This window comes from Streptomyces endophytica, from assembly GCF_026153355.1.
GTDB classification, from domain to species: Bacteria; Actinomycetota; Actinomycetes; order Streptomycetales; family Streptomycetaceae; genus Streptomyces; species Streptomyces endophytica.
Genome location: NZ_CP110636.1, coordinates 4,424,422 through 4,650,845, shown reverse-complemented (window position 1 = coordinate 4,650,845; position 226,424 = coordinate 4,424,422). Strand labels below are relative to the sequence as shown.

Genomic DNA, 226,424 nt, shown 5'->3' with positions numbered 1-226,424 from the left:
CGGTGCGCTGGCGCTGCGGGAGGCCGCCGCGGACGCCCGGATCGATCTGCTGGAGCCGTTCTGCGAGGTCAGTGTGATGGTTCCGGACGAGTACGTGGGGCCGGTGATGAGCGATCTGTCGGGGCGGCGCGGCCGGGTGGTGGGCACCGAGCAGTCCGGGGCCGGCCGCACCGTCGTCCGTGCCGAGGTGCCCGAGATCGAGATCGGCCGGTACGCCGTCGACCTGCGGTCGCTCTCGCACGGCACCGGCCGGTTCTCCCGGGTCCACCTCCGGCACGAACCGATGCCGCCGCAGATCGCCGCGAAGCTGCGGGAAACGGCCGAGGACGGCGGGTAGTTGACGCGGGATCAGCCCAAGACCGCGTTGAATGCGCCCTGAATCCGTCCTGAAGCGGTCCTGAATCAGCCGTCGTCCGGCTCAACTCCCTTGGGGTGGACGGCGGCTGTACGCTGAGGTCCTGCCGTTGACCAGGGTGTCACGGACACCTGTTCGGCGGTGGCGACGCGGGGTCACAGGTGTGCCGTCGGCGGAAGTCGGGAAGAGCCGCATCATCGGATGCGAGCGGTGTGGGGGGCGGTAGTGGCAGACGGCTTTGACTTCAGTCCTGGGGCGCAGGTGCCGCTCTCAGGGAGCGCCGGTCAGACGGCGGCGACCCAGGCCCTGGCCTCGGCCGCCTACCGTGATGATCCGCTGGTCGCCATCGCAAAGGCCGACTCCGACACCGCCAAGTCCGAGATCAAGAAGCCGAAGCTGTCCCTGTTCGAGCCGAATCTGGGCGAGGCGTTCGCGCGTGCCGTGCAGGTGCGGATGCTCGGCGGCGGCCGCAAGCCGCTGATCCAGTCGTTCGGCATCGAGCCGCAGACCGTCGTCGAGCACTGCCTGTCGGCGACCCGCATCCGCAAGCAGCGGGACAGCAAGCTGACGCTGCTGATGGTGCTGTTCGGCGTGCTGTTCCTGCCCGGTGTGCTGCTGTGGCTGGGCGTCTTCCAGCTGCGCAAGATGCTCTCCAAGGACGGCGAGGGCAACGGCGTCTCGCTGCTCGGCGCGACGCTGCTGACCGTGCTGGCCGGTCTCGGGCTGTTCTTCATGATCAAGCTGCCGCTGAGCGGCTTCTGGCCGATGTACGCGCGGGCCATGGTGGTCGTGCCGATGGTCGGCTGGTGGTGGGCCAAGCAGATCTGCGAGAAGACCGCGGTGGCCATGCGGGAGTCCTGGAAGGGGCTGCTGGAGGGCGGCGGGGTGGCCGCGAAGATCCCCGAGGCGGTGCCGCAGGACCCGAACCAGACCGCCGCCGAGACCCTCCGCCAGAACCTGGCGATGGTCACCGCCGAGCAGAACAGCAACGTGGTCTTCTACGCCGGCCCCAAGGGCATACTCGGCATGGGCACCCGCTGGGGCAGCTGGCAGCTCGCCGAGGAGCTCAAGCCGGTCCAGGAGGGCGCGGACATCCACCCGTTCCGCAGCTGGGACGTGATCCGGGCGATCCACGACAAGCTGCGGCTGCTGGAGCGCAGCCCGCTGCACACCGGCGGTTTCCCCACCCCGTCCGTACGCCACTGGATCGTCTCCCCGGTCGGGGAGAAGGCCGCCGCCGTCGCCCGGCCCGAGGGCACGCACGTGGAGGCGTACCAGATCCGCGGGCACGAGATAGAGCGGATCTGCAACGAGCAGCAGTTCGGCAGCGGCAACCGCCACTACCTCGGGGTGCAGTTCGTGCTGTGGGACGGCCAGCTGGTGATCACGCTGATGATCACCGTCACGGTGCTGCACGAGACGCTGCGCATCGAGGTGACCGGCCACGCCCTCGGGCCGGTGAACGGCCTGTTCACGACGAAGCCGGAGCCGAAGACCAAGGACGTCGCCAAGGTCGTCAAGTTCTGGGAGACCAAGACCCAGCACCTCCCGCTCATCGAGCCCAAGGAGGTGGTCCGGCTGGCCGCCCGGGCGCCGCTGACGTGGTTCCCGCCGGTGCTGGACTTCCTCGGCGGGAAGCTGACCCTGCCCGAGCCGTTCGGCCTGCGGCACGTCTGGGCGGACAAGCCCTGGCGGCACCGCTTCATGGCCGATGACGCGCTGCGCGCCGCGACCCCGGTCCTGCGCACGGTCCACGCCGCCGCCATGGGCGTCCTCAAGGAGCACGGCGTGGACACCGAGCGCTTCACCAACCGTGCGCTGGTGCTCAGCGGCATGATCCAGGGCGTGGACCCGCAGAAGGCCGACGAGTACAACGCCTAGCCGCGTGCCCGGCCGTGGGCCGGGCGGCCCCCGGGGTCACCGGAAGATGCCGGTGTGCCCCAGGGAGTACCGCCCGGGCTGCGGGTAGACGGCCAGGCCGTGCGGGCCCTGGCCGACCGGGATCTTGGCGAGGGTCTTGCCGGTCTTCGTGTCCAGTGCGTAGACCTCGGAGTTGTAGCGGCCGGACAGCCACAGCACCTTGCCGTCGGTGGACAGTCCGCCCATGTCGGGGCTGCCGCCGCCGCGGATGTGCCACTTGTCGACGAGTTCCCCGGTCTTGAAGTCGAGCAGGGAGATCGAGCCCTCGCCGCGGTTGGAGATGTACATGTACCGGGAGTCGCGGCTGACGTAGAGGCCGTGGGCGCCCTTGCCGGTCGGCATGAGCCTGGGCCGGTCGAAGGTGTCGCCGTTCATGACCCAGATGCCGTCGGCCATCATGTCGGCGATGTACCAGGTCCTGCCGTCCGGGGAGATCTTCACGTCCTGCGGCATCGCCCCGTCGAACGGCAGCTTCTCCTGGCCGATGACTTTCATCTTCTCGGTGTCGACCTTGAGCAGTTCGCCGGAGAACTCGCAGGAGACGATGAAGTACCGGCCGTCCGGCGAGAAGTCGGCGTGGTTGACGCCGGCGCAGCTGACCGGGAGGGTCTTTCGGATCTCCATGGTGTGCGGGTCGCGGAAGACCAGCTGCCGGTCCATCGAGGCCATCACGACGGCGTACTTGCCGTTGGGCGTGAAGTAGAGGTTGTACGGGTCGTGCACCTTGACCGGTTCGCCGGCCTTGCCGGTGGCCGGGTCGATCGGGGTCAGGTCGTGCCCGCGGTTGTTGTTGACCCAGAGCGTCTTCAGGTCCCAGGACGGCACGACGTGCTGCGGCTGGACGCCCACCGGGATGGTCTCGATGACCTTGTACGTCTTGGGGTCGATGACGCTGACCGTGTCGGAGCCGGTGTTGGGCACGTAGATCCGCGAGGGGAAGTCCTTGACCTGCGGCACCAGTTTGCCCGGCCGGTCGGCCGCGTACAGGTCGTGCTCGTCGATCAGCGGCGGCATGCCCGGCAGCCCCGGCTTGGCGGCCTTGACCGGTGCGCGTTCGACCGGCCGGTGAATCTGCCCGGCCGGCTTGCCCTCCCCGCTGCAGGCCGCCGCCACCAGCGCGCAGGCCACGGCGAGCAGCGCGGACGCCCGGCGGCGGACGCGGGGCTCTTACGGTCGTGGGTACGGTTCCGGTCAGCCATCAGGTCACTAGCTCCGTTGTCGTCACCGCGCGCAGTCCGCGCCGGCGGAGGCCGTCGAGGATCGGGGGCAGCGCGGCCACCGTGCCGGCGTGCCCGAGGTGGAGGCTCACGACCGAGCCCGGCCGGACCGCTTCCAGGACCGTGCGCCGGACGGCCGGGGCACCGGGGTCGTTCGCGTCGAGGGAGTCCACGTCGTAGGAGAGGACGTGCGGATAGCCGGCCTTGCGGGCCAGTTGTGTCACCAGGTCGGTGGCCCGCCGGGTCTGCGAGGGGCGGAACCAGCTGCCGATGGTCCCGGTGAGCCGGCGCAGCCGGTCGGCGCAGCCGGTGATCTCGGCGTAGGCGTCGGCGGCCGGCAGGGCGCAGATGTCGCGGTGGTGCAGGGTGTGGTTGCCCAGTTCGTGGCCGCCGTCGAGGATGCGGCGGGCCATCTGCGGCTGGGCGTCGAGCCAGTCGCCGACGACGAGCACGGTGACCCGGGCGCCGGCCCGCTCGGCCTCACCCAGCAGGGCGGTCGCGAGCTTCGGGTCGCCCCGGCCGTGGAAGGTCAGCGCGACCGCGTGGGCCTCGCGCGGGCCGTTCTCGATCTGTACGGGCAGGCCGGGCACCCGGGTGGGCGGGCGGGCGGCGTGGGCCGGCCGGTGCGGTTCCCGGCCCACCGGGGACGGGCTCGGGCCGGTGGCCCGTGCGGGGCCGCGGTCCTCGTCCCGGTGGGGGTCGCAGCCCGACAGCAGCGCGCCCGCGGCCGCGGCCGAGGCGGCCGCGCGCAGCACCGAGCGGCGGTCTGGGGAAGTCACCACCCCATTAGAGAGGCAACTAATCCGAATTAGGGCGATCTATCCGATTCGCCCTCGTACGTGTCGCCTCCGGACCGGCCCCGGAGGGCCTCCCGGACGGCGGGCGAGCACCCTACGCGGGCCAGGCGTCGGCCAGCATCGCCCGGGTGTCGGCGAGGAGTTGCGGCAGCACCTTGGTGTGCCCGATCACCGGCATGAAGTTCGTGTCGCCGCCCCAGCGCGGGACGACGTGCTGGTGCAGATGGGCCGCGATCCCCGCACCGGCCACCGTGCCCTGGTTCATCCCGATGTTGAACCCGTGCGCCCCCGACGCGGTCCGCAGCGCGGTCATCGCCCGCTTGGTGAACTCCGCCAGCTCCGCGGTCTCCGCCTCGTCCAGCTCGGTGTAGTCGGCCACGTGCCGGAACGGGACGACCATGAGGTGACCGCCGTTGTACGGATACAGGTTCAGCACCGCGTAGACGCGCTCACCGCGGGCGATCACCAGTCCGTCCTCGTCGGACTTCTCCGGGATCGTGCAGAACGGGCAGCCGTCGTCGGCCCCGGGGCCGCTCGGCTTGTTCTCGCCCTGGATGTAGGCCATCCGGTGGGGCGTCCACAGGCGCTGGAAGGCGTCCTGGGTCCCGACTCCGATCTGCTGCTCCGGCTCGCTTGTCATACGGGCCAGCATATGGCGTCGCCCATTGGCAGCGTGTCGTTGGGGCGCATCGCAGCGGCCGCTGGACGATGCTGGGCCGGTGGACAGGGAACAGCGGCGACGGGACTGGGAGCGCGCCTCCGAGCCGTACCTGCTCGCCGCCTCACTGCTCTTCCTGGCCTCCTACGCGGTCCAGGTGCTGGTCCCCGGCCTCTCCCCCGGCTGGCACGCCTTCTGGTCCCTGGTCAGCTTCGTCACCTGGGGCCTCTTCGTCGCCGAGTACCTGGCCCGGCTGGTGTTCAGCGACGACCGGAAGCGGTTCGTCCGCACCCGCTGGCTGGACCTCCTCGTGATCGTACTGCCGCTGCTCCGGCCGTTGCGGCTGATCGAGACGCACGACCGGATGCAGCGCCGCCGGGCCCACCCCCGGCTCGCCCTGGAAGCCCGCGTGATGGCCTACACCGGCCTGGCCGCCCTGCTGCTCGGCTTCGCCGCCAGCCTCGCCGTCTACCACGACGAGCGGTACGCGCCGGGCAGCACCGTCCGCACCTTCGGCGACGCGGTGTGGTGGGCGTGCTCGACCCTGACCACGACCGGTTACGGCGACGTCACCCCGATCACCCCCCGCGGCCGGGTCACCGGCGCCGTCCTGATGGTGCTCGGCGTCGCCCTGGTCGGCGCGGTCGTCGGCTCCTTCTCCTCCTGGCTGCTGCGCCGCTTCCGCCAGGAGGGCGAGACGTGAGAGGGCCCCGGGGAGCGGCTGCTCTTCCGGGGCCCTTCGGTCACGCAACGGGCGTCACACCTGGACGCGGCGCTCCACCACGTCCAGCAGCTTGGCGATCGCCTGGTCGCGCGGAATGCCGTTCTCCTGCGACCCGTCGCGGTAGCGGAACGAGACCGCACCGTGCTCCATGTCCTCGTCGCCCGCGAGGATCATGAACGGCACCTTGGCCTTCTGCGCGTTCCTGATCTTCTTCTGCATCCGGTCCGAGGACGAGTCCACCTCGACCCGCAGCCCCTTGGCCTTCGCCTGCGCGGCGAACTCCTCCAGATACGGCACGTGCGCGTCACCGATCGGGATGCAGGTCGCCTGCACCGGGGCCAGCCACGCCGGGAAGGCACCCGCGTAGTGCTCCAGCAGGACCGCGAAGAAACGCTCGATCGAGCCGAAGAGGGCACGGTGGATCATGACGGGCTGCTGCTTCGAGCCGTCCGCCGCGGTGTACTCCAGGCCGAAGCGGGCGGGCTGCTGGAAGTCGACCTGGATGGTCGACATCTGCCAGGACCTGCCGATGGCGTCCTTCGCCTGCACCGAGATCTTCGGGCCGTAGAAGGCGGCGCCGCCCGGGTCCGGCACCAGCGGGAGACCCTGCTTCTCGGCCGCCTCGCGCAGCGCCTCGGTGGCCTCCTCCCACTCCGCGTCCTCGCCGATGAACTTGTCGGACTCCGGGTCGCGGGTGGAGAGCTCCAGCTCGAAGTCGGTCAGGCCGTAGTCACGCAGCAGGTCGAGGACGAAGGTGAGCAGGCTGTCCAGCTCGTCCGCCATCTGCTCCTTGGTGCAGTAGATGTGCGAGTCGTCCTGGGTGAAGCCGCGCGCCCGGGTCAGGCCGTGCACGACGCCGGACTTCTCGTAGCGGTAGACCGTGCCGAACTCGAAGAGCCGCAGCGGCAGTTCGCGGTACGACCGGCCGCGGGCCTTGAAGATCAGGTTGTGCATGGGGCAGTTCATCGCCTTGAGGCGGTAGTTCTGCCCGTCGAACTCCAGGGGCGGGAACATCGCCTCGCCGTAGTTCGGCAGGTGCCCCGAGGTCTCGAAGAGGGCTTCCTTGGTGATGTGCGGGGTGTTCACGAACTCGTAGTCCGACAGCTCGTGCCGCTTGCGGGAGTAGTCCTCCATCACCCGGCGCACCACGCCGCCCTTGGGGTGGAAGACGGCGAGGCCGGAGCCCAGCTCCTCCGGGATGGAGAACAGGTCCAGCTCGGCGCCGAGCTTGCGGTGGTCGCGCTTCTCGGCCTCGGCGAGGAACTCCAGGTACGCCTTGAGCTCGTCCTTGGTCGGCCAGGCGGTGCCGTAGATCCGCTGGAGCTGCGGGTTCTTCTCGCTGCCGCGCCAGTACGCGGCGGCCGAGCGCATCAGCTTGAACGCCGGGATGGCGCGGGTGCTGGGCAGGTGCGGACCGCGGCAGAGGTCCTTCCAGCACAGCTCGCCGGTCTTCCCGTCGAGGTTGTCGTAGATGGTCAGCTGGCCGGCGCCGACCTCGGCGGAGGCACCCTCGGCGGCGTCCGCGGCGGAGCCCTTCAGGCCGATCAGTTCGAGCTTGTACGGCTCGTCGGCCAGCTCCTCGCGGGCGGCCTCGTCGCTGACCGCGCGGCGCGCGAACTTCTGCCCGCGCTTCTGGATCTCCTGCATCTTCTTCTCGATGCGCTTGAGATCGTCCGGGTGGAACGGGGTCTCGACGTCGAAGTCGTAGTAGAAGCCGTCCTTGATCGGCGGGCCGATGCCGAGCTTCGCCTCCGGGAACAGCTCCTGCACGGCCTGCGCCATCACGTGCGCGGTGGAGTGCCGCAGGATGTTCAGACCGTCCTCGGAGGTGATCTCGACCGGCTCGACCTCGTCGCCGTCGGCGACCTCGTACGCCAGGTCCTTCAGCTCCCCGGCGACCCGTGCGGCGACGACGCTGCGCTCACCCTGGAAGAGGTCGGCGGCCGTAGTGCCCGTGGTCACCACGCGTTCTTCCCGCTCGGAATCGCGTTGGACGGTCACACGGACGTCTGACACCGGTCTCTCCTGACTCATGTCTCTTTCGCGTCAGCGATTGCTGCGCAGCCGAATCGTACCGAGCCGCCCCACCCGACCGCGAAACGGATTCCGGTGGCCGGGCCCCGGGCGGTCAGTCGTCGGCGCCGCACGCCTCCTCGAAGAAGTCGAGATTCTCCTGGAGCGACTTCAGCAGCCGGTCCCGCTCCGCCTCGTCGACCTGGACCGGCGTGACGTCCCGGCCCCCGGTGATCCGGCGGAAGCCGCCCCGGCTCTCCAGTCTGCCGCTGACCCGGATCGGCAGCCCCACGAGGTGGGCGTGGCCCGCGATCCGGTAGTCCTCCTCCCCCAGCGCGACCCGTACCTGGACGACGTCGGCCCCGGTCAGCACCCGCAGCCGGACCGTGCCGGGGCCGCCGGGCCGCTCCCGGCGCAGCCGTACGACCGCGCCGGTCACCCGTACCGGCAGGGAGGGCTCGTCGCGGACGTAGCGCCGGGCGGCCTGTTCCAGCGCCGGGAGATCGCCGGGCGAGAACTCGACCGGTTCGGGGCGGGCCGGGCAGCCGGCCGGCGGACCGGCCGCCGGTGACCACTCGACCGCGATCCGCACCCCCTCCGCGTCCCGGACGAGGGCGATCAGCGCCTGGACCAGCTCATGGCAGACGCCCAGCTCGACGGCCGCGTCGTAGGCCTCCATGCCGCCGGTGGCGCGCTGGTAGTCGGTGGCGTCCCGGGCGGCGTGCAGGGACCGCTGCAGCCCGGCGACCGCCGCGCGCCCGCCGCCGGCCGGGACGAAGGCGGTCAGGTGCCGGCCGGCGGTCGCGGGCCCGACCAGGACCTCGCCCAGGAACCCCTCGGCCTGCCGCTTGTGCCGGGCGCCGTAGTAGCCGGCCCGGCCGTACGTCCCCAGCGCCCCGGCGACCAGCATCGCGCGGGCCGCGCCGCGCAGCTGCTCCTGGGCGACCCAGCGCGCGGCGCCCGAGCCGCCGTCGGGGATCTCGCGCTGCCAGCTGACCTCGTCGCTGGGCACCGCCAGTCCGGTCAGCACCTCGCGGGCGGAGGGCGCGGCGGACCGCGAGAGCGCCGCCAGGGCCTCGGCGAGCAGCTCCGCGCTGTCGGGGAAGCGGCGGTCGTGCGGGACCAGCAGGCTGGTGCCGCCGAGGCCGCCGGGCGGGGTCCAGCGGGCGTAGTGGCCGGCGGCCCCGCCCCGGCGGCGCCAGCCGTGCCGGGCCAGCAGCGCGCTGAGGACGGCGGGGTCGAGCCGCGCGGGATCCAGCGGCCGCGCATCGGGTTCGTCGATCGGCCGGTACATCAGGGTCTCCCTCCCGCCCCGACCCGGGTCATGATTTCGCAGAGCGCGCGGTCGTCGAAGATCCGCGTGGTCGGGATCCGCACAGTGGTCCTGCGCCGGCCGGTCACCGGATGACCGGCCAGGTTGATCCAGTAGCAGCAGTGGCGCAGTTCGAGCCGGTCGTGGGAGGCCCGCAGCCACTCCTCCTGGGTCCGCGGGACGAGCATCACGACGAGGATCTTGTGCACCGACACGGGCGTGCGGGCCAGCTTCACCAGGTGGTCGTTGTCGAGGGTGAAGGCGAAGGTCGGGCCGGGCGGGCGCGGGGCGGTCTGGTAGGTGCATTTGAGCTGCACCTTGATGGTGACCTCGTCGTCGACGGTGTGGCCGGGGGCGCCGTGGCTGACGTGCCAGTCGATGCCGTTGTCCGGGAAGGGCTGGGCCAGCGAGCAGCCGGCGGCGGCCGCGACCGCGTGCAGATAGCCCACCTGGAGCGTCTCCATGCAGGCGGTCGTCGCGAGTCCGCCGCGCTGCGGTGTCGTGGCGGGCGGGGGGTACCTCCCGCTTGCGGGGGACAGCCCGCCCGGTTCGGGCTGCGCGATGGTCATCGCGGCGTGCCTTCCGGGCTCGGTGGGTGCGCGGAGATGAATGCGTCGGAATGACGGGGAACCGGCGGATCGCGCGGCCCGTCCCTGTGGTTGTCTCCGCGTCAAGTGGTCCGCAAACAAGGACGGTTCGACCACCCGTGCGCTCGGGTATCACCTGCTCGGGTGGCATTGCGCCACCATCCCCTCTACGAGCGCGAGGAGTTGGGATGATGCCGTGCTGGTATGACGGCCCGCTTGCCGCCTTCGACACCGAGACGACGGGGATCGACGTGGAGCGGGACCGCATCGTCTCCGCCGCGCTGGTGGTCCAGGAGACCCCGCGTTCGGCACCCCGTATCACCCGCTGGCTGGTCAACCCCGGCGTCGAGATACCGGAAGCCGCCATCGCGGTGCACGGTCTCACCGCCGACCACCTCGCCCTGCACGGTCGCTGGCCGGCCCCGGTGGTGGAGGAGGTGGCGCGGGCCCTGGCCGCCCAGTCGGTGGCCGGCCGCCCGCTGGTGGTGATGAACGCCCCGTTCGATCTCACCCTGCTGGACCGCGAGTTGAAGCGGCACCGCGCCAGCTCGCTGGACGCGTATCTGGGCGGCCATCCGCTGCGCGTGCTGGATCCGCGGGTGCTGGACAAGCACCTTGACCGCTATCGCAAGGGCCGCCGCACACTCACCGACCTGTGCGCGCAGTACGAGGTCGAGCTGACCGAGGCACACGACGCGGCCGCGGACGCCCTGGCCGCGCTGCGCGTGGTCCGCGCACTGGGGCACCGGTTCACGGACCGCCTGGGGACCCTGCACCCGGCGGAACTGCACACCCGGCAGGCGATCTGGTACGCGGCCCAGGCCCGTGGACTGCAGGCGTGGTTCGCACGCAGCGGCAGTACGGAATCGGTGGATCCGCACTGGCCGCTGCGTCCGGAACTCCCCGCCGCGGCCTGATTCGGCATCAGGAATTCCGCACGCCGCCCGGCCGGCAACCCGCCGGCCGCCGGAGAAAGAAACAGGCGGAATTCCGTTTCCGGTTCGCTTCTCGCGACGTCGGAACACCCCGGCAACGGAACTCCGCCCGCACGGAACTCCCCACTACCGAACTCCGCCTCCGCACCACTCAACAAAAAGAACCGGACCACCTTTTGGTGGCCCGGTTCTTGATCCGGGTGGGCGATACTGGGTTCGAACCAGTGACCTCTTCGGTGTGAACGAAGCGCTCTCCCACTGAGCTAATCGCCCGGGTGTCCGGCGCGGTTTCCCTCGCGAACGACCTGAACAATACAGGCCGCGCGGGCGTTCCATCAAATTTCCTCAGGCCCGGGCCAGCCAGCGGGCCAGCCCGCGCCGCCCGGCCCGCATCATCAGGGCGTGATTGGCGCGGAACAGCGGCCGCGCCAGCAGCCCGGCCCGCCGCATCAGCGGTTTGCAGACCTCGACGTCCTGCTCGAAGACGACGCGGGTGCCCCCGGCGCCGGGCACCACGGTCCAGCGCGCCCAGCCGGCCAGATCGCCGCGCATCGAGATCTCCAGGACCCCGGAGCCCGGGTCCCGCACCCGCTCGGCGGCCACCACCCTGAGGTCGTACGGGAGCAGGGAGCGGAAGCGGGCGGTCCCGCTCCGGTCGTCGATCCGGGTCACCTCGCGCACCTGCGGCCACCACTGCGGGTAGCTCTCGGCGCGCTCCAGGACGGCGTAGACGACGGTCGGCGGAGCCTCGAGCTGCCAGACGCTGCGGAAGCGGTAGCGGTGCAGCCGGCGGTACCAGTCGGGCATGATCCCAGTGTGCGCCCCATGGGACGGCGGGCGCCCAACAACGGCGACGGCCCGGGGACTTGGGGCTCCGCCGGGCCGCCCCGCACCCGGCAAACGCAAAAGGGGCGGCGCGACCCGCACTTTCTGCGAGTCCCGCCGCCCCCTGTGACGTGGGCGATACTGGGTTCGAACCAGTGACCTCTTCGGTGTGAACGAAGCGCTCTCCCACTGAGCTAATCGCCCGGGCGCAGGCCCAACATTACCCCACGTCGGCGGGCACTTGTGACCACGTTCCGGTCACTCGGCGACGTTCCAGGGCAGCACGAGGCCGACCTTCCACGCGTAGACCGCGACACCGGCCGCGATGATCGTCACGCCGACGGCGGTCAGGATGATGTTGCGGCGCCGCACCTTGGGATCGAGCGCCTTCTGGGCCGCTTCGGTGACCTTGCGCTTGGTCCAGCGCAGGACGAGCTGGGCCCAGACGAATTCGGTCGCCCAGATCGCCATGCCGGCGAAGATCACCAGCCAGCCGGGGCCCGGCAGCGGGAGCATGATCACTCCGCCGGCGACCACCGCGAGGCCGACCGCGAAGACGCCGACCTGCCAGCTCAGGTGCAGCGGCCGGGAGCGCTTGATGAAATGCGGCGCTCGCGAGCCGAGCGGCTGCTCGGGCGACACGGTCTCCTCCTCGACTACCCCCGACCCCCCGTTACTCAGCGTATTCATACCGTCAAACTTACCGGACGGGAGGGGTCCGCGGAATTACCGACGGGGACGATCTCGCAATCCGCCGTAAGAGGTACCTGAAGCCACCCAAAACCGTCAGAGGGGTTTACAACGGCACCGTAGGTGGCATGTCGATTTCGCCGACGTGCGAATCCCCGAGCGCACACTGAGCGAAAGGCCCTGGCGCTTATGAACACCACGGTCAGCTGCGAGCTGCACCTGCGCCTCGTTGTGTCGAGCGAGTCCTCACTGCCTGTACCCGCGGGCCTGCGGTATGACACGGCCGATCCCTACGCCGTACATGCCACCTTCCACACCGGAGCCGAGGAGACCGTCGAGTGGGTGTTCGCCCGCGACCTCCTCGCCGAGGGCCTGCACCGGCCCACAGGCACCGGAGACGTCCGCGTATGGCCGTCCCGGAGCCACGGGCAGGGCGTGGTCTGCATCGCCCTGAGCTCCCCGGAAGGCGAGGCCCTGCTCGAAGCCCCCGCGCGGGCTCTCGAGTCGTTCCTCAAAAGGACGGATGCCGCCGTGCCGCCCGGTACGGAGCACCGGCATTTCGATCTCGACACGGAGTTGTCCCACATCCTCGCGGAGAGCTGAGACGCAGCACAGTTACCGAAAGCACCCATCCGCTCACGCTTGCGCCCGTCCGACTCGGGGAGACGGCGCAGGACCGACAAGTTCATACGGCAGAGTTCGGCGTCGTCGCCGCGGAGCCACCGCGGGAGACGGCGCCGCAGCTTGTCCCAGGCGCTAGAGTCGGCGACCATTCGGCCACGACACCCGGGGGCGGTACCCGTCCGGCCCCACCCTGCCAGGGAGCGGAACCGTGATGATCACCCATGACACCCGGTGCGCGCTGGACGCGGTCGTCGATCTGCTCAACACCGCGCCGGAGGGCGAGGCGCCCGGCGCGCCGGACACCCTGACCGCCGTGACGGCCGTCGAGGACTTCGCCCGCCGCAACAACTTCAGCGACGTGAGCCCGCTCGGGCCCGACGATCTGGCGGCGGTACGCAGGGTGCGCGGGCGGTTCGCCGAGGTCTTCGCCGCCGAGGACGACCGCACCGCGGCCGCGCGGCTCAACGCGCTGGTCGCCTCGGCGGGCACCACCCCGCAGCTGACCGACCACGACGGCTACGACTGGCACGTGCACTACTTCGCGCCGGGCGCCTCCGTGGCCGACCGGATGGCCGCGGACGGCGGAATGGCGCTCGCCTTCCTCGTGGTGGCCGGTGAGCGCGAGCGGCTGCGGCGCTGCGAGGCACCGGACTGCCGGCACGCCTTCGTCGACCTCTCCCGCAACCGTTCGCGGCGCTACTGCGACAGCCGCACCTGCGGCAACCGGCTGCACGTCGCCGCCTACCGCGCGCGGCGCCGGGAGGCCGCGGGCTGACGGCCGGCGCGGACCGGCCGACGGCACCTGCGGCCGGCGCGGGCGGGCCGTACGCCGGCCTCACAGGATGAAGAGGTCGTGTACGGCGCCGAGGAGGAGCAGGCAGCCGATGACGGCGAGGAAGAGCATCAGCGGCGGCTGGGACAGCGCGAACAGGCAGCCGCGGGGTTCGGGGGACGGGGCGTCGTCTTGGGCGAGGGCGCACTCATCGTTCATCTCGCGCGCATCATGGCGCACATGATCTTCCGAGTGCGCCCAAATGGCGCCTCAGCAGCGGGAGTTCATCAGATCCCGTGCTTTTTCAGGATCGCTTCGATGTCCGAGAAGTCATCCTTGGGAGCGCTGGTGGCCTGCGGGGCCTTCCCCTTGCCGGCCGGCCGGTCCGCCGTACGCCCCGCGCCGAGGGACGGTATGGACGCGCTCGGAGCCACCGCGTCGGGCGTGGCACCCCCGGCCGCCTTGCGGTCCTTGCGGGCGCCGATCCCGCCCCGGCGGCGCTCCACGGTCCGGCTGATCATGAAGAGCAGGAACGAGAGCGCGAGCAGGCCGAAGCCCGCCCAGACCGTGGGCTTGAAGACGATGTTGGTGACCCAGTCGATGACGCCGGTCATCACCAGGCCGATCGGGATCAGGGAAAAGGCGGCGATGCGGGTCGCGGCGAGGAATCGCTTGCGGTACGCCGTCAGCGCGGCGATGCCCAGGCCCGCTGCCGACACCGCGGCACAGACGGTCGAGGTGAGCATCCGGTCCTCCTGCCGGTGAAAGGGCGAGCAGTGCCTCTGCTCCCCTCCATCCTGCCCTGTCCGGGCCTGCCCGGGCCATGTTCCGGCACCGGCTTCAGGGTCTTCTCCGGGTCACCCTCATCCCCAGGTCCGGGTTCGGCCACCAGGGGGCGGGCTGGGAGACTGGACCCATGAACGACGCCACCACCCCCGCTCCTGCCCTCCCCCAAGCTCTCGGCTTCGCTCAAGCAGGGGGTACCCCATCGTCCTCGACGTGTGGTGTGAGCTGCAGTGCCCGGACTGCCACGCCGCGCTGGCGGACCTGCGGGCGCTGCGCGAGCGCTACGGCGACCGGCTGGACATCCGGCTGCGCCACTTCCCGCTGGCGAAGCACAAGCACGCCTACGCCGCGGCCCAGGCCGCCGAGGAGGCGCTGGCGCAGGGGCAGGGCTGGCCGTACGTCGAGGCGGTGCTGGCGCGCACCGAGGAGCTCGCGGCGCGCGGCGAGAAGCTGCTGCTGGAGGTCGCCGGTGAGCTGGGGCTGGACACCGAGGAGCTGGACACCGCGCTGATCGACGGGCGGCACCTGCTGATCGTCGACGCCGACGAGGCCGAGGGGAAGGCGATCGGCGTGACCGGCACCCCGACGTATGTGATCGCCGGGGAGCGGCTGGACGGCGGCAAGAGCCAGGAGGGGCTGCGCGCCCGGATCGAGGAGATCGCCGACCGGCTGCTGGCCGACCAGGGTTGAGCCGGCCAGGATTGAGCCGGCCGGGGCCGCGCCGCCCCGGGGTGCCGTGGGGCGGTCGGCCGCCCTACAGGATGGGCTTCCACAGCAGGTACCCGGTGGGCCGGTATCCCAGCGACTCGTAGAGCCCGAGGGCCGGCGCGTTGCCCGCGTAGACGTTGAGGCCGAGGGTGGTGCGGCCGGCCGCGAGGCTCTCGCGCTCGGCGATCAGCATCAGCGTGCGGCCGTGGCCCCGCCCGCGGTGGGCGGGGTCCACCTGCACGTCGACGACGTAGCCGCCCGGCTGCTCCGGCATCCGCAGGGCGAGCCAGAGGTGCCCGACGTCGGCGCCGTCGTGGGACAGGACCCGCAGGACCTGGTCGGGGGTCTGCGCCCCGTCCGGCAGCAGGGCGCGGTGGCCCTTGACCGCGAGGTCCTCGGCGCGGGCCCGGGACATCCCCTGGCCGGTCTGGGTACGGATGTGCTCGGTGAGCGCGGCGTCCCGCCAGGCCGGGTACTCCGCCTCGCCCAGCGGCCGGTCGGTGACGTCCGCGGGCAGCCGCGGCGGCGCGTCGAGGGGTTTGCCCAGGGTGCGGCTGCGCTCGGTGTAGCCCAGGGCCGCCGCGAGCCGCAGCGCGGCCTCCGCCTCGGCCGGGACGGTCACCTCGATCTGGCGGCAGCCCCAGCCGCGCAGCACCTCCTCGGCGGCGAGCGCGGCGACCGTGGCCCGGCCGCGGTGCCGGTCCGGCGGGTCGATGGCCAGGTAGGTGATCCGGCCGGCGGTCGGCCCGAAACGGGCGTCGGTCGACAGCCGGACCGTACCGACCCGCCGGCTGTTGACGCAGACGTCGTACGGGCGGGCCCGGGTGCCGTCGTCGTGGTGTTCCTCGGGTCCCGCGGGGCGCAGCGTAGTGGTCACGGGGACTTTCTACTCGCCCCTGAGCGGGCCCGTCATCACCCCGTACGGGGTCCGGTCCTCACCGCGGGTCGATGTCGGCGGCGGACTGCTCGTCGAAGATCCGCATGGCCGCGGCGGTCACCGGGCCCGGCCCGTCGGACAGTTGGCGGCCGTCGATCCGGGTCACGGCCTGCACGTCGCGGAGGGTGGACGTCAGGAAGATCTCCTCGGCCCGCTCCAGGACGTCCAGCGGCAGATCGGTCTCCTTGGCGCCGGCCCAGGAGACGGTCAGGGCGCGGGTGATGCCCGCCAGGCAGCCGGAGGCGAGCGGCGGGGTGTGGAGTTCGCCGTCCAGGACCACGAAGACGTTGGAGCCGGTGCCTTCGCAGAGCGCGCCGACGGTGTTGGCGAACAGCGCCTCGGTGGCGTCCTGTTCGCGGGCCCGGGCCAGGGCGACGACGTTCTCGCCGTACGAGGTGGTCTTCAGGCCGGCCAGCGCACCGCGTTCGTTACGGGTCCAGGGGACGGTGACGGCGGCGGTGGTGTCGGGGCGGCGGGTGGTCGCGGAGAGCGCGACGACCAGCGTGGGGCCGGCGTCGCCACGGTCCGAGCCGAGCGGGGACTCGCCGCCGGTGTAGGTGATCCGCAGCCGGCCCAGCGGCATCGGGTTGGCGTCGAGCACCGCCTCGCAGCCGCGCCGCACCTCGTCGAGGTCGGGGGCGGGCAGGCCGAGTCCGCGGGCGGAGGTGGCGAGGCGCTCCAGATGGCGGGTGAGGGCGAAGGCGCGTCCGTGGTCCGCCTTGACGGTCTCGAAGACGCCGTCGCCGACCGTCAGCCCGTGGTCGAAGACCGAGACGCGGGCGTCCTCGGCGTTCCGCAGTGACCCGTCCAGCCAGATCCTCATCGCTCTCCTCCGCTCGGCTCGTTGCGTCCCGACGCTACCGCGAGCAGTCGGCTCGCCTTCAGTTCGGTCTCCGCCCATTCCCGCTCGGGGTCGGAGTCCCAGATGATCCCGGCCCCGGCGCCGAAACGGAGGACCGGTCCGTCGGCGGGGGTGCGGTCGATCCAGAAGGTCCGGATGCCGACCGCGAGCTCGCCGGTGCGGCGGTCGGCGTCGACCCAGCCGATGCCGCCGCAGTACGGGCCGCGGGGAGCGGTCTCCAGTTCGTCGATGATCCGCAGGGCGCTGGACTTGGGGGCGCCGGTGACCGAGCCGGGCGGGAAGGTGGCGTCCAGCAGGTCGGCCCAGGCGCTCTTCTCGTTGGCGACGTCCAGTTCACCGCGCACCGTGGAGACGAGGTGCACCAGGCCGGGGTGCTCCTCGACCGCGCAGAGTGCCGGGACGGTGACGGTTCCGGTGGCGCAGACCCGGCCGAGGTCGTTGCGGACCAGGTCCACGATCATCACGTTCTCCGCCCGGTCCTTGTCCGAGAGGTCCGCGGCGGTCCGGCCGGTGCCCTTGATCGGACCGGACCACACGGCGCGGTCGTCCCGCCGCAGATAGAGCTCCGGGGAGGCGCTGGCGATCTCCACGCCGTGGCCAGGCAGCCGGATCGTGCCGGCGTACGGGGCGGGGTTGCCGCGGGCCAGCACCGCGGACAGCGCGTCGACGTCGGCCCGGTCCGGGTCGGGCAGCGGCGCGCTCAGCACGCGGCAGAGGTTGACCTGGTAGACGTCGCCGGCCGCGATGTGTTCCCGGACCCGCCGTACGCCGCGGACGTAGGCGTCGCGGTCCAGGGAGCTGACCCAGGCGTCGCGCGCGGGGCCGTGCCAGGTGCCGGGGGCGGGGGTGTCGGCCGGGTTTGCGGGGCGTACGTCGGCGAAGCGGGCGCAGACCACCTGGCCCTCGAAGTCGGCGGCCACCGCCCACCAGCCCGTCGAGTCGAGGGCCGCGGGATCGCTGGTCACGTCCCGTAGATCGGTGGCTATCAGGCCGCCGAAGCGGGCCATCGGAGCGAAGTCGTGCACGTCAGCGAGTCTATGGCGGGGGCCCGGGCGCGCCTGTGCCGGGCGAGCAGCGCAGCACGCTGCACAAACGCGTTTTTGTACTGGCCCCGGAATCCGCTAGAGTTCAACACGTCGCCGGGACGCGGAAGCGCCCCGGAGGCCCGGTAGCTTCCCGGACGTAGTCTGGGAGAGACACCTGCGGACGTAGCTCAGTTGGTAGAGCACCACCTTGCCAAGGTGGATGTCGCGAGTTCGAGTCTCGTCGTCCGCTCGATGTGGGGGATCTTCCCGAACCCCCTCACTCCTGGTGGAGTGGCCGAGAGGCGAGGCAACGGCCTGCAAAGCCGTCTACACGGGTTCAAATCCCGTCTCCACCTCCAAGGACGATTAGCTCAGCGGGAGAGCGCTTCCCTGACACGGAAGAGGTCACTGGTTCAATCCCAGTATCGTCCACTGGTCCGGCTCCGGCCGGACCCCCGCGCGATTAGCTCAGCGGGAGAGCGCTTCCCTGACACGGAAGAGGTCACTGGTTCAATCCCAGTATCGCGCACGCAATCATGGGTCTACGTGATCCATGGTCCCGAGGACGATTAGCTCAGCGGGAGAGCGCTTCCCTGACACGGAAGAGGTCACTGGTTCAATCCCAGTATCGTCCACACCCAGCCCGAGGGCCGGAGCGATTCGCTCCGGCCCTCGGCTTTTGTGCTGTGCCATGCCGGTCACGGGCTCCGGCCCGGCCGGCCGGCTGTGGCCGTGCCGGCCGGGCCGGGTGCGACGGTTCAGGACGAGAACAGCATGTGGCCGAGGCCCGGTGATGACCGTGGTGCCCATGGTGACCGTGGTGGCCGTGATGCGGGGCGCCCCAGGCGGGAGCCGCGGGGTACGCCTGCGGGGCGGGCGGCGGCGGGGCCTGCTGGACCCACTGCGACTCCAGGCGGGTCAGCGCCTCCAGCTCCCCGAAGTCGAGGAAGATCCCCCGGCAGCCGGCGCACTGCTCGATCTGGACACCGTTGCGGTTGTACGTATGCATCGGTGCATGGCACTTGGGGCACTGCATCGTCGGCTCAACTCCTGTCGTTCGCTGCCGCTCAGCGCGGCGCCACCGGAACGGCCTTCCGGTGGCGTGGGGTTCAGCGTACGACGGGCCCGTCGGGTGCCAACTGCTGCGGCAGGGACGCCATCCGGGCGCAGGCGTCGATGACCGCGGTCGCAGCCTCGTCCAGCGCCCGCTCCCCGGTGACGGCCTTGGCGACGGCGAGCGCGGCGGTCTGCACGGTCAGGGCGCGGGCGGGGACCTCCAGCTCGGGCCAGGGGTCGCCGTCGGGGCGCAGCGCCGGCCCGCCGGCCGCGCGGTAGGCGGTCAGGAAGCGCGTCCAGACGTCGGGAGCGAGCAGACCGGTGGCGAACCAGGCGGCGGGACGGGCCAGGTCCCAGGTTCCGTCGCCGAGGCCGAGGTCGTCGACGTCGATCAGGAGCCAGCGGCCGTCGGTCGCCGGGTGGCGGACCAGCTGGCCGAGGTGGAGGTCGCCGTGGCAGAGGGACGCCGCACGCGGGGGCGGGGCCTCGCCCGGGCCCAGGGCGGCAGCCCGCACCAGGCCCGTTCGACGGCCGCGGCGGCCGCGCGCAGGGATCCGGGGACGGCATCCTTCGGCCCGTCGGCCACTGCCGCGCGCAGCCGGGTCAGGGCACGGGCGGCCTTCGCGGGGCCGCGCATCGGCGGGACCGGGCCGGGGAGTTGGCGCGGATCGACGGAGTGCAGGCGGGCCAGCAGGCGGGCGGCGTCCTCCCAGGGCACCGCGGCGGGGTCGTCGGGCGCGACCGGGGTGCCGTACGGCCAGCGGGTGAGCGCCCGGCCCTCGTCGGTGAGGACGAGGAAGCCGCCGGGGCGGTGAGCGGGAGCGGGGGCAGCAGGATCCCGTGCAGGAGGGGGTGCGCGGCGATCCGGAGGCGGGCGGCGAGGTCGTGCGGGTCGGCGTCGGGGGCGTGCGCCTTGGCGACCGTACGACCGCTGCGGACGACCGTGCCGTCGGGGCGGTCGGCGAGGACCTGGGGGTGGTCGGCGGGTGGGTGGGGGTGACCTGGGGACGCGGACGCGTGGGGGTGATCGGCAGGCGGCTCGGGGTGGGTGGTGAGCGGCTCGGGGGCCGGCGGGGCGGGTGGGGGGCCGTCGGGGCCGGGGGATGCGGCGAAGGCGGCCAGGCGGACGGCCAGCGGCGTGGGCATGGCTCTCCTCCCCTCCCCCTGGCCTGCGTCGGTGTGGGGCCTTGCCTGGGCGGGCCCGAAGGGGATCGTACGCGGCGGGGGCGGGCGGGGAGTCGGGCCGGCGGGCGTCTGCGGGAAGGGGCGCGGGCGGGGGCATCAGGCGGGTATGCGCGGGGGCATCAGGCGGTCATGCGTACGCGGCGAGGGGGCGAGGCGGCGGGGGCGCGCGTACGCGGTGGGGCGCTCGGGGGAGCCGCGGTTCGGTGGGTGGGCGTGGAAGCTCGACGGCCGGGCATCTCCCCAGATGCCCGGCCGCTCGTGCCGTCCGCCGCACCCCCGTCCCCACGGGGTATTTCAGCCGGAGGTCCCCGTCCCGGGCCGCTCTCCCGGGCCTGGGGTGCCGCTCAGCGCCCCAGCATTCCGGCCACGGACGACGCCTGTGTCATGACGGCTTCCCAGCCGCCGAAGACCACGGCGAGCAGGATCGCCAACGGCAGCACCATGGCCACCGCGACGAGGGGATGGCGGGTGCCCGAGGACTGGTGGCCGCCGAGCGCCGCGGCGGCCTTGCGCCCCTGCGCCCGAAGGGCCGTCCGTCCTGAGGTCCGATCCATCGTCCGCTCCCGTCGTCTCTGGAGCGGCGGGCGTCTGACCTCGGGGGACGAGTGCTGCGCCCGCCGCTTGATGACAACACTAGGCACGCGACGCAGGCCAGGCGTCATGCCGTCGTACCTATTGGGCGGCCTCCAGGAGGATGACGGGGCCGGGCGTCACGTACTCCCCTGGGTGGAGAAGACCCCTGAGGGCCCCGGGACATCCCCCAGGGGTGGCCACCGCGCCGCAGGTCGGAGCGGCCCGCAGGCGTGACCTCGGTCACGTCGGCGGCTCTCCCGCGCCCCGCCGTCCGGCAGCCGCCGGCCGCCGCGTACGCCGGCGCCGTCCGCCGCCGGGAGCAACATCCGGCATCCCCGGCATTCTCCCTCGATCACCTTTCATCGCGTCAATCCCCTTATGTGACGCATCATTGAGTACGCGGGCGGAAAACCCCGGCCGCCGCACGCCCCCTTGCCCCTTCCGCACTCCGAGGATCGCACCCGCCACCGACAATCCGGTTGCCGACGCATGCGCGGCCTCTCAGCACAGCGAGCCGTCAATCCGTAAGCTGTGCCACGTCAGACGGTTGGCAGCGGAGGGGCCTCCCACCGCAGGTAGGGGACGGACATGGCGATGATGCGGCTCCGACGCGAGGACCCGCGTGTCGTCGGGACGTTCCGGTTGCACCGCCGGCTCGGCGCGGGCGGGATGGGCGTGGTCTACCTCGGCTCGGACAAGCGCGGTCAGCGGGTGGCGCTGAAGGTGATCCGGCCGGACCTGGCGGAGGATCAGGAGTTCCGCTCGCGGTTCGCCCGCGAGGTCTCCGCCGCCCGCCGGATCCGCGGCGGCTGTACGGCGCGGCTGGTCGCGGCCGATCTGGACGCGGACCGCCCGTGGTTCGCCACCCAGTACGTCCCCGGCCCGTCGCTGCACGACAAGGTCAACGAGGAGGGGCCGCTCTCCCCCGCGCAGGTCGCGTCCGTCGGTGCGGCGCTGTCCGAGGGGCTGCTGGCCGTCCACGACGCGGGTGTCGTGCACCGCGACCTGAAGCCGTCCAACATCCTGCTGTCGCCCAAGGGCCCGCGCATCATCGACTTCGGCATCGCCTGGGCGACCGGCGCCAGCACGCTCACCCATGTCGGTACGGCCGTCGGGTCGCCGGGCTTCCTGGCGCCGGAACAGGTCCGCGGGGCCGCGGTGACCCCGGCCACCGACATCTTCGCGCTGGGCGCCACGCTGGCGTACGCCTGCACCGCGGACTCCCCGTTCGGGCAAGGCAGTTCGGAGGTCATGCTCTACCGGGTGGTACACGAGGAGGCGCAGCTCGCCGGGGTGCCGGACGCGCTGGCGCCGCTGCTCGCGTCGTGCCTGGCCAAGGATCCGGCGGACCGGCCCAGCACGTTGTCGCTGTCGTTGCGGCTCAAGGAGATCGCGGCCCGTGAGGCGCACGGTCTGTCGGGCGGGTTGTCCGGGGGGCCGTCGGGAGGGCTTCTGCACAACGGGTCCGGCAGCGGGGCCGGATGGGGCCGGGCGGAGCGCCGTCCGTCGGACCGGCCGACCGGGCAGCGGGCCGAGGAGTACGCGCGCCAGCGCACCGAGCGGCGGACGGCGGGCGGCTCCGCGCCGCGCCCGCACACGTCGCGTCCGCCGGCACCGCGGGACGGGGCCGGTGGACGGCCGGGCGGGCCGGCTTCCGGTGCGGGCACGGGTGCAGGTACCGGTGCGGGCACCGGCGCGAGGAAGAATCCGCGTACTGCGGGGCGGAATGCCCGACGTGGTCCGGCGGCGCGGCCGACGGGGCGAAACGGTTCGCGCACCCCGGTCCGTACGAACTCGGGCGGACGCCGGCCCGGACCGGACCGCCGGCTGCTGCGCCAGCGGGTCATCGTGTTCGTCGTGGTGACGCTGCTGGTCGCGCTGGGGATCGCGGCGGCGCAGGGCTGCCAGGGGCCGACCCGGGGGATGGGAGCCGACGCCATGGAACGACTGGCTCCGCTTGCTCCGGCCGGCAGTCCGGCCGCTACGCGTGAAGGTCCGGCGGACCGGGGCGGGGACACGTACGCGCGGTAGGCGGGCGCGTGGGAGGGGGCGGGCCTTAGGGGGTAGGGGAACGGATCCCCTAAGGGGCGCGAGCGCCCCTCGGGGCCGACAACGTGGCGGGGCTGGGCGGTATTCCGGGGAGGGGAAGCGAGTAGTTGCGGGGAGGGGAACGACGTGATTCCCGGGAGGGGAACCGAGTAGTTGCGGGGATGGGAACCACGTGACCACGTACCCCGGTGAGGGCGACCGACTGGCCCCAGCCCACGGCGGCCCCTCGCGCCGGACGCCCCCTAAGCCTCCGTACCCCTAAGCCTGACGCCCCGACGTCACCGCGTAGAACGCCACCGCCGCGGCTGCGCCGACGTTGAGGGAGTCGACGCCGTGGGCCATCGGGATGCGGACCCATTCGTCGGCGGCGCGCAGGGCGCCGGTGGTGAGGCCGCCGCCCTCCGCGCCCAGCATCAGGGCGACGCGGTCCAGCGTGTGCGGGGCCGCCTCGTCGATGGTGGTGGCCTTCTCGGCAGGGGTGAGGGCGAGCAGTTTGAAGCCCGCCTCCCGTACGACGGACAGGTCCCGGGGCCAGCTCTCCAGGCGGGCGTACGGGACGGAGAAGACCGCGCCCATGGAGACCTTCACCGAGCGGCGGTAGAGGGGGTCGGCGCAGTCCGGCGAGAGCAGCACCGCGTCCATGCCGAGGGCCGCCGCACTGCGGAAGATCGCGCCGATGTTGGTGTGGTCGTTGACGGCCTCCATGACCACGATGCGGCGCGCGCCGACGAGGAGTTCGGCGGCCGTGGGCAGCGGGGTGCGCTGCATGGAGGCGAGCGCGCCGCGGTGGACGTGATAGCCCGTCACCTGTTCGGCGAGGGCCGGGCTGACGGCGTAGACCGGGGCCGGGACCTCGTCGATCACGTCGCGCATGACGTCGACCCACTTCGAGGAGAGCAGCATCGAGCGCATCTCGTAGCCGGCGTGCCGGGCGCGCCGGATGACCTTCTCGCCCTCGGCGATGAAGAGTCCCTCCGCGGGCTCGCGCCGACGCCGCAGTTCGACGTCGGTCAGGCCGGTGTAGTCGGCCAGCCGCGGGTCGTCCGGGTCGTCGACGGTGATGATTTCTGCCACGGGGAGATAGTGCCTTGTCGGTGTCGGGGTTCCAATGCCGGGGCAGCCGATCGGCCGGCCGGCAGTAGTGGTCGCGGCTAGCCGGCCGGGGTCGTCGCGCCGACGGTGACGACGTCGCCGATGACGATGACCGCCGGCGGCCGGACGCCCTCGGAGCGGACCGTCTCGCCGAGGGTGGCGAGGGTGGCGTCGACCCGGCGCTGGGTAGCGGTGGTGCCCTCCTGGATGACCGCGGCCGGGGTGTCGGCGGGGCGGCCGTGTTCGACGAGCTTGGCGGCGATGGCGCCGCTGTTCTCCACTCCCATGAGGACGACCAGGGTGCCGCGCAGCTTGGCGAGGGCGGCCCAGTCGACCAGGGAGCGCTCGTCGTCGGGGGCGACGTGGCCGCTGACCACGGTGAATTCGTGGGCGACGCCGCGGTGGGTGACGGGGATGCCGGCGGCTCCGGGGACGGAGATGGTGCTGGAGATGCCGGGGACGACGGTGCAGGGGATGCCGGCCTCGGCGAGTGCCTGGGCCTCCTCCATGCCGCGGCCGAAGACGAACGGGTCGCCGCCCTTGAGGCGGACCACGGCCTTGCCGGCCTTGGCGTGCTCGATCAGCGCGTTGTTGATCGCTTCCTGGGCCATGAAACGGCCGTAGGGGATCTTCGCGGCATCGATGACCTCGACGTGCGGGGGCAGCTCGGCCAGCAGGTCGCGGGGGCCGAGGCGGTCGGCGATCACCACGTCGGCCTCGGCGAGGAGGCGGCGGCCGCGGACCGTGATCAGGTCGGGGTCGCCGGGACCGCCGCCGACCAGCGCCACGCCGGGGGTGTGCGGGCGGCGGTGGTGCGGGGCGGCGATGCTGCCGTCGCGCAGGCCCTCGACGATGGCGTCGCGCACGGCGGCGGAGCGGCGCGGGTCGCGGCCGGTGAGGACCGCGACGGTGACGCCCTCGCTGCGCCCGGTGGCCGGGGTCCAGGCGGTGGCCGCCTCGGCGTCGTCGGCGCGTACGCACCACACCCGCCGTTCCTCGGCCTCCTGGGAGGCGGCGGCGTTGGCCTCGGGGTCGTCGGTGGAGATCAGCGCGTACCAGGCCTCGGCGAGGTCACCGGCGCGGTAGCGGCGGCGCTCCCAGCGGATCTCGCCGGCGTCGGCCATCGCCTCGACGGACGGGGTGGCGGACGGGGAGACGAGCACGACGTCCGCGCCCGCGGCGACGAGTGAGGGCAGGCGGCGCTGGGCGACCTGTCCGGCTCCCAGGACGACCACCCGGCGGCCGGACAGCCGCAGTCCGACGGGGTAGGCAGCGTGTTCGGCGACGTGCTCGGCCATGGCGGGGCGGCTCCTTGTACGGATGGTGCGGGTTCGAGACCGGCTCAGTCGCTGCGGCTCTGGAGCGGCTGATCAGGGATGATACGACCCTCGGGGGCGTACGGCCCCGGCCCACAGCCTAGGGGGCTGCGGGCCGGGGGTCATGCGGTGCGGCCGGGTTCCGGCCGCACCGCATCAGCTCTTCTCCGTCACTCCGGCGGAGTCGAAGGTGGCGACCTCGTGCATGGCGCGGGCCGCGCTCTGCACGACGGGGAGGGCCAGCAGGGCGCCGGTGCCCTCGCCGAGGCGCAGGTCGAGGTCGACGAGCGGGCGCAGGCCGAGCTTGTTGAGGGCCGCGACGTGGCCGGGCTCGGCGCTGCGGTGGCCGGCGATGCAGGCGGCCAGCGCCTCGGGGGCGATGGCGCGGGCCACCAGGGCGGCGGCGCCGGCGCTGACGCCGTCGAGGATCACCGGTGTGCGCAGCGAGGCGCCGCCGAGGATCAGGCCGACCAGGGCCGCGTGCTCCAGGCCGCCGACCGCGGCGAGCACACCGACCGGATCGGCCGGATCGGGCTGGTGGAGTTCCAGGGCACGGCGGACCACGTCGACCTTGCGGGCGTGCGTCTCGTCGTTGATGCCGGTGCCGCGGCCGGTGACCTCGGCGGGGTCGACGCCGGTGTAGACGGCGATCAGCGCGGCGGAGGTGGTGGTGTTGGCGATGCCCATCTCGCCCGTGAGCAGCGCCTTGTTGCCGGCCGCAACGAGGTCGCGGGCGGTCTCGATGCCCACCTCGATGGCCTTGAGGACCTCGTCCTGGGTGAGCGCGGGGCCCTGGGTGAAGTCGGCGGTGCCGGCCCGGACCTTGCGGGGCAGCAGGCCGGGGGTGGCGGGCAGTTCGACGGCCACGCCGACGTCCACGACGCACACCTCGGCGCCGACCTGGTTGGCGAAGGCGTTGCAGACCGCGCCGCCGCCCAGGAAGTTGGCGACCATCTGGCCGGTGACCTCCTGGGGCCAGGGGGTGACGCCCTGGGCGTGCACGCCGTGGTCGCCGGCGAAGATCGCCACGGCGGCCGGCTCCGGGATCGGCGGCGGGCACTTGCGGGACAGGCCGCACAGCTGCGCGGAGATGATCTCCAGCATGCCGAGCGCGCCGGCGGGCTTGGTCATCCGCTTCTGGCGCTCCCATGCCTCGCCGAGCGCCTTGGCGTCCAGCGGGCGGATGCCCTGGAGGGTCTCCTGGAGGAGGTCGTGCGGGTTCTCGCCGGGCAGCGCGCGGCGGCCGTAGGTCTCCTCGTGGACGACCCAGGACAGCGGGCGGCGCTTGGACCAGCCGGCCTGCAGCAGCTCGGGCTCCTCGGGGAACTCGTCGACGTAGCCGACGCACAGGTAGGCGACGACTTCGAGGTGGTCGGGCAGGCCGAGTTCGCGGACCATCTCGCGCTCGTCGAAGAAGCTGACCCAGCCGACGCCGAGGCCCTCGGCGCGGGCGGCGAGCCAGAGGTTCTCCACGGCGAGCGCGGAGGAGTACGGGGCCATCTGCGGCTGGGTGTGCCGGCCGAGGGTGTGCCGGCCGCCGCGGGTGGGGTCCGCGGTGACGACGATGTTGACCGGCGTTTCGAGGATGGCCTCGATCTTCAGCTCGCGGAACTGCTTGGCGCGCGCCTTCGGCAGCGACTTCGCGTACGCGTCGCGCTGCTGCATGGCGAGCTGGTGCATCTTCTCGCGGGTCTCGGCGGACCGGATGACGACGAAGTCCCAGGGCTGGGAGTGGCCGACGCTGGGGGCGGTGTGGGCCGCCTCCAGGACGCGCAGCAGGACCTCGTTGGGGATCGGGTCGCTGCGGAAGCCGTTGCGGATGTCGCGGCGCTCGCGCATCACGCGGTGGACGGCGGCGCGCTCGGAGTCGTCGTAGCCGGCGGCCGGGGGCCCGGCCGGGAGCTCTTCCGCTTCGGGGGCGCCGTCGGCGGGGGCGGTCTCCGCGGCGGCGGGCTGTTCCTCGGCGGACTGCTCGTCGGCGGCCTGCGGCTGGTCGGCCGCCGGGGCCGGGTCGGGCTCCTGCGGCTGGTCCTCGTCGGCGCCCTCACCGCGCTGGAGGAGCGCCTCGGCGTCCTGCTGGTGGGGGGCCTCGGCCGCGGGGGCCTCGGCGGGCTCCGCTGCGGCGGCCGGGGTGCCGGCGGGGTCCTGGTCCTGCGGAACGGTGTCGTCCGCGGCGGCCTGCGGCTGCTGCTCGGCGGCCTGCGGCTGTGCGCCGGCCGGCTGCTCGGCGACCTGCTGGGCCGGGATGTGGACAGTGCCGGGCTGAGCCGCGGGGGTGGCTTCAGCGGCGGGGGCCTCGGCCGGGGTGGCGGGCTGCTCGTCGGCGGTCTGCGGCTGCTCGGGGGCCGGGGCCGGGTCGGCCGCCGGGGCGGCGTCCGCGACCGGTGTCGGCTCCGCTGCCTCCTCCGTCGCTGCGGGCGCTGCTTCGGTCGCGGCCGGTTCCGCGGCCTCTGCCGTGGCTGCCTGCTCTTCCGCGGCGGGGGTTGGCGTGTCGACCGGGGTTGCCGCGTCGACCGGGGCGGCCTCGGGAGTCGCTGCGGACTCAGGGGTCGCTGCGGCCTCGGGGGTCACGGCGGCCTCGGGGGTCACGGCGGCCTCGGGGGACGCGTCGGCGGGAGTGTCCGGTGTGGTGTCCGCGGCGGGTGCCCCGGGTTCGTCGGCCGGGTCGCCTCGCCCTCGGGGGCGTCCGTGGCGGCAGGGGCGGCCGAGGTGTCGGGGGTGACCGCCTCGGGCCGCTCTATGACGGCCTGCTCCTGCTCGACGGGGGTGACCGCCTGCTCGGCGGGGGCGCCGTCCTCGGCACCGGGCAGGGCGACGGGGCCCTGCGGCGCCGCGACGGCCTCGGGGGCGACGGCCTCCGGTGCCACGGCCTCCGGTGCCACGGCCTCGGGCTGCGGCTGGGCGGCGGCGTCGGCCGCGTCGTGTCCCTCCGCGGCCTCGGGCGCGCCCTGTTCAGGAACGTCCGCTGCGGGCACTTCCCGGGCGGGCGCGTCCTGGGCCGGAGCCTCCTGGACCGGGGCGTCCGGGGTCTGGGCATCCGGAGTCTGGGCATCCGGGGTCTGGGCGTCCGGTGCCGGGGCGGCGGGCTGCTCCGCGGCCGGGGCTTCGACGGGCTCGCCCGGTACGGTCCCGTCCGCGGCGCCCTCCGCGGGCTGCGCCACCGGCTGGGGCTGTGCCTGCGGCTGCGCCACGGGCTGCTGTTCGGCGGGCTGCTGCTGTTCGGCGGGCTGCTCGGGGGCCTGGGCGACGGGCTGCGCGACCGGCGGCGCGGTCTCGGCCGCCGGTGCGGCGGGGGCCTCCACGGGCGCGGCCGCTTCCGCCGTCGGTGCCGCGTCGGCAACCGGGGCCGCTTCCACGGCCGTTGCGGTCTGCTCGACCGGCGGCATCTGATCGGCCACCGGCACCTCGTCGGCCACCGGTGCGGGCGCGGCCAGCACGGCCGGTTCGGGAGCCGGTACCGGCTCGGGGGCGGCCGTGGCGTCGTTCCAGGCCGGCATCTGGGCCGGGATCTCGCCGAGCTGCGGGCCCGGCAACGGGCCCTGGCCGGCGGCCCCGTAGGTCTGCTCGGGCGACAACTGCCCACCGTAGGCCTGGCCGCCGTAGGACTGCTCGGCGTACGGCACCGCCTCGGCCGGCGGCTGCGGGGCGGCGTACGCCTGGGGTGCGCCGGGGACCTGCTGGGCGGCCGCGGCGGCCTCCGGGGCCACGGGGGCCGGGGCGGCGGCGTCGAAGTATTCGGGGGCGCCGGCGGGCGGGGCGGCGTGCCGGGCGGGGGCGTCCGCGGGACCGCGGTCGGCGAGCGAACGGACCACACCGCCGGTCGCGTCGGGTACCGGCGGGCCCATGTGCAGCGGGCGGCGGCTGGGCGCGGCCGCGCGGGCCCGGTCCGGCTGCTGGGGCGCCGCGGGCTGCGGGATGCGGACCGCGCTCAGGTCGACGGAACCGGAGTCCCGGCCGCCGGTCTCGTGGTCGCCGGCCTGGGCGGGCATCTGCTCGTAACCGGTGGCTGCCTGGGCGGCGTCGAACGGCACGCCGTGCTGCGGCTGCTGGGCCGGTCCCTGGTGGGTCTCGTGCGGGAGCGGCTGGGCGGCGGGCTGCTCGCTCCAGGCGCCCTGGGCGCCCGGCATGAGCAGCAGGTCGTCGTCCTCGACGCCGGGATCGGCCTGGTCGAGGTAGGGGTAGTCGCCCTGAGGGGTCACCATGCCCGGCAGCTCCGTGGATCCGGCGTCGGCAGGGGAGGGAGCGGCCGCCGGCTGCGGCTGCCCGGGATGTCCGCCTGCGTTCTCCGGCTGTCCCTCGCCCGGGACCTGGCCGGTGTCGGTCATGCGTACCCCTCGCCCATTGGTAGTGCTCCTTCCAACCGCTCGTGCGACACGCTCGACCGGGGCGCCCCGACGCCCCGATAGCTAGAACGAGCGAGCACGCCTCGCGGCACGACCACGCTCACAGCTTCATATTCGTCCAAAACCGCGGCATTTTCCGGATATTTGACGTACGAAGCCGAACGTGGAACGGCGGCGCAACGATCCGCCAGCCTACCTCGCGCGGGTTGCCTTCCTGGTCACGGGTGAGGAACGCGATACCCGCTGAGCAAAAACACCACGGACCGCTCGCGTTCGACCCAGACGGAGGTGTCCAGGTCCACGGACTGCAGCAGGGCGCACTCGACGTCGTACCCGCCGTCCGCCAGCGCCCGGCCGAGCAGCTCGGCCTCGTCGCGGGTGGCGGCGTGGGTGACGATCCGTTCGGGACGGCGGGCCGCGCAGGCGGTGACGACCTCCACTCCCCCGCCGCCGATCCGTACGACGTCGGGCTCGGGCAGGTCCTCCAGGATCTGCGGCGCCCGCCCGTGCACGACCTGGAGTTGGACGCCGTGCCGGCGGGCGACGGCGGCGGCGCGGCCGCAGGCGTCCGGGTCGGCGTCGACCGCGATGACCGCGGCGCCGAACCGCGCGGCCTCCACGGCGGCGGCTCCGCTGCCGGTGCCGATGTCCCAGACCAGGTCGCCCACCCGGGGCCCGAGGCGGGCGAGTTGGGCGGTGCGCAGCTGGACGGTCTCACCCTCGGCGAGGGCGCCGCCGTAGGCGCGGTTGGGCAGTCCCCAGCCGCGCGGTCCGGTCGGGTGGCCGACCTCGTGGCCGGCGATCCAGCCGGTGCCCTGGGCCGCGGCGCCGCCGGGTGAACCGCCGACGACGATGACGACGTTGGGGTCGCGCCAGACGTGGTCGGCGGCCTTGTCGGATGTGAGGACCGTCACCTGCTCGCGTTCGGTGCCCAGTTCCTCGCAGATGACGAAGGTGCGGTGGACACCGCCGAGCAGCAGGGCGAGTTCGGCGGGGCCGGCGCCGGGCGAGGTGAGCACCGCGACCTTGGTGTGGGCGCGGCAGACGTTGACCGCGCGGCGCAGGTCGCGGCTGTGGGCCACCACGATCTGGGCGTCGTCCCAGGGCATGCCGGCGCGGGCGAAGGCGGCCGCGACGGAGGAGACGGCCGGGACGACCTCGACCTCCAGGCCGTGCTCGGGGGCCCGCAGGGTGCGGACGACGCCGAAGAAGCCCGGGTCGCCGTCGGCGAGGACGACGGCGGTGCCGCGGTGCTGGGCGATCCGGCGGGCGGCCAGGGTGACGCTGCCGAGCCGGATCCGCTCGGCGTGCGGCGGGACTTCGGGCAGTGCGAGGTGGTGGGCGGCGCCGGCCACGAGTGTGGCGGCGCCCAGGGCGGAGCGGGCGGCGGCGGTCAGCGGAGAGCCGTCCCATCCGATCACCGTGACCCGGTCGGCCATGCTCGTCAGTCTCCTGGGGCTGCTGTGGGTACGCGGGCGGGGGCGGCCGCGGGGTGGCCGCGGGCCGGTGGCGCGCCGCTGTGGTGCGCCGGACGCAGGTCCGCGCTGGTCGCGCGGGTGCGCGGCAGGCCGAGGGTACCCCGAGAGGTACGGACCTGGGCGCGGGCGTGGGTCAGTTCCACTCGGGGTAGGTGAATCCGTTCGCGTCGGCCATCCGGCCGGGGACCCCGTCGAGGTCCTCGGGCAGCAGGCTCCAGACGATCTGATCCGTGCGGATGTCGGCCCAGCCGCCGTCCTCCGTACGGCTGCGGGCTATGCAGGCGTTGCGCAGCACGCCCTCGCTGATGCAGCCGATCTTCTGGGCGACCTGCTGGGAGGCGGTGTTGCCGGCGGCGGTGCGGAGTTCCAGGCGTTCGAACTTCTGGTCGTGGAAGACCCACTGGGCGGTGGCGAGCGCCGCCTCGGAGGCGTAGCCCTCACCGCGGGCCCAGGAGGCGGTGATGTACGAGATCTCGGTGGCCCGCAGCCGCCAGTTGGTGTTGCCCAGCTGTACGACGCCGACCAGCCGCTGGGTGAGGAATTCGGTGACGGCGAAGTCGATGCCGCGGCCGGCGGTGCGTTCGGCGGGCGCGTACTCGCTGACCCAGGTACGGGCGGCGGCCTCGGTGTAGGGCTGCGGCACGGCGGTCCAGGCGGCGACCAGTTCGTCGTTCATCATCGCGGCGAGGGCGGGGACGTCGGCCTCCTCGAAGGGGCGCAGCACCAGCCGGTCCGTGCTGAGGGAGATGTCCGGAAAGGTGGATGTCATGCCGCTGCTCCAACGCCGTTGACCGTGGGTGCTCCGGGACGTCGCGGGATGGTTCACCGCGAGGTCACGGGCCGTCTGACCGTCTTGAATGCACCAGCATGCAGCATGGGCCGGTGGGTGTGCCACGCGCCCGGGCCCCGGCCGCGCGGGTGCGCGGCCGGGGCCCGGTGGTGGCTGGTGGCATCAGGCCTTGGCGGGACCGAAGGCGGGGATGACCGAGCCGTCCTTGTACTTGTCCTCGATGAACTTCTTGACCTCGGGGGAGTTCAGGAGCTTGGCCAGCTTCTTGATCCGCGGGTCGTTCTCGTTGCCCTTCTTGACGGCGAGGAAGTTGGCGTAGGGGTTGTCCTTGGCCTTCTCCAGCGCGAGGGCGTCCTTGGAGGGCTTGAGGTGGGCGCCGATGGCGAAGTTGCCGTTGATGACGGCGGCGTCGACGTCGTCGATGCGCGGCGCGGTCTGCGCGGCCTCCAGCTCGGTGATCTTGATGCCCTTGTCGTCCTTGACGTCGGTGAGCTTGGCGTCGGCGCCGACCCCGGGCTTGAGGGTGATCACGCCGTTGTCGGCGAGCAGCTTGAGCGCGCGGCCCTCGTTGGACGGGTCGTTGGGGACCGAGACGGTCGAGCCGGACTTGAGGTCGGAGAGCTTGTGGATCTTCTTGGAGTACAGGCCGAGGGGCTCGATGAGCACGTTCTGGACCGGCACGATGTGGGTGCCGTTCTCCTTGTTGAAGGTGTCCAGGAAGGGCTTGTGCTGGAAGAAGTTGGCGTCGACCTGGCCGTCGTCGGTGACCTTGTTGGGGATCTTGTAGTCGTTGAACGGCTTGACGACGAGCTTGAGGCCCTCCTTGGCCGCCAGCTTGTCCTTGACGAAGTCGAGGATGGTGGCGTGCGGGGTGGGGCTCGCGGCGACGACGAGGGGGGCGTTCTTGTCGCTCTTGTCGGTGCTGGCGGTGGCGTCGGAGGGCGCGGAGCAGGCGCTCGCGCCCAGGGCGACGGCGGAGGCGGCGGCGACGGCCACGGTGATCTTGACGGTGTTGCGCACGAAGAGTGCCTCTTTCTTGTTCCCACACGGGGGGTCCGTGTGTTGTCCGCCCGGCAAAGGGTCCGGGCTCTCGGGTGGTGCGGGTGACGCGGGTGGCGGAAGGGGGTCAGGCGGCCTCGGTGACGACCGCCGGCTCCTCGGTGCGGGCGCGGCGCAGGCCGACGCGTACGGGCGAGGAGGGACGGGTGCCGCGGCCGGCGAGCCGGCGGACGACCAGGTCACCGAGCAGCTGGACGCCGGTGACGATGACGATCAGCTCGACGACGGTGATGACCATCAGCTTGGTCTCGTACTGCTGGTAGCCGTAGTTGTAGGCGAGGGAGCCCAGGCCGCCGCCGCCGACCGCACCGGCGATCGCGGAGTAGCCGATCAGCGTGATGACGGTGGTGGTGACGGCCGCGACCAGCGCGGGCAGGGCCTGCGGCAGCAGCACCTTGAAGATGATGGTCCAGGTGCCGCCGCCCATGGCCTGGGCGGCCTCCACCAGGCCGTGGTCGACCTCGCGCAGCGCGGCCTCGACCAGGCGGGCGAAGAACGGGATGGCGGCGATGGCGAGCGGGACCACCGCGCCGGTGGGGCCGATGGAGGTGCCGACGACGAGCCGGGTGAAGGGCAGCAGCACGACGATGAGGATCAGGAACGGGAAGGACCGTCCGATGTTCGCGATCGCGCCGAGGACCTTGTTCACCACGGCGTTCTGCAGCAGGGCGCCGCGGTCGGTCAGGTGCAGCAGGATGCCGACGGGGATGCCGAAGAGGACCGCGTAGAACGTCGACCACCACACCATGAAGAGGGTGTCGAGGGTGGCGTCGTAGAGCAGCGGCTGCATCTCGGTCCAGCTCACTTGGCACCTTCCTTCTGGAGCGGGGCGGCGGCGGGCGCCGGGACGGCCGCGGCGGTGTCGGGGGCGAGGTCGGCCACGTCGGCCACGTCGACCTGGAGGCCCTGCTCGCGCAGGAAGCCGATGGGGACGACGTTCTCCTCGAAGCGGCCGGGCAGCTCGATCCGCATCCGGCCGATCTGCTTGCCGCCGACGGTGTCCATGGCGGCGCCGAGGATCGAGATGTCGACGTTGTAGGTGCGCGCCAGCTCGGAGATCACCGGGCGGGTGGCGGCCGAGCCGTGGAAGGTGATGTCGACGACGGTGCGGTCGTCGGCGGAGGGCTCGCCGCCGACCGGGAAGAGCTCGCGGGCGAGTTCGGAGCCGGGGGTGGCGAGCAGTTCGGCGACGGTGCCCTGCTCGACGACGCGGCCGTTCTTCATCAGCGCGGCCGAGTCGCAGATGGTCTTGACGACGTCCATCTCGTGCGTGATGAGGACGATGGTCAGGCCGAGCTGGCGGTTGAGGTCGCGCAGCAGGGTGAGGATGGAGCGGGTGGTCTCCGGGTCGAGGGCGCTGGTGGCCTCGTCGGAGAGCAGCACCTTGGGGTCGCCGGCCAGGGCGCGGGCGATGCCGACGCGCTGCTTCTGGCCGCCGGAGAGCTGGGCGGGGTACGCCGTGGCCTTGTCGGCGAGGCCGACCAGGTCCAGCAGTTCCAGGGCCTTGCGGGAGCGTTCGCGGCGGTCGACCTTGAGGATCTCCAGCGGCAGTTCGACGTTGTCCTGGACGGTGCGCGAGGACAGCAGGTTGAAGTGCTGGAAGACCATGCCGATGTGGCTGCGGGCGGCGCGGAGCTGGGCGCCGGCGCGCTTGCCGCGCCCGGCGATGGAGGTCAGCTCCTGGCCGGCGACGGTGACCGTGCCGGAGGTGGGGCGCTCCAGGAGGTTGAGGCAGCGGATGAGGGTGGACTTGCCGGCGCCGCTCTGGCCGATGACGCCGTACACCTCGCCCTCGCGGACGTGCAGGTCGACGCCGTCCAGGGCGGTGACGTCGCGGTCTCCTGAACGGTAGACCTTGGTCAGGCCCGTTGTGGTGATCACAGGGAATTCCGTCACTGTCGAGTGCTCGGCGGCTCGCCGCCGGGCGCGGGGCATTCTTGCGAGTGCGGCAGGGGGAACGGGAGCGGTGGCGGGCGCGGGGCCCGGCTCCTGGTTCCGGTGACGCGGGGCGGCCGTCGCGGTCGGGGACCGGTGCACGGCATGGGGTCTCGCTTCGGGGCGCGAGGCTCAGGCGGGGGCCCTCAGCGGTCACACATTCGACACATGCAACGAGCACCGGGCGTCAGGTTCGCCTCGGTCGCAGGGGTGCGGTTGCTCGTCGTGGTCATGGCGGCAAGTAAACCAGACGGCTGTGCGGGCCGATCAACCGTGTCCGCATAGCGGACTTCGCTGACCGACCCGTGGACAGCGCCTCATCCGGCCAGGGTGATCTCCACCGTCCCGCCCGTGGCCTGCGCGGATACCGCCGACAGGTCGGGGACGACGACGTCGGCGAAGAGCTCGGCGGCCGGGTGGGTTGTGGTCAACGCCACGGTCGTCATGCCGGCCGCGCGGCCCGCCGCCAGCCCGGCCGGGGCGTCCTCGAAGACCACACAGCGGGCCGGGTCCACCCCGAGCCGGCGGGCGGCCAGCAGGAACGGCTCCGGGTCGGGCTTGCCGCGGGTGATGTCGTCGGCGGCTATCAGCTTCTTCGGCCGGATGCCGGCCTCGCCGAGGCGGGCCTCGGCCAGCCGCCGGGTGGCGGAGGTGACCACCGCCCACCGCTCGGGCGGCAGGCTCTCCAGGAGGGCGCGGGTGCCGGGCAGCAGCGTCACTCCCCCGGCGACGTCCTCGACCTCCAGCTGCTCGATCCGCGCCAGCGCGCCGGGCACCTCCCCGGCCGGGAGCAGATCGGCGGCGATCTCGGCGGCCGGACGGCCGTGCAGCTCGACCCGGGCGAAGTCCTCGGGGGCGATGCCGTACTCCCGCGCCCACCGGGTCCAGCAGCGGTGGACGGAGTCGAGGGAGGAGATCAGGGTGCCGTCGTTGTCGAAGAGGAGTGCGTCCGCGTGGATCTTCATGGGGACCGAGCGTATGTGCGGGCCGGGGGCGGGCGCATCGGGTCTTTTGGCCCGTAATAGGGTCTCGGCATGCTTGATGCCCTGACGATCGCGATCGGTGCGGCCGCGCTCGCGCTCGCCGCCTGGTGCGGTTTCGCCGCCTACCGGGACCAGCGGACCATGGACTGGCACTTCATCGGCATGGCCGTGGTGACGCTGCTCGTTGTGGTGCAGCTGGTCGTCGGCATCGTCCAGCTGGCGCGCGGCGAGAAGCCCGCACAGGGCACGACGATCTTCGTGGCGTATCTGCTCGGCGCGTTCGCCTGTGTGCCCGCCGCGGGCTTCATGTCCCTTACGGAGCGCACCCGTTGGGGCTCGCTGACGGTCTCCGCCGGCGGCGTGGTGCTGGCCGTGCTCGAAGTGCGGCTGTTCGACATCTGGGGAGGCTGACGTGACCGCGACCGACCACACCGCCGAGGAGGGCGCGCCGCGCACCCGGCAGAAGCTGATCAGCGGCCCCGGGATCCTGCTGGTCTGGCTGTACGGCGTGATGGTCGTCGGCGCGCTGTCGCGCTCGGCCTTCCAGATCGCCACGGACTTCGACCGGGCCCCGCTGGCGTACACGCTCTCCGCGCTCGCCGGCCTGGTCTACGGCTTCATCACCTATTCGCTGGTCCGCGGCGGCGACCGGGCCCGCCGGGCGGCGCTGGTGTGCTGTGCGGCGGAGCTGGTGGGCGTGCTGACCGTGGGCACCTGGACGCTGGTGGAGCCGTCGGCGTTCCCCGACGCCACGGTCTGGTCCGACTACGGCATGGGCTACCTCTTCATCCCGGTCCTGCTGCCGGTCACCGGGATGCTGTGGCTGCGCCGGGCGCGCACCGCCTGACGGCCGGTCCTCCGGCGCGTACGGGACGACGGCCGCTGTGCGGTGGACGGGCCCGCCGCCACGCGGGCCCGTTCCCCTTCCGCGACGTGTGACGCGACGCGCGAGCCGCTACGCCTGGGCCACGAACTCCTCGGCCGCGGCCTCCTTCTCCAGCGTGACCAGGCTCAGCCGCCGGCTGCGCTCCTCGGTGCCCACGGGCGCGTAGCCGTGGCTGCGGTACAGCCGCAGATTGCCCTCGCTGCGGTGCCCGGTGAAGAGGCGGAACCGGGTGGCCGAGCGCTCCTCGGCCAGCCGCTGCTCGACCGCGGCCAGCAACCGGCCGCCGAGGCCGTGGCGCTGCAGCCGGGGGTGCACGATGAGCTTGGCTATCGCCGCGGTGCCCGACGCGTCGACGGTGCCGCGCACGGATCCGACCACCTCGTCGCCGAGCCGGGCCACCAGTACGCAGCCCCCGCTCAGTTCGGCGCGCAGCGCGGCCAGCGTCTGGGTGAGCGGCTCGATGCCGTAGTCGTCGTACAGCGCGGCCTCCGACTGGTAACAGAGGTACTGCAGTTTGAGGATCTGCTCGGCGTCCTCGTCGGTCGCCGCAGAGATGGTCACGCTGGTGCCCATGCGCGTATGCCTCCCCTTATTCGGTTGGCCCGGGCGCGCGAGGGTGAGAGGGGTGTGCGCCCGGACGTGGTGCCCTGACTTCCGGACTCCCCGGAATGTGGCGGCGGCAATCGCCGCCGGGAGCATTCTGCGCAGGCAATTGGGGCAAGCGGAACGGACCGGCACCGAGCTCCTCTGTGACATTCCCAACTCAGATGAGAGCGCGGGGAGGTCGGGGCCCGGTGCCGGTCGGTGGCCGGGTGGCCGGTCAGCGCGAGCGGAACTCCGCGGCGGCCAGCAGCGCGGTGTCCGGGTTGTCGGAGAACAGCCCGTCGATGCCGGTGCCGAGGTACGCCTTGAAGACGCCGAGGGAGTCGCCGTAGGCGTTGGGGTCGGTGCCGCGGCGGTGGTCGGTCGGCAGGAACGTGTTCTCGTTACGGACCGTGTACGGGTGCAGGACCAGCCCGGCGGCGTGCGCGTCCTCGACGACGGAGGTGGGCGTGCCGAGCTTGCCGTCCGTGTCCCGCGGGATGATCACGGTCAGGTCCGGGCCGATGCCCTCGGCGAACCCGGCGATCCACTTCAGGCCCTCGGGCGTGACCAGGTCGGCGACGGTGCGCGGGTCGCCCGCCTCGGTGAAGTCCCAGGGGCGGTCCTTGAGCGTGCCCAGCAGGACGACCTTGGGGCAGTCGACGAGCTCGCCGAGGCGGCGGATGCTGCTGGGCTCGAAGGACTGCAGGAAGTTCGGGGAGTTGTGGCGGTGCCGGCCGTGTGCGCGCAGCGCCTTGGCCACCCGTTCCTCCAGGCCGAGGCCGAGCTTGCGGAAGTAGGTGGGGTGCTTGGTCTCGATGTGCAGCCAGACCCGGCGGCCCCGCTTGCGGCCCTCCCGCTCGGCCCAGTCGAGGACCTCCTCGAAGGTGGGCACCTGCCACTGGCCGTCGTAGAGGGTGTTGTGCTGCCGGGTGCCCGGTATGCGCTCCTTGGCGCGCAGGGTCTTGAGTTCGGCGAGCGTGAAGTCCTCGGTGAACCAGCCGGTCAGCTGCTGTCCGTCGACGGTCTTGGTGGTCTTGCGGCCGGCGAACTCCGGGTGTGCGGAGACGTCGGTGGTGGCGGTGATGTCGTTCTCGTGCCGGCAGACCAGATGGCCGTCCTTGGTGGGGACGAGGTCCTGCTCGATGACGTCCGCGCCCATGTCGAGGGCGAGTTGGTAGGAGCCGAAGGTGTGCTCGGGGCGGTAGCCGCTGGCGCCGCGGTGGCCGACGATCAGCGGGACGGGCAGTTCCCGGCCCGCCGTGCCGCGCCCGGCGGCGCTCGCCTGCCCGGCTCCGCCGAACACCGCCGCTCCCGCGCCGAGGGCCGCCGCCCCCAGCACCGTCCGCCGTCCCGGCTGCTGCCGCTTCTGCATGCCCACGCTCCTTGTTGTGCGTCGTTCGGTGCGTTCCGGGTGCGCCCGGGCGCTTCCGAGTGCTTCGAGTGCTTCGAGTGCTTCGAGTGCTTCCGGGTGTTTTCCGGCCCGCGTCGAGGCGTGTTGCCCGGGCGCCCGGGGAACCCGGCTGATCGTAGGCACGGACGGGTCATGCCGGGAGACGCACGACGACTCCGGAGGGAACATGGTGGTAACACACGTCAACCGTGAGTCAACTGTGCGTATCGACCTCATGAACCCGATGTGCGCGCGGGAGTAACCCGCGAGTATGGTCCTGGGCTGCAGAGTTCTGCGCCCGCTTGACGCTCACCAGCCAGCCACGACCCGGAGGGCCCGTTGTCCCGCATTGTGCTCAAGGCGATTCTCGGATTCGTCATGCGTGTCCTTTACCGCCCGAAGGTCGAGGGTATGGAGCGCATTCCGGCGACCGGACCGGTGATCCTGGCCGGCAACCACGTCACCTTCATCGACTCGCTCTTCCTCAGCCTGGTGGTCAAGCGCCCGGTGTACTTCATCGGCAAGGACGAGTACGTCACCGGCACCGGCATCAAGGGCCGGCTGATGGCCTGGTTCTTCACCAGCGCCGGCATGATCCCGGTGGACCGGGACGGCGGCCACGGCGGGGTGGCGGCCCTGATGACCGGCCGCCGGGTCCTGGAGCAGGGCAAGGCGTTCGGCATCTACCCCGAGGGCACCCGCTCCCCCGACGGCCGCCTCTACCGCGGCCGTACCGGCATCGCCCGGCTCGCCCTGATGACCGGTGCGCCCGTCGTCCCGTTCGCGATGATCGGCACGGACAAGGTGCAGCCCGGCGGCAAGGGCCTGCCGCGGATCGCCCCGGTCACGATCCGCTTCGGTGAGGCGCTGGACTTCTCCCGGTACGACGGGATGGACCGCGACCGCTATGTGCTGCGGGCGGTGACCGACGAGGTGATGAGCGAGGTCATGGAGCTGTCCGGCCAGGAGTACGTCGACATCTACGCCACCAAGGCCAGGGCCGCCGCCTGATCCGGCGGTCCGACCGGCGTCACGAGGGGCCCCGTCCGCAGCCGCGGACGGGGCCCCTCGTGTGTCAGCAGGGCACCCGGAAGCCGCCGGGGGCGCGCTGGCCCTCGGCGCCGCCGGTCCGCGCGGTGCGCAGCGCCGCCTCGGGACGCGGCACCACGCTGCCGTCCTGGAGCAGTTGCTGGCGCGGGGTGACGATGCCGGTGCGGGCGCCGCGCACGGCGGCGTTCTTGACCGCGACGCGGTTGAGCGGGGCGGGCACCAGCCGCTTCCGGGTCCGTACGAAGGCGATGAAGCTCTCGAAGTCGCGGGTGTGCCGGACGGGGGCGGTGAAGCCGGTGAAGGCGCTGAAGCCGTCCTGGTTGATCAGGGTGTAGGAGGGCGCGGCGAGGCGGTAGCTGCGCCTGAGGTCGAGGGCGGTGCCGTCGATGAGGACCTCGGCGGGGTCCACCCGGCGGCCGACCCTGCCGGCGGCGTCGAAGGTGTAGCGGACGTTGGCGGAGACGGCGAGGGGGGAGAAGCCGAGGCCGCCGCCGGCGAGCGGCGCCCACTGTTCCTCCAGGGCGTCGTGGATCTGCCGGCCGGTGACGGTGACGGTGACGATCGGGTCCCCGAAGCCGACCGCGTTCCAGGCCTGGGCGAAGGTGACGGTGCCCTCCGACTCCTCGTCGCGGATCAGGTCCCCGGCGATGACCGCCTGGCCGACGCGCGGCGCGACCGCGATGACGGCGAGGTCGGCGGGGGTGTCGGGGTGCTCGGCGGGGTCGGCCGTCGGGCCCGGCGGCTGCCGGCCCGCCCACAGGGCCCAGTCGGCGACGAGGTTGCCCATGGTGGACTCTCCCCAGCGCGTTGCGGCGCCGGGTGAAGGAGGCGGTCTGGGTGCCGATCTTGGTGCGGGCCCGCCGGCTGCCGTAGCCGGCCCAGTAGGAGGCGATCGACCGCAGCTCCGGATCGGGGGCCACATCGCGGGTGTTGGGGTGGTTGACGGAGGTGGTCAGCTCCCGGACGACCGCCCCGGTGTCCGGGTCGAGGCGCAGATTGATCTCGTTGATGAGCTGGCCGTAGCAGCCGGCCTCGACGAAGGGGCGGGGCGCGCCGTCGGGGTCGGGCAGCATCATGGTGAAGGCGCAGTGCCAGTGGCCGGTGACGATGGCGTCGATGTCCGGCGAGGCCCGCAGCGCCAGTTCGTAGGCGGGTCCGGAGGGGTTCTTGCCGCTGGAGAAGTCGCTGCCGGCCACCGCGCCGTCGTGCATGCTCAGCACGATCGCGTTGACGCCGCGTTTCTTCAGCTCGGCGGCGCAGCGGTTGGCGGTCTCCAGCTCGTCCAGGGTGCGCAGGCCGGGCTGGTAGGAGCCGGGGAAGGACTCGGTGCCGATGGCGGTGAGGTGGATGAAGCCGACCGGCAGCCGGCGGCCGCCGCCGGCGTCCACGTGCACGATGTTGTACGGCGGCAGGACGCGTTTGCCGGTGGCGTTCCACACCATGTTGGCGCTGTAGTACGGGAAGTCCGCACCGCGGAAGCGGCGTCCGGTGGAGTCCTTGAAGTCGTTATCGCGGCCGACGACCGGGTAGGCGTCGCCGTCCTCCATGTGCGAGGTCAGGAAGCGCGCGGACTTGTCGAACTCGTGGTTCCCGGCGGAGGCGAAGTCCAGGTCCATGGCGTTGAGCGCCTCGATGGTGGGCTCGTCGGCGAAGGCGGCCGCGTCGAACTCCCAGCCGGAGAAGAGGTCGCCGGGGGCGAAGAAGAGGGAGTTGGCACGGCCGTCGCGGAGCCGCTCCAGGTGGGCGGCCATGTAGGCGACGCCGCCCACGGTGTAGGTCTTCCCGCCGGCGCCGGTGATGACGGAGTGGGCGCCCGGGGCGCCCTGGAGATAGCCGTGCAGGTCGGTGATGTTGAGGAGCTGGACGTCGACGTATTCGTCGGCGGTGGCCGCGTCGCGGGCGTGGCCGGTGGCGTAGGCATTGCTTCCGATGGCGCTCGCGGTGGCCAGGGCCCCCGCGGCGGTGAAGAAGGACCGTCGTCCGATGTCGCGCACTGCGTCACTCTCCTGAGCGGGCCGTCCGTAGGGGGACGACCGGAGAGTCAAACGAGCCGCACCTGACGGCCGGTCACCTGCGCGCGTACCGGGCGTGAACGGGCGGGGGACAGTCGCCCCCAGGGCGTGTCCCGTGGATCATCGCGGGTGCGGGGCGGAGTGATCCACAGGACACGCCCTGGGGCGGGGGTGCGACCGCCGTCCGGCGGAGTGGCGGGCCGGGTGGCGGGGTTACCGGCTGTCGGCGAGTTCCTGGCCGCGGAGCAGGAACCAGGCGGCGACCGCGGCGGCGAGCAGCACGCCGGAGCCGACCGCGGCCGCCGTGTCCACGCCGTCCACGAAGGAGTGCTGAGCCGCCCTCATCAGGACCGCGCCCTGGTGGGAGGGGAGCTGGACGGCGGTCTCGACGGCGCCGCCGAGGGATTCGCGGGCCGCGCCGACGGCGTGCTCGGGGATGCCCGCCGGGGCGGGGAAGCCGCGGTAGATGCTGGTGACGATGGAGCCGAGCAGGGCGATGCCGAGTGCGGCGCCCAGTTCGTAGGCGGTCTCGGAGACCGCGGAGGCGGCGCCGGCCTCCTCCTTGGGCACGCTGGAGAGGATCACGTCGGCGGTGACGGTGAAGGAGAAGCCGGCGCCGACGCCGACGACGAAGAGGATGACGCACATCGCGGCGGTGCCGGTGTCGCCGTGCAGGGTGGTGCAGCCGGCCAGCGCGATCCCGACCATGGCCAGGCCGCCGGCCACCACGATGCGTACGGACAGCTTGCGGGCGACCCAGCCGGCGGCGAGGCCGGCACCCACCGCGCCGACCGCGGCCGGAAGTTCGACCAGTCCAGCGTTGAGCGGCGAGCGCTGCTGCACCATCTGGAGGAACTGGGAGAGGAAGAAGACCAGTCCGGACAGGCCGAGGATGGTCAGCAGGTCGGCGAGGACGGCCCCGGAGAAGCCCCGGTGGTGGAAGAGCTTCATGTTGAGCAGCGGGGATTCCAGGGTGAGCTGCCGGCGGACGAACACGACCAGGGCGAGGACGCCGACGACGGCGGTCACCGCGACGTCCCAGCGGTAGCCGTCCACCGCGGCTTCCTTGACGGCGTAGACCACGCCGACGATGCCCACGAGGGTCAGCAGCACGCTGGGGATGTCCCAGGGGCCGGGGTCGGGGTTGCGGGACTCGGGGATCACCTTGGCGCCGACCACGACCAGCAGCAGCATCACCGGCAGGTTGATGAGGAAGACCGAGCCCCACCAGAAGTGGCCCAGCAGGAAGCCGCCGAGGACCGGGCCGACGGCCATGCCGGCCGAGGCCATCGCGCCCCAGATACCGATGGCCAGGCTGCGTTCCCTGGGGTCGTGGAAGAGGTTGCGGATCAGGGCGAGGGTGGCCGGCATCAGCGTGGCGCCGGCGACGCCCTGCAGCGCCCGGGCGGCGATCATCATCTCCGGGCTGGTGGCGTAGGCGGCGAGCACCGACATCGCGCCGAACGCGACCGAGCCCATGAGCAGCAGCTTCTTGCGGCCGATGCGGTCGCCGAGGCTGCCCATGGAGACCAGCAGTCCGGCGATGACGAAGGAGTAGATGTCACCGATCCACAGCAGTTGGGTGCCGGACGGTCGGAGGTCCTCGCTGAGGAAGGGGGTGGCGAGGCCGAGGACCGTGGCGTCGACGCCGACCAGCAGGACGGCCAGCACCAGGACGGCCAGCGCGAGCCAGCGTCCCGGGCGGGGCTGGTCGTCCACATGGGCCGAACCGGCCCGGCCTGACGCTATGGTCTCGGTCATTTCTCCATGCTCCGTCGGATGCCACCGAGCAGCAGCTCGGCGATCGAGTGGGTGAGGTCGTTGCGGGCGACCCGTCCTTCGTGGACGGCCCAGGCGCCGGCGCCGATCAGGCCGTAGAACGCCTCGGTGAACCAGGCGGCGCTCAGGTCGAGGCGGAAGTCGCCGTCCTCCTGGCCGCGGCGGAAGAGGGCGGTGATGCGGGCGTCGAGTTCCGCCCAGCCGGCGTTGATCTCGCCGTCCTCGAAGAGCTGGTTCTCGGTGAAGAGGAAGGCGAGGACGGCGGCGACCGGTTCGGCCTCCCGGATCAGCCGGCGCAGCGCGGCGGGGGCGTCGCCCTCGTCGAGCCGGGCGGTGTCCATCGCCTGCGTGAACCGGGCGATCCCGTGTTCTTCGAGGGCCCTGATCAGGGCGTCCCGTCCGGCGAAGTGCCGGTGCAGGGTGGCGCGGCTGATGCCGGCGGCCCGGGCGATCTCGTCCATCGACGTCGACGCCCGGCGCGTCAGCAGCGCGGCGGCTTCCTTGAGCACCCGTTCACGATCCACGGCCATGAGACACAGGATAGCCGAATGAGACATTGATGTCTCACACGAGACACTTGCCGCGTACGCCGACGGCCCGCACCCGGGGTCTTCTCCGGGTACGGGCCGTCAGTACGGGCCGCCACTACAGGTCCGCCGGCGCCTACCGCGGCTGCTTGGCCGCCGCCCACTCCTGCTGCCGCACCAGGTCGGCGCGCAGCTCGGCGAGCTGGACCGCCACCGCCGAGGGCGCGGTGCCGCCGCGGCCGCTGCGCGCGGCGAGCGCGCCGGGGACGTTGAGCACCTCGCGGACCTCGGGGGTCAGGTGCGGCGAGATCTTGGCGAACTGCTCGTCGCTGAGCTGGTCCAGCTCGATGCCGTGCGCCTCGCACTCCTTGACGCATTCGCCGGCGACCTCGTGCGCCACCCGGAACGGCACGCCCTGCTTGACCAGCCACTCGGCGATGTCGGTGGCCAGCGAGAAGCCGGCCGGGGCCAGCTCTTCCATCCGCTCGCGGTGGACGGTCAGGGTGGCCATCATGCCGGTGAACGCCGGGAGCAGCACCTCCAGTTGGTCGCAGGAGTCGAAGACCGGCTCCTTGTCCTCCTGGAGGTCGCGGTTGTACGCGAGCGGCAGCGCCTTGAGCGTCGCCATCAGGCCGGTCAGGTTGCCGATGAGGCGGCCCGACTTGCCGCGCGCCAGCTCCGCGATGTCCGGGTTCTTCTTCTGCGGCATGATCGACGAGCCGGTGGAGAAGGCGTCGTGGAGGGTGACGAAGGAGAACTCCTTCGTGTTCCAGATGATGATCTCCTCCGCGATCCGCGAGAGGTTCACCCCGATCATCGCGGTGATGAAGGCGAATTCGGCGACGAAGTCGCGGGCGGCGGTGCCGTCGATGGAGTTGCCGGCGCTGCCGTGCTCGAAGCCGAGGTCCTGGGCCACCGCCTCCGGGTCGAGCCCGAGGGACGAACCGGCCAGCGCGCCCGAGCCGTACGGCGAGACGGCGGTCCGCTCGTCCCACTGCCGCAGCCGCTCGGCGTCCCGGGACAGCGGCTGCACATGCGCCAGCACGTGGTGCGCGAACAGCACCGGCTGGGCGTGCTGCAGATGCGTACGGCCCGGCATCGCCACGTCCGGGTGGGCCTCGGCCAGGCCGATCAGCGCCTCCTGGAGGTCGGCGATCAGCCCGCCGATGATCCGGGCGTGGTCGCGCAGGTACATCCGGAAGAGGGTGGCGACCTGGTCGTTGCGGGACCGGCCGGCCCGCAGCTTGCCGCCGAGGTCCGGGCCGAGCCGCTCCAGCAGCCCGCGCTCCAGGGCGGTGTGCACGTCCTCGTCGGCGATGGTGCCGGTGAACGAGCCGTCGGCGACGTCCGCCTCCAGCCGGTCGAGCCCGTCGATCATCCGGGCCAGCTCGTCCTCGGTGAGCAGCCCGGCCTTGTGCAGGACCCGGGCGTGCGCACGGGACCCGGCGATGTCGTAGGGCGCGAGGCGCCAGTCGAAGTGGACGGACGCCGACAGCTGGGCCAGGGCCTCGGCGGGACCGTCGGCGAACCGGCCGCCCCAGAGCCGGACGTCACCGCTGTTGCTGCTCACTGCTGCTCCTCGCAAGGGATGGGATGGTGCGGCCGCCTTCCACCGCTGGGCGGGGAGGCGGCCGTCGTACGAAGCGTCGTCAGGCCAACGAGCCGGGCTCGGGCCGGGTCGCGCCGGGCTACGCCCGCAGTTGACGCCGTGCCGCGAGCTTGCTCGACATGCCGAAGATCTCGATGAAGCCCTTCGAGAGCGACTGGTCGAAGGTGTCGCCGGTGTCGTACGTCGCCAGGTTGAAGTCGTACAGCGACTGGCCGGACTTCCGGCCGGTGACCACGGCGCGGCCGCCGTGCAGCGTCATCCGGATCTCACCGGACACGAACTGGTTGGCCTCGTCGATGAAGCCGTCCAGCGCCCGCTTCAGCGGCGAGAACCACAGGCCGTCGTAGACCAGCTCGCCCCAGCGCTGCTCGACCTGCCGCTTGTAGCGGGCGAGTTCGCGCTCGACGGTGACGTTCTCCAGCTCCTGGTGGGCGGTGATCAGCGCGATCGCGCCGGGCGCCTCGTACACCTCGCGGGACTTGATGCCGACGAGGCGGTCCTCGACCATGTCGATCCGGCCGATGCCCTGGGCGCCGGCCCGCAGGTTGAGCTCCTGGATGGCCTGCAGGACGGTGACCGGCCTGCCGTCGAGGGCGACCGGCACGCCCTCGTGGAAGGTGATGACGACCTCGTCTGCCTCGCGCGGGGTGGCCGGGTTCTGGGTGTACTCGTAGACGTCCTCGATGGGCGCGTTCCAGATGTCCTCCAGGAAGCCGGTCTCCACGGCCCGCCCGAAGACGTTCTGGTCGATGGAGTACGGCGACTTCTTGGTGGTGGCGATCGGGAGGTCCTTCTCCTCGCAGAAGGCGATCGCCTTGTCCCGGGTCATGGCGTAGTCCCGGACCGGGGCGATGCACTTCAGGTCGGGGGCGAGGGAGGATATGCCGGTCTCGAAGCGGACCTGGTCGTTGCCCTTGCCGGTGCAGCCGTGGGCGACGGTGGTGGCGCCGTGCTTCTTGGCGGCGGCCACCAGGTGGCGGACGATCGCCGGCCGGGAGAGCGCCGAGACCAGCGGGTACCGGTCCATGTACAGCGCGTTGGCCTTGATCGCCGGGAGGCAGTACTCGTCGGCGAACTCCTCCCTGGCGTCCGCGATCTCGGCCTCGACCGCGCCGCAGGAGAGCGCCCGCTTGCGGATGACGTCCAGGTCCTCGCCGCCCTGACCGACGTCCACGGCGACGGCGATGACCTCGGCGCCCGTCTCCTCGGCGATCCAGCCGATGCAGACGGAGGTGTCCAGGCCGCCCGAGTAGGCGAGTACGACGCGCTCGGTCACGGGTCTCTCCTTACGTGCATTCCTCGATAGGCATAAGTATGCACTCCACCGTATGTTTCGTCAATGAACTGGGAAATGCCCAGGTCAGCGACGTCGGATCAGCGACGGGCCGAATGGATCGACACACCTCGCACCCCTCAGAGCCCCTTCTCCAGCACCTCGGCCAGCACGGCGACATGGCTGAGCGGCACCTCTTTCGTCGCCGTCAGCAGCGTCAGCGGGCCCTGGCCGGCGAGCTCCCGCAGCCGCTCCAACGCCTCCCCGGCCGCCTCCTCCTGCGCCAGCTCCGCGCGGTACCGCTCGGCGAACCGCTCGAACCGCCCCTCCTCGTGTCCGTACCAGCGCCGCAGCTCCGAGGAGGGCGCCACCTGCTTGCACCACTCCGTCAGCCGCGCGTCCTCCTTGGACAGCCCGCGCGGCCACAGCCGGTCCACCAGCACCCGCGCCCCGTCCGCCTTCTCGACCGGCTCGTACACCCGCCGCATCCGGATCCCCGCACCGTCGGACATTTCACCCATAACCCCATCGAAGCACGGAAGCCACCGCCCCGCCGTGAGACCGGGAAGCACCCCTTGGGGACCCCGCTTTGGATTCACGGCGCGGGACAGGGTATTTTTCTTCTGCACGCCCCGGCCGGGACTCCACGGTCGGCAGCAGCACCGGGACGTGGCGCAGCTTGGTAGCGCACTTGACTGGGGGTCAAGGGGTCGCAGGTTCAAATCCTGTCGTCCCGACGGTGCACAGGGCCCGAAGGCCCGGATGAAGGACCTGCCGCACTCCGGTGCGGCAGGTCCTTCTGCGTTCCCGCGGGCCGGGCCCGGCACCCTCCGGTGGCGTAGCGCGGCGCGCCGGAGCGGTGGGGGCGGGACGAGCACGGCGTCATGGCGTTCGGAAACAGCCCGGGACCGGCTCGTTCTCGTACAGCCCGGCGCCCCACGGCCTCACCTGCCGGAGGGTGGCGGACCCCGCGCCGCTGCTGGTCGTACGCGTTCCACGGCTTCCGCGACGGCGTGCCGGGGACCGCCACGCTGTCGGGCGGGCGGGCCAGGGGCTGCTAGGTGCTCTCGCCGGTGTGAGGCCGGCGGATCAGCCGGCCTTCTGGGCCAGGCGGAGCAGGTGGTCGGCGAGGGCCTGGCCGCCGAGGGGGTCGCGGCTGATGAGCATCAGGGTGTCGTCGCCGGCGATGGTGCCGAGGATGTCGTGCAGCTCGGCCTGGTCGATGGCGGAGGCCAGGAACTGGGCGGCGCCGGGCGGGGTGCGCAGGACAACGAGGTTGGCGGACGCCTCGGCGGAGATGAGGAGTTCGCCGGAGAGGCGGCGCATCCGCTCCTCCTTGGCGGACTCGCCCAGCGGGGCGCGCGGCTTGCGGTCGCCGCCCTCGCTGGGCACCGCGTAGATCAGCTCACCACCCGTGTTGCGGATCTTCACCGCGCCCAGTTCGTCCAGGTCGCGGGAGAGCGTCGCCTGGGTGACGGACAGGCCGTCGTCGGCGAGCAGCTTCGCGAGCTGGCTCTGGGAGCGGACCGGCAGCCGGTTGAGGATGTCCACGATCCGGCGGTGGCGGGCGGTGCGGGTCTGCGGCACGGCCTGGCCGCCGTTGTACACCTCGTTGTCCTGCGGCTCGCTCATCGGTCTCGTCAGTCTCCGGATCGTTGTTCCCCGTCGGCCCCTTGGCGGACCGTGTTGAGGACGGCGGGGAGCCTCCGCAGGAACGTGTCCGCCTCGTCGTCGGAGACGATCAGCGGCGGGGCGAGCCGGATGACGTCCGGCGCGACCGCGTTCACCAGGAGACCCGCGTCCTGAGCCGCCTGCTGCACGCGCGGTGCGAGCGGCTCCGCCAAGACGATACCGAGGAGCAGGCCCGCGCCGCGGACCTGGATGACCATTGGGTCGCCCAGCGCCTCGATCCCGTCCCGCAGCCGCTCGCCGACGCGCTTGACGTTCGCGAGCACGCCGTCCGCCTCGATGGTGTCGAGGACGGCGAGGGCGCCGGCGCAGACGACCGGGTTGCCGCTGAACGTCGAGCCGTGCGAACCGGGGGTGAGCAGGGCGGCGGCGGGGCCGAAGGCAAGGGTGGCACCGATCGGCAGGCCGCCGCCGAGGCCCTTGGCGAGGGTGATGACGTCCGCCTCGACGCCCTGCGCCTGGGACTCCAGCCAGTGGCCGGTCCGGCCGATGCCGGTCTGGATCTCGTCCAGGACGAGCAGGGTGCCGGTGGCGGCGGTGATCTCGCGGGCGGCGCGGAGGTAGCCGGGCGGCGGCACGACCACGCCGTTCTCCCCCTGGATCGGCTCCAGGACGACCAGGGCGGTGTCGGTGGTGACGGCGGCCCGGAGCGCCTCCACGTCCCCGTACGGGACGTAGCTGACGTCGCCGGGGAGCGGGGCGAACGGGGCCTGCTTGGCGGGCTGGCCGGTGAGCGCGAGGGCGCCCATGGTGCGGCCGTGGAAGCCGCCTTCGGTGGCGACCATGTGGGTGCGCCCGGTCAGCCGGCCGATCTTGAAGGCGGCTTCGTTGGCCTCGGCGCCGGAGTTGGAGAAGTAGACCCGGCCGGGGCGCCCTCCGGCCAGCGCGAGCAGCCGCTCGGCGAGCGCCACGGTGGGCTCGGCGACGAAGAAGTTCGAGACGTGGCCGAGGGTGGCGACCTGGTCGGAGACCGCGCGGACCACGGCGGGGTGGGCGTGCCCGAGGGCGTTGACCGCGATGCCGCCGAGGAAGTCGAGGTACTCCTTGCCGTCGGCGTCCCACACCTTGGCGCCCTCACCGCGGACGAGGGGGACGCGCGGGGTGCCGAAGTTGTCCATCATGGCGCCCTGCCAGCGCCGGGTGAGGCCCTCGTTGGTCACCGGCCCCTGATCGTGTGCCTCCTGGCTCATGACTCCCCCTCGGTTTCCGCGTCCGGCACGACCATCGTGCCGATTCCTTCGTCGGTGAAGATCTCCAGCAGGATGGAGTGCTGGACCCGCCCGTCGATGACCCGGGCGGTGTGCACGCCGTTGCGCACGGCGTACAGGCAGCCCTGCATCTTGGGGACCATGCCGCTGGCCAGGTCGGGCAGCAGCTTCTCCAGCTGGGTGGCGGTCAGCCGCGAGATCACCTCGTCGCTGTGCGGCCAGTCCTCGTACAGGCCCTCGACGTCGGTGAGGACCATCAGCGTCTCGGCGCCGAGGGCGGCGGCCAGGGCGGCCGCTGCGGTGTCGGCGTTGACGTTGAAGATGCCGGATGCGTCGCCGTCATCGCTGCTGCGGGCGATGGAGGAGATGACCGGGATCCGGCCGTCGTCCAGCAGCGCCTGCACCGCGCCGGGGTCGATGTCGGTGATCTCGCCGACCCGGCCGATGTCCACCCGCTCGCCCTCGATGTCGGCGTAGTGCTTGGTGGCGGTCATCAGATGGGCGTCCTCGCCGGTCATGCCGACGGCGAGCGGGCCGTGCTCGTTGAGCAGTCCGACCAGCTCGCGCTGGACCTGGCCGGCCAGCACCATCCGGACCACGTTCATGGCCTCGGGCGTGGTGACCCGCAGGCCGCCCTTGAACTCCGACGGCAGGCCCAGCAGGTCCAGATGGGCGCTGATCTGCGGGCCGCCGCCGTGTACGACGACCGGGCGCAGGCCGGCGTGCCGGAGGAAGACCACGTCCTGTGCGAAGGCGCGCTTGAGCTCCTCGTCGACCATGGCGTTGCCGCCGAACTTGATGACGACGGTCTTGCCGTGGTGGCGGGTCAGCCAGGGCAGCGCCTCGATGAGCGTGCGGGCCTTGGGCAGCGCGGTGTGCTTGCGGGTGGTGGTCATGACGAGTACGCGCTGTTCTCGTGGACGTAGTCGGCGGTGAGGTCGTTGGTCCAGATGACCGCGGACTCGGTGCCGGCGGCGAGGTCGGCGGTGATCCGCACCTCCCGGTAGCGCATGTCGACCTGGTCGCGGTCCTCCCCCACCGAACCGTTCTTGCAGACCCAGACGCCGTTGATGGCGACGTTCAGCTGGTCCGGCTCGAAGGCCGCGGAGGTGGTGCCGATGGCGGAAAGCACCCGGCCCCAGTTCGGGTCCTCGCCGTGGATGGCGCACTTGAGGAGGTTGTTGCGGGCGATGGAGCGGCCGACCTCGACGGCGTCCGCCTCGCTCGCCGCGTTGACCACCTCGACCTTGATGTCCTTGCTGGCGCCCTCGGCGTCCCGGATGAGCTGCTGGCCCAGGTCGTCGCAGACGGTCCGTACGGCCTGCGCGAACTCCGGGTATTCCGGCGCGACCCGGGAGGCGCCGGAGGCGAGCAGCAGCACGGTGTCGTTGGTGGACATGCAGCCGTCGGAGTCGACCCGGTCGAAGGTGACCTCGGTGGCGTTCCGCAGGGCCCGGTCCAGGACGTCGGCGTCGAGGTCGGCGTCCGTGGTGAGCACGACGAGCATGGTGGCGAGGCCGGGCGCGAGCATGCCGGCGCCCTTGGCCATGCCGCCGACGGTCCAGCCGTCGCCCTCGTACACGGCGGTCTTGTGCACGGTGTCGGTGGTCTTGATGGCGATGGCGGCCTTCTCGCCGCCGTGCTCGGAGAGCTGCGCGGCGGCGGTCCCGATGCCCGGGAGCAGCTTGTCCATGGGGAGCAGGACGCCGATCAGCCCGGTGGACGCGACGGCCACCTCGCCCGCGTTCAGGCCGAGGACCTCGGCGACCTGCTCGGCGGTGGCGTGGGTGTCCTGGAAGCCCTTCGGGCCGGTACAGGCGTTGGCCCCGCCGGAGTTGAGGACGACGGCGGAGACCGTACCGCCCTTGAGGACCTGCTCGGACCAGAGGACGGGGGCGGCCTTGACGCGGTTGGAGGTGAAGACGCCCGCGGCGGCCTGGCGGGGCCCGTTGTTGACCACGAGGGCCAGGTCCGGGTTCCCGCTGTCCTTGATCCCGGCGGCGATACCCGCCGCCTGGAATCCCTTGGCTGCCGTCACACTCACGGCGCGACTCCGATCGTCGAAAGCCCCGTGATCTCGTCGAGACCGAGGGCGATGTTCATGGACTGGACGGCACCGCCGGCGGTGCCCTTGGTGAGGTTGTCGAGGGCGCTGATCACGATGATGCGGCCGGCGGCCTCGTCGTGCGCGACCTGGATCTGCACGGCGTTGGAACCGTGGACGGCGCCGGTCGACGGCCACTGGCCCTCGGGCAGCAGGTGGACGAACGGCTCGTCGGCGAGCGCCTTCTCGTACGCGGCCCGTACGGTCTCGGCGGTGACCCCGTCACGGGCCTTCGCGCTGCACGTGGCGAGGATGCCGCGCGGCATGGGCGCGAGGGTGGGCGTGAAGGAGACCGAGACCCGCTCCCCGGCGACCGCGCTGAGGTTCTGGATCATCTCGGGGGTGTGCCGGTGGCCGCCGCCGACGCCGTACGGGGACATGGAGCCCATGACCTCCGAGCCGAGCAGGTGCGGCTTGGGGGCCTTGCCGGCGCCGGAGGTGCCGGAGGCGGCGACGATCACGGCCTCGTTCTCGGCGAGCCCCGCGGCGTATGCCGGGAAGAGGGCCAGCGAGACGGCCGTCGGGTAGCAACCGGGCACCGCGATGCGCTTGGACCCCGTGAGCGCGGCGCGGGCACCCGGCAGCTCGGGGAGGCCGTAGGGCCAGGTCCCGGCGTGCTCGCTGCCGTAGAACTTCTGCCAGTCGCCGGCGTCCGCGAGCCGGAAGTCGGCGCCCATGTCGACGACGAGGACGTCCGGGCCGAGCTGCTCGGCGACGGCCGCGGACTGGCCGTGCGGCAGCGCCAGGAAGACGACGTCGTGGCCGGCGAGGACCTCAGGGGTGGTCGTGGCGAGGACGCGGTCGGCCAGCGGGAACAGGTGGGGCTGGAGAGCGCCCAGGCGCTGCCCGGCGTTCGAGTTGGCCGTCAGCGCGCCGATCTCCACCTCGGGGTGGGCGAGCAGCAGACGCAGGACTTCACCGCCCGCGTATCCGCTCGCACCGGCCACTGCCGCTCGTACCGTCATGGACCCTCCTCGTCGATGGCATGACTATACGGACTGCAACAGTTTTATGCAATGCCGTTCCGCGTCCGCGCTGGTGCCGGGCCCCTTCGCCCCGCCGCACGTGCGGCCGCCGCCCCGTCCTGCGGGGCGGCGGCAGGTCTCGGCTTTCCCCGGCGGCCGGGTGGTGCCGCGGCTCAGGCGGGCTGCGGCATCTCGTTCTTCAGGGAGGCCCGGATCTGCTCCCGCAGCTCGGGGCTGTCGGTGTGGCCGTGGACGGACATCGCGTGCTCGGTGGCCGCGCGCACCACTTCCTCCTCCTCGCCGGAGATCACGAGGGAGCAGTTCATCTCGCTCGGGTAGTCGCGGCAGTCGATCTTCTTGCGCATGGCGCACCTCCTCCCCTCCAGTGTCGGCGGGCGCCCGGGGCCCGCCGTATACGGCGAATCCCGTATGGCGCGCGCGGGGGCGGGGCTGGTGGAGTGGAAGACGACCTGGTGGCCGCATGGAGGCGACGGGAGGTGCGGGACGTGGCGACTTCGACCTCCGCCGGCGCCCCCTCCGGCGCCGTGGACCAGGAACGGGTGCAGCGGTTCCTGGAGAAGGTGATCGCCGACGGCGGGGCCGCGATGGCCGGGCTGTGCACCTCGCTCGGCGACCGGCTGGGCCTCTACGCGGCCATGGCCGGCGCCGGTCCGCTCACCTCCGCCCGGCTCGCCGCGCGCACCGGCCTGGTCGAGCGCTACGTCCGCGAGTGGCTCGACGCCCAGGTGGCCGGCGAGTACGTCACCTACACCCCGGAGACCGACACCTACCAGCTGCCCGACGAGCACGCCGCCGTCCTGGCGGACCCGGACCGGAGCACGTACGCCGCCGGGTTCTTCACCGTGCTGCAGGCCGTGTACGCCACCGAGGACAGCCTGCGGGAGGCCTTCCGCACCGGCGAGGGCGTCGGCTGGGAGGAGCACAGCCCGGCGCTGTTCGCCGGCACCGCGAAGTTCTTCCGCCCCGGTTACACGGCCGCGCTGGTGCCGGAGTGGCTGACCGCGCTGGACGGCGTGGTGGAGAAGCTGGAGCGCGGTGCGCGGGTCGCCGACGTCGGATGCGGCTACGGCTATTCCACGACGCTGATGGCCCGGGCCTTCCCGCGGTCGTACTTCCGGGGCTTCGACTTCCACCGGCCCTCCGTCGAGGCCGCCCGCGGTATCGCGGCCGAGCGGGGACTGGCCGACCGGGTCAGCTTCGACGTCGCCACCGCACAGGACTTCCCGGGCGAGGGCTTCGACCTGATCACGTTCTTCGACTGCCTGCACGACATCGGCGACCCGGGCGGCGCGCTGCTGCACGCCGAGCACGCGCTGGCCGACGGCGGCACCTGCATGATCGTCGAACCGAACGCCTCGGCCAACGCCCAGGAGAACACCAACCCCGTCGGCCGGGCGCTGACCGCCGCCTCGGTCGCCGTCTGCCTGCCGTCCGCACTGGCCCAGCACGGACCGCAGGCACTGGGGAACCACGCGGGTGAGGAGGCGATACGGCAGATCGCCGACGACGCCGGGCTCCACCACTGGCGGCTCGCCGCCGAGAGCCCGGTCAACCGCGTCTATGCCGTCGGGCGTTAACCGCGCCTGACGCGCCCGGCCGGTCTTCCCCCGGCCGGCCGGGTGGCACCCCGGGGGCCGGGCGGACCTGCCTTGACGGGCCCCGGCCCCCTCGGCACGCTGGAAACATGACCCCGGCCGCGGAGGTCGGCCTGCGACGGATCCTCGCCGTCGTGGACCTCCTGATGGATGCCGTCATCGATGCCGTCGACGAGGAAACCCTCGTTCCGGTGCTGCTGCCGCTGCTGCTCGGGGCGGTCCCCGGCGACAGCATCGTCTGGTCGCCGCACGCCGGGAGCGCGGAGCGTCCGCTCACCGTCCCCGCCGGGCTGCTGAGCCAGGACATCCGCGACGCCTTCGACCGCGTGGCGGCCACCGACTCCCTGGTGCTGCACACCACCGTCGGCCCCGGCACGCCGATGCGCCGCTCGACCCTGCAGACCCCCCGCGACTTCCACGCGCTGGCCGCCTATCCGGACGTGTACCGGCCGCTCGGCGCCGAACAGCAGCTCGCGATGTCGTTCCCGGCCGGCCGCGCCGACGAGCCGCCGCGCAAGGTGTGCGTGGTGATCAGCCGGGACGGCAGCGACTTCTCCGACGACGACGTGGCCACCGCCGCGCTGCTGCGCAGCCGGCTCACCCGGGTCCTCACCCGGCTCGCCCCGGCGGTGCCCGCCCCGCCGCCGGTCACCCGCCGGGAGTCCGCCGTACTCACCCTGCTGGCCCGCGGCCTGACGAACCAGCAGATCGCGAACCGGCTGGCGATCAGTCCGCGCACGGTCGACAAGCACCTGGAGCACGTCTACGCGAAGCTGCGGGTCGGCAGTCGCGTCGAGGCGGCGAACGCCTGGCTGACCCGGGACGCGGCGGCGGTACGGCCGGTCCGGTAGCCACCCCGTCCGCCCCCGTCGTCGTCAGTCGTCCAGCCGGTCCGGGTCGGCGGCCACCGACTCCCAGAACTCCGCGTGGGCCCGCTCGTGCAGCACCCCGAGGCGCAGCAGCCGGGCCCGGGAGCGCTGCCGGGAGTCCTCGGCCGGATCGAGGGCCGCGCGCAGCGAGGCGTAGTGGGCGAGCCAGCCGCGGTGCCGTTCGGCCTGCCGGGTGGCCAGCGCGACGATGTCCGCGGCGGCCCCGAGATCGGCGAAGAACAGCTTCAGCTGGGCCGGGTCGCGGGTCTCCGCCTCGGGGGTGTCGGGGTCGGCCAGCCAGTGTTCCAGGGCGGCGCGGCCCTCCGGCGTGAGATGGAAGATCCGCCGGCGGCGGCCCGCCGTCTCGGTCTCCTCGCGCAGCAGACCGGCCCCCGCCAGCTCCGCCGGGATGCGGTACAGCTGCGCATGCAGGATCGGCCAGAAGGGCTGGATGTCGTCCTCGACGCGGGACTTGAGCTCGTACGGCGTCATCGCGCCGTGCCGGGCGATCAGACCGAGCACGACGTACCTCGCCGGGCTGTACTCCGCCATCCTCCGCCGCCTCCCACTCACCTTGACACCATCTCATTGAGACCATACCTTCCTTCTCATCGAGACCATCTCAATGAGATGGTTGGACCTCACGCGTCCACGCCAAGTCGCACAGGAACGGGGAACCCATGCCCAGCCGCAGCACCACGACCGCCGTCCGTCCGCATCCCGAACTGGCCGCAACCCTCGACCGGTTGGCGCCACGACCCGCCGACCCGTACGCCGACATCGAGGCGACCCGCAGCGGCTTCCGGCAGCTCATGGCACCGCTGATGCCGGCCCACGACCCACGGGTGACCGTGCGGGAGCTGACCATCCCGGGGCCGGACGGCAACTCCCTCGACGTACAGGTGCTGCGCCCCGCCGGGGCCGAGGGGATACTGCCCGGCGTCCTCTACCTGCATGGCGGCGGCTTCGCGTACGGGGAGCTGGACGGACCCAGCCCGATGGCGCGCAACGCCTGTGTCGCGGCGGGGGCGGTGGTGGTCAACGTCCACTACCGGCTGGCCCCCGAGCACCGCTACCCGGCCGGGGTCGAGGACTGCTACGCCACGCTGGAGTGGATGGCCGCGGCCGCCGGCGAACTCGGCATCGACCGCGAGCGGATCGCCGTCACCGGCGCCTCCGCGGGCGGCAATCTGAGTGCCGCCGTCTGCCTGATGGCCCGCGACCGGCAGGGGCCGCGGATCGCCTTCCAGTGCCTGCTGACCCCCTGCCTGGACGACCGCGACCGGACCGCCTCCCGGCGGCGGATCGGCGACCCGCGCATCATCAACGGCGTGGGCATCGCCCGCACCTGGGACACCTACCTCGGCCCCGGCCGCGGCCCCGACACCCCCGCCTACGCCGCCCCCGCCCGGGCCGCCGACCTCGCCGGACTGCCGCCCGCGTACGTCCTGACCTGCGGCCTCGACCCGCTCCGCGACGAGGGCCTGGAGTACGCCCGGCGCCTGATGGAGGCGGACGTACCGGTCGAGGTCAAGGACGTCCCCGGCGCCTGGCACTTCTTCGAGGCGTACGCCCCGGAATCCGACCTGGCCCGCCGCACCACGGACCACTGGCTGACCGCGCTGCGCGCCGCCCTCACCTGACGGGTCGGGCGAGCCGACGCGCGCGCCGGGCCGGTCGCCGCCGGTCCGTCGGGGCTCAGTGCGGAACGGGGCGCCGGCGGTAGGTCACCTTGTTGTCCTGGACCCGGGTGACCTCGACGGTCAGCTGGCGGTCCCGGCCGATCGGGAAGTGCGCCGTACAGCGCACCGCGGCGGACCGCACCGGCCGCAGGTCGCCCGAGCAGCGCACTGCGTCCGGGCCGCTGCGGAACGGCAGGGTGAGCTGCCCGCTGAGGGTGCGGGCGATCTCGGAGCGCGGGACGGTGTGGGTGCCGTCGTCGACCTCGCTGGTCGCGTCCCGGCCGTACAGCTGCGGCACGACGAGCACGAGGAGGGCGGCGCCGGCCGCGAGGAGGGCGGTGAGCAGGCCGAGGAGCAGCCCGCGGCGGGGCGGCGGTGGACCGGTCACCGCCGTCAGCCCCGGGCCCGGTGGGCGCGCCGGCGGTGGGCGCCGGCTCCCCAGCCGGCCGCGCCGAGCAGCACCAGGCCGCCGAGCACCGCCGCCGTCCGGTCGCCGTCGCGGCCGGCCGCGCCGCCGAGACCGGTGTGCGAACCGCCCTGCGGGAGGTATTGGCCGGAGTCGTCGGAGAGCCCTGAGTCGTCGGGCCCGGATTGCTCGGAGAGCGCGTCGTCCGCCTGGGCGCCGTCCTCGGGGGCCGCGCCGCCGGAGAAGGTGCCGTCGGAGACCGGGGTGGCCAGGAGCGCGCCGTCCGTGACGGTCAGGGTGCCGGTGGCGGTCCTCGCCGCCTTCCGCCCGCCGCCGTCCTCCTCCCGGACGCCGGCCGCCCCGTACACCGCGGGTGCTGCCGGGTGCCCGTTCCCCCGCCGCAGACGACGGTGACCCGGTACGTGCCCGGGGCGACGCCCCGCGGCAGGACCGTGGTAGCGCCCGCCTGACCCGCCATGGCGGACAGCCGCAGGACCGGGATGTGGGGGTTGTCGAAGCGGGCCTCGGCGGACCCGTCCGCGCAGATGCCGCCGTCGTACACCGAGAAGGCCCCGCCGGGCGCCACCCGCCCGGGCTGGACGGTCACCGCACCGGAGGCGTCCGGCGCGGGCCCGGAGGCCGCCTTGGACGCGGCGCCGCTCACCGCCTCGCCCACCGCGTCGGTGGCGGCGTCCGCACCGTCCCCGTCACCGAAGAGCAGGACGGACACCGCCAGACCACCGGCCGCCAGCGCATAGAGAGGAATGTGGCTTATGTGCATAACCCACAGAGAAGCGCCCCGCCCGGCGGCCCGCACCTCGATGAACACCGCGGCCGCCGCCCAGGACCGGGGCCGACGCCGCAACTGTCACCGTTCGCGCAGGTCACACCGGGTGCGCGTGCCCCGGACAGCGGAACCCGCGGGCTGGGCTTTCCGGGTGGTGACGGTCCGTGACGGGGAGTGAGGGTGGAGTCGGGTGCCGCCGCCTCTCATGCCTCCAGCCGGAGGTCCCATTTGCCGGAGCGGCCGGCGAGGGTGACCACCGAGAGCGGCTGGACGTCGATCCGCCAGTACGCGTGCGGCGGCGCCTGGAGGGCGTAGACCAGGGCGGCCCGGACCACGCCGGGTTCGGCGACCGCGAGCAGCCCGGCGGCGTCCTCGACCGGGCGGGTGTCCAGCCAGCCTCCGACCCGGGTGATGAAGGCCAGCAGCGACTCCCCGCCGTGCGGGGCCGAGCGGGGTCGGCCAGCCAGGTCTCGACCGCGGCGGGCTCGGCGGCCGCGACCTCCCCCAGCGTGCGGCCGCGCCAGCGCCCCATGTCGCAGTCGCGCAGCGCCGGTTGGGGCAGCGGGCGCAGGCCCAGCCCCTCACCGGTCTCCCGGCAGCGCGCGGACGGCGAGCAGTAGCGCAGCTCGGCGGCGGCGAGCCGGCACAGCACGGGCGCGGCCCGCTCGACCTCCTGCCAGCCCACCGCGTCGAGCGGGCGGTCGTCGTCGAACTGCGTCGCGAGCAGCGCGGAGCTGCGGGCCGCGGCCAGCAGCGAGAGTCGAACGCTCATTCGCCGATGGTAAGAGGAGGACCGGCCGGCGGGACCTCGCTTGCGCAGATCCCGAGCGGCCGGCCTCAGATTCCGAGCGGTCCCGGGTCGATCAGCCCGAGGGTCATCCACTGCTCGGGCGCCACCAGCGGCCGGAAGCCGACCTTCTGGTAGACGCCGTGGGCGTCCTTGGTGGCGAGCGTGAGCCGGTTCAGCCCGCTGGGCGCCAGGTGGTCGGCGACGGCCTCGACCAGGGCCGTGCCCAGCCCCTTGCCGCGGTCGTCCCGGCAGACGTAGACGTCGCAGAGCCAGGCGAAGGTGGCGTGATCGGTCACGACCCGGGCGTACGCCACCTGGCGGCCGGAACCGGACGCGTACAGCCCGAAGTTGAGCGAGCCCGCGACGGCGCGGTCGTGCAGGGCCCGCGGCCGGTCCAGCGCCCAGTAGGCATCGGTGGCGAGCCAGGTGTGGACCAGGTCGGCGTCCAGGCGGGCCGGGTCGGTGGAGATCTCGTAGCCGTCGAGGGCGTGCGCGTTCATGCCGGGAGATTCCCAGAAGGGCGGCGGCGGCGTCGAACCGGTGTGCCCCCGGACGCCGTCACCCGACGGTCACCCCCAGTTCGTCACAGGCCGTGCGCAGCCGGCGGACGCCCTCGGTGATCTCGGCCGGGCCGGCCGCGGCCGCGAAGCTCAGCCGGAGGTGCCCGGCCGGCGGCTCGGCGGCGAAGTACGGGCGGCCGCCCGCGACCGCCACCCCGGCGCGCAGCGCCGCGTCCGTCAGCGCGGCCTCGTCGGCGCCGTCCGGCAGCCGCAACCACAGCTGGTAGCCGCCGCACGGCACGTACGGGCCGCCGTCCCGGCCGGGGATGCCGCCGTACGTGGCACCGGGCCCGGCGAGGGCCGGCAGCCGGTCCCGCAGCGCCGCGGTCAGCGCGTTCCGGCGGGCGGTCAACTCCCCCGCGATGAAGCGGAGATGGCGGCCCCAGGCGGGCGATCCGACCAGTTCCAGAGCTGTCTCCTGGAGCGGCTGGGGTACGAAGAAGTTGTCGACGACCTGGATGGCGCGCAGCCGGTCGCGGACCGGGCCGCGGGCGGCCAGCGCGGCCACCCGCAGGTTGGGCGAGGTGGCCTTGGTCAGGGAGCGGATGTGCACGACGGTGCCGTCCCGGTCGTCCGCCATCAGGGTCGGCGGCAGCCCGGCCGCGTCGTCGTGGACCAGCAGCCGGGCGAAGTCGTCCTCGATCACGAAGGCGCCGGCCGCCCGGGCCACCCGGAGCACCTCGCGCCGCCGCTCGGCGGAGAGCACCGCCCCGGTCGGGTTCTGGAACAGCGGCTGGCAGACGAAGAGCCGGGCGCCGCTGGCCCGGAAGGCGTCGGCCAGCAGGTCCGTCCGTACGCCGTCCGCGTCCACCGGGACCGGCACCGGGCGCAGCCCGGAGGCGCGGGCGACGGCGAGCATGCCGGGTAGGTGGGCGATTCGACGAGTACGGGTGCGCCGGGTGCGGCGAGCGCGCGCAGTGCGGCGGTCAGCGCGTTCTGGCCGCCCGCGGTGATCTGCACATCGCTCGGGGCGAGCGCGCCGCCGGGGCCGCCGATCTCCCGGGCGAACCAGGCGCGCAGCTCCGGTACGCCGTCGACCGGGGCCGTGTCCAGGCGCCCGGCCGGCGGCCGGCCCGGGCCAGGGCGGCGGCGAGGGCGCGTTCGGGCTGCAGATCGGGGTGCAGGTAGCCGCCGTTGAGCTCGATGACACCGGGGGCCGGGCGGGCGAGGGTGGCCACCACGCCCGACGCGTCGACGCTGCGCGGCACCTGGTCGCCGCCCGGTTCGGCGCTGAGCGCGATCTCCTGCCAGGAGGTGTCGACCGGCCGGGGGGCCGCCACGGCGGGCTCGGCCCGGAAGGCGCCGGCGCCGGGGCGGGTGGTGACGAGTCCCTCGGCGACGAGTTCGGCGAGGGCGCGGGAGACGGTCACGGGGCTCACCCGATGCCGCTCCACGAGGGCCCGGCTCGACGGCAGCTTCTCTCCTGGAGAGTAGCGCTTCAGTTCGTTCCTCAGGCTCGCGGCCAGCTCAGCCACACTGCTACGCTCTTGCATGAGAAGCAACGATAGCGCTACTACCGCCACAGCGATAGCGGTGAACGCCCCCGCCCCGTCCTCCGCAACCGCCGTCACCGGCCTCGCCACCGCCGCTTCGGAGACCACCGCGCCGGCCGGTCGCACCCCGGCCGGCCGCGGGGTGCTGCTCGCCGGCCTGGGCGTAGCGTCCTTCTCCCTCACCTTCCCCGGGACCGCCTGGGCGCTGGAGGGCATGGGGCCCTGGACCGTGGTGATGCTGCGCAGCGTGCTGGCCGCCGTCCTCGCCGGCAGCGCGCTGGCCGTCCTCCGGGTGCGCCTGCCGGAGCGCCGCCACTGGGCCGGGATCGCGGTCGTGGCCGGCGGCGTGGTGCTCGGCTTCCCGCTGCTGACGACCCTGGCGCTGCAGACCTCCACCACCTCCCACGCGGCCGTCGTGGTCGGCCTGCTGCCGCTGACCACCGCCGCCTGCTCGGCCCTGCGCACCGGTGCCCGCCCGTCCCGCACCTTCTGGGTGGCGTCCCTGGTCGGCGCCGCCGTCGTCCTCGGCTTCGCGGTGCAGCAGAGCGGCGGGGCCCCGAGCCGGAGTGATCTGCTGCTGTTCGCGGCGCTGCTGGTGTGCGCGGCGGGCTACACCGAGGGCGGCCGGCTGGCCCGCCACATGCCGGGCTGGCAGGTGATCGGCTGGGCGCTGGTGCTGTGCCTGCCGGTGACGGTGGCGGGTGCGGCGGTCGCGCTGTCCACCGAGCCGCTGCGGCTGACCGCGCACGCGGTCACCGGGCTGCTGTGGCTGGCGGCCGGTTCGCAGTTCCTGGGGCTGGTGGTCTGGTACCGCGGAATGGCCGTGATCGGCGTCTCCAAGGCGAGCCAGCTCCAGCTCGCCCAGCCGCTGCTGACCCTGGTGTGGTCGGTGCTGCTGCTCGGCGAACGGCTGCCGCCGGCCGCGCCCCTGACGGCACTGGCGGTGCTGGCCTGCATCGTGGTGACCCAGCGGGCCCGCGGGTGACCGGCCCCGGCGCGGCACCCCCGGCCCGGCCGCCGGTTCCGTGGGAACCGGCGGCCCGCTCCCCGGGTGCGCCGCGCCCCCGCGGACGTAAACTTGCCGCGATGGCAGATAGCGCGCCGTCCGGGCCTCGCCAGGCCCGCAACCCCTGAAACCGTTGGCCGTTCAACCGCTCGGCCGTCCCTCGTCGGCCGTTCGGGTCGCATGGCCGCCCGAAGCGGGGAGGACCCTGATGCACGCGACCAAGGGCGACCGGCTGGTGGTGCACGGCAGGACCGTCGGGCACCACGACCGGGTCGTGGAAATCGTCGAGGTACTGGGCACGAACGGCGATCCGCCCTACCGCGTCCGCGCGGAGGACGGACACGAGGCGATCGTGTCGCCCGGGCCCGACTCGGTCGTCCGGCACGCCAAGACCTCCGACGTCGAAACCGGCCGCTGACACCCCCTCGACCGACCGGCCGAGGACCCACCGGGGCCCCACGGCCCCGCCCCCGACCCGCGCCGCACGGACCGGCCCGGGGCACCGCCCCTAGGACCGTGCCGCGCTGCCGTAGTGGTCACGCACGACCCGGGCCAGTGCGCCCACCCGGTCCTTGGCCACCTCCTTCGCCGAGAAGTAGACGTGCCCGCCGACCTGGGGGTAGCGGCGGGCGAAGGTGAGGTGACGGGACAGCTCGGCCGGGTTCTTCCAGCCCGCCGGCTGGCTGTCGCCCGCCTTGTAGAGCGCCTCGCCGATGTAGAGGTCGATGCCGGTGCCGTCGACGGTCCGCGACCACCACGGCACCAGTTCGGCGTAGTCGGCGGCCTTGTTGCCGATCGGCCAGTAGACCTGCGGCACGATGTAGTCGAGCCAGCCCTCGCGCACCCACCGGCGGGTGTCGGCGTAGAGGTCGTCGTAGGTCTCGATCCCGGCCTGGGTCCGGGAGCCGTTCTTGTCCGTGGCCTGGTTGCGCCAGACCGCGAACGGGCTGACGCCGAACCGCACCTTGCGGCCCTCCTGTTGGCCGCCCTCGCCGAGCCGCTGCGCCATCTCGTACACCAGCCGGTCGATGTTGTCCCGCCGCCAGTCGGCCCGGTTGTCGAAGTCCTCGCCGTAGGTGTCGTAGGCCTCGTCGTCGTCGAAGCTCTTGCCGGCGACCGGATACGGATAGAAGTAGTCGTCGAAGTGCACCCCGTCGACGGAGTAGTGCTCCACCGCGTCGAGCATCGCGTCCTGGACGAACGAGCGGACCTCGGGCAGACCGGGGTTGTAGTACAGCTTGCCGCCGTAGGGCACGATCCACTCGGGGTGCCGGCGGGCCGGGTGGTCGGCGGTCAGCCGGCCCGGGTCGGCGTGGTTGGCGACCCGGTACGGGTTGCACCAGGCGTGCAGTTCCAGGCCGCGCCGGTGCGCCTCGCGGACCGCGAAGTCCAGCGGGTCCCAGCCCGGATCGCCGCCCTGCCGCCCGGTCAGCGACTCGGCCCAGGGCTCGTAGGGGGACGGCCAGAGCGCGTCCGCGGCGGCCCGCACCTGGAAGAACACCGTGTTGAGCTTGTGCGCGACCGCCGCGTCGAAGTGGGCGCGCAGTTCGCGCTGCTGCGCGGCGGCGGACAGCTTCGTGCGCGAGGGCCAGTCGAGGTTGCCGACGGTGGCCAGCCACACCCCGCGCATCTCGCGCCGTGCCGCTCCCCCCGCCGGTCCGGCCGCCGCCGCCCCGAGCAGTGAGCCCGCCATGCCGATCGCCGCCCTGCCGAACACCCTGCGTGTGATCCGTCTCATCAAAAGTCCCCAGCTTGTCCGGTTCGTCCCGTCCTGCGGGCTCAGAATGCCCGCCCCGGAAGCCATGACCCAGCACCGCGCGGAGTAACGTCGGGGCCGAGGCGGCCGCCGGACCCTTACGGCGTACCGCCGCTCCCGAAGATCAGCGAAAGGCACGAGGTGACGGACATCGAACGCGTCGGAGTGGTCGGTTGCGGCCAGATGGGCGCAGGCATCGCCGAGGTGTGCGCCCGCGCCGGGCTGGACGTCATGGTCGCCGAGACCACCGGCGAGGCCCTGGAGCTGGGGCGTACCCGCCTGACCAACTCCCTCGGCAAGGCCGCCGAACGCGGCAAGATGACCACCGAGGAACGCGACGCGACGCTCGACCGGCTCAGCTTCACCACCGACCTCGGGGAGTTCGCCGACCGCGACCTCGTCATCGAGGCCGTGGTGGAGAACGAGCAGGTCAAGACCGAGATCTTCCAGGTTCTCGACCAGGTCGTCAGCCGCCCGGACGCGATCCTGGCGTCCAACACCTCCTCGATCCCGCTGGTGAAGCTGGCGGTGGCCACCTCCCGCCCGGACCAGGTCATCGGCATCCACTTCTTCAACCCGGCGCCGGTACAGAAGCTGGTGGAGCTCATCCCGGCGCTGACCACCGGCGAGGAGACCATCAAGCGCTCCGAGGCGCTGGTCCAGAACGTGCTGGGCAAGCACGCCATCCGCGCCCAGGACCGCTCCGGCTTCGTGGTCAACGCGCTGCTCATCCCGTACCTGCTCTCCGCGATCCGGATGTTCGAGTCGGGCATCGCCAGCCGCGAGGACATCGACAACGGCATGGAGCTGGGCTGCGCCCACCCGATGGGCCCGCTCAAGCTGTCCGACCTGATCGGCCTGGACACCGTCGCCTCGGTCGCCGCGTCCATGTACGAGGAGTACAAGGAGCCGCTGTACGCGGCTCCCCCGCTGCTCCAGCGGATGGTGGACGCGGGGCGGCTGGGCCGGAAGTCCGGTTCGGGCTTCTACCCGTACTGAGTCCGGACCCCGCAGATCCCAGGGCCGGCGGACACCGTCCGCCGGCCCTTCGCCGTGCACCGGGCGGCAGGCACCCGGGCGTCGGCGTCGCCATCTTCCTCATCCCCTGCGCCCGTTGAGGGTGGTGAACCCCGCTCCCCACGGGGCGTGCACTCCCGCGGCGGGGATCGGTAGGGCCGGATCGTGGTCCGTGCCGTCCGCGCAGAGCAGCACGAACGCGACGTCGTCCGGCAGCCGACCGCCCGCATGCCGCAGCAGCGCCTCCCGTACGTCGTCCACCACCCCGGCCGGTGAGGGCCCGGGCGCCCCGCCGGCCGTCACCACGCTGCGGTGCAGCCGCTGCGTCAGCGGGAAGAACTCCCCGGACCGGTCCCGGGCCTCCACCGCACCGTCGGTGTGCAGGAACAGGCCCTCCCCGGGCCGCAGCCGCCCGCAGCACACCGGTGCCTCGTCCGCAGGGAGAGGAAACAGCCCGAGCGGCGGCATCGGCTCGCCCGGGGCGAGCGGCGTCACCGGGTCCACCGCCCGCCACACGATGCGGTACGGCCAGGGATGCCCGCAGTTGAGCGCCGTCACCGCGCCGTCCGGGGCGATCTGCACCAGCAGCAGCGTCACGAACTCCTCCCCGGCCGGGCCCGCGGCACCGCCGCCGTCCGCCGGGTCCGCCCGGCGCGCCCGCTCCCCCAGATGCCGCTGGTGCGCCCGCTCCAACCGCCCCAGCACACCGGCGAGTTCGGGCTCGTCGTGCGCGGCCTCGCGGAAGCTGCCGAGCATCGCCCCGACCGTGCCTATGGCTTCGAGGCCGTGCCCGCGGACGTCGCCGATCACCGCCCGGACGCCGTACCGGGTCCCGACGACCTCGTAGAGGTCCCCGCCGACCACGGCGCCCTCGCTCGCGGAAAGGTGGTCGGCCGCCAGGACCAGCCCGCCGATCCGCGGCGGCAGCGGCCGCAGCAGGACCCGCTGGGCGGCCGTGGCGACCTCGCGGGTGCGCTCCAGCTCGCGCAGCAGCCGCTTCCTGCGGCCGGCCGTCAGATAGCTGGCGCCGACCACGGCGAGGACCGCCGCGCAGGTCATCACGCGGGTGCCCGGGCCGGGGCCGGCGTCGTTCGCGCCGAACGGGACCAGGGCGGCCAGCGCGCACACCCCGCCGAGCAGGACGCACTGCCGGCGGCCGGTGCCCGCACAGGCGATGGCCGGCGCCGCGGCGAGGAGTTGCAGCAGCCGGCCGCCGCTCGGCTCGCAGAGCTCCCAGGTGACCACGCCCAGCACCCAGAGTCCGGGCAGCACGAGGACGAAGCCGCGCCGGGCACGGCTCGCCCCGTCGCGTGCGCCTGCCCTCGCCCAGGCTCGGATCATGCCGATGGTCCCCCCAGCCGGTGGTTCTGGTTCGACCGGATCGATTCTCGCGACGTTCCGTATCCGTTCCGCGACGAAACGTACATCACCACCCGATTGGGTGATGGTGTATGGATCGGATCGTCGACAAAGCGACGCGGCACGCGAAGAGGGCGTGGACGGCCGGTGCCGTCCACGCCCTCCACCGGGCTCGTACGCGGGTCAGCCGCGCAGCGCCGCCCCGGTCCGCTCCACGGCCGACGCCACCGCCGCGTCCCGGGCTGCCGACGCCTCCTCCGCGGTCAGCGTGCGGTCCGCGGCGCGGAAGCGCAGCGCGTACGCCAGCGACTTCTTGCCGGCCCCGAGCTGCTCACCGGTGAAGATGTCGAACAGCCGCAGCGACTCCAGGAGTTCACCGGCGCCGTCGCGCAGCGCGGCCTCGACGTCCGCCGCCGGGACGGCGTCGTCGACGACGAGCGCCACGTCCTGGGTGGCGACCGGGAACGAGGAGATCGTGGGCGCCTTCAGCGGGCCGGTGCCGGCCCGCTCCAGACGGTCCAGGTCGATCTCCATCGCGCAGGTGCGCTCCGGCAGGGACAGCGCCTTGATGACCCGCGGGTGCAGCTCACCGGCGTTGCCGACGAGGACCTCCTCGCCGTCGACGACGGCGAGCAGCGCCGCGCAGCGGCCCGGGTGGAACGGCGCGTGCTGGTCCTGACGGACGATCAGCTCGACGCCCGCCTCACGGGCGACCGTACGGCCGGCCTCGATGGCGTCCGCCCAGTTGGACGGGCGGCCGGCGCCCCACCAGCCGGGCTGCTCGCGGTGGCCGGCGAGGACCACCGCGGCACGCCGCGGCTGCTGCGGCAGCGAGGCGTCCAGCGAGGCGATCTCGTCGTCGGTCGGCCGGCGGTCGACGACCAGCCGGCTGGCCGGCTTCTCGTCACCGCTCGCCCGGAAGACCGGACCGGTCTCGAAGAGCGCGAGGTCGTGCGTGCCCCGGCCGTAGTTGCGGCGCAGCGCGCCCAGCAGACCGGGGATCAGCGTCGTGCGGAGGTCGGGCTCCTCGTCGGAGAGCGGGTTGACGAGGGTGACCGCCGAGCGGCGCGGGTCGTCCGGCTCGATGCCGAGCTGGTCGAGGACGTGCGAGCCGGTGAACGGGTAGTTCAGCGCCTCGACGTAGCCCGCACCGGCCAGTACCCGGCCGACCCTGCGGTGCAGCCGCTGACGCTCCGTCAGACCGCGGCCGGCCGGCGGCTTCGGCAGGGTGGAGGGCAGGTTCTCGTAGCCCTCCAGCCGGATGACCTCTTCGGCCAGGTCGTTGGGCTCGGAGAGGTCCGGCCGCCACGACGGCACGCTGACGACCAGCTCGTCCTGGCCATAGACGTCGCAGCCGACCTGCTGGAGGCGGCGGACGACGGTCTCCCGGCCGTAGGTGACGCCGGCGACCTTGTCCGGGTGGTCGGCCGGGATGGTGATCGTGCGCGGTCCGCGGGGCGAGACGACCTCGGTGACGCCTTCCCCGGCGGTGCCGCCGGCGAGCAGCACCAGCAGGTCGACGGTGCGCTGGGCCGCCGCCGACGCCGCCTCCGGGTCCACCCCGCGCTCGAAGCGCTTGGCCGCCTCGGAGGACAGCTTGTGCCGGCGCGCCGTACGGGCGATGGCGATCGCGTCGAAGTGCGCGGCCTCGATCACGACGTCGGTGGTGCCGCGCAGCTGACCGGTCTCCGGGTCGATGACCGGCGCGGCGATCTCGGTGTTGGCGCCGCCCATGACACCGGCGAGCCCGATGGGGCCGCGGTTGTCGGTGATGACCAGGTCCCCGGCGTCCAGCGCGCGCTTGGTGCCGTCCAGGGTGGTCAGCTTCTCGCCGGGGGTGGCGCGGCGGACGCCGATCGGGCCCTCGACCGTGGTGCGGTCGTAGGCGTGCAGCGGCTGGCCGAGCTCCAGCATCACGTAGTTGGTGATGTCGACGGCGAGCGAGATCGGGCGCATGCCGGCCTTCTGCAGCCGGCGCTGCATCCACAGCGGGGTGCGGGCGCCGGGCTCCAGGCCGGTGACCGTCCGCGCGGTGAAGCGGTCGCAGCCGATCGGGTCGGCGACCTGGACCGGGTAGCCGGCGGCGTTCGGCGGCGGGACGTCCAGCAGCGCCGGGTCGCGCAGCGGCAACCCGTAGGCGGTGGCGGTCTCGCGGGCCACGCCGCGCATCGACAGGCAGTAGCCGCGGTCCGGGGTGACGGCGATGTCCAGCACCTCGTCGACGAGCTCCAGCAGCTCGATGGCGTCGGTGCCGACCTCGGTCTCCGGCGGCAGCACGATGATGCCGTGCGAGCCGTCGTCGCCCATGCCCAGCTCGTCGCCGGAGCAGATCATGCCGTGCGACTTCTTGCCGTACGTCTTGCGTGCGGCGATCTTGAAGCCGCCGGGCAGCTCGGCACCGGGGAGGACGACCACGACCTTGTCGCCGACGGCGAAGTTACGGGCGCCGCAGACGATTTCCTGGGGCTCGCCGGTCCCGTTGGCCCGGCCGACGTCCACCGTGCAGAAGCGGATCGGCTTCTTGAAGCCCTCCAGCTCCTCGATGGTCAGCACCTGGCCGACGACGAGCGGGCCCTTGAGGTCCGCGCCGAGGCGCTCGACGGTCTCGACCTCCAGGCCGACCGCGATGAGCTTTTCCTGTACGTCCCGGCCGGTCTCCGTCGCCGGCAGGTCGACGTACTCCCGCAGCCAAGAAAGCGGGACCCGCATCAGATCTCCATCCCGAACGGCCGGGTGAACCGGACGTCGCCCTCGAACATGTCGCGCATGTCTTCCACGTTGTGCCGGAACATCAGCATCCGGTCGATTCCGAACCCGAAGGCGAAGCCGCTGTACTTCTCCGGGTCGACGCCGCAGGCGATGAGCACCTTGGGGTTGACCATCCCGCAGCCGCCCAGCTCGATCCAGCCCTCGCTGGAGCACGTGCGGCACGGACGGTCGGGGTTGCCCACGGACTCGCCACGGCAGACGTAGCAGACCATGTCCATCTCGGCGGACGGCTCGGTGAACGGGAAGTAGTTCGGCCGCAGCCGGGTCTTCATGTCGGGGCCGAACAGCGCCCGGACCATGTGGTCGAGGGTGCCCTTGAGGTCGGCCATGGTCAGGCCCTCGTCGACGGCGAGCAGCTCGATCTGGTGGAAGACCGGGGAGTGCGTGGCGTCGAGCTCGTCGGTGCGGTAGACCCGCCCCGGGCAGACGACGTAGACCGGCGGCTCGCGGTCGACCAGGGTGCGGGCCTGGACCGGCGAGGTGTGGGTGCGCAAGACGACGCCGGACTCATCGTCCTGGGCGCCTCCCCCAGACTCCGTCCGGGAGGTGCCCCCAGCCTTGACGAAGAAGGTGTCCTGCATCTGGCGCGCCGGGTGGTCCGGCACGAAGTTCAGGGCGTCGAAGTTGAACCACTCCGCCTCGACCTCGGGGCCCTCGGCGATCTCGTAGCCCATCGCGACGAAGACGTCGGCGACCCGCTCCATGAACGTGGTGAGCGGGTGCCGGGCGCCGGCCGGGACGCGGTCGTAGGGCAGCGTGACGTCCACCGCCTCCTCGACCAGCACCCGCGCGTCGCGCTCCGCCTCCAGCTCTTCCTGGCGGGCCTTGAGCGCCTGGTTGAGGCGACCGCGGGCCTGGCCGACGCGCTTGCCGGCGTCCGCCTTGGCGTGCGGCGGCAGGGCGCCGATCTCCCGGTTGGCGAGGGCGAGCGGCGAGCGGTCGCCGGCGTGCGCGACCTTCACCTCGCGCAGCTCCTCCAGATCGGCCGCGGCGGCGATGGCGGCCAGCGCCTCGTCCAGCCGGGCGGCGATCTCTTCCGGTTTCAGGGCTTCGACCTCGACAGGGTCGTACGACTTATTGGGTGCGGACATCTCTTCCCGTGCTTCCGGTGGACTGGCTTGGCTTGGCTCGCTTCGCCTCGGCTCTTCGATCACAAGGGTCGTATGCGCCGAGCCCGCGCTGCGCGTGCGATGCCTGTGCGCCAAAGGTGCCAAAGGTCAAGTCTAAGGGGGACGGGCAGCGCGGCCGGCCCGAGCCCCCGCGGGGCGCCCTCCCACCCGTCGCCCACCACCGCCCTTCGTACGACGCTTCGCGGCCTCCCCCTCTTTCAGGCCAGGAAGGCCGGCGTCGCGACGGGCAGGCTAAATCGGAACTGGGCGCCGCCGGCGGGCGCCCGGCCGACCGTGATCGTGCCGCCGTGGGCCTCGACGATGCCCTTGACGATGTAGAGGCCCAGGCCGGTGCCACCGCGCTTGCTGCCCCGCCAGAAGCGGGTGAACACGCGGCTCATCGACTCCTCCGGGATGCCGGGGCCCTCGTCGCTCACGGTGACGCTCGTCCCCTCCGTGCTGGTCGCGTCCGTTGTCGGTCCTACCTCGATGGTGACCGTTCCCTCGCCGTGGCGCACCGCATTTTCCAGGAGGTTGCCCAGCACCTGGTCCACCTTGTCCGGGTCCGCCCACAGATCGGGCAGGGGTTCCCGCATGCGGATCAGGAAGCGGTCCGGCCGCTGGCCCGCGGTGGTCTGGGCCTGGACGTGCCGGCGGACCGCGGCGATCATGTCGACCCGCTGCCGGCGCACCTCCAGCCGCCCGGAGTCGATCCGGGAGATGTCCAGCAGCTCGGCGATCAGGCGGGTGACGCGGTTGGCGTCGGCGTCCACCGTCTCCAGCATCAGCCGCTTCTGGTCGTCGGTGAAGCGTTCCCACTTCTGGAGGAGGGTGGCGGTGAAGCCCTTGACGGAGGTCAGCGGCGAGCGGAGCTCATGGGCGACGGTGGCGATCAGCTCGGCGTGGCTGAGCTCGGTGCGGCGCCGGGCCTCGGTGCCGCGCAGCGCGATCACCAGCCGCTCGACCGGCCCGCCCGGCCGCCCGCGGACATAGCGGGCGGAGACCAGCACCTCGCGGCCGCCGAGCAGCAGATTCCGCTCGGGCTGGCCGCGGCGGATGGCCAGGCCGCCGTACGGGTCGGTCAGCCGCCACCAGCGGCGGCCCTCGATGTCCTGGAGCGGCAGGGCCTCCTCCAGGGGGCGGCCGAGCGCGTCCTCGGGGGCGAGGCCGGTGATCCTGGCGGCCGCGGCGTTGAAGCAGCTGACCCGGCCGGTCGCGTCGGCGACCACCAGGCCGTCCGGAAGGTCGTCGGGGTCGAGCCCGAGCCCGGTCTCCGGGGCGGTGGACGCCACCGAGCGGGCCGGCGGCCGGCCGCCGGCCGGCCGGTCGGACGGGCTGCCGTCAGCGCGTGCTGTGATGCCGGAAGTCCTCACACTCATCCCCGTTACCCCCTTCCGGGCCCCCGGGCACGCAAGACTACTAGCTCGCCTCGGATGTGCCGGGCGTTCCCGTGGACGCCCCTCAGGCGGGTGACGCGGAGCGGCAGCCGCCGGGGCCGCGCTGGGCGCGGGCCGAGGCATAGAGGCAGACCGCGGCGGCGGTGGCGAGGTTGAGGCTCTCGGCCCTGCCGTGGATGGGGACGCGGACGACGGCGTCGGCGAGTGCCCGGGTCTCCTCGGGCAGGCCCCAGGCCTCGTTGCCGAAGACCCAGGCGGTGGGCCCGCCCATGGAGCCGGCGTCCAGTTCGGCGTCCAGGTCCTGGTCGCCGGCGCCGTCCGCGGCGAGGATCCGTGCGCCGGCGCCCTTGAGTCCGGCCACCACCTGCTCGACCGGTACCCCGACCGCGACCGGGAGGTGGAAGAGGGAACCGACCGACGCCCGTACGGACTTGGGGTTGTAGAGGTCGACGGAGGCGTCGGTGAGCACCACGGCGTCCGCGCCGGCGGCGTCCGCGCAGCGCAGCACCGTACCGGCGTTGCCGGGGTCGCGGACGTGGGCGAGCACCGCGACCAGCTTCGGGCGGGCGGCGAGGATCTCCTCGAAGGGCGAGTCGAGGAAGCGGCAGACGCCGAGCAGGCCCTGCGGGGTGACCGTCTGGGAGATGTCGCCGATGGTCCGGTCGTCGGCGAGGTGCACCCGGACCCCGGCCGCGCGGGCCGCTCCGACGATCTCGTGGTGCCGCTCGGCGGCCTCGACGGTGGCGAACAGCTCGATGAGCGTGGCGGCGCCGTCCGTGCGGTGCGCGATGGCTTCCCGTACGGCCTGCGGGCCCTCGGCGATGAACCGGCGCTCCTTGCCGCGGAAGGCGCGGCGGGCCAGCCGCCGGGCGGCGGTGACGCGCGGGGAACGCGGGGAGATCAGCTCGGGGGTGCCCATGGGCGGCGGCTCGCTTCTGTGGTTCGGTGCGGGGGCCGGGGCCTGGCGGCCCGGGCCGGAAAAGCGGCGGACCCGCAGGCCGGGGCCTGCGGGTCCGATCACGACGGCGCCACGACCGCGTCGGTCGTCACGGCCACGTCGTCAGGCTGGTGTTCAGGCAGCCTTCGGGGCGTTGACGTCGCTCGGCAGGGCCTTCTGGGCCACCTCGACGAGCGCGGCGAACGCGTTGCTGTCGTTGACCGCGAGGTCGGCCAGGATCTTGCGGTCCACCTCGATGTTGGCGGCCTTCAGACCCTGGATGAAGCGGTTGTAGGTCATGCCGTTGGCGCGGGCAGCGGCGTTGATGCGCTGGATCCACAGCTGACGGAAGTCGCCCTTGCGCTTCTTGCGGTCGTTGTAGTTGTAGACGAGGGAGTGGGTGACCTGCTCCTTCGCCTTGCGGTACAGGCGGGAGCGCTGGCCGCGGTAGCCGCTGGCCTGCTCGAGGATCGCCCGACGCTTCTTGTGGGCGTTGACTGCCCGCTTGACGCGTGCCACTTGTTAACTCCTTGTAGCGGGGCCGTGGTTGTCGTCACACAGCCCGAATCGATTGGGTCCCGGTCCGAGTCGCGCACCCCGCCCGGTCAGCGGGGCGCGGCGACTCACTTGCCGAGAAGCTTCTTGATCTTCGCGGCGTCGCCCGGGGCCATCTCGGCGTTGCCGGTGAGGCGACGCGTCACGCGGGACGACTTGTGCTCGAGCAGGTGGCGCTTGCCGGCGCGCTCGCGCAGCACCTTGCCGGAGCCGGTGACCTTGAAGCGCTTGCTGGCACCGCTGTGCGTCTTGTTCTTCGGCATGCGCCGTTCTCTCCTCGTCAGTGGCGCTCCCACCGGCACGGGCCGGCTGGCGGGAGCGTCAGATGTATCGGTTGGTGTCCGGGGCGGGTTGCCCCGGCATGAATCCGGGGCTCTCGCCCATGGATCACGCCTCGGCGGGCTCCCCGGCGGGCTCCTCCGCGGGAGCACCACCCTGGCGCTCCGCCTTGCGGGCGGCCTGCGCCTCACGGGCCTCGGCCATCGCCTCGGTCTTCTTCTTGTGCGGACCGAGGACCATGATCATGTTGCGGCCGTCCTGCTTCGGGTTCGACTCAATGAAGCCGAGCTCCTGGACGTCCTCCGCGAGCCGCTGCAGCAGTCGGAAGCCCAGCTCGGGGCGGGACTGCTCGCGACCACGGAACATGATCGTGATCTTGACCTTGTCACCCTGCTTGAGGAACCGGACGACGTGACCCTTCTTGGTGTCGTAGTCGTGCGGGTCGATCTTCGGCCGGAGCTTCATCTCCTTGATGACCGTGTGCGCCTGGTTCTTGCGCGCCTCACGGGCCTTCATGGCCGACTCGTACTTGAACTTTCCGTAGTCCATGAGCTTGCAGACCGGCGGACGGGCGTTCGCCGCCACCTCGACCAGGTCGAGGTCGTACTCCTGCGCAAGCTCCAGGGCCTTCGCAAGCGGCACAATGCCGACCTGCTCGCCACTGGGACCGACGAGTCGCACCTCGGGGACGCGAATCCGGTCGTTGATGCGGGGCTCGGCGCTGATGGATCCTCCTCGGTAGCACCACGCGACGGCCTGGCGGACTGCCGCGTAACGTCTTTTCGGTGTGACCAACCGCGCCGGTACATGAAAAACGCCCCGGACGGGACACAGGCGGGGCTCCACATAGATCTGGAGCACCGCCGCGAAGTCTCCGCGGGGCGCAGCCGGACCGTTGACCCGCCAACCTGAGGTCGGCCGGGTGGGAGATCGGAGCCTCCACTTGTGGGCCGGTCACATGCGTGTCCGGCCGGTCGGAACACCAGGATACACGAGTCAAGCCCCGGGCCCCACTCGTACGCCACCTGACGGGCGCCGTCCGTCAAGGGGGACACTCCCGGGCGCCGGGCCCGCGGAAGGGGGCCATAGGCTGGAGCCGACCCCTCCTCAGGAAGAAGCCCTTAAGACATGAGCGACCAGACCCCGCAGCCGTCCGACGCCCCCGAGCCGTCCGGCGCCCCGCACGCGGCGAGCCCCGACTTCGATGCCATGACCCGGGACATCGCGGACGTCCCGGCGGTCGAGGTGATCACCACCGTCGCGGTGCATCTGATGAGCTCGGCGGCGGTCAATCTGGGGCTCGCCGAGGGCGGCGAGACGCACAAGGACCTCGACGAGGCGCGCAAGCTCATCCAGGCGCTGGCCGGCCTGGTCACCGCCAGCGCCACCGAGATCGGCTCGTACCACGCGGCACCGCTGCGGGACGGCCTGAAGTCGCTGCAGCTGGCCTTCCGCGAGGCCTCGGTCGTCCCGGACGAGCCGGGTCAGGGCCCCGGCGAGAAGTTCACCGGGCCGGTCTACGGCTAGCCGCACCCCTTCGCGCGACACGACGAGCCCCGGCCGGTGCGGCCGGGGCTCGTCGTGTCGGTGGGCCGGTTCGCCGGGCTCCGTGAGGTCAGACGCGTTCGCCGGGGCCCGCGGTGGGCTCGCGGGGTGAGACCTGGTCGGCGACGAGCACCGGCTCCTGCGGCGGGTGGGTGACCTGGTGGACCACCGCGGCGATCGCACCGCCGATCAGGGGCGCGACGATGAAGAGCCACAGCTGGGTGATGGCGGCGCCGCCCGCGAACAGCGCCGGGCCGATGGAGCGGGCCGGGTTCACGGAAGTGCCGTCCAGCGGGATGCCGATGAGGTGGACGGTGGCCAGTGCCAGACCGATCGGCAGGCCGTCGAAGCCGATCACGGCGACCCGGTGGGTGACCGCCAGGAACACGAAGACGAACAGGAAGGTCATCACCATCTCGACGACGAAGGCACCGCCGAGGTTGAGGTGCACCGCCGAACGGTCGCCCCAGCCGTTCGTGCCGAAGGCCGCATGGGTCTGCAGGCCCGGGACCTGCTTGGCGACCAGGAAGAGCAGCGCGGCCCCCACGATGGCGCCGAGGATCTGGGCGATCCAGTACTCGACGGCCGTACGGAGGGTGATGCGGCGGGACAGCAGCATGCCCAGGGTCACCGCGGGGTTGAGGTGGCTGCCCGAGATCGGACCGAGTGCGTAGGCCAGCGCCAGCATGGTGAAGCCGAAGGCCAGCGCGATGCCGAAGGTGCCGATGTACTCGCCGGCCAGCACCGCCGAGCCGACGGCGAAGAACACCAGGAGCAGCGTGCCGAGGAATTCGGCTACGACCGTGCGGGTCACGACCGAAGGGGTCTCCGTCTTCTCCATGTGGGCCCTCCTCGCGTGGATCTTGAGCTCTCCTCGCATTGTGCGGCCCGGGAGGCGAACCCGCCCGTCGGCGATCACCCGGGCCCGCCGTGGCGCGGCCCGGGACGGAGCACGTCAGCGCTGGTAGAGCGGTTCCCCGGTGGTCGCCGCACCGGGCGGCAGGAGCGCCAGGTCCAGGCCCCGTACGAGCCGGGCGCGCAGGACCTCGTCGGAGGCCAGCGCCTGCGCCAGCCGCTGGGCGACCTCGGCGGTGGGGGCGTCGGCGGCCAGGCCCAGGGCGAGGGTCCCGTCGGTCTCCCGGGACGGCGCGAGGCGGGCGGCGAGGACGGCCGGCTCGGCGGCGAGGAGGGCGCGCAGGGTCTCGGTGACGGCCGGATCGGCGAGCGGGTCGGCGGTTGTCCGGCCCTCGGCGAGGGCGCGCAGCGCGGGCCCGGTGAGCTGGTAGGTGACCGGCCCGGCCAGGTCGATGACGACGGTGTCGGCCTTCTCGTGGGAGGCGGCCAGCAGCGCCTGCTGGAGCGGTACGGCCACCGGCCGGGCGTCCGGGCGCCAGGCGTGCAGGGTCTCCATGCTGGTGAAGGCGGGGAGGGCACGGCGGCCGTCCGGAGCCTGGAGGGTGGGCACGGCCATGTCGCTGGTCTTCTCGTGCCGCAGCCCGTCGGGTCCCGTCTCGACCTCACCGAGTATCGCGACGACCGGCACGAGGAGGCGGGCGCCGGCCAGGGCGGTCAGCAGCGCGGGCTCGGCGGACCGGTCGGCGCCGTAGGCCGCCAGGGCCGCGGTGAGGGCGGGATCGGCGGACCCGTCGTCGTCGGAAAAGGGCGAGTCGGGAATGTTCTTCTGCACGTGCCCGAGCGTATCGGGGGTGCGGCGGACGTTTTCGGCTGGGCCGTTCCGCTGCGCATTGCGGCGACCCGCACGTACTTGGCCGTCCCGCCGCGGGTCGTCTCTCCGTTGCGCGCTTGCGGCGCCCCGTACGTACCTGGCTTTCCCGCCGCGGGTCGTCTCCCCGTTGCGCGCTTGCGGCGCCCCGTACGTACCTGGCTTTCCCGCCGCGGGTCGTCTCCCCGTTGCGCGCTTGCGGCGCCCCGTACGTACCTGGCTTTCCCGCCGCGGGTCGTCTCCCCGTTGCGCGCTTGCGGCGCCCCGTACGTACCTGGCTTTCCCGCCGCGGGTCGTCTCCCCGTTGCGCGCTTGCGGCGCCCCGTACGTACCTGTCTGCGGCGCCGCGGGTCGTCTCGCCGTTGCGCCTGCGGCGGGCTGGGTTGTGGTGGGTGCGGTGACGGGCCTCCGGGGCCGGTTGTGTGGACTGCTGACGCTTTACGTCCACACAACCGGCCCCTCCGGCCCGTCCCCTCCCGTGAGGGGAGAAGTTGAGGCCGGTGGGGGCTGGGGTGGTTCAGTGGCGGGTGCGCCAGAGGAGGAAGGCGGCTGCCATCAACGCCGCTCCGACGGCGCCGGCGGTCCAGGGGAGCCAGTTGGTCGGGGTCTCCTCGGGGGCCGGGGTGGTGGGGCCGGGGCCGAAGTACCGGTGGCCGTAGGCGGCGGGGGACGGCTTCTGGGGGGTGGCCCGGAGGCCGTCCGCGGCGCGGACGGCGGCGGCGGGGTCGATCAGGCCAGCGCCGTAGTCGTCGTCGCGGCCGCCCTGGGGCGTGTCCTGCGCGGTCGACGTGAGCAGGCGGCGGATCTGGGCGGGGCTCAGGCCGGGATGCGCGGAGCGGATCAGGGCGATGGCACCGGAGGTGAAGGCCGCGGCGGGGCTGGTGCCCCAGCCGGAGAGGTAGCCGTCGTTGTTGCCGGCCATGAGGATGTCGTCGCCGGGGGCGCTGACCGTGGCGTACCAGTGGCGGGTGGAGAAGTGGGCGCGGTCGCCCTGGCGGGTGACGGCCGTGGTGGCGATGACGCCCGGGTACGCGGCGGGGTAGGAGACGTGGTTGCCCTTGTCGCCCCCGTTGCCCGCGGAGGCGACGACGGAGATGCCCTTGCCGAGGGCGTACTGGATGGCGGCGTCCTCGCGTGGCTCGGGGTGGGCGGACTCGCTGTCGTCGCCCAGGGACATGCTGATGACGTCGGCGCCGTGGTCGGCGGCCCAGCGGATGCCGTCGGCGAGCGCGCCGGCCTTCTCCGTGCGGGCGCGTTCGCGCTGCGGGTCGTTGTCCTCCAGGATCACCCGCACGGGGAGGATCTTGGCGGCCGGGGCGATGCCGAGCACGCCGTCCTGGCGGCCGGCGCCGTGGCCGTGGCCCGCGATGACGCTGGCCATGCCGGTGCCGTGCCGGGCCCAGGCCGCGTCGCCCGGGCCGGCGCCGAAGCCGACCAGGTCCTTCTCGGGCAGGACCTGGCCCTTGAGGTCGGGGTGGTTGGCGTCGACGCCGGTGTCCAGGACGGCGACCGTGACGCCCTCGCCCTTGGTGGTGTCCCAGGCCTGCTGGGCGTGGACGGCCTGCAGGCCCCACTCCTGGGCGCGGATGGCGTCGGCCCGGGCGGGTACGGCGGGCAGGACGGTGAGCGCGGCGGAGGCCAGGGTGAGGGCGGCCGCGCGCAGCGGGGTCTGCGTCATGGCGCGTCCTCCCTGTGCTGGGTGGGGGTGCCGGCTGCCGTGCGGAAGTCGTTCTCGATGCGGTCGGCGAGGTCCTTGGCGTCGTGGCCGAGCCCGGATTCGGCGGGGGCGGTGGTGGTGCCGGGGCGGACCGCGGCCTCGGCGGGCTGCGGCTCGGTGACGGCGCGGCCGTCGGCGAAGCCGGAGACCGCGTAGACGATCACCGGGACGTCGGTGAGCACCCGGAGGGTCCAGCTGGCCCGCTGGGCACGCCCGAAGCCCTCGGCGGGGGTGCCCTTGGGGGCGTACGGCACCGGCATCAGGTCGGTGCGGTCGGCCAGGCTCTTGGTGCTGAAGCCGGTGTTGAGGGCGAGCATGCCGGCCGGGTCGGTCCGGGTGGTCTGGGCGCCGACGGTGATGACGCTGGAGCGGGTGGCGTCGAGGTAGGTGGCGCGCAGCAGGCGGGCGCAGCCGGCCCGGGCGAGGGCCTGGGCGAGCTTGGGGTCGTAGGCGCCGGTGCAGTCGCTGTCGGGGGCGACCGCGATCCGGGTCCAGGTCCGGTCGGCGCCGCCGGGGCCGACGCCCAGGCCCTCGACGGTGCGCGGGAAGAGGGTGTCGACCGGGGTGTTGCGCCAGGCGTCGCGGCCCTTGGCGAAGGTGGCCTGGGCGGTGGGCGGGGCGTCCTCGGGGTCGTCGGTGAGCCAGCTGCCGGCCGCGGCACCGCCGAGCAGGCCGATGCCCAGGACGAGGCAGGCCGCGGCGGCGAGCACCCGGCCGGCGGGGCGGCGGCCGGCGGGGAACCGGCGGGCGGATGCCGGGCCGGGGACAACTCCCGGTGACGGGCGGCGAGTTGTGGGCCAGGGCTGCTGCGGGGCCGCGGCCGGGCCGCCCGGCGGCGGGGTGGGCGCCGGGCGGGCGGCGGGTTCCTGGGGGCCGTTCCACAGGTTCTGGCTGTTGGCCAGGTGGAAGGCGGCGGTGTCCCGGAACGTGGCCGGATGCCCGGGCGGGCGCGGCGGCGCGGCGGGGGCGGACGGCGTCGGGGGGTGGGGCGGCCGGGGCGCGCCGGCGGCCGGTGGCTGCGCGGGGGCTGGAGGCGGCGGGGTGGCGGGGCGCGGTGGTACGCCCGGGGGCGCCTGCGGGGGGACGGGTGGGTCGGCCGGGGACTGGCGGCGCAGGACGGTCGTGCGCGGGTCGTCGTCCGGCTCCGGTGTCGCGGCCGTCGCGGGCTGCCGGGGCGGCCGCGGGGGTATGGGCGGGACGTGCCGCGGATCGACGAAATCTGCGTCGGTGCTCACCCGCGCTCCCCCTCGCGCCGTGGCCCCCGTCCCCCGATCCGCAATCGGGGCAGGGGGGTTGGTATCCGGACAACACGCCGCTGACCTGCTGGTGGCGGTGTCGGGCCACTCTACGGGCTGGCGCGGCCGGTGCTCCAACCCTCCCCCAAGCTCCGAAGGAGCAGGGGCACCCCCAGTCGCCGCCATGTCCGCTCTGTGTCGGGATCTCACCCCCTGCCCGGTGATGGGGTACCTCCCACGCCCTTTTGGTGGTGGGGAGTGTCTGGCAGGCTGCGGCCATGTCCCAGCTGACAGCCGATGCGTATGGCGACAAAGCCTCTTATGACCGGGCAACTGCCCATCTCGACGCGCCGCTGGCCGTGGTCGACCTGCGGGCGTTCGACGCCAACGCGGCCGATCTGGTGCGCCGCGCGAAGGGGAAGCCGATCCGGGTGGCGAGCAAGTCGGTGCGCTGCCGGGCCCTGCTGGAGCGGGTGCTGGCGCGGGACGGCTTCGCCGGGATCATGAGCTTCACGCTGGCCGAGTCGCTGTGGCTGGCGCGGTCGGGCTTCGAGGACGTCCTGCTCGCGTACCCGTCGGCGGACCGGGCGGGGTTCGCCGAGCTGACCGCGGATCCGAAGCTCGCGGCCGCGGTGACGGTGATGGTCGACGATCCGGCGCAGCTGGCGCTGATCGACGCGGCCCGGCCCGCGGGGCGGGGCGGCGAGGAGGTCCGGGTGTGCCTGGAGCTGGACACCTCGTACCGGCTGCTGGGCGGGAAGGTGCGCTTCGGTGCCCGGCGGTCGCCGCTGCGGGAGCCGTCCCAACTGGCCGCGCTGGCCCGGACGGTGGCGCGCCGCCCCGGTTTCCGGCTGGTGGGGCTGATGGCGTACGAGGGGCATGTGGCGGGGGTGGGCGACGAGGTCGACGGCAAGCCGGTGTTTTCGCGCACGGTCCGGCTGATGCAGGCGGCGGCGCGCAAGGAGCTGGCGCAGCGGCGCTGGGAGGCCGTACGGGCGGTGCGGGCGGTGGCGCCGCGGCTGGAGTTCGTCAACGGCGGCGGGACCGGCAGCGTGCAGCACACGGCCGCGGAGGCGGCGGTCACCGAGGTCGCGGCGGGTTCGGGGCTGTACGTGCCGCGGCTGTTCGACAACTTCCGTTCGTTCAGCGGGCGTCCGGCGGCGCTGTTCGCCCAGCCGGTGGTGCGCCGGCCGGGGCCCGGTGTGGTGACGGTGCTGGGCGGCGGCTATCCGGCGTCGGGGGTGGCGGGCGCGGACCGGCTGCCTGTGCCGTATCTGCCGGCCGGGTTGCGCTACGACCCCCAGGAGGGGCCGGGCGAGGTGCAGACGCCGCTGCTGGGGGCGGCCGCGGACGGGCTGGCGATCGGCGACAAGGTATGGTTCCGGCACGCCAAGGCCGGGGAGATGTGCGAGCGGTTCGACGCGCTGCAACTGGTCGACGGTGACCGGGTGGTGGACACCGTCCCGACGTACCGCGGGGAGGGCCGCACCTTCCTCTGAGCGGTGCGGCCCTCCCGTTGCGGTGACGTTCACCGGGTCAGTACACGGTGTCCTTCTGGTCCGGGATCACCGAGCCGTCGGCGCGGTGGATCGGGCCGAGGGTGCCGTCCGGCCGGGTGTAGCCGGCGGTCGCGCAGGGGTACGGGTCGGCCTTGCGCGGCTTGGGCTCGATGAACATCGGGTTGACGATCCAGCGGTGGTCCGCGTTGTCGTACGCCCGGCACATCAGCTCGGTCTTGTTGCGGTTGATGGCCAGGTGGCCGGCGGTGGCGTCGCCGACGAAGGTCACGTCGGTCTCGGCGTCACCGGCCGCGAAGGCGGCGCGGTGCGCCCGGTCCTGCTGCTGCCAGGCCTTGGCGCCCTTGACGTGGAAGATCTCCTGGTTGATCCAGCAGCGCTTGCCGTCCATGTACGTCAGGACCTCGCCGTTGGTGTCCTTGACGTCGCCGCAGCCCTGCACACCGGTGGTGAGCTTGCCGTCGCGGACGAGGTTGCGGATGCCGATGACGTGCTCGCGGTCGATACCGACGCCCGGCGCCCAGGCGCGGACCAGCGGCTCGGCGGAGGCGGAGACGATGTAGACGTCGAAGCCGGCCTTCTGGAGGGTGCCGATGAGGTCGCGCTGCTGCTCGTAGTAGCGGACGTAGCCGGCCCACTTGTGCGTGCCGACCGTCTGCTCCGTACCGATCGGCGCGGCGAGGTTCTCCTTGCGCGCCTCGGCGGCGTACGAGGTCAGGGCCCGCGGAGTGTGCCCGGCGAACAGCTGGGTGATCCAGACGTACGAGGGGACCGTGCGCCGGTGGTTCCACTCCCCCTCGAACGCCTCCTTGCCGCCGGAGGTCTTCTCGTCGCTGTAGACGTCGAGTATCTCGTCGGTGCAGCCGGTGTCGGTCGACGTCGGCAGCGGGTGGCCGGCGGGCACGGAGGTGCCGCAGGCCTGGGTGAGCGCGTCGGCGGCGGCGTCGGTCAGCCACTTGTTCGTGGCCTTCCAGCTGGCCGGGCGCAGCACCTTGTCGTGGCGGAGCATCCAGGCCAGCGTGGCGTCGGAGATGTCGTTCTTGACGACGGTGTTGTCCCAGTCGAAGGTCGCGACCGGTCGCGCTCCGCCGGCTCCGGAGCAGCTGCCGCGCTCGTCGATCATCTTCTGCAACTTGGCGCGGTTGTCGCCGTACCAGCCCTTGGAGACCTGGAGGGTGGGACAACGGTGCGGGGTCGGCGCTGCCGTGGCCGTCTGCGCGACCGCGACGCCGCCTCCGACGACCGCGAGGGCAGCACCGGCTGCCAGCCAGCGACGCTTGGTGAGCATGGACGTAACTCCCGTCGAACGAAGGATCGAAGGCGGACGCTAGCGTACGGCGGCCGGATGTCGCACGACATCCGGCCGCCGCGGCGCTTACGCGGAGGTGAACAACGAACGTTTACACCGGCGTGACGTAGGCCCCCGCGATCCCTCCGTCGACCAGGAATTCGGCCGCGTTGACGAATGACGAGTCGTCACTGGCCAGGAAGGCGACCGCGGACGCGATCTCCTCGGGCTCGGCGAACCGGCCGACCGGGACGTGCACCAGGCGGCGCGCGGCGCGCTCCGGGTCCTTGGCGAACAGCTCCTTGAGCAGCGGGGTGTTGACCGGCCCGGGGCACAGGGCGTTGACCCGGATGCCCTCGCGGGCGAACTGCACGCCCAGTTCGCGGGACATGGACAGCACGCCGCCCTTGGAGGCGGTGTAGCTGATCTGGGAGGTGGCCGCGCCCATGACGGCCACGAAGGAGGCGGTGTTGATGATGGAACCCTTGCCCTGCCGCTGCATGTAGGGCAGGGCGTGCTTGCAGCAGAGGTAGACCGAGGTGAGGTTGACCTCCTGGACGCGCTTCCAGGCGTCCAGGCCGGTGGTGAGGATGGAGTCGTCGTCGGGCGGCGAGATGCCGGCGTTGTTGAAGGCGATGTCGACCGAGCCGTAGGTGTCGAAGGCGGTCTTGTAGAGCGCCTCGACCTGCTCGGAGTCGGTCACGTCGACCTGGACGAAGATGCCGCCTACCTCTTCGGCGGCGGCCTTGCCGGCCGCCTCGTCGATGTCGGCGCAGACGACGTGGGCGCCTTCGGAGGCCAGTCGGCGGGCGGTGGCCAGCCCGATGCCGCTGCCGGCTCCGGTGATCACGGCGGTACGGCCGACGAGGCGGCGGCACACTGCGGTCTGGTCGGTCACTTGCTCTCCTCGGTGCTGATGAAGATGTTCTTGGTCTCGGTGAAGGCGGTGAGCGCGTCCGGGCCGAGCTCGCGGCCGAGGCCGGACTGCTTGAACCCGCCGAACGGGGTCCAATAGCGCACGCTGCTGTGGGAGTTGACGGAGAGGTTGCCGGCCGCGACGGCCCGCGAGACGCGCAGCGCCCGGCCGACGTCGCGGGTCCACAGGGAGCCGGAGAGGCCGTAGTCGGTGGCGTTGGCGATCCGGACCGCGTCGGCCTCGTCCTCGAAGGGGATCACGACCGCGACCGGGCCGAAGATCTCCTCGACGGCGGTACGGTCCTCGGGGCGGCCCTCCAGGACGGTGGCGGGGTACCAGAAGCCCTTGCCCGCGGGGGCCTCGCCGCGGATGGCGGCCGGGGCGTCCTCGGGGACGTAGGACCGTACGCGCTCGCGCTGGGCGGCGGAGATCAGCGGGCCCATCTTGGTGGCCGGGTCGGCCGGGTCGCCGACGGTGAACGCCTTGACCGCGGGCTCCAGGAGTTCCAGGAAGCGGTCGTAGACGCTCCGCTGGACGAGGATGCGGCTGCGGGCGCAGCAGTCCTGACCGGTGTTGTCGAGGAAGGAGCCGGGGGCGGCGGCCGCGGCGGCCTCCAGGTCGGCGTCGGCGAAGACGATGTTGGGGCTCTTGCCGCCGAGTTCGAGGGTGAGCCGCTTGGTCTGCGCGGCACAGCGGGCGGCGATCTGCCGGCCGGTGGCGGTGGAGCCGGTGAAGACGACCTTGGCGACGCCGGGGTGGTCGACGAGCGCGGTGCCGGTGACCGGGCCCTCGCCGGGCAGGACCTGGAAGAGGTTCTCGGGGAGGCCGGCCTCCAGGGCGAGTGCGGCGAGCCTGAGCGCGGTGAGCGGGGTGGTCTCGGCGGGCTTCAGCAGCACCGCGTTGCCGGCCGCGAGGGCCGGGGCGGTGCCCCAGGCGGCGATCGGCATCGGGAAGTTCCAGGGGGCGATCACGGCGACCACGCCGAGGGGTTCCTGGACGGTGATGTTGAGGCCGCCGGCGACCGGGATCTGGGTGCCGGTGAGCCGTTCCACTCCCCCGGCGGCGTAGTGCAGCAGGTCGCGGACGTTGCCCGCCTCCCACTGCGCGTTGCCCAGGGGGTGGCCGGCCTCCGTCAGCTCCAGTTCCGCGAGCTCGGGAAGGTGGGCGTCGACGACGTCGGCGAAGCGGCGCAGGAGGCGGGCGCGGTCGCCGGGGGCCACCGCGGCCCAGGCCTCCTGGGCTCCGGCTGCCCGGCGGACCGCGGCGTCGACCTCTTCCGGGGAGGTGGTGGGGACGGTGGCCACCACTTCCTCGGTGGCCGGGTTGAGGATCTTCAGCTCGTGCGAACCATTGGACACAGCGTGGTTCCTTACATGCGCTCGAAGGAGCGGAAGCGCTCCCAGTCCGTGACGGCGGCGTCGTAGGCGTCCTGTTCGACGCGGGCCATGTGGCGGTAGTGCGCGACGACCTCCTCGCCGAAGGCCTCCCGGGCGATCGGGCTGTGCTCCCACAGCTCGGCGGCCTCGCGCAGGGTGGTGGGGACGTGCGCGGCGTCGCCGGTGTAGGCGTTGCCGGTGGTGGCGTCGGGGAGCTCCAGCTCGTGCTCGATGCCGTAGAGGCCGGCCGCGACCATGCCGGCGACCGCGAGGTAGGGGTTGACGTCGCCGCCGGGGAGGCGGTTCTCCAGGCGGTGGGCGCGGCCGTGGCCGACGACGCGCAGCGCGCAGGTGCGGTTGTCGGGGCCCCAGGCGACGGCGGTGGGCGCGAAGGAGCCGGGGCGGAAGCGCTTGTAGGAGTTGATGTTGGGGGCGTAGAGGAGGGTGAAGTCGCGCATCGCGGCGAGCTGGCCGGCGAGGAAGTGGCGCATGATCTGCGACATGCCGTAGGGGCCGCTGTCATCGGCGAGGACCGGCTGTCCCTGCTCGTCCTGGAGCGAGAGGTGGATGTGACAGGAGTTGCCCTCGCGCTCGTCGTACTTGGCCATGAAGGTGAGCGCCATGCCCTCCTGGGCGGCGATCTCCTTGGCACCGGTCTTGTAGATCGAGTGCTGGTCGCAGGTGGTGAGCGCCTCGTCGTAGACGAACACGATCTCGTGCTGGCCGAGGTTGCACTCGCCCTTGGCGGACTCCACGGTCATCCCGGCGGCGCCCATCTCGTTGCGGATGCGCCGCAGCACGGGCTCGACCCGGCCGGTGCCGAGGACGGAGTAGTCGCCGTTCCACTGGTTGGCGGGGTTCATGTCGCGGTAGCCGCGCGACCAGGCGTCCTCGTAGGAGTCCTTGAAGAGCATGAACTCCAGCTCGGTCCCGGCGAAGGCGCGCCAGCCGCGATCGGCGAGCCGGTCCAGCTGGCGACGGAGGATCTGCCGGGGTGAGGCGGCGACCGGGGAGCCGTCGTGCCAGGCCAGGTCGGCGGTGATCAGGGCGGTGCCGGGGTTCCAGGGGGTGCGGCGCAGGGTGCCGGTGTCGCCGTGCATGGCGAAGTCGCCGTAGCCGCGTTCCCAGGAGGACATCGCGTAGCCGTCGACGGTGTTGAGGTCGACGTCGACGGCGAGGAGGTAGTTGCAGCCCTCCGTGCCGTGTTCGAGGACGGTGTCGAGGAAGTATCGGGCCGCGAACCGCTTGCCCTGGAGCCTGCCTTGCATATCGGTGAAGGCGAGGACGACAGTGTCGATCTCCCCGGCGTCGACGAGGACCCTGAGCTCCTCGGCGGAGAGCGGGGGCGTGCGGTCTGCCACGGTATTGCCTCCTGTCACTGCATCCGGAGGTCATAAGGTAGGCACACGAACCATTGATTGGGAAGAGGTGGCGATGGACGGGACGGACGACCGGCTGGCGCCGGTGCTGCGGCCGGTGCGCGCCGGCAACGGCTTCGAGGAGGCGCTGGAGCAGATACTCCAGATCGTCCGGCTCGGCCTGGTCCCGCAGGGCGAACGGCTGCCCGCGGAACGGGAGTTGGCCGAGCGGCTGCAGATCAGCCGGGTCACCCTGCGCGAGGTGCTCAAGGTGCTCCAGGACGAGGGTTTGGTGGAGAGCCGGCGCGGCCGGTACGGCGGCACGTTCGTCCGGGTGCGCACCGAGAACCACGGCGAGGCCGAGCTGCGCCGCCGGATCGAGAAGATCGACGTCGAGGACACCCTGCGGTTCCGGGAGGTGCTGGAGGTGGGCGCGGCCGGGCTGTGCGCGGCCCACGGGCTGGCCGAGGAGCAGGCCGGACGGCTGCGCGAGGCGCTGGCCGCGACGCAGGACGCGCCGCTCGCCGACTACCGCCGGCGCGACACCCTCTTCCACCTCACCCTCGCCGAGCTGTCCGGCTCGCCGTCGCTGGCCGCGCAGTACGCCGCCGTCCGGGCGACCGTCAACGACCTGCTGGACTGCATCCCGCTGCTGGTGCGCAATCTGGAGCATTCGCAGACCCAGCACGCGGCGCTGGTGGAGGCCGTGCTGGAGGGGGACGCGGACGGGGCGCGCGAGGTGATGCGGGAGCACTGCTGCGGGACCGCGGCGCTGCTGCGCGGCTTCCTCGCGGGGGGTTTGCGCCACTCGTGAGGTTCTCGAAACCCGCCCGTTACGAGATTTTCCCGCCGGGGTCTTGCGCTCAGCCGACCTGAAGACAAAGGTATCGCCCCATACCTTTATTGCGGGGCTGGTAGCGGTTCGCCGACGGCCGTACCCGCCGCGGATCATCGAGGCCCTCGGAGGCGTGGTGTCCATCAACGAGCACGCGACGAACGCAGACCAGGAACAGCAACCCCCTCAGCGCTCCAGCGACGAACAGCGCCTCCACGAGCTCGGTTACGCCCAGGAGCTGGCCCGCTCGATGTCGGCGTTCTCGAACTTCGCCGTCTCTTTCACGATCATCTCGGTCCTCTCCGGCTGTCTGACGCTGTACGGCTTCGGCATGAACACGGGCGGGCCCGCCCTGATCACCTGGGGCTGGCCGCTGGTCGGCCTCATGACGCTGTTCGTGGGCCTGGCGATGGCCGAGGTCTGTTCCAGCTACCCGACGGCGGGCGGCCTGTACTACTGGGCGGCGAAGCTGGCCCCCTCGCACGGCCCGGCGTGGTCCTGGTTCACCGGCTGGTTCAACTTCCTCGGCCAGGTCGCGGTGACCGCGGGCGTCGACTTCGGTGCCGCGTCCTTCACGAACGCACTGCTGGACCTGCAATTCGGATTCGCCGCCACCCCGGCGCACACGATCATGCTGTTCGGCATCGTGCTGCTGGTCCACGGCCTGCTCAACACCTTCGGCGTGAAGCTGGCGTCCTTCCTCAGCAACGTCAGCGTGTGGTGGCACATCCTCGGCGTACTGGTCATCGTGGGCGCCCTGGTCGTGGTGCCCTCGAAGCACCAGTCCGCCTCCTTCGTCTTCACCCACTTCACCAACAACACCGGCTGGCACTCCAGCCTCTACGTCGGACTGCTGGGGCTGCTGCTCGCGCAGTACACCTTCACCGGGTACGACGCCTCGGCGCACATGACCGAGGAGACGCACGACGCGGCCAAGGCCGGCCCCCGCGGCATCGTGATGTCGATCCTGGTCTCCCTGGTCGCCGGCTGGGTGCTGCTGGTCGGCATCACCTTCGCCATCCAGGACTACGACGGTGCGCTGGCCAGCAAGACCGGTGTGCCCCCGGCGCAGATCTTCATCGACGCGCTGGGCGCCACCGGCGGCAAGCTGCTCCTCCTGATCGCCATCGGCGCCCAGTTCTTCTGCGGCATGTCGTCGGTCACCGCCAACTCGCGCATGATCTACGCCTTCTCGCGGGACGGCGCGCTGCCCGGCTCGCGGCTGTGGCACCGCATCAACAAGCGGACGAAGACCCCGACCAACGCGGTGTGGCTGGCCGCCGGCGGCGCCTTCGTGCTGGGGCTGCCGTACCTGTGGAACGCCACGGCGTACGCGGCCGTCACCTCGATCGCCGTGATCGGCCTCTACATCGCCTACGTCCTGCCGGTCATCCTCCGCCTGCTGCAGGGCGACCGCTTCCAGCGCGGGCCCTGGCACCTGGGCCGCTGGAGCAAGCCCGTCGGCGTCATCGCCGTCGGCTGGACGGTGGTCATCTCCGTCCTCTTCATGCTCCCGACCACCAGCCCGGTGACGGCGGAGAACTTCAACTACACCCCGCTGGCCGTCCTCCTGGTGCTCGGCTTCGCCGGTACCTGGTGGCTGGTGTCGGCCCGCAAGTGGTTCACCGGCCCGAAGGTCCAGGGCACGGCGGAGGAACTGGCCGCCATCGAGCACGAACTGGAATTCTGACGAACGAGCCGGCCCGCACCAGCACCCATCGGAGGATTCGTGTCCCAGCCCCTCATCGGCATCAGCACCTACCAGCAGGAGGCCAGCTGGGGGGTGTGGACGCTGCCGGCCGCACTGGTGCCCACCGGGTACCCGCGGCTGGTGCAGCGCTCGGGCGGGCTGGCCGCGCTGCTGCCGCCGGGCGATCCGGCGACCGCGGCCGCGGCGGTGGCCCGGCTGGACGGACTGGTGATCGCCGGCGGTGCGGACGTGCAGCCGGCGCGGTACGGCGCGGAGCCCGACCCGCGCACCGGGCCGCCCTCGCTCGACCGGGACGCCTGGGAACTGGCCCTGATCGAGGCGGCGTTGGCGGCCGGGAAGCCGCTGCTGGGGATCTGCCGCGGGCTGCAGCTGCTGAACGTGGCGCTGGGCGGCACGCTCGTCCAGCACCTCGACGGGCACGCCGGGCCGCCCGGGGTCTTCGACAAGCACGAGATCACGCCGGTCCCCGGCACGCTGCTGGCCCGGGCACTGCCCGAGCCGGTCTCCGTGCCGACCTACCACCACCAGGCCGTGGACCGGCTCGGGCGCGGGCTGCTGGTCTCGGCGCACGCGGCGGACGGCACCGTGGAGGCGCTGGAGCTGCCGGACGGGCCGGGCTTCGCGCTGGCGGTGCAGTGGCACCCCGAGGCGGGGGACGACCCGCGTGTCATGGACGCCTTGGTGGCGGCGGCACGCGGGACGTCCCCCCGGGAGTGACCGGCCGCGTCAGACCTCCCTGGTCCCGCAAGCGGCGGGGATCCAGCCGGTGTTGCCCCGGAACGTGATCTTGAGCCAGTCGTTGCCCGAGCGGCCGCAGAGGCTGTAGCTCTGACCCGTGCCCCGGCCGGTGATGCAGGTGGTCGCGCCCTTGGTGAAGAGCCCCACGGCGGTGCTGTTCAGCTTCCGCTCCTTGCGGATCTTCACGTTCTCCTGGCCCTGCGCGTTGACGCACGCGACCCGTGCGGTGGCGGCGGGCGCCTCCCCGGGCGTGGCGGCGGTGGCGATACCGCTGGTCAGTGCGGTGCCGAGCGCGGCCATGGCGATGACGGCGGGAGCCGTCAGCTTCAGCCTCATGTGTCCCCCTCAAGATCGATGAAGCGTTCGCACAGATTATCGATGCGGAAAGTCGTCCGCCACCCCGACCAGGAGGACCCGGGTGCCGGAAGTCAGCGCGCGCCAGCGGTGGGTGACCCCGCCGGAGCAGTAGAGGGTGTCACCGGGGCCGAGTTCATAGGCCTCGCCGGCCGCCTCGGCCTCCACCGCACCCTCGACGACGTACATCAACTCGTCGTGCGGGTGCCGGAATTCGCGCTGCCAGTCGTGCCGGCCGGTGAACTCCAGGGCGTGCAGCTGCTGCCGGCCGCGGACCAGCGGGCGCACCCGGCCCGGACCGCCGGCCCCGCGCTCGCCGCCGCCCGCTTCGACGCCGCCCCCCTCGTCGCCGCCCCCCTCGTCGCCGGCCTCGGGCACCGCCGCGGAGCCGGCCCGGACCACGTCGACGGTGCGCGGGCCGTCGGCGGCGGCCAGCAGCCGCACCGCGGTGGTGTCCAGCGCGTCGGCGATCAGCTGCAGCGAGCGCATGCTGGGGCGGGCCCGGTCGTTCTCGACCTGGCTGAGGAAGGGCGCCGACAGCCCCGTCCGGCGGGCGAGTTCGGCCAGCGTCAGCTCGCGGGCCCGGCGCCGCCGCCGTACCCCCGCCCCGACCCGCGGCGCCTCCGTACCGCCCTGCCCGCCGTCCGTCGGCCCGCCCATCCGCCACTCCTTATTGCCGCGTTCACAGCCCTGCAACAGGCCGCCCCTAGCGTCTACGCTGTTTGATCCCATCAAACAAAGTTTGACAAGGGGAATTTCTTCATGACCACGGTCGATCAAAACACACGCCGCCGCCGCGGCACCGGCCTGATCGCGCTCGACGCCCGTGCCGCCCACGACGGCTACACCCTCTACGCCCCGCTGACCGGCGGCGGGGAGGTGCTGCTCATCGATCTGCACGGCACCGTGGTGCACCGCTGGCGGCTGCCGCACCGCCCGGGACGGCACGCCCGCCTCCTGCCGAACGGCAACCTCGCCTACAACGCCACCCTGCCGGACCAGGACGCGCTGTTCCCGATGTGGCACAAGTACCGCGGCGGGCTGATGCAGGAGATCGCCCCGGACGGCACCGTGCTGCGGGAGTTCACCGACCCGCTGCAGCACCACGACGCCCACCACCACGGCGACGGACGGATCCTGTACACCGCGCTCGAACCGCTCACCGGCGACCGGGCCGCGGCGGTGCGCGGCGGCGTCCCCGGCTCCGGACCGGGCGGCACGGTGTGGGCCGACACCATCCGGGAGGTCGACGCCGAGGGCCGGCTGCTGTGGTCCTGGCGGGTCGCCGACCACCTCGACCGGGACGCGTACGCACTGCACCCGGACTACTCGCGCGAACACTGGCCGCTGATCAACTCGGTGTACCCGCTCGCCGACGGGAACGTCCTCGCCAGCCTGCGCAGCGTCTCCGCGGTCGTGGTGATCAGCCGCGCGACGGGCGAGATCCTCTGGCGCACCGCACCCGGTCTGGTCTCCCAGCAGCACCACCCCACCGAGCTGCCGAACGGCAACTTCCTGATCTTCGACAACGGCGTCTTCCGCCCCGGGTGGGACGTCCCGTTCTCCCGGGTCATCGAGGTGGAACGGGCGACCGGGAAGATCGTGTGGGAGTACCACGACCCGGCCCGGGAGGCGTTCTTCGCGCCGTTCATGGGCAGCGCCCAGCGGCTGCCGAACGGCAACACCCTGATCACCGACTCGCCCGCCGGCCGGCTCTTCGAGGTGACCGCCGAGGGCCTGCTGTGCTGGAGTACGTGGTCCCGGAGTTCGGCAGCTACCGCGAGCCGGAGGTCGGCGCGCTCTTCCCGTCACAGAACAACGCGGTCTTCCGCGCCTACCGCTACGACGCCGGCCAACTGCCCTGGCTGAAGCGGCGGGTGTGAACGATGGCCGCCTCCGCACCGCCCGCCGTCGACGAACGGCTGCCGCTGGTCCGGCTGCTGCCGCTGGCCGCCCAGCACGTCCTGGCGATGATCGCGGCCCCGGTCTCCACGGTCTTCCTGCTCGCGACCGGTCTGCGGCTGCCCGCCGACCGCACCGCCGCGCTGCTCAGCGCCACCCTGCTGCTGTGCGGGGCCGGCGCGCTGCTGCAGTCCTTCGGCGTGCTGCGGACCGGGGCCCGGCTGCCGTTCGTGATGCTGCCGGGCGGCGCGGCGGCCGCCCTCTTCCTCCGGACCGCGCAGGAGCACGGCGCGGCCACCGCGTCCGGCTCGGTCCTCCTGGCGGCCGCGCTGCTGCTGGCCGTACTGCCGCTGTACGGGCGGATCGTACGGTTCTTCCCGCCGCTGGTGATGGGCGCGACGGTGCTGGTCATCGGCGTCAACATGATCGACGTGGCGGCGCCGATGGCGGCCGGCGGCACCGGGCTCGCGGTGGTCACGATCGCCGCCACCGCCCTCGGCTTCCTGCTGCTGCGCGGGGTGTGGCGCCAGCTCTCGGTGCTGCTCGGAATGGCCGTGGGGACCCTGACCGCCGTCCTGACCGGGGCGCCGTTCCACCACGTGCCAGGCGGCGGCGTACTGGCCCTGCCCCGCCTCTTCCCGTACGGCGCCCCGCACTTCGACCTGCTCGCCGCCCTGCCGCTGATGGTCTTCGCGCTCGCCTCGCTGGCCGAGGCGACCGGGCAGACCGTCCTCAACAGCGAGGCGGTGGGCCGTACGCCCGACCCGGCGCGGGACGTCCCGCGCACCGCCCGCGCGGACGCGGTGACCTCCCTGGGGGCCGGGCTGCTCGGCGGGACCGTGATGGTGACCAGCGCCGAGAACATCGGGATCGTCCAACTCACCGGCGTCCGCAGCCGGTTCGTGACGGCCGGGGCGGGCGGGCTGCTGGTCCTGTGCGGGCTGTGCGCGCCGGTGGCCCGGCTGCTGGCGGCGCTGCCCACGCCCGTGGTCGGCGGCGCGTCCCTGGTGATCTACGCGGTCATCGCGGCCATGGGCATCGGCCTGCTGCGCCGCACCGACCTCACCGACCGGGGCGCCACCACCGTCGTCGCGCTGACCCTGCTGGCCGGGCTGCTGCCCGTGCTGGCCCCGGAGTGGTACCGGCCGCTGCCCGGCTGGGTCCGGACGCTCTTCGGCAGCGGGGTGCCGGCCGCCGCCCTGACCGCGGTCGTGCTGTCCGCGCTGTTCGCCCGGTGGGGACCGGACCGGCGGCGCCCGGCTCAGGACGCGCCGCGGGTCAGCCCCAGCAGCTGACGGGCCGGGCCGGCGGGCCGCTGCCCGGTCGGCCACACCGCCCGCAGATCACGGCCGAGCCGCAGGTCGCGCACCGGGACCGCCACCAGCCGGCGGGCGGTGAGCTCCTCGCCGACCGCCAGCTCGCTGACCACCGACGGCGCCGCCTCGCTGACCACGGCGGCCTTCAGGGCGGTGGTCGAGGCGAGTTCGAGCAGCGGCTCGGCCAGCCCGCCGTGCCCGGCAAGCGCGGCGTCCAGCACCTGGCGAGTGCCCGAGCCGCGCTCCCGGAGGATCAGCGGGGTCGCGGCCAGCTCGGCGGCGGTCAGTCCGCCGCGCCGCCGGGTCCACGGATGGGACGGCGCGGCGACGACCACCAGCCGGTCGTGCCCGATGACCGCGCCGTCCAGCCCGGCCGGGATGTCCAGTCCCTCGACGAACCCCAGGTCCGCCTCGCCCGCCAGCAGCCGCTCGGCCACCACCGTGGAGTTGCCCGTCAGCAGCGACACCGCGGTGCCGGGCAACTCGGCGCGCAGCGCGATCAGCCAGCCCGGCAGCAGGTACTCGGCGATCGTCATGCTCGCCGCGACCCGCAGCCGGGAGTCGCGCCGGCCGCGCAGCGCCTGGGCCCCCGCGTCGAACGCCTCGGCCGCCTCGACGACCCGGCGCGCCCAGTCCGTCACCAGCACCCCGGCCTCGGTCAGCCGCGAGCCGCGCGGCGACCGCTCGACCAGCGCCACGCCCAACTGCCGCTCCATCGACCGGATCCGGCTGCTCGCCGCGGGCTGGCTGATGCCACGGGCCCGGGCGGCCCGCCCGAGGCTCCCCAGCCGGGCGACCGCGAGCAGCAGCTCCAGCGCGCCGAGGTCCGGCACCCGGTGCGCCAGCGAGACGGCCGGGACGTCACCCGTCCCGGCCCCGGAACCGGCCGCCATGTCACTCATCGCTCCCCCTGCTCATAACCCCAGCTTATGCCCTCATAGACACGACGTCCCTGGTGGCGGCCGCGGCGGCCCCCGACGCTTCTTCCATGGCAACCCTCGCGCACGCACCTTCCCGCCCCGCCGCCCCACCCCGCCCCTCGGAGCCGGTCCGACGCTCGGGCCCGTTCCGTCATCTCGGCCCGAACTGGTACGCCACGGTGATGGGCACGGCGATCGTCGCCAACGCCGGCGTGGCCCTGCCGCTCGCCGGAACGGGGCTGCGCGTCGCCTGCCGGTTCGTCTGGGCGCTGTCGGCCCTGCTGCTGGTCACCCTGCTGGCCGCCGCGCGGTCCACTGGCTCCGCCACACCGACCAGGCCCGCCGGCATCTCCTCGACCCGGCCGTGGCGCCGTTCTACGGGTGCCTGTCGATGGCCCTGCTGGCGGTGGGCGGCGGCACGCTGACGGTGGGCCGGGACGTCCTCGGCGGGCCGGCCGCGCTCGCCGCCGACGCCGTGCTGTGGAGCCTGGGCACCCTCGTCGGGGTGGCCGGGGCCGCCGCGATCCCGTACCTGATGGTGACCCGCCACCGCATCGAGCCGGGCAGTGCCACCCCGGTCTGGCTGCTGCCGCTGGTGGCGCCGATGGTCTCGGCGGCCCTCGGCCCGGGGCTGCTGCCCCATCTGCCGGCCGGCCAGTGGCAGCGGGCGATGCTGGTGGCCTGCTACGCGCTGTTCGGGATGTCGCTGCTGGCGACGCTGCTGGTGCTGCCGCTCGTGGTGTCCCGGCTGATCCACCACGGACCGCTGCCGCTCGCCCTCACCCCCACGCTGTTCCTCGTGCTCGGCCCGCTCGGCCAGTCCACCACCGCCACCGGCAACCTGGCCGACGTGGCGCCGGGCGTCGTCGACGCGCCGACCGCCCATGCGATGGGCGCCTTCGCGGTCCTGTACGGGATCCCGGTGACGGGCTTCGCCCTGCTGTGGCTGGCGCTGGCGAGCGCGCTGGTGGTCCGCGCGGTGCGCAACGGCATGCCGTTCGCGATGACCTGGTGGGGCTTCACCTTCCCGCTCGGCACCTGCGTCACCGGGGCGGCGGGCCTGGCCCGGCACACCGGGCTGACCGCCTTCAGCTGGCTGGCCGTGGCGCTCTACGTCGTCCTGGTGGCCGCGGTCGCGGTGGCCGCCGTCCGCACCGCGAGCGGCCTGGCCCGCGGCCGGCTGCTCACGCCCCCGCCGCCGGCCCGGTAGCCCGCGCCGCCGGACGGCTCAGTGCGCCCCGGCCAGCGCGGTCGCCAGGGCCGCCGGGGCGGTCACCAACGACGGGCCGTACCAGGTGAGATCCCGCCCGCTGACCAGCGCGGCGGGCAGCCCGGGGAACGCCTCGGGCCCGTCGTCGGCGGTGAAGCGGTACGGCTCGTCGGGCAGCACGACGAGGTCGGCGGCGGCGGCGTTGAGCGCGTCGAGGGCGATCCGCGGATAGCGGTCGGGGTGGCCGGCGTAGCGGTTCCGTACGCCGAGGCGGGCCAGGAGGTCGCCGGCGAAGGTGTCCCGGCCCAGCACCATCCAGGGCCGTCGCCAGATGGGCACCACGGCGATCCGCTCCCCCACCGGGCGGGCCGGGTCCCGCCAGGCGGCCTCGGCGGCGTCCAGCCACCCGGGCCGGGCCAGTCCGCAGCCGGTGACCAGCACCCGGTGCAGCTCCCGGAAACCCTGCTCCAGCGTCCGTACCTCGGTGACCAGGACGTCCAGCCCGGCGGCGCGCAGGGCGGCCAGATCGGCCGGGCGGTTCTCCTCCTCGTTGGCGAGCACCAGGTCGGGCGCCAGCGCGGCGATCCGGGCGGTGTCGGGGTTCTTGGTGCCGCCGATCCGCACCACGTCGAGGTCCGCCGGACGGCTGCACCAGTCGGTCGCCCCGAGCAGCCCGGGCGCGCTGACGGCCACGGCTTCGGTGAGGGACGGCACCAGGGACACCACACGACGGGTCATGCGCCCAGGCTAGGGGGCGGCGGGGTGCGCGCCGCGGGTGGACCGGCTAACGGCGGACGCTGCGCCGCAGCAGGTACGCCGCGCCCCCGGCGAGCAGCAGCAGGGCCAGGCCGCCCGCCGCCTGGGTCGCCGTCAGCCCCTCGACCCGCCCGGCCCGTACGGTCACCAGCTCGGTGAACCGCTCGCCGCCCGGCGTGCATTCGATGGTCACCCGGTAGCGCCCCGGGGCCGCGCCGTCGGCGACCCTGGCGTGACCGGTCAGCCCGTCCGCGCCCGGCCGCAGCGCCACCGGCCCGAACAGCTTCGAGGCGGCCCGGGCGCCGTGCACCGCGCCGCACTCCTGCTCGTCGCTGATCCGCACCCGCTGCCCGGCCACCATCGGGTCCGGGTCGACCTCGGCCGCGGCGGCCGGCGCGGCGACGCCCAGGCCGGCGGCGCCGATCAGTGCGGCGGCGGCGATGTGCGCAGGGTTCACGTCCCCAGCGAACCATCCGGCACCGGGGTCCGCGACGCATCCGCCGCCGGTCAGGTGAACCGGACACGTCGCGGGCCCCGCCGCCCGGCGACTGCCGGGGGACGGGGCCCGCTGCGGAGTGGGGAGAAGACCCGCCTACTTCACCGGCGCCATCTTGTCCACGATTCCCGGGTGGTCGTCGATCCACTTCTCGACGCCCTTGTTCTCATTTCCCTTGCCGGCGTCCTGGATGTCCTTCTCCAGGCTGCCGAGTTCCTCGGGGCTCATCTTCCAGTTCTTCAGCCAGCCGGCGAACTCCGGGAATTTCTTCGGGAAGCTCTTGTTGCCCAGCGTCTTGATCTGGTTGTTCGCTCCCCAGGTGCCCTTCGGGTCGGCGAGCTTGGTCAGGTGGTACTTGCTGTACGCCCAGTGCGGCGACCACAGCACCACCGCGATCGGCTCGTGCTTGTGGTAGGCGCGGTCCAGCTCGGCGAGCATGGCGCTGGTACCGGCCGAGGTGACGTCGAAGTCCTGCAGCCCGTACGCCGGTGCCACGGTGTCCTTGAGCCGCTTCATCTCACCCGTGCCGGGCTCGATCCCGATGATCTTGCCCTTGAATTCGTCCTTGTGCGCGCGCAGGTCGTCGAGGGTTTTCACGCCCTTGACGTACGACGGCACGGCGATTTCCAGGGACGTCTTGTCGTACCAGGGGCCGACGTCGACGAGATCCTTCTTGTACTTGTCCCAGTACTGCTTCTGCGCCACCGGCAGCCAGCCGTCCGTCTCCACATCGATCTGCCCCGTGGACAGTCCGGTCCACATCGGCCCGATGTCGAGGTTGCGGATGTTCGGGTGGTAGCCGCGCTTCTCCAGGATGTTCTTCCAGAGGAACGTGGTGGCGATGCCCTCGTCCCACGCCGGGTAACCGATGTTGGGCGCCTTGCCCGCGTCCTTGCCCTTGGCGTAGGTGGCGTGGGCGGACGGCGCGATCTTCTCGACCAGGCCCGGGTTCTTCTTCAGCCAGCTGCGCACGCCGTCCTGCTCATGGCCCTCGCCGGCGTTCTTGACGTCGTTCTCCAGGCTGGTGAGCTGCTTCTCGTCCAGGTGGAAGTTCTTCATCCACTTGGCGACCTCGGGCTCGTCCTTGGCGAAGCCCTTGCGGCCCAGCAGGTGCAGGCTGTCACCGGAGCCGAACGATCCCTTGGGGTCCTTCAGCTTGGTGAGCGGGTATTTGTTGTACGCCCAGTGCGGCGACCAGAGCGTGACCGCGATCGGCTTCTTCTGGTGGATGGAGCGGTCCAGCTCGCTGAGCATCGACGCGGTGCTGGACTCCTGGACCTTGTACTCACCGCTCAGGCCGTAGTCCTTGAGGACCTTGTCCTTGAGGATCTTCATCTCGCCGGCGCCGGGCTCGATGCCGGTGATCTTGCCGCCGAACTCGCCGGCCTTGCCCTTGAGGTCGTCCAGGGTCTTGACGCCCTTGACGTACGAGGGCACCGCGATCTCCAGCGACGTCTTGTCGTACCAGGCGCCGAGGTCCTCCAGCTGGTCCTTGTACTTCTTCCAGTACGAGGCGTGGGTGGTCGGCAGCCAGGCGTTGGTCTGCACGTCGATGTCCCCGCGGGCCTGCCCGGCGAACAGCGGACCGGCCTCCAGGGCCTGGACCTTGGGCTTGTAGCCGCGCTCCTCCAGGATCTCCTTCCAGAGGTACGTGGTGGCCTTGCCCTCGTCCCAGTTGACGTAACCGAGGCTGATCGGGCGGCCGTTGCCGCCGCCCTGGCCGGCGTTCTTGCCGAACATGCCCATCCCGCCGGCGATCAGCGCGAGCACGACCACGCCGACCACGGCCACGGACGTGGCGGGCCGCCACTGGAGGAACTTCAGGCTGCCCAGCGACGCCTGGGCCTTGGCCAGCGCCCGCCGGCCGAGCGGGGAGACCCGCTGGTTGAGGGCGCCGGTCATCCGGTCCAGGTACATGGCGAGGATGACCACCGCGAGGCCGGCCTCGGCGCCCAGCGCCACGTTGACCGAGCTGATCGCGTTGTAGACGGACGCACCGAGACCGCCGCCGCCGACCATGCCGGCGATGACCACCATGGACAGCGCCAGCATGATGACCTGGTTGATGCCGGCCATGATGGTGGGCAGCGCGAGCGGCAGCTGGACGCGGAAGAGGGTGCGCCGCGGGTGGGTGCCGAACGCCTCGGCGGCCTCGACCAGTTCCTCGTCGACCTGCCGGATGCCCAGCTCGGTCATGCGGACCGCGGGCGGCATGGAGAAGACGATGGTGGCGACGATGCCGGGGACGACACCGAGGCCGAAGAAGAGGATGCCGGGGATCAGGTAGACCATCGCCGGCATGGTCCTGCATCAGGTCCAGGACCGGGCGCAGCGCCCCGCCGACCACCCGGCTGCGGGCCGCCAGATGCCGAGCGGCACCGCGACCACGACGGTGATCAGGCAGGCCACCAGGACCAGCGAGAGCGATTCGACGGTCGGGCCCCACTGTTCGACCGAGTCGATCAGGGCGAACCCGAGGAAGGTGAGCACGGCGGCCGGCAGTCCGCGCAGCCACCAGGCGAGCACCGCGAAGATGCGGCCAGCAGCAGCGGTTCGGGCCCGGCGAGGACCGTGTGGATCGCGTCGTAGAGGCCGTTCAGCACCTTCGTGATGAGGGTGAAGAGCCAGTCGAGGTGGTCGCGCAGCCAGTTGACGGCGTCATTGGCCCAGCTGCCTATCTGGATCCTAGGCACCGGCGATCACCTTGCCCTCGGCGTCGCCGTCACCGGGTTCGTCGTCACCCGTCTCCGCGGCGGTCTTCGTCGTCTCCACAGTGGTCCTGGTCGATTCCGCGGTGGGCTCCGCCGTCTTCGCGAGGGTCTTCACCGCGGGCTGGGCGGGGACGCCGGGAGCCGCCGCCGGCTCCTGCTCCGCGCCCTGTTCGGCGGGCTCGCCGAGCACCGCGAGCAGCCGCTCGGCCGGTACGGCACCGACCACGGCGCCCTTGGCGTCGGTCACGCCACGGGCACACTGCTGGCCGAGCACGGGGTGAACAGCTCCACCAGCGGGGTGTCGACGTCCACGGTGGCGGGCGCCGCGGCACGGAACTCCGCGGCCGTACCGAGCGTGCCGCCCTCCGGCGTGCTGCCGCCGAGCACCGTGCCGACCTCGGCCATCACCGCGCCGGCGGTCAGCACCCGGCTGCGGTCCACGTCCTGGATGAAGGACGCGACGTAGTCGTTGGCGGGGCGCACGAGGATGTCCTCGGCGCTGCCGGTCTGCACGATCCGGCCGTCCCGCATCACCGCGATCCGGTCGCCGAGGCGCATCGCCTCGTTGAGGTCGTGGGTGATGAAGACGATGGTCTTCTTCAGGGTCTTCTGCAGTTCCAGCAGCTGGTCCTGCATGTCGCGGCGGATCAGCGGGTCCAGCGCGCTGAACGACTCGTCCATCAGCAGCAGATCGGCGTCGGTGGCCAGCGCCCGGGCCAGGCCCACGCGCTGCTGCATACCGCCGGACAGCTCGTCGGGCCAGGACTTCTCCCAGCCCTTGAGGCCGGTGAGTTCCAGTGCCTCGGTGGCCCGCCGCTCGCGCTCGGCGCGCGGCACGCCCTGGACCTCCAGCCCGTAGGCGGCGTTCTCCAGGACGCTGCGGTGCGGGAAGAGCGCGAAGTGCTGGAAGACCATGGAGATCTTCCGGGAGCGGACCGCGCGCAGCTCCTTGTCGCTGAGGGAGGTGAGGTCCTGGCCGTCGATCCGCACGCTTCCGGCGGTCGGCTCCAGCAGGCCGTTGAGCATGCGCAGCAGCGTGGACTTGCCGGACCCGGACAGACCCATGACGACGAAGATCTGCCCCTCGTCCACCTCGATCGACGCGTCGATCACGGCGGCGGTGGTGCCTTCGGCCCGCAATTCGTCCCGGCTCGCGCCGGCTTCGAGTCGGCGTACCGCGTCCTCGGGTCGTCTGCCGAACACCTTGTACAGGTGCTCGGCTTGCAGCCTGGACACATATACCTCTCTTGTCGCACGAGAAACGACCTGCCACCCCGCCGGCAGGTCGTGGTGCGGGACGGGTTCGGCCCGTCGTTAACCGATGGAAATGTTGAATCTCCACCGGGTCCGCTCCGGCTGCGCGTCTGCCCGTCTTTATGCGGCGCAAACACATCGGTGTGCCAGATCACATCGCGGCGACGATTGAGGCATACGGCATCATGCGGGGTGTGACTCGACGCCTGATGCTCCTCGACACCGCCTCGCTGTACTTCCGCGCCTATTTCGGGGTACCGGAATCGGTCAGGGCCCCGGACGGCACGCCGGTGAACGCGGTGCGCGGTCTGCTGGACTTCATCGCCCGGCTCGTCCAGGACCACCACCCCGACGACCTGGCCGCCTGCATGGACTTCGACTGGCGTCCGCAGTGGCGGGTCGACCTGATCCCCTCCTACAAGGCGCACCGGGTCGCCGAGGAGGCCCCGGCCGGCTCCGCCGAGCCCGACGAGGAGCAGGTCCCCGACACCCTCTCCCCCCAGGTCCCCATCATCGAGGACGTGCTGGACGCGCTCGGCATCGCCCGGATCGGCGCGGCCGGCTACGAGGCCGACGACATCATCGGCACGCTGGCGGCGCGGGCGGCGGGCCCGGTGGACATCGTCACCGGCGACCGGGACCTCTACCAGCTCGTCGACGACCGGCGCGGCATCCGCGTCCTGTACCCCTCAAGGGCGTCGGCACCCTCCAGGTCACCGACGAGGCGTGGCTGCGCGAGAAGTACGGCGTGGACGGCCCGGGGTACGCCGATCTGGCGCTGCTGCGCGGCGACCCCAGCGACGGCCTGCCCGGCGTCCCGGGGATCGGCGAGAAGACCGCGGCGAAGCTGCTGGCCACCTACGGCGACCTCGCCGGGATCATGGCCGCCGCGGAGGACCCCGCCTCGAAGGTGACCCCGGCACAGCGCGCCCGCCTGCTGGAGGCCCGCCCGTACGTCGCGGTCGCCCCGAAGGTGATCAAGGTGGCCGCCGACGTGCCCGTCCCGGACACGGACCTCGCGCTGCCGGCGGAGCCGGCCGATCCCGAGCGCCTGGAGGCGCTGGCCGCGCAGTGGGGCCTGGGCGGCGCCCTGCACCGGCTGCTCGTCACCCTCCGACGGTGAACTACTGTTAGGTTAGGTATACCTAACAAGGCGGGTCCGTTCCTCCGGGCCCGCCGTCCACCACCGCGTCAGGGGAGATTGCCGTGGCAGAGACACGTCCGTCCCGCAAGAAGCCCGCACTGCACCGCGCCCGGGTGCGGCGCACCGAGCAGCTCACCCCGCACATGGTCCGGGTGGTGCTGGACGGCGCGGGACTGGCGGAGTTCGCCGCCGGCGAGTACTCCGACCACTACGTCAAGCTGGTCTTCCCGCTCCCCGGCGTGGACTACCCGGAGCCGTTCGACATGGCGCAGATCCGCGCCGAGTTCCCGCGCGACCGCTGGCCCCGGACCCGTACGTACACCGTGCGCGCCTGGGATGCGGAGAGCCGCGAACTGACCGTGGACTTCGTGGTGCACGGCGACGAGGGCCTGGCGGGCCCCTGGGCGGCCGCCGCGCGGCCGGGCGACGAGATCTTCCTGCTCGGGCCCGGCGGCGCCTACGCCCCGGACCCGGCCGCCGACTGGCACCTCCTGGCCGGCGACGAGAGCGCGCTGCCGGCCATCGCGGCGTCCCTGGCGCGGATCCCGGACGGCACCCCGGTGCATGCGTTCATCGAGGTCGCCGGGCCCGAGGAGCGCCAGGAGCTGACCGTTCCGGCCGGTGCGCGGATCACCTGGCTGCACCGCGGCGACGCCCCGGTCGGCCGCCAACTGGTCGCCGCGGTACGGGACCTGGCGTTCCCGGCCGGCCGGGTCCAGGCGTTCGTGCACGGCGAGGCGGGCTTCGTGAAGGAGCTGCGCCGGCTGCTCCGCGTCGAACGCCAGGTCCCGCGCGAGGACCTGTCCATCTCCGGCTACTGGCGCAGCGGCCACGACGAGGACGGCTGGCAGGCGTCCAAGCGCGACTGGAACCAGCAGGTCGAGGCGGAGCAGGAGACCGCGCCCGCGGCCGCCTCCTGACGCCGCGTCAGCCTTCCGGGAAAGCCCCCCCCCCGCCCCACCGGCGGGCCCGCGACCGGGCGTCCGCCACCGGACCCCTCCGCCCCGGGCCCGCCGGCCGCCCCTCAGACCGCCTCCCCGCCCTCGTACCTGCGGGCCGAGGCGTCCACATGCGCCAGCCGGCGCAGCGCGCTCAGGACCGCGTCCCCGACCACGGTCCCCACCACCACGCTCTCCACCAGGCGGTCGACCTCCGCATTGCGCCCCACCCACTCCAGATCGGCGTCGGCCACCCGCTCGCAGGCGTCGGCGTAGCCTTCGAGGAGCTCCGCGAAGTCACCGTGCCCGAGGCCCTGGAGGGTGGCCAGCGCGACCGCCAGCGCCTCGACGGACGGGTTCTGCGGGGCGACCCGCCAGCCGCGCCGGCGGATCAGCTCCTCGACCGTGCGCCGCGCCTCCTCGATGCCGTCCGGTGCGGCGGCCTGCGGCGGGGCGATCGCCTCCTGTGCCGCGCCGAGGACCTTGTGCACCGGCTCCTCGGGTGAGTCGACGGCGGCCAGCACCTCCCGCACGGCCGCGACGGACAGCCCGCCGACGTCCATCAGCCCCCGGATCAGCCGCAGTCTGCGGACGTGACCGTCGTCGTAACGGGCCTGATTGGGGCTGGTCAGCCGGCCCGCGGGCAGCAGTCCCTCGCGGACGTAGTACTTGATCGTCGGCACCGCGACCCCGGTCGCCCGACTCAGCTCCCCGATACGCATCCGCACCCGCCGCCTTTCCCGCGCCGGAGCCCCGCCCCGCCGCCCTGTGCCCGGGCCCCCGCACGCCCGGCCTTGCCAATTCCGCCCCCATCATAGATAGTCCAGCTATCAGATAGCGGAAAGCGCCACTATCCATTCTGTGGTTGCCGCAAGGACCACGCCCGGGCACCCGAGCGCCTGGGCACCCGTGCGCCCGCGCACCGTTGCCATCCCTGGGGGACCCATGTCCAGATACCGTTCACTGCTCGCCTTCTCCTGGGCGATGGCCGCGCTCGCGGTCGTCACCGCGGTCGGCCTGATCGTCGACGACCGGGTCGTGCTCGGGGCGCCGGTCTGGTTCAAGCCGTTCAAGTTCGCGGTGTCGTTCGCCGCGTACGGGCTGACGCTGGCCTGGATGCTCTCCCGGCGCCCCGCGCCCGGCCGGCTGGGCGACCGGGCGGCCCATGTGGTCGTGGTGTCCGGGCTGATCGAGATGGCCGTCATCACCGGCCAGGCCCTGCGCGGCCGGCGCAGCCACTTCAACGTCGAAACCCCGCTGGACCGGGGCCTGTTCATCGTGATGGGGCTGACCATCGTGGCCCTGTGGACCGCCACCCTCGTCATCGCGGTCCTGCTCTTCCGGGCCCGGCTCGGCGACCGGGCCGCCACCTGGGCGATCCGCCTCGGCCTGCTGATCGCGCTGGCCGGACTCGCGCTCGGCGGGCTGATGCTGATGCCCACCCCGGAGCAGCAGGCCGACGGGCTGCGCACCGCCGTCGGCGCACACAGCGTCGGCGTCCCCGACGGCGGTCCGGCCATGCCGGTGACCGGCTGGAACAGCACCGGCGGCGATCTGCGTATCCCGCACTTCATCGGCATGCACGCCCTCCAGGCGCTGCCGCTCTTCCTCTACGGGATCGAGGCGCTGGCCGGACGGTTCGCCCGGCTGCGGGACGCTCGGGTGCGGCTGCGGCTGGTCCTGGTCGCGGCCGGCTTCCTCACCGGGCTGCTGGCCCTGGTCACCTGGCAGGCCCTGCGCGGCCAGGCCCTCGTCCACCCGGACGCCGCGACACTCACCGCGCTCACCTCCCTCGCGGCGGCCACCGCCCTCGCGACGTACGCGGCACTCCGCCGCCGCACCCCAACCCCGGCCCCCGCCCTCACCGCCCCTCCCCCACTACCGCCCCCACCCTCACCACGGAGTCCCCCGCATGACCCCAGCACCCTCTTCGATCTGGCCTTCCTCCTCGCCGCGCCGTTCTGGGCACTGCTGATCCTGGCTCCCGGCCGGCGCTGGACCGACCGGATCGCCGCCTCGCCACTCCCCATGGTCCCGGTCCTGGTGGTCTACCTCGCCCTGGCCGTCCCGGTGTTCCCGCACCTCTGGGCCGCCGTCAGCCACCCCGACCTCACCGGCTTCCAGGACCTGCTGCGCCTCGGCGGCGGGGCCGGGGCGATCTGGGCCCAGGTGATCGCCTGGGACCTGTTCCTCGGCCAATGGATGTACCGCGAGGCCCGCACCCTGCGCCTCCACCCCCTCCTGATGGGCCCCCTGCTCCTCCTGACCGTCCTCCTCTCCCCGATCGGCGTGCTGCTCTTCCTCGCGATACGGGCGACGGTGCGGCGGAGGAAGGCCGACGGTGGCGTGGCGGTCCGGGCCGCCGCACCGCACAGCTGATGCCCCCAGGGCCGGGCCGACGGCACCCCGCACGGAAGAATGCCGCCATGGACCGGACCGACCGCGCGACAGCCACCGTCCTCGGGTCAGCCGTGGGGGACGCCCTGGGCGCCCCCTTCGAGTTCGGGGAGCCGGGCGCGTACACCGCCCGGTTTCCCGACGGGCGCGGCGAGATGCACGCGGGCGGCGGCTGGGAGCGGGGGGAGGCCACCGGGCGCGGCATCTCGACACGGAGGGGTACGACGGCTTCGACTGGATCTACGTCGCCCGGCCGGCGGACTGAACACCGCCCCCACAGCGGGCCCAACCCCCCTTGCCCGCGCGGCATTTGGTTGACGGTGCAGATATCCGTCTGTTCCACTGACCCCATGCGTCCTCTCACGCGGCTGGTCACCCGCGACCACATCGACTTCGGTCGGGTGTGGTCCGCCTCCTGTTGCCGCTGACTTCTCCGTGGCGCGGACCTTCCCTCCGCGATTCCCGGCGCCCCGGCGCGCCCGCCCTACGAGAAGACGAGGCCCTACCCATGCCTGTCGAGTTCCTCGGCATTGCCGCGACCAACGACGGTTCCGAAGTCACCCCCCGCTCCGGTGCGTCCTTCGACAAGGACTACACCCTCAAGCTCGCCCGCGCCCACGAGGAGTACGGCTGGGACCGGGTGCTGTTCGCCTACGGTTCCGGCTCCCCCGACCCCTCCCCGGCCGCCGCCTACGTCGCCGCCCGTACCGACACCCTGCAGATCCTGGTGGCGCACCGCCCCAACGTCTCGTACCCGACCTTCGCCGCGAAGACGTTCGCCACGCTCGACCGGATCAGCGACGGCCGGCTCGCGGTGCACTTCATCACCGGCGGTAACGACCACGAGCAGCGGCGCGAGGGCGACACGCTGACCAAGGACGAGCGCTACGACCGCACCCGGGAGTACATCCGCATCGTCAAGAAGATCTGGACCAGCCACGAACCCTTCGACCACGCGGGCACCCACTACCGCTTCCACGACTTCGTCTCCGACACCTTCCCCCTCCAACAGCCGCACCCACAGGTGTCGTTCGGGGGCTCCTCACCGGCGGCGTACGCGGCGGGCGGCGCCGAGGCGGACATCTACTGCCTGTGGGGCGAGCCGCTGGCGCAGACCGCCGAGCAGATCGCCTCGGTGCAGGCGGCGGCCCGGGCGGCCGGCCGCAGTGACGTCCCCAGGATCCAGGTCGCCTTCCGGCCGATCATCGCGCCCACCGAGGAACTGGCCTGGGAGAAGGCGCACCGCACCCTGGACCGGATCAAGGCGCGCAAGGCGGGCGGCGCGCTCAGCCGCCGCCACCCGCTGACCGGCCCGCAGAACGCCGGCTCCCAGCGGCTGCTGGCGGTGGCCGCGGAGGGCGAGCGGCACGACCGGGCGCTGTGGACGCCGACCGCGGCCGAGACCGGCGGCGCGGGGAACTCCACCGCCCTGGTCGGTACGCCGGAGACCGTCGCCCAGGCGCTGCTCGACTACTACGACCTGGGGGTGGACATCCTCTCCGCACGCGGCTACGACCTGCTCGACGACGCCATCGACTTCGGCCGGTACGTCATCCCGCTGGTGCGCGAGGAGGTCGCCAAGCGCGACGCCGAGCGGGCGGCGACGGGCGCACGGCAGGCCTCGTAACCCCGGCGGACCGGCGCACGACGACGGCGCCGCGCCCCCCAGCGAAGGGGGCGCGGCGCCGTTGTCCGTACGGGCCGTCAGCCGACCGAGGAGTACGCGACCACGCCGCGCAGCACACCGTCCATGGCCCGGCGGGCGTTCTTCGCCACCGAGCTGCCGGCCGGGGCGGCGGCCGCGATCTGGCCGAGGATGTCGACCAGTTGCTTGCACCAGCGGACGAAGTCACCGGCGGGCATCTCCGCCTCCCGGAGCACCTCGTCCAGGCCGAAACCGGCCGCCCAGCGATAGGCGGCCCAGGCGAAGCCGAGGTCCGGTTCGCGCTGGCCGACGCCCTCCGCCTGGTTGATCCGGTGGTCCTCCTCCAGGGCGTCCAGCCGGCCCCAGATGCGGACCATCTCGCCCAGCGCGTCCCGTGCCTTGCCGGCCGGCAGCTTGGGCGCCACCGCGTCGTCCGCCTGCCGGGCCTCGTACACCAACGCGGAGGCACAGGCGGCGAGTTCGGCCGGGCCGAGGTCCTCCCAGACGCCGTCCCGCAGGCACTCGCTGGCCAGCAGGTCCAGCTCGCCGTAGAGCCGGGCGAGCCGGCGGCCCTCGTCGGTGACCTCGTCGCCTTCGAGGTAGCCCAGCTCGGTCAGCAGCGCACAGATCCGGTCGAAGGTGCGGGCGATGGTGTTCGTCCGGCCCTCGATGCGGAGCTCCAGCTGGCGGGTGTCCCGCTTGAGGCGGTGGTAGCGCTCCGCCCAGCGCGCGTGGTCCTCGCGCTCGTCACAGCCGTGGCAGGGATGCGCACGGATGTCGCTGCGCAGCCGGGAGATCTCACGGTCGTCGACCGCCGCGGACCGCGGCTTGCGGTGGCGCGACGGCACGATGTGCCCGGCCTTCGTGCGCAGCGCGGACGCCAGATCGCGGCGGGACTGCGGGCTGCGGGCGTTGAACGACTTGGGGATCCGCATCCGGTCCAGCGCCGTCACCGGCACCGGGAAGTCGATCGAGCCGAGCCGCTTGACCTGCCGCTCGGCGGTCAGCACCAGCGGCCGCGGGCCGTCCTGCGAGTCGAAGCCGCGGTGGCCGTTGGTCCGGCCCGACGGCATACCCGGGTCGAGGACCAGCGCCAGGCCGGCGTACTTGCCGGTCGGCACATGGATCACATCGCCCGGCTTCAGCTTCTCCAGGGCCGCCGCGGCCGCCACCCGGCGCTGCGCGGCACCCTGCTTGGCCAGCTCCGTCTCACGGTCCTTCAACTCCCGCCGCAGCCGTGAGTACTCCTCGAAGTCGCCGAGGTGGCAGGTCATCGAGGCGCGGTAGCCGTCCAGGCCCTCCTCGTTGCGCTGCACCTGCCGGGAGATGCCGACCACCGACTTGTCGGCCTGGAACTGCGCGAACGACATCTCCAGCAGCTCGCGCGAACGGTGCCGGCCGAACTGCGAGACGAGGTTGACCGCCATGTTGTACGACGGCTTGAACGACGACCGCAGCGGGTACGTCCGGGTGCCGGCGAGCCCGGCCAGCGCGGCCGGGTTCATCCCGCGCTGCCACAGCACCACCGCATGGCCCTCGATGTCGATGCCGCGGCGCCCGGCCCGTCCGGTCAACTGGGTGTACTCGCCGGGGGTGATGTCGGCGTGCTGCTCGCCGTTCCACTTCACGAGCTTCTCCAACACCACCGAACGGGCCGGCATGTTGATGCCCAGTGCCAGGGTCTCGGTGGCGAAGACGGCCTTCACCAGGCCCTTGACGAAGAGTTCCTCGACGACCTCCTTGAAGGTCGGCAGCATGCCGGCGTGGTGCGCCGCGATGCCCCGCTCCAGGCCCTCCAGCCACTCGTAATAGCCCAGCACATGGAGGTCGTCGTCCGGGATCCCGGCCGTCCGGGCCTCCACTATGCGGCGGACCTGCTCCCGGCCCTCCGCGTCGTTGAGCCGCAGCCCCGAATACAGGCACTGCTGGACGGCGGCCTCGCAGCCGGCCCGGCTGAAGATGAACGTGATCGCGGGCAGCAGGCCCTCGTTGTCGAGGCGGTCGATGACCTCGGGCCGGCTCGGCGTCCAGATCCGCGCCCGCTGCCGCCGCTCGCGCTCGCGGTCCGCCTCCCGCATCGTGCGGGCCCGGCGCTTGTCCCGGCCGAAGGTCGGCCGGCTGTTCTCCATCCGTGCGAGTCGTTCGAGGTCGGGATTGACCTCCCGGCGGCCGCCGTTGCCGCCGTCCCGCTCCTCGAAGAGGTCGTATATCCGGCGGCCGGCGAGGACGTGCTGCCACAGCGGGACCGGGCGGTGCTCGGAGACGATCACGGCGGTGTCGCCACGCACCGTGTCGAGCCAGTCACCGAACTCCTCGGCGTTGGAGACCGTCGCGGACAGCGAGACCAGCGTCACCGATTCGGGCAGGTGGATGATCACCTCTTCCCAGACGGCGCCGCGGAAGCGGTCGGAGAGGTAGTGCACCTCGTCCATGACCACGTAGGCGAGGCCGATCAGCGACTGGGAGCCGGCGTAGAGCATGTTCCGCAGGACCTCGGTGGTCATCACGATCACCGGCGCCTCGGAGTTGACGCTGTTGTCGCCGGTCAGCAGGCCGACCTTCGCCGCGCCGTACCGCTTGACCAGGTCCTGGTACTTCTGGTTGGACAGTGCCTTGATCGGCGTGGTGTAGAAGCATTTGCGGCCCTGCTCCAGGGCCAGGTGGACGGCGAATTCGCCGACGATCGTCTTGCCGGATCCGGTGGGGGCGGCGACCAGCACGCCCTGACCGGCCTCCAGGGCCTGGCAGGCGTCGACCTGGAACGGGTCCAGCTCGAAGTCGTAGAGCTCCCGGAAACCGGTGAGTGCGGTGGCCTGCTCGGCCGCCCGGAGCTTGGCGGCGGCATAGCGCTCAGCAGGGGACATGTCCTCGGTCATCGTGCTTACGAGCCTACCGGCCACCTCTGACAACGACCCGATCTTTATGTGCGGCCTTTACCGAGCGGGGGCCCGGCCGGGCACGTTCCCGGCATGCGAAACGGCCCCGGCTCGCACGAGCCCGGGGCCGTCACGGCAGGTGAGGGGCCGTCACCTCACGTCACGTCGTCGTAACCACCGCGCCGCGGCCCGGAGCCGTCGTCCGGTTCACCGCTCGCCTGCTCCGGCAGCATCCGCCCCGAGGGCACCGACTCGATCTCCCCGACGTCCGACGGCGTCAGGTCCAGCCGGGACGCCTCGTCGTCGCTCAGCCCCGCGTCCGGGTTGCCCAGCCGGCGGCGGCGGTCGTTGAAGAGGCAGATGCCGGCGGCGCCGAAGTACAGCACCACGATCGGGGCGGCCAGCAGGCTCATGGTCAGCGGGTCACCGGTCGGGGTGGCGATGGCCGCGAAGATCGTGATGCCGAGGACCATGAACCGCCACCAGCTCATGATCCGTCGCCCGGTGACCACCCCGCCGAAGTTGAGCAGCACCAGCAGCAGCGGAAGCTCGAAGGCGAGGCCGAAGACCACGATCATGCGCGTGACGATGTCGAAGAACTCGTCGGCCGGGAAGAGGTTGGCCCAGTCGTCCGGCGTCAGCCCGACCAGGGCACCCGCCGTGGTCGGCAGCACCGCGTAGGCGAGGTAGGCACCGGCCAGGAAGAGCGGTACGCCGGCGCCGACGAAGCTCAGCGCGTACTTCTTCTCGTGCCGGTGCAGGCCCGGCGCGAGGAAGGCCCAGAGCTGGTAGAGCCAGATCGGGCTGGCGCCGACGACGCCCACCGTGAGGGACAGCTTGAGCAGGATGGTGAACGGCGCCAGCAGACCGTTGGCGGTGACCTCGGCACACGGATGCGTCCGCGGAGCGGTCACGCTGCCGCGCCCGCAGCCGACCGCGTCGATGACCGGCCCCGTGATGAAGTGGGCGATGGCGTCGTACTGCCACATCGCGACGACGGTGACCACACCGATCGCCAGCACCGATTTCAGCAGCCGGTTGCGCAGCTCACGCAGATGCGCCGCGAGGGGCATCCGTCCCTCGGGGTCCTTCTCCTGCTTGCGGGCAGACTTGAGCAACCCACTTCCTCGTCTCGTGCATCAGCCGTTGCCGACCGGTTCGGTACGACTGGATCGTCCGTCGGGGGGCGGTGCGGGTCAGCCCTGCTTGGTCGTGTGGTTCGGCTCGGCGACCGGCCGCGAGCTGCTCACATCGCCGGGGGCGGCCTGGATCGTACGGGGCGCCTGCTGGGCGGCGTCGGTGGACGCCTCGGACGAGGTGGCCGCGGCACCGTCCGCCTCGCCGTCCTTCTTCATCGCCTTGGCCTCACTCTTGAGGATCCGCGCGGACTTGCCGAGCGAGCGCGCCATGTCCGGGAGCTTCTTCGCGCCGAACAGCAGCACGATAACGACGAGGATCAGAATGATCTCGGGGGCCCTCAGGTTGCTGAGCATGTGCGACTACCTTCTCGCCGGGGCGGCGTCTGCTGTGGTGCCTGCCGATGGGGTCGGACTGGCGTCCTGGTGCTCGATCGATCGTAACGTTCGGTGGTGAACGTCCGGCAATCCCCGTGCAACCTCCGGATTGCCACGACCGCCGCGCTCTTCGAACCGCGGGGGAAGCCTACCTCTCCGCCCTGCCGTGCAGGAGGGCGCCGGCGTCCCGGGCGACGTCCGGGCGCCGGGCCCGCGGCCCCGCTGTCAGTCCCGGACCCGGTCCCGGCCGGTCTCGTGCATCCGGGAGGCCAGCGGCACCGCCGCCCGTTCCAGGTCCTGGGCGGCCCGCTGGATCCGCTCCGACGCCGTGCCGACCTGGCGGGCCAGCCGGCGCACCTCGATGAAGACACGGACGGCGAGCACGCCCAGTACGGCGATCCCGAGGAAGCCGAGGGCGATGGCGATCATGGGCCAGAGCATGGGGCGAGCCTATCGGTCAGCCCGAGTGCAGCCGCAGCGTGCGCACCCCGCCGCCGGTCAGCAGCTCGACGATCCGCTCGCCGGCCGGCCGGCGCACCGCACGCCGGCAGTCCGGGCAGGTGAAGGAGTAGAAGGTGGTGCGGCGGCTGCCGCCGATGGCCAGCCGGAACGCGTCCGAGGCCAGCTCGAAGCGGCCCCGGCAGTCCGGGCAGGCCGCCTTGAACAGCACCGGAGCGGTCACGTCCGCCGGGACGGCGGTCGCCGTCCCGGTCGCCATGGTGGTCGTCATCCCTCGCTGCCTCCTCCTACTGGCCACGGCCCTCTCCCTACGGCGTCCCGCGCGGTGGCCGGGCCGCCGCTCACTCGCCGTACGCCGCGAGCGCCTGCTCGGCGGCGCGCCGGGCACTGTCCGCCAGCGCCTGCGGCGCCACGATCCGGCCGTCCCGGCCCAGCCGCAGCGCCAGCCGCCGCAGCGAGGCCGGGTCGGGGGTGCGCAGGGTGATGCGCAGCCCGCCGTCGGGCAGTTCCTCGGCGCTGTCGTGCGGGTAGTACTCGGCGACCCAGCGGCCGCCCGGCCCGACCTCGATGGACACCTCGGGGTCCTCGGCGGCCGGCTGCACCAGGCCCTCGGACAGGTCGCGCAGCTCGACCGGGGGCGGGTCGGCGGGTGCGTCCAGCAGCTTGATCTCGGCGACCCGGTCGAGCCGGAAGGTGCGCCGGGCCTCCGAGAGCCGGCACCAGGCCTCCATGTAGGTGTGGCCGACGGCGAACAGCCGGATCGGGTCCACCTCGCGCTCGGTCAGCTCGTCGCGGGCCGGGGAGTAGTAGCGCAGCCACAGCCGGCGCCGTTCGGCGATCGCCCGGTCGACGTCGGCGAACACCCCGCCCTCGGACTCGAAGGTCACCGAGAGCCGGGAGCTGGCGCCGGCCGCCTCACCGGCCGCCGCCTCCAGCTTGGCGGTGGCCCGCAGCAGCGCCTGCCGGTCGCCCTCCCGCAGCCCCGGGAGGGTGGCGACCGCGCGGGCCGCGACCAGCAGGGCGGTGGCCTCGTCGGCGGCCAGCCGCAGCGGTTCGGCGACGTCGTCGGGGTTGTGCCACCAGATCCGGTCGCCGTCGGTGTCGATGTCCAGCAGGTCGCCGCCGCGGAAGCTCGTGCCGCACATGGGCAGCACGTCGAGGTCGGCGATCAGCTCGTCCTCGGTGATGCCGAAGGCGCGCGCGACGTCGCCGACGCGGGCGCCGGGGCGCTCGCGCAGGTACGTCACCAGCGACAGCATCCGGCGGGTCTGGTCGATCGCGTTCGTGGCCATGAGTGCAGCTCCCCGTCCCTCTCAGCCCTTGGCCACGGCGCGCAGCCGGTCGATGACGTCGGCGCGCAGTTCCGCGGGTTCCAGTACGACCACGTCAGGCCCGAACTCCACCAGCCAGGCGTCGAGTCCGTGGCCGTTGGGGATCTCCAGCTCGTCCCAGCCGTCGCCCAGGTCCCGGACGCTCAGCGCACGGGCCCGCAGCGGATAGCCGTGCTCGGCGCGGAGCTTGATCCGGGCGGTGCCGGTGGCGGTCTCGCCGGCCCAGCTCTCGACGGTCTCGCGGACGGTGACGTGGTCGGGCACCGGCGCGGTGAACTTCCCTTGCCGGGAACGGACCTTGCCGGTGATCCGGGAGAGCCGGAAGACCCGCTCGGCCTTGCGCTCGCGGTCCCAGCCGGCGACGTACCAGTGGCCGCGCCAGCACTCCAGGATCCACGGCTCGACCTGGCGCTGCTCGGGGCGGGCGGCGTTGGACTTGCGGTAGTCGAAGACGACCGGGCGGCGGTCGCGGCAGGCCAGCATCAGCGGTTCGAAGGCGGCCTCGTGGGTGGGGATGCGGGGTTCGAGCGCGCTGTGCGGCTGCCCGGCGTCGTAGTCCTCGCCGTCCCCGGCCAGCGGCATCCCGGCCGCCCGCAGCTTCTGCAGCGCACCGCTGGCGGCGCCGGCCAGCCGGGCCTGCTGCCAGACCTTGGCGGCCAGCCCGAGGGCGGCGGCCTCCTCGGCGTCCAGGGTGATCGGGGGCAGCCGGTTGCTGTCGCGGCGGGCGAGGTAGCCGACCTCGCCGTCGATGCCCTCGACGGTCTCGATGACCAGGCCCAGCTCGCGCAGGTCGTCCTTGTCCCGCTCGAACATCCGGTTGAAGGCCTCGTCGCCGCTCGGGGTGCCGATACCGGCCCCGAAGGCCTCGCGGTAGGCCTCGATGGACGAGCGGAGCTCGCGCTTGGTCAGCGGGCGTCGCGTCCCCAACAGGCACAGCGCCAGATTCATCAGCCGCTCGGCCTTGGCAATCGCCATCGACGCCCTTTCTCGTTGAACTCCCGATCGTTGACCGTACCGCTCGGGGTGGTCAAGGTAAAAGCCGAGGGCCCACGGCCGAGGGCCCGTGCCATCAGGTGGCACGGGCCCTCGGGTACGTCGGCGGCCGTCCCGTCCGGGAGCGGCGGCGGTGTCAGACCGAGACCAGGTCGCAGACGAAGATCAGGGTCTCGTTGGGGGCGATCCGGCCGCCCCCGGCGCCGCGCTCGCCGTACGCGAGATGCGGCGGGATGGTCAGCCGGCGGCGGCCGCCGACCTTCATGCCCTGGACGCCCTGGTCCCAGCCGGCGATGACCTGGCCGGCGCCGAGCTGGAACTGCAGCGGCTTGCCGCGGTTCCAGCTGGCGTCGAACTCCTCGCCGGTGCTGAAGGACACGCCGACGTAGTGGACGGAGACGGTGTCCCCGGCCTTGGCGACCGGCCCGTCGCCCTCCGTCAGGTCCACGATCTCGAGCTCGGTGGGAGCCGGGCCCTCAGGAAAGTCGATCTCGGGCTTGTCGATGCTCACTGATGTGCTCCTACTTGCGAATCTTTACGATTACCGGGCCAGTCTGGCAGATCTTGGCGTCGCCGCTGGTCAGACGGTGCCGACGATGTCCACCGAGAAGACCAGGGTGTTCTTGGCCAGCTCGTGCTGCGGGCTCGCGCCGTAGCCCAGCTTCGGCGGGATGACGATCTCCACCCGGTCACCGACGTGCTTGCCGACCAGCGCCTTGTCCCAGCCCTGGACGACCTGCCCGGTGCCGATCTGGAACGCGGTCGCACCACCGTGGTCCCAGGAGGAGTCGAACTTCTTGCCGTCCTCCCACTTCACACCGGTGTACTGCGCGATCAGCCCGTCGCCGGCCTTCACCTCGGGACCCTTGCCCTTGATCAGCACCTGCTGCTCCAGGCCCTTGGGCGCCTTCTCCCCCTTGGGGATGGTGATCTTCGCGGCCTTCTCGTCCGCCGCGGTCACCTCCGGCATCCCGCTCTCGGGGTCGGCCTGCTTGCCCTCGGCCTTCGCCTTCTTGTCGACCTTCTTCGCGCCGACCACGTCGACGACCCACACCAGGCCGTCCCCCGGCTTGATCCCGGACTGCGGGTTCAGGCCCGCGCCGATCAGCGCCTTGGCGGTGCCCTCGACCTCGAACCGGCTGCCGACCTTCTGCCCGGCGACCGCCGACATCACCTTCGGCGGCAGCATCTGCTGCGTCATCTGGTCGGTGACCTCGCTGACGACCTGGGTGCGCGGCGCGCCCGGCTTGGCGCCGGGCTGCGGCGTCCAGCTGCTGCCGAGGTTCTGGCCCTTCATGGTCTGCGCCGCGAAGTCCAGGCGGACCAGGTCACCCTTCTTGACGGTCGCGCCCTTCCCCTGGACAAGGGTCTTGGTGACGGCCGTGTCGGACGGCTTGGCGCCCTTCGGCACCGTGATCTTGGGCTGCGCCCCCGGCTTGCCCGTGACCTTCACGACGGCTTCGCCCGACGAGCCCTTGCCGTCGTCGGACCCGCAGGCGGCGGTGATCAGCAGGAGGGGCACGGTCAGCGCGGCGATGGCGGCGCGACGGGTGTGCTTCGGGAACGAGCGGGGGTGCGGGGTCCGTGCCCCGGAGAGATTCAGCATCATTCCAACTCGGGCTCGTGGGGTGGTGGGCAATGCCCGCCACTCTACGACCTGATCCCGTGGACCTTTCCCGGCACAACACAGCAATGTGCCGGGAGCGCTCGGCTCCCGGCACATCTCCGCATTCCCCGCGGGTCACATCCCGGCGATCAGCTTCTCCACCCGGTCGTCCACCGAACGGAACGGGTCCTTGCACAGGACCGTACGCTGCGCCTGGTCATTGAGCTTGAGGTGCACCCAGTCGACGGTGAAATCCCGGCGCTGTTCCTGGGCCCGGCGGATGAAGTCACCGCGCAGCCGGGCCCGAGTCGTCTGCGGGGGCACCGACTTGCCCTCGAAGATCTTCAAGTCATTGCAGATCCGCGCGGCTTGCCCCTTCCGCTCCAGGAGGTAGTAAAGCCCCCGGCGGCGGTGAATGTCGTGATACGCGAGGTCTATCTGCGCCACTCGTGGGTGGGACATCGTGATGTTGTTCTTCGTGCGGTACCGCTCGATCAGCTGATGCTTCATCACCCAGTCGATCTCGGTGGAGATGCGGTCCAGTTCCTGGTCGCGGATCGCTTCCAGGGTGCGGCCCCACAGTTCCAGTACGCGCTCCACGAGACCGGTGCGGATTCCGCGGCGGTCGCAGAAATCCACCGCCTTTTCGTAGTACTCCTGCTGGACTTCGAGCGCCGAGGCCTCCCGCCCGCTGGCCAGCCGCACCTTGCGCTGTCCGGTGGTGTCGTGGCTGACCTCGCGGATCGCGCGGATCGGATTCTCCAGCGTCAGATCGCGCATGACCGTGCCCGCCTCGATCATCCGCAGGACGAGGTCCGTGGCGCCCACCTTGAGCATCATCGTCGTCTCGGACATGTTCGAGTCGCCGACGATGACGTGCAGCCGGCGGTAGCGCTCGGCGTCGGCATGCGGTTCGTCACGGGTGTTGATGATCGGGCGGGAGCGGGTGGTCGCCGAGGAGACGCCCTCCCAGATGTGCTCCGCGCGCTGGCTGACGCAGTAGACGGCACCCCGCGGCGTCTGCAGGACCTTGCCCGCGCCGCACAGCAGCTGGCGGGTGACCAGGAACGGAATGAGGATGTCCGCGAGCCGGGAGAACTCGCCGTGGCGGGCGACGAGGTAATTCTCGTGGCAGCCGTAGGAGTTTCCCGCCGAATCGGTGTTGTTCTTGAACAGATAGACGTCGCCCGCGATTCCCTCCTCATGCAGGCGGCGCTCGGCGTCGACGAGCAGGCCTTCGAGAATGCGCTCACCGGCCTTGTCGTGAGTGACCAGCTCGGTCACGTTGTCGCACTCGGGAGTTGCGTATTCCGGGTGCGAGCCCACGTCCAAGTACAGGCGGGCGCCGTTCCGCAGGAAGACATTGCTGCTGCGGCCCCATGACACGACACGGCGGAAGAGGTACCGCGCCACTTCGTCAGGCGACAGTCGGCGCTGTCCCCTGAACGTGCACGTGACGCCGTACTCGTTCTCCAGCCCGAAAATGCGGCGGTCCATGACTGAACATTACGCCTGATGGCCTGCTCTGAAACCGGGTTCGGCGGCCCCGTTTCGATCATTTTCCGCCGGGGCCGCACCCGCCGTACGCCGCTCGGGCTCCCCGAGAAATCGCTTCGTCGACAAAAGGACGAGCAGCGCGGCGAGTCCGCCCGCCCCGGCCACCGCGAAGCCGGCCCGCGCGCCACCGCCCTCCACGGCCGGGCCCGCCACCGACGCGCCCACCGCCGAACCCACCCCGAACGTCGTCACCAGCCACGAAAACGCCTCCGTGACCGTGCCCTTGGGCGCATGCCGGTCCACCACCACGAACGCACAGGCCAGCGCCGGCGCCAGGAACACCCCGGCGACACCGGTCAGTGCGGTCATCCCGGCCACGCCGGGGACCAGGACCAGCGGCAGATACCCCAGCGCCAGCAGGCCGATCAGCAGCCGCAGCCGGTTCTCCGGGTGCCCCGGCCAGTCCCGCGCCCCGTAGACCAGCCCGCCGGCCAGCGCCCCGGCGCCCAGCGCGGAGAGCAGATAGCTGGAGACCATCCCGCCGCCGTGCTCGTCCGCGTACGCCACCGCCGCGACCGCGATCGACCCCAGCGCCAGGCCCACGAAGAAGAACGCCCCGATCAGCACCAGCATCCCGGCCGATCGCAGGGCGCCCAGCCAGTGCGCCTCGCGGGGCCCGCTGCGCCACTGCCGGGACGGCGCCGAGACGACGACCGAGAGCGCGCCGAGCACCCCCATCGCATTGATGACCAGCAGTGCGGCCCCCGCCGACCACGCCGCCACGCACAGCGTCACCAGCAACGGACCCACCGCGAACATGACTTCCTGCGCCACCGCGTCCAGCGCGTAGGCGGCGTGCACCCGGTCCGCGCGCTGGAGGACGCCCGGCCACAGCGCCCGCAGGCCGCCCTCCAGAGGGGGCGTGAAGAAACCGGCGATCACCATGGCCGCGTAGGCGAGCCACAGCACGTCCAGGCCGACGGCCGCCAGCAGCGCCATGCCGAGGGCGGAGAGCACCGACGCGGGCAGCATCACCCGCGGCTGCCCGTAGACGTCCACGGCCCGGCCGAGCAGCGGCTGGCCGATCGCGTTGCACACGCCGTAGACCGCCGAGAGCGCGCCGGCCAGGGCGTAGCTGCCGCCCTCGGCCCGTGCGAACAGCACCACCGCCAGCGCGGCGGTGGCGTTCGGCAGCCGGCCGATCAGCGTCCCGGCCAGCAGCCGGGCCGCATGCCGGGTCCTCAGCAGCTCCGCATACCCCGCGGCCATTCCCGCCCCTTCCTGTCCGGTCCGGCCCGGACAGCCGTGTTACGTATAACTTCCACCGTCATACGTACCATGGCGGCAACCCGCGGTCCACCCCGCAGCGGCCCGAGTGAGGAGCGAAGCACCCCGTGACCAGCCAGAAGGCCACGACCCCCGGCCGGCGCCCGGCCGCCGCCCGCACCACCAGCCGCGATGTGGCCCGGGCCGCCGGCGTCTCCCAGGCCGCCGTCTCGCTCGTCCTCGGTGACAAATGGCGCGGCCGGGTCTCCCCGGGAAGGCCGAGGCGGTCCGCGCGGCCGCCCGCGAACTGGGCTACCGCCCCAACCTCGCCGCCCGCAGCCTCCGCATGGGCCGCACCCGCACCGTGCTCCTCGTCGTCCCCGCCCTCACCACCGAATTCTTCGCCCGGGTCTACACCGGGGCCGCCCGGATCGCCGCCGACCACGGCTTCGGCGTCGTCCTCTACCCCTCCCCCGAGGGCATCGGCCCCGCCCGCGACCCCTTCGACTCCGCGGCCGCCACCCTCGACGGAGTGATCGCCTCCTCCATGGCCGCCGAGGCCCTCACCGCCCTGCGCGCCGCCGACCTCCCCCTGGTGATGCTCGACAGCGACCCCGACGACGCGCGCGCGACCGCCACCGTCAACCTCGACATCGCCGCCGGCGCACGGCAGTTGACCGGCCATCTGACCGCACTCGGGCACCGCCGCATCACCCACCTCGCCGCCGACGTCCGCTCCTGGACCTTCGAGGTACGCGCCCGGGCCGTCACCGAGGCCCTCGACGCGGTCCCCGGCACACTGCTGCGCCGACAGCCCGCCGCCCTCGGCGTCGACGCCGGCCTGCGGGCCGCACACGCCGCGCTGACCGGCCCCGGCCCCCGCCCCACCGCCCTGCTCTGCGACGACGACATCATCGCCGCCGGCGCCTGCAAGGCCGTCCGCCGCCTCGGCCTGCGCGTCCCCGAGGACGTCTCGGTGACCGGCTTCGACGACCTCGCCCTCGCGGTCGCCGTGGAACCCGAGCTGACCACCGTACGACTGCCCGCCGAGGAGTTCGGCGAGGCCGGGATGCGCGCCCTGATGGCCGTGCTCGACGGCCGCCCCACGCAGGAACCCACGCTGCCGGTCGAACTGGTCCCCCGCGGCTCCACCGCCCCGCCGCCGGCCGACGCCGGAAACGCGGCGCGCCCCGGCGGGGAGTGACCCAACCGGGGCGCGCACACCGGGCAGCCGCCCGGAAACCGTCCTTACAGCAGCGGTTCGCCGTCCGGACCGTCCTTGCCCTTGACGTTCTTGACGTCCTTGACGTCCTTGTCCGTGGCGCCGCCGCCCTTGGTGCCCTTGCCGCCGGCGCCCTCCGCGGTGGCCCCGGACTCCCCGGCACCGGCGTCCGCCTCCGCCGCCGGCTCCTCGGCACCCTCCGGCCCGCCCTCCTCCAGGAGGCGGGACAACTGGCGGCCCAGGATCCGCTTGAACTTGCGCTGCTGCGGCCGCGTACGGTCCAGCGTCGCCACCTCCAGCTGCTCCGCGGTCAGCCGGCGCTCGCCGCCGTTGTTGTCCCGCGACAGGGACTCCACGGCCAGCTTCAGCGCCTCCGACAGCGTCATGCCGTCGCGGTGCCGCTGGTCCAGATAGCTGCTGATCTGGTCCGCGTTGCCGCCGACCGCCACCGAGCCGTGCTCGTCGACGATCGAGCCGTCGTGCGGCAGCCGGTAGATCTGGTCCTCCTCGGGGGCACTGCCCACCTCGGCGACGATCAGCTCGACCTCGTACGGCTTCTCGGCGGCGCTGGAGAAAATCGTGCCGAGCGTCTGGGCATAGACATTGGCGAGGCCGCGCGCGGTCACGTCCTCGCGGTCGTAGGTGTAACCCCGCAGATCGGCATAGCGCACGCCGCCGATCCGCAGATTCTCGAACTCGTTGTATTTCCCGACCGCCGCAAAGGCGATCCGGTCATAGATCTCGCTGACCTTGTGCAGGGCCCGGGAGGGATTCTCGGCGACGAAAACCACGCCGTCGGTGTACTGCAGCACCACGACGCTGCGGCCGCGCGCAATGCCCTTGCGGGCGTATTCGGCGCGGTCGGCCATGGCCTGCTGGGGTGAGACATAGAACGGCGTCGACACCGGCTATCCGTCCCTTCCTGTCAAAAGCTCTCTCAGTGGCGGCATTGCGGAACGTCCGTCCCGTCAGAGCAGCGCGGCCCGCGGGCCGTCGGGCTGGTCGAGGCGGCGCTCGTGAATGGCACGGGCGATGTCCGCGACCTCCCCGTCGGCCAGCTTCCGGAAGCCCTCGTCGGTGATCACCGTGACGATCGGGTAGATCCGTCGCGCCATGTCGGGCCCACCGGTCGCCGAGTCGTCGTCCGCCGCGTCGTACAGGGCCTGGACGACCGCGGTGGCGGCCTGACTCTCCGTGAAGTCCTCCTGGAAGAGCTTCTTGAGCGCGCTGCGCGCGAAGACCGAGCCGGAGCCGGTCGCGGCGAAGCCCTGCTCCTCGGAGCGACCGCCGGTGACGTCGTACGAGAAGATCCGGCCCTTCTCGCGGTCGAGGTCGTAACCGGCGAAGAGCGGCACCACGGCCAGCCCCTGCATCGCCATGCCGAGATTGCTGCGGATCATCGTCGAGAGGCGGTTCGCCTTGCCCTCCAGGGAGAGTTGGGCGCCTTCGACCTTTTCGAAGTGCTCCAGCTCCAGCTGGAACAGCTTGACCATTTCGACGGCGAGACCGGCGGTGCCGGCGATACCGACCGCGCTGTATTCGTCGGCCGGGAATACCTTCTCGATATCACGCTGCGCAATGACATTGCCCATCGTCGCCCGCCGGTCGCCGGCCAGCACCACTCCCCCGGGGAACGTCGCCGCCACGATCGTCGTGCCGTGCGGCGCCTCGATGGCCCCCTGCACCGGCGGCAACGGGCGGTTGCCCGGCAGCAGATCGGGTGCGTGCGCACCGAGAAAGTCCATGAACGACGAGGATCCAGGCGTCAGGAAGGCAGCTGGTAGACGCCCGGTGCTTCGAGTATTGGCTTCCACACGTTTCCTTCCGGATATGCGATGGCCCTGCGGAGTGCGCCCGGGTCATCCCTCAACTTGCCGAGTGCCGAGTTGCAGTTGATGCACGGTACGTCCCGGACCTTACCCGCCTGGTGGGCGTGATCCACATGCTGATCGTTCTGCCGCGGTCCGGGACCGGGGCGAAGCGTGCGCGCGGTACGGCCGTGCCGCACCGCGCGCAGCGCTTCGCACGCTGTTCATCCGTCGCTCACCCACCCCACCACCTTCGATGCGAAGGCTAAGGTGGTCTACTCTCCGCCCTTTTGCACGAAGGAACGCACGAAGTCCTCAGCATTCTCTTCAAGGACGTCGTCGATCTCGTCCAGGACGGAGTCCACGTCGTCGCTCAGCTTCTCCTGCCGTTCCTTGAGGTCCTCGGAGACCTGCGCGTCCTGCGCCTGCTCCTCGACCTCCTCGGTGGAACGGGTGGCCTTGGCCTGTCCGCCGCCGCTGTCCTTGGTCGCCATATCCCTCACCCCGCTCGGTTTGCCCCGCTCGATGTGACCTTCAAGATCCGACCCTACAAGCAGGGTCCGACATCGGCCCTGCTGTTGCTGCAACGCCCGGTGGTCACCTCGATGATTCCCGTACCGCGACGATTTCAGCCGTGAATCGGCCGGCGATCGCCGCGGATTCTGTCGTGCACCTGCCGTTCCTCAGCGGCCGGACAGCGTCCTCACCAGCTCCTCCGCGGTCCGGCAGCGGTCGAGCAGCTCCTTGACGTGCTTACGGGTGCCACGCAGCGGCTCCAGGGTGGGGACCCGTTGCAGGGAGTCGCGGCCGGGGAGGTCGAAGATGACCGAATCCCACGAGGCGGCCGCGACGTCGTCGGCGTACTGGTCCAGGCAGCGGCCCCGGAAGTAGGCCCTGGTGTCCTCCGGCGGCTTCTGCTGGGCCCGCTGGACCTCGGGCTCGTCCAGGAGGCGCTTCATCTTGCCGCGGGCCGCCAGACGGTTGTACAGGCCCTTCTCGGGCCGCACGTCGGCGTACTGCAGGTCGATGAGGTGCAGCCGGGCGGCGTCCCAGTCCAGGCCGTCGCGGCGGCGGTAGCCCTCCATGAGCTCCCGCTTGGCCACCCAGTCCAGCTCGCCCGAGAGGCTCATGGGGTCGTTCTCCAGCCGGCCCAGCACGTCCTCCCACCTGGTCAGGACGTCCTTGGTCTGCTCGTCCGCGTCCGCTCCGTAACGGTCCTCCACGTATTTGCGGGCCAGCTCGAAGTACTCCATCTGGAGCTGGACGGCGGTGAGCGTGCGGCCGCTGCGGAGGGTGATCAGGCGCTGCAGTGTGGGGTCGTGCGAGACCTGGTGGAGGGTGCGGACGGGCTGCTCGACGGCCAGGTCGACGGCGATGAAGCCGTCCTCGATCATGGACAGGACGAGCGAGGTGGTGCCCAGCTTGAGGTACGTCGAGATCTCGGAGAGGTTCGCGTCGCCGATGATCACGTGCAGCCGGCGGTACTTCTCGGCGTCGGCGTGCGGCTCGTCGCGGGTGTTGATGATGGGTCGCTTGAGGGTCGTCTCCAGGCCGACCTCCACCTCGAAGTAGTCGGCGCGCTGGCTGAGCTGGAAGCCGTGCTCGTGGCCGTCCTGGCCGATACCGACCCGTCCGGCGCCGGTGACGACCTGGCGGGAGACGAAGAACGGGGTCAGGTGGCGCACGATGTCCGAGAACGGGGTCTCCCGTTTCATCAGGTAGTTCTCGTGCGTGCCGTAGGAGGCGCCCTTGTTGTCGGTGTTGTTCTTGTAGAGGTGGATGGGCTGGGCGCCGGGTACCTGGGCGGCCCGCTCGGCGGCCTCGGCCATGATCCGTTCGCCGGCCTTGTCCCACAGGACGGCGTCGCGGGGGTTGGTGACCTCGGGGGCACTGTATTCGGGGTGCGCGTGGTCGACGTAGAGCCTGGCACCGTTCGTGAGGATCACATTGGCCAGGCCGATGTCCTCGTCCGTGAGCTGGCTGGCGTCGGCGTTCTCACGTGCGAGGTCGAAGCCGCGGGCGTCCCGCAGCGGGTTCTCCTCCTCGAAATCCCAGCGGGCACGGCGTGCCCGGTGCATCGCGGCCGCGTAGGCGTTGACGACCTGGGATGAGGTGAGCATGGCATTGGCGTTCGGGTGGCCGGGGACGGAGATCCCGTACTCCGTCTCGATTCCCATTACTCGCCGTACGGTCATGCGGCCCTCCTTGCCCGGCGGCGCCCCCGGATGGGGTCGGCGCTCAAGTACCGCTGCGCTTCCGTTCCGCGTGCGTGCCCCACGCCCGCACAGCGTGACGCAGCGGTACCGAAGAGCCTAGAACGCCTTTGCGGCGCTGGGGAGATCATTACAGTCATTGCTCCAGTCCGGTTTTCCCTGGTCCATCGCTCTGAAATGGGGCGGCTGCGGCGTCCCCGGAAATGCGTCCGGCTGCGGACGCCCCGTGCAGGACATCCGCAGCCGGCGAGCGGTGTTACAGGTATTGGCCGGTATTCGCCACCGTGTCGATCGAGCGACCGGTGTCGGCGCCTTGTTTTCCGGTGACCAGAGTGCGGATGTATACGATCCGCTCGCCCTTCTTTCCGGAGATCCGGGCCCAGTCGTCCGGGTTCGTGGTGTTGGGCAGGTCCTCGTTCTCCTTGAACTCGTCCACGCAAGCCTGGAGGAGGTGGGAGACCCGCAGACCCTTCTGATTGTGTTCGAGGAAGGCCTTGATGGCCATCTTCTTTGCTCGTCCTACGATGTTTTCGATCATCGCACCGGAGTTGAAGTCCTTGAAGTAGAGGACTTCCTTGTCACCATTGGCATAGGTGACCTCCAGGAAGCGGTTTTCCTCGGATTCCGCGTACATCTGCTCGACGACCGACTGGATCATCCCGCTGACCGCGGCCTTGCGCGAGTCGCCGTGCTCGGCGAGGTCGTCGGAGTGCAGCGGGAGGTTTTCCGTGAGGTACTTCGAGAAGATGTCCTTGGCGGCTTCCGCGTCCGGGCGCTCGATCTTGATTTTCACGTCGAGACGGCCGGGCCGCAGAATCGCCGGGTCGATCATGTCCTCCCGGTTGGAGGCACCGATCACGATCACGTTCTCCAGGCCCTCGACACCGTCGATCTCCGAGAGCAGCTGGGGGACGATGGTGTTCTCCACGTCCGAGCTGACGCCGGAGCCGCGGGTGCGGAAGAGCGAGTCCATCTCGTCGAAGAAGACGATGACGGGCGTGCCCTCGCTCGCCTTCTCCCGGGCCCGCTGGAAGACCAGCCGGATGTGCCGCTCGGTCTCACCGACGTACTTGTTGAGCAGCTCGGGGCCCTTGATGTTGAGGAAGAAGCTCTTCCCCGCGGGCTGCCCGGTCACCTCGGCGACCTTCTTGGCAAGGGAGTTGGCGACCGCCTTGGCGATGAGCGTCTTGCCGCAGCCGGGCGGGCCGTAGAGCAAAACGCCCTTGGGCGGGCGGAGTTCGTGCTCCTTGAAGAGGTCGGGGTAGAGGTACGGAAGCTCGACCGCGTCCCGGATCAGCTCGATCTGGCCGCCCAGACCGCCGATCTTGGTGTAGTCGATGTCCGGGACCTCTTCGAGGACGAGTTCCTCGACCTCGCTCTTCGGGATGACTTCGTAGACGTAGCCGGAGCGCGGTTCGAGAAGCAGGGCGTCGCCGGGGCGGATGGTGGTGTCCAGCAGCGGCTCGGCGAGCCTCACCACCCGCTCCTCGTCGGTGTGCCCGATGACCAGGGCGCGCACGCCGTCCTCAAGGATCTCCTTGAGGGTGACGATGTCGCCGGCGCTCTCGAACTCCATGGCCTCGACCACATTGAGCGCTTCGTTGAGCATGACCTCTTGGCCGCGCCGGAGGTCCTCGGTCTCCACACTCGGGCTGACATTGACCCGGAGTTTTCTGCCTCCGGTGAAAATGTCGACCGTGCCGTCGTCGTTCGCCTGCAGGAAGACACCGAAACCGGCCGGCGGCTGTGCGAGCCGGTCGACCTCTTCCTTGAGGGCGACGATCTGGTCGCGGGCCTCGCGGAGCGTATTGGCGAGACGCTCGTTCTGCGCCGAGACGCCGGCCAGGTTGGTCTGCAGCTCGACGATCCGCTCTTCGAGAATCCTCGTGTGACGCGGAGAGTCGGCGAGCTTGCGTCGCAGGACGGCGATCTCCTGCTCGAGATAGGCAACCTGGCCGGCGGGATCTTCAGACCCCCGCCCCGGCCGGATGCCGCGGTTGATGTCGTCGTCGTGGGCTGCCACGGTCCTCACCTCCTCCAAGGAGCTGGACGCTTCCTGACCCTACCTGGGCCGGTGCAGGTTGAAACCCCTAGATCGAAAAGACTGTCGGGGTGTGTCCGATCTTCACCCTTGCGCACGTCCTCCCGCCAAGGGAATACCCACCCATCAACATCGGAAAGCGAGCGGTTGTATCGTCGAGTCGGTCAACACCCGTCAGGGCTGGCGCCACTTAGACAAAAACGGTTCACGTACGCAGGAACGGCAGGCGAGATGACCGCGCAGGACGAAGCCCCAGAGCTGGAAGTCTGGATCGATCAGGATCTCTGCACCGGGGACGGCATCTGTGCGCAGTACGCGCCGGAGGTCTTCGAGCTGGACATCGACGGCCTGGCCTATGTGAAGAGCGCCGATGACGAGCTCCTCCAGGAGGAGGGCGCCACAACGCCCGTCCCGCTGAAGCTGCTCGCCGACGTCCGGGACTCGGCGAAGGAGTGCCCCGGGGACTGCATCCACGTGCGCCGGGTCAGCGACCGCGTCGAGGTCTACGGCCCGGACGCCGAGTGAACCGACGCTGAGTGAACCGGAGGAAGCGGAAAGCTCCCTCCGCATACCTGCCGTAGCGGCTCAGGCACCCTTGGTGCCCGCCGCGGCGGGCAGTTCGCTCTGGATGAACTTCCCGTCCCGCCATTGCCATTTGACGCTCTTGTGCACGTCGGGGCAGCAGCGCGGGACGTTCAGGTCGGAGTAGCCCAGCAGCGCCGCCGCGATCACGCCGTGCTTCACCGCCAGGGACTGGACGCTGAGCTGCTGGGCGGGGGCGACGAGGGCCGCCACGATGCGCGGGGCGGCCTGCGGATCGGTGGGGTGGGCGAGGACGTAGACGCCGCTGGGCGGGGTGCCGGTGTCGCTGTGGCAGCGGACCACGGCGACCGTCTCGGTCGTGCCGTCGCCGTCGAGGTCGCCGGACGCCTTCTTGACCACTTCGGAGCGGTTGGGGCCGCAGGTGACGGGGAACGTGACCTTGCCGGGATCGGGGGCGGAGGAGTGCCGGCCGGCCTGGACGTTGCGGGAGGTGGTGGCCGTGGCGTCGGGGGGCTGGACGAAGGACGCGGCCGCGACGACCGCCGAGAGCGCGGTGGCGGTGGCGAGCCAGTGCATGGGGCGCGGCTGGGTGTGCAAGAGGTCCTGGCCTGCCATGGGCTGCACGCGGGGTAACTCCTGTGAAGTGCTGTGCCGGTGGGAGTGCCCAGCATCGTTCCACAGGAGAGGGCGGCAAGGAACCAGCGGGACCGGAGTTTTCCGGGTTTCCCGTAGGGGTTCGGTAGGGGATCCGTAACGGTTGCCGTAGGGGGGTCCCTTAGGGGGCGCGCGAGCCCCTGGCCGGTGAACGGAGGGGGGACGGTGGGGGTTCCCGCGGGTGGGGGCGCGGGGAGTCGGGCTGGGGCGCGGAGAGTGGCGGCTGGGGCCTGGGGAGTCGGGCTGGGGAGTCGGGGCTGGGGCCCGAGGAGTCGTGACTGGGGCCCGAGGAGTCGTGACTGGGGCCTGGGGAGTCAGGGCTGGGGCGGGGGGAGTCGGGACTGGGGTCCGGGGGGCGGAGCTGGGGCCCGCGGAGTCGGGGCTGGGCGCGTGGGCGGTTTCCGTGAAGGGCGTAGGCGGTGGGCCGCAGGCCGTTCCCGTGTGCGGCGGTGGTGGAGGGCTCGGGGGGTGCCGTGGCCGGGGGCGGGAGGCGGGGGTGACAGCGGTTCCCCGGGGGCGGGGCGGTCGTTCCTGGGGTGGGGAACGGGAGGCGCCGCCGGCGGGTTCCGGTGCGGAACTCGGCGGCGGCGCCCAGGGGTTCGGTGGCCGGTTGCGGGCGGCCGGTGACGGTGTGTGGAGGGTGTCGGCGGGGCCGGCGGCGGGTCAGGCGCCGTCGGTGGGCTCGTCCGTGGTGGCCATGCCCTTGTCCTTGCCGGCTGCCTTCTCGCGGCCGCCCGGGCCGGTGTAATCCTCGCCGTACGCACCCTTGGCCGGGCGACGGCGGCGGAGCGGGGGCTCCACGCCGTCGGCGAGGCGTCGGGCGGTGAGCAGGAAGCCGGTGTGGCCGATCATGCGGTGGTCGGGACGGACCGCGAGGCCCTCGACGTGCCAGGTGCGGACCATGGTTTCCCAGGCCGACGGCTCGTTGAAGGTGCCGTGCTCGCGGATCGCCTCCACGGTGCGGGCCAGCTGGGTGGTGGTCGCGACGTAGGCGCAGAGAATGCCGCCGGGCACCAGGGCCTTGGAGACGGCCTCCAGGCACTCCCAGGGGGCGAGCATGTCCAGGATGACACGGTCGACGTCGGTGTCGGAGAGGTTGTCCTGGAGGTCACCGACGGTGAGCGTCCACGCCGGGTGCGGGCCGCCGAAGTAGCGCTCGACGTTCTGCGTGGCGATCTCGGCGAAGTCGGCGCGGCGCTCGTAGGAGTGCAGCATGCCGTCGTCACCGATGGCGCGCAGCAGGAAGCTGCTGAGCGAGCCGGAACCCACCCCCGCCTCGACGACGCGGGCGCCGGGGAAGATGTCGGCCATCGCCAGGATCTGCCCCGCGTCCTTGGGGTAGACCACGGCGGCGCCGCGGGGCATGGACAGGACGTAGTCGGGGAGCAGCGGGCGCAGCGCGAGGTAGGCGACGTTCCCGGTGGTACGGACAACGCTGCCCTCGGGAGCACCGATCAGCTCGTCGTGGGGGAAGGCTCCCTTGTGGGTGTGGAAGCTCTTGCCCTCTTCGAGCGTGAAGGTGTAGTGGCGTCCCTTGGGGTCGGTGAGCTGGACCTGGTCCCGACCTTGAAGGGCCCGCGACGGCGGGCGGCACCGGTCGGTTCGGACATGTGACCAGCCTACCGGGCCGTGGGGCCGCCACTGACCACGGGCGAGTGGGGCACCGGCGGCGGCCCGGCGGCGAGCGGAGCCCTAGTTGGGGCGCGCCATCGCCGAGACGAAGGCGCGCTCGACGTCGGCGGTGGAGAGGACGCCGTAGATCTCGCCGGTCCGCTCGACGACGAGGTATTCGGTGGCGGGGGTGGCGCGGAGGTATTCCAGCAGGTCCTCGCCGGCGAGCTCGGCGGAGACCCGCATGCCGTCCTTGAGGTCCTGGGCGAGGGTGCCGACGGGGACCCAGGGGCGGCGGTGGTCGGGGACGCCGACGATGGCGGCCTCGCGGACGAGGGCGGTGGGCATGCCCTGGGGGTCGACGACCACCAGGGCGCGGGCGCCCGCGTCGTTGGCGCGGCGCAGGGCCTCGGAGAGCGGGGTGGCGGTCTCGACGGGCACCGCGCGCCGGGTGAGGGTGCGGGCGGTGAGCTCGGGGAGGCGTTCGCGGAGCCGGGCCATGCGCAGGCTGTTGCCGGCGCCGGTCCAGATGATGGCGGCGAGGATCGCGGCGAGCAGGGCGTCGGTGAGGGAGTCGGCGTCGCCGATCTCGGGGCGGGCGTTGCCGAGGGCGCCGGTGTGGGTGAGCAGCGGCAGGCCGATGAGGACGGTGACGGCGAGGGCGCGGCCGACCCAGGCGGCGGCGATGGTGCCGCTCATCGGTCTGCCGGTGATCTTCCAGACGACGGCGCGGAGCATCCGGCCGCCGTCCAGGGGCAGGCCGGGCAGCAGGTTGAAGAGCGCGACGATGAGGTTGGAGATCATCAGGCCGGCGAGCAGGACGCCGGGGACCGTGCCCGGTTCGACCAGCTGCATCCCGGCGTAGAAGACGGCGGCGAGGACGAGGGAGAGCAACGGGCCGACGAAGGCGAGGACGAATTCCCGGCCGGGGCTCTCGCTCTCCTTCTCGATCTCCGAGACGCCGCCGAAGAACTGGAGCTGGATGCGGCGGACGGGGAGCTTGAAGCGGAGCGCGGCGACCGTGTGGGCCAGCTCGTGGACGAGGACCGAGGCGTAGAAGGCGACGGCGAAGAAGAGCGAGACGAGGTAGCGGGCGGCGCCGAGCTCGGGCAGCACGCGCTCCAGTTGCCCGCCGAAGACCCAGGTGATCAGGGCGGCGACCAGGAACCAGCTGGGGGCCACGTAGACGGGCACGCCGAAGGGACGGCCCATCAGGATGCCGCCGCCGCGCTTCCCGGACGGCGGGGGCGCCTTGGGGCCCTCGGTGCCCTTGGGCGGCTCGGGCAGCTGGGGCCGCACGGACTCCTCGGGGTCCTGCGGCTTCCCGCTCTCGTCCACGGTGTCCCCTCATCGAATACGGCTTTCGCCCCTGCTCGGCCTGATATCCCGATCATGCAGGGCGCAGGGTTCCGGCGTCGATGGTATGCGGAGTGGCGTGCGCCGGTCCGTCGCGGGGCGCCTGGGGGTGCAGGTCCGTCCGCGCCTGTCGGTGGCGGGCCGTAGGGTTTTGTGCCATGGGATGGAGCACGGAGCAGGACGGGGCGGGCACGCAGGGTGTGCAGGACGCCCAGGAGGGGTCCGGCGCGGGGGCCGCCGGGGAGCGGGGCGGGCAGCCGGCGCGGCCGCCGGCGGCGCTGTCGCCGTCGCGGGCGAGCGATTTCATGCAGTGCCCGTTGCTCTACCGCTTCCGGGTGATCGACCGGCTGCCGGAGAAGCCGAGCCCGGCGGCGACCCGGGGCACGGTGGTCCACGCGGTGCTGGAGCGGCTCTTCGACGCGCCGGCGGCGGAGCGTACGGCTCCGGGGGCGCGCGCCATGGTGCCGGGCGAGTGGGAGCGGCTGCTGGCCAAGCGGCCGGAGCTGGCCGAGCTGTTCGCGGACGATCCGGAGGGCGAGCGGCTGGCGGCGTGGCTGGCGGAGGCCGAAGCGCTGGTGGAGCGGTGGTTCTCGCTGGAGGATCCGCAGCGGCTGGAGCCGGCCGACCGTGAGCTGTACGTCGAGACGGAGCTCGCGTCGGGGCTGCGGCTGCGGGGCTTCATCGACCGGGTGGACGTCGCGCCGACGGGCGAGGTGCGGATCGTCGACTACAAGACGGGGAAGGCGCCGCGGCCGGAGTTCGCCGAGGGCGCGCTGTTCCAGATGAAGTTCTACGCGCTGGTGGTGTGGCGGCTGCGGGGTGTGGTGCCGCGGCGGCTGCAGCTGGTCTATCTGGGCAGCGGCGAGGTGCGGACGTACGACCCGGGTGAGGCCGATCTGCTCGCGGTGGAGCGGAAGTTGCTGGCGCTGTGGGAGGCGATCCGGCTGGCGACGGAGACCGGCGACTGGCGGCCGCGCCCGACGAAGCTGTGCGGCTGGTGCGACCACCGGGCCCACTGCCCGGAATTCGGCGGCACTCCCCCGGTGTATCCGTTGCCGGTGCGGGCGGCGGGCGGGTCTTCGGCCGGGGGTGCGGGGGTTGTCCCCGGGTAAGCACAGCCGTCGCCGGTGAGGACGGGCGGCGGGGCTTCGGCCGGGAGTTCGGGGGTCGGCCCCCGGGACGCACGGGCGCTGGCCGTGTGCCCGGCGGACGGCGGCGGGGTGCCGCAGGGCAGAATGGAGCCGATCTAACGAAGGAGAGCTCGTGGCCATCCGCGTCCTGCTGGTCGACGACCAGCCCCTGCTGCGTACGGGATTCCGGATGATTCTGGAGGCGGAGCAGGACCTGGCCGTCGTCGGTGAGGCCGGTGACGGCCTGCAGGCGCTGGAGCAGGTGCGCGCGCTGCAGCCCGATGTGGTGCTGATGGACATCCGGATGCCCCGGATGGACGGGGTCGAGGCGACCCGGCAGATCACCGGTCCGGCGAAGGACGGGCCGGCGAAGGTGCTGGTGCTGACGACCTTCGACCTGGACGAGTACGTCGTCGAGGCGCTGCGGGCGGGGGCCAGCGGCTTCCTGCTGAAGGACGCGCCGGCGAACGAGCTGGTGCAGGCGATCCGGGTGGTGGCGGCGGGCGAGGCGATGCTGGCGCCGAGCATCACCCGCCGGCTGCTGGACAAGTACGCCGGTCATCTCCCGTCGGGTGAGGAGCCGGTGCCGGACACCCTGCACACCCTCACCGAGCGGGAGGTGGAGGTGCTGAAGCTGGTCGCGCGAGGGTTGTCGAACGCGGAGATCGCGGCGGACCTGTTCGTCAGCGAGACGACGGTCAAGACGCATGTGGGCCACGTGCTGACGAAGCTGGGGCTGCGCGACCGGGTGCAGGCGGCGGTGTACGCGTACGAGAGCGGCCTGGTGCGCCCGGGAGCGCAGTAGCCGGGCCCGTGGGACCCAGGAGTCGCGCGGCGGCGGCTCGTACGGCACAGCGGGCGTGCACGGCGCCCGTGGGGCCGGGTACGGCGGCGGGGCCGGTCCGGGAGGAGATCCTCCTGGGCCGGCCCCGCTGTCGTGCGGTGTGTCCGTCCTGTCCGTCAGGACGTGGGTCAGGCGTCGGACGCCTTGCTGATCTCCCAGAACCGGAAGACGGTCGAGGCGTCCAGGGTCCACTCCAGTCCGCTGACGCCGTTCCGGGCCACCGCGTACTGCTTGCCCTGCCAGATCGGGATGATCGGCACGTCGCGGGCGACGATGTCCTGCAGCTCGCGGAACGTCGGCTTGGTGGCGGCGCGGTTCTGCTCGTCGGCCGTCTTGGGCAGCAGCCGGCCGGTGATGGCGGGCGAGTTGTAGTGGTTGGACAGCACGCTGTCCTTGCCGAAGAACGGCTGGGTGAAGTTGTCCGGGTCCGGGTAGTCGGGGATCCAGCCCTTGACGTAGACGCCGAACCGGCCGTCGGCCACGCCCTTTTCGTACTCGTCGGTGGGCACGGAGCGCACCTTGGCGTCGAACAGGCCGCTGGCGTTGAGCTGTTGGGCTATCTCCTGGAAGGCCGGGACGGTGCCGGGGCCGAACCGGTCGGGGGTGGCCCACAGGGTCAGCGGCACCTTGCCGGACAGACCGGAGGCGCGCAGCGCGGCCTTGGCCTTGTCGGGCTGCGGGCGGTCGCCGTAGGTGTTGAAGAACGAGGTGCTGTGGCCGGTGATGCCTGCGGGGACGACCGAGTAGAGCGGTTCGGCGGTGCGCTGGTAGACGTCCCGGACGAGCGTGGAGCGGTCCAGGAGGTAGGCGATCGCCTTGCGGACGCCGGCCTGCTTGGCGACCGGGTCCTTCATGTTGAAGACCATGTACATGGCCTCGGCGCTGCCGCCCTCTATGACCTGGGTGCCGTGCTGCTGGTTCAGGGAGGCGTTGTCCAGGTGGGCGATGTCCTTCATGGCCAGGCCGCGGTAGGCGAGGTCCACGTCGCCGCTCTCGACGGCCTTCTTGAGCTTGCCCGGCTCGTCGAAGAACTTCACGGTCATCCCGGAGTTCTTGACCTTGGCGGGGCCCTTGTAGGAGCCGTTGACCGCGAAGACGGCCCGGTCCTTGCCGTACGACTTGAGGGTGTAGACGCCGGAGCCGGTGGCCTTGCCGTCGGTGCGCAGCCGGTCGGCCGGGTAGGCGGTGTGGTCGACGATGGAGCCGGCGCCCGAGGCGATCTTCATGGGGAAGGTGGCGTCGGGCGTCTTGAGATGGAAGACCACGGTCTTGGCGTCCGGCGTCTCGACCTTGTCGAGGGCCGCGAACATCACGGCGGGGCCGTTCTTGTCCTTGATCCGCTGGGTGCGGTCGAAGGAGAACTTGACGTCCTTCGAGGTCAGCGCGTCACCGTTGCTGAAGTGGAGGCCGTCCTTCAGGGTGCAGCGGTAGACCTTGCTGTCCGCGTCGGTGAAGCCGCAGCGCTGGGCGGCCTCCGGCTCGGGGGTGGTGCCGCCCTTGGGGAAGCTCATCAGGGACTGGAAGACGTTGTTGAACAGCAGCCAGGACCCCGGGTCGTAGCCGGCTGCCGGGTCGGTGGCCACGACCTTGTCCGTCATTCCCATGACGACCGGCTCGCCGTGGCCGGCCGCCGCCGAGTCGTCGGTGCCGCACCCGGCGAGCGCGAGCAGGGCTGTCGCGAGCCCCGCTCCGATCGGGGCGGCCAGCCGCGGGTCACGCTTCCTCACTAAAGGTCCTCACGTTCTGGGTGGTGCCTGTCGGGCCGCGGCGGGGACACCGCGGCGGTGTGCCGCATCCGGGCGGATGCGGCAGGGGTCAGTCGGCGACGCCTCGGCCGAGCTCCCAGATCTGGAGGCCCGAGGCGGAGTTGAGGGCCCAGCCGATGCCGGTGATGTCGTCGCGGGCGGCGACGTACTGCTTGCCCTGCCACAGCGGGAGCAGCGGGACGTCGTCGGCGATGATGTCCTGGGCCTGCTTGAAGTCGGCGCCCGCGGCGTTGCGGTCGGTCTCCTGGCGGCTGGCCGGGATCAGCTGCGACTCGATCTTGGTGTTGCGGTAGGGGATGCCGAGGAAGTTCCGCTTGCCGATGAACGGCGCGATGTAGTTGTCGGCGTCCGGAATGTCGGCGAACCAACCCATGTGGTAGACGGTGTACTTACCGCCCAGGGCGTTGGTGCGGTACTGCTGCCAGCTGTCGACTCCCTTGACGCTGACGTCGAACAGCTTGGAGTCGTTGAGCTGCTTCTGCAGCAACCGGACTTCCTTGCCACTGCTGGGGCCGTAGTGGTTCGTGGTGTAGGTGAGGGTGAACTTCACCGGGGTGGTGATGTTCGCCTGCTGCAGGGTCTTCCGGGCGGCGGCGACGCCGGGGTTCCCGTACTTGGTGAAGAACGAGTTGATGTGACCGGTCAGGCCGGTCGGCACCATCGAGTAGAGCGGGTCGCTGGTGTAGGAGTAGACGTTGCGCACCAGCTCGGAGCGGTTGACGAGCTGTGCCATCGCCTGGCGCACGGCCTTGTTGGAGACGGCCGGGGCCTTGGTGTTGAAGGCCAGGTAGCGGATCTCCTGGCCCGGCATCTCCTGGAAGGCGATGTGCTGGGCGCGGGCGTTCTCCAGACCGCGGACCTGGTCGGACCCGAGCCCGCGGTTCATCAGGTCGACGTCGCCCTTGCGCAGCGCCTGCTCCGTGGACGCCGAATCGGCGAAGAACCGCATCTCCACCTTGTCGTTCTTCACGCCCATCCCGCCCTTGTAGCCGGGGTTCTTGGTGAAGACGGCCTTGGTGATGCGGTTGCCGCTGCGCTCGATCTTGAGGGTGTACGGGCCGGAGCCGACCACGTCGAAGCCGTTGTACAGGCGGTTCTTGGGGTACACCTGGCTGTCGACGATGGCCGCGGCCGGAGTGGCGAGCTTCTGCGAGAAGGTGGCGTCCGGCTTGGTGAGGTGGAAGACCACCGTCTTGGCGTCCGGCGTCTCGACGGTGTCGATGTCGTCGAGCAGCGCCACCGGGCCGTTGCTGTTGTTGATGGTCCGCATGCGGTCGATGGAGAACTTGACGTCCTCGGCCGTCAGGGCATGACCGTTCGAAAACTTCAGGCCACTGCGCAGGGTGCAGCGGTACTGCTCGTTCTGGGTGTCGCGGAACCCGCAGGACTCGGCCGCGTCGGGCACCGGCGTGGTGCCGGAGCGGGGCAGCCGCATCAGCGTCTGCAGGGTGCTGCGCAGCACGTTCCACGCGTCGACGTCGTAGGCCTGCGCCGGGTCGAGCGGGGCCGGCGCGGCCTTCGTCGCCTCGATCTGGGCGGCGACGCCCACCACGATCGGATCGCCGCCATCGCCCGCACCGTCCGTGCTGCCACAGGCTGCGAGTACGGGGGCAAGGAGACCGGCCAGCGCCGGCAGCACCAGGGTCTTGCGATTCATCGTCGGCAGGTTCCTTATCAGCGCAGAGGTGTTGCTCGCGTCGACATTAGTAGGAACGGCCAGCCGCGCCGGGACACAAAGGAGTTGAAGGGATAAGGCTCCCGGATAACGTCGGCGGGGTGATCGATATCCGGACGGCGGAACGATCCGCGCGTTGCTCCACCAATCCGGACACTTACCCCCGTAGAAACCTCCGAACAGGGCCCGTGGAACACCTGTCGGGCCCACTGTCGATGCCCCGGCACGTGAGAAACGTCACGCATTCACGGCTCTGCGGCGATGTATCAATTCAGTCAGGACGGCCCCGGCCCTTTCGTCACGGAAAATGAGCGGACCGCTCCCCTGAGTTCTTCCGGACATTTGGCGGGACACGCTCAGTGCACGGCGCCGCGGCTTTCCGTGATGAGCGAGCGGAGAAATGCGAGATCCACTTCTTCCAGCGAGCGGACGACGCTGCGGCCCGGGGCGGCCGGGATCGGGGTCACCGAGGGGACCGCGACGACCGGGCAGCCGGCCGCCTCCCCCGCCCGCACCCCGGTCAGGGTGTCCTCCACGACCACGCAGCGTGCCGGGTCCACCCCGAGCCGTGCGGCGGCCGTGACGTACGGGTCCGGGTGCGGCTTGGTGCGGGGCAGGTCGTCGCCCGCCAGCGTCAGGCGGAAGTGTTCCGTCCCGAGGGACGCGAGCATCCGGTCGACGATGGTGCGGTGCGAGGCGGAGACCAGCGCGGCGGGTACCTCGTGGGCGGCCAGCTCGGCCAGCAGCCGGTGCGCGCCCGGCATCAGCGGGACGCCGCGGGCGATCCGGTCCAGGAAGGCGGCGTTCAGCAGCACGCTCAGCTCGGTCAGGCCGATGTCGGCGCCGGTGGCCTGAATCAGATACCCGGCGCTGCGGGTCATCGGCCCGCCGACCACCACCTCGCGGTGGACGTCGTCGAGGACGTGGCCGAGCTCGGCGAACACCTGCGCCTCCGCCTCCCACCAGAATCCCTCCGTGTCGACGAGCGTGCCGTCGAGGTCGAGGAAGACGGCCTGGAGGGTCGCGGCGCCGTCCGTCCGGGTGCCGACTGCGGGGATGCTGCTGGTCATCCATCCACCTCCGTTACGCGTCCCACGAGGGACGAAGAGGCCGGTCGCCATCCCCGGCTGGGGGAAACGACCGGCCACTACCGGATCGATAAGTGTACGACGGTGTGCGCCGGAATGCGTGGTGACGGCGGTACGGCAGCGGCCGGGGCCGCCCGGTGGAACTCCGGACGGCCCCGGCCGCGCGCGCCGCGTCACGCCGGGGCGGGGCCCGGCGGTACGGACGTCACCTGGCGTTGAAGTACTTCGCCTCCGGGTGGTGGATCACGATGGCGTCCGTGGACTGCTCCGGGTGCAGCTGGAACTCCTCGGACAGCTGGACCCCGATCCGCTCGGGCTCCAGCAGGTCGGCGATCTTGGCGCGGTCCTCCAGGTCGGGGCAGGCGCCGTAGCCCAGCGAGAAGCGGGCGCCGCGGTACTTGAGCGCGAACATGTCCTCGATGTCGTTCGGGTCCTCGCCGCCGAAGCCCAGCTCGGCACGGACCCGGGCGTGCCAGTACTCGGCCAGCGCCTCGGCCAACTGGACGGACAGGCCGTGCAGTTCGAGGTAGTCGCGGTAGGAGTTGGCCTCGAAGAGCTCGGCGGTGGCGGCGCCGATCCGGGAGCCGACGGTGACGACCTGGAGGCCGACGACGTCGGTCTCGCCGGACTCCTCCGGGCGGAAGTAGTCCGCCAGGCACAGCCGGCGGCCGCGGCGCTGGCGCGGGAAGGTGAAGCGGGTCCGCTCGGTGCCATCCTCGTGCAGCAGGATCAGGTCCTCGCCCTTGGAGACGCAGGGGAAGTAGCCGTGGACGACCGCGGCCTCCAGGAGGTTCTCGGTCTGCAGCTTGTCGAGCCAGCCGCGCAGCCGCGGGCGGCCCTCGGTCTCCACCAGCTCCTCGTACGTCGGACCCTCGCCGGTGCGGGCCTGCTTGAGGCCCCACTGGCCCTTGAAGAGGGCGCCCTCGTCCAGCCAGGAGGCGTAGTCGGCGAGCTGGATGCCCTTGACGACCCGGGTGCCCCAGAACGGCGGGGCGGGGACCGGGTTGTCGGTGGCGACGTCGGAGCGCACCGCGCCCTCGGGCTCCTCGACCTCCAGGACGGCCGTGTCGCGCTTGGGGACCCGGCGCTGCTTGAGCTCGGGGAGGGCCGCGCCGGGCACCCCGCGCTTGACGGCGATCAGGGCGTCCATCAGCCGCAGGCCCTCGAACGCGTCGCGGGCGTAGCGGACCTCGCCCTCGTAGATCTCGTGCAGGTCCTGCTCGACGTAGGCGCGGGTGAGGGCAGCGCCGCCGAGGATGACGGGGTAGTCGGCCGCCATCTTGCGCTGGTTGAGCTCCTCCAGGTTCTCCTTCATGATCACCGTGGACTTGACCAGGAGCCCGGACATGCCGATGACGTCGGCCCGGTGTTCCTCGGCGGCCTCCAGGATCGCCGAGACCGGCTGCTTGATGCCGAGGTTGACGACGTTGTAGCCGTTGTTGGACAGGATGATGTCGACGAGGTTCTTGCCGATGTCGTGGACGTCGCCGCGGACGGTGGCCAGGACGATGGTGCCCTTGCCCTCGTCGTCGGACTTCTCCATGTGCGGCTCCAGGTAGGCCACCGCGGTCTTCATGACCTCGGCGGACTGCAGCACGAACGGCAGCTGCATCTGGCCGGAGCCGAAGAGCTCGCCGACGACCTTCATGCCGTCCAGGAGGGTGTCGTTGACGATGTCGAGGGCGGGGCGGTCCTGCAGGGCCGTGTCGAGGTCGGCCTCCAGGCCGTTCTTCTCGCCGTCGATGATGCGCCGCTTCAGGCGCTCCTCCAGCGGCAGCGCGGCCAGTTCCTCGGCCTTGCCGGCCTTCAGCGACTTGGCGGTGGCGCCCTCGAAGAGCTCCATCAGCTTCTGCAGCGGGTCGTAGCCCTCGCTGCGCCGGTCGTGGATCAGGTCGAGGGCGGCCTTGACCTGCTCCTCCTCCAGCCGGGCGATCGGCAGGATCTTGGAGGCGTGCACGATGGCCGAGTCCAGGCCGGCCTTGACGCACTCGTCGAGGAAGACGGAGTTCAGCACGATCCGGGCGGCCGGGTTGAGGCCGAAGGAGATGTTGGACAGGCCCAGGGTGGTCTGCACCTCGGGGTGGCGCCTCTTGAGCTCGCGGATGGCCTCGATCGTGGCGATGCCGTCCTTGCGGGACTCCTCCTGACCGGTGCAGATCGTGAAGGTCAGACAGTCGATGAGGATGTCGCTCTCGTGGATGCCCCAGTTGCCGGTCAGGTCGTCGATCAGCCGCTCGGCGATCTCCACCTTCTTCTCGGCGGTGCGGGCCTGGCCCTCCTCGTCGATGGTCAGCGCGATCAGCGCCGCGCCGTGCTCGGCGGCGAGCGCGGTGACCTTGGCGAAGCGCGACTCGGGGCCGTCACCGTCCTCGTAGTTGACGGAGTTGATCACCGCGCGGCCGCCCAGCTTCTCCAGGCCGGCCTGGATGACCGGTACCTCGGTGGAGTCCAGGACGATGGGCAGGGTGGAGGCGGTGGCGAAGCGGCCGGCCAGCTCCTCCATGTCGGCGACGCCGTCCCGGCCCACGTAGTCGACGCACAGGTCGAGCATGTGGGCGCCCTCGCGGATCTGGTCGCGGGCCATCTCCACGCAGTCGTCCCAGCGGCCGTCCAGCATCGCCTCGCGGAACTTCTTCGAGCCGTTGGCGTTGGTCCGCTCGCCGATCGCCAGGTAGGAGGTGTCCTGGCGGAACGGCACGGTCTGGTACAGCGACGCGGCGCCCGGCTCGGGGCGCGGCCGGCGCTCGGGCGGGGTGAGGTCGCGGACCCGCTCCACGACCTGGCGCAGGTGCTCGGGCGTCGTTCCGCAGCAGCCGCCGACCAGCGACAGGCCGTACTCGGCGACGAAGGTCTCCTGGGCGTCGGCCAGCTCCTGGGGCGTGAGCGGGTAGTGGGCGCCGTCCTTGCCGAGCACCGGCAGGCCCGCGTTGGGCATGCAGGACAGCGGGATGCGGGAGTGCCGGGCGAGGTAGCGCAGGTGCTCGCTCATCTCGGCCGGGCCGGTGGCGCAGTTCAGGCCGATCATGTCGATGCCGAGCGGTTCCAGCGCGGTCAGCGCCGCGCCGATCTCGGAGCCCAGCAGCATGGTGCCGGTGGTCTCGACGGTGACCGAGCAGATCACCGGGAGGTCGGTGCCGGTGGCCTTCAGGGCGCGGCGGGCGCCCAGGATGGCGGCCTTGGTCTGCAGCAGGTCCTGGGTGGTCTCGACGAGCAGGGCGTCCGCGCCGCCGGCGATCATGCCCTCGGCGTTCTGCTGGTAGGCGTCACGGAGGGTGACGTAGGGGGCGTGGCCGAGGGTGGGCAGCTTGGTGCCGGGGCCCATGGAGCCCAGGACGTAGCGCTGCTGGCCGGTGGAGGCGGTGAACTCGTCGGCGACCTCGCGGGCGATCCGGGCGCCGGACTCGGACAGCTCGTAGACCCGCTCGGGGATGTCGTACTCGGCGAGGGCGGCGTGGTTTGCGCCGAACGTGTTGGTCTCGACGCAGTCGACGCCGACCGCGAAGTACTCCTCGTGCACCGAGCGGACGATGTCGGGCCGGGTGAGGTTGAGGATCTCGTTGCAGCCCTCCAGCTGCTGGAAGTCCTCCATGGTCGGGTCCTGGGCCTGCAGCATGGTGCCCATCGCCCCGTCGGCGACCACCACCCGCGAGGCCAGGGCCTCACGCAGCGATTCGATGCGGGCGGTGTGGGTGGACGATGGCGTGTTCGAGGCCATGGAGATGCTCCCGTGGTTGCGACGGCTGTCGGCTTTGCACCCCCCTTCAGGGGGCGCACCCGGCCAGCGTAGCTGCCGGGTGCGGTACACGTGTTCCCCGTTCCACGGCGTGGACAGCACCGCTCCACCCCCGCGGGTGGGCCGTTCGTGATCGTTGGCAGACTCCGGTGCACCCACCCAGTAGTCACGGTTCTCTGCCCTCAGTCGGCATGGGCCGATATCGTTCAGCATTGTCGAACTGCTCATTCTCGGAGGTTGCCCGATGGCACGCACCATCCAGTCGCTGGAGCGCGCAGCCGCGATGTTGCGGCTGCTCGCGGGAGGTGAGCGGCGACTGGGCCTCTCCGACATCTCCTCGTCCCTCGGGCTGGCCAAGGGCACCGCGCACGGCATCCTGCGCACCCTGCAGCAGGAGGGTTTCGTCGAGCAGGAAGCGGTCTCCGGCCGCTATCAGCTGGGCGCGGAGCTGCTGCGGCTGGGCAACAGCTACCTGGACGTGCACGAGCTGCGCGCCCGCGCCCTGGTGTGGACCGACGACCTGGCCCGCTCCAGTGGCGAGGCGGTCTATCTGGGTGTCCTGCACCAGCAGGGGGTGCTGGTGGTGCACCACGTCTTCCGGCCGGACGACAGCCGGCAGGTGCTGGAGGTGGGGGCGATGCAGCCGCTGCACAGCACGGCGCTGGGCAAGGTGCTCTGCGCGTACGACCCGGTGGCGCACAGCGAGGTCGTCGAGGCGGACCGGGAGGCGTTCACGCCGCGCACGGTGACCGGCCTGGGGGACTTCGAGGGGCTGCTGGACCTGATCCGGGCCCGGGGCTGGGCCGCGGACGTGGAGGAGACCTGGGACGGCGTGGCGTCGGTGGCGACGCCGATCCACGACCGGCGGCGGATGCCGGTGGGCGCGGTGGGGATCACGGGGGCGGTGGAGCGGGTCTGCCGGGACGGCGAACTGCGGCCGGAAATCGTCGCTGCTGTGCGCGATTGTGCACGCGCGGTGTCCCGTGATCTTGGTGCAGGGCGATTCTGACCGTTTCACCCGTTAAGTTCACCTAAGTTTTTGGCCAAGTACCCCTTGACGGGGTCCGGACGCTGAACAAAACTGCCGTGCATCGGTCGGCATTGTCGAACACCACACGGCAATATTCGCTATGGTGTGCAGTGCCGGGCCGACCACCGCCCTCACGGAGGGCGCGAACCACCGGAGGGACCCGGGGTTCGCCTTCCCCTGGACGAAGGACAAAGGAGTCGCCGGTGTCCAGCTCCGACATCTTCCTCAGCGAGACCATCGGTACCGCTGTACTGCTTCTGATGGGTGGCGGCGTCTGCGCCGCCGTCACGTTCAAGCGCTCCAAGGCGCACAACGCCGGATGGGTGGCCATCACCTTCGGGTGGGGCTTCGCCGTCCTCACGGGTGCGTACATCGCCGCGAAGTCCGGCGCGCACCTCAACCCGGCGGTCACGATCGGGCTCGCCATCAAGGGCGCCGTCGCCTGGAGCCAGGTGCCGGTGTACCTGGCCGGCGAGATGCTCGGCGCCATGATCGGCGCCGTACTGGTCTGGGTCGTGTACTACGGACAGTTCCGTGCGCATCTGACCGATCCCGAGGTGCTCGCGGACCACACGAGCGAGGAGGGCATGGTCGACCAGGCCGCCGCTCCGAAGGCCGGCCCGGTCCTGGGCATCTTCTCCACCGGCCCCGAGATCCGCAATGCCGTGCAGAACCTCGCCACCGAGATCATCGCCACCACCGTGCTCGTGCTGTCGATCCTCACGCTCGGTCTGAGCGACAACGGCAAGGGCGTCGGCGTCATCGGCACCCTGCTGGTGGCACTGGTCGTCGTCGGCATCGGTCTGTCGCTCGGCGGTCCGACGGGCTACGCCATCAACCCGGTCCGCGACCTCGGTCCGCGCATCGTGCACGCGCTGCTGCCGCTGCCGAACAAGGGCGGTTCAGACTGGGGTTACGCCTGGATCCCGGTCGTCGGCCCGCTGATCGGCGGCGCCCTCGCCGGGGGCATCTACCAGGTGGCGTTCGCCTGATCCGCCCGACCGCCCCGCCGCCCGCACAGACTTCCTTGGAGCACACCATGAGCGAGACCCACAGCACCTCCTCCCACGGCCACGGCCCTTTCATCGCCGCGATCGACCAGGGAACGACCTCCAGCCGCTGCATCGTCTTCGACAAGGACGGCCGGATCGTCTCGGTCGACCAGAAGGAGCACGAGCAGATCTTCCCGAAGCCGGGCTGGGTCGAGCACGACGCCGCCGAGATCTGGACCAACGTCCAGCAGGTCGTCGACGGCGCCGTGCAGAAGGCCGGCATCACCGCCGACGACGTCCGCGCCATCGGCATCACCAACCAGCGCGAGACCACCGTCCTCTGGGACAAGAACACCGGTGAGCCGGTCCACAACGCCATCGTCTGGCAGGACACCCGCACCGACGCGCTCTGCAAGGAGCTCGGCCGCAACGTCGGCCAGGACCGCTTCCGCCGGGAGACCGGCCTGCCGCTGGCCTCCTACTTCGCCGGCCCGAAGATCCGCTGGCTGCTCGACAACGTCGAGGGCCTGCGCGAGCGCGCCGAGCGCGGCGAGATCCTCTTCGGCACCATGGACTCCTGGGTCATCTGGAACCTCACCGGCGGCGTCAACGGCGGCCACCACGTCACCGACGTCACCAACGCGTCCCGCACCATGCTGATGAACCTCCACAACCTGGAGTGGGACGACAAGATCCTCGCGTCGATGGACATCCCGGCGGCCGTGCTGCCGGAGATCAAGTCGTCCGCCGAGGTCTACGGCCACACCGCCGGCGGTGTACTGGCCGGCGTCCCGGTCGCCTCGGCGCTCGGCGACCAGCAGGCCGCGCTCTTCGGCCAGACCTGCTTCGCCCAGGGTGAGGCCAAGTCCACGTACGGCACCGGCACCTTCATGCTGATGAACACCGGCCACGAGCCGGTCAACTCGTACAACGGGCTGCTGACCACGGTCGGCTACCGGATCGGCGACCAGCAGACGGTCTACGCCCTGGAGGGCTCGATCGCCGTCACCGGTTCGCTGGTCCAGTGGATGCGCGACCAGATGGGCCTGATCAACAGCGCGGCCGAGATCGAGACCCTCGCCAGCACGGTCGATGACAACGGCGGCGCGTACTTCGTGCCGGCCTTCTCCGGCCTGTTCGCCCCCTACTGGCGCTCCGACGCGCGCGGTGTCATCGCGGGCCTGACCCGTTACGTCACCAAGGCGCACATCGCCCGCGCCGTTCTCGAGGCCACCGCCTGGCAGACCCGTGAGATCACCGACGCCATGACCAAGGACTCCGGCGTCGAGCTGACCGCACTCAAGGTCGACGGCGGTATGACCTCCAACAACCTGCTGATGCAGACCATCTCGGACTTCCTGGACGCCCCCGTGGTGCGCCCGATGGTCGCCGAGACCACCTGCCTCGGCGCTGCCTATGCGGCCGGACTGGCCGTCGGCTTCTGGTCCAGCACCGACGAACTGCGCGCCAACTGGCGCCGGGCCGCCGAATGGACCCCCCGCATGGACGCGGACACCCGTGACCGCGAGTACAAGAACTGGCTCAAGGCCGTGGAGCGGACCATGGGCTGGCTCGACGACGAGAGCTGACGAGGAGCACAACATGAGCACCCTGCAGAGCGTCCCGGCCCTCGGGACGCACCCGGCCAACGGTTCGAACCCGAGCCGCGCCGAGACTCGGGAGCAGCTTTCCAAGGCGACCTATGACCTCCTGGTGATCGGTGGCGGCATCCTGGGCATCTCCACCGCCTGGCACGCCGCACAGGCCGGACTGCGGGTGGCCCTGGTGGACGCCGGCGACTTCGCCGGCGCCACCTCCTCCGCCTCCTCCAAGCTGCTGCACGGCGGTCTGCGCTACCTGCAGACCGGTGCGGTCAAGCTGGTGGCGGAGAACCACTTCGAGCGGCGTGCGGTGTCCCGCGAGGTCGCACCGCACCTCTCCAACCCCCTCACCTTCTACCTGCCGGTCTACAAGGGCGGCCCGCACGGCGCGGCCAAGCTCGGTGCGGGCGTCTTCGCCTACTCCGCGCTGTCCGCGTTCGGCGACGGCGTCGGCCACGTGATATCCGCGGCCAAGGCACAGCGGGACGTGCCGGAGCTGCGCACGGAGAACCTCAAGGCCGTGGCCGTGTACGGCGACGACCAGATGAACGACTCCCGGATGGCCCTGATGACCGTCCGCGCGGCGGTCGCGGCCGGCGCCACGGTCCTCAACCACGCCGAGGTCACCGGTCTGCGCTTCACCCAGGGCCGGGTCACCGGCGCCGAGCTCAAGGACCGTACGGACGGCCAGGAGTTCGGGGTCAACGCGCGCCTGGTGCTCAACGCCACCGGGCCGTGGGTGGACCACCTGCGCAAGATGGAGGACCCGAACGCGGCCCCGTCCATCCGGCTGTCGAAGGGCGCCCACCTGGTCCTCAAGCGCACCTCCCCCTGGAAGGCGGCGCTGGCCACCCCGATCGACAAGTACCGCATCACCTTCGCCCTCCCCTGGGAGGACATGCTGCTGCTGGGCACCACGGACGAGGAGTTCGAGGGGGACCCGGCGGACGTCGCGGTCAACGAGAAGGACGTCACCCAGATCCTGGACGAGGCCGCCTTCTCCATCCGCGACCAGCAGCTGTCCCGCGACCTGATCACGTACTCCTTCGCGGGTCTGCGGGTGCTGCCGGGCGGCCCCGGTGACACCTCCAAGGCCAAGCGCGAGACGGTCGTCACCGAGGGCAGCGGCGGCATGCTGTCGGTGGCCGGCGGCAAGTGGACGACCTTCCGGCACATCGGCCGGACGGTGATGAACAAGCTCGCCGCGCTGCCCGGCCAGCCGCTGGCCGACGACATGGAGCCGATCGCGCAGCTGCCGAAGAAGCTCCCGCTGCCCGGTATCGCGAACCCGAACGCGGTCGCCCACCGGCTGCTCGTCGACGGCGGCACCCCCGGTCCCCGGATGGCCCCGGAGACCGCGCGCCACCTCGCCACCCACTACGGTTCGCTGTCCTTCGACATCGTCCGGCTGGCGAACGAGAACCCGGCGCTGGCCGAGCGGATCCACCCGGACGCCCCGGAGATCTGGGCGCAGGTCGCCTACGCCCGGGACAACGAGTGGGCCGAGACCGTCGACGACGTGCTGCGCCGCCGTACCACGCTGACCATCCGCGGGCTGGACACCGAGGACGTCCGGACCAAGGTCAAGGACATGCTGGAGGGCTGACGCCACGTCAGAACGTCAGCACCCGCTGAAGCGCGAAGGGGCGGCCCCGGGGGCCGCCCCTTCGTCGTACCCGGCCACCGGGGCGGTCGCGGGCGGCCCGCCGGGCCATAATGACCCAGACATCGGATGTCTGGGAGGTCGGCATGGCGGTCACCGACGAGGCCATCGAGAAGATCAAGGGCATGATCGTCTCCGGCGCGCTGCGGCCGGGTGACCGGCTGCCGAAGGAGAGCGAGCTGGCGGCCGAGCTCGGGCTGTCCCGCAACTCGCTGCGCGAGGCCGTGCGGGCGCTGTCCCTCATCCGGATCCTGGACGTCCGCCAGGGCGACGGCACCTACGTCACCAGTCTCGATCCGCAGGTGCTGCTGGAGGCGATGAGCTTCGTGGTGGACTTCCACCGCGACGACACGGTGCTGGAGTTCCTCGCCGTCCGCCGGATCCTGGAGCCGGCCGCCACGGCGATGGCGGCCGGCCGGATCGGCCACGGCGAACTCGATGCCCTGGAAGCCCGGTTGGACGCCCTGGGCCCGAGCCCGTCCGTGGAGGACCTGGTCGCCTCCGACCTGGAGTTCCACCGCGGGATCGTCGCGGCGTCCGGCAACTCCGTGCTCTGCTCGCTGCTGGACGGATTGTCCGGGCCGACCACCCGGGCCAGGATCTGGCGCGGGCTGACCCAGAAGGACGCGGTGGCCCGCACCCTCACCGAGCACCGGGCGATCCTCGGCGCGCTGCGCGACCGGGACGCGGAGGCGGCGCGGGCCTGGGCGACGGTGCACATCGCCAGCGTGGAGCAGTGGTTGCGCACCTCGCTGTGAACGCTCCGCCGTCCGCGGCCGGAACGTCCCGCCGAAGCCCGTCGCCCACGACCCGACGCCACGACCCGACGCCGCGGGCCGCGGGCCGCGGGCCGCGGGCCGCGGGCGGGCTTCCCCCGGTTCAGACCGCGAAGCCGCCGTCCACCGCGATCGAGGCGCCCGTGATGTAGCGCCCGCCGTCGCCCGCCAGATGGGCCACGGTCTCCGCGACGTCCGTGCCCTGGCCGAAGGCACCGAGGGAGGTCAGCCCGGCCTGGAACTCCGCGCTCTCGCCGTCGGCGGGGTTCATGTCGGTGTCGATCGGGCCCGGGTGGACGAGGTTGGCGGTGATCCCGCGCGGCCCCAGCTCCCTGGCCAGGGTCTTGGTGAGGCCGGTCAGCGCGGCCTTGCTGGTGGCGTAGAGGGTGCCGCCGGGGAAGGCGACCCGCTCGGCCATGCAGCTGCCGATCGAGATGATCCGCCCGCCCTCGGTCAGATGCGCGGCCGCGGCCTGCGCCGCGAGGAAGGGCCCGCGGACGTTGGTGCGCAGCACCCGGTCCACGTCGTCCAGGGAAATGCCCTCGAACGGCCCGAGGACGCCGATCCCGGCGTTGTTCACCAGGATGTCCAGCCGCCCGAAGCGCTCCACGGCGCCGGCCACCGCGGCCCACACCTGCTCGGCGTCGGCCACGTCGGCCCGGACCGCCCAGCCCTGCCCGCCGGCCTGCTCGATCTCCTTGACCACCTGGTCGGCCAGGTCCTGCCGGCTGTGGTAGGTCAGGGCCACCGCCGCGCCCCCGGCGGCCAGCCGGCGCGCGATCGCCGCCCCGATCCCGCGGCTGCCGCCGGTCACCAGGGCCACCTTGCCCGCCAGCGGCCGGTCGCCGCCGTCCCCCGCCGCGGTCGCCGTCATGGGGGTCGTGGGAGCCATCACCGTCGCGGTCATCGTCGTCACCGTCGCCTTCGTGCGTGTTCGTTCGTCCCTGCCGGACGAGCACCGCGTCGCTCCGCGGTACGCCTCGATCCTCGGCCGCGGACGGCCGCGAGGCTGGCGGAAACCGGACGCCGACGCGGCGGCCCGGCGCGGGGTCCGGCCCCCGCGCCGCGCTCCGTCCGGCTACCACGCCCCGAGCCCGTAGACCCGCGCCGCCGTCCCGCCGAAGACCGCCGTGCGCTCGGCCGTGGTGAGTCCGGTGGTGGCGGCCTCCGCGAGCGCGAGGACGTCGTCGTAGCCGGCGGCGAGGGTGCAGACCGGCCAGTCGGAGCCGAACATCACCCGGTCCGGGCCGAAGGTGTCCAGCACGTGCCGGGCGTAGGGGAGGATCTGCGGCGGCCGCCAGGCGTCCCGGTCGGCCTCGGTGACCAGCCCGGACAGCTTGCAGCTGACGTTCGGCAGCCCGGCGAGCGCGTCGACGGCGCCGGCCCAGGGCTGCCACTGCCCGGTCGCCACCGCGGGTTTGGCGGCGTGGTCCAGGACGAACGACAGCTGGGGCAGGGCCCGGGCCGCGGTGTGTGCGGCGGGCAGTTCGCGCGGGGTGACCAGCAGGTCGTAGACGAGGCCGGCGGCGGCCAGGGCGGCCAGTCCGCCGAGGACCGCGGGGCGGGTGAGCCAGTCGGGGTCGGGTTCGTCCTGGACCTGGTGGCGGAGGCCGACCAGTTCGGCCGGCTGCGCCGCCAGGTGGCCGGGGAGCGCCGGGTCGGTGAGGTCGGCCCAGCCGACGACGCCGGCGACCGGGCCCTCCCCCACCGCGAGCGCCAGCAGTTCGGCGGTCTCGTCGTACGAGGACGACGACTGGACCAGCACCGTGCGGTCGATGCCGTGGGCGGTCAGGTGCGGGACGAGGTCGGCGAGCGCGTAGCTGCGGCGGATCGGGTCGGCCCAGGGCCCGTCCATCCACGGCTGGTCGCGCCGGGTGAGGTCCCACAGGTGGTGGTGGGCGTCGATGCGCATCAGGGGCCTGCTCCGGGGTCGTGGGGGCCGTGGGCGAGGGGCAGCGGCAGGTCGGGGTCGAGCAGCCCGCGGGCGACGAGCGTGTGCCACAGGGCGTCGGGGATCTCCTGGGTGAAGAGCCGGGCGTTCTCCGCCATTTCGCCGGGGGTGGCGGCGCCCACGACGGCGGCGGCCACGGCCGGGTGGCCGAACGGGAAGCGCAGCGCCGCGGCCTTCAGCGGCACCCCGAACTCCGCGCACACCGCGGCCAGTCGGCGGGCGCGGTGCAGCAGGGCGGGCGGGGCCGGGGCGTAGTCGTAGCGGGCGCCGGGTGACGGGTCGGCGAGCAGCCCGGAGTTGTAGACCCCGCCGACGACGACGGAGGTGCCGCGGCGGGCGCAGACCGGCAGCAGGTCGTCGAGGGCGGTGCGCTCCAGCAGCGTCCAGCGGCCGGCGCAGAGCACCACGTCCACGTCGAGGTCGTCGACGAGCCGGGCCAGGACGTCGCTGTGGTTCATCCCGAAGCCGATGGCGCGCACGGCTCCTTGGGCGCGCAGTTCGGCGAGGGCCGGGAAGCCGGTGTCGTAGACCTCGCGCAGGTGGTGCTCGACGTCGTGCAGGTAGACGATGTCGACGCGGTCGACGCCGAGCCGCTCCAGGGACGCCTGGAGGGTGGCGTGGATGCCGTCGCGGGAGAGATCGCGGACGCGGGCCCGGGCGGGGGTGTCGACGAAGCCCTCACCGGCCGCCTCCTCCCCCGGTGCGAGCGGGCGGAGCCGGCGGCCGACTTTGGTGGAGAGGGTGTAGCCGTCCCGGTCCCGGCCGCGCAGCGCCCGGCCGAGCCGCTCCTCGGAGAGGCCGAGGCCGTAGTGCGGTGCGGTGTCGAAGTGGCCGGCACCGGCCGCGAGGGCGGTGTGGACGACGGCCCGGGCCTGCTCTTCGGGGACGGCGCGGTAGAGGTTGCCGAGCGGGGCGCAGCCCAGGCCCAGGGGCGGGACGGTGACCCCGCTGCGGCCCAACTCGCGTTGTGCACTGGAGGGTTGGCGCATCTGCGGCGGCCCTCAGTCCTGCTTCTCGCCGCTGGTGAAGCGGGAGATGACCAGGGCGATGATGATGATCGCGCCGTTGAGGAACTGGGTCCACAGCGGCGGCACCCCGCCCAGCGTCATGACGTTGATGACCAGTTGGAGGGTCAGGACGCCGGTGAGCGCGCCGAAGAGGGTGCCGCGGCCGCCCTTGAGGCTGATGCCGCCGATCACCGCGGCGGCGAAGACCTGGAAGATCCAGCCGTTTCCCTGGCTCGCGGAGACCGCGCCGTAGTGGCCGGTGTAGAGGATGCCGGCGAAGGCGGCGAGCACCCCGGCGAGGGTGAGGACGGTCCAGGTGAGCCGGTCCACGCGGATGCCGGCGGCGCGGGCCGCCTCCGGGTTGCCGCCGATCGCGTACAGCGCCCGTCCGTGCCGGAGGTAGCCCAGGGCCGCGCCGCCGAGTGCGAACAGTGCCAGGCAGATCCAGACGGCGGCCGGGACGCCCAGCCAGTCGGCCTTGCCCAGATAGGCGAAGGACTCCGGGACGTTGCCGATGGACTGCCCCTCGGAGAGGCCCACCTGGAGGCCGCGCAGCATGGTGAGCATGCCGAGGGTGGCGATGAAGCCGTTGACCCTGAGCCCCAGGATCAGCAAGCCGTTGACCGCGCCGACCGCCGCGCCCACCGCCAGGCAGAGCGGGATCGCGGTCCAGGCGGGGAAGAGCCCGAGGCCGGCGAACCGGCCGCCGTGCGCGGGCATCACCAGCCACAGCGCCACCACCGGCGCCAGCCCGATGGTCGATTCCAGTGACAGGTCCATCCGGCCGCTGATCAGGACGAGCGCCTCGCCGAGCACCAGCAGCCCGAGTTCGGTGGACTGCTGGACGACCCCGATGAGGTTGTCCTGGGTGAGGAAGGCGGGCGAGACGATGAAGCCGATGACGCCCAGGACGAGGATCACCGGCACCAGGGAGAGGTCCCGCCAGCGGGCCGGGTCGATCCGGGGCCGGCGGCGGACGGGCGGGGTGGCGCCCAGGTCGGTGGCCGGCGGGGAGGCGGTCTCGGTCATGGCGCGGTCCCTTCCGTTCCGTGCGGGTCGTCGCCGCGGTCGCCCGCCGGCCGCTCGTCGGGGCGGTCGCCCGCCAGGCCCTCCATGGCGGCGACCAGGTCGTGGTCGCGCCAGCCGCGGGGGAAGTGGGCGGTCACCCGGCCGTGGAAGACGGCCAGCACCCGGTCGCAGACCCGGAGGTCGTCGAGTTCGTCGGAGACGATCAGCGCGCCGCTGCCGCCGTCCGCGACCTGGCGCACGACGCCGAGCAGGGCCTCCTTGGACCGGACGTCCACGCCGTTGGTGGGCCGGACGGCGACCAGGACCGCGGGCCGGCGGGCCAGCGCGCGGGCGATCACGACCTTCTGCTGGTTGCCGCCGGAGAGCCCGGAGACCGGCTGGCCGGGCCCGGTGGTCCGGATGTCCAGGTCGCTGATCATCCGCCGGGCGAACGCGCGGGTCCGGGCGGGCAGTACGGTCCCCAGCGGCCCCAGCTGGTCGGCGACGGTGAGGGTGGCGTTCTCGGCGACGCTGCGGCCGGGGACGAGGCCCTCGCGGTGCCGGTCCTCGGGGATGTAGCCGATGCCGGCGGCGAGGGCGTGCGGCACGCTGCCGGTGCGGACCGGGCGGCCGCGTACCGAGATCCGGCCGGCGTCCGGGGCCCGCAGCCCGGCCAGCGTCTCGCCGATCGCGGTGGTCCCGCTGGCCGTGGCGCCCGCGAGGCCCACCACCTCACCGGCCCGTACGGTCAGGTCCAGCGGGCCGAACCGGCCGTGCAGCGCCAGCCCTTCGGCGCGCAGCACCGGTGCGCCCGTGGTGCGGCCGGCCGGCCGGGGGCGCCGCGCGGCAGTCGCCGCCTCCCCCGTCATGGCCGCGACCAGCTCGTCCCTGGGGAGGTCCGGGACGGGCGCGGTCAGTACGGGGCGGGCGTCGCGGAGGACGGTGACGGTGTCGCACAGCTCGTAGACCTCCTGAAGGTGGTGCGAGATGAACACGAAGGCCACGCCCTGGGCGCGCAGCGCCCGCAGTTTGCCGAAGAGCCGGTCGATGCCGGCCGCGTCGAGGCGGGCGGTGGGCTCGTCCAGGATGATCAGCCGGGCGCCGTGCGAGAGGGCGCGCGCGATCTCCACGAACTGCCGCTGCTCCACGTCGAGTTCGCGGATCCGGGCGGTCGGGTCGACCGCCACGCCGTAGCCGGCGAGCAGTTCGCCGGCCCGGGCGCGCAGGGCGCCCCAGCGGAGCGTGCGGCCGCCCGGGAGACGGCCCAGGAAGAGGTTCTCGGCGACGGTCAGTTCGGGCACCGTCATCGACTTCTGGTGGACGCAGGCGACCGTGCGCTGCCAGCCGGCCGGGTCGCCGAAGCGGGGTGCGGGCCGCCCGGCGAAGGTGACCCGGCCGGCGTCCGGGCGGGTCAGGCCGGTCAGCACGGAGACCAGGGTGGACTTGCCGGCGCCGTTGCGGCCGACGAGGGCGTGGGCCTCGGCGGGCCGTACGGTCAGCCGGGCCCCGTCGAGGGCCAGGGTGGGGCCGTAGCGTTTGACGATTCCCTCGGCGTGCACCGCCGCCGGTTCGTGGGCCGTCATCGCCGCTGCTTCTTCCCGGGCCGGTCGAGCTGGTTGGCCCAGAGCGTGGCGTCGTCGACGTTGGCCTTGGTGACCAGGGGCGCCGGGAGCTGGTCCTCCAGACCGTTCTTGATCTTCACGATGGTGGAGTGGTGGTCGGTGGGGCCGGGCCGGAAGGTCTTGCCGTCCAGCGCGGCCCGCGCGTAGAAGAGCGCGTACTTCGCGTAGAGGTCGGCCGGCTGGGAGAGGGTGGCGTCGATCGTGCCGGCGCGGATCGCGGCCAGTTCGTCCGGTATGCCGTCGTTGGAGATGATGGTGAGGTGCCCGGCGGAGCCGGCCGGTACGAGCCGTTTCCGCTGCTCCAGCAGGGCGAGCGTGGGCTGCAGGAAGGCGCCGCCGGCCTGCATGTAGATGCCGTCGAGGTCGGGGTGCTGGGCGAGCAGGCTCTGCAGCTTGGCGGAGGCGACCTCGCCCTTCCAGTCGGTGGCCAGCTCGTGCACGGTGATCTTCGGGTACTTCCGCTTCATGCAGGCCGCGAACGCCTCGGAGCGGTCCCGCCCGTTGACCGAGCTGAGGTCGCCCTGGAGTTCGGCGACCCGGCCCCGGCCGCCGAGCTTGCGGCCGAGGTAGTCGCAGGACTTCTCGCCGTAGGCGCGGTTGTCGGCGCGGACGACCATGTAGACGGTGCCGTCGTCGGGCCGGGTGTCCACGCTGATGACCGGGATCTTCTTCGCCGCGAGCCGCTGCAGTTCGGCGCTGATGGCCCCGGTGTCCTGAGGGGCCATCACGATCGCCTTGGCGCCCTGGCCGGTGAGCGCCTGCACGTCGGCGACGACCTTGGCGATGTCGTTCTGGGAGTTGGCCAGCGGGAGGGCCGCCGGGCCGCCGTGGTCCAGGTCCTTGCGGAGGTACTGCTCGTAGGAGTTCCAGAAGTCGGTGTCCGTGCGGGGCAGGTCGATGCCGATCCGGCCGGCGGCGTCGCTGCCGCGGTTGCAGCCGGTGAGCACGGCGAGGGCGGCGAGGACGGACACCGCGGCACCCGCCGCCGCGCCGGTCGTACGCAGTCTCATGGGAGTCCCTTGGTCGGTCGGGTGGGCTTTTCCGTCCGCGGCCGGGTCAGGTCGCGGGGCGCAGGCGCAGGCCCTGCATGCCGCCGTCGACGGCGAGCGCGGCGCCGGTGATGCCGGCGGCGGCCGGGGAGGCCAACGAGACGATGGCGGCGGCGACTTCGCCGGCGGTGACCATCCGGCCCATCGGCTGGCGGGCGTCGAGGGCGGCGCGTTCGGCCGCCGGGTCGTCGGCGCGGGCCAGCAGCCGGCCGATCCACGGGGTGTCGGCGGTGCCCGGGTTGACGCAGTTGACCCGGATGCCCTCGCGGACGTGGTCGGCGGCCATGGCGAGCGTCAGCGACAGCACCGCGCCCTTGCTGGCACCGTACAGGGCCCGTTGCGGCAGTCCGGCGGTGGCGGCGATGGAGCAGGTGTGGGTGATCGACACGGCTCCGGGGCGGTCGCGGGCCGCCCGGCGCAGGTGGGGCAGGGCGGCGCGGGCGGTGCGGACCAGGCCGAGGAGGTTGACGTCCAGGACGTGCCGCCACTCCTCGTCGTCGTTGTCCTCGACGGTGCCGATCGCGCCGATGCCGGCGTTGCCGACGAGGGTGTGCAGGGCGCCGAGTTCGGCCGCCGCCTCGTCAACGGCGGCGCGCACGGCGGCGGCGGAGGTGACGTCGGCGGTGAGCGCGAGGGTGCCGGGCGGGGCGCCGGCCGGGTCGCGGTCCACTACGGCCACCCGGGCGCCGCGCTCGTGCAGCAGGGCGGCGGTGGCGGCGCCGATGCCGGAGGCACCGCCGGTGACGAGGGCGGCCAGGCCGTCGAAGTCCGTCATATGAGGGCCTCCTCGGTGGTCCGGCGGGCCCGCCACACGGGCCCGTCGGGGTAGCGGTGGGCGGCGAGGGACGCCGGGCGCATCTCGGCGGAGAAGCCGGGGGCGGCCGGGGCCCGGTAGCGGCCGTGCTCGATCACGACCGGGTGGACGAAGTGCTCGTGCAGGTGGTCGACGTACTCGATGACGCGGTCGTCCCGGCTGCCCGAGACGGCCACGTAGTCGAACATCGCCAGGTGCTGCACCAGCTCGCACAGGCCGACGCCGCCGGCGTGCGGGCACACCGGGACGCCGTACTTGGCGGCGAGCAGCAGGATGGCCAGGTTCTCGTTGACCCCGGCCACCCGGGCCGCGTCGATCTGGACGAAGTCCACCGCGCCGGCCTGCAGCAGCTGTTTGAACACCACCCGGTTGGCGACGTGTTCACCGGTGGCGACCTTCACCGGCTGCCCGGAGCGCACCGCGGCGTGCCCCAGCACGTCGTCCGGGCTGGTCGGTTCCTCGATCCAGTACGGGGTGTACGGCGCCAGCGCGGTCATCCAGCGGACCGCCTCGGCCACGTCCCAGCGCTGGTTGGCGTCGACCGCGATCCGTACGCCGGGGCCGACCGCGGCGCGGGCCAGCCGCAGCCGCCGCTTGTCGTCGTCGAGGTCGGCGCCCACCTTCAGTTTGATCTGCCCGAAGCCGTCGGCCACCGCCTCCTTGGCGAGCCGGACCAGCTTGCCGTCGTCGTAGCCGAGCCAGCCGGGCGAGGTGGTGTAGGCGGGGTAGCCCTCGGCCTTCAGGCGGGCGGCGCGGGCGGGCCGGCCGGGCTCGGCGGCGCGCAGCAGGGCCAGTGCCTCGCCGGGCGTGAGGGCGTCGGAGAGGTAGCGGAAGTCGACGAGCGAGACGAGGTCCTCGGGGGTCATCGCGGCGAGGAACTCCCACACCGGCAGGCCGGCCCGGCGGGCGGCCAGGTCCCAGGCGGCGTTGACCACCGCGCCGGCCGCCATCTGCATCACGCCCTTCTCGGGCCCGAGCCAGCGCAGCTGGGAGTCGTGGGTGAGGTCGCGGTGCAGGGCGGCGAGGTCGGCGGCGGTGGCGGGCACCGGGCGGCCGACGAGGTACGGCGCGAGGGACCGGATCGCGGCGGCCATCACGTCGTTGCCGCGGCCGAGGGTGAAGCACAGGCCGTGGCCGCGCGGGCCGTCGGCGGTGTGCAGGACGAGGTAGGCGGCGGAGTAGTCGGGGTCGGGATGCATGGCGTCCGAGCCGTCGAGCTGCTCCGACGTGGGGAAGCGGACGTCGTGGATCTCGAACGCGGTGACGGTGTCGGTCGCGGCCATGCGCACGCCCCTGAGGAGTAGCGGAGGAACATCGTTCCTGGCGGCGGAGCTAACATCGGACCTTTCCGGGTCATCCGATGTATAGACCCGTCCCCGAGTCGCCGTCCAGACCCCGTACCGAATGTCGGGCGGAAGTTGAGGAAGCGATGACGCACGACCTCGGCCACAGATCGGATGACTCGGGACGTGTTCGTGCACAGGGGCTGCGGACCGGGCCCACACAAGCCGTAGGCTTGGTGACGCACGTAATGGAACTGCTGCCGGCCGCCGTCCCCGACGGCCGGGCCGGTCGGAAGGAGGCGCTGGGTGATCGAGCTGGAGGGGGTGCCCGAGCTGATCGACCCGGTCATGGTGGCCGCGTTCGAAGGCTGGAACGACGCCGGCGACGCCGCCTCCGCCGCGGTCGCCCATCTGGACCGGGAGTGGAAGGGCGAGGTCTTCGCCGCGCTGGACGCCGAGGACTACTACGACTTCCAGGTGAACCGTCCCACCGTCTTCCTCGACGGCGGCGTACGCAAGATCACCTGGCCGACCACCCGGCTCTCCGTGGTCCGGGTCAGCGATGCGAACGGCAAGGGCCGGGCGCGCGACCTGGTCCTGGTCCGCGGCATCGAGCCGAGCATGCGCTGGCGCTCGTTCTGCAACGAAATCCTCGGTTTCGCCCATGAGTTGGGCGTGGAGATGCTGGTGGTGCTGGGCTCGCTGCTCGGGGACACCCCGCACACCCGACCGGTCCCGGTCAGCGGGGTCACCTCGGACGCCGACCTGGCCCGCCGGCTGGACCTGGAGGAGTCGCGCTACGAGGGCCCGACCGGCATCGTCGGGATCCTCCAGGAGGCGTGCACCCACGCGGGCGTGCCGGCGGTGAGCCTGTGGGCGGCGGTGCCGCACTACGTCTCCCAGCCGCCCAACCCGAAGGCCAGCCTCGCGCTGCTCAACCGCCTGGAGGACCTCCTCGACATCAGCATCCCGCTGGGCGAGCTGAGCGAGGACGCGCGGGCCTGGCAGCTGGGCGTGGACCAGCTGGCGGCGGAGGACAGCGAGGTCGCCGAGTACGTGCAGTCGCTGGAGGAGGCGCGGGACACCGCGGACCTGCCGGAGGCGTCCGGCGAGGCGATCGCCCGCGAGTTCGAGCGCTATCTGCGCCGCCGCGACCCGCAGTCCGGCCCCGGCGTGGCCACCGAGGGCGGGCTCGCGGAGGGCCGGGACAGCTCCTACCTCCGTGACACGACCAGCGGCCGCACCCGGCCGCCCCGCCCGGCCTCCAAGGAACCGCGCGAGCCCGGCGGCCCGAAGGACACCGGCCCGTCCGACTCCTCCCGTCGGCCCGACGAGGACGGCCCGGAGGAGAGCGGCGACTGACCCGGGCGCACCCGGGCGGCTGACACGCACCGGGGCGCCGGACCGGCCGGCGGGCCGGTCCGGCGCCCCGCCGTCATCTCCGGCGGCGTCCGGGGGCGGTCATCCGGAGCAGTGGAAGCGCGCCCCCGCCCAGTCGCCGTGGTCACCGGACTTCTTGCCGTCGGTGTCGGTCACCTTCAGCCGTACGTGCCGGGCGCCGCGCAGCGGTACGTCCACCGCCACCGGCGCCGACTTCCCGGTCAGCTTCGGCGAGGTCCACAGCACCTTGCCGTCCGCCTCCACGGAGAAGGCGACCTCCCCGTAGTCGGCGATCTCGTCGTCGATCCCGGTGTCCGCGGTGAACGAGGTGCAGCGGCCCCCGGTGAAGAACTCCAGGTCCGCGTTGGCGTGCGCGCCGATGCCCTTGGTGTATGTCTTCCCGGCGAGGGTGAGCGGATGGCCGTCCGCCGGGCCCGACTCGCCGTTGCTGCGGTCCCGTTCGGCCGGGCCGTAGCCATTGGTTGCGGTCAGCCACTCCATGTCGCTCGCCCAGGTGTCGGCGGACGGCGCGGCCGGTACCGGCCGTACCTCGAAGCGGTGCACGGTGGTGCGCGGGGCCCCGGCCGCCCGGTAGCGGACGGTGGCGGTGACGGTCACCGGGTCGGCGCTGCTCGCGTCCTTCGGCGCGGTCACGGTCAGCGTGTCGCGGGCGGTGCCGCCGGCCGCGAGCCGGCCGTGGTGTGCCGGGGCGGAGACCCGCCAGCCCTCGGGCGCGGACAGCGACACCGAGACGTCCGTGGCGTCCCGGGTCCCGGCCGTCACCGCGGTCCGTACGGTCGTCGGCACGCCCTTGGTGACCTCCTGGCCGCCGGGGTGGTGACCGTGACGCCCGCGCCCGGGGTCCGGCCGCCGACCGCGCTGGCGCCCTTGAGCGTCAGGCCGAAGGCCCGGTCGGTGGGGCGGGAGGCGGTCGTGACGTGGACGACTCCGCCGCGGTCGGCCGGGTCGTAGTACCAGCCCTGCCCGGCCGCTTCGAGGGCGCGGGCGGACGGCAGCCGCTTCAGCGGCCGGCCGGCCAGCTCCACCCCGCGCGGCGTGTCCCCGGTGTGCACGGTGAACTCGTACGGCCGGCTGGTCTGCTTGCCCTGGAAGGAGCCCTTCGAGGCCCCGACGTCGAGGCGTACGTCGCCGGCGCCGGAGCGGGGGGCCGTGACGTCGACCCGCTGGGTGGCGCCGGCGCCCGTCCGGTGGGCGCGGGTCACCCCGTCGTCCTCGTAGAGGGTGAACGACGAGCGGCCCTGCGGGTAGACGTCCCAGGCGAGCGGTGAACCAGCGGTCCGGTCCTGGTAGGACCTGATGCCGGGCCACATCGGCACGGCGGCGCCGGCCTTGACGAACAGCGGCAGGGTGTCCAGCGGCGCGCTGTAGCCGTCGAGGGTCACCGGTCCCCGGTAGGTGCGTCCGGACCAGTAGTCGATCCAGGTGCCCTTGGGCAGGTAGATGCCGTCGCGGGTGTCGGTGTCCCGGTAGACGGGGGCGACCAGGAAGTCCTGGCCGGAGAGGAATTCGTACTTCGCGGCGTCCGCGGCGGCCTTCGGGTCGTCGGGGTATTCCAGCGACAGCGGACGCACCGGCCCGACCCCGGTCCGGGTCGCCTCGGCCGCGTAGGAGTACACGTAGGGCAGCAGCGATTCCTTCAGCTTCAGGTATTTCCGGTTGATGGCCGTGTACGGGTCGCCGTAGCGGTAGGGCTGCTTGTCGCTGGCGGCCCAGCCGTCCATCGTCATGACCGCCGGGAGGAAGGCCTTCCACTGCAGATCGCGGACGTACGTCTTGGGACTGCCGCCGAAAATGCCGTCCACGTCACCGGTCGTGTAGGCGAGCCCGGACATCGTCGCGCCGGCGTAGGTCGGTATCTGCCAGCGGATGTATTCCCAGCTGCCGCTCTGGTCTCCGGACCACTGGACGCCGCACCGCTGCGCGCCCGCCCAGCTTTCCGGGGCCCAGGTGAATCCCCGTGCGTCGCTGTTGTCCTCGATCCCCTGGTAGGCGTCCTTGCAGCCGTCCAGGGCGAATTTGTAGCCGTCGCCGACCCAGGCCACGTCGAGTTTGGCGATCCGCTGGCCGGCCTTGACCTGGTCGGCGAGTTTGGCGATGCCGTCCTCGGTCCACAGCCCGAGTTTCATCTTCCGGTCACCGAGCCCCTGGGAGGTTTGCGCCAGGTTTTCATAGCCACAGCCGTAGCCGTCGTTCACCAGCATCCAGCCGTTGGGCATGTCGTGCTGCACATATCCGTCGGCGACCTTCAGGGAATCCAGGGTGTGCCGTTCCCCGCGGTTGGCATTGTGCAGATAGCAGTCCGAATCGCCGATCTCCAGGCCGTACACCGGCGGCAGGAAGGGCTTTCCGGTCAGTGCGGTGTACTGGCCGATGACGTCCTTCGTGCGCGGCCCGGCGAAGTAATAGGCGTCGAAACGCCGTTCCTTCGCGGTGGTCGTCACCGGGTCGTCGAAGGCGTAGGTGTTGGGGGCGTAGGTGTTGCGGAAGACGCCGTATCCGGCGGTGGAGAGGTAGAAGGGGACGGAGTTGGGGTGGCCGCCGTCGTCCCAGTTGTAGTCCACGCCCACCTCGACGGTGTGGCCGCGGTGCGAGGTGTTGCCGCGGCCGTTCTGCATGCCGGCGCCGTAGAACTGCTCGGTGGCGCCGCGCGCGAGGGTCTGCGTGGTGGTCTTGTCGTCCCAGCTCAGCCCCTTGGCCTCGGACCAGACCAGCGAGCCGTCGGCCCGGCGCAGCTCGAAGCGCAGCGGTGACTTGTATGCCCTCAACGTGACCTGGGACGTGCTGAGTTCGTAGGCGTCGCCGGCGTCGCGCCAGTGGGTGGCCGGCGGGGCGCCCTGCGGCAGCACGATGTCCTTGCCGGTGGGGTCGGAGAAGGTGCCGTCCGGGGCGAGTTCGAGGCGGAAGGTACGGTCCGTCACGAAGCTGACGCGGGCCTCGGCCCGGCCCGCGTGCAGGTGGTAGACGGGCCCGTCGGCCTCGAAGCCGGTGACGTCCCCGACGGTGTGGGCGGGCGCGGGGCCGGCGGCCGGTGCGCTGCCGGCCGGGCCGGCGACCGCCACCACGAGCCCGAGCAGCGCGGCAACGACCGCCGCCCGCAGTCCTGTTGGTTTCCTCATGCCGGACAGCTCTAGCCCGCCGACGGGGCGGCCCACCATGGATTCTTGCGCCGGATTCCTGGATTTCCGGTCGCCCGGCCCGGGTGCGGGCGCGCGGGCGGGCACGGAAAAGGGGCGCCCGCACCGGCCGGTACGGGCGCCCCTCGCGGGACGGGGGTCAGGCGGTGGCCGTCAGAGGGCCACGCCCAGGAGCGCGTCGACGGCGCGGGAGACGAGGCCGGGGGCGCCCTCGTCGGTGCCGCCGTCGGCCTGCTGGGCGGCGGCCCAGCGGTCCACGGCCGCCAGCGCGGCCGGGGAGTCGAGGTCGTCGGCGAGCGCGGTGCGGATCTCCTCCAGGAGGGCCTCGGCGGGCGGGCCGTCGGGGCGGGAGACCGCGGCGCGCCAGCGCGCCAGCCGCTCGACGGCCTCGTCGAGCACCGCGTCGGTCCACTCCCAGTCGGCGCGGTAGTGGTGCCCGAGCAGCGCCAGGCGGATCGCCGCCGGGTCGGTGCCGTCGCGCCGCACCTTCGAGACGAAGACGAGGTTGCCCTTGGACTTGGACATCTTCTCGCCGTTCAGCGCCACCATCCCGGCGTGCACGTACGCCTTGGCGAACGGGTGCTCGCCGGTGAGCGCCTGGGCGTGCGAGGCGCCCATCTCGTGGTGCGGGAAGGCGAGGTCGGAGCCGCCGCCCTGGACGTCGAAGCCCATGCCGAGGTGGTCCAGGGCGATCGCGACGCACTCGATGTGCCAGCCGGGCCGGCCGGGGCCCAGCGAGCCGCCGTCCCAACTCGGCTCGCCGTCGCGGGCGGCCATCCACAGCATCGGGTCGAGCGGGTTCTTCTTGCCCTCGCGCTCGGGGTCGCCGCCGCGCTCGGCGGACAGCAGCCGCATCGCCTCGGCGTCGAGTCCGGAGACCTCGCCGAAGTGCGGGTCGGAGGCGACGGAGAAGTAGATGTCACCGTCCAGCTCGTAGGCGGCGCCGGCGTCGCGCAGCCGCTCCACCAGCGGGACGATGCCGGGTATCGACTCGACGGCGCCTATGTAGTGCTGCGGCGGCAGCATCCGCAGCGCCGTCATGTCCTCGCGGAACAGGGCGGTCTCGCGCTCGGCGAGCGCGGTCCAGTCGTCGCCGGTCTTCTGCGCCCGCTCCAGCAGCGGATCGTCGACGTCGGTGACGTTCTGCACGTAGTGCACCTGGCGCTTCGTGTCGAGCCACACGCGCTGAACCAGGTCGAACGCGTTGTAGGTCGCCGCGTGCCCCATGTGGGTGGCGTCGTACGGCGTGATGCCGCAGACGTAGATACGGGCGACGGGACCGGGGGCGAGGGTCACCCGTCCGCCGGTCGCGGTGTCGTGGATCCTCAGGTCGCGGCCCTGACCGGGCAGGGCGGGGACCTCAGAAGCGGGCCATGCATGCATGCCTTGAGCGTAACCGGATGCATGTTCCGCATACGAACCGGACCAGGGGTCTTGGCCGGAAAGGCGGTCTTGCGGTTCGCGACCGGACGTGCATATGCGCCTCGGCGGTCCGGAAGGGGGCCCGGGCGGGCTCAGACCGGCGGCCAGGGAATGGCGGGCCACTCCCCGCTCGGCTCGGGGTGCCGGCCGCCCGCCAGCAGCCGGCCACCCGCGCCCGCAGCGCGTCGATCTCGGCGGCCGTGAGCAGTTCGGCCAGTCGGGCGGCGAGCGGCGCGGAGTCCGTCAGGGCGTCCGCGAGCCCCCGCAGCACCTCCAGCGCCTCCTCGGTCAGCGGCTCGCCCGCCCAGCCCCACAGCAGCGTGCGCAGCTTGTCCTCGGTGTGGAAGCTCACGCCGTGGTCGATGGCGAAGAACTCGCCGTCGGCGCCGGGCAGCAGATGGCCGCCCTTGCGGTCCCCGTTGTTGATCACCGCGTCGAGGACCGCGAGCCGCCGCAGCCGCGGGTGGTCGGCGTGCACCAGCAGCGCGGTGCGGCCCTCGCCGAGCTCGGCGAAGCCGACGGCCTTCCAGCCGGGCCCGGGCTCCTCGTCCTCCACCAGCGCCAGCAGGTCGGGCACCTCGTCGCTGCTCTCCGGCGGGTCGATCCACTCCTGGACCATGCCGGTGCCGTAGGGGCCGTCGCGCAGCACGGTCGGCGGGATCAGGTCCCAGCCGCAGGCGCGGGAGATCTCGTACGCGGCGACCTCGCGCTCGGCGAGCGTGCCGTCGGGGAAGTCCCACAGCGGGCGCTCGCCGGCGACGGGCTTGTAGACGCAGGAGGCGGTGCGGCCGTCGTGGGTGACCGTGCAGTAGAGCACGGCATTGGAGGCCTCTCGGATACGGCCGCGCACGGTCAGCTCGCCTTCGGCGAGGAAGGAGTCCGTCAGCCCGCCGGCCGGCTCCGCCGCGGCCGGCGGCGGGTCCTGCGGTCCGGTGGGGCCGGGCAGCTGCCCGGCCGGTTCGACGGCGGGCTCCATGGCGCTCAGGCGCCCCGCCGGTATCCGTTCTGGCGCGGACATACGTGTCCCTCCGGGTCGAGCGGCAGGCTGCACAGCGGGCACGGCGGGCGGCCGGCGTTCACGACCTCCAGGGCCCGCTTGGCGAACGCCCTGGCCATCGTCCCGGTCAGGCGCACCCGCAGCATCGGCGGGCCGTTCTCGTCGTCCTGGAGCAGCCGTTCCTCGGCGTCCGCGAGGTCCTCCTCGCTGTCCGCCTCCAACTCCACCAGCGCCTGGGCCTCGACGATCATCCGCTCGTCCTCGCCGTCCCAGGCCAGCGCCATCGTGCCGACCCGGAACTCCTCCTCGACGGGCATCTCCAGCGGGGCGGTGTCGGCGAGCTCGGTGGGCGAGACGGCAGGGACCGGGGCGTTGCCGCCGCTGCGCCGGACGACCTCGTCCAGCAGCTCGTCGATCCGCTCGGCGAGCGCCGCGACCTGGGTCTTCTCCAGGGCGACGCTGGTGGTCCGGCCGGCCGCGGTGGCCTGGAGGTAGAAGCTACGGCGGCCAGGCAGCCCGACCGTACCGGCGACGAAGCGGTCCGGTACGTCGTAGAAGAACACCTGACGGGACAACGTCCTGCTCCGATTGCTCGACTGCGGGGTCACTGCGGTCGCTGCGGGTCCTGCGGACCGCAGGGGCGGCGGGCAGCGCCGTCGCACCACCCTACTGCGCCGACTGATCACCCTGCGCCCGCACCACCGCCGATGGCCGCGTCCCGCTCCGCCGCCGGGTTGCCGCCGTCGTCCCGGGGCACCAGCGAGGCGAAGTCGCCGGTGTCCCCGAGGCGTACGAGGTAGGGGCGCAGCCGGGTGTAGCGGATCACGGTGAGGGAGCAGGGCTCGACCGAGATCCGCTGGAAGAGGTCGAGGTGCATGCCGAGCGCGTCGGCGACCAGGGACTTGATGATGTCGCCGTGCGAGCACATGGCGTAGGTGGCCTCGGCGCCGAGGGTCTGCTCGACGCGGGTGTTCCAGTCGCGGACCGCGTCGACCGCGCGGGCCTGCATGGCCCGCATCGACTCGCCCCCGGGGAAGGCGACCGAGGAGGGGTGCTGCTGGACGGCCTCCATCAGCGGCTCGTCGGTCAGCTCGGCCAGCTTGCGGCCCGACCAGTCGCCGTAGTCGCACTCGCTGATCCGGTCCTCGATGTGCAGGGTGAGCCCGGGCGGGCCGCCAGCAGGGGCGCCATGGTCTCCCGGCAGCGCTGCAGGGGGCTGGAGACGAGGGCGGCGAGCGGTACCCGCGCCAGCCGCGCGGGGAGCGCGGCGGACTGGGCCGCGCCGTGCTCGTCGAGGGCGACGCCGGGCGCCCGCCCGGCGAGCACTCCGGCGGTGTTGGCGGTGGAGCGGCCGTGCCGCACCAGGATCAGCGTGGGCATGCCCGCCACCCTACGTTCCGGGTACCGCTTCCTGGCAGGGGTCCCGGGGACGCGCGAGAATGCCTGGTGTGATCGTGGACTGCGCCATCTACCGGGAGGGCCGCCGCACGGACTGCGCGGCCGACTTCTCCGGCGCGCTGAAGGCGGCGCGGGCGGAGGGGCACTCTTTCCTCTGGCTGGGGATGCACGAGCCGACGCCGGACGAGTTCGACCGCGTGACCAGCGAGTTCGCGCTGCACCCGCTGGCCGTCGAGGACGCGCTCAAGGCGCACCAGCGGCCCAAGCTGGAGGTCTACGACGACTCGCTGTTCATGGTGCTGAAGCCGGTCACGTACGACACCCACGCCGACACGGTGACGGCGTCGGAGCTGATGGTCTTCGTGGGGGACTCGTTCGTGGTGACCGTCCGGCACGGCGAGGCCAGCCCGCTGGCGGCGGTGCGGCGCCGACTGGAGGAGCATCCGGAGATCCTGCGGCACGGGCCGGGCGCGGTGCTCTACGCGGTCAGCGACGCGGTGGTCGACCACTACATCGAGGTGGCCTCCGAACTCGCCCTGGACATGGAGGAGTTGGAGGCCGAGGTGTTCGCCCCGGTCCGTGGCCGGGACACCCGGAACACCGCCGCGGAGATCTACGCGTTCAAGCGCGAGGTGATGGAGTTCCGGCGGGCGACCGGCCCGCTGGCGGAGCCGATGGCCCGGTTGCAGAACCCGGGAGTGCCGTTCGTGCACGATCACGCCCGGCCGTTCTTCCGCGACGTCGACGACCACCTCACCCGGGCGAATGAGTCGGTGGACAGCCTGGACCGGTTGCTTTCGGACATTCTCGCCGCCCATCTGGCACAGATGGGCGTCCGGCAGAACGACGACATGCGCAAGATCTCGGCCTGGGCGGCGCTGGCGGCCGTCCCCACCCTGATCGCCGGGGTCTACGGCATGAACTTCGAGAACATGCCGGAGCTGAGGTGGCACTGGGGCTACCCGGGGGTGCTCGTGGTGATGATCCTCATCGAGGTGTCGCTCTACCGGCTCTTCAAGCGCCGCGGCTGGCTCTGAGGGCCCGACGCGGAAGCCCCCCGTCGGCGTCCTCGCGCGAACCCCGGCTCACGCGAACTCCGGGGCGGAGGTGGCCGGGCCGCCCAGCGCGTCCCGCCGCTCGGGCATCGTGAGACTGACCATCCGCCGCCAGCCGCCCAGCCGCTCGTATCCGTACACCGCCGCGATGCCGGCGGTGAGCGCCGCGGACTTGGCCCTCGGCCACTTCAGGATGCGGCCCATGCGGTCCATCACGGCCAGGCTGACGTCCCGGTAGACGGCGATCTCGGCGTGCGCGCACTCGTGGAGGGCCCGCTGGATGGTCCGCCCGTGGCCGGCCCGGGCGAGGCGGAGCAGTTCCTCGTGGCAGTAGGCGAGGTGGTTGCTCTCGTCGTCCGAGATCATCCGGATCGCCTTGCCCACCTCGGGGTGGTCGCCGAAATGCCTGGTGAGCAGGGCCATCTGGTCGGCGGCGCGCTGTTCGGTGACCCGGCTGTGGGCGAGGTAGGTGATGATGTCGAGCTCGCCGAGCGGCTCGTCACGGCGCAGCTTGTCGTGCGCCAGACCGATGCCCCGCCGTTCCAGGAGCATGGTGTAGTCGGTGGCCGCGGGGACGTCGGTGGGGGTCAGCCCGCGCTTGCGCAGCAGGGCCCGGAAGATCCGGCCGTGCTTGTCCTCGTCGGCGCCGTGCCGGGCGACCTTGGGTGCCAGATCGCGCAGCGACTCCGGCAGCAGTGCGGCGATCCGACCGTTCTCCCAGCCGCCCTGGGCCTCACCGCTCGCCGCTATGGAGCAGAACAGGCGGTAGGCCTCGTCGTCGTCGACGATCTCCTGGAAAAGGCTCCGGGCCGAGAGCATCTGCGTCACCTCCGAACGGACACACCCGCGAACAGTCAAAGCGGGTGTTCCGGGCGCGGCAACCGGACGGGGCGCCCGTTCGCCCGTTCGGACGAGGCGCGGCCGGGTGGCGGGGCGTAACCCGGCCGCCCGTACCGGCGTTGTGCAGCGCGACGGCCGTGGCGGGGAAGATCCCCCGAGCCCCCACCACGGCCGCAGGCTCCCGGAAAGGCCCGAGGTCCGGCTGCCCCGGCGCCGGGCCCTTCGCCGGTCGCTACCGGGCGTTTCACCGGGCGCCTCTCGCTGAGCGCCGCCGGTCCGTTCGCCCGGCGGCGCTCATGCCAGCCCGGCGCGCTCCAGGGCCTCCGTTCCGGCCCGCAGCGAGGCCAGCCGGTCCTCCAGTCCGAAGCCCGCCGGGGACAGCGTCAGCGTGGTCACCCCGGCGTCCGCGTAGGCCCGCATCCGGTCGGCGATCCGCTCGACCGAACCGAGCAGCGTGGTCTGGTCGATCAGCTTCTCCGGGATCGCCGCGGCGGCGCCCTCCTTGTCGCCGGACAGGTACTTGTCCTGGATCTCGGCGGCTTCCTTCTCGTAGCCCATCCGCCGGGCCGCCTGGTTGTAGAAGTTCTGCTTGCGGCTGCCCATGCCGCCGACGTAGAGCGCGGTGTACGGGCGGAACATGTCGGCCAGCGCGCTGACGTCCTTGTCGGCGCCGACTGCCAGCGGCAGCGTCGGGCAGATGTCGAAGCCGTCCAGGGTCTTGCCGGCCTTCTCCCGGCCGGCCCGGAGGTGGGCGACCGCGGTCTCCTCCAGGTTCTCGGCGGCGGGGAAGATCAGCAGCGCGCCGTCGGCGATCTCGCCGGTCTGCTGGAGGTTCTTGGGGCCGATCGCGGCGATGTAGAGCGGGATGTGCGGGCGCTGCGGGTGGACGGTGAGCTTCAGCGGCTTGCCCGGGCCGCCGGGCAGCGGCAGCGTCCAGTGCTCGCCTTCGTAGGACAGCCGCTCGCGGCTCATCGCCTTGCGGACGATCTCGACGTACTCGCGGGTGCGGGCCAGCGGCTTGTCGAACTTGACGCCGTACCAGCCCTCGGAGACCTGCGGGCCGGAGACGCCGAGGCCGAGGCGGAACCGGCCGCCGGAGAGCGAGTCCAGGGTGGCGGCCGTCATCGCGGTCATGGCGGGCGTCCGCGCCGGGATCTGGAAGATGGCGGAGCCGATGTCGATGCGCTCGGTCTGGGCGGCGACCCAGGAGAGCACGGTGGCGGCGTCGGACCCGTACGCCTCGGCGGCCCAGCAGACGGAGTAGCCGAGGCGGTCGGCCTCCTGCGCCACCACGAGATTGTCGGAGTCCATCCCGGCGCCCCAGTAGCCGAGGTTGATGCCAAGCCTCATGCCGCTCCCCTTACCGATCAGTAACGTCGCTGTTCCGGGGACTGTAGCGCGCACCCCCGCCGGGCGTCACCGACGGGTTGTCCACAGGTCCCCTGTTCCCGGCGCCCGGCGCGTACTCTCAGGGCCCATGGAGCAAAGGCACCTCGGCCGAACGGGCCTTCGCGTGTCCCGGCTCGGGCTCGGCACCCTGAACTGGGCCCGCGACACGGGCGAGCAGGAAGCCGCCGATCAGCTCAAGACGTTCTGGGAGGCCGGCGGCACGCTCGTCGACACCGCCGACATCTATGCCGACGGCGGTGCCGAGTACCTCCTCGGCCGGCTGATGGAGGGGCTGGTTCCGCGCGAGGACCTGGTGATCGCGACGAAGGCCGGCAGCGTGCTGGAGGCCGACCGCCGGGTGGACTGCTCACGGCGCCATCTCCTCGCCGCCCTCGACGCCTCCCTGGAACGGCTGGGCACCGAGTACGTCGACCTGTGGCAGCTCCACGCCTTCGACCCGCACACCCCGCTGGAGGAGACCCTCCAGGCGCTCGACCTCGCGGTCACCACCGGCCGGGCGCGCTATGTGGGCCTGTCGAACTTCTCCGGCTGGCAGCTGGCCAAGGCCGCCGCCTGGCAGCTCGCGGCGCCCGGGGTGCGCAACCGCCTGGCGAGCACCCAGATGGAGTACTCCCTCCTGCAGCGCGGCATCGAGCGCGAGGTGCTGCCCGCGGCGCTCGACCTCGGGATGGGCGTCCTACCGTCCTCACCGCTGGGCCGGGGCGTGCTGACCGGGAAGTACCGCCATGCGACCCCGGCCGACTCGCGCGGTGCCTCGGAGCACCTGGCGGCGTTCGTCGCGCCGTATCTCGACGAGACGGCGGGCCGGGTCGTCGAGGCCGTCACCACCGCCGCCGACGGACTGGCCGTCACCCCGCTCCAGGTCGCCCTCTCGTGGCTCCGGGACCGTCCGGGGGTGACCGCGCCGGTCCTGGGCGCCCGCACGGCACAGCAGCTCAGAGCGGCGTTGTCAGTGGAGGCCCTTAGTCTTCCTGACGAGATCCGCCGGGCGCTGGACGATGTGTCGGCTCCGGTGCACCACTACCCCGATCACGACTGGAGCACGCTGTGAGCACCGACCGCCCCGCCGGCGACACACCGTCCGGGCAGGAGGCCGCACCCGGGACCGCGGAGGCCCCACGCCCGAGGGGGCGCCGGCGGCGGACCCGGGCGCGACGGTGAGCGAGGCGCCGGCCGCGGCGCCCCCGGCCGGCAAGGCCACCGCGGCGGCACTGGCGGCCGCCGTCCGGGCCGTGGAGAGCGGCGAGCGCTCGGCCGCGTCGTTCTTCGCCGACGCCCCGCGCCCGGCCAGGCCGGCCGCACCCGCCAAGGCGGCCCCGGCGCCCGCCGCCCCCGCACCCGGGGGCGGACCGGCGGGCCCGCCCCCGGAGCCGGCCCCCGCGCACCGCGCCCCCGCACCGGCCGGACCGCCCGCCCCGCCCGTGGGCGGCCCGGCCGCCGCCCCGGCCGCGTCTCTCCCGGCCCCCGCCCCCGGCCTGGACGGCGTACGGCAGGTCCTGCGGGCGGGCGGTGCGCCCGAGACCCTCGCGGAGCCGACCGCCGAGGTGCTCGGGGAGCGGGCCGCGGAGGCCCTGCGCGAGGACCCCTGGCAGCTGCTCGGGGTGCCGGGCGTGCGGCCCGAGCAGGCCGACGGCTTCGCGCGGGCGCTGCTCGGCGGCGCCGCCGGCCCGGGCGACGAGCGCCGCGGCCAGGCGCTGGTCGGCTGGCTGCTGGAGCAGGCCGCGGTCGCGGGGCATTCCGCGCTGGAGGCCGGCGCGCTGCGCGCCGCCCTCGCGCAGCGCCAGGTGCCCGACCCCGACGAGGCCCTGCAGAGCGCCATCGCCGAGGGCGCCGTGCTGGTCTTCCAGGACGCGATCGAGGAACCGGGCCGGGCCCGGCCCGCGGCGGACGAGGACGAGGAGGAGCGGCCGGTCCGGATCCTGCTGGGCCTGGACCGCTGGGCCATGGCCGAGGAGAGCGTCGCCGACGGCCTGGCCCGGCTGCTCAACACCTTCGAGCCGGTCCCGGACTCCGGTGCCGCGGACGCCGCATCCGAGGCGCCGGACGCCGCATCCGGTGCCGCGGACGCCGACGGGCGGGCGGACGGCGGCGCACCGGAGGACGGTGACACCCCGGCGGCACCGGTCCGTCCCTCCGCCGCCGACTGGGAGGCCGCGGCCGCCGCCGCGCCGTCGCCGTCGGCGGCGGAGCTGATCCGGGCCGCCGCGCACAGCGGCCTGGTGGCGCACACGGGCGCCGAGGCGGCCCGCGCCGAGCCCGCCGCGCTGATCGCCGCGGCCCGTGCGCTGGGCCTGCGGGCCTTCGGTGCCACCCACAGCGACAGCGGCCGCGGCCGGCTGGCCACCGACCTCGCCGCGCTCGCCCCCGAGGCGGGCCCGGAGGCCGGTTCCGCGGGGTCGGGCGCGGCGGCGGTGACGGTCGCCGGGCTGCTGTCCGGGCAGGAGGGCCCCGGCCGGGACGCGGACGGCGCCCTCGCGCTGGATCTGCTGGTGGTGCTGGACGCCCCGCAGCTGGATCTGGAGACCGCGGCCCTGCTCGTCGAGTCGCTGACCGACGGGACCCGGCTGGTGCTCAGCGGCGATCCCGGCGTCCTGTGGTCCGCCGGCCCCGGCCGTCTCTTCGCCGATGTCCTCGCGGCCCGCTTCTGCCCCCAGGTCGCCTCCCGCACCCCGGACTTCGGCCCGATCGGCGAGCTGGTGTCCGGCATCGGCATCGGTGAGCTGAGCCAGGTCGAGGCGCCCGGCAAGGAGGTGGTGATCGTCCCGGTGCGGGACGCCGGCGAGGCGGTGCACCGCGCCGTCCAGCTGGTCGCCGACTCCGTGCCCCGGGCGCTGGGCGTCCCGCCGGAGGACACCCAGGTCATCACGGTCGGACACGGCGGCGCGGCCGGCACCCGGGCGCTGAACGCCGCGCTCAAGGAGCGGCTCAACCCCGGCCCCGGCCGGTTCGGCGGCTTCGACCCCGGCGACCGCGTGGCCTACGCCCCGGCCCCCGGCCGTACGCTGCCCGGCACGGTCACCGGCGCCGACGCCGCGGGGCTGCATCTGGACTGCGCGGGGACCGCGGTCGTGGTGCCGCGCGAGCGGGTCGGCGGCGCGGTCCGGCACGGCTGGGCGCTCACCGCCCATCAGGCGGCCGGGATGCGCTGGCCGGCCGCGGTGGTCGTGGTGCCCGGGGACGCCACGGGCGGGCTGACCCGCGCCTGGGTCTACACGGCCTTCGGCCGCGGTGAGCGGCATCTGTCGGTGGTGCAGGGCGCCGATCAGGCGCTGGCCCGGGCGGTCGCCGAGCTGCCCGTCAAGGAGCGGACGACCCGGCTGCGGACGCTGCTCGGGCAGCAGAGCGTGCCGTTCGCGGAGGACGCCACGGAGTGAGGCGGGGTGCGCAGGCGGCCGCCCGGAGCGGAGCGGCCGCCTGTGCCCTCACCTCTCGCGGTCGAGCGGCTCCAGCAGGTCGTCGTCGCCCAGTTCCTCGTCGAAGACGGCGCTGACGTCGAAGCGGCACACCACCCGCTGCGGGTCCGCCTGGTCGAACGGCGCGGAGAGCCACTCCCCCGGCTCGGCGGGTTCGTCGGCGGCCGCCACCCACAGCGTGGAGTCGCCCTCCTCCAGGCCGAACTCCTTGTGCCGGGAGGCGATCTCGTCCGGTTCGAACTCCCCGAAGAGCACTCCCAGCGCCGCGTGGACGCTGCTGCCGACGACCGCGGCGGCGTCCGCGGAGGGTCCCGCCGCCTCGTCGGCGGCGTCCGGATCGAGGTCCGCGATGCGCTGCGCCTGGTGCAGCAGCCGCTGCGGTTCGGCGACGGTGTAGTCGCGCCGGATCAGCACGCTGAGCGCACTGGGCTCCTCCGGGCCCGCGTAGGCGGGCAGCGCGTCGCTGCCGGGGATCTCGAAGGGGGTGACCTCGTCGTAGGTGTCGTAGAGCAGCTCGTCGTACACCTCGGCCGCGGCGGCGAGCTCGTCGAACGCGGCGTAGACAGCCGGATCGTCCTGCCCCGAGCGGCGTTCGACCGCGTCGAGGTGACGGTCCAGCGCGGCTTTGACCGCCTCGGCGGCGGCACGTACCTCGGCAGCGGAAGGCTGCGCAGCATCAGACATAGTGCAGACGCTATCCGTACCGGGGCCGGTCCCGCACAATAGATGCGATGCCGGAATACGAATTCTGCGATGTGTACGTGCCACGGGGCGTTTCCCGGAAGGCCACCACACGCCTGCTGACCGACCATGCCGAGTACGGACACTGGGAGTTGGACCGTCTGCGGCTGAATCCGGACGGCAGCCGCAAGGTGCGGCTGCGCCGCCGGATCATCCGACAGCTCCGCGCCACGTGGTGACCGCCACCGGCGTGTGAACAGCAGAGCGGGCCCCGCCTCGGCAGGGCCCGCTCAGTGGTGCGCTCGTGCGCGCTCAGCTACCGCTCGTCACGGAGCGCTGACCGGCGCATGATCGCCGCGTGTGCGCCGCCGTTCACCGGCGGACGGCACGCGCCTTGCGGTACAGCACCGCGCCCCCGAGCAGCATCCCGGCCGCGGCCGGAATCGCGTAACCGGCAGCGCCGGCGCCGGTCTCCGCAAGCTGCTGGCGGGGAGCCGGCACGACCTGGCTGTGCGGCGCGGTCTGCGGCTGCACTGCCGGGGTGTGCCCGCCGCCCTGCTGCGGGGTCGCCGGCTGGTGCGGCTTCCCCGGGTGCTCGGGCTTCCCCGGGTGGTGCGGCTTGCCCGGGTGCTGCTGCTCCGGGTGGTGCGGCTTGCCCGGGTGGTGCGGGTGGTGCCCCGTGTGGTCACCGGTGCCCGGGTGGTGCGGCTTACCCGGGTGGTGTGGCTTCCCGGGGTGATGCGGCTTCCCCGGGTGGTGCGGATGCCCCGGATGCTGCGGGTTGCCGGGGTGGTGGGGCTGGTGCGGACGGCCCGGCGCCGGCGCGTCGTTGGCGCAGTCGTTGCCGAAGACCGGGTTCAGCAGACCGACCACGGAAACGCTGTTGCCGCAGGCGTTGACCGGGACGTCGACCGGCGCCTGGACATTGTTGCCGGAGCCCACACCGGGTGAGTTCGCGGTGCCGCCCGCGGCGCTGGCGCCACCGTGGTGGCCACCCCCGCTCTGGTGCCCGCCCGGATGCCCGCCCTGGTGGGGGCCGCCCGGGTGTCCGGTGTGGTGGCCGCCGACGTCGTTGGCGCAGTGGTTGCCGAACGCGGGGTTCAGCAGCCCGACGACGTTGACGGTGTTGCCACAGGCGTTCACCGGGACGTGCAGCGGTACTTGGACATTGTTGCCGGATCCCACGCCGGGCGAGTTCACCGCGCCGCCGGCGGCCCCCGCATCCGCGTGTGCGTAGCCGGCGACCGCGGCGAGTACCCCGCCGGCCGCCGCCATGGTGATCAGGCCCTTTCTTGCGACCTGTCTCATAGATTCGTTCCCCTGCCTAGTGCCTTACAGGAATTGCGTGCGCGCGGCGATCCCCCGGGGAGACCGGGGGATCATCCGCCCGCCCACCGAAATACCCAGAGGCCCCGGAATGCGTGCCACGCAATCCAGAGCCGAACCGGATCTGACCCTTACGGGTGCAGGTACAACGTCAAACGGCGTCAGAAAGTCACTTGTTGACGCAGTAGTTGCCGAAGGCCGGGTTCAGCACACCGACCACGGAGATCGTGTTACCGCAGGCGTTCACCGGAACGTGCACCGGAACCTGGACGACATTGCCGGACACGACACCCGGAGAGTTCACGGCAGCGCCCTGCGCACCAGCGTCGGCGGCGGCCAGGCCGGCACCGGCGAGCACCAGACCACCGGTGGCCGCCGCAGCAGCGACGATCTTCTTCAGCATTGTTCCTCCTCGTAGGCAATGCGGCCCCAGCCGCGGACCGCACACCCTGCAACGAGGAAAAGGACGTTGAAGCTACGAACACATCAAAGCGTTCACTCTTTTCGGCGACAGCGGCGCGAACGGCAGGAAATCCGCGCCGATTTCGGCTTCGGCGGCCGCTCTTCCCGCGGGCTTCAGCTCTGTTCGATGAACCGGTCGAGCACCCGCACCCCGAACTTCAGTCCGTCCACCGGAACCCGCTCGTCCACGCCGTGGAACATTCCGGCGAAGTCCAGCTCCGGCGGCAACTTCAGCGGCGCGAAGCCGAATCCCCGGATTCCCAGATCGTCGAACGACTTGGCGTCCGTACCGGCGGACAACATGTACGGCACCGCGCGCGCGATCGGGTCCTCGGCCTGCAGCGCCGACTGCATCGCCTCGACCAGCGCCCCGTCGAACGTGGTCTCCAGCGCCTTGTCCGCGTGCACGTCCTCGCGCTTGACCCGCGGGCCGAGGATCCGGTCCAGGTCGGCCAGGAACTCCTCCTCGTAGCCGGGCAGGAAGCGCCCGTCGACGTGCGCGGTGGCCTGGCCCGGGATCACGTTGACCTTGTACCCGGCGCCCAGCTGCGTGGGGTTGGCGGTGTTCCGGAGCGAGGCGCCGATCAGCTTGGCGATGCCGCCGAGCTTCGCCAGCGTGCCGTCCATGTCCTCCGGGTCGAGCTCGGTGCCCAGCGCGTCGCCGAGCTCGTCCAGGAAGACCCGCAGCGTCTTGGTCACCCGCACCGGGAACTCGTACCGCCCCAACCGTCCGACCGCCTCGGACAGTTCGGTGATCGCGTTGTCCTTGTGGATCATCGAGCCGTGGCCGGCCGAGCCGTCCACGGTCAGCTTCATCCAGTGCATGCCCTTCTGGGCCGTCTCGATCAGGTACAGCCGCAGCTGCTCGTTGACCGTGAAGGAGAAGCCGCCGACCTCGCTGATCGCCTCGGTCACCCCCTCGAAGAGCTCCGGGTGGTGGTCGACGAGGTATCGCGCGCCGTAGGTGCCGCCGGCCTCCTCGTCCGCGAGGAACGCCAGCACGATGTCCCGCGGCGGCTTGCGGCCGGTGCGCAGCCGGTCCCGGACGACGGCCAGCGTCATCGCGTCCATGTCCTTCATGTCGACCGCGCCGCGTCCCCAGACGCATCCGTCCGCGATCTCCCCGGAGAACGGGTCGTGGGTCCAGTCGGCGGCGTTGGCCGGCACGACGTCGGTGTGCCCGTGGATGAGCAGCGCGGGCCGGGAGCGGTCCTCGCCCTCGATGCGGGCGACGGTCGACGCGCGCCCCTTGTGCGACTCGAAGATCCGCGGCTCCAGGCCGACCTCGGCGAGCTTCTCCGCGACGTACTCGGCGGCGGCCCGCTCACCCGGGCCCGAGTGGTCGCCGTAGTTGCTGGTGTCGATCCTGATCAGGTCCCGGCACAGGTCGACGACCTCGTCCTCGCCGGTCACCGTACGGGCCGGCTGTGACTCGCTCACGCTGCCTCCTCTTGGTTCACGGCCGCGTCGCGCGCCCCGAGGCGCCCGGTCCGCGGCGGGGGTCCACCGCCATCCTCCACCCCGGCCGCGCTGCGCCCAAGGCCGCAATACTCCCGACATCCGCTGGTCACAGGCCCGCACCCGGTCGCATGTACGGGTGATCGACCACCCCCGAACGTTTGCTATTGTTTTCCACGTCGGAACGGCGCAGGCCGCACCGGCAGACACCTGGTCCGGGTGGCGGAATGGCAGACGCGCTAGCTTGAGGTGCTAGTGCCCTTTATCGGGCGTGGGGGTTCAAGTCCCCCCTCGGACACACATCACTATCGAAGCCCGCTTGGCACCGGCCGAGCGGGCCTCGGTGTTTTCCGACGTTCATCGCTGCGACGTCATACCTTCGGTGTGCATCGCCTCGACGTTTTCGCCCGCCCGGAGATCCCGTGAGACGCCGCTCCCCCGTGCCGCCCGCCCCGTTGCCGCAGCGTGACGGGATCGATCCGGTGCGGATACGGCTGCCGGCCGATCCGGACGCGGCGTGGGGCACGGTCGGGGAGCATCTCGTGGCGCGGTTCGGCGGGGCGATCGGCGCCGGGCGGGTGGCACAGATGCTGCGCACGGGCCGGTTCGTGGGCGTCGAGGGGGCGCTGAGCGGCGGCGAGCCGTACCGGGCAGGGCGGTACGTGTGGTTCCACCGGGACTTCGCGCCGGAGGTGCGGGTGCCGTTCGAGGTGCGGATCGTGCACCGGGACGAACGGATCGTGATCGCCGACAAACCGCACTTCCTGGCCACCACGCCGCGGGGGCAGCACATCACCGAGACCGCGCTGGCCCGGCTGCGGCGCGAGCTCGGACTGCCGGCGCTGCAGCCCGCGCACCGGCTGGACCGGCTGACCGCGGGGCTGGTGCTGTGCGTCGTACGGCCCGAGGACCGGGGGGCCTACCAGGGGCTGTTCGGCGGGCGCCGGGTGCGCAAGGAGTACGAGGCGGTGGCGCGGTACGACGAGGGCGTGGCGCTGCCGGTGACCGTGCGCGGCCGGATCGTCAAGGAGCGCGGGGTGCAGGCGGCGCGGGAGGTGCCGGGGGCGGTGAACGCGGAGAGCCGGATCGAGCTGGTCGAGCGGCGGGGCGGGCTCGGGCGCTACCGGCTGCTGCCGGCGACCGGGCGGACGCATCAGCTGCGGGTGCACATGAACGGCCTGGGGCTGCCGATCCTCCATGATCCGCTGTATCCGGGTGGGCGCGATGCGGCGGGTGCGGAGGAGGCCGGTGGTGCGGCCGCCGAGGACTTCGGGGCGCCGTTGCAGCTGCTGGCGAGGTCGCTCGCGTTCCGGGACCCGGTGGACGGGCGGGAGCGGCGGTTCGAGAGCGGGCTGCGGCTGGCGGCGTGGCCGGAGGCCGCGGACTGCTGAGGTCCGCCGGCGATATTTGCGGTGCGGGCCGGGGCCCGGCGTCCGTAGGGTGCGGGGGTTGGTGAACTGGGGCGAAGGGCTGGCCGGATGCTGATCTTTGACGCGGACGACACGTTGTGGGAGAACAACGTGATCTTCGAGCGGGTCATCGACGAGTTCCTGGAGTGGATGGTGCGGCCGGGGCTCGACCGGGCGGCGGTGCGGACGGTGCTCGACGGTATCGAGGCCGCGAACGCGCCGACGCTGGGGTACGGCAGCAAGGTCTTCCTGCACAGCCTGGGCGAGTGCGTGGCGCGGCTGCGCGGGCGGGCCGCGACGGCCGAGGAGACGGCGCGGATCGCCGGGTGGGCGGCCGCCTTCGCCGGAGACCGGGTGGAGCTGATGCCCGGGGTGGCCGAGACCCTGGCGGAGCTGGCGCGGCGGCACGAGTTGCTGCTGCTGACCAAGGGCGACACCGAGGAGCAGGAGCGCAAGGTGACCGTCTCGGGGCTGACCCGGCACTTCCGCGGGGTGCACATCGTGGCGGAGAAGGACGTCGCCACGTACGAGCGGCTGAAGCGCGCCTACGACCTGGTGCCGGACGAGACCTGGATGATCGGCAACTCCCCCAAGTCGGACATCCTGCCGGCGCGTTCGGCCGGGCTGAACGCGGTGTTCATCCCGCACCAGCACACCTGGGTGCTGGAGCACGACGAGCTCGACCCGGACGACAAGAAGGTGCTGCGGCTGTCGGCCTTCCACGAACTGCTGCGGCACTTCTGAGGGCGGGCACCGACGGGACGTGCGGAGGGGCGACGTGGGAGAAGGAGCCGGTGCGGTGCGGCGGCCGGGGGTGTCGTGCGTGTTCGTGTGCCATGACGGTGCCGGGCGGGTGCTGCTGGCGCGGCGGAGCGCCGGGGCCCGGGACGAGCCGGGGACCTGGGACTGCGGCGCCGGGGCGCTGGAGTTCGGCGAGACCTTCGAGGCCGCGGTGGCGCGGGAGGTGTACGAGGAGTACGGCACCCGGCCGCTGGGCATCGAGCAGCTCGGCGTGCGCAATGTGCTGCGCGGCGATCCGGTGGACTCGCACTGGGTCGCGGTGGTCTTCGCGGTGCGGGTGGCGCCGGACGAGGTGACGATCGGCGAGCCGCACAAGTTCGACGCGCTGAGGTGGTGCCCGCCGGACACCCTCCCCGCACCGCTGCACTCGCAGTGCGGGGAGAGCCTGGCGTGGTTCGTGCGGTCCGCCTCGTCCCCGGGGGCGGGCTAGGGCCCGTCTCCTCCGGTGAGGGCCGCCACGGTGCGCTCGGCGGCTTCCAGGAGCTGTTCGTCGGCGCGCAGGTCGGCGTCCTCGGAGCCGGCGTGGAGCGGGAGCCGGGTGCGCCGGTCGATCAGCGCGCGCAGGTGCGGGAGCGCGGGCCGGGCGTGCGGTCCCATGGCGGCCAGGGTGGTCATCGCGACGGGCCCGTAGAGGTCGTCGCCGAGGTAGTCCGGGAGTACGGCGAGGAGTTCGGCGGCCACCGGCGGGCCCTCGTTGCGCCACAGCACGAGGGAGCCGCGGACCTGCATGGCGCCGCCGCGCCCGAGGACGGCGCCGCGCAGCCGCGCGGACTGCTCGGGGTCGAGGCCGCCGTGGTCGAGCAGCCACTGGAAGAGGGCGGAGTGGTCCGCTGTGGGGCGGCGGCCCTCCGGTGGGTGGGTCCGCAGATAGGTCTCCAGGGGCGCCCGGTCGCCGGTGATCCGGGCCAGGGCCAGCGCGACGTGGCCGGGGTGCCGTCGGGAGTCGCGGGTGAGGGTGGTGAGCAGCGGCACCGCGGCGGCCGCGGGCGGGCCGATCCGGCCGAGCGTGCCGACGAGTGAGAGCTCGGGCCAGGTGGCCAGTGCGGCGCCGCGGGCCTCGGCGGCCTCGCACGCGTTGCGCAGTGCCGTGAGGAGGTCGGGGACGCACGGGGCGGCGGCCGCCGGATCGAGGGCGTCGAGGACGCCGAGGGCGAGGAAGCGGCCGTCTTCGGTGTCGGACCGGAGCACCGTGCGTGCGTAGCCGGCCAGTTGGCCGGTGTCGGCGGCTCCGGCGCGGAGCAGGCCGCGGAGTGCGGCGAGCATGCCGGGCGGGCGGGCGCCGGCGGTCAGCAGGGCGTGGACGTGCGGGGCGGCGCGGGGGTCGCCGGTCGTCGCGAGGGCGTAGGTGACGTCCCAGGCGAGGGCGTCGGAGGGGCCGGCGTCCGGGCCGGCGGGGTCCGCGGCCGGGACCGTGGCGGGGTCCGGCAGCAGGGCGGCCAGGGCGTCGGCGGACCGGCGGGTGGCGGTGCGGGAGGCACACAGGGCGTGCACGACGAGGGCGCGGAGGCCGGGCGGTGCGGTGGGCAGCAGCCGGACGAGGTGCGGGGCGAGGGTGTCGGGGGCGGCCCGCCACTCCTGGAAGGCCCGATGGGCCAGCTGCACCCCGACCCGTCGCCCGTAGGCGCCGGCGTCGCCCGCCAGCAGCCGGGGGACGGTGGCGTAGCAGTCCGCTTCGCGTTCCTGGCGGTACAGGGCGCGGCCCCAGCGGGAGCCGATGGAGTAGCCGCGGTCGACGTCGTGGGTGGTGAGCGCGGTGATCTCCGCCAGGGTCTGGGCGTCCAGTTCCGGCCACTGTTCGCGCGGTGCGGTGGCCAGCTCCTCCAGGCAGCCGAGCAGCCGGATCTCGGGGAGCGGGTCGGTGCGCAGCGGGCCGGTCGGGCAGGAGACGCCCGGGGTGCCGAGCAGCGCGTCGGCCAGGGCGATCCGGGTGACGGGGTCGGTGAGTTCGCCGAGGGCGGTACGGGCGCGGTCGGCGGCGCCGGTGCGTACGAGGAGTCTGGCAGCGGCCCGGCGGACGTCGGGGTCCGGGTCGTGGAGCCGGGCCCCGGCCGCCTCGACCGGGGCCGGCCAAGGCGTCCGGCCGTGCGTCAGCTCGCCGAGCAGGGTGAGCACGGTACGGCGGACGGCGGGGCTCAGATGCCGTGCGAGCGCCAGCAGTTCGCGGGTGACCGGACCGTCGCGGTCGGCGCCGACCGCCTCGAAGACGGCGGTTCTGGCCGGGGTGCCCGGGCAGAGGACGGATCCGTCGAGGACCGCGGCGGTGAGCTCCGACGGGCGGTCGGGGCCGGAGGCGGTCGACGGAAGGGGATCGGTCGACGAGCCGGAGGCGGTCGACGGGGTGGGACCGGTCGACGGGCCGGAGGCGGTCGACGGGGTGGAGGCCGGGTCCTGGCCCGGCGTCCGCGTGGTCATCGGGTGGGGCGGTGGCCGCCCTTCCTGTAGGTCATGGGGAGGATCATGGGCCACGGGAAGGGCGGCGGCAACGCATTTACCGAGCGGGCCCGCCGCCGCCTTCCACCGCGGCCCTACAGCGGGGCGATATCGGTCAGTTCGCCGTCCTCCAGGGCGAGCCAGCGGGTGATGCCCAGTTCCCGGAGGAACGTCAGGTCGTGGCTGACGACCACGAGCGCGCCCTCGTAGGACTCCAGGGCGGTGACCAGCCGGCGGACCGAGGCCATGTCGAGGTTGTTGGTCGGCTCGTCGAGCAGCAGCAGCTGCGGGGCGGGCTCGGCCAGCATCAGCGCGGCGAGCGAGGCGCGGAAGCGTTCACCGCCGGAGAGCGTGCCGGCCTGCTGGTCGGCCCGGGCGCCCTTGAAGAGGAAGCGCGCGAGCCGGGCCCGGATGCGGTTGTTGGTGGCGTCCGGGGCGAAGCGGGCGACGTTCTCGACGATGGTCAGGTCGTGGTCGAGGACCTCCAGTCGTTGGGGCAGGAAGCGGTGCGGGACGTGGGTCTGTGCGGTGCCGGACTCCGGTGGGATCTCCCCGGCGAGGGTGCGCAGGAGGGTGGTCTTGCCGGAGCCGTTGCGGCCGGTGAGGGCGATCCGCTCGGGGCCGTGCACGTCCAGGTCGGCCCGGGCGCCGTAGCGGGTGCGCAGGTCGCGCAGGGTGAGCACGCCGCGGCCCGGCGGGACGGCGGTGTGCGGCAGGTCGATGCGGATCTCGTCGTCGTCCCGGACCGCTTCGACGGCCTCGTCGAGGCGGTCCCTGGCTTCCTTGAGGCGTTCGGTGTGCAGGATGCGGTGTTTGCCGGCGGAGACCTGGGCCTCCCTCTTCCGTTCGTTCATGACGATCTTGGGTTCGCGCTTGTTGGCGCTCATCTTGTTGCCGTAGCGGACCCGGCGGGCCAACTTGAGGTGGGCGTCGGACAGTTCGCGCTTCTGGCGCTGGACGTCGGCCTCGGCGACCCGCACCATCCGTTCGGCCGCCTCCTGTTCGGCGGCCAGGGCACGTTCGTAGTCGTCGAAGTTGCCGCCGTACCAGTGGACCTCGCCGCCGCGGAGGTCGGCGATCCGGTCGACCAGGCCGAGGAGTTCCCGGTCGTGGCTGACCACGACGAGCACGCCGGACCAGCCGTTGACGGCGGTGTACAGGCGCTCGCGGGCGGCCCGGTCGAGGTTGTTGGTGGGCTCGTCGAGCAGCAGGACGTCCGGCCGGCGCAGCAGCAGCGCGGCCAGCCGGAGCAGGACGGATTCCCCGCCGGAGATCTCGCCGATGGTGCGGTCGAGGTCGATGCCGGTCAGTCCGAGCTGGTCGAGGGTGGCGCGGGCCCGCTCCTCGACGTCCCAGTCGTCGCCGATGGCGGTGAAGTGCTCCTCGCTCGGGTCGCCGTTCTCGATGGCGTGCAGGGCCGCGCGGGGCGCGGCGATGCCGAGTGCCTGGTCGACGCGGAGCGCGGTGTCGAGGGGGGCGTGCTGCGGGAGGTAGCCGATCTCGCCGGTGGTCCGCACGCTGCCCGCGGACGGGGTCAGTTCGCCCGCGAGGAGCTTCAACAGGGTGGACTTTCCGGAGCCGTTGAGGCCGATCAGGCCGGTGCGGCCGGGGCCCACGGTGAGCTGGAAGTCCTCGAAGACGGGGCTGCCGTCGGGCCAGCCGAAGCCGAGGCCGGAGCAGACGAGGGACGCGGCGGAGGCGGCGCGGGATGCGGGGGTCTGGGACATACGGGTCTCCTGGGTGCGCGGAAGATGTGCGGGAGCTGCGCGGGAGACACCGCGGGGGACGCCGAAGGGCCGGGTGCGCCGGGGTACGCCGGTCGGCATGCCGAGGTCACGGACAGCGCCACGCGGTACGTCAGGGCGTACGCGTGCGCGCGGTGTCTCCAGGACCTCAGACGAGCAACGGCCTTCTCCAATCGGCGGCAATGGGGCCGAGGAAGACGGTACGGGGGACGCCGCGAAAAGGCAAACGCATTTTTCGTTGCGTTTACCGGGACGGGGTGGCGCGCCGGCGTCCCCGGATTCCGGCCCTACTCCCCCGCCCCGACGCGCGGGCGCAGCCGCACCCGGGCGGGTCCGGTCGGCTGGAGGGTGATGCCGGCGGCGACCGGCACCTCCTCGTCCACGGCGTGGAGTTCGTACCCGCGCAGGAGGGTCGCCAGCGCGAGCACCGACTCCAGCATGGAGAAGTGCTGCCCGATGCAGGCGCGCGGACCGCCGCCGAAGGGGAACCAGGCGTACCGGTGCCGGTCCGCCTCCCGCTCGGGTGCGAACCGGCCCGGATCGAAGCGTTCCGGGTCCGGCCACAGCGCCGGGTCGCGGTGCGTCACCCACGGCGCGACCACCACGTCCGCACCGGCCGGTATGCGGAACCCGCAGACCTCGGTGGCCGCCACGGCCCGCCGGCTGACGACCGGTGCCGCCGGGTAGAGCCGCATGGATTCCTTGAGCGCCTGCGTCAGGTACGGCAGCCGGTCCAGGTCGGCGGCGGTGGGCACCCGGTCCGCCAGCACCCGGTCGATCTCCGCCCGGACCCGGGCCTGTTCCTCGGGGTGGCGGGCGAGGAGGTGCAGGGTGAAGGCCAGCGAGGTCGCGGTGGTCTCGTGGCCGGCCAGCAGGAAGATCAGCACCTGTTCGCGGATCTCGGTGGCGTCCAGCGAACCGTCCTCGGCGTTGCCGGCCGCGGCCAGCAGCGAGAGCAGGTCCTCGCCCGCCGCGCCGTCCGGGCCGTCCGCCGCTCCGCCAGCCGCGCGGCGGCCGGCGATGATCCGGTCGCACAGCGCGTTCAGTTCGTCCATGGCGGCCCGCGCCCGCAGATTGCCGGGGGTCGGCCAGTGCCGCGGGATCTTCACCGGCACGTAGGCGCGCTGCACGACGTAGGCGTTGATGACCGGGGCGCAGCGGTGGATGGCGGTCACCGCCTCCTCGGCGTCCAGGCCGAAGAGGATCCGGGCGACGGTGCGCAGCGCGAGCCGGTTCATCTCGGGGACCAGGTCGACGGTGGCGTCGTCGGCGGTCCGCCAGCGGTCGACGACGGTGGCGGCCTCGCCCGTCACGGCCGCGGCGTAGCCGTCCACCCGGCGCTTGGTGAACAGCGGCTGCACCAGCCGCCGTTGCCGGAGGTAGTCGGCGTCCTGGCTGGTGAGCAGGCCGTTGCCGAACGCCTGCCGGACCTCCTCGTACAGCGGGTGGTCCTTGCGGAAGTTGGCGGCCTGGGAGGCGAGGATCTGCTGGACGCCCTCGGGCGCGAAGACGGCGTGGAACACGCTGCGCAGGCCGGGCGGCCCGGCCTCCAGGCGGACCACGTCGCCGTGTTCGCGCCGGGCCCTGGCGAACGTGCTGAGGGAGTCGCGCCGCAGGTCGAGCATCGAGCCGAGGAGGGGGAGGCCGGCCGGGCCGGGGATGTCGTCGGTGGGGGCCGGGACGGGCCGGGAGCCGGACGGGGAGTCGGGCTGGGAGTCGGTTATGGGCATGGTCGGATGTCTATCCCGGCGACGGGCGTTCCTACCCCCGACCGGGGCCCGGGCGGAATGTGGCGGGAAGGCGCAGGGGCCCGGGGCGGTGCCGGGCGGGGCCGCGTAGCATGGGCCGGATGATCAACAAGCGTGCCGGCCGCCCGGCCCCCGCGGCATCCTGCCGGGTCACGGTCTGCCGCGGCTGCTGCTGCGGCGATGCGGCCAAGATCCCGGGCGTGGACCACACCGGTCAGATACCCCGGCTGCGGGCGGCCCTGGACGGGGCGGCACCGGTGCGCGCCTCGGACTGTCTGGACGTCTGCGACCAGGCGAACGTCGTGGTGGTACAGCCCTCCCCGGCCGGCCGGGCGGCGGGTGGCCGCCCGGTGTGGCTGGGCCTGGTCAACGACGACGACGCGCTGGCGGACATCGCCGCCTGGATCCGGGCCGGCGGTCCCGGTCTCGCCGAACCGCCGGGCGTCCTGGACCTGTACACGATCACGGTGTCGCGGCGGGTGCGGGAGGGACTGGCGGACTGAGGCCACGCGCCTCCCCGGCGTCCGGCTCCTGCCGCCGGTCGCCCGCCCGCCGTCGCTCCTCCCGCCGTCCCCCTCGCGCCGGTTACCGGAGTCTTACGGACCCGGGCCGGGCCGCGCGCCGCGGCGCCCGGTGGTGTTGGCTTGGGGCCATGAGGTCTCTCCCGGGAAGGGCCCGCTGACCCGTGCGCCACGAACCGCCACCCACCGCTCCCCCGCCCGCCCCCGCGCCCGGGCCGCCCCGGCGCGTCCTGGTCGTCGAGGACGATCCGACCGTCGCCGAGGTCGTCACCGGCTATCTCTCCCGCGCCGGATATGCCACCGAGCACGCCGCCGACGGGTTCGCCGCGCTGGACCGGGCCGCGGCCTTCCGGCCGCATCTCGTCGTCCTGGACCTGATGCTGCCCGGCCTGGACGGCCTGGAGGTGTGCCGCCGGCTGCGCCGCGCCGACGACGGGCCCGCGGTCCCGGTGGTGATGCTGACCGCCCGTGGTGAGGAGGCGGACCGCATCCTCGGGCTGGAGCTGGGTGCGGACGACTACGTGACCAAGCCGTTCAGCCCGCGGGAACTGGTGCTGCGGATCGGCTCGGTGCTGCGCCGCGCGGAGTCCCCGCCGCCGGCCGCGGCGCCCGCGCCCGTCCTGCGGGCCGGGGACCTGACCGCCGACCCCGAGGGCCGCCGGGCCGACCGTGCCGGACGCGCCCTCGCCCTCACCGCCCGCGAGTTCGACCTGCTGGTCTTCCTGATGCGCCACCCGGGGCGGGTCTTCTCCCGGGAGGAGCTGCTGCACCGGGTCTGGGGCTGGGAGTTCGGCGATCTGTCGACGGTGACCGTCCATGTGCGGCGGCTGCGCGAGAAGATCGAGTCGGATCCGGCGGCGCCCCGGCTGGTGACGACGGTCTGGGGCGCGGGCTACCGCTTCGATCCGGCGCCGGACTCCCCCGCGCCCGAAGAGCCGGACGAGGGGTGTCTGCCATGACGGACTTCCTGGTCATCGTGGCGCTGGCGGCGCTCGGCGCGGCGCTGGTGGGGCTGCTCGCCGCGCCCGCGGTACGGGCGCTGCGGCGCCGTTCGGTGGCGCTGTCGCTGTTCGCGGTGGCGGCGCTGGCGGTGGCCGCGATGGCCGCGGGCACGGTGGCGGTCGCCCAGGCGATGTTCCTGTCGGGGCACGACCTGGGCGTGGTGATGGCCGTGGTGGCGGTGTCCGGGGTGGTGTCGCTGGCGGCCGCGCTGCTCTTCGGCCGGCGGATCGCGGCGGGCAGCCGGGAGCTGGCGCGGTCGGCGCGTACGGTCGGCAGCGAGGGCGGATTCGTCGCACCGGACGAGCCCCCGACGGCCGAACTGGCCGCGCTGTCAAGGGCGTTGGAGGAGACCAGCGCCCGGCTGGCGGAGGCCCGGGAGCGCGAGCGGGCGCTGGACGGCTCCCGGCGCGAGCTGATCGCCGGGATCTCGCACGATCTGCGGACCCCGCTCGCCGGGCTGCGGGCGATGGCCGAGGCGCTGGAGGACGGGGTCGCCGAGGACCCGGCGCGCTACCACGCGCGGATCCGGATCGAGGTGGAGCGGCTGTCCGCCATGGTCGACGACCTCTTCGAGCTGTCCCGGATCCAGGCCGGGGCGCTGGCCCTGACCCTGTCGCGGGTGTCGGTGTACGACCTGGTGGACGACGCACTGACCGGGGCCCGGCCGCTGGCGCGGGCGGGCGGGGTGCGGCTGGTGGACGGCGGGGTGGCGCCGCTGCCGGTGCGGGTGGACGCCCAGCAGATCACCCGCGTGCTGGGCAATCTGCTGGTCAACGCGATCCGGGCGACCCCGGCCGAGGGGACCGTCGCGGTCAGCGCCCGGCAGGACGCGGACCGGGTGGTGCTGGCCGTCGAGGACGGCTGCGGCGGCATCCCGCCGGAGGACCTGGCCCGGGTCTTCGACACCGGCTGGCGCGGCGGCAGCGCCCGCACCCCGCGCGCGGACGGCCAGGCCGGTGCGGGCCTCGGCCTGGCGATCGTCCGCGGCATCGTGGAGGCCCACGGCGGCCGGGCGACGGTACGGAACGCCGGCGCGGGCTGCCGGTTCGAGGTGGCGCTGCCGGGGCCCGGGGCGTGACGGGCCCCGGGCGCGGGCCGGCCGGCTCAGCTGCGGGCCGCCGCCCCGTCCCGTTCCCCCGGTGCGGGACCGTCGGCGTGGTGCGCGTCGTCCGCCCGGTGCTCCGGGAGGTCCCGCACGGTACGGACCGGTGAGAGGACCAGGGTCAGGGCGGCGAGCGGCACACCGGCGGTGGTGATCCACAGGGCGGTGCGGACGCCGAGGGCGGAGCCGAGCGCCCCGCCGAGCAGGGCACCCAGCGGCAGCGTCCCGTAGTTGAGGAACGCACTGCTGGCGACCAGCCGGCCGAGCAGGGACGGCGGGCAGTACCGCTGCTGGAAGCCCGCCTTGAGGATGTTGCCGCCCACCACGCCCGCACTGACCCCGAAGCTGCCCGCCACGTAGAGCAGGGTGCCGGCGCCCTGGGTGGTCAGCGGGATGAGCAACGCGGCACTGGGCAGGCCGAGTTCGTACAGCAGCATGGCGCGGGCGGTGCCGAGCCGGGCGGCGGCGCGGCGCACCAGGAACGCGCCCGCGATCCCGCCCGTACTGGCCAGCGCGAGCAGTCCGCCGACGGCGCCGGACGGCAGGCCGACCTCGCGCACCAGGAAGACGGCGACCAGCGACTGATAGCCCATCAGCGCGAGGTTGGAGAGGGCGCCGAAGAGCGTCAGCGTACGGAACCACACATCGCCGGCGACCAGCCGCACCCCCTCGGCGATCCCGGCGGACAGCGAGCGCGGTGCGTGGCCGCCGTTCCGTTCCGCCGGGCGGGGTTCGCGGTGCCGGATGCCGAGCAGGCACAGCAGCGCGACGAGGAACGTGGCGGCGTTGGCCAACAAGCCGTTGACCACGCCTATCAGTTGGGCAAGGAGGCCGGCGGTGCCCTGCCCGGCGATCTGTGCGGCGGAGGCGCTGCCGTGCAGCTTGGCGTTGCCCTCGGCCTGGTCGGCGGGGTCGAGCAGAGTGGGGAGGTAGGCGCTGTACGCGGTCTGGAAGACCACCGCGGCGCCGCCGGTCAGCAGGGCCACCGCGAGCAGCGCTCCCAGGCCGAGCCCGCCGTACCGGGCGAGGACGGGGACGGCGGCGAACAGCGCCAGGGACAGCGCGGCGGCGGCGAGCATCAGGGGGCGGCGGCGGACCCGGTCCACCCATACGCCGACCGGGAGCCCGATCAGCAGCCAGGGCAGCCAGCCGGCGGCGGCGAGCAGCCCGACCGCGAAGGTGGAGGCGTGCAGCGTGGACACCGCGACGAGCGGCATGGCCACGTTGGTGACCGCGGCCCCGAACTTCCCGGCCGTCTCGCCGCACCACAGCAACCGGAAGTCGCGGTGCCGGCGGAGCAGTCCGCTCATCGCGCGCCGCCGTCCCCGCCGTCCCTCTCCTTGCGCGGGAAGGACTGCAACTGGACGAGGACGGGGCGGCGCCCGGGCGCGCCGGCCACCGCGTTCCCCGCCCCTCCCCGCTCCCCCGCCTCTTCCCGTTCCCCTTCCCCGTCCGCGTTCGCCTTCGTGTCCAGGGCCGCCGCCCGGTGTCGTTCGACGACTTCCGCCAACTCGGCGTTGAGCGCCGCCAGTTGGTCGGACGTCAGACGCAGGTCCGGCCAGCGGGAGAGCGTGCCGGCGTTGCGCCACTCCGGCTCCCAGTCCTCGGCGAGGTACGTGACGACCTGGTGGAAGTCCCGCTGGACGATCTCGTGGAGGTAGACCGACAGGGCCCCGCGGGTGTCCGGATCGTCGCGGAACTCGACGGTGTCCAGGTGGCGGGAGACCCGGACCGCCCGCCACCAGCGTTCGCGTTTGGTGCCCCGGCCGGTCTCCTCCTCGATGAAGCCGTGGTCGGCGAGATGGCGCAGATGCCAGCTGACGGTGCCGGTGTTCTCGCCGAGGCGCCGGGCCAATCCGGTCGCGGTGTCCGGGCCGTCGAGGGTCAGCAGGTCCAGGATGCGCATCCGCAGCGGGTGCGCCAGACCGCGCAGGCTCCGGGCGTCCAGCCGGCGCACAGGGAGGGCGGTGGACGGCGAGGTGGACGGCGAAGTGGGCGGTATTGAGGCATCGTCAGACATGACGCGAGCATAGGATTGCAGAGAACTCTCTGCACAGCGTTCTCTGCACAGAATTCTCTGCACAGCGTTCTCTGCACAGGGTTCTCTGCACACTCCTTGCCGCAACGGACCCGCTACGGGTTCCCGGGCTTCCCGTCCGCCCCTTCCATCCCGCGCTTCCCGTCCGCCCCCTCCTCCGGCCGCCACAACGGGTGTTCGCGCCGGGCCCATGCCGCCTCGACCGATCCGGTGCGCAGCCCCGCCCTCGACTCCGGGTCCCGGTACGCCATCCAGACGTGGCCGCCGATCACGATGAGGAGGCTGAGGGCGAGCCAGTCGTGGACGAAGGTGGCGCCGGTGCGCCAGACCAGGGGCGCCAGGTGCGTGAACCACATCAGTAGGCCGGTCCCGGTCATCACCAGGACCGCGCCGGCGAGCCAGGCCGCGTACAGCTTCTGGCCGGCGTTGAACTTCCCGGCCGGGCGGGCTCCCCGGCGGCGCAGCACGGCCCGCAGCCAGGTCCGGTCGTGCGGGCCGAAGCGGTTGAGGCGGGTGAGGTCGGCGCGCAGCGCACGGGAGACCAGGCCGAGCAGCAGCGGGGCCGGCAGCAGGATGCCGGACCACTCGTGGAGGGTGACCATCAGGGCGCGCCGGCCGACGAGTTCGGCGAGGAAGGGGAGGTAGAGGCAGGCCGCGGTGGCCACGCAGACGGCCATGAGGGCGGCGGTGGCCCGGTGCACCCGGTGTTCGGCGCGGGTGAAGCGCGGGACGCGGTGGTGGTCCGCGGCCGGAGCGGCGGACTCAGGTCGTGGGGACATCGTCCCGTCCGTTCGACCGGCCGACCCAGGCATCGACGTCATATCCGAGCTGCTCCCAGTATCCGGGCTGGACGTGGTCGGTGACGGTGATCCCGGAGAGCCACTTCGCCGACTTGTAGAAGTACATGGGCGCCACGTAGAGGCGCACCGGGCCGCCGTGGTCGTGGCCGAGCGGCCGGTCCTGCATCCGCAGGGCGATCAGCACGTCGTGGCGGCGGGCCTGTTCGAGGGTGAGGGACTCGCTGTAGGCACCGTCGAAGCAGGTGAAGCGGACGGCCTTGGCCTCGGGGCGGACACCGGCGGCGTCGAGGAGGGTGGCCAGGCGCACCCCCTCGAACGGGGTGTGGGGCACCCGCCAGCCGGTCACGCACTGGACGTCGCGGACCAGCCGGGTCTGCGGCAGGGCGCGCAGATCGGCGAGCCGGTAGCTGGCGCGGTGGCGCACCAGGCCGTCGACGGTGAGGCGGTAGCTGTGCTCGTCCTTGTCCGGGACGGAACCGGTCACCGAGTAGTAGCGGAAGCCGCCGCCGGCGGGCAGCAGACCGGACAGGCCGGTGGGGTCGTTCTGCGCGGCCGCGCCGAGGGTTTCGTCGTAGGCGCGCTGGAGGTAGGGGGCCGCGGCGACGCCGGCGGCACCGGCCGCGAGCATCCCGAGCACCACGCGGCGGCCGACGGGCGTGCCGCGCCGGTCCCCGTCGTGGTCGGCCGGGCGGGCCGGATTCGCGTCCTTGGTCACCCCTCGATTCGAACACCACTCGGGCGCCGGGGCCAGTGTCCGGGCCCCGGCGTCAGACTTTCGTCATGTCCCGGTGCGCCCGAACCCCCGGGCCCGGCGGAGTGCGGTGGCCCGGGCGGCCCGGAAGGCGCGGTCGGGATCGCGGCCCGGGTACGACCAGGGGGCGCGGGTCCGGTGGCGGCCGATGCGGGCGAAGAGCGTGGCGGCCTCGGCCATCCGTCCCTCGTGGAAGGTGGCGTGGGCCAGGAAGTTGAGGTCGACCTTGCCGCGGGGGTGGTCCTCGCCCTCCCATTCCAGCCACCAGTCGAAGGCGGCCTGCCGGAGCCGGTGCGCGTGCCGGGTGCTCCAGTGGCCGGAGTCCGCCGGGTCGGGCGGCTCCAGACCGGCGGCGGCCCGTACGCGGTAGCGCTCGGTGTGGGCGACGACCGGGAGCAGGGCGAGCGGGAGTCCGCGGGGGCGCGGGCCGCGGCCCGGGCGGCGAACTCGTGCGCCGGGTGGCGCGGGTCGTCGGCGGCGTGCGGCTGCCGTTCGGCCAGGCAGGCGGCCATCAGGTGGTGGGCGTGGTGGTGGTCGGGGTGCCGGGCCCGGATCTGCCGGAAGGCGTGGGCGCGGGCGTCCTCGGTGCCGGTGCGGCGGGCCAGGATCAGCGCGCCGAGCCAGGGCGTGGGGTCGTCGGGCAGCAGCCGGGCGGCGGCCGCGCAGGCCGCGGCGGCGGCGCCGGTGCTGGTCTCGCCGCGCAGCGCCCGCCGGACGGTGGCGACGGCGAGGAGGGTGGCCGCGTCCCCGCTGTCCGGTTCGGCGAGCTGCCAGTCACCGGCCCAGGCGGCACTGCCCTGGCAGCCGGCCAGGACCGTTAATCGGTGGCCCCGGCGGTCCCAGTCGGTGCCGGTCTCGGCGAGCAGGGTGCGCACCCGGGCCCACTGGCCGAGCGCCAGCGCGTCGGCGGCGACGGCCAGTTCGGCGTCGTCCAGCGCGGGGCCGGGGGCCGGGCCGGCCGCGCGGCCGGTGGGGCCGGGGGCCGGGGTGCGAGGGGGGCGAGGGGGAAATCGACATCACGGGTCAGCGGGCTCCATGGCGCGCCGCGCCGGTCGTGCGCCGCACCTGTCGTCCTTGGTGGGCGGGGCCGGGTCTGCGCGCGCCTGTGCAGAGGGTGACGGTCTGGTCCGCACCAGTCATCACGGACAGCAAAGCGCTACGCAGAGCTCCCCGTCAAGGCGGAAAGAGGAATGGCTGGATCCGCCAACCTCTCCGCGGTCCCCCACCGTCAGGCCACCGCCCGGGCCGCCGCCCGGCCCGCCGTACGGCCGGAGAACAGGCAACCGCCGAGGAAGGTGCCCTCCAGCGAACGGTAGCCGTGCACCCCGCCGCCCCAAAACCGGCCGCCTCGCCCGCCGCGTAGACACCCGGCAGGGGCGCGCCGCCGTCGGTCAGCACCCGCGAGGAGAGGTCGGTCTCCAGCCCGCCGAGCGTCTTGCGGGTGAGGATGCTCAGCCGGACGGCGATCAGCGGGCCGGCCTTGGGGTCGAGCAGCCGGTGCGGGGCCGCGGTGCGGATCAGCCGGTCACCGAGATACTTGCGGGCCCCGCGCATCGCCGTCACCTGGAGGTCCTTGGTGAAGGAGTTCGCGATCTCCCGGTCCCGGGCCACGATCTCGCCGCGCAGCGCGGCCTCGTCGATCAGCGGCTCCTTGGTGAGCGCGTTCATCCGCCGTACGAGGTCGGGCAGCGCGCGCTCGACGATGAAGTCCGCGCCCCGGTCCAGGAACGCCTGCACCGGACCGGGCGCCCCGCCCCTGGCCCGGCCCAGCACGTCCCGGATGCTCTTGCCGGTCAGGTCGGGGTTCTGCTCGGAGCCGGAGAGCGTGAACTCCTTCTCGATGATCTTCCGGGTGAGCACGAACCAGGTGTGGTCGTGGCCGGTGCGCATGATGTGTTCGAGGGTGCCGAGGGTGTCGAAGCCGGGGAACAGCGGCACCGGCAACCGCCGGCCGCGGGCGTCCAGCCACAGCGGGGAGGGGCGGAGAGGATCCGGATGCCGTGCAGCGGCCAGATCGGGTCCCAGTTGTCGATGCCCTCGGTGTAGTGCCACATCCGGTCGCGGTTGATGATCCGCCCGCCGGCCGCCTCGGTGATGCCGAGCATCCTGCCGTCGACGTGCGCAGGCACCCCGGACAGCATCCGCTCCGGCGGGGTGCCCAGGCGCTCGGGCCAGTTGGCGCGCACCAGCTCGTGGTTGCCGCCGATCCCGCCGGAGGTGACGATCACCGCCTGCGCCCGCAGCTCGAAGGCGCCGGTCACCTCACGGCTGCTGGGCTTGCCGCGCGGGACGTCCGAAGGCTCCAGGACCTCACCGCTGACCGTGTCCACGCCGCCGGCGCTGCGGCTGAGGGCGGTGACCCGGTGCCGGAAGCGGAGGTCCACCAGGCCGCGCGCGGCCCCGGCCCGCACCCGGCGCTCGAACGGGGCGACCAGCCCGGGGCCGGTGCCCCAGGTGATGTGGAAGCGCGGGACGGAGTTGCCGTGCCCGGTCGCGGCGTATCCGCCGCGCTCGGCCCAGCCCACGACGGGGAAGAGCCGTACGCCCTGCCGGTGCAGCCAGGACCGCTTCTCGCCGGCCGCGAAGTCGACGTACGCCTCGGCCCATTTACGCGGCCAGTGGTCCTCCGGACGGTCGAACCCGGCCGTGCCGAGCCAGTCCTGCCACGCCAGGGCGTGGCTGTCGCGGATCCGCAGCCGGCGCTGTTCGGGTGAGTCGACGAGGAACAGGCCGCCGAAGGACCAGTGCGCCTGCCCGCCGAGGGACTGCTCGGGCTCCTGGTCGAGCAGGATCACCTTGCGGCCGGCGTCCACCAGTTCCGCGGTGGCCGCCAGCCCCGCCAGCCCCGCTCCGATCACGATCACATCAGCGTCGTACGCCATCAGCAGCCTCTCCTCACCGGGGCCCGCCGGGCGTCCCGGCCGCCCCGGACCACCCGGGTGGAATCGATCCTCAGTGCACCCGACTGCCGCGTCAACCGTCCGTTACCGCGCAGTAGAGGAGGGCGCGCGGGAGAATGGAGGGTGACCAGGGCCACCCCCTCACCCGCCGCCGGATGGCTATCCTCAGGCGCATCCCCGCCCCGCGCGATAGAGGTGCGACGTGACGGTGATACTGCTCGCCCTTGGAGCGGCCTGCTGTCTGGGACTCGGCTTCGTACTCCAGCAGGCCGCCGCACAGCACGCCCCCATGAAGGACTACCTCTCCCTCCGCCTGCTGCTCGACCTCGTGCGGATGCCCCTGTGGGTCGCCGGCATCGGCCTGATGGTGGTGGGCATGGCGCTCGGCGCGGTGGCGCTGGGCATGGGCGACATCACTCTGGTGGAGCCCTTGCTGGCGACCAATCTGCTCTTCGCGATGGCACTGTCGCGGCGGCTGACCAAACAGCGTCTGGGCCGCACCGGCTGGGCCGGACTGTGGCTGCTGGCCGGCGGCGTCACCGCGTTCATCGTGGCCGGCCGGCCACGGGGCGGTCAGCGCAGCACCGATCACCTGTGGCAATGGGTGATCATGGGCCTCGTGCTGGGCATCGCCCTGACACTGGCGGCGGTCGCCAAACGGGAGCGGGTGCACGTCAGCCTGGAGGCCGCGCTGCTGGGCGTGGCGGCCGGCTTGATATACGGCCTGCAGGACGCGCTGACCCGGATCAGCGGCGAGCACTTCGGCCAGGGCGGCTGGTCGGCCCTGCTCACCAGCTGGCAGCCGTACGCGATCGTGGTCCTCGGTGTGCTGGCGCTGGTGATGGTGCAGAGCGCCTTCGAGTCCGCGCCGCTGCGGCTCTCCCTGCCCGCGCTGACCGCCGCCCAGCCGCTGGCCGGGATCCTGTGCGGAGTCGGTTTCCTCGGCGACCAGCTACGGGTCACCGCCGGCGCCCTGGCCTGGGAGGTCGCCGGAATCGCGGCCGTGGTCGCGGGCATCGTCCTGATCGGCACCCACCCGGCGATGCCACCGGGCGCGGGGCGCCCGGAGGACGTCCGCGAAATGCTGCCGCATTGACTGCCCACGTACCCGTCTGTTCCGCCGCGGGGCTTCTCGCCGTTGCGCTTTGCGGCGCCCCGTACGTACCTCGCCGTCCCGCCGCGGTTGTTGTTCGCCGTTGCGCGCTTTGCGGCGCCCCGCACGTTGTCGGCCGTCCCGCCGCAGGTGTTGTTCGCCGTTGCGCCTGCGGCGGGCTGGGTTGTGGTGGGTGCGGTGACGGGCCTCCGGGGCCGGTTGTGTGGACTGCTGACGCTTTACGTCCACACAACCGGCCCCTCCGGCCCGTCCCCTCCCGTGAGGGGGAAAGTGAAGGACGGTGGGGGTGCACGTAATGCCCACGTACGCGCGGGCAACGGATTACGCCCGCCCCCGACCAGCTGAGAAACTCCCCACCACGGGAGGGGCTGGACCGGAGGACGAAGTCTGGAGGGCCGGCACCGCACCCGACAACACCACGCCCGCCGCCAGGCGCAACGGCGAACAAGCCCGACGGCGGGAGAGACGGGTACGTGGGAGGCGCCGCCAAGCGCGCAACGGCGAGCAACCCCGACGGCGGGACAGCCAGGTACGTGGGGAGAATGCCCCCATGGCTGAGGAACCGCTCAACGTCAATGAAGTCCTCGATGTCGTCGACGAGAACGATCAGGTCGTGGGGCAGGCCCCGCGCGGCGAGAGCTATGCGCGCCGGATGCGGACCCGCTGCTCCTTCGTGCTGGTGCGGGACGCCGAGGAACGGATCTTCGTGCACCGCCGTACGCCGAACAAGCTGGTCTTCCCCGCGCACTACGACATGTTCGTGGGCGGGGTGGTCGGCGCCGGTGAGAGCTACGACCGGGCGGCGCTGCGCGAGGCGGAGGAGGAGCTGGGCGTGCGGGGGCTGCCGCAGCCGGAGCCGCTGTTCAAGTTCCTCTACGAGACGGCCGAGCACACCTGGTGGTCGGCGGTGTACCAGGTGCGCTGCACGCTGCCGGTGGTCCCGCAGGAGGCGGAGATCGACTGGTACGCGTTCCTGACCGAGGAGGAGCTGATCGCGCGGCTGGACGAGTGGCCGTGGACGCCGGACGGGGTGGCCGCGTACCGGCAGCTGCTCGCCCGGCGGGAGCGGGGGGAATGCTGATGCGGGCGGGCCGGGCGGGCGGGTTCCGGCGATGAGCCGCGGCGGTGGGCTGCGGGCGGCCGGCGAGGCGGTGCGGCTCTGGTTCGCGCCCGCGCGCCTCCGTGAGGAGGGCACGACCCCCGACTACCGGTTCTCGCTGGCCAATGAGCGGACGTTTCTGGCCTGGTTGCGGACCGGGCTGGCGCTGATCGGCGGCGGGTTCGCGGTGGACCAGTTCCTGCCCCGGCTGCACGGCACGCTGCGGGTGAGCTTCACCGTCGTGCTGCTGGTGGGCGGCGGACTGTGCGCGTTGCGGGCGGTCAACCACTGGGTGCGCTGCGAGCGGGCCATGCGGCGCGGCGAGGACCTGCCGATTTCCCGCTTCCCCAGTGCGCTGGCGCTGGCCGTCGGGCTGTTCGCGGCGGCGGTGGTCGTACTGGTGCTGCTGGGCCGGACGAACTAGGCGATGGGGAGGGAGCGCCCGGTGCCGGGCGGTGCGGGGCCCCGGCCGGCGTCGGACCGGGATCCGGGGCTGCAGCCGGAGCGGACCCGGCTGGCCTGGCGGCGCACCACGCTGTCCGCCACCGTGGTGGCGCTGCTGGCCGGCCGGCAGCTGTTGCGGAACGCCGAGCACGGGGCGGCGGTCGCGGCCGAGGCGGTGCTGACCGGCCTGGTGTGGCTCGGCTTCGTCGTCCTCGCGCACCGCAGGATGCGGGCCATGGCGAGCGGCCGCGCGCCGGGGCTGCCGCCGCGGACCGCGCTGCTGCTGATCGGCTGCACCCTCGCGCTGGCGCTGTGCGGTGCGGTGATCCTGCTCCAGGGGTGAGTCTGTCCTGAAGCCTGGGGTGATCCAGGGGGCGGGCGGCGGTTTCCCGTCCGGAGCGGTGGCGGGGGTACCGTGGCCCGGTCCCGCGGCGGCGGAGCGCGGCCGAACTTCCCGTAGGCGGGTGGACACTGACGGGGCATCGGAGCAGGAGGCTCACCCATGACGGAAGCGGCGGAGCGGACCAGGACCGGGCGGCACGTGCCGGCGGAGCCGTATCTGACCGAACTCGCGGGCGGGGTGCATGCCTTCATCCAGCCCGACGGGGGCTGGTGCCTGAACAACGCCGGGTTCCTCACCGACGGCGGGACCACCCTCCTCGTGGACACCGCCGCCACCGAGCGCCGGGCCCGGCTGCTGGGCCGGCGGATCGCGGAGAGCGGCGCCCCGGCGCCCCGATTCGTGGTCAACACCCACCACCACGGCGACCACACCTACGGCAACGGCGTCTTCACGCCCGGGGCGACCGTCATCGGGCACACCGCCTGCCGCCGGGAGCTGCTGGCCGCCGGGCACCAACTGCACGCCGTCTGGCCGGAGGTGGAGTACGGCGACATCCGGCTCACCCCGCCGACCGTGACCTACACCGACGAGCTCACCCTCCGCCTCGGCGACACCGAGGTGCGGCTGATCCATCCGGGGGTGGCGCACACGCCCGGGGACACCGTGGTCTGGCTGCCCCGGCAGCGCATCGTCTTCACCGGGGACCTGGTCTTCCACGGCGGCACCCCGTTCCTCTTCATGGGCTCGCTCACCGGCTCGCTCAAGGCGGTCGAGCTGTTGCGCTCGCTGGACGCGGTCACCGTCGTCCCCGGGCACGGCCCGGTCGCCGGCCCCGAGGTGTACGACGAAATCGAGCGCTATCTGCGGTTCGTCGGCGAGCTCGCGGAGGAGGGACGGGCGGCCGGCCGTACGCCGCTGCAGGTGGCGCAGCGGGCGGAGCTCGGCCGGTTCGCGGAGCTGGCGGAGTCGGAGCGGCTGGTGGCCAATCTGCACCGGGCGTACGACGAGCTGGCGGGCGGGGCGCCGGGTGCCCCGCTCGATCCGCTGGTCGGGTTCGGCGACATGACGGTGATGAACGGCGGGGTGCCGGTGGCCTGTCACGCCTGAGGCTGCGGCTGCGGGTGACCGGAATCCTCCCGTGCGGCGGTGCGTGACGGACGCCCCACGTACCGCCACTGGACGCCATACCGACTAGTCGGCATGATCGGGGCACGACCGATCGAGCGTCGGACCGTCCACTCCCCACGGAGGAGCACGATGAGCAAGGGCACCCCTCCCCCCACGGCCCCGGACCGGGAGGATCCCCCGGGCCTCGACCTGGCGCGGTTGCGCGCGCATCTGGACCGGGAGCGGCCCGGGCTGGCCGGCGGCCCGCTGCGGGCGGAGCTGATCGAGGGCGGGCGGTCCAACCTCACCTACCGGGTCACCGACGGCGCCGCCCGGTGGGTCGTCCGCCGGCCGCCGCTCGGCCACGTCCTGGCCACCGCGCACGACATGCGGCGCGAGCACCGGGTGATCAGCGCACTGCACCCGACGCCGGTGCCGGTGCCCGAGACGCTGCTGCTGTGCGAGGACGAGGCGGTGATCGGCGCCCCGTTCTACGTGATGGAGCTGGTCGAGGGCACGCCGTACCGCACCGCCGCCCAGCTGGCGCCGCTCGGCCCGGAGCGCACCCGCGCCGTGGTGCTGTCCCTCGTGGACACGCTGGTGGAGCTGCACGCCGTGGACCCGGAGGCGGTGGGGCTGGGCGACTTCGGCCGTCCGGACGGCTTCCTGGAGCGCCAGCTGCGGCGCTGGGGCAAGCAGCTGGCCGCCTCGAAGAACCGTGAACTGGCCGGGATCGACGAGCTGCACGAGGCGCTCGGCCGGGCGCTGCCCGCGTCCCCCGCGCCGGCCGTCGTGCACGGCGACTACCGGCTGGACAACGTCCTGGTCGGCGCCGACGACACCATCAAGGCCGTGCTGGACTGGGAGATGTCCACGCTCGGCGACCCGCTGACCGACCTCGGCCTTCTGGCGATGTACAGCTCGGACCTGGGCCTGCCCGAGTCCCCGGTGAGCACGACCAGCGGCGCCCGGGCCACCCCTCCCCCGCCGAGCTGATCGAGCGTTACGCGGCCCGCTCCGGCCGGGACACCTCGGCCATCGCCTGGTACACCGCGTTCGCCTGGTTCAAGCTCGCGGTGATCCTCGAAGGCATCCACTACCGCTTCACGCTCGGCCAGACCGTCGGCGCCGGTTTCGACCGGATCGGCGAGCTCGTGCCCGTCTTCATCGACCGCGGACTGACCACCCTCAAGGAAGGCTGAGCCCCATGGACTTCGCATTCGACGCCCGGACCGAGGAGCTGCGCGCGCGGCTGCTGGCCTTCATGGACGAGCACGTCCTCCCTGCCGAGCGGACCGCCCACGAGCAGCGGGCCGGCCTCGCCTCGCCGTGGGACACCCCGGCGGTCGTGGAGGAGCTGAAGGCGGAGGCCCGCCGGCAGGGGCTGTGGAACCTGTTCCTCCCCGACGAGGAGTACGGCGCCGGGCTGACCAACCTCCAGTACGCGCCGCTGGCCGAGATCACCGGCCGCAGCCCGCAACTGGCGCCGACGGCGCTGAACTGCGCGGCGCCGGACACCGGCAACATGGAGGTGCTGGCGCAGTTCGGCAACGAGGCGCAGAAGAAGCAGTGGCTGGAGCCGCTGCTGGCCGGCGAGATCCGGTCGGCGTTCGCGATGACCGAGCCGGACGTGGCCTCGTCGGACGCCACGAACATCACCACGCACATCGAGCGGGACGGTGACGACTACGTCATCAACGGCCGCAAGTGGTACATCTCCGGCGCGATGAACCCGCTGTGCCAGATCTTCATCGTGATGGGCAAGACCGACCCGGACGGCGCGGACCTGCGCCGCCAGCAGTCGATGGTGCTGGTGCCGCGCGACACCCCCGGGCTGGAGGTGAAGCGCGCCATGCAGGTCTACGGGTACGAGGACCACTACCACGGCGGGCACGCCGAGGTGGTGTTCCACGACGTACGGGTGCCGGCGGGCAATCTGATCGGCGAGGAGGGCGGCGGCTTCGGCATCGCCCAGGCCCGGCTCGGCCCCGGCCGGATCCACCACTGCATGCGGCTGATCGGCATGGCCGAGCGGGCCATCGAGCTGATGTGCCAACGGGCGGTGAGCCGTACCGCGTTCGGCAAGCCGCTGGCCCAGCAGGGCGTGGTCCAGGGGTGGATCGCCGACGCCCGGGTGGCGGTGGAGCAGCTGCGGCTGCTGGTGCTGAAGACCGCGTGGCTGATGGACACCGTCGGCAACAAGGGTGCCCACACCGAGATCCAGGCCATCAAGATCGCCACGCCGCGCACGGTCGTCGACATCCTCGACCAGGCCGTCCAGCTGCACGGCGCGGGCGGCGTGAGCCAGGACTTCCCGCTCGCCGAACTGTGGGCCGCGGCCCGCACCCTGCGCCTGGCCGACGGCCCGGACGAGGTCCACCAACGGTCCCTGGCCCGGCGCGAGTTGAAGCGGTACCTGTAGACGCGAGCCGACACCCGAGGACCTGAGGACACGAGGACACGAGCCGGGGCCGCACCGGTGGGGGGCGGCCCCGGCTCGGTGGGTGCCTGGCCTGGTGGAGGCCGGGCTGGTGGAGGCCCGGGCTCGTGGAGGCGGTCCCAGTAAGGGGGCGTCGAACGCATCCCGTAGGGGATGGCAGCGCCCCCTGCGGGGCCACAACGGGAGGGTGGGGAGGGGTATTCCCCGGCCCCGTCCCGTCCTACGGCCGCAGCGCCCGCAGCAGGAGGTCGGCCAAGTGGTCGGCGACCTGTTGCGGGGTGAGGGGGCCGTTCTCGCGGTACCAGGTGCCGAGGTGGTGGACGGAGCCGAAGTGGTAGTCGACGACGAGGTCGGCGGGGATGTCGGCGGCGAACACGCCGGAGCGCTGGCCCTCCTCGATCAGGGCGCGGAACCGTTCGTGGTAGCGCCGGCGTTCGGCGCGCACCTGCTTGTCCTTCTCCGGGCTGAGGTGGTGCATCGACCGGAAGAAGATCTTGGTGTCGTCGAGGTTGTCGATGGTGGTGACGACGACGTCGGCGGCGGCGTCCCGCAGCCGCTGCTCGACCGGGGCGTCGGCGCCGGCGAAGTGGTCCAGCCGCTCCTGCTGGAGCCGGAGCACCCGGCCGTAGACCTCGTGCAGCAGGTCGTCCTTGGAGCCGAAGTAGTGGTAGAGGGCGCCCTTGGTGACGCCCGCCGCGTCCACGATCTCCTGGACGGAGGTGCGGTCGTAGCCCTGTTCCGCGAAGAGCCTGGTGGCGGTGGCCAGCAGCCGCCGCGCCACCGGCTTCGTGCTGCCGTTGCCGTTGCCGGTGCCGTCCTTCGTGCCGGCCATCGCCCTCACCTGTCCTTCGTCGTACGTCATGCGCGGTGGCGCAGCTCCCGTCGGAGGATCTTGCCACTCGTGGTCTTGGGGAGCTCGGTCAGGATCTCCACCTCACGGGGATATTTGTACGCCGCGAGCCGTTCCTTGCAGTACGCGGCCAGCTCGGCGGGCGACACGTCGGACCCCGGACGCAGGCTCACGTAGGCCTTGACCGACTCGCCGCGGTAGGCGTCGGGTACCCCGACCACCGCCGCCTCGCGCACCGCCGGGTGGCCGTAGAGGACGTCCTCGACCTCGCGCGGCCACACCTTGAAGCCGGAGGCGTTGATCATGTCCTTCTTGCGGTCGACGACGTAGAGCCAGCCGTCGGTGTCCATGAAGCCGATGTCGCCGGTGCGCAGCTCGCCGTCCGGAAGGGCCTCGGCGGTGGCGTCCGGGCGGCGCCAGTAGCCGGGGACGACCTGGGGCCCGCGGACCGCGATCTCGCCCGGTTCGCCGAACGGCAGGTCCGCGCCGTGGTCGTCGATGATCCGCACCACGGTGTCCGGGCCGGGCACGCCGACCGCGAGCGTCCCGGAGGCCTTGTCCACCGGCGCCTCCCGGCCAGGCGGCACGCTGGCGCACGGCGCGGTGCACTCGGTCAGGCCGTAGCCGTTGTGGAGGTACGGGCCGAAGGCGGTGCGGAACTGCTCGACCAGGGCGGGCGGCAGCGGCGCGCCGCCGGACGACATGATCGCGAAGGACGCGAAGTGGTCGCGGGTGACGTCCGGGTGGGCCATCAGCGCCATGTAGGCGGTGGAGGGGCCGACCGTGTAGGCGGGGCGGTGTTCCAGGAAGGCGTCCAGGACGACCCCGGCCTCGAAGCGGTAGGCGAGCACGAGGGTGCCGGCGTTGGCGAAGCAGGTGGCGAGTTCGCAGACCATGCCGGTGATGTGGAACAGCGGGGCGAGCGCGAAGTACGTGGTGCCTTCGGGCAGTCCGTGGCCGGTGCGCTGGCGTTCGGCGTTGTAGGTGAGGTTGCCGTGGGTGTTGGTGGCGCCCTTGGGCGTGCCGCTGGTGCCGGAGGTGTAGCTGATCAGCGCGAGGTCGTCGGCGGCCGGCCCGGGACCGGCCGGCGGTGCGGCGGCCCGCCCGGTGCCGGCGCGGGCGACGGTCAGCAGGTCGTCGGCGCCCTCCTGCGGCCCGAGCGGCTCCCCGCGCAGCACCCGGGCGTCGTCGCGGGTCTGCAGTTCCCGCTCGGAGGTGGTCAGCGCCAGGCGTACGGAGGGCGCGGCGGCGGCGGTGGTGCGCAGGAAGCCGTCCCAGGTGCGGTCGGCGCAGATCACGGCGGTGACCTCGGCGTCGTCCAGGACGTGCCGCAGCTCGGCGGACTTGTACATGGGGTTGACCGGCACCACGACCCCGCCGGCCTTCCAGACCCCCAGCAGGGCGAGGACGAACTGCGGGGTGTTCTGCAGCATGATCGCGGCCCGGTCGCCGGGCCGGAAGCCGTGGTCGGCGAGGTGGGTGGCGATGCCGTCGGAGAGCGCGTCGGTCTCGGCGTAGGACAGCCGGCCGTCGAAGTAGGCGAGCGCGGTGCGGTCGGGGGCCTTCTGCGCGGCGGCGCGGAAGGCGTGCAGGACGGAGGGCGGCGGCTGGATCGGGGCGCGCTGGGCGTCGGTGAGCAGGGCCAGCCAGGGCTTGGCGTGGTACGAGGTCACCGGGTGCCCCCTTCGCGCTGCTCCAGCTTCTGCTGGAGGTGGTTCATCGCGGTCAGCCAGCGGTCGGGGTCGGTGGCCCGGGCGGTGTAGTAGTCGGCGACCTCCGGGTGCGGCAGGACCAGGAACCGGCCCTGCTCGATGGCGTCGAACAGCGCGTCGGCGACGGCGTCGGGCTCGACGGCGGTGGGCGTGAGCACCAGGTCCCCGGCCGCTCCGGTGGCGGCCAGCATGTCGGTGCGGACGCCCTGCGGACAGATGGCGTGCACGTCGATCCCGCGGTGCCGGTAGGTGAGCGAGAGCCATTCGGCGAAGGCGTACGCGCCGTGCTTGGTGACGCTGTACGGGGCGGCGGCGACCATGGTGAGCAGGCCGGCGGCGGAGACGGTGGAGACGAAGCGGCCGCTGCCGCGCGCCAGCCACTCCGGTACCAGCTCGCGGGCCGCCCGGACGTGCGCCATGACGTTGACGTCCCAGGCCAGCGCCCAGTCGTCCTCGGGCGCGTCCGGGCCGCCGCCGGTGCCGACGCCGGCGTTGGCGCAGAAGACGTCGATGGTGCCGCCGAGCGCCTCGCGGGCGGCCGGGACGATGCCGGACGCGTCCCCGGCGACCGCGACCGCCCCGATCTCCGCGGCGGTCTGCTTGGCCTTGGCCTCGTCCAGGTCGTTGACCACGACCCGGGCGCCCTCGGCGGCGAACCGGCGGGCCAGGGCCGCGCCGATCCCCCGCCCGCCCCGGTCACGACGACGGCCTTGTCCCGTACGGCTTCCACTGCGGTGTCTCCCTCGGTCGCGCGGATCGACTGACAGGCAGACTAACCAGTCGGTATGTGGGAGCGGAAGAGTCGGTTTCCGGTCGGCCCGTCCCGTTCCCGGACGGCGCCCGGCGCGTTAGCGTGCGCACCGCACGTACCGGTTGGCTTTCCCGATCACGGAGGTGTGCGGATGGCTCTGTCGAGGCGCGTTCTGCTGGGACATCTGGCGGCGACCGGCGCGGCCGGTACGGCCCTGACCGCGGCCGCGGCGCCGGCGCGGGCGGCGGCGTCCGGCCCGGGCCGGGGCGGACGGCGGGTGCGGACCGGTTTCGCGCGGCTGGCCGCGGAAGGCTACCGCCTCCTGGCGGGCGAGAAGGTCGGCGTCATCACCAACCCCACCGGTGTCACGACCGAGCTGCGGCACATCGTGGACGTGCTGCACGCCGACCCACGAGTGCGGCTGACCGCGGTCTTCGGGCCCGAGCACGGCTTCCGGGGCACCGCGCAGGCCGGCGGGTCCGAGGGCCGCTACGACGATCCGGCCACCGGGCTGCCGGTCTACGACACGTACGGCAAGAGCGGCCGGGAACTCGCGGACATCTTCACCGCCTCCGGTGTCGACACCGTCGTCTTCGACATCCAGGACGTCGGCGCCCGCTTCTACACCTACATCTGGACGCTCTACGATTGCATGGTGGCGGCCGTCCTCGCGGGCAAGCGCTTCGTGGTGCTGGACCGGCCCAACCCGGTCACCGGCCGCTTCGCCTCCGGCCCGGTGCTGGACAAGGCGTACGCCTCGTTCGTCGGCCGCGAGCCGATCGCGCAGGCGCACGGCCTGACGGCGGCCGAACTGGCCCTGCTCTTCAACGGCGAGTTCGTCCCGGAGGTGGCCGGCCGGCCGGTGGAGCTGGCGACCGTGCGGATGAGCGGCTGGCACCGCGGCGACTTCTACGACGCGACGGGCCTGCCCTGGGTCCCCCGAGCCCCAACATGCCCACCCCGGACACCGCGCTGGTCTACGCGGGCACCTGCCTCTTCGAGGGCACCAACCTCTCCGAGGGGCGCGGCACCACCCGCCCCTTCGAACTCCTCGGCGCCGACGGCATCGACCGGCGCTGGGCGGCGGCCGCCACCGAACTCGGCCTGCCCGGCGTGCACTTCAGGGAGGCGTACTTCGCGCCCACCTTCTCGAAGTTCCAGGGCAAGACCATCGGCGGGGTGCAGCTGCACGTGCACGACCGGGCCGCCTTCGACCCGGTGCGCACCGGCATCGGCCTGCTGGTCACCGCGAAACGGGTCTGGGGCGGCTTCGCCTGGCGGCCGGACCACGGCATCGACCGGCTGACCGGTTCGGCGGCCGTGCGCACGATGATCGACGCGGGCGCGGGCCCGGACGAGATCGTCGCCGCCTGGCAGGCCGGCCTGGCGAAGTTCCGTGCGGTGCGTGCCCGTTACCTCCGCTATCCGCCGGCGTAGTCGCCGACGAGTTCCGCGCCGGCGGTGCGGTCGCCGCGCGCGACGATCTCGCCGCCGACCCAGGCGTCCAGCCCGCGGTCGGCGAGCGTGGCGAGGGTCGTGGTGACGGACTCCGGCGGGACGACGGCGATCATGCCGACGCCCATGTTCAGGGTCCGCTCCAGTTCCCGGCGCTCGACCGCGCCGGCCGTGCCGACCAGGCCGAAGACCGGGCCCGGTGTCCAGGTCGCGCGGTCGACGGTGGCGTGCAGCCCGTCCGGGATGACCCGGGCGAGGTTGCCCGCCAGTCCACCGCCGGTGATGTGCGCGAAGGCGTGTACCTCGGTCGCGCGGGTCAGGGCCAGGCAGGCGGCGGCGTAGATCCTGGTGGGCTCCAGCAGTTCCTCGCCCAGGGTGCGGCCCAGTTCGGCGAGGTGCTGGTCCAGGCGCATTCCGGCCCGGTCGAGGAGGACGTGGCGCACCAGGGAGTACCCGTTGGCGTGCAGGCCCGACGAGGCCATCGCGATCACCGCGTCGCCGGCGCGGATGCGCTCCGCGCCCAGCAGCCGGTCCGCCTCGACGACGCCCGTGCCGGCGCCGGCGAGGTCGAACTCGTCCGCGCCGAGCAGGCCCGGGTGTTCGGCGGTCTCGCCGCCGATCAGCGCGCAGCCGGCCAGCACGCAGCCCTCGGCGATGCCCTTGACGATCGCGGCGACCCGCTCGGGGTGGACCTTGCCGACGCAGAGGTAGTCGGTCATGAAGAGCGGTTCGGCGCCGCAGACGACGATGTCGTCCATGACCATCGCGACGAGGTCGTGGCCGATGGTGTGGTGGACGCCCAGGGCGCGGGCGATGTCGACCTTGGTGCCGACGCCGTCGGTGGCCGAGGCCAGCAGCGGGCGGGCGTAACCCTTCAGCGCCGAGGCGTCGAAGAGGCCGGCGAACCCGCCGAGGCCGCCGACGACCTCGGGGCGGGCGGTCTTCCTCACCCACTCCTTCATCAGCTCGACGGCGCGGTCGCCGGCGTCGATGTCGACGCCCGCGGACGCATAGCTGGCTCCGGTGCGGGGGCTCACGGGCGGCCGCCTTTCGGGGGGTTGGGGCAGATGGTGGGGCGCGGCGTCACCATGACGCCGCACCGTGGAAGGAGGTCGGTCCGGGGCGGAAGCCGAGGCCGCGGCGGGCGGCGCCGAGCGCCAGGGTGCGTTCCACGGCGAGGTGGCTGAGCGCATAGCGGGTGAGCCGCGGCGGCCGGGGCCGTTCCGCCAGCCGCCAGGCCGTCTCGGCGGCCGCCGCGGCCGCGGACGCCACGGCGGCCGGTACGGTGCGCAGCCGTACCGTCAGGCCGCGGGCGGCGAGCAGGGCCCGCAGCGCCTCGCCGATGGGGACCGGGGCCGCGTCGGCGATGTTGTAGGTGCCGGGCCGGGTGGCCGGGTCGCAGGCCAGCAGCGCGGCCGCGGTCAGCTGGTCGATGTGGGTGAGCGACTGCAGGGCGGTGCCGTCGCCCGGCAGCCACAGGGCGCCGCCGCGGACCGCGCCGAGCACCCGGGGCAGCAGCGTCCGGTCGCCCGGCCCGTAGACGGCGTGCGGGCGCAGCACGACGGTGTCCGGGCGGCCGCGCAGGGCCAGTTCGGCGGCGGCCTTGGAGGCGGCGTACGGGTGAGGTAGCGGCGGACCGGGGCCTCGGTCTCGTGGCCGAGGACGGTCGGCCGGAACGGGTCGTACACGCTGGCCGTCGAGATGTGCACCAGCCGGGCGCCGGGAAAGGACGCGGCCACGTTCCGGGTGCCGGTGAGGTTGGCGTGCCAGACGGGCCCGGGCGCGCCCCAGTCGCGGACGGCGGCGGCCGCGTGCACCACCGCGTCGACCTCGGGGGCGTCCGCCCAGGTCCCGGTGCACAGGTCCCAGTCGGCGCGGGTGAGGGCGTGCACGGTCCAGCCCGCGGCGGTCGCCGCCCGGCAGACCGCGCCGCCCACGAAGCCGCGGGCGCCGGTCACCGCGATCCTCATCGCGCCGCCCCCGCCGTCCGGTCGCCCAGCAGGTCGCGCAGCGCGGCGCGGTCCGGCTTGCGGGTGCGGCCGGTGACCGGGACGCGGTCCAGGACCACCACCTCGTCCGGCAGCGCGGCCGCGTCGATGAGGGCGGGCAGCCGGGAGCGCACGGCGTCGGCGAGCGACTCCCGGTCGGCAGCCGGCCGTTCGGGCACGACGGCCAGGACGACGCGCTCGTCGCCGTAGGCGTCCGGGACGCCGACGATGACCGCGTCGGCGACGCCGGGCAGGGCCGCGACGGCCGGTTCGTAGAGCCCGGGGTAGATGTTGGTGCGGCCGCGGATGAGCATGTCCTTCTTCCGGCCGAGCAGGATCAGTGCGCCGTTCTCCAGCCGGGCGAGGTCACCGGTGGCGTGTTCGGTCATCGGCGGCTCGCCGAGGTAGCCGCGGCACAGGTTGGGCCCGGACACCAGCAGTTCGCCGTCCGGGGCGGTACGCACCCGGACCCCCGGCAGGGGGGTGCCGAGCAGGTCGCCGGGGCCGTGGTGGGCGAGTTTCGCGCGGCCGGTGGCGACCGCGACCGGCACGATCTCGGTCATGCCGTACACGGCGAGGAAGCGGACCCGCGGCAGGACCTGGGTGGCCCGGCGCAGCAGGCCGGGCAGGACCGGCGCGCCGCCGAGGACGAGGTGCCGCAGCGAGGCGGGCAGTGCCGCCTCGCCCCGTTCGACGGCGTCGAGCACCGCGGGCAGGTCGGCGGGTACGCAGAACGCGTGGGTGGCGCCGGCCAGTCCGCGGGTGAACCGGCCGGGGTCGGCGGCGGGCGCGAAGCCGTACGGCGGCATGGTCCAGTGCGCCCCGGCGACCAGGGCCGGGATGCCCATCATCAACTGGTCGGTGTGCAGTACGTCGCCGTCGCCCATGCACAGGGCGGAGCCGCAGCCGACCAGCCCGGCGCCGAGCGAGCCGCGGGTGTGGACCACGGCCCGGGGTGCCTGCGTGGTGCCGGAGGTGAAGACGACCAGCGCCTCCTGTCCGGGCGCCGGTCCGGGGCGGTCGGCCGGGGCGGGGCCGGCGGCGAGCCGGCGGGCGGACAGCGCCCCGGCGGGGACGCCGGGCAGCCGTCGGCCGGTGTGGACGTGCCGCAGGCCGAGCCGGTGGTAGTGCGGCAGCAGCAGGCCGCGGCGCCGGGCCAGTGGGCGGCCGTAGCGGGCCACCGCGTACAGCAGGGACTCGGCGGCGGCCCAGCGCGGCCGGGCGAGTTCGCGGCGGGCGGTGAACAGTTCGGGCCCGGCGCCGGGGTCGGCGAAGACGACGGTGCCGCCCGCGGCGATCACGCCCAGGGCGAGCACCACGCCGTCCGGTCCCGGCCGTACGGAGAACAGCATCCGCTCCCCCGCCGCCATCCCGGCCGCGCGCAGCCCGTTCGCCGTGGTCAGGACGGCGCGGGCCAGGTCGCGGTAGCCGAGGGTGCGGCCGTCCGGGCCGGTGAGGGCGGGCGCGTCGGCGCGCCGCTCGGCGGTGTCGAAGAAGGCGGTGAGCAGATCGATCGGGTCGTCCGCCGCGGGCCGGGTGCCGGTCAACTGGCGCTCCTGAGTTCGAGGTTCAGCCGGGCGTAGCCCGGTATCAGGACGTGCCGGGCCGGGCGGCGGGCGGTGACGGCGACCGGCCCGGCGGCGAGCGCGGCGGCCAGCACCGCGCGGATCTGCGCCATGGCCAGCGGCATGCCGAGGCAGAAGTGCGGGCCGGCGCCGAACCACAGCCGGCGCAGTTCCGGCGGGTGCGGCCGCTCGGGGTCGAACGGCCCGTGGGCCTGCGCGCACAGCAGCGTGGCCACCACGACCCGGTCGCCGGGCGCCACCGGGACGCCGCCGATCCGTGCGGCGCGGGCGACGCTGCGCAGCATCACGGGGGACGGCACGGTGATCCGCAGGGCCTCCTCGATCACCGGGTCGGGGTCGGCGGCGGGGTCCGCGAGCCGGTCGAGGCGGCCGGTGTCGTGGCAGAGCGCGATCAGCCGCGGGATGAACGAGACCAGGGTCTCGGTGCCGGTGAGCAGGAAAGCGCCGACGGCCCCGCGGGCCTCCTGCTCCGTCAGGCCCAGTTCCCGCAGCCGACCCGGCAGGGTCTCGTCGCCGCCCTGCCGGTAGGCCGTCACCGCGGAGGCGGTCAGCCGGCCCAGCACCTCGCGGGCCCGCGCCACCTGGCGGCCCGTCATACCGGACCGCCACAGCCGTACCGACTTCGTCACCTCGGACGCCTCGGCGTGCGCCCCGCCGAACCGGCCGGGCTCCGCGGGCATCCCGACGATGGCGCAGATCGCGGCGCCCGCGCAGATCTGCGCGACCCGGACCAGATCGACCTGTTCGCCGGCGCGCAGCCGGCGGGTCAGCGCGTCGAGCGGCTGCGCCAGCACCCGGGTGCACAGGGCCGTGACGTAGCCGGGGGTGAAGAGCCCGGACAGCCGGCGGCGGAGCGCCGCGTGGTCGGGGCCCTCCATGTTGAGCAGCACCGACGGGCCGAGCACCGGCGTCCACAGGTCGGACGGTGAGCCGGGCCCGGTCTTGGTGAAGTGGCCGGTGTCGCAGAGGACTTCGCGGGCCAGCGCGGCGTCGCTGACCACGACGCCGACCCGCGGCACCCGGACCACCGGGCCGCGGGCGGCAATCGCGCGCAGCAGCCGGTAGGCGACGGGGTGGGCGGCGGTCTGCACCCGGTGTTCCCAGTGCTCCCAGGTGGCGGGCGCCGCCGTGGTGGTGGTCGTCGTCACCGGATGTCCACCACCTCGGGCCGGTAACGGTGGTCCGCGTACCAGCCGAGGGTGCGGCGCAGGCCCCAGGCCCGCACCCGGCGGGCCGAGCCGGCCACCTTCACGTCGCGCCGCGTGCCGTACGCGGTGGTCAGCCGGCGGACCGCGTTGACCAGGGCGCGGTCCTCGTGGACCTCCTCGATGGCGGTGCGCGGGAACCCGCCGGCGCGTTCGTACAGCTCCGCGGTGATCGCCATGTTGCAGCCGGGCGCCATCACGTACGGGCCGAGGTACTCCGGGCCGCGGTTGCCGGGCCGGAACCGGCCGAAGAGCGCGGCCACCTCGGTCGCGGAGACCAGGGCGGCGCGCCGCAGCGGGGGCAGCGGTGCCTCGTCGGTGCGGGGCCGCAGCCGGCCGGCGATGAGTTCCAGTCCGGCGTCGAAGCCGGCCCGGACGCGGGCGGTCCAGTCGGGGGCGGGCAGGCAGTCGGCGTCGGTGCGGGCCAGGTGCGTGGCGCCGTGCGCGATGGCGTGGCGCATCCCGGTGTCGGCGGCCGCGCCGGTGCCCTTGCGGGTCTCGTGCACCAGGTGCAGGTCGCCGGGGAAGCCGAAGCACCGTACGACGTCCGGGGTGCCGTCCGTGGAGTCGTTGTCGACGATCACGAGGGAGAAGTCCCGGTCGGTCTGGGCCGCGAGCGCCCGCAGCGTCGCGGTGATGCCGGAGGCCTCGTTGTAGGCCGGTACCACCACCCAGAGCCTCACAGCCGGATCACGCTCACTCCCATGCTGATGCCGCCGGCGAGCCCGATCAGCGCCACCAGGTCGCCGACGCCGGCCCGGCCGCTCTCCCGGGCGCGGACGAGCTGCAGCGGCAGGCTGGCCGACGCCGCGTTGCCGTGTTCGGTGACGGTGAGCGGGATCTTGTCGGGGGGCAGCCCGAACCGTTCGGCGAGCTGGTCCAGATAGGGCTTGGAGACCTGGTGGACGCAGATGGCCGCCATGTCCTGCCAGCGGACGCCGAGCCGGTCCAGGGTGTCGTCGAGGATCTGCGGGCCGAGCCGTTCGAAGGCGCGGCGCAGTCCCACGCCGTCGAGCCGGAAGTAGGTGTGCTCGTCGCCGCGGGGGTGGGCCGAGCCGCCCGAGGCGAGCGTGCCGACGTTCCAGGAGGCGGAGTCGGCGGTGAAGCCGCAGCCGAGGATGCCGGGTTCCGCGGACGCCTCGACGAGCAGTGCGGCGCCGGCGTCGGAGAGGGTGTAGCCGGGGATCGCCGCGAGGTAGCTGCGCAGGTCCGGCACCGCCCAGCGGACGGCGCGGGACGGTGATTCGCCGCAGGCGATCAGGATCCGGCGGTAGGAGCCCTGGGCGATCAGCGCATGGGCGGTCTCCAGCGCGTTGAGCACGCTGTTGCAGGCATTTTTGACGTCGAAGACGGGGCAGCGCAGGCCGAGGCGGTCGGCGACCATGTGCGAGGTGGCCGGCTCGATCATGTCCTGGCTGGCGGCGGCGAAGAGCAGCAGGTCGATGGTGCCGGCGTCGGTGCCGGTGTCGGCGAGGAGCTTGCGGGCCGCGGCGGCCGCCAGGTCGGACGCCTGCCAGTCGTCGGGCATGACGTGCAGCCGCTCGACGCCGGTCAGCCGGTGCACGAGGCCGGGCGGCGGGCGGAATCCGGTGCCGGCGGCGGCCACCCGCTGCTCGGTGTCCGTCGTGGTGCGCAGGGTCTCGGGCAGGTGGACGGCCACACCGGCCAGCCGCGCGTGGATCTGGGGCATGGTGCTGGTCTCCCGTCAGACGAGGGTCACGGTCAGCCGGTCGTACGAGGGGATGACCACGCGGCGGCTGTAGCGGCGCTCGGTGATCCGCCAGGGCCGTCCCACCGCGGTCAGGGTCTCCAGGGTCCGGCCGATCTCGGCCTGGGCGATGGCGGAGCCGAGGCAGTGGTGGCGGCCGGCGCCGAACCACAGCTGGCGGTTGGCGGGTTCGGCGGGCCGGCCGAGCCGGAAGCCGCCGGTGAGGCTGTTGGCGGTGTAGTTGAGCAGCGTGATCCGGTCGCCGGCCCGCAGGGTGCGCCCGGCCAGCCGCACCTGGCTGCGCACGGTCCGGCCGATGACCGGCGCCGGCGCGGTCACCCGCAGTCCCTCGCGGACCGCCTCCGGGACCCGCTGCGGGGACGCCAGCAGGGCGTGCTGCTCGCCGGTGTCGTGCAGCAGCGCGACGGTCCGGGTGATGGCGCTGGCGGCGGTCTCGGTGGCGGCCACGCCCACCAGCGCGGCCATGCCGGCGGTCTGCCGGGCGTTCAGGCCGACCTCGCGGCAGCGGCCGATGAGGTGGTCGGCGGGCTCGGTGGCCCACAGGCCCTCGACGTGCCCGGTGAGCCGCGCCACGATGCCGCGGCCGCGGGCCACGGTCGCCTCGGTCAACTCGCCGCCGCCGGCCGCTTCCACGGACAGCGCGGCCAGTTCGCGGGCGGTGGCGAAGACCCGTTCGTAGGCGGCGTCGTCGGTGCCGGTGACCGGGACCCGGAGCAGCTCGGTCACGATCCGGCCGACGACGGCCCGGCCGAGGGCCGCGACGTCCAGGGGCCGGCCCGCGGCGAGCTGGACGCGGGCCTCGACGAGCCGGGCCCCGATGGTGCGGTCGACCAGCTCGCGGGCCGCGGTCTCGCCGAACAGCTCGCGGGTGCCGGCGCGCAGCGCCCGGTGGCCCTCGCCGTCGAAGAGGTCCTCGACCCACCCGCCCAGGAGCTGGGCCCACAGCCGGCCGATGCCGCCGCGGTCGAGGACGGTGAAGTGCTTCTGGTCGACGAGCACGGACCGGGCGGTCGCCGCGTCGGCGGTCAGCCAGCCCAGCTTCGGCACGTAGGTCAGGGGCCGGGCCAGCCGGCCGGCGTGCAGCAGCAGCGGGAGGGCGGGGCGGCTGGCGGCCAGGACGCGCAGCTCGTGGAGTCCGGCGCGGTTCATGGTGGTCCCTCTCGTGGTGTCGGGGGAACGGCCGGGGCCCGCCGGGCTCCCTCCCGTACGGGGGAGGGAGGGGGCCCGGCGGGGCGCAGGCTGCGGGATCAGCCTGCCTGGGGAGGAAAGAGCGCTGCCATGCCGTCGATCGACTCGGGGCCGTAGCCGACCGAGCCGACCGGGACACGGGACTTGGTGGCCTCGATGACCCGGGCCGTCCACACGGGGCCGAAGCCGCCGCACAGTTCGATGAGCTGGATGCCCTCGTCGACGAGCCGGGCGGCGACCTCGGGTGCCCGGGCCGGGTCCGCCATGCCGACGAGGACGGCGCGGAAGCCGTCCCGTTCGATGACGGAGCGGTCGCGGTCGGGGTCCAGCCCGCGTCCGGTGAACAGGAACCCGAAGGCGTCCAGGGCCATGCTCAGCGCTCCTTCCGCGGCTGTCGCAGCTCCGCCACGACCAGGTCGGCCGTTTCGGTCAGGCTCAGTCCGCCCAGCGACGCCTCCGCACGCAGCTCGGCGCCGCACCACTTCTCCAGGTCGCCGAGGAGCACGGAACTCGTCATGGAGTCGATGCCGAAGGCGCTGAGCGGGACGTCCGCTTCGAGGTCGGCGGGCGCCATCTCCAGCATCTCGGCCAGTACGTGGCGCAGCCGCTCGACGACCAGCTCCGGGGTGATCTCCTGGGTGACGCTCATGCCGCACCGTCCTTCCGTACGCTGGACCACTCGGCCAGCGGCGGCAGCTGGCCCGACCTCATCTGCTCGGCGCAGGCGCGCCGGCGGATCTTCCCGCTGGTGGTGCGGGGCACCTTGTTGCGCGGTACGGCGTAGACGCTGACCGCGGTCGGCAGCACCTTGGCCACCGCGATACCGGCCGCGCGGACGGCGGTGGCGAGCACCTCCGGGTCGCGCACGGTGGTCTCCACGACCACGGCCACGCCCCGGTCGTCCTCGTGCAGCGGCCAGGCGGCGGCCCGCTGCTGGGCGAAGGCGGGGTGGGCGGCGACCGCGACGGCCTCGGCGTCCTGCGGGAAGTAGTTCTCCCCGCCGATGATCAGCACGTCCTTGATGCGGCCGGTGATGAACAGCTGGCCGTCGTCGACGAATCCGAGGTCCCCGGTCCGTACGTAGGAGGGCCGGTGCCGTCCTCGGTGCCGGCCAGGCGGGCCGCGAAGACGTCCGCGGACTCCTGCTCGCGGCCCCAGTAGCCCCCGCAGTTGCCGGGCGAGTCGACCCAGATCTCGCCGACCACGCGGTCGGCGAGCGCCTGGCGGGTCGCGGGGTCGACCACGGCGACGTGGATGCCGCCCGCCACCGGTCCGCAGCCGACGAGTTCGACGCCCGCGGCGGTGTCGGCGGTCGGCTCGGCCTTGCCCTCGGCCAGCGCGTCCCGGTCGTAGTACGCCGCGACCACCGGTTCCAGCGACGGGCTCACGCTCACCAGGAGGGTGCACTCGGCGAGCCCGAAGCCGGGCGAGAAGACCTCCTCGCGGAAGAGGCTGAGCCGGAACGCCTCGGCGAACCGCCGCTGGGTGGCGGCCCGTACGGGCTCGGAGCCGTTGACCGCGACCCGCCAGGTGGACAGGTCGATGGCGGCGCGTTCCTCCGCGGGCACCCGGTTGACGCACATGTCGTACGCGAAGTCGGGCGCGGCGGTGAAGACGTCGTCCTCGGCGGCGATGGCGCGCAGCCACACCCGCGGGTCGCGGACGAAGGTGGCCGGTTCCATGGTGACGGTGGACGCGCCGGACACCAGGGGCAGCACCACCGCGGTGCACAGGCCCATGTCGTGGAAGAACGGCAGCCAGCTGACGATGGTGGTGGTGGGTTCCACCTCGCAGGCGTCGCGCATCGCGATCTGGTTCGCGACGAGGTTGCCGTGCCGGACGACGACGCCGCGCGGGTCGCCGGTGGAGCCGGAGGTGTACTGGAGCAGCGCCGTGGCCGCCGGGTCGAGCGCGAGCGGGTCGGGCAGCGCGGCGCCGTCGGGCTGCGGGCGGTCCGGCCGGCGGACGGCGATCCACCGCACGCCGGGCAGCAGTTCGGCGTCGGCCTCGTCGGCGTCCTCCTGGGTGGAGACGAGGACGGCGCACGGGTCGCAGTCGCCGCAGATCGCCGACAGCCGCTCGGCGCGGGTGGTGGTGCCGCCCCGGGCGGCGGTGCGGAACGCGGGCACCGGCACGGCGATCATGCCGGCGTACAGGCAGCCCAGGAAGCCGATGTGGAAGTCGAGTCCGGGCAGCGCGGGCACGATGACGCGGTCCCCGGCGGTGCCGATCTCGCGCAGCGCGGCCGCCAGCTGACGAGCACACAGGTCGAGTTCGACCGGGTTCAGGGTCTCAAGGGTGTCCCCGGACGCGTCGAGGGCGGTGACCACCGGCCGGTCCGCGTCGGGGCCCGCGGCGCGGGCGAGCAGCGCCTCGACGAGGGTGCGGGGCTCCCGGCCGGGGCCCGGCGCCGTGGTCGTGGTCGCCTCGGTTGGGGTGTTCACTGCTGTGCTCCTCATTCGACGGTGCCTCGGGACGCGAGGGCGGTGCCGGATCGGGTTCCCGGCTGCGGCCGGGTGGCCGGGGCGCCGAGCGCACCGGCGGGAATCGCGGTGGGGTAGCGGCCGGTCAGGCACGCGGTGCAGTAGCCGGAGGGGTCCCCGCCGGCGGCCTCCAGGAGCCGGTCCAGCGAGAGGAACGCCACGCTGTCGCAGCCCAGTTGCTCGGCCAGCTCGGTGATCGGCAGTTGGGCGGCGAGCAGTTCCTCCGGCCGTCCGGTGTCGATGCCGTAGAAGCACGGCCACCGGTACGGCGGGGAGGCGACCCGAAGGTGCACCTCCACGGCCCCGGCCTTGCGCAGCAGCCCGGTCACGGTGCGCATGGTGGTGCCCCGGACGAGCGAGTCGTCCACCAGCACCACCCGCTGCCCGGCGACCGCGGCGGCGACCGGGGCGAGCTTGCGCCGCACGGTGGTCTCCCGGGCCGTCGGGTCGCCCGCGATGAAGCTGCGGCCGACCGCCCCGGGACGCAACAGGCCCTGGACGACGCGGAGTCCGGACCGCTCGGCGTAGCCGTCGGCCGCGACCCGTGCCGTCTCGGGGGTGGCGACGACCACCGGGCGCGGCGATCCGGTCACCGGCGCGTAGTCGGCGAGGGCCTGGCCCGCCCGGTAGCGCGCCTGGTAGACGCTGCGCCCGGAGAGGGCCGAGTCGGCCCGGGCGAAGTAGACGTACTCGAAGAGGCAGGCCGCGGTCTTGGCGTCCGGCACCGGCACCCGGCTGCTCGCGGTGCCGTGCGGGCCGATGGTCAGCACCTCGCCGGGCTCCAGCTCGCGGACCACCTCGCCGCCGACGGCGGTGATCGCCGCGGTCTCGGAGGCCAGCAGCCAGGCGTCGCCGCGCCGGCCGAGGGCCAGCGGCCGGAAGCCGTGCGGGTCGCGCACGCCGTACAGCTGCGCGCCGTCGGACAGGACCAGCGCGTAGGCGCCGGTCAGTCCGGGCAGCACCGCGTGCAGGGCGGCCGAGGTGTCGACGCCCGCCGCGGCGCGCCGGGCGAGCAGCAGGTGGGCCATCAGCTCGCTGTCGGTGGCCCACCGGGCGGGGTCGATCGCCTCGGCGCCGGGCGCGGTGTGCGGGTCGACCAGGGTGCCGTTGTGGGCCAGGGCCAGCGGCGGCCGGTCCAGGACGACCGGCTGGGCGCCGGCCAGCCCGTCCCGGGCGCCGTGGGTGGCGTAGCGGACGTGGCCGACCGCGACCGGGCCGTGCGGCAGTCCGTCGAGGTCGGGCATCCCCTGGGCGACGGTGCCGGCGCCGTGCCGGGCGACCAGGGCGGCGCCGGTGCCGACGGCGATGCCGACGCTCTCCTGGCCGCGGTGCTGCAGTGCGACGAGCATCTCCCGTACCAGTGCGGCGTGGTGGCCGGCCGGCCCCCAGACGCCCGCGACGCCACAGGCCTCGCGGGGCTTGTCCGCGTCGTACAGGTGCCCGTTCATAAGGCGTCACCGCCCGCGTCGAGCCAGTCGGTGAAGGCGTCCAGGTCCGGCAGGATCACGGTCGAGCAGGACAGCACCGCGAGGTTCTGGCGCATGTCCGTGATGGCGACGACGGTGCGGCCGGCACGGTGCGCGGAGAGCATCTCCGCGGCGGTGCCCATGCTCGGCTCGTGCCCGGGCAGCCAGGCCACGCAGACGTCGCTGTCCGCCGCCAGCCGGGTGAGCCGGTGGAACAGGTCGGTCAACTCGCGGAGTTCCTTGGCGAGTTCGTCGTGGTGCAGGACCTTCCGCTCGGCCAGCGCGGCGTGTGCGGCGCGGACGTCCGCGGGGTGCGAGGCGAGCCATTCGGCCATCACCACACCCGGGTCGTGGATCACCGCGTCGGGGCGGCGCGCGCGCAGCGCCTCGGTCAGCCGCTGCCGGTAGGACTGATCGGTGAGGTCGGCGCCGGTGCGCGCGCCCTGCATGGTGCCGGCCAGGAAGTAGGAGCGGGCGGGCCGGTCGTCCCGCGCGTCTGGGGCCGTCACTCGTCCTCCAGGGAGTACGGGGCCAGGACCAGCCCGGCCGGTGCCGCGGCGCGGTGGATCGCGGCCGCTTCGAGCAGGAAGGCGACCACGTCGTCCTGTGGTGCGCCGACCGCGTCCGCCACGACCTCCAGGTCGCGCCGGAAGCGGGTGTCGCCGTGGGTCGCGACGGCACCCTGGTTGTCCTTGGTGAGCATCAGCAGGCTGTCCTCGGCGACCCCGGCGGGCCGCCCGGCGAGCGGCAGCACCAGCTCCGCCATCTGCCGGGTGACCGGGTGCAGCACCCGTACGGACACGCTGTGCTGCTCGGGGTGGACCAGCAGCGGACGCACCCAGTCCGCGGCCGGCGGCACGGTCTCCAGTTGCGACTCGGGGCGCAGCACGAAGGACCGCGAGGCGATGTTGTGCCCGCGCCGCGGGCTGTACCGCAGGTAGTCCAGGCGGACCGCGTCGTCGTCGAGCGTCCAGGTGGCCCGCACCCGGCTCGGCGCCGGGCTGCCGTCCTTCTTGACCCGGAACGGGTAGGCGTCGACGGTCAGCTGCACGACGCCGTCGGTCGCGGCGGCCCGGTCGAGCCGCAGCGGCTCGGCGTGCAGCAGGTACGGGTCGAGGATGTCGAGGCCCTCCGCCCGCCGGTAGACGGCCGCCACGTGCCGCCCGTCGATGGGGTATTCGGCGGTGATCCCGGACCGTTCGGCGACCAGCCGGCCGGCCGTGAACGACTGCCAGGCGCAGGACTGTCCGAACCGCGGCGGGGCGGCCCGGGTGCCGAAGTACTCGTGGAACTGGGAGGCGCTGTTGTACGGCACCCCGACGAGCACCTCGTCGAGGACCTCCTTCTGCACCTCGCTCAGCACCGCCGCACCGACGGCGTTCACTTGCGGCCTCCCGAGAAGAGCGCGGCCGCCTGCTCCAGCAGGGAGGGCCGTTGGGCGTAGGTGGTGTCGCGGCCGCCGAGCAGCGACAGGTGGTCGCGCAGCACCCGCAGGTAGGTGAGGAGCTCGAACTGGGTGAGATTGCGCGGGGAGTCGAGGAACTTGATCCCGCCGGTGATGTCCACGTCCCGCCTCCGCTTGCGCTCGTCGAACCGGCGGGCCGCCTCCGGGTCCCGTTCCCGGGCCGCCAGATAGCTCGCGATCACCCGGGACTGCAGCTCGACGGTGGGGAAATGGCCGCCCGTTCCGTCGGTCATGCCGGCGATGAAGAGATCGTCGTAGCGCGGCGAGAAAGCCAGCAGATAGAAGTCCGGCCGGCCCTTGTTCCAGTCGAGGTGCTCCTCGCCGACGAACGGAATGTGGATCCGGAAACCGGTCGCCATGATGATGGTGTCGAATTCCTCCGACGTACCGTCCGAGAACTCGACGAACTTCCCGTCGAAACGCACCGGTGCCTTGCGCACCTTCACCCGGCCGTGCGCGCAGTAGTACGGCAGCAGGGAGTTCACGATCGGCGGGGATTCCAGCGGCTCGTGATCGGGCTTCGGCAGTCCGAACTGATCGGGGGTGCCGATGCTCAGCTTCAGCATGGTCCGGTACGCCGCACGCGCCACCGGGGCCGGCAGCCGCAGGTTCTGGCTCGATTCGGAGACCTGGTCCGCGGGGTTTCCGAAGATGAATTTCGGGAAGAAGTAGTAACCGCGGCGCATGCTGATCGCGACGTGGTCGGTGACCCCGGCGGCCTCCACCGCGATGTCACAGCCGGAATTCCCGGCACCGACGACCAGGACCCGCTTGCCGGCGAGAGCGGCCGCGCTGGTGTAGTCCCGGCTGTGCAGGATCTCCCCGTCGAACTTCCCCGAGAACGCCGGCATATGGGGGTGCCAGTTGTGGCCGTTCGCAATGATCAGCGCACGGTGCTCGGCCGAGTGCCCGTCCGCGGTCGTGACCCGCCAGCCGTCCGTGAGCCGCTCGACCTGCGTGACGTCGGAGCCGAACCGGATCAGCGGCAGCAGGTTGAACCGCTCCGCGTACTGCTGCAGATACCCGTGCACCTGATCGTGCCGGGGATAGGCGGGCAACCCGCGGTCCATGGGAAGATCCGCATAACCCGTCACCTCGCGGGAGGTGATGGTGTGGGTGTTCTGGTAGACGGAACTCCGCGGATTACGGATGTCCCAGATACCGCCCACGCCGGAGTGGGACTCGTACGCCACACACGGAATGTTGAGATCACTGAGGTTCTTGAGAGAGGCCAGCCCGGAAGGGCCCGCTCCGATGACGGCGACCGGCCGTGGATCCACTTGTGGTTCTGGCATGGAACTGATTTCCCCCATCGATGGTGCGGCGTAGCCAGCCCCCTCCGAAGCCTGTGAGGGTGCTGCTGTACGACCAAGACTTCATCAAGTCGGGGGGTCGGCTCCAGCCACTTTCAAGGACTTTCAAACGACCAGCTGGATTCCTGCCGAACCTTGACTTCGCCGCCCCGACTTCCCCCTAATGGAGCCGACCGGACGGGGGCCCGGACCGAGCGGATCGAACCGACTTCGCGCCGGAGTGCACAGCGTCACTCCGGCGCGAATCCGCCGACTCCAAAGTGAAACAGGTCACTTTTTCCTTCCGGTGGAACCCAGCAACTCCCTTTTGCGTCAACACCCTTACCGGAAGGAGTGCCAGTGGCACGCGTCGTGGTCGACGTCATGCTCAAGCCGGAGATCCTCGACCCGCAGGGGCAGGCGGTGCAGCGCGCACTGCCCCGCCTCGGTTTCGACGGCATCGCGATCGCCGAAGTCCGCCAGGGCAAGCGTTTCGAACTGGAGGTGGACGGGCCCGTCGATGAGGCCGCCCTCACCCGTATCCAGGAGCTGGCCGACACCTTTCTCGCCAACACCGTCATCGAAGACTTCACCGTGCGGGTCGAGTCATGACCTCGCGTATCGGTGTGATCACTTTCCCCGGCACGCTCGATGACCGCGACACCCAGCGCGCGGTCGGTCTGGCGGGCGCCGAGGCGGTGCCGTTGTGGCACCGTGACAAGGACCTCAAGCAGGTCGACGCCGTGGTCCTGCCCGGCGGGTTTTCCTACGGCGATTACCTGCGTGCCGGGGCGATCTCGCGCTTTTCGCCGGTCATGGAGACCGTCATCGAGCAGGCGAAGGCCGGGCTTCCGGTCCTGGGTATCTGCAACGGGTTCCAGGTGCTGACCGAGACGCATCTGCTGCCGGGCGCGATGCTGCGCAACAACCATCTGCACTTCATCTGCCGCGATCAGAAGCTGCGGGTGGAGAACGCCACCACGGCCTGGACCGCGGACTACGAGGCGGGGCAGGAGATCTCCATCCCGCTGAAGAACATCGACGGTCGGTACACCGCCGACGAGCGCACGCTGGATGAGCTGGAGGCGGAGGGCCGGGTGGTCTTCCGTTATCTGGACGGCAACCCCAATGGTTCGCTGCGTGACATTGCCGGCATCACGAATGCGGCGGGCAATGTGGTGGGCCTGATGCCGCACCCCGAGCACGCGGTGGAGCCGCTGATCGGGACGGGCCGGACCGACGGCCTGGGATTCTTCACCTCGATCCTGAAGAAGCTGGTGGGCGCCTGATGACTCTGGACACTGTCAAGCACGCCACCGAGACCCCCGAATCGGCCCAGCCCTGGGCGGAGTTGGGTCTGAAGGAGGATGAGTACGCGCGGATCCGCGAGATCCTGGGCCGCCGCCCCACCGGGGCGGAGCTGGCGATGTACTCGGTGATGTGGTCCGAGCACTGCTCGTACAAGTCCAGCAAGGTGCATCTGAAGCAGTTCGGGGAGAAGGCGCCCGAGAACGATGCGCTGCTGGTCGGTATCGGGGAGAACGCCGGCGTGGTCGATGTCGGTCAGGGGTATGCGGTGACCTTCAAGGTCGAGTCGCACAACCACCCCTCCTACATCGAGCCCTACCAGGGCGCGGCCACGGGTGTGGGCGGCATCGTCCGCGACATCCTGGCGATGGGGGCTCGTCCGGTGGCGGTGGTCGATCCGCTGCGGTTCGGTGCGGCCGATCATCCCGACACCAAGCGTGTGCTGCCGGGTGTGGTGGCCGGGATCGGTGGTTACGGCAACTGCCTGGGGCTTCCCAACATCGGTGGTGAGGTCGTCTTCGATGCCTGCTACCAGGGCAATCCGCTGGTCAATGCCGGTTGTATCGGTGTGATGAAGCACGAGGACATCCACCTGGCCAAGGCCTCCGGCGCGGGCAACAAGGTCATCCTCTACGGTGCCCGCACCGGCGGCGACGGCATCGGCGGCGTCTCCGTCCTCGCCTCGGAGACCTTCGATGACAGCAAGCCGACCAAGCGGCCCGCGGTGCAGGTCGGTGACCCGTTCCAGGAGAAGCTGCTCATCGAGTGCACCCTGGAGATCTTTAAGGAGAAGCTGGTCGCCGGCATCCAGGACCTGGGCGGCGCCGGACTGTCCTGCGCCACCAGCGAGCTGGCGTCGGCCGGCTCGGGCGGTATGCGGGTCGAGCTGGACTCCGTTCCGCTGCGCGATGCGACGCTCTCTCCTGAGGAGATCCTCATGAGTGAGTCGCAGGAGCGGATGTGCGCGATCGTCGAGCCGCAGCACGTCGAGCGGTTCATGGAGATCTGCGAGAAGTGGGACGTGATCGCCACCGTCATCGGTGAGGTCACCGACGGCGAACGCCTGGAGATCTTCTGGCACGGCGAGCAGATCGTCGACGTCCCCCCGCGCACCGTCGCCCACGAGGGCCCGGTCTACCACCGGCCGTACGAGCGTCCGTCCTGGCAGGACGCGCTGCAGGCCGACGACGCGGGCAAACTCGCCCGGCCCACCACCTCGGCGGAGCTGAAGGACCAGGTCCTGAAGCTCGTGGCGTCCCCCAACCAGGCGTCCAAGGCGTGGATCACCGACCAGTACGACCGTTTCGTCCAGGGCAACACCGTCCTCGCGCAGCCCGAGGACTCCGGCGTGATTCGCATCGACGAGGAGACCAACCTCGGCGTCGCCATCGCCACGGACGGCAACGGCCGGTACGCCAAGCTCGACCCGTACGCGGGCGCGCAGCTCGCCCTCGCGGAGGCGTACCGGAACGTCGCGACCACCGGTGCCAAGCCGCTGGCCGTCTCGGACTGCCTGAACTTCGGTTCGCCCGAGGACCCGGCCGTCATGTGGCAGTTCGCCGAGGCCACCCGTGGTCTGGCGGATGCCTGCCAGACCCTGGGCACCCCGGTGACCGGCGGCAACGTCTCCCTCTACAACCAGACCGGGGAGACGGCGATCCACCCCACGCCGGTCGTCGCCGTTCTCGGCGTCATCGACGACGTCACGCGCCGCACGTCCCAGGCGTTCACCCAGGAAGGCCAGTTGCTCTACCTGCTCGGCGAGACCCGTGAGGAGTTCGGTGGTTCGGCCTGGTCGCAGGTCATCCATGAGCACCTCGGCGGTCTGCCCCCGCAGGTGGATCTGGAGCGGGAGCGGCTGCTGGCCGAGATCCTGATCTCCGCCTCCCGCGACGGCATGATCGACGCAGCCCACGACCTGTCCGACGGCGGACTGATCCAGGCGCTCGTCGAGTCGTGCCTGCGCGGCGGGACCGGTGCCCGGCTCGTCGTGCCCGACGGGCTGGACGCGTTCACCTTCCTGTTCAGCGAGTCGGCGGGCCGTGCGGTCGTCGCCGTGCCGCGGAGCGAGGAAGTCCGCTTCACCGACATGTGCACCGTCCGCGGCCTGCCGGCCACCCGCATCGGTGTCGTCGACGGCGAAGAGATCGACGTCCAGGGCGAGTTCAGCATCCCGCTCAGCGAACTGCGCACCGCCCATGAGGGCACCATCCCGGGGCTCATTGCCTGACGACATGACGGTGGCCGTGGACTCGTTGCCCGACCGGCAACGAGTCCACGGCCATCGCCGCGCTCAAGAAGGCCCCCTCAGGGAATCAGCACTCTTCGTCCGACCACCCGGTAGCCGTCCCGGGCGATCCGTCGTACGACGTCGACCAGCAGTGCGCGCTCGACCTCCTTGATGCGTTCGTGCAGCGTGGTCTCGTCGTCCTCATCCCGTACCTGCACCACGCCCTGCGCGATGATCGGGCCGGTGTCCACGCCGTCGTCGACGAGGTGCACCGTGCAGCCGGTCACCCGTACACCGTGGGCCAGGGCGTCGCGTACGCCGTGGGCGCCCGGGAAGCTGGGCAGCAGGGCGGGGTGCGTGTTGAGGACGCGGCCGCCGAACCGGGCGAGGAACGCCTTGCCGACGATCTTCATGAAGCCGGCCGAGACCACCAGGTCCGGACGGTGCGCCGCGGTCGCCTCGGCCAGGGCCTCGTCCCACTCCTCGCGGGTGGTGTGGTCCTTCACCCGGCACACGAACGTCGGCAGGCCGGCGCGCTCGGCACGTTCCAGCCCGGTGATGCCCGGCCGGTCGGCGCCGACCGCGACGATCTCCGCCCCGAAGCCCGCGGGGTCGGCGGCGATCGCGTCGAGGAGCGCCTGGAGGTTCGTGCCGGAGCCCGAGACCAGGACGACGAGACGGAGGTTCGGTGCTCGTCGCTCGATCATGTCCGCCGCGTCGCTCACGTTCGTCATGTGGGGCATGTCCGTCCTGTTCGTCGGGTGCGTCATGACAGGGCATCCACCAGTGCGTCGCCCCGCAGGGTGCGCAGTATCCGGACCTCCCGGCCGCGCCGCTCGCGGGAGAGCAGGCCCGCCTGTTCCAGTTGCCGGCAGTGGTACGTCACCGTGCCCGCGGTGCAGTGCAGCAGGTCGGCCAGCTTCCCCATGGTGACGGGCTGGTTGCCCGTCCGGAGGATGTCGGCCCGGAGATCGCCGAGCATCATGGCGAGGGCATCGGCGGCCGTCTCCGCCCGTGCGGCCTCATTCTGCAGGAGCGGGGCGAGGCCGGCGATGGGATAGCCGAGGTACATGTGGCCGTGGTGGTCGACGTGGTAGGCGCAGGCGCGGGTGCCGGAGACCAGCGGCATGAGCGTCAATTTGCGTACCGTGACGCCCTTTTCGATCGGTGCGTGGTCGGGCAGCAGAATGTTTCCGTCGACGAAGGCGATCCGCGGGCTGAGATTCGCGAGGAACGCGCTCATCGTTCCGGTGACCGAGGCCACGCCCGCGCGCTCGATTTCCCGTTCCAGTAAGGGCTTTCCCTGCTGCCATACGGGCGCCACCGCGTCCCATACCTTTCGCACCAGCCCGGCGTAGGCATTCAGGAAGTCGGCGGGATTGTCCGTGGCCTTTCGCCAGGCCGGCAGCACTTCTCCACCGAATGTACGTTCCAGGTCGGCGAGGAAGGCGGCCGGCGGCATCTCGGCAATGCGCCGGACCTCGTCGCGCATACTGCTTTCCTTGAGTTCCCCCGCATCAGGAGCGACTCGGGAATGCGCAGGGATCCGCCCGCCGTGATCGGGCCCATCACATCCGCCAGATACTCGGGACAGGCCTTCCGCAGCAGCCTGCGCCGACTCACCGGTACGCCCTGCGCGACACCGAGGACATCGGCCAGCAACGAGATGACCGACACTCCCGGAAGAAACGCTATCGATACGGGAATGTCGACGTTTGTGCCTAGATGAAGTCCGACCACTTCGGTCACTTCTTTTCCCCCGTTCAGAAGAACCACTGGTGAACCACGTTCACGCCTGCGCGCCGGGGTTGGTCCGCCCCGGCGTACAGCAATGCTTCAGCCCTCGTCACGGCACCCCGTTGGTGGTTGTGGCACCGGAACTGGCCTGAAAAAGATCGCGTATGGAATTACCTCTCCGCAGTGACGCACGGCGAGTCGGCGCGGATCAGGCCGAGAGTGTGTGCCTCTGCTCCCCCCGCAGCAGGATTGGCCCGCACCGCACTCAGTGTGAAGAGTGAAATATCGGTTCGGGCCGGCCGCGTGATGTCCACTTCATTTGATGTGGTGACATCAGACGAAGTGTCACCAAACCTTTGAATGACCCCCACTTGGAGCATAGTTCACGCCACGCGCCCCCGGCAACCAGCCAAAGGTAAACTACGGTTGAGTAGTTGAAGCAGATATCTTTCTTATGCTGCACTACATCGGCGCACTACAGCGGATTGCCGGGACGAATCCGCAGGCCGTGGGAAGTCAAACGGAATCCTTCAATCCCGGCACCGGTCAGCGCCTCACACCCCCATTGTTTCGGCCACCGGCCGCCGTTCGTCGCCCCGTGCAGAGCCGTTCGTCGCCCGAATCCATTTCTGAGGACTCGCGGAAGGGGTATCTGGTTGCGCCGAGAAATGGCCATTCTCCGCAGGGCATCGGAACGCCACTCACACCCCACGGCCATCTCATGCACCGAGATCACGTATCCCACGTATTGACTGGCTCGGCCGACCACGTGAGAGTGCGGCAGGTGCAGAGTGAAACCACTTCGGAACAGGCCACCACAGCGCCCGCGGAGAGCAAGGAGAGCCTGCGGCGGGTCGCCGTGGCCTCGTTCATCGGGACGGCCATCGAGTTCTACGACTTCTACATCTACGGGACGGCCGCCGCGCTCGTCCTCAACGACGCGTTCTTCCCGACCCTCGACCCGGTGAACGCCACCCTCGCATCCTTCTCCACCTATGCGGTGGCGTTCGCCGCCCGGCCCCTCGGGTCGGTGATATTCGGCCACTTCGGCGATCGGGTGGGCCGCAAGTCCGTGCTGGTCGCCTCGCTGCTGCTGATGGGGCTGTCCACCGCGTTCGTCGGACTGCTGCCGGGCTACGGCGCCTGGGGCATCTGGGCCCCGCTGCTGCTGATCGCCCTCCGCTTCCTGCAGGGCATCGGGCTGGGCGGCGAGTGGGGCGGTGCCGCGCTGCTGGCCGTCGAGCACGCTCCGCGCGGACGCCGGGGCCTGTACGCCGCCTTCCCCCAACTCGGCCCCTCGGTCGGCTTCTTCGCGGCGACCGGGGTCTTCTGGCTGCTGTCGTCGGAGCTCGACGACGCGGCGTTCCGCTCGTGGGGCTGGCGGGTGCCGTTCCTGCTGTCCTTCCTCCTGGTCGGCGTCGGGCTGTTCGTCCGGCTGAAGATCAGCGAAACCCCGGTGTTCGCCCGGGCGCTGGACGCCCAGGAGGCCGGCAAGGTCCCCGCGGCCGACGTACTGCGCCGTCATCCGCGCGAACTGCTGCTGGGTGCCGGCGGCATGATCATCGCGTACGGCCTCTTCTACACCGCGACCACCTACTGCCTCTCCTACGCCACCGGCACCCTGGGCATCTCCCGCAACACCATGCTGGGGCTCTCCCTCGTCGCCTGCCTGTTCCTCGCCGCCGGCACCTGGGTCGCCGCCACCCGCTCGGACGGGGCCGGCCGCCGCAAGCTGGTCCTGCTCGGCAGCGGGTGCGCCGTCGTCTGGGGCCTGGTGCTCTTCCCGCTGCTGGACACCCGGCAGCCGGTGCTGGTCGCGCTCGGCATCGGCGGGGCACTGTTCTGCATGGGCGTGATCTACGGCCCGATGGGCGCGTTCCTGCCGGAGCTGTTCGGCACGACGGTGCGCTACTCGGGCGCCTCGCTCGCGTACAACCTCGGGGGCGTGCTGGGCGGCGCGGTGGCCCCGCTGGTCGCCACCCGGCTCCAGTCCTCGTTCGGTTCCGCCTCGGTGGGCTGGTACGTCAGCGCCATGGCGGTGGTCTCGCTGGCGTGCGTGCTGGCACTGCCGGAGACCCGGGAGCGCGACCTGGGCTGAGCACCGCGGCGGAGAACCGGTCGTCGAGGGGACAACACCCCACGGCTGCACAGGAGTTGACGGTCCCGGCCGTTCACGACTGGAGCCACCAGCGCGCGTTCTCCGCCGACAGTGCCGTCCACAGCAGGTTGAGCGGATGGCCGGGCGGGTACGAGGCCCGCTCCCCGCGCCGGGTGAAGACGCCGACCAGGACCTCGGTCCGCGGGCCCACGTCCCCGACGATCTCCAGGGTGCGCAGGCCCCCGGCCTCCGGGAGCCGGCCGTCCGCGGCGGCCTCGCCGATGCCCCTGGTGACCAGCATCGCGCCGCTCACCAGGCCCGAGCGCAGCAGTTCGAAGCCGTAGTGGGCGGCCTCTATCTCGGCCGCTATGGAGAGCTTCTGGCGGTAGTCGGTGCCGTACCAGGCGGTCAGGAAGCGGCCGATGAGTCCGCGCGCGGAGATCACCAGGGGCAGCCGGTCCAGCTCGTGGGCCTGGAGGGAGGTGCCGGGGAGCCGGTCCGGCGGCAGGTTGGTCAGCAGCGAGAGGCCGCTGCGCCGCCACTCCATGACCTCGTACGGGGCGAGCAGTTCCGTTTCTTCGCCCTCGGTGACCACCACGCTGCCGCAGACCAGGTCGAGTTCGGTGCTGCGCAGCTTGGTGAAGAGATCGCCGGTGCGGACGTGCGTGACCTTGAGGTCGACGTTCTCGCGCTCGTAGTCCTCGCTGACCCGCTCCACGGCGTCGAGCAGGAAGCCGAGCGTGTAGCGGGTGGTGCCGACCGACAGGGTCCGGCCGAGCCGGCGCCGGGCGTCGTGCACGCCCTCGGCCCACTCCCCCAGCGTGCGGCGGGCCAGCCCCACCAGTGCCTCGCCGGTCGCGGTGAACAGGGCATCCCGGCCGCGCCCTTGTTTGCGGACCAGCTCCTCGCCGCACAGCGCGGCGAAGGTGCGGTTCAGGGTGTCCAACTGCTTCTGCACGCTGGACTGTTCGCGGCCCAGCCGGCGGGCGGCGCCCAGTGCGGTGCCCGCCTCGTGGACGACGATCAGCGTGCGCAGCTGGTCCATGGTGGTGTCAAGCAGTTCCGTCGGGTACTGCTGCGGTCCGGACAAGGCCATGCGCCCCTACTCGTACTCGCTTCCCGTCCCGGGATTTCAGGACTGTGCAGCATAGCCGGGCACTCCATCACCGCCGGTGCAGGGGTGGTTACGCACGAAGGCCCCGGGCGCGCCGCCGAGCGGGCTCCGGGGCCGTCGTGATTCTGCCGTCCGCCTCCTACCGGTGGGTGGGGAACTCCACGACCTGCTGGTAGGTCGGGCGGTTCTGCCAGCTGATGGTGTCGTGGGTCAGTCCGCCGACCGCGCGGTGGACGATCGCGTCCGCGCACCACTGGTCGCCGGCCTTGCAGCTGGCGTCGCCCGGGTAGACCTGCTCGGCCGTCTTGGCGGTGGCCTGCCGGAGGGTCGTCAGCAGGGTGTCGCGGCAGGCGGACAGGTCACCGCCGCCGCAGTACCGCTGGGCGAGCGGGCCCTTGACCTGGTCGCCCAGTACGGAGCGCAGGTCCTTGTCCGCGTACGACCACCAGCCGTACTGGAACGCGGAGCCGGCGTGCGCCCCCGTGGGGCCGTGGCCGGCCGACGGCGACTCGTCGATGGCGAGGTCGGAGGTGAGGGCGCCGTACAGGTCGTCGCCGAGGCCGGGCTTGAAGACGCCCTCGGTCATCAGCGGCCACCAGGCGTCCATCAGGCGGACCGCGTCGGGGTGGGTGTAGGTGTGGGAGCCATGGCTGGTCTCCCGGCGCTGGGCGCCGTCCTTGCGCCAGGCCGACAGTTGCTGGACGGCGGTCTTCAGCGCGGGGTCGGTGACCGGCTTGCTGTTCAGCACCCGCAGGAGTTCGGGCAGTACGTCCTCACCGCGCAGGTCGGTGACGGCGGCCTCGGACATGGCGCGGGTGAGGGACGCCCGGGTGACCCCGCCCTCCTGGGTCAGCGCGCGCACCCGGTCGTCCAGCAGGTTGCCGCGGTGCACCGAGCCGTTCCCGAAGCCGGCCGAGTCGTAGTCCTTGGCCTGCTTGTTGTTCCAGGAGATGTAGTAGTCCTGGTCGACGGACTGCGGGTGCTGTGCGGGCGGGGTGTAGTCGCTGGTGTTGGTGGCGGGGTCGTGGCCGCGCCACTCGTAGGCGTCGTCCGCCCGGACCGGCAGGGACGGGTCGACGTCGGGGGCGCGGACGGGGTTGAGGCCGCTGTTGTAGAAGGCGATGTCGCGGGAGTCGGCGTAGAACCAGTTGAAGGCGTAGCCGATGTGCGCCGCGGCCTGCTGGAAGGACGCCGCGTCGTGCACGGCCGAGGGGTCGTTGAGCATCTGGAAGCCGATGATCGAGTCGGCCTCGTGGCGGTAGGTGGAGCGCTGTGCGGTGTAGGCGACGGGCTTGCCGCCGATGGTGGCGCGGTGGGTGACCGTGCCGTACTTCGTCCGGAAGACCTGCATCCGGTACGAGCCGGCCGCGGTCGGGTCGGCGACGGTGGGCTTCCAGGAGTTGGTGCGCTCCAGCTTCTCCATGGGGACGCACGCGCCGCGGTAGCGGTAGGAGGTGGAGTCCTTGGTGGCCGGCGAGCCGTCCTGGTTGCACAGGTCGACGGCGTAGGTGTCGGTGATGTCCTGGCCGGCGGAGGTGGCGCTCCAGGCGTAGTCCTGGCCGCGGCCGAGCTGGATGTACATGCCGACGCCGGCGAAGGAGGCGCCGCGGGCGCTGATGCCGGGGCCCTGGATCTCCTGGAGCATCAGCAGCTGCGGCGCGAAGTACCCGGTCTGCGGGCCGAAGACGGCGACGGGATGGCCGCTGGCGGTGTGCTTGCCGGACACCAGCAGGGCGTTGGACATGCCGCGGTGCTGGGTGGGGTTGAAGCTGCCCTTGGGGAGCACCCCGTCCTTGAAGAGGCCCTCCAGCTTCCGGTACTTCTTCGGTGCCTTGACCGGGTCCTGGGGCGCGGTCCCGCCCTTGGCGGTCGCGGCGCCGGT

At 72.7% G+C, this 226,424-nt stretch carries 186 protein-coding genes, 9 tRNA genes and 24 pseudogenes (2 of these 219 only partly in view); 71 read left to right on the top strand and 148 right to left on the bottom strand.

What is annotated here, in order from left to right; all coding sequences use genetic code 11:
* Positions 1–337: the 3' portion of an elongation factor G-like protein EF-G2 gene (locus OJ254_RS20855; RefSeq protein WP_265363533.1), read on the top strand. 1,862 nt of this gene lie to the left of the window's left edge; the window shows 337 of its 2,199 coding nt (coding positions 1,863–2,199); its start codon lies beyond the left edge, outside the window; it ends in the stop codon at positions 335–337.
* A gap of 219 nt (positions 338–556) precedes the next feature.
* Complete coding sequence (locus OJ254_RS20850) at positions 557–2,236, top strand: hypothetical protein (protein WP_265363532.1); 1,680 nt, start codon at positions 557–559, stop codon at positions 2,234–2,236.
* Between the two features lie 36 nt (positions 2,237–2,272).
* Here OJ254_RS20850 and OJ254_RS20845 read toward each other — a convergent pair whose 3' ends face one another.
* From OJ254_RS20845 to OJ254_RS20835, 3 genes are all read right to left on the bottom strand, one after another.
* Positions 2,273–3,403: a YncE family protein gene (locus tag OJ254_RS20845; protein ID WP_423835930.1), complete on the bottom strand. Its 1,131-nt coding sequence runs from the start codon at positions 3,401–3,403 to the stop codon at positions 2,273–2,275.
* A 70-nt stretch (positions 3,404–3,473) separates the two neighbouring features.
* The gene (locus OJ254_RS20840) at positions 3,474–4,247 is read right to left on the bottom strand and encodes a polysaccharide deacetylase family protein (protein ID WP_265365247.1); all 774 of its coding nucleotides are present in this window, start codon (positions 4,245–4,247) and stop codon (positions 3,474–3,476) included.
* A 136-nt stretch (positions 4,248–4,383) separates the two neighbouring features.
* Positions 4,384–4,941, bottom strand: coding sequence for an HIT family protein (locus tag OJ254_RS20835; protein WP_265363531.1), 558 nt, complete (start codon positions 4,939–4,941; stop codon positions 4,384–4,386).
* Positions 4,942–5,008: 67 nt separating this feature from the next.
* Between OJ254_RS20835 and OJ254_RS20830 the strand changes: the two genes are divergently transcribed.
* Positions 5,009–5,650, top strand: a complete 642-nt coding sequence (locus tag OJ254_RS20830) for a potassium channel family protein (protein ID WP_265363530.1) — start codon at positions 5,009–5,011, stop codon at positions 5,648–5,650.
* 54 nt (positions 5,651–5,704) lie between these two features.
* Here the strand turns inward: OJ254_RS20830 and thrS are convergent, their stop codons facing one another.
* The 3 genes from thrS to OJ254_RS20815 form a co-directional block, all read right to left on the bottom strand.
* Complete coding sequence (thrS, locus tag OJ254_RS20825) at positions 5,705–7,687, bottom strand: threonine--tRNA ligase (protein WP_265363529.1); 1,983 nt, start codon at positions 7,685–7,687, stop codon at positions 5,705–5,707.
* 112 nt (positions 7,688–7,799) lie between these two features.
* Positions 7,800–8,978 (bottom strand): hypothetical protein, encoded by a 1,179-nt coding sequence (locus OJ254_RS20820; RefSeq protein WP_265363528.1) that lies wholly within the window; start codon positions 8,976–8,978, stop codon positions 7,800–7,802.
* The gene (locus OJ254_RS20815; RefSeq protein WP_265363527.1) at positions 8,978–9,565 is read right to left on the bottom strand and encodes a DUF4365 domain-containing protein; all 588 of its coding nucleotides are present in this window, start codon (positions 9,563–9,565) and stop codon (positions 8,978–8,980) included. Before OJ254_RS20815 ends, OJ254_RS20820 begins: the two co-directional genes overlap by 1 nt.
* Positions 9,566–9,774: 209 nt before the next feature.
* On the opposite strand from OJ254_RS20815, the gene OJ254_RS20810 reads away from it, so the two are divergent.
* Entirely contained in the window at positions 9,775–10,500 is a 726-nt protein-coding gene (locus tag OJ254_RS20810) for an exonuclease domain-containing protein (protein WP_265365246.1), read from the top strand.
* Positions 10,501–10,719: 219 nt separating this feature from the next.
* Here the strand turns inward: OJ254_RS20810 and OJ254_RS20805 are convergent.
* The 4 genes from OJ254_RS20805 to OJ254_RS20790 form a co-directional block, all read right to left on the bottom strand.
* Positions 10,720–10,791 (bottom strand) — tRNA-Val (locus OJ254_RS20805).
* A 72-nt stretch (positions 10,792–10,863) separates the two neighbouring features.
* On the bottom strand, positions 10,864–11,325 hold the full coding sequence (locus OJ254_RS20800) for an SRPBCC family protein (protein WP_265363526.1): 462 nt from the start codon (positions 11,323–11,325) through the stop codon (positions 10,864–10,866).
* Between the two features lie 150 nt (positions 11,326–11,475).
* Positions 11,476–11,547: transfer RNA gene (locus OJ254_RS20795), tRNA-Val, on the bottom strand.
* Positions 11,548–11,601: 54 nt separating this feature from the next.
* Positions 11,602–12,033 (bottom strand): TIGR02611 family protein, encoded by a 432-nt coding sequence (locus tag OJ254_RS20790; protein ID WP_265363525.1) that lies wholly within the window; start codon positions 12,031–12,033, stop codon positions 11,602–11,604.
* A gap of 189 nt (positions 12,034–12,222) precedes the next feature.
* Here OJ254_RS20790 and OJ254_RS20785 point away from each other — a divergent pair, with 189 nt between their 5' ends.
* Both OJ254_RS20785 and OJ254_RS20780 read left to right on the top strand, forming a co-directional pair.
* A complete protein-coding gene (locus OJ254_RS20785) occupies positions 12,223–12,636 on the top strand; it encodes an SsgA family sporulation/cell division regulator (protein ID WP_003959770.1) in 414 nt (137 codons plus the stop codon).
* 229 nt (positions 12,637–12,865) lie between these two features.
* Positions 12,866–13,432 (top strand): CGNR zinc finger domain-containing protein, encoded by a 567-nt coding sequence (locus OJ254_RS20780; RefSeq protein ID WP_265363524.1) that lies wholly within the window; start codon positions 12,866–12,868, stop codon positions 13,430–13,432.
* A gap of 60 nt (positions 13,433–13,492) precedes the next feature.
* Here OJ254_RS20780 and OJ254_RS20775 read toward each other — a convergent pair whose 3' ends face one another.
* Both OJ254_RS20775 and OJ254_RS20770 read right to left on the bottom strand, forming a co-directional pair.
* Positions 13,493–13,648, bottom strand: coding sequence for a hypothetical protein (locus OJ254_RS20775; protein ID WP_199812568.1), 156 nt, complete (start codon positions 13,646–13,648; stop codon positions 13,493–13,495).
* A 68-nt stretch (positions 13,649–13,716) separates the two neighbouring features.
* Positions 13,717–14,175, bottom strand: a complete 459-nt coding sequence (locus tag OJ254_RS20770; RefSeq protein WP_265363523.1) for a hypothetical protein — start codon at positions 14,173–14,175, stop codon at positions 13,717–13,719.
* 253 nt (positions 14,176–14,428) lie between these two features.
* On the opposite strand from OJ254_RS20770, the gene OJ254_RS20765 reads away from it, so the two are divergent.
* Positions 14,429–14,905, top strand: a complete 477-nt coding sequence (locus tag OJ254_RS20765; RefSeq protein ID WP_341483635.1) for a DsbA family protein — start codon at positions 14,429–14,431, stop codon at positions 14,903–14,905.
* A gap of 64 nt (positions 14,906–14,969) precedes the next feature.
* Here OJ254_RS20765 and OJ254_RS20760 read toward each other — a convergent pair whose 3' ends face one another.
* The 3 genes from OJ254_RS20760 to OJ254_RS20750 are packed head-to-tail and all read right to left on the bottom strand — an operon-like array spanning position 14,970 to position 17,729.
* Positions 14,970–15,800, bottom strand: coding sequence for a GNAT family N-acetyltransferase (locus OJ254_RS20760; RefSeq protein ID WP_265363522.1), 831 nt, complete (start codon positions 15,798–15,800; stop codon positions 14,970–14,972).
* Between the two features lie 58 nt (positions 15,801–15,858).
* Positions 15,859–16,683, bottom strand: a complete 825-nt coding sequence (locus OJ254_RS20755) for an aminotransferase class IV (protein ID WP_265363521.1) — start codon at positions 16,681–16,683, stop codon at positions 15,859–15,861.
* Positions 16,680–17,729, bottom strand: coding sequence for a chorismate-binding protein (locus OJ254_RS20750; RefSeq protein ID WP_265365244.1), 1,050 nt, complete (start codon positions 17,727–17,729; stop codon positions 16,680–16,682). Before OJ254_RS20750 ends, OJ254_RS20755 begins: the two co-directional genes overlap by 4 nt.
* Positions 17,730–17,924: 195 nt before the next feature.
* Here OJ254_RS20750 and OJ254_RS20745 point away from each other — a divergent pair.
* From OJ254_RS20745 to OJ254_RS20725, 5 genes are all read left to right on the top strand, one after another.
* Positions 17,925–17,997: transfer RNA gene (locus tag OJ254_RS20745), tRNA-Gly, on the top strand.
* Positions 17,998–18,032: 35 nt separating this feature from the next.
* A tRNA-Cys gene (locus tag OJ254_RS20740) sits at positions 18,033–18,106 on the top strand.
* Position 18,107: 1 nt separating this feature from the next.
* Positions 18,108–18,179 (top strand) — tRNA-Val (locus OJ254_RS20735).
* A gap of 25 nt (positions 18,180–18,204) precedes the next feature.
* Positions 18,205–18,276, top strand: a tRNA-Val gene (locus OJ254_RS20730).
* A gap of 34 nt (positions 18,277–18,310) precedes the next feature.
* A tRNA-Val gene (locus tag OJ254_RS20725) sits at positions 18,311–18,382 on the top strand.
* Between the two features lie 123 nt (positions 18,383–18,505).
* On the opposite strand, the pseudogene OJ254_RS20720 reads toward OJ254_RS20725, so the two are convergent.
* The 3 genes and pseudogenes from OJ254_RS20720 to OJ254_RS20710 all read right to left on the bottom strand — a co-directional run bounded on the left by OJ254_RS20720 (position 18,506) and on the right by OJ254_RS20710 (position 20,542).
* A pseudogene (locus tag OJ254_RS20720) lies at positions 18,506–18,783 on the bottom strand (TFIIB-type zinc ribbon-containing protein).
* 73 nt (positions 18,784–18,856) lie between these two features.
* Positions 18,857–19,949, bottom strand: a pseudogene (locus OJ254_RS20715) (phosphotransferase family protein).
* Between the two features lie 383 nt (positions 19,950–20,332).
* Complete coding sequence (locus OJ254_RS20710; RefSeq protein WP_261952521.1) at positions 20,333–20,542, bottom strand: hypothetical protein; 210 nt, start codon at positions 20,540–20,542, stop codon at positions 20,333–20,335.
* A gap of 607 nt (positions 20,543–21,149) precedes the next feature.
* Here OJ254_RS20710 and OJ254_RS20705 point away from each other — a divergent pair.
* Positions 21,150–22,592, top strand: a complete 1,443-nt coding sequence (locus OJ254_RS20705; protein WP_265363520.1) for a serine/threonine-protein kinase — start codon at positions 21,150–21,152, stop codon at positions 22,590–22,592.
* 276 nt (positions 22,593–22,868) lie between these two features.
* On the opposite strand, the gene OJ254_RS20700 is transcribed toward OJ254_RS20705, so the two are convergent.
* The 9 genes and pseudogenes from OJ254_RS20700 to OJ254_RS20655 all read right to left on the bottom strand — a co-directional run bounded on the left by OJ254_RS20700 (position 22,869) and on the right by OJ254_RS20655 (position 35,588).
* A complete protein-coding gene (locus OJ254_RS20700) occupies positions 22,869–23,684 on the bottom strand; it encodes a TrmH family RNA methyltransferase (RefSeq protein WP_265363519.1) in 816 nt (271 codons plus the stop codon).
* A gap of 77 nt (positions 23,685–23,761) precedes the next feature.
* A complete protein-coding gene (gene cobA, locus OJ254_RS20695; RefSeq protein ID WP_265363518.1) occupies positions 23,762–25,000 on the bottom strand; it encodes a uroporphyrinogen-III C-methyltransferase in 1,239 nt (412 codons plus the stop codon).
* Between the two features lie 174 nt (positions 25,001–25,174).
* Positions 25,175–29,343, bottom strand: a pseudogene (cobT, locus tag OJ254_RS31905) (nicotinate-nucleotide--dimethylbenzimidazole phosphoribosyltransferase).
* Positions 29,344–29,579: 236 nt separating this feature from the next.
* Positions 29,580–30,800 carry a precorrin-6y C5,15-methyltransferase (decarboxylating) subunit CbiE gene (gene cbiE, locus OJ254_RS20680; protein WP_265363516.1) on the bottom strand — a complete coding sequence of 407 codons (1,221 nt, stop codon included), beginning with the start codon at positions 30,798–30,800 and terminating at the stop codon, positions 29,580–29,582.
* A gap of 172 nt (positions 30,801–30,972) precedes the next feature.
* Entirely contained in the window at positions 30,973–31,608 is a 636-nt protein-coding gene (locus tag OJ254_RS20675; RefSeq protein WP_265363515.1) for a GNAT family N-acetyltransferase, read from the bottom strand.
* 183 nt (positions 31,609–31,791) lie between these two features.
* Complete coding sequence (locus OJ254_RS20670; protein WP_265363514.1) at positions 31,792–32,649, bottom strand: MetQ/NlpA family ABC transporter substrate-binding protein; 858 nt, start codon at positions 32,647–32,649, stop codon at positions 31,792–31,794.
* 106 nt (positions 32,650–32,755) lie between these two features.
* The gene (locus OJ254_RS20665) at positions 32,756–33,493 is read right to left on the bottom strand and encodes a methionine ABC transporter permease (RefSeq protein WP_265363513.1); all 738 of its coding nucleotides are present in this window, start codon (positions 33,491–33,493) and stop codon (positions 32,756–32,758) included.
* Positions 33,490–34,569 (bottom strand): methionine ABC transporter ATP-binding protein, encoded by a 1,080-nt coding sequence (locus OJ254_RS20660; protein ID WP_265363512.1) that lies wholly within the window; start codon positions 34,567–34,569, stop codon positions 33,490–33,492. Before OJ254_RS20660 ends, OJ254_RS20665 begins: the two co-directional genes overlap by 4 nt.
* 371 nt (positions 34,570–34,940) lie before the next feature.
* Positions 34,941–35,588, bottom strand: coding sequence for an HAD-IA family hydrolase (locus OJ254_RS20655; protein WP_265363511.1), 648 nt, complete (start codon positions 35,586–35,588; stop codon positions 34,941–34,943).
* Positions 35,589–35,657: 69 nt separating this feature from the next.
* Between OJ254_RS20655 and OJ254_RS20650 the strand changes: the two genes are divergently transcribed.
* Both OJ254_RS20650 and OJ254_RS20645 read left to right on the top strand, forming a co-directional pair.
* Entirely contained in the window at positions 35,658–36,017 is a 360-nt protein-coding gene (locus OJ254_RS20650; RefSeq protein WP_265363510.1) for a hypothetical protein, read from the top strand.
* A gap of 1 nt (position 36,018) precedes the next feature.
* Positions 36,019–36,453: a hypothetical protein gene (locus tag OJ254_RS20645; RefSeq protein WP_265363509.1), complete on the top strand. Its 435-nt coding sequence runs from the start codon at positions 36,019–36,021 to the stop codon at positions 36,451–36,453.
* 108 nt (positions 36,454–36,561) lie between these two features.
* Here OJ254_RS20645 and OJ254_RS20640 read toward each other — a convergent pair whose 3' ends face one another.
* Entirely contained in the window at positions 36,562–37,065 is a 504-nt protein-coding gene (locus tag OJ254_RS20640; protein WP_265363508.1) for a GNAT family N-acetyltransferase, read from the bottom strand.
* A 247-nt stretch (positions 37,066–37,312) separates the two neighbouring features.
* Entirely contained in the window at positions 37,313–38,449 is a 1,137-nt protein-coding gene (locus OJ254_RS20635; protein WP_265363507.1) for a glycerophosphodiester phosphodiesterase, read from the bottom strand.
* A 357-nt stretch (positions 38,450–38,806) separates the two neighbouring features.
* Here OJ254_RS20635 and OJ254_RS20630 point away from each other — a divergent pair, with 357 nt between their 5' ends.
* Positions 38,807–39,478 (top strand): lysophospholipid acyltransferase family protein, encoded by a 672-nt coding sequence (locus tag OJ254_RS20630; protein ID WP_265363506.1) that lies wholly within the window; start codon positions 38,807–38,809, stop codon positions 39,476–39,478.
* A gap of 64 nt (positions 39,479–39,542) precedes the next feature.
* Here the strand turns inward: OJ254_RS20630 and OJ254_RS20625 are convergent.
* The 6 genes and pseudogenes from OJ254_RS20625 to OJ254_RS20600 all read right to left on the bottom strand — a co-directional run bounded on the left by OJ254_RS20625 (position 39,543) and on the right by OJ254_RS20600 (position 47,238).
* Positions 39,543–41,511: pseudogene (locus OJ254_RS20625) on the bottom strand (bifunctional metallophosphatase/5'-nucleotidase).
* Between the two features lie 231 nt (positions 41,512–41,742).
* A complete protein-coding gene (locus tag OJ254_RS20620) occupies positions 41,743–43,290 on the bottom strand; it encodes an MFS transporter (protein WP_265363505.1) in 1,548 nt (515 codons plus the stop codon).
* On the bottom strand, positions 43,287–43,838 hold the full coding sequence (locus tag OJ254_RS20615) for a TetR/AcrR family transcriptional regulator (protein WP_265363504.1): 552 nt from the start codon (positions 43,836–43,838) through the stop codon (positions 43,287–43,289). The genes OJ254_RS20620 and OJ254_RS20615 overlap by 4 nt, the downstream gene beginning before the upstream one ends.
* Positions 43,839–43,971: 133 nt before the next feature.
* Positions 43,972–45,405 (bottom strand): argininosuccinate lyase, encoded by a 1,434-nt coding sequence (gene argH, locus OJ254_RS20610; protein WP_265363503.1) that lies wholly within the window; start codon positions 45,403–45,405, stop codon positions 43,972–43,974.
* A gap of 118 nt (positions 45,406–45,523) precedes the next feature.
* Entirely contained in the window at positions 45,524–46,720 is a 1,197-nt protein-coding gene (locus tag OJ254_RS20605) for an argininosuccinate synthase (protein WP_261952502.1), read from the bottom strand.
* Between the two features lie 137 nt (positions 46,721–46,857).
* Positions 46,858–47,238: a DUF488 domain-containing protein gene (locus OJ254_RS20600; RefSeq protein WP_265363502.1), complete on the bottom strand. Its 381-nt coding sequence runs from the start codon at positions 47,236–47,238 to the stop codon at positions 46,858–46,860.
* A 142-nt stretch (positions 47,239–47,380) separates the two neighbouring features.
* On the opposite strand from OJ254_RS20600, the gene OJ254_RS20595 reads away from it, so the two are divergent.
* Positions 47,381–47,454: transfer RNA gene (locus OJ254_RS20595), tRNA-Pro, on the top strand.
* A gap of 352 nt (positions 47,455–47,806) precedes the next feature.
* Here OJ254_RS20595 and OJ254_RS20590 read toward each other — a convergent pair.
* The 6 genes from OJ254_RS20590 to OJ254_RS20565 all read right to left on the bottom strand — a co-directional run bounded on the left by OJ254_RS20590 (position 47,807) and on the right by OJ254_RS20565 (position 53,048).
* Positions 47,807–48,349: an arginine repressor gene (locus OJ254_RS20590; RefSeq protein ID WP_265363501.1), complete on the bottom strand. Its 543-nt coding sequence runs from the start codon at positions 48,347–48,349 to the stop codon at positions 47,807–47,809.
* 8 nt (positions 48,350–48,357) lie between these two features.
* Complete coding sequence (locus OJ254_RS20585; RefSeq protein ID WP_265363500.1) at positions 48,358–49,596, bottom strand: acetylornithine transaminase; 1,239 nt, start codon at positions 49,594–49,596, stop codon at positions 48,358–48,360.
* A complete protein-coding gene (gene argB / locus OJ254_RS20580; protein WP_265363499.1) occupies positions 49,593–50,510 on the bottom strand; it encodes an acetylglutamate kinase in 918 nt (305 codons plus the stop codon). Before argB ends, OJ254_RS20585 begins: the two co-directional genes overlap by 4 nt.
* Positions 50,507–51,658 (bottom strand): bifunctional glutamate N-acetyltransferase/amino-acid acetyltransferase ArgJ, encoded by a 1,152-nt coding sequence (gene argJ, locus OJ254_RS20575; protein ID WP_265363498.1) that lies wholly within the window; start codon positions 51,656–51,658, stop codon positions 50,507–50,509. The genes argB and argJ overlap by 4 nt, the downstream gene beginning before the upstream one ends.
* The gene (gene argC / locus OJ254_RS20570) at positions 51,655–52,683 is read right to left on the bottom strand and encodes an N-acetyl-gamma-glutamyl-phosphate reductase (RefSeq protein WP_265363497.1); all 1,029 of its coding nucleotides are present in this window, start codon (positions 52,681–52,683) and stop codon (positions 51,655–51,657) included. The genes argJ and argC overlap by 4 nt, the downstream gene beginning before the upstream one ends.
* A gap of 173 nt (positions 52,684–52,856) precedes the next feature.
* Positions 52,857–53,048 carry a DUF1059 domain-containing protein gene (locus OJ254_RS20565; protein WP_261952494.1) on the bottom strand — a complete coding sequence of 64 codons (192 nt, stop codon included), beginning with the start codon at positions 53,046–53,048 and terminating at the stop codon, positions 52,857–52,859.
* A 141-nt stretch (positions 53,049–53,189) separates the two neighbouring features.
* Between OJ254_RS20565 and OJ254_RS20560 the strand changes: the two genes are divergently transcribed.
* Both OJ254_RS20560 and OJ254_RS20555 read left to right on the top strand, forming a co-directional pair.
* Entirely contained in the window at positions 53,190–54,281 is a 1,092-nt protein-coding gene (locus OJ254_RS20560) for a class I SAM-dependent methyltransferase (protein WP_265363496.1), read from the top strand.
* A gap of 107 nt (positions 54,282–54,388) precedes the next feature.
* Entirely contained in the window at positions 54,389–55,150 is a 762-nt protein-coding gene (locus tag OJ254_RS20555) for a helix-turn-helix transcriptional regulator (protein ID WP_265363495.1), read from the top strand.
* 24 nt (positions 55,151–55,174) lie between these two features.
* Here the strand turns inward: OJ254_RS20555 and OJ254_RS20550 are convergent, their stop codons facing one another.
* A complete protein-coding gene (locus OJ254_RS20550; protein WP_265363494.1) occupies positions 55,175–55,720 on the bottom strand; it encodes a PadR family transcriptional regulator in 546 nt (181 codons plus the stop codon).
* Positions 55,721–55,848: 128 nt separating this feature from the next.
* Here OJ254_RS20550 and OJ254_RS20545 point away from each other — a divergent pair, with 128 nt between their 5' ends.
* On the top strand, positions 55,849–56,811 hold the full coding sequence (locus OJ254_RS20545) for an alpha/beta hydrolase (protein ID WP_265363493.1): 963 nt from the start codon (positions 55,849–55,851) through the stop codon (positions 56,809–56,811).
* 55 nt (positions 56,812–56,866) lie between these two features.
* On the opposite strand, the gene OJ254_RS20540 is transcribed toward OJ254_RS20545, so the two are convergent.
* The 6 genes and pseudogenes from OJ254_RS20540 to OJ254_RS20515 all read right to left on the bottom strand — a co-directional run bounded on the left by OJ254_RS20540 (position 56,867) and on the right by OJ254_RS20515 (position 60,886).
* On the bottom strand, positions 56,867–57,238 hold the full coding sequence (locus OJ254_RS20540; protein WP_265363492.1) for a DUF4333 domain-containing protein: 372 nt from the start codon (positions 57,236–57,238) through the stop codon (positions 56,867–56,869).
* 5 nt (positions 57,239–57,243) lie between these two features.
* Complete coding sequence (locus OJ254_RS20535; protein ID WP_265363491.1) at positions 57,244–57,624, bottom strand: hypothetical protein; 381 nt, start codon at positions 57,622–57,624, stop codon at positions 57,244–57,246.
* The gene (locus OJ254_RS20530; RefSeq protein ID WP_265363490.1) at positions 57,549–58,037 is read right to left on the bottom strand and encodes a hypothetical protein; all 489 of its coding nucleotides are present in this window, start codon (positions 58,035–58,037) and stop codon (positions 57,549–57,551) included. Before OJ254_RS20530 ends, OJ254_RS20535 begins: the two co-directional genes overlap by 76 nt.
* 209 nt (positions 58,038–58,246) lie before the next feature.
* A pseudogene (locus tag OJ254_RS20525) lies at positions 58,247–58,815 on the bottom strand (histidine phosphatase family protein).
* Positions 58,816–58,880: 65 nt separating this feature from the next.
* Positions 58,881–59,333, bottom strand: a complete 453-nt coding sequence (locus OJ254_RS20520) for a GNAT family N-acetyltransferase (protein ID WP_265363489.1) — start codon at positions 59,331–59,333, stop codon at positions 58,881–58,883.
* 58 nt (positions 59,334–59,391) lie between these two features.
* Positions 59,392–60,886: pseudogene (locus OJ254_RS20515) on the bottom strand (aminotransferase-like domain-containing protein).
* Between OJ254_RS20515 and OJ254_RS20510 the strand changes: the two are divergent.
* Positions 60,885–61,871 carry a DMT family transporter gene (locus OJ254_RS20510; RefSeq protein ID WP_265363488.1) on the top strand — a complete coding sequence of 329 codons (987 nt, stop codon included), beginning with the start codon at positions 60,885–60,887 and terminating at the stop codon, positions 61,869–61,871. The pseudogene OJ254_RS20515 and the gene OJ254_RS20510 sit on opposite strands and share 2 nt — an antisense overlap.
* A 229-nt stretch (positions 61,872–62,100) precedes the next feature.
* A complete protein-coding gene (locus tag OJ254_RS20505; RefSeq protein WP_261952484.1) occupies positions 62,101–62,310 on the top strand; it encodes a DUF1918 domain-containing protein in 210 nt (69 codons plus the stop codon).
* Positions 62,311–62,400: 90 nt separating this feature from the next.
* Here OJ254_RS20505 and OJ254_RS20500 read toward each other — a convergent pair whose 3' ends face one another.
* Positions 62,401–63,630, bottom strand: coding sequence for a glycoside hydrolase family 10-like protein (locus OJ254_RS20500; protein WP_265363487.1), 1,230 nt, complete (start codon positions 63,628–63,630; stop codon positions 62,401–62,403).
* Positions 63,631–63,789: 159 nt separating this feature from the next.
* On the opposite strand from OJ254_RS20500, the gene OJ254_RS20495 reads away from it, so the two are divergent.
* Complete coding sequence (locus OJ254_RS20495; protein ID WP_261952482.1) at positions 63,790–64,647, top strand: 3-hydroxybutyryl-CoA dehydrogenase; 858 nt, start codon at positions 63,790–63,792, stop codon at positions 64,645–64,647.
* A 99-nt stretch (positions 64,648–64,746) separates the two neighbouring features.
* Here OJ254_RS20495 and OJ254_RS20490 read toward each other — a convergent pair whose 3' ends face one another.
* The 8 genes from OJ254_RS20490 to infC all read right to left on the bottom strand — a co-directional run bounded on the left by OJ254_RS20490 (position 64,747) and on the right by infC (position 73,865).
* Positions 64,747–66,006, bottom strand: coding sequence for a PP2C family protein-serine/threonine phosphatase (locus OJ254_RS20490; RefSeq protein ID WP_265363486.1), 1,260 nt, complete (start codon positions 66,004–66,006; stop codon positions 64,747–64,749).
* 201 nt (positions 66,007–66,207) lie between these two features.
* Positions 66,208–68,733, bottom strand: coding sequence for a phenylalanine--tRNA ligase subunit beta (pheT, locus tag OJ254_RS20485; protein WP_265363485.1), 2,526 nt, complete (start codon positions 68,731–68,733; stop codon positions 66,208–66,210).
* Complete coding sequence (pheS, locus tag OJ254_RS20480) at positions 68,733–69,884, bottom strand: phenylalanine--tRNA ligase subunit alpha (RefSeq protein WP_265363484.1); 1,152 nt, start codon at positions 69,882–69,884, stop codon at positions 68,733–68,735. The genes pheT and pheS overlap by 1 nt, the downstream gene beginning before the upstream one ends.
* Before the next feature lie 236 nt (positions 69,885–70,120).
* Positions 70,121–71,281 (bottom strand): sensor histidine kinase, encoded by a 1,161-nt coding sequence (locus OJ254_RS20475; protein WP_265363483.1) that lies wholly within the window; start codon positions 71,279–71,281, stop codon positions 70,121–70,123.
* 82 nt (positions 71,282–71,363) lie between these two features.
* On the bottom strand, positions 71,364–72,218 hold the full coding sequence (locus OJ254_RS20470) for a TrmH family RNA methyltransferase (RefSeq protein ID WP_265363482.1): 855 nt from the start codon (positions 72,216–72,218) through the stop codon (positions 71,364–71,366).
* 153 nt (positions 72,219–72,371) lie between these two features.
* Entirely contained in the window at positions 72,372–72,755 is a 384-nt protein-coding gene (rplT, locus tag OJ254_RS20465) for a 50S ribosomal protein L20 (protein WP_030413047.1), read from the bottom strand.
* A gap of 104 nt (positions 72,756–72,859) precedes the next feature.
* Positions 72,860–73,054 carry a 50S ribosomal protein L35 gene (rpmI, locus tag OJ254_RS20460; RefSeq protein ID WP_016576627.1) on the bottom strand — a complete coding sequence of 65 codons (195 nt, stop codon included), beginning with the start codon at positions 73,052–73,054 and terminating at the stop codon, positions 72,860–72,862.
* Positions 73,055–73,178: 124 nt separating this feature from the next.
* Positions 73,179–73,865 (bottom strand): translation initiation factor IF-3, encoded by a 687-nt coding sequence (gene infC / locus OJ254_RS20455; RefSeq protein ID WP_265363481.1) that lies wholly within the window; start codon positions 73,863–73,865, stop codon positions 73,179–73,181.
* Between the two features lie 333 nt (positions 73,866–74,198).
* Between infC and OJ254_RS20450 the strand changes: the two genes are divergently transcribed.
* Complete coding sequence (locus tag OJ254_RS20450; RefSeq protein WP_261952476.1) at positions 74,199–74,597, top strand: DUF1844 domain-containing protein; 399 nt, start codon at positions 74,199–74,201, stop codon at positions 74,595–74,597.
* 88 nt (positions 74,598–74,685) lie between these two features.
* Here the strand turns inward: OJ254_RS20450 and OJ254_RS20445 are convergent, their stop codons facing one another.
* The 4 genes from OJ254_RS20445 to OJ254_RS20430 form a co-directional block, all read right to left on the bottom strand.
* On the bottom strand, positions 74,686–75,456 hold the full coding sequence (locus tag OJ254_RS20445; protein WP_265363480.1) for an MIP family channel protein: 771 nt from the start codon (positions 75,454–75,456) through the stop codon (positions 74,686–74,688).
* A gap of 114 nt (positions 75,457–75,570) precedes the next feature.
* On the bottom strand, positions 75,571–76,302 hold the full coding sequence (locus tag OJ254_RS20440; RefSeq protein WP_265363479.1) for an SseB family protein: 732 nt from the start codon (positions 76,300–76,302) through the stop codon (positions 75,571–75,573).
* Positions 76,303–76,855: 553 nt separating this feature from the next.
* Entirely contained in the window at positions 76,856–78,016 is a 1,161-nt protein-coding gene (gene mycP, locus OJ254_RS20435; protein WP_265363478.1) for a type VII secretion-associated serine protease mycosin, read from the bottom strand.
* Positions 78,013–79,290, bottom strand: a complete 1,278-nt coding sequence (locus OJ254_RS20430; RefSeq protein WP_265363477.1) for a hypothetical protein — start codon at positions 79,288–79,290, stop codon at positions 78,013–78,015. The genes mycP and OJ254_RS20430 overlap by 4 nt, the downstream gene beginning before the upstream one ends.
* Before the next feature lie 287 nt (positions 79,291–79,577).
* Between OJ254_RS20430 and OJ254_RS20425 the strand changes: the two genes are divergently transcribed.
* The gene (locus OJ254_RS20425; RefSeq protein ID WP_265365243.1) at positions 79,578–80,789 is read left to right on the top strand and encodes an amino acid deaminase/aldolase; all 1,212 of its coding nucleotides are present in this window, start codon (positions 79,578–79,580) and stop codon (positions 80,787–80,789) included.
* 37 nt (positions 80,790–80,826) lie between these two features.
* On the opposite strand, the gene OJ254_RS20420 is transcribed toward OJ254_RS20425, so the two are convergent.
* From OJ254_RS20420 to OJ254_RS20405, 4 genes are all read right to left on the bottom strand, one after another.
* Positions 80,827–82,095, bottom strand: coding sequence for an HAD family hydrolase (locus tag OJ254_RS20420; RefSeq protein ID WP_265363476.1), 1,269 nt, complete (start codon positions 82,093–82,095; stop codon positions 80,827–80,829).
* A 112-nt stretch (positions 82,096–82,207) separates the two neighbouring features.
* Positions 82,208–82,993: a 3-oxoacyl-ACP reductase gene (locus tag OJ254_RS20415; RefSeq protein ID WP_261952470.1), complete on the bottom strand. Its 786-nt coding sequence runs from the start codon at positions 82,991–82,993 to the stop codon at positions 82,208–82,210.
* Positions 82,990–84,369, bottom strand: a complete 1,380-nt coding sequence (locus OJ254_RS20410) for an aldehyde dehydrogenase family protein (protein ID WP_265363475.1) — start codon at positions 84,367–84,369, stop codon at positions 82,990–82,992. The genes OJ254_RS20415 and OJ254_RS20410 overlap by 4 nt, the downstream gene beginning before the upstream one ends.
* An 11-nt stretch (positions 84,370–84,380) precedes the next feature.
* Complete coding sequence (locus tag OJ254_RS20405) at positions 84,381–85,748, bottom strand: glutamine synthetase family protein (protein WP_265363474.1); 1,368 nt, start codon at positions 85,746–85,748, stop codon at positions 84,381–84,383.
* 73 nt (positions 85,749–85,821) lie between these two features.
* On the opposite strand from OJ254_RS20405, the gene OJ254_RS20400 reads away from it, so the two are divergent.
* The 3 genes from OJ254_RS20400 to OJ254_RS20390 all read left to right on the top strand — a co-directional run bounded on the left by OJ254_RS20400 (position 85,822) and on the right by OJ254_RS20390 (position 89,008).
* Positions 85,822–86,559 (top strand): FadR/GntR family transcriptional regulator, encoded by a 738-nt coding sequence (locus OJ254_RS20400; protein ID WP_265363473.1) that lies wholly within the window; start codon positions 85,822–85,824, stop codon positions 86,557–86,559.
* 271 nt (positions 86,560–86,830) lie between these two features.
* Entirely contained in the window at positions 86,831–88,270 is a 1,440-nt protein-coding gene (locus OJ254_RS20395; protein WP_265365242.1) for an amino acid permease, read from the top strand.
* A gap of 39 nt (positions 88,271–88,309) precedes the next feature.
* Positions 88,310–89,008, top strand: coding sequence for a gamma-glutamyl-gamma-aminobutyrate hydrolase family protein (locus OJ254_RS20390; RefSeq protein ID WP_265363472.1), 699 nt, complete (start codon positions 88,310–88,312; stop codon positions 89,006–89,008).
* 9 nt (positions 89,009–89,017) lie between these two features.
* Here the strand turns inward: OJ254_RS20390 and OJ254_RS20385 are convergent, their stop codons facing one another.
* Both OJ254_RS20385 and OJ254_RS20380 read right to left on the bottom strand, forming a co-directional pair.
* Positions 89,018–89,365 carry an SH3 domain-containing protein gene (locus OJ254_RS20385; RefSeq protein ID WP_265363471.1) on the bottom strand — a complete coding sequence of 116 codons (348 nt, stop codon included), beginning with the start codon at positions 89,363–89,365 and terminating at the stop codon, positions 89,018–89,020.
* A 36-nt stretch (positions 89,366–89,401) separates the two neighbouring features.
* Positions 89,402–90,043, bottom strand: coding sequence for a helix-turn-helix domain-containing protein (locus OJ254_RS20380; RefSeq protein WP_265363470.1), 642 nt, complete (start codon positions 90,041–90,043; stop codon positions 89,402–89,404).
* Positions 90,044–90,145: 102 nt separating this feature from the next.
* Between OJ254_RS20380 and OJ254_RS20375 the strand changes: the two genes are divergently transcribed.
* Together OJ254_RS20375 and OJ254_RS20370 are read left to right on the top strand one after the other, a co-directional pair.
* Positions 90,146–91,252 carry an aryl-sulfate sulfotransferase gene (locus tag OJ254_RS20375; RefSeq protein ID WP_265363469.1) on the top strand — a complete coding sequence of 369 codons (1,107 nt, stop codon included), beginning with the start codon at positions 90,146–90,148 and terminating at the stop codon, positions 91,250–91,252.
* Positions 91,253–91,269: 17 nt separating this feature from the next.
* Positions 91,270–92,580: a uracil-xanthine permease family protein gene (locus OJ254_RS20370; RefSeq protein WP_265363468.1), complete on the top strand. Its 1,311-nt coding sequence runs from the start codon at positions 91,270–91,272 to the stop codon at positions 92,578–92,580.
* Here OJ254_RS20370 and OJ254_RS20365 read toward each other — a convergent pair.
* A complete protein-coding gene (locus OJ254_RS20365) occupies positions 92,547–93,494 on the bottom strand; it encodes a LysR family transcriptional regulator (RefSeq protein ID WP_423836028.1) in 948 nt (315 codons plus the stop codon). The two genes, OJ254_RS20370 and OJ254_RS20365, sit on opposite strands and share 34 nt — an antisense overlap.
* Before the next feature lie 95 nt (positions 93,495–93,589).
* Between OJ254_RS20365 and OJ254_RS20360 the strand changes: the two are divergent.
* Positions 93,590–94,731: pseudogene (locus OJ254_RS20360) on the top strand (TDT family transporter).
* A gap of 18 nt (positions 94,732–94,749) precedes the next feature.
* Here OJ254_RS20360 and OJ254_RS20355 read toward each other — a convergent pair.
* The 4 genes and pseudogenes from OJ254_RS20355 to OJ254_RS20335 form a co-directional block, all read right to left on the bottom strand.
* Entirely contained in the window at positions 94,750–95,469 is a 720-nt protein-coding gene (locus OJ254_RS20355; RefSeq protein ID WP_265363466.1) for a helical backbone metal receptor, read from the bottom strand.
* A 46-nt stretch (positions 95,470–95,515) separates the two neighbouring features.
* Positions 95,516–95,944 (bottom strand): hypothetical protein, encoded by a 429-nt coding sequence (locus OJ254_RS20350; RefSeq protein WP_261952458.1) that lies wholly within the window; start codon positions 95,942–95,944, stop codon positions 95,516–95,518.
* A 135-nt stretch (positions 95,945–96,079) separates the two neighbouring features.
* Positions 96,080–98,676 (bottom strand): annotated as a pseudogene (locus OJ254_RS20345) (ABC transporter permease/substrate binding protein).
* Positions 98,669–99,930, bottom strand: a pseudogene (locus OJ254_RS20335) (quaternary amine ABC transporter ATP-binding protein). Before OJ254_RS20335 ends, OJ254_RS20345 begins: the two co-directional pseudogenes overlap by 8 nt.
* Positions 99,931–100,157: 227 nt before the next feature.
* Here OJ254_RS20335 and OJ254_RS20330 point away from each other — a divergent pair.
* Positions 100,158–101,071: pseudogene (locus OJ254_RS20330) on the top strand (5'-3' exonuclease).
* A gap of 83 nt (positions 101,072–101,154) precedes the next feature.
* A complete protein-coding gene (locus OJ254_RS20325; RefSeq protein WP_265363464.1) occupies positions 101,155–102,012 on the top strand; it encodes a siderophore-interacting protein in 858 nt (285 codons plus the stop codon).
* A gap of 104 nt (positions 102,013–102,116) precedes the next feature.
* On the opposite strand, the gene OJ254_RS20320 is transcribed toward OJ254_RS20325, so the two are convergent.
* Positions 102,117–102,752 carry a MerR family transcriptional regulator gene (locus OJ254_RS20320; protein WP_265363463.1) on the bottom strand — a complete coding sequence of 212 codons (636 nt, stop codon included), beginning with the start codon at positions 102,750–102,752 and terminating at the stop codon, positions 102,117–102,119.
* 262 nt (positions 102,753–103,014) lie between these two features.
* On the opposite strand from OJ254_RS20320, the pseudogene OJ254_RS20315 reads away from it, so the two are divergent.
* The 4 genes and pseudogenes from OJ254_RS20315 to OJ254_RS20300 all read left to right on the top strand — a co-directional run.
* A pseudogene (locus OJ254_RS20315) lies at positions 103,015–103,905 on the top strand (hypothetical protein); the annotation flags it as partial.
* A 60-nt stretch (positions 103,906–103,965) separates the two neighbouring features.
* Positions 103,966–104,409 carry an ABA4-like family protein gene (locus OJ254_RS20310; RefSeq protein WP_265365241.1) on the top strand — a complete coding sequence of 148 codons (444 nt, stop codon included), beginning with the start codon at positions 103,966–103,968 and terminating at the stop codon, positions 104,407–104,409.
* Entirely contained in the window at positions 104,409–104,855 is a 447-nt protein-coding gene (locus tag OJ254_RS31900) for an ADP-ribosylglycohydrolase family protein (protein WP_481005039.1), read from the top strand. Before OJ254_RS20310 ends, OJ254_RS31900 begins: the two co-directional genes overlap by 1 nt.
* A gap of 80 nt (positions 104,856–104,935) precedes the next feature.
* Positions 104,936–106,054 carry an LLM class flavin-dependent oxidoreductase gene (locus OJ254_RS20300; RefSeq protein WP_265363462.1) on the top strand — a complete coding sequence of 373 codons (1,119 nt, stop codon included), beginning with the start codon at positions 104,936–104,938 and terminating at the stop codon, positions 106,052–106,054.
* Between the two features lie 77 nt (positions 106,055–106,131).
* Here OJ254_RS20300 and OJ254_RS20295 read toward each other — a convergent pair whose 3' ends face one another.
* The 11 genes from OJ254_RS20295 to OJ254_RS20245 all read right to left on the bottom strand — a co-directional run bounded on the left by OJ254_RS20295 (position 106,132) and on the right by OJ254_RS20245 (position 117,617).
* Positions 106,132–108,948, bottom strand: a complete 2,817-nt coding sequence (locus OJ254_RS20295) for a DEAD/DEAH box helicase (RefSeq protein WP_265363461.1) — start codon at positions 108,946–108,948, stop codon at positions 106,132–106,134.
* A 155-nt stretch (positions 108,949–109,103) separates the two neighbouring features.
* Positions 109,104–110,066 carry a twin-arginine translocase subunit TatC gene (gene tatC / locus OJ254_RS20290; RefSeq protein WP_265363460.1) on the bottom strand — a complete coding sequence of 321 codons (963 nt, stop codon included), beginning with the start codon at positions 110,064–110,066 and terminating at the stop codon, positions 109,104–109,106.
* A 78-nt stretch (positions 110,067–110,144) separates the two neighbouring features.
* Positions 110,145–110,441 carry a Sec-independent protein translocase subunit TatA gene (gene tatA, locus OJ254_RS20285; RefSeq protein WP_261952447.1) on the bottom strand — a complete coding sequence of 99 codons (297 nt, stop codon included), beginning with the start codon at positions 110,439–110,441 and terminating at the stop codon, positions 110,145–110,147.
* 246 nt (positions 110,442–110,687) lie between these two features.
* Positions 110,688–110,903 (bottom strand): hypothetical protein, encoded by a 216-nt coding sequence (locus tag OJ254_RS20280; protein WP_265363459.1) that lies wholly within the window; start codon positions 110,901–110,903, stop codon positions 110,688–110,690.
* A gap of 16 nt (positions 110,904–110,919) precedes the next feature.
* Positions 110,920–111,192 carry a hypothetical protein gene (locus tag OJ254_RS20275; RefSeq protein ID WP_265363458.1) on the bottom strand — a complete coding sequence of 91 codons (273 nt, stop codon included), beginning with the start codon at positions 111,190–111,192 and terminating at the stop codon, positions 110,920–110,922.
* A gap of 70 nt (positions 111,193–111,262) precedes the next feature.
* Complete coding sequence (locus OJ254_RS20270; protein ID WP_030801811.1) at positions 111,263–112,213, bottom strand: helix-turn-helix transcriptional regulator; 951 nt, start codon at positions 112,211–112,213, stop codon at positions 111,263–111,265.
* A 21-nt stretch (positions 112,214–112,234) separates the two neighbouring features.
* Positions 112,235–113,227: a helix-turn-helix transcriptional regulator gene (locus tag OJ254_RS20265; protein ID WP_265363457.1), complete on the bottom strand. Its 993-nt coding sequence runs from the start codon at positions 113,225–113,227 to the stop codon at positions 112,235–112,237.
* 154 nt (positions 113,228–113,381) lie between these two features.
* Positions 113,382–113,756, bottom strand: a complete 375-nt coding sequence (locus OJ254_RS20260; RefSeq protein ID WP_201809884.1) for an FKBP-type peptidyl-prolyl cis-trans isomerase — start codon at positions 113,754–113,756, stop codon at positions 113,382–113,384.
* Between the two features lie 69 nt (positions 113,757–113,825).
* On the bottom strand, positions 113,826–114,851 hold the full coding sequence (locus tag OJ254_RS20255; RefSeq protein ID WP_265365240.1) for an FKBP-type peptidyl-prolyl cis-trans isomerase: 1,026 nt from the start codon (positions 114,849–114,851) through the stop codon (positions 113,826–113,828).
* 135 nt (positions 114,852–114,986) lie between these two features.
* Complete coding sequence (gene pafA, locus OJ254_RS20250) at positions 114,987–116,348, bottom strand: Pup--protein ligase (RefSeq protein ID WP_030414300.1); 1,362 nt, start codon at positions 116,346–116,348, stop codon at positions 114,987–114,989.
* Between the two features lie 9 nt (positions 116,349–116,357).
* A complete protein-coding gene (locus OJ254_RS20245; protein ID WP_265363456.1) occupies positions 116,358–117,617 on the bottom strand; it encodes an MFS transporter in 1,260 nt (419 codons plus the stop codon).
* A gap of 125 nt (positions 117,618–117,742) precedes the next feature.
* Between OJ254_RS20245 and OJ254_RS20240 the strand changes: the two are divergent.
* Positions 117,743–118,818 (top strand): annotated as a pseudogene (locus OJ254_RS20240) (LacI family DNA-binding transcriptional regulator).
* A 44-nt stretch (positions 118,819–118,862) separates the two neighbouring features.
* Here the strand turns inward: OJ254_RS20240 and prcA are convergent.
* The 6 genes from prcA to arc all read right to left on the bottom strand — a co-directional run bounded on the left by prcA (position 118,863) and on the right by arc (position 124,880).
* Complete coding sequence (gene prcA / locus OJ254_RS20235) at positions 118,863–119,741, bottom strand: proteasome subunit alpha (protein ID WP_265363455.1); 879 nt, start codon at positions 119,739–119,741, stop codon at positions 118,863–118,865.
* Between the two features lie 63 nt (positions 119,742–119,804).
* Positions 119,805–120,650, bottom strand: a complete 846-nt coding sequence (gene prcB, locus OJ254_RS20230) for a proteasome subunit beta (protein ID WP_265363454.1) — start codon at positions 120,648–120,650, stop codon at positions 119,805–119,807.
* Positions 120,602–120,844 (bottom strand): endonuclease domain-containing protein, encoded by a 243-nt coding sequence (locus tag OJ254_RS20225; RefSeq protein ID WP_423835929.1) that lies wholly within the window; start codon positions 120,842–120,844, stop codon positions 120,602–120,604. The genes prcB and OJ254_RS20225 overlap by 49 nt, the downstream gene beginning before the upstream one ends.
* Positions 120,845–120,919: 75 nt before the next feature.
* Positions 120,920–121,138 (bottom strand): ubiquitin-like protein Pup, encoded by a 219-nt coding sequence (locus OJ254_RS20220; RefSeq protein WP_030414306.1) that lies wholly within the window; start codon positions 121,136–121,138, stop codon positions 120,920–120,922.
* A gap of 189 nt (positions 121,139–121,327) precedes the next feature.
* Positions 121,328–122,839, bottom strand: coding sequence for a depupylase/deamidase Dop (gene dop, locus OJ254_RS20215; RefSeq protein WP_341483633.1), 1,512 nt, complete (start codon positions 122,837–122,839; stop codon positions 121,328–121,330).
* Positions 122,840–123,113: 274 nt separating this feature from the next.
* Entirely contained in the window at positions 123,114–124,880 is a 1,767-nt protein-coding gene (gene arc, locus OJ254_RS20210; protein ID WP_265363452.1) for a proteasome ATPase, read from the bottom strand.
* A gap of 249 nt (positions 124,881–125,129) precedes the next feature.
* On the opposite strand from arc, the gene OJ254_RS20205 reads away from it, so the two are divergent.
* A complete protein-coding gene (locus tag OJ254_RS20205) occupies positions 125,130–125,423 on the top strand; it encodes a ferredoxin (RefSeq protein WP_030801836.1) in 294 nt (97 codons plus the stop codon).
* Positions 125,424–125,483: 60 nt separating this feature from the next.
* On the opposite strand, the gene OJ254_RS20200 is transcribed toward OJ254_RS20205, so the two are convergent.
* The 3 genes and pseudogenes from OJ254_RS20200 to OJ254_RS20190 all read right to left on the bottom strand — a co-directional run bounded on the left by OJ254_RS20200 (position 125,484) and on the right by OJ254_RS20190 (position 129,044).
* Positions 125,484–126,056, bottom strand: a complete 573-nt coding sequence (locus OJ254_RS20200) for a hypothetical protein (RefSeq protein WP_265365239.1) — start codon at positions 126,054–126,056, stop codon at positions 125,484–125,486.
* Between the two features lie 702 nt (positions 126,057–126,758).
* Positions 126,759–127,705, bottom strand: a pseudogene (locus OJ254_RS20195) (tRNA (adenine-N1)-methyltransferase).
* 82 nt (positions 127,706–127,787) lie between these two features.
* Positions 127,788–129,044, bottom strand: coding sequence for a site-2 protease family protein (locus OJ254_RS20190; protein ID WP_265363451.1), 1,257 nt, complete (start codon positions 129,042–129,044; stop codon positions 127,788–127,790).
* 176 nt (positions 129,045–129,220) lie between these two features.
* Here OJ254_RS20190 and OJ254_RS20185 point away from each other — a divergent pair, with 176 nt between their 5' ends.
* Together OJ254_RS20185 and OJ254_RS20180 are read left to right on the top strand one after the other, a co-directional pair.
* Complete coding sequence (locus tag OJ254_RS20185) at positions 129,221–130,174, top strand: RecB family exonuclease (protein WP_423835928.1); 954 nt, start codon at positions 129,221–129,223, stop codon at positions 130,172–130,174.
* A gap of 151 nt (positions 130,175–130,325) precedes the next feature.
* Positions 130,326–130,997, top strand: coding sequence for a response regulator (locus OJ254_RS20180; RefSeq protein ID WP_018087782.1), 672 nt, complete (start codon positions 130,326–130,328; stop codon positions 130,995–130,997).
* 167 nt (positions 130,998–131,164) lie between these two features.
* Here OJ254_RS20180 and OJ254_RS20175 read toward each other — a convergent pair whose 3' ends face one another.
* From OJ254_RS20175 to metH, 4 genes are all read right to left on the bottom strand, one after another.
* Positions 131,165–132,763: an ABC transporter substrate-binding protein gene (locus OJ254_RS20175; protein ID WP_265363450.1), complete on the bottom strand. Its 1,599-nt coding sequence runs from the start codon at positions 132,761–132,763 to the stop codon at positions 131,165–131,167.
* An 88-nt stretch (positions 132,764–132,851) separates the two neighbouring features.
* A complete protein-coding gene (locus OJ254_RS20170) occupies positions 132,852–134,459 on the bottom strand; it encodes an ABC transporter substrate-binding protein (protein WP_265363449.1) in 1,608 nt (535 codons plus the stop codon).
* A gap of 374 nt (positions 134,460–134,833) precedes the next feature.
* The gene (locus OJ254_RS20165) at positions 134,834–135,547 is read right to left on the bottom strand and encodes an HAD family hydrolase (protein ID WP_265363448.1); all 714 of its coding nucleotides are present in this window, start codon (positions 135,545–135,547) and stop codon (positions 134,834–134,836) included.
* Between the two features lie 223 nt (positions 135,548–135,770).
* Positions 135,771–139,280, bottom strand: a complete 3,510-nt coding sequence (metH, locus tag OJ254_RS20160) for a methionine synthase (protein ID WP_265363447.1) — start codon at positions 139,278–139,280, stop codon at positions 135,771–135,773.
* A gap of 262 nt (positions 139,281–139,542) precedes the next feature.
* Between metH and OJ254_RS20155 the strand changes: the two genes are divergently transcribed.
* The 5 genes from OJ254_RS20155 (at position 139,543) to OJ254_RS20135 (ending at position 145,342) form a co-directional block, all read left to right on the top strand.
* Positions 139,543–140,307, top strand: coding sequence for an IclR family transcriptional regulator (locus OJ254_RS20155; protein ID WP_261952429.1), 765 nt, complete (start codon positions 139,543–139,545; stop codon positions 140,305–140,307).
* Between the two features lie 224 nt (positions 140,308–140,531).
* Complete coding sequence (locus OJ254_RS20150) at positions 140,532–141,320, top strand: MIP/aquaporin family protein (RefSeq protein ID WP_030801859.1); 789 nt, start codon at positions 140,532–140,534, stop codon at positions 141,318–141,320.
* A 47-nt stretch (positions 141,321–141,367) separates the two neighbouring features.
* Positions 141,368–142,909 carry a glycerol kinase GlpK gene (gene glpK / locus OJ254_RS20145; protein WP_265363446.1) on the top strand — a complete coding sequence of 514 codons (1,542 nt, stop codon included), beginning with the start codon at positions 141,368–141,370 and terminating at the stop codon, positions 142,907–142,909.
* Between the two features lie 13 nt (positions 142,910–142,922).
* On the top strand, positions 142,923–144,527 hold the full coding sequence (locus tag OJ254_RS20140; protein WP_265363445.1) for a glycerol-3-phosphate dehydrogenase/oxidase: 1,605 nt from the start codon (positions 142,923–142,925) through the stop codon (positions 144,525–144,527).
* A gap of 143 nt (positions 144,528–144,670) precedes the next feature.
* Positions 144,671–145,342 carry a FadR/GntR family transcriptional regulator gene (locus OJ254_RS20135; protein ID WP_265365237.1) on the top strand — a complete coding sequence of 224 codons (672 nt, stop codon included), beginning with the start codon at positions 144,671–144,673 and terminating at the stop codon, positions 145,340–145,342.
* Positions 145,343–145,463: 121 nt separating this feature from the next.
* Here OJ254_RS20135 and OJ254_RS20130 read toward each other — a convergent pair whose 3' ends face one another.
* Positions 145,464–146,234 (bottom strand): SDR family oxidoreductase, encoded by a 771-nt coding sequence (locus OJ254_RS20130; RefSeq protein WP_265363444.1) that lies wholly within the window; start codon positions 146,232–146,234, stop codon positions 145,464–145,466.
* Between OJ254_RS20130 and OJ254_RS20125 the strand changes: the two genes are divergently transcribed.
* The gene (locus OJ254_RS20125; protein WP_265363443.1) at positions 146,233–146,460 is read left to right on the top strand and encodes a hypothetical protein; all 228 of its coding nucleotides are present in this window, start codon (positions 146,233–146,235) and stop codon (positions 146,458–146,460) included. The genes OJ254_RS20130 and OJ254_RS20125 overlap by 2 nt on opposite strands.
* Here OJ254_RS20125 and OJ254_RS20120 read toward each other — a convergent pair.
* From OJ254_RS20120 to OJ254_RS20090, 7 genes are read right to left on the bottom strand one after another with little or no spacing between them, the layout of a single operon-like run.
* Entirely contained in the window at positions 146,439–147,272 is an 834-nt protein-coding gene (locus OJ254_RS20120) for an amidohydrolase family protein (RefSeq protein WP_265363442.1), read from the bottom strand. The genes OJ254_RS20125 and OJ254_RS20120 overlap by 22 nt on opposite strands.
* The gene (locus OJ254_RS20115) at positions 147,272–148,300 is read right to left on the bottom strand and encodes an aldo/keto reductase (protein ID WP_265363441.1); all 1,029 of its coding nucleotides are present in this window, start codon (positions 148,298–148,300) and stop codon (positions 147,272–147,274) included. The genes OJ254_RS20120 and OJ254_RS20115 overlap by 1 nt, the downstream gene beginning before the upstream one ends.
* A gap of 12 nt (positions 148,301–148,312) precedes the next feature.
* A complete protein-coding gene (locus tag OJ254_RS20110) occupies positions 148,313–149,347 on the bottom strand; it encodes an ABC transporter permease (protein WP_265363440.1) in 1,035 nt (344 codons plus the stop codon).
* The gene (locus OJ254_RS20105; protein WP_265363439.1) at positions 149,344–150,909 is read right to left on the bottom strand and encodes a sugar ABC transporter ATP-binding protein; all 1,566 of its coding nucleotides are present in this window, start codon (positions 150,907–150,909) and stop codon (positions 149,344–149,346) included. The genes OJ254_RS20110 and OJ254_RS20105 overlap by 4 nt, the downstream gene beginning before the upstream one ends.
* The gene (locus OJ254_RS20100; protein ID WP_265363438.1) at positions 150,906–151,958 is read right to left on the bottom strand and encodes a sugar ABC transporter substrate-binding protein; all 1,053 of its coding nucleotides are present in this window, start codon (positions 151,956–151,958) and stop codon (positions 150,906–150,908) included. Before OJ254_RS20100 ends, OJ254_RS20105 begins: the two co-directional genes overlap by 4 nt.
* Before the next feature lie 46 nt (positions 151,959–152,004).
* Entirely contained in the window at positions 152,005–152,772 is a 768-nt protein-coding gene (locus OJ254_RS20095) for an SDR family NAD(P)-dependent oxidoreductase (protein ID WP_265363437.1), read from the bottom strand.
* Positions 152,769–154,094: an enolase C-terminal domain-like protein gene (locus OJ254_RS20090; RefSeq protein ID WP_265363436.1), complete on the bottom strand. Its 1,326-nt coding sequence runs from the start codon at positions 154,092–154,094 to the stop codon at positions 152,769–152,771. Before OJ254_RS20090 ends, OJ254_RS20095 begins: the two co-directional genes overlap by 4 nt.
* Positions 154,095–154,400: 306 nt before the next feature.
* Here OJ254_RS20090 and OJ254_RS20085 point away from each other — a divergent pair, with 306 nt between their 5' ends.
* The gene (locus tag OJ254_RS20085) at positions 154,401–155,456 is read left to right on the top strand and encodes a PAC2 family protein (RefSeq protein ID WP_265363435.1); all 1,056 of its coding nucleotides are present in this window, start codon (positions 154,401–154,403) and stop codon (positions 155,454–155,456) included.
* A 99-nt stretch (positions 155,457–155,555) separates the two neighbouring features.
* Here the strand turns inward: OJ254_RS20085 and OJ254_RS20080 are convergent.
* The 5 genes and pseudogenes from OJ254_RS20080 to OJ254_RS20060 form a co-directional block, all read right to left on the bottom strand.
* Positions 155,556–158,611: pseudogene (locus tag OJ254_RS20080) on the bottom strand (NPCBM/NEW2 domain-containing protein).
* Between the two features lie 171 nt (positions 158,612–158,782).
* A complete protein-coding gene (mshC, locus tag OJ254_RS20075; RefSeq protein WP_265363434.1) occupies positions 158,783–160,012 on the bottom strand; it encodes a cysteine--1-D-myo-inosityl 2-amino-2-deoxy-alpha-D-glucopyranoside ligase in 1,230 nt (409 codons plus the stop codon).
* Between the two features lie 131 nt (positions 160,013–160,143).
* A pseudogene (locus OJ254_RS20070) lies at positions 160,144–161,027 on the bottom strand (SCO1664 family protein).
* A gap of 5 nt (positions 161,028–161,032) precedes the next feature.
* On the bottom strand, positions 161,033–161,623 hold the full coding sequence (locus tag OJ254_RS20065; RefSeq protein WP_265363433.1) for a DUF3090 domain-containing protein: 591 nt from the start codon (positions 161,621–161,623) through the stop codon (positions 161,033–161,035).
* A gap of 107 nt (positions 161,624–161,730) precedes the next feature.
* Positions 161,731–162,428: pseudogene (locus OJ254_RS20060) on the bottom strand (histidine phosphatase family protein).
* 59 nt (positions 162,429–162,487) lie between these two features.
* Between OJ254_RS20060 and corA the strand changes: the two are divergent.
* Positions 162,488–163,483 (top strand): magnesium/cobalt transporter CorA, encoded by a 996-nt coding sequence (corA, locus tag OJ254_RS20055; RefSeq protein ID WP_265363432.1) that lies wholly within the window; start codon positions 162,488–162,490, stop codon positions 163,481–163,483.
* 48 nt (positions 163,484–163,531) lie between these two features.
* Here the strand turns inward: corA and OJ254_RS20050 are convergent, their stop codons facing one another.
* The gene (locus tag OJ254_RS20050; protein WP_265363431.1) at positions 163,532–164,320 is read right to left on the bottom strand and encodes a ferritin-like domain-containing protein; all 789 of its coding nucleotides are present in this window, start codon (positions 164,318–164,320) and stop codon (positions 163,532–163,534) included.
* A gap of 315 nt (positions 164,321–164,635) precedes the next feature.
* Positions 164,636–165,691, bottom strand: coding sequence for an LLM class F420-dependent oxidoreductase (locus OJ254_RS20045; RefSeq protein WP_265363430.1), 1,056 nt, complete (start codon positions 165,689–165,691; stop codon positions 164,636–164,638).
* 127 nt (positions 165,692–165,818) lie between these two features.
* Between OJ254_RS20045 and OJ254_RS20040 the strand changes: the two genes are divergently transcribed.
* On the top strand, positions 165,819–166,802 hold the full coding sequence (locus OJ254_RS20040; protein WP_265363429.1) for an aldo/keto reductase: 984 nt from the start codon (positions 165,819–165,821) through the stop codon (positions 166,800–166,802).
* Positions 166,750–169,125 carry a helix-hairpin-helix domain-containing protein gene (locus OJ254_RS20035; protein ID WP_423835927.1) on the top strand — a complete coding sequence of 792 codons (2,376 nt, stop codon included), beginning with the start codon at positions 166,750–166,752 and terminating at the stop codon, positions 169,123–169,125. Before OJ254_RS20040 ends, OJ254_RS20035 begins: the two co-directional genes overlap by 53 nt.
* Before the next feature lie 48 nt (positions 169,126–169,173).
* Here the strand turns inward: OJ254_RS20035 and OJ254_RS20030 are convergent, their stop codons facing one another.
* Positions 169,174–169,848 carry a hypothetical protein gene (locus tag OJ254_RS20030; RefSeq protein ID WP_265363427.1) on the bottom strand — a complete coding sequence of 225 codons (675 nt, stop codon included), beginning with the start codon at positions 169,846–169,848 and terminating at the stop codon, positions 169,174–169,176.
* Positions 169,849–169,895: 47 nt separating this feature from the next.
* Here OJ254_RS20030 and OJ254_RS20025 point away from each other — a divergent pair, with 47 nt between their 5' ends.
* Positions 169,896–170,084 carry a DUF5703 family protein gene (locus OJ254_RS20025; RefSeq protein WP_030416245.1) on the top strand — a complete coding sequence of 63 codons (189 nt, stop codon included), beginning with the start codon at positions 169,896–169,898 and terminating at the stop codon, positions 170,082–170,084.
* A gap of 133 nt (positions 170,085–170,217) precedes the next feature.
* Here the strand turns inward: OJ254_RS20025 and OJ254_RS30755 are convergent, their stop codons facing one another.
* The 3 genes from OJ254_RS30755 to OJ254_RS20005 all read right to left on the bottom strand — a co-directional run bounded on the left by OJ254_RS30755 (position 170,218) and on the right by OJ254_RS20005 (position 173,073).
* Positions 170,218–171,153 carry a chaplin gene (locus OJ254_RS30755; protein WP_279351239.1) on the bottom strand — a complete coding sequence of 312 codons (936 nt, stop codon included), beginning with the start codon at positions 171,151–171,153 and terminating at the stop codon, positions 170,218–170,220.
* Between the two features lie 187 nt (positions 171,154–171,340).
* Complete coding sequence (gene chpH / locus OJ254_RS20010) at positions 171,341–171,574, bottom strand: chaplin ChpH (RefSeq protein WP_265363426.1); 234 nt, start codon at positions 171,572–171,574, stop codon at positions 171,341–171,343.
* Between the two features lie 173 nt (positions 171,575–171,747).
* Positions 171,748–173,073: a M20/M25/M40 family metallo-hydrolase gene (locus OJ254_RS20005; protein WP_265363425.1), complete on the bottom strand. Its 1,326-nt coding sequence runs from the start codon at positions 173,071–173,073 to the stop codon at positions 171,748–171,750.
* A 231-nt stretch (positions 173,074–173,304) separates the two neighbouring features.
* Here OJ254_RS20005 and OJ254_RS20000 point away from each other — a divergent pair.
* The 4 genes from OJ254_RS20000 to OJ254_RS19985 all read left to right on the top strand — a co-directional run bounded on the left by OJ254_RS20000 (position 173,305) and on the right by OJ254_RS19985 (position 175,731).
* Positions 173,305–173,389, top strand: a tRNA-Leu gene (locus OJ254_RS20000).
* Positions 173,390–173,513: 124 nt separating this feature from the next.
* Positions 173,514–174,482, top strand: a complete 969-nt coding sequence (locus OJ254_RS19995; protein ID WP_265363424.1) for a pseudouridine synthase — start codon at positions 173,514–173,516, stop codon at positions 174,480–174,482.
* Between the two features lie 87 nt (positions 174,483–174,569).
* Positions 174,570–175,244: an HAD family hydrolase gene (locus OJ254_RS19990; RefSeq protein WP_265363423.1), complete on the top strand. Its 675-nt coding sequence runs from the start codon at positions 174,570–174,572 to the stop codon at positions 175,242–175,244.
* 19 nt (positions 175,245–175,263) lie between these two features.
* Positions 175,264–175,731 carry an NUDIX domain-containing protein gene (locus tag OJ254_RS19985; RefSeq protein WP_265363422.1) on the top strand — a complete coding sequence of 156 codons (468 nt, stop codon included), beginning with the start codon at positions 175,264–175,266 and terminating at the stop codon, positions 175,729–175,731.
* On the opposite strand, the gene OJ254_RS19980 is transcribed toward OJ254_RS19985, so the two are convergent.
* From OJ254_RS19980 to OJ254_RS19970, 4 genes and pseudogenes are all read right to left on the bottom strand, one after another.
* Positions 175,728–177,713: a HEAT repeat domain-containing protein gene (locus tag OJ254_RS19980; RefSeq protein ID WP_265363421.1), complete on the bottom strand. Its 1,986-nt coding sequence runs from the start codon at positions 177,711–177,713 to the stop codon at positions 175,728–175,730. The genes OJ254_RS19985 and OJ254_RS19980 overlap by 4 nt on opposite strands.
* Before the next feature lie 113 nt (positions 177,714–177,826).
* Positions 177,827–178,348, bottom strand: a pseudogene (locus tag OJ254_RS31690) (ATP-binding cassette domain-containing protein); the annotation flags it as partial.
* Between the two features lie 582 nt (positions 178,349–178,930).
* A pseudogene (locus OJ254_RS31685) lies at positions 178,931–179,458 on the bottom strand (ATP-binding cassette domain-containing protein); the annotation flags it as partial.
* Between the two features lie 305 nt (positions 179,459–179,763).
* The gene (locus tag OJ254_RS19970; protein WP_265363419.1) at positions 179,764–181,206 is read right to left on the bottom strand and encodes a cytochrome P450; all 1,443 of its coding nucleotides are present in this window, start codon (positions 181,204–181,206) and stop codon (positions 179,764–179,766) included.
* Positions 181,207–181,325: 119 nt separating this feature from the next.
* Here OJ254_RS19970 and OJ254_RS19965 point away from each other — a divergent pair, with 119 nt between their 5' ends.
* The 3 genes from OJ254_RS19965 (at position 181,326) to OJ254_RS19955 (ending at position 183,825) form a co-directional block, all read left to right on the top strand.
* Positions 181,326–181,727, top strand: a complete 402-nt coding sequence (locus OJ254_RS19965; protein ID WP_265363418.1) for a (2Fe-2S) ferredoxin domain-containing protein — start codon at positions 181,326–181,328, stop codon at positions 181,725–181,727.
* Between the two features lie 182 nt (positions 181,728–181,909).
* Positions 181,910–182,704, top strand: a complete 795-nt coding sequence (locus OJ254_RS19960; protein ID WP_265363417.1) for a response regulator transcription factor — start codon at positions 181,910–181,912, stop codon at positions 182,702–182,704.
* Positions 182,701–183,825 carry a sensor histidine kinase gene (locus OJ254_RS19955; RefSeq protein WP_265363416.1) on the top strand — a complete coding sequence of 375 codons (1,125 nt, stop codon included), beginning with the start codon at positions 182,701–182,703 and terminating at the stop codon, positions 183,823–183,825. The genes OJ254_RS19960 and OJ254_RS19955 overlap by 4 nt, the downstream gene beginning before the upstream one ends.
* Before the next feature lie 26 nt (positions 183,826–183,851).
* On the opposite strand, the gene OJ254_RS19950 is transcribed toward OJ254_RS19955, so the two are convergent.
* From OJ254_RS19950 to OJ254_RS19925, 6 genes and pseudogenes are all read right to left on the bottom strand, one after another.
* Entirely contained in the window at positions 183,852–185,159 is a 1,308-nt protein-coding gene (locus OJ254_RS19950; protein ID WP_265363415.1) for an MFS transporter, read from the bottom strand.
* Complete coding sequence (locus OJ254_RS19945) at positions 185,156–185,869, bottom strand: helix-turn-helix domain-containing protein (RefSeq protein ID WP_423835926.1); 714 nt, start codon at positions 185,867–185,869, stop codon at positions 185,156–185,158. Before OJ254_RS19945 ends, OJ254_RS19950 begins: the two co-directional genes overlap by 4 nt.
* 113 nt (positions 185,870–185,982) lie before the next feature.
* Positions 185,983–186,666, bottom strand: coding sequence for a cytochrome b/b6 domain-containing protein (locus OJ254_RS19940; protein WP_265363414.1), 684 nt, complete (start codon positions 186,664–186,666; stop codon positions 185,983–185,985).
* On the bottom strand, positions 186,650–187,315 hold the full coding sequence (locus OJ254_RS19935; RefSeq protein WP_265365235.1) for a molybdopterin-dependent oxidoreductase: 666 nt from the start codon (positions 187,313–187,315) through the stop codon (positions 186,650–186,652). Before OJ254_RS19935 ends, OJ254_RS19940 begins: the two co-directional genes overlap by 17 nt.
* A gap of 150 nt (positions 187,316–187,465) precedes the next feature.
* Positions 187,466–188,373, bottom strand: a pseudogene (locus OJ254_RS19930) (hypothetical protein).
* Positions 188,374–188,666: 293 nt separating this feature from the next.
* Positions 188,667–190,320: pseudogene (locus OJ254_RS19925) on the bottom strand (FAD-binding dehydrogenase).
* 220 nt (positions 190,321–190,540) lie between these two features.
* Between OJ254_RS19925 and OJ254_RS19920 the strand changes: the two are divergent.
* The 7 genes and pseudogenes from OJ254_RS19920 to OJ254_RS19890 all read left to right on the top strand — a co-directional run bounded on the left by OJ254_RS19920 (position 190,541) and on the right by OJ254_RS19890 (position 196,867).
* The gene (locus OJ254_RS19920; RefSeq protein WP_265363413.1) at positions 190,541–191,434 is read left to right on the top strand and encodes a DMT family transporter; all 894 of its coding nucleotides are present in this window, start codon (positions 190,541–190,543) and stop codon (positions 191,432–191,434) included.
* A 568-nt stretch (positions 191,435–192,002) separates the two neighbouring features.
* Positions 192,003–192,533 carry an NUDIX hydrolase gene (locus OJ254_RS19915; RefSeq protein ID WP_265363412.1) on the top strand — a complete coding sequence of 177 codons (531 nt, stop codon included), beginning with the start codon at positions 192,003–192,005 and terminating at the stop codon, positions 192,531–192,533.
* 31 nt (positions 192,534–192,564) lie between these two features.
* The gene (locus OJ254_RS19910) at positions 192,565–192,975 is read left to right on the top strand and encodes a YidH family protein (RefSeq protein ID WP_265363411.1); all 411 of its coding nucleotides are present in this window, start codon (positions 192,565–192,567) and stop codon (positions 192,973–192,975) included.
* Between the two features lie 3 nt (positions 192,976–192,978).
* On the top strand, positions 192,979–193,338 hold the full coding sequence (locus OJ254_RS19905; protein ID WP_265363410.1) for a DUF202 domain-containing protein: 360 nt from the start codon (positions 192,979–192,981) through the stop codon (positions 193,336–193,338).
* Between the two features lie 159 nt (positions 193,339–193,497).
* The gene (locus OJ254_RS19900; protein WP_265363409.1) at positions 193,498–194,445 is read left to right on the top strand and encodes an MBL fold metallo-hydrolase; all 948 of its coding nucleotides are present in this window, start codon (positions 193,498–193,500) and stop codon (positions 194,443–194,445) included.
* A gap of 150 nt (positions 194,446–194,595) precedes the next feature.
* Positions 194,596–195,647: pseudogene (locus OJ254_RS19895) on the top strand (phosphotransferase family protein).
* A gap of 5 nt (positions 195,648–195,652) precedes the next feature.
* Complete coding sequence (locus OJ254_RS19890) at positions 195,653–196,867, top strand: acyl-CoA dehydrogenase family protein (RefSeq protein WP_265363408.1); 1,215 nt, start codon at positions 195,653–195,655, stop codon at positions 196,865–196,867.
* Between the two features lie 238 nt (positions 196,868–197,105).
* On the opposite strand, the gene OJ254_RS19885 is transcribed toward OJ254_RS19890, so the two are convergent.
* The 3 genes and pseudogenes from OJ254_RS19885 to OJ254_RS19875 all read right to left on the bottom strand — a co-directional run bounded on the left by OJ254_RS19885 (position 197,106) and on the right by OJ254_RS19875 (position 200,177).
* Positions 197,106–197,717 carry a TetR/AcrR family transcriptional regulator gene (locus OJ254_RS19885; protein WP_265363407.1) on the bottom strand — a complete coding sequence of 204 codons (612 nt, stop codon included), beginning with the start codon at positions 197,715–197,717 and terminating at the stop codon, positions 197,106–197,108.
* 26 nt (positions 197,718–197,743) lie between these two features.
* Entirely contained in the window at positions 197,744–199,408 is a 1,665-nt protein-coding gene (locus OJ254_RS19880) for an AMP-binding protein (protein ID WP_265363406.1), read from the bottom strand.
* A pseudogene (locus OJ254_RS19875) lies at positions 199,405–200,177 on the bottom strand (SDR family oxidoreductase). The gene OJ254_RS19880 and the pseudogene OJ254_RS19875 overlap by 4 nt, the downstream one beginning before the upstream one ends.
* Positions 200,178–200,349: 172 nt before the next feature.
* On the opposite strand from OJ254_RS19875, the pseudogene OJ254_RS19870 reads away from it, so the two are divergent.
* A pseudogene (locus tag OJ254_RS19870) lies at positions 200,350–201,635 on the top strand (exo-beta-N-acetylmuramidase NamZ family protein).
* Here OJ254_RS19870 and purM read toward each other — a convergent pair.
* From purM to OJ254_RS19795, 15 genes and pseudogenes are all read right to left on the bottom strand, one after another.
* The gene (gene purM, locus OJ254_RS19865) at positions 201,620–202,690 is read right to left on the bottom strand and encodes a phosphoribosylformylglycinamidine cyclo-ligase (RefSeq protein ID WP_265363405.1); all 1,071 of its coding nucleotides are present in this window, start codon (positions 202,688–202,690) and stop codon (positions 201,620–201,622) included. The pseudogene OJ254_RS19870 and the gene purM sit on opposite strands and share 16 nt — an antisense overlap.
* A 46-nt stretch (positions 202,691–202,736) precedes the next feature.
* Positions 202,737–203,623: pseudogene (locus OJ254_RS19860) on the bottom strand (NAD-dependent epimerase/dehydratase family protein).
* Complete coding sequence (locus tag OJ254_RS19855) at positions 203,620–205,188, bottom strand: class I adenylate-forming enzyme family protein (protein ID WP_265363404.1); 1,569 nt, start codon at positions 205,186–205,188, stop codon at positions 203,620–203,622. The pseudogene OJ254_RS19860 and the gene OJ254_RS19855 overlap by 4 nt, the downstream one beginning before the upstream one ends.
* Entirely contained in the window at positions 205,185–206,375 is a 1,191-nt protein-coding gene (locus tag OJ254_RS19850; protein ID WP_265363403.1) for a cytochrome P450, read from the bottom strand. The genes OJ254_RS19855 and OJ254_RS19850 overlap by 4 nt, the downstream gene beginning before the upstream one ends.
* Positions 206,372–207,115, bottom strand: coding sequence for a glycosyltransferase family 2 protein (locus tag OJ254_RS19845; RefSeq protein ID WP_265363402.1), 744 nt, complete (start codon positions 207,113–207,115; stop codon positions 206,372–206,374). Before OJ254_RS19845 ends, OJ254_RS19850 begins: the two co-directional genes overlap by 4 nt.
* Positions 207,112–208,122 carry a 3-oxoacyl-ACP synthase III family protein gene (locus OJ254_RS19840; protein WP_265363401.1) on the bottom strand — a complete coding sequence of 337 codons (1,011 nt, stop codon included), beginning with the start codon at positions 208,120–208,122 and terminating at the stop codon, positions 207,112–207,114. The genes OJ254_RS19845 and OJ254_RS19840 overlap by 4 nt, the downstream gene beginning before the upstream one ends.
* 15 nt (positions 208,123–208,137) lie before the next feature.
* Positions 208,138–209,310, bottom strand: coding sequence for a cytochrome P450 (locus OJ254_RS19835; RefSeq protein WP_265363400.1), 1,173 nt, complete (start codon positions 209,308–209,310; stop codon positions 208,138–208,140).
* A gap of 98 nt (positions 209,311–209,408) precedes the next feature.
* Positions 209,409–209,720: a DUF6506 family protein gene (locus tag OJ254_RS19830; protein WP_261952373.1), complete on the bottom strand. Its 312-nt coding sequence runs from the start codon at positions 209,718–209,720 to the stop codon at positions 209,409–209,411.
* Between the two features lie 2 nt (positions 209,721–209,722).
* A complete protein-coding gene (locus tag OJ254_RS19825) occupies positions 209,723–209,998 on the bottom strand; it encodes an acyl carrier protein (protein ID WP_265363399.1) in 276 nt (91 codons plus the stop codon).
* Entirely contained in the window at positions 209,995–210,363 is a 369-nt protein-coding gene (locus tag OJ254_RS19820; protein WP_265363398.1) for a hypothetical protein, read from the bottom strand. Before OJ254_RS19820 ends, OJ254_RS19825 begins: the two co-directional genes overlap by 4 nt.
* A complete protein-coding gene (locus tag OJ254_RS19815) occupies positions 210,357–211,793 on the bottom strand; it encodes an AMP-binding protein (RefSeq protein WP_265363397.1) in 1,437 nt (478 codons plus the stop codon). The genes OJ254_RS19820 and OJ254_RS19815 overlap by 7 nt, the downstream gene beginning before the upstream one ends.
* Positions 211,794–211,804: 11 nt before the next feature.
* Positions 211,805–213,280, bottom strand: a complete 1,476-nt coding sequence (purF, locus tag OJ254_RS19810) for an amidophosphoribosyltransferase (RefSeq protein WP_265363396.1) — start codon at positions 213,278–213,280, stop codon at positions 211,805–211,807.
* Complete coding sequence (locus OJ254_RS19805; protein ID WP_265363395.1) at positions 213,277–213,807, bottom strand: hypothetical protein; 531 nt, start codon at positions 213,805–213,807, stop codon at positions 213,277–213,279. Before OJ254_RS19805 ends, purF begins: the two co-directional genes overlap by 4 nt.
* A complete protein-coding gene (locus tag OJ254_RS19800) occupies positions 213,804–214,682 on the bottom strand; it encodes a hypothetical protein (protein ID WP_265363394.1) in 879 nt (292 codons plus the stop codon). Before OJ254_RS19800 ends, OJ254_RS19805 begins: the two co-directional genes overlap by 4 nt.
* Positions 214,679–216,058 carry a flavin-containing monooxygenase gene (locus OJ254_RS19795; RefSeq protein WP_265363393.1) on the bottom strand — a complete coding sequence of 460 codons (1,380 nt, stop codon included), beginning with the start codon at positions 216,056–216,058 and terminating at the stop codon, positions 214,679–214,681. Before OJ254_RS19795 ends, OJ254_RS19800 begins: the two co-directional genes overlap by 4 nt.
* A gap of 357 nt (positions 216,059–216,415) precedes the next feature.
* On the opposite strand from OJ254_RS19795, the gene purS reads away from it, so the two are divergent.
* Genes purS through purL form a run of 3 tightly spaced genes read left to right on the top strand, consistent with a single transcriptional unit; the run spans position 216,416 to position 219,593 of the window.
* Positions 216,416–216,667 (top strand): phosphoribosylformylglycinamidine synthase subunit PurS, encoded by a 252-nt coding sequence (purS, locus tag OJ254_RS19790; protein ID WP_265363392.1) that lies wholly within the window; start codon positions 216,416–216,418, stop codon positions 216,665–216,667.
* Positions 216,664–217,344 (top strand): phosphoribosylformylglycinamidine synthase subunit PurQ, encoded by a 681-nt coding sequence (gene purQ / locus OJ254_RS19785; RefSeq protein ID WP_265363391.1) that lies wholly within the window; start codon positions 216,664–216,666, stop codon positions 217,342–217,344. Before purS ends, purQ begins: the two co-directional genes overlap by 4 nt.
* Positions 217,344–219,593: a phosphoribosylformylglycinamidine synthase subunit PurL gene (gene purL, locus OJ254_RS19780; protein ID WP_265363390.1), complete on the top strand. Its 2,250-nt coding sequence runs from the start codon at positions 217,344–217,346 to the stop codon at positions 219,591–219,593. The genes purQ and purL overlap by 1 nt, the downstream gene beginning before the upstream one ends.
* Before the next feature lie 77 nt (positions 219,594–219,670).
* On the opposite strand, the gene purN is transcribed toward purL, so the two are convergent.
* The gene (purN, locus tag OJ254_RS19775) at positions 219,671–220,327 is read right to left on the bottom strand and encodes a phosphoribosylglycinamide formyltransferase (RefSeq protein ID WP_265363389.1); all 657 of its coding nucleotides are present in this window, start codon (positions 220,325–220,327) and stop codon (positions 219,671–219,673) included.
* Between the two features lie 32 nt (positions 220,328–220,359).
* Positions 220,360–221,085 carry an ArsR/SmtB family transcription factor gene (locus tag OJ254_RS19770; protein WP_265363388.1) on the bottom strand — a complete coding sequence of 242 codons (726 nt, stop codon included), beginning with the start codon at positions 221,083–221,085 and terminating at the stop codon, positions 220,360–220,362.
* A gap of 1,029 nt (positions 221,086–222,114) precedes the next feature.
* Here OJ254_RS19770 and OJ254_RS19765 point away from each other — a divergent pair.
* On the top strand, positions 222,115–223,428 hold the full coding sequence (locus OJ254_RS19765) for an MFS transporter (protein ID WP_265363387.1): 1,314 nt from the start codon (positions 222,115–222,117) through the stop codon (positions 223,426–223,428).
* Between the two features lie 73 nt (positions 223,429–223,501).
* Here the strand turns inward: OJ254_RS19765 and OJ254_RS19760 are convergent, their stop codons facing one another.
* Complete coding sequence (locus tag OJ254_RS19760) at positions 223,502–224,524, bottom strand: LysR family transcriptional regulator (RefSeq protein ID WP_265363386.1); 1,023 nt, start codon at positions 224,522–224,524, stop codon at positions 223,502–223,504.
* A gap of 157 nt (positions 224,525–224,681) precedes the next feature.
* On the bottom strand, positions 224,682–226,424 hold the 3' portion of the coding sequence (locus tag OJ254_RS19755; RefSeq protein ID WP_265363385.1) for a penicillin acylase family protein. 1,080 nt of this gene lie beyond the right edge of the window; only the last 1,743 of its 2,823 coding nucleotides appear in the window; its start codon lies off the right edge, out of view — the gene reads right to left on this strand; the stop codon is at positions 224,682–224,684.

What these genes read in the sequence shown, in the direction of transcription:
- OJ254_RS30755 (WP_279351239.1), bottom strand. Translation starts at nt 171,153, where the DNA reads ATGAGACAGGTCGCAAGAAAGGGCCTGATCACCATGGCGGCGGCCGGC.
- OJ254_RS19950 (WP_265363415.1), bottom strand. Translation starts at nt 185,159, where the DNA reads ATGAGCGGACTGCTCCGCCGGCACCGCGACTTCCGGTTGCTGTGGTGC.
- OJ254_RS19980 (WP_265363421.1), bottom strand. Translation starts at nt 177,713, where the DNA reads ATGACCACGCGGACGCCGGGCCAGGACCCGGCCTCCACCCCGTCGACC.
- OJ254_RS20125 (WP_265363443.1), top strand. Translation starts at nt 146,233, where the DNA reads ATGGGGGTCGTGGGAGCCATCACCGTCGCGGTCATCGTCGTCACCGTC.
- OJ254_RS20420 (WP_265363476.1), bottom strand. Translation starts at nt 82,095, where the DNA reads ATGCTCACCAAGCGTCGCTGGCTGGCAGCCGGTGCTGCCCTCGCGGTC.
- OJ254_RS20380 (WP_265363470.1), bottom strand. Translation starts at nt 90,043, where the DNA reads ATGGGCGGGCCGACGGACGGCGGGCAGGGCGGTACGGAGGCGCCGCGG.
- OJ254_RS20105 (WP_265363439.1), bottom strand. Translation starts at nt 150,909, where the DNA reads ATGACGGCCCACGAACCGGCGGCGGTGCACGCCGAGGGAATCGTCAAA.
- OJ254_RS20500 (WP_265363487.1), bottom strand. Translation starts at nt 63,630, where the DNA reads ATGAGACGGATCACACGCAGGGTGTTCGGCAGGGCGGCGATCGGCATG.
- OJ254_RS20035 (WP_423835927.1), top strand. Translation starts at nt 166,750, where the DNA reads ATGTGTCGGCTCCGGTGCACCACTACCCCGATCACGACTGGAGCACGC.
- OJ254_RS20770 (WP_265363523.1), bottom strand. Translation starts at nt 14,175, where the DNA reads ATGCTCACCTCGACCGTCTGTGCCGCGGTGTCGGCAGCGGGCCTGGGC.
- OJ254_RS20385 (WP_265363471.1), bottom strand. Translation starts at nt 89,365, where the DNA reads ATGAGGCTGAAGCTGACGGCTCCCGCCGTCATCGCCATGGCCGCGCTC.
- glpK (WP_265363446.1), top strand. Translation starts at nt 141,368, where the DNA reads ATGAGCGAGACCCACAGCACCTCCTCCCACGGCCACGGCCCTTTCATC.
- dop (WP_341483633.1), bottom strand. Translation starts at nt 122,839, where the DNA reads ATGACCGTACGGCGAGTAATGGGAATCGAGACGGAGTACGGGATCTCC.
- argC (WP_265363497.1), bottom strand. Translation starts at nt 52,683, where the DNA reads ATGACGGTACGAGCGGCAGTGGCCGGTGCGAGCGGATACGCGGGCGGT.
- OJ254_RS20790 (WP_265363525.1), bottom strand. Translation starts at nt 12,033, where the DNA reads ATGAATACGCTGAGTAACGGGGGGTCGGGGGTAGTCGAGGAGGAGACC.
- pheT (WP_265363485.1), bottom strand. Translation starts at nt 68,733, where the DNA reads ATGCGGGTCCCGCTTTCTTGGCTGCGGGAGTACGTCGACCTGCCGGCG.
- OJ254_RS20835 (WP_265363531.1), bottom strand. Translation starts at nt 4,941, where the DNA reads ATGCTGGCCCGTATGACAAGCGAGCCGGAGCAGCAGATCGGAGTCGGG.
- OJ254_RS20275 (WP_265363458.1), bottom strand. Translation starts at nt 111,192, where the DNA reads ATGACGACCACCATGGCGACCGGGACGGCGACCGCCGTCCCGGCGGAC.
- OJ254_RS19760 (WP_265363386.1), bottom strand. Translation starts at nt 224,524, where the DNA reads ATGGCCTTGTCCGGACCGCAGCAGTACCCGACGGAACTGCTTGACACC.
- OJ254_RS20045 (WP_265363430.1), bottom strand. Translation starts at nt 165,691, where the DNA reads ATGAGGCTTGGCATCAACCTCGGCTACTGGGGCGCCGGGATGGACTCC.
- OJ254_RS20850 (WP_265363532.1), top strand. Translation starts at nt 557, where the DNA reads ATGCGAGCGGTGTGGGGGGCGGTAGTGGCAGACGGCTTTGACTTCAGT.
- OJ254_RS20800 (WP_265363526.1), bottom strand. Translation starts at nt 11,325, where the DNA reads ATGCCCGACTGGTACCGCCGGCTGCACCGCTACCGCTTCCGCAGCGTC.
- pheS (WP_265363484.1), bottom strand. Translation starts at nt 69,884, where the DNA reads ATGTCCGCACCCAATAAGTCGTACGACCCTGTCGAGGTCGAAGCCCTG.
- OJ254_RS19830 (WP_261952373.1), bottom strand. Translation starts at nt 209,720, where the DNA reads ATGGCCCTGGACGCCTTCGGGTTCCTGTTCACCGGACGCGGGCTGGAC.
- argB (WP_265363499.1), bottom strand. Translation starts at nt 50,510, where the DNA reads ATGACCACCACCCGCAAGCACACCGCGCTGCCCAAGGCCCGCACGCTC.
- OJ254_RS19905 (WP_265363410.1), top strand. Translation starts at nt 192,979, where the DNA reads ATGGGGAGGGAGCGCCCGGTGCCGGGCGGTGCGGGGCCCCGGCCGGCG.
- chpH (WP_265363426.1), bottom strand. Translation starts at nt 171,574, where the DNA reads ATGCTGAAGAAGATCGTCGCTGCTGCGGCGGCCACCGGTGGTCTGGTG.
- OJ254_RS20810 (WP_265365246.1), top strand. Translation starts at nt 9,775, where the DNA reads ATGCCGTGCTGGTATGACGGCCCGCTTGCCGCCTTCGACACCGAGACG.
- OJ254_RS19795 (WP_265363393.1), bottom strand. Translation starts at nt 216,058, where the DNA reads ATGCCAGAACCACAAGTGGATCCACGGCCGGTCGCCGTCATCGGAGCG.
- OJ254_RS20635 (WP_265363507.1), bottom strand. Translation starts at nt 38,449, where the DNA reads ATGCAGAAGCGGCAGCAGCCGGGACGGCGGACGGTGCTGGGGGCGGCG.
- OJ254_RS20490 (WP_265363486.1), bottom strand. Translation starts at nt 66,006, where the DNA reads ATGATCCGAGCCTGGGCGAGGGCAGGCGCACGCGACGGGGCGAGCCGT.
- OJ254_RS20615 (WP_265363504.1), bottom strand. Translation starts at nt 43,838, where the DNA reads ATGGCCGTGGATCGTGAACGGGTGCTCAAGGAAGCCGCCGCGCTGCTG.
- OJ254_RS20640 (WP_265363508.1), bottom strand. Translation starts at nt 37,065, where the DNA reads ATGGGCACCAGCGTGACCATCTCTGCGGCGACCGACGAGGACGCCGAG.
- metH (WP_265363447.1), bottom strand. Translation starts at nt 139,280, where the DNA reads ATGGCCTCGAACACGCCATCGTCCACCCACACCGCCCGCATCGAATCG.
- OJ254_RS19910 (WP_265363411.1), top strand. Translation starts at nt 192,565, where the DNA reads ATGAGCCGCGGCGGTGGGCTGCGGGCGGCCGGCGAGGCGGTGCGGCTC.
- corA (WP_265363432.1), top strand. Translation starts at nt 162,488, where the DNA reads ATGCCTGGTGTGATCGTGGACTGCGCCATCTACCGGGAGGGCCGCCGC.
- OJ254_RS20555 (WP_265363495.1), top strand. Translation starts at nt 54,389, where the DNA reads ATGACCCCGGCCGCGGAGGTCGGCCTGCGACGGATCCTCGCCGTCGTG.
- OJ254_RS20355 (WP_265363466.1), bottom strand. Translation starts at nt 95,469, where the DNA reads ATGACCCGTCGTGTGGTGTCCCTGGTGCCGTCCCTCACCGAAGCCGTG.
- rpmI (WP_016576627.1), bottom strand. Translation starts at nt 73,054, where the DNA reads ATGCCGAAGAACAAGACGCACAGCGGTGCCAGCAAGCGCTTCAAGGTC.
- OJ254_RS20165 (WP_265363448.1), bottom strand. Translation starts at nt 135,547, where the DNA reads ATGACCAGCAGCATCCCCGCAGTCGGCACCCGGACGGACGGCGCCGCG.
- OJ254_RS19940 (WP_265363414.1), bottom strand. Translation starts at nt 186,666, where the DNA reads ATGTCCCCACGACCTGAGTCCGCCGCTCCGGCCGCGGACCACCACCGC.
- OJ254_RS20505 (WP_261952484.1), top strand. Translation starts at nt 62,101, where the DNA reads ATGCACGCGACCAAGGGCGACCGGCTGGTGGTGCACGGCAGGACCGTC.
- OJ254_RS19770 (WP_265363388.1), bottom strand. Translation starts at nt 221,085, where the DNA reads ATGCGCGACGAGGTCCGGCGCATTGCCGAGATGCCGCCGGCCGCCTTC.
- OJ254_RS20185 (WP_423835928.1), top strand. Translation starts at nt 129,221, where the DNA reads ATGGGATGGAGCACGGAGCAGGACGGGGCGGGCACGCAGGGTGTGCAG.
- OJ254_RS20155 (WP_261952429.1), top strand. Translation starts at nt 139,543, where the DNA reads ATGGCACGCACCATCCAGTCGCTGGAGCGCGCAGCCGCGATGTTGCGG.
- OJ254_RS20475 (WP_265363483.1), bottom strand. Translation starts at nt 71,281, where the DNA reads ATGAGTGTGAGGACTTCCGGCATCACAGCACGCGCTGACGGCAGCCCG.
- OJ254_RS20815 (WP_265363527.1), bottom strand. Translation starts at nt 9,565, where the DNA reads ATGACCATCGCGCAGCCCGAACCGGGCGGGCTGTCCCCCGCAAGCGGG.
- OJ254_RS20755 (WP_265363521.1), bottom strand. Translation starts at nt 16,683, where the DNA reads ATGAGGATCTGGCTGGACGGGTCACTGCGGAACGCCGAGGACGCCCGC.
- purQ (WP_265363391.1), top strand. Translation starts at nt 216,664, where the DNA reads ATGACCTCGCGTATCGGTGTGATCACTTTCCCCGGCACGCTCGATGAC.
- pafA (WP_030414300.1), bottom strand. Translation starts at nt 116,348, where the DNA reads ATGGACCGCCGCATTTTCGGGCTGGAGAACGAGTACGGCGTCACGTGC.
- OJ254_RS20650 (WP_265363510.1), top strand. Translation starts at nt 35,658, where the DNA reads ATGCTTGATGCCCTGACGATCGCGATCGGTGCGGCCGCGCTCGCGCTC.
- OJ254_RS20710 (WP_261952521.1), bottom strand. Translation starts at nt 20,542, where the DNA reads ATGGATCGGACCTCAGGACGGACGGCCCTTCGGGCGCAGGGGCGCAAG.
- OJ254_RS31900 (WP_481005039.1), top strand. Translation starts at nt 104,409, where the DNA reads ATGCCCCCAGGGCCGGGCCGACGGCACCCCGCACGGAAGAATGCCGCC.
- OJ254_RS20320 (WP_265363463.1), bottom strand. Translation starts at nt 102,752, where the DNA reads ATGCGTATCGGGGAGCTGAGTCGGGCGACCGGGGTCGCGGTGCCGACG.
- OJ254_RS20255 (WP_265365240.1), bottom strand. Translation starts at nt 114,851, where the DNA reads ATGCTGAATCTCTCCGGGGCACGGACCCCGCACCCCCGCTCGTTCCCG.
- OJ254_RS19970 (WP_265363419.1), bottom strand. Translation starts at nt 181,206, where the DNA reads ATGCCCATAACCGACTCCCAGCCCGACTCCCCGTCCGGCTCCCGGCCC.
- OJ254_RS20030 (WP_265363427.1), bottom strand. Translation starts at nt 169,848, where the DNA reads ATGTCTGATGCTGCGCAGCCTTCCGCTGCCGAGGTACGTGCCGCCGCC.
- purL (WP_265363390.1), top strand. Translation starts at nt 217,344, where the DNA reads ATGACTCTGGACACTGTCAAGCACGCCACCGAGACCCCCGAATCGGCC.
- OJ254_RS19935 (WP_265365235.1), bottom strand. Translation starts at nt 187,315, where the DNA reads ATGCTCGCGGCCGGTGCCGCCGGCGTCGCCGCGGCCCCCTACCTCCAG.
- OJ254_RS19965 (WP_265363418.1), top strand. Translation starts at nt 181,326, where the DNA reads ATGATCAACAAGCGTGCCGGCCGCCCGGCCCCCGCGGCATCCTGCCGG.
- OJ254_RS19945 (WP_423835926.1), bottom strand. Translation starts at nt 185,869, where the DNA reads ATGTCTGACGATGCCTCAATACCGCCCACTTCGCCGTCCACCTCGCCG.
- OJ254_RS19955 (WP_265363416.1), top strand. Translation starts at nt 182,701, where the DNA reads ATGACGGACTTCCTGGTCATCGTGGCGCTGGCGGCGCTCGGCGCGGCG.
- OJ254_RS20100 (WP_265363438.1), bottom strand. Translation starts at nt 151,958, where the DNA reads ATGAGACTGCGTACGACCGGCGCGGCGGCGGGTGCCGCGGTGTCCGTC.
- OJ254_RS20095 (WP_265363437.1), bottom strand. Translation starts at nt 152,772, where the DNA reads ATGACGGACTTCGACGGCCTGGCCGCCCTCGTCACCGGCGGTGCCTCC.
- OJ254_RS20550 (WP_265363494.1), bottom strand. Translation starts at nt 55,720, where the DNA reads ATGGCGGAGTACAGCCCGGCGAGGTACGTCGTGCTCGGTCTGATCGCC.
- OJ254_RS20545 (WP_265363493.1), top strand. Translation starts at nt 55,849, where the DNA reads ATGCCCAGCCGCAGCACCACGACCGCCGTCCGTCCGCATCCCGAACTG.
- OJ254_RS20675 (WP_265363515.1), bottom strand. Translation starts at nt 31,608, where the DNA reads ATGACATCCACCTTTCCGGACATCTCCCTCAGCACGGACCGGCTGGTG.
- OJ254_RS20280 (WP_265363459.1), bottom strand. Translation starts at nt 110,903, where the DNA reads ATGCTCTGGCCCATGATCGCCATCGCCCTCGGCTTCCTCGGGATCGCC.
- OJ254_RS19835 (WP_265363400.1), bottom strand. Translation starts at nt 209,310, where the DNA reads ATGAACCGCGCCGGACTCCACGAGCTGCGCGTCCTGGCCGCCAGCCGC.
- OJ254_RS20520 (WP_265363489.1), bottom strand. Translation starts at nt 59,333, where the DNA reads ATGAACGCGCACGCCCTCGACGGCTACGAGATCTCCACCGACCCGGCC.
- cbiE (WP_265363516.1), bottom strand. Translation starts at nt 30,800, where the DNA reads ATGGCCGACCGGGTCACGGTGATCGGATGGGACGGCTCTCCGCTGACC.
- OJ254_RS20785 (WP_003959770.1), top strand. Translation starts at nt 12,223, where the DNA reads ATGAACACCACGGTCAGCTGCGAGCTGCACCTGCGCCTCGTTGTGTCG.
- OJ254_RS20775 (WP_199812568.1), bottom strand. Translation starts at nt 13,648, where the DNA reads ATGAACGATGAGTGCGCCCTCGCCCAAGACGACGCCCCGTCCCCCGAA.
- mycP (WP_265363478.1), bottom strand. Translation starts at nt 78,016, where the DNA reads ATGACGCAGACCCCGCTGCGCGCGGCCGCCCTCACCCTGGCCTCCGCC.
- OJ254_RS20655 (WP_265363511.1), bottom strand. Translation starts at nt 35,588, where the DNA reads ATGAAGATCCACGCGGACGCACTCCTCTTCGACAACGACGGCACCCTG.
- OJ254_RS20620 (WP_265363505.1), bottom strand. Translation starts at nt 43,290, where the DNA reads ATGACCGAGACCATAGCGTCAGGCCGGGCCGGTTCGGCCCATGTGGAC.
- OJ254_RS20705 (WP_265363520.1), top strand. Translation starts at nt 21,150, where the DNA reads ATGGCGATGATGCGGCTCCGACGCGAGGACCCGCGTGTCGTCGGGACG.
- purF (WP_265363396.1), bottom strand. Translation starts at nt 213,280, where the DNA reads ATGAACGGGCACCTGTACGACGCGGACAAGCCCCGCGAGGCCTGTGGC.
- OJ254_RS20040 (WP_265363429.1), top strand. Translation starts at nt 165,819, where the DNA reads ATGGAGCAAAGGCACCTCGGCCGAACGGGCCTTCGCGTGTCCCGGCTC.
- OJ254_RS20365 (WP_423836028.1), bottom strand. Translation starts at nt 93,494, where the DNA reads ATGGCGGCCGGTTCCGGGGCCGGGACGGGTGACGTCCCGGCCGTCTCG.
- OJ254_RS20050 (WP_265363431.1), bottom strand. Translation starts at nt 164,320, where the DNA reads ATGCTCTCGGCCCGGAGCCTTTTCCAGGAGATCGTCGACGACGACGAG.
- OJ254_RS20510 (WP_265363488.1), top strand. Translation starts at nt 60,885, where the DNA reads ATGAGAAGCAACGATAGCGCTACTACCGCCACAGCGATAGCGGTGAAC.
- OJ254_RS20220 (WP_030414306.1), bottom strand. Translation starts at nt 121,138, where the DNA reads ATGGCGACCAAGGACAGCGGCGGCGGACAGGCCAAGGCCACCCGTTCC.
- purN (WP_265363389.1), bottom strand. Translation starts at nt 220,327, where the DNA reads ATGACGAACGTGAGCGACGCGGCGGACATGATCGAGCGACGAGCACCG.
- OJ254_RS20400 (WP_265363473.1), top strand. Translation starts at nt 85,822, where the DNA reads ATGGACGGGACGGACGACCGGCTGGCGCCGGTGCTGCGGCCGGTGCGC.
- OJ254_RS20115 (WP_265363441.1), bottom strand. Translation starts at nt 148,300, where the DNA reads ATGCGCCAACCCTCCAGTGCACAACGCGAGTTGGGCCGCAGCGGGGTC.
- OJ254_RS20450 (WP_261952476.1), top strand. Translation starts at nt 74,199, where the DNA reads ATGAGCGACCAGACCCCGCAGCCGTCCGACGCCCCCGAGCCGTCCGGC.
- OJ254_RS19915 (WP_265363412.1), top strand. Translation starts at nt 192,003, where the DNA reads ATGGCTGAGGAACCGCTCAACGTCAATGAAGTCCTCGATGTCGTCGAC.
- OJ254_RS20470 (WP_265363482.1), bottom strand. Translation starts at nt 72,218, where the DNA reads ATGGGCACCCCCGAGCTGATCTCCCCGCGTTCCCCGCGCGTCACCGCC.
- OJ254_RS20565 (WP_261952494.1), bottom strand. Translation starts at nt 53,048, where the DNA reads ATGCGCAAGAAGATCGACTGCCGCGACTACCCGAGCGAGATGAACTGC.
- OJ254_RS20090 (WP_265363436.1), bottom strand. Translation starts at nt 154,094, where the DNA reads ATGGCCGCGACCGACACCGTCACCGCGTTCGAGATCCACGACGTCCGC.
- OJ254_RS20600 (WP_265363502.1), bottom strand. Translation starts at nt 47,238, where the DNA reads ATGGGTGAAATGTCCGACGGTGCGGGGATCCGGATGCGGCGGGTGTAC.
- OJ254_RS20140 (WP_265363445.1), top strand. Translation starts at nt 142,923, where the DNA reads ATGAGCACCCTGCAGAGCGTCCCGGCCCTCGGGACGCACCCGGCCAAC.
- OJ254_RS20270 (WP_030801811.1), bottom strand. Translation starts at nt 112,213, where the DNA reads ATGGCCACGAACGCGATCGACCAGACCCGCCGGATGCTGTCGCTGGTG.
- mshC (WP_265363434.1), bottom strand. Translation starts at nt 160,012, where the DNA reads ATGCATGCATGGCCCGCTTCTGAGGTCCCCGCCCTGCCCGGTCAGGGC.
- OJ254_RS20025 (WP_030416245.1), top strand. Translation starts at nt 169,896, where the DNA reads ATGCCGGAATACGAATTCTGCGATGTGTACGTGCCACGGGGCGTTTCC.
- OJ254_RS20135 (WP_265365237.1), top strand. Translation starts at nt 144,671, where the DNA reads ATGGCGGTCACCGACGAGGCCATCGAGAAGATCAAGGGCATGATCGTC.
- OJ254_RS20120 (WP_265363442.1), bottom strand. Translation starts at nt 147,272, where the DNA reads ATGCGCATCGACGCCCACCACCACCTGTGGGACCTCACCCGGCGCGAC.
- OJ254_RS20205 (WP_030801836.1), top strand. Translation starts at nt 125,130, where the DNA reads ATGACCGCGCAGGACGAAGCCCCAGAGCTGGAAGTCTGGATCGATCAG.
- OJ254_RS19840 (WP_265363401.1), bottom strand. Translation starts at nt 208,122, where the DNA reads ATGCCCCAGATCCACGCGCGGCTGGCCGGTGTGGCCGTCCACCTGCCC.
- OJ254_RS20300 (WP_265363462.1), top strand. Translation starts at nt 104,936, where the DNA reads ATGCCTGTCGAGTTCCTCGGCATTGCCGCGACCAACGACGGTTCCGAA.
- OJ254_RS20530 (WP_265363490.1), bottom strand. Translation starts at nt 58,037, where the DNA reads ATGCACATAAGCCACATTCCTCTCTATGCGCTGGCGGCCGGTGGTCTG.
- OJ254_RS20110 (WP_265363440.1), bottom strand. Translation starts at nt 149,347, where the DNA reads ATGACCGAGACCGCCTCCCCGCCGGCCACCGACCTGGGCGCCACCCCG.
- OJ254_RS20750 (WP_265365244.1), bottom strand. Translation starts at nt 17,729, where the DNA reads ATGGCCCGCTTCGGCGGCCTGATAGCCACCGATCTACGGGACGTGACC.
- OJ254_RS20590 (WP_265363501.1), bottom strand. Translation starts at nt 48,349, where the DNA reads ATGAGCGAGCCGCAGGACAACGAGGTGTACAACGGCGGCCAGGCCGTG.
- OJ254_RS20200 (WP_265365239.1), bottom strand. Translation starts at nt 126,056, where the DNA reads ATGGCAGGCCAGGACCTCTTGCACACCCAGCCGCGCCCCATGCACTGG.
- OJ254_RS19990 (WP_265363423.1), top strand. Translation starts at nt 174,570, where the DNA reads ATGCTGATCTTTGACGCGGACGACACGTTGTGGGAGAACAACGTGATC.
- OJ254_RS19900 (WP_265363409.1), top strand. Translation starts at nt 193,498, where the DNA reads ATGACGGAAGCGGCGGAGCGGACCAGGACCGGGCGGCACGTGCCGGCG.
- OJ254_RS20445 (WP_265363480.1), bottom strand. Translation starts at nt 75,456, where the DNA reads ATGGAGAAGACGGAGACCCCTTCGGTCGTGACCCGCACGGTCGTAGCC.
- OJ254_RS20370 (WP_265363468.1), top strand. Translation starts at nt 91,270, where the DNA reads ATGGCCGCCTCCGCACCGCCCGCCGTCGACGAACGGCTGCCGCTGGTC.
- OJ254_RS20130 (WP_265363444.1), bottom strand. Translation starts at nt 146,234, where the DNA reads ATGACGGCGACCGCGGCGGGGGACGGCGGCGACCGGCCGCTGGCGGGC.
- OJ254_RS20395 (WP_265365242.1), top strand. Translation starts at nt 86,831, where the DNA reads ATGTCGGCGTTCTCGAACTTCGCCGTCTCTTTCACGATCATCTCGGTC.
- OJ254_RS20245 (WP_265363456.1), bottom strand. Translation starts at nt 117,617, where the DNA reads ATGGCCGCGGGGTATGCGGAGCTGCTGAGGACCCGGCATGCGGCCCGG.
- OJ254_RS20585 (WP_265363500.1), bottom strand. Translation starts at nt 49,596, where the DNA reads ATGAGCCAGGAGGCACACGATCAGGGGCCGGTGACCAACGAGGGCCTC.
- OJ254_RS20375 (WP_265363469.1), top strand. Translation starts at nt 90,146, where the DNA reads ATGACCACGGTCGATCAAAACACACGCCGCCGCCGCGGCACCGGCCTG.
- OJ254_RS19825 (WP_265363399.1), bottom strand. Translation starts at nt 209,998, where the DNA reads ATGAGCGTCACCCAGGAGATCACCCCGGAGCTGGTCGTCGAGCGGCTG.
- OJ254_RS20295 (WP_265363461.1), bottom strand. Translation starts at nt 108,948, where the DNA reads ATGACCGAGGACATGTCCCCTGCTGAGCGCTATGCCGCCGCCAAGCTC.
- OJ254_RS20820 (WP_265363528.1), bottom strand. Translation starts at nt 8,978, where the DNA reads ATGTACCGGCCGATCGACGAACCCGATGCGCGGCCGCTGGATCCCGCG.
- OJ254_RS19885 (WP_265363407.1), bottom strand. Translation starts at nt 197,717, where the DNA reads ATGGCCGGCACGAAGGACGGCACCGGCAACGGCAACGGCAGCACGAAG.
- tatA (WP_261952447.1), bottom strand. Translation starts at nt 110,441, where the DNA reads ATGCTCAGCAACCTGAGGGCCCCCGAGATCATTCTGATCCTCGTCGTT.
- OJ254_RS20170 (WP_265363449.1), bottom strand. Translation starts at nt 134,459, where the DNA reads ATGAATCGCAAGACCCTGGTGCTGCCGGCGCTGGCCGGTCTCCTTGCC.
- cobA (WP_265363518.1), bottom strand. Translation starts at nt 25,000, where the DNA reads ATGGCCGAGCACGTCGCCGAACACGCTGCCTACCCCGTCGGACTGCGG.
- OJ254_RS19890 (WP_265363408.1), top strand. Translation starts at nt 195,653, where the DNA reads ATGGACTTCGCATTCGACGCCCGGACCGAGGAGCTGCGCGCGCGGCTG.
- OJ254_RS20265 (WP_265363457.1), bottom strand. Translation starts at nt 113,227, where the DNA reads ATGGCGATTGCCAAGGCCGAGCGGCTGATGAATCTGGCGCTGTGCCTG.